178 protein-coding genes, 2 tRNA genes and 2 pseudogenes (1 of these 182 running past the window's edge) are annotated in these 194,452 nt (G+C 70.3%); 56 read left to right on the top strand and 126 right to left on the bottom strand.

Going from position 1 to position 194,452, the window contains the following annotated elements:
* The 9 genes from HC028_RS06160 to HC028_RS06200 form a co-directional block, all read right to left on the bottom strand.
* A protein-coding gene (locus HC028_RS06160) for a hypothetical protein (protein WP_168073822.1) crosses the window boundary here: on the bottom strand, positions 1 to 1,859 show its 5' portion. Its footprint begins 244 nt before the window's first position; only the first 1,859 of its 2,103 coding nucleotides appear in the window; the start codon lies at positions 1,857 to 1,859; the stop codon falls past the left edge of the window.
* A 3-nt stretch (positions 1,860 to 1,862) separates the two neighbouring features.
* The gene (locus tag HC028_RS06165; protein ID WP_168073824.1) at positions 1,863 to 2,714 is read right to left on the bottom strand and encodes a DivIVA domain-containing protein; all 852 of its coding nucleotides are present in this window, start codon (positions 2,712 to 2,714) and stop codon (positions 1,863 to 1,865) included.
* A gap of 91 nt (positions 2,715 to 2,805) precedes the next feature.
* On the bottom strand, positions 2,806 to 3,939 hold the full coding sequence (rlmN, locus tag HC028_RS06170) for a dual-specificity RNA methyltransferase RlmN (protein ID WP_168073826.1): 1,134 nt from the start codon (positions 3,937 to 3,939) through the stop codon (positions 2,806 to 2,808).
* 103 nt (positions 3,940 to 4,042) lie between these two features.
* A complete protein-coding gene (locus tag HC028_RS28660; protein WP_168073828.1) occupies positions 4,043 to 5,296 on the bottom strand; it encodes a phosphatidate cytidylyltransferase in 1,254 nt (417 codons plus the stop codon).
* Entirely contained in the window at positions 5,296 to 5,853 is a 558-nt protein-coding gene (gene frr / locus HC028_RS06180) for a ribosome recycling factor (RefSeq protein ID WP_168073830.1), read from the bottom strand. The genes HC028_RS28660 and frr overlap by 1 nt, the downstream gene beginning before the upstream one ends.
* A gap of 55 nt (positions 5,854 to 5,908) precedes the next feature.
* Entirely contained in the window at positions 5,909 to 6,604 is a 696-nt protein-coding gene (pyrH, locus tag HC028_RS06185; RefSeq protein WP_239075376.1) for a UMP kinase, read from the bottom strand.
* A gap of 207 nt (positions 6,605 to 6,811) precedes the next feature.
* A complete protein-coding gene (gene tsf / locus HC028_RS06190) occupies positions 6,812 to 7,651 on the bottom strand; it encodes a translation elongation factor Ts (RefSeq protein WP_168073834.1) in 840 nt (279 codons plus the stop codon).
* Between the two features lie 123 nt (positions 7,652 to 7,774).
* Positions 7,775 to 8,632 (bottom strand): 30S ribosomal protein S2, encoded by an 858-nt coding sequence (rpsB, locus tag HC028_RS06195; RefSeq protein WP_168073836.1) that lies wholly within the window; start codon positions 8,630 to 8,632, stop codon positions 7,775 to 7,777.
* Between the two features lie 348 nt (positions 8,633 to 8,980).
* Positions 8,981 to 9,805, bottom strand: coding sequence for a hypothetical protein (locus tag HC028_RS06200; protein WP_168073838.1), 825 nt, complete (start codon positions 9,803 to 9,805; stop codon positions 8,981 to 8,983).
* Positions 9,806 to 9,933: 128 nt separating this feature from the next.
* Here HC028_RS06200 and HC028_RS06205 point away from each other — a divergent pair, with 128 nt between their 5' ends.
* The 5 genes from HC028_RS06205 to HC028_RS06225 all read left to right on the top strand — a co-directional run bounded on the left by HC028_RS06205 (position 9,934) and on the right by HC028_RS06225 (position 14,920).
* Positions 9,934 to 11,106: a pyridoxal phosphate-dependent aminotransferase gene (locus tag HC028_RS06205; RefSeq protein WP_168073840.1), complete on the top strand. Its 1,173-nt coding sequence runs from the start codon at positions 9,934 to 9,936 to the stop codon at positions 11,104 to 11,106.
* 106 nt (positions 11,107 to 11,212) lie between these two features.
* Positions 11,213 to 11,572, top strand: coding sequence for a YraN family protein (locus HC028_RS06210; RefSeq protein ID WP_168073842.1), 360 nt, complete (start codon positions 11,213 to 11,215; stop codon positions 11,570 to 11,572).
* Entirely contained in the window at positions 11,573 to 13,114 is a 1,542-nt protein-coding gene (locus HC028_RS06215) for a YifB family Mg chelatase-like AAA ATPase (RefSeq protein WP_168073844.1), read from the top strand.
* Complete coding sequence (gene dprA / locus HC028_RS06220; RefSeq protein WP_168073846.1) at positions 13,111 to 14,319, top strand: DNA-processing protein DprA; 1,209 nt, start codon at positions 13,111 to 13,113, stop codon at positions 14,317 to 14,319. Before HC028_RS06215 ends, dprA begins: the two co-directional genes overlap by 4 nt.
* A gap of 280 nt (positions 14,320 to 14,599) precedes the next feature.
* Complete coding sequence (locus tag HC028_RS06225; protein ID WP_168073848.1) at positions 14,600 to 14,920, top strand: STAS domain-containing protein; 321 nt, start codon at positions 14,600 to 14,602, stop codon at positions 14,918 to 14,920.
* 3 nt (positions 14,921 to 14,923) lie between these two features.
* Here HC028_RS06225 and HC028_RS06230 read toward each other — a convergent pair whose 3' ends face one another.
* The 5 genes from HC028_RS06230 to HC028_RS06250 all read right to left on the bottom strand — a co-directional run bounded on the left by HC028_RS06230 (position 14,924) and on the right by HC028_RS06250 (position 19,684).
* Positions 14,924 to 15,232: a protease inhibitor I42 family protein gene (locus HC028_RS06230; protein WP_168073850.1), complete on the bottom strand. Its 309-nt coding sequence runs from the start codon at positions 15,230 to 15,232 to the stop codon at positions 14,924 to 14,926.
* Positions 15,207 to 16,280: a LacI family DNA-binding transcriptional regulator gene (locus HC028_RS06235; RefSeq protein WP_168073852.1), complete on the bottom strand. Its 1,074-nt coding sequence runs from the start codon at positions 16,278 to 16,280 to the stop codon at positions 15,207 to 15,209. The genes HC028_RS06230 and HC028_RS06235 overlap by 26 nt, the downstream gene beginning before the upstream one ends.
* 30 nt (positions 16,281 to 16,310) lie before the next feature.
* Positions 16,311 to 17,282 (bottom strand): carbohydrate ABC transporter permease, encoded by a 972-nt coding sequence (locus HC028_RS06240; RefSeq protein WP_168073854.1) that lies wholly within the window; start codon positions 17,280 to 17,282, stop codon positions 16,311 to 16,313.
* Positions 17,279 to 18,256 (bottom strand): carbohydrate ABC transporter permease, encoded by a 978-nt coding sequence (locus tag HC028_RS06245; protein ID WP_168073856.1) that lies wholly within the window; start codon positions 18,254 to 18,256, stop codon positions 17,279 to 17,281. The genes HC028_RS06240 and HC028_RS06245 overlap by 4 nt, the downstream gene beginning before the upstream one ends.
* Before the next feature lie 81 nt (positions 18,257 to 18,337).
* Positions 18,338 to 19,684, bottom strand: a complete 1,347-nt coding sequence (locus HC028_RS06250; protein WP_168073858.1) for an ABC transporter substrate-binding protein — start codon at positions 19,682 to 19,684, stop codon at positions 18,338 to 18,340.
* Between the two features lie 290 nt (positions 19,685 to 19,974).
* Here HC028_RS06250 and HC028_RS06255 point away from each other — a divergent pair, with 290 nt between their 5' ends.
* Positions 19,975 to 20,871: a tyrosine recombinase XerC gene (locus HC028_RS06255; protein WP_168074212.1), complete on the top strand. Its 897-nt coding sequence runs from the start codon at positions 19,975 to 19,977 to the stop codon at positions 20,869 to 20,871.
* Between the two features lie 47 nt (positions 20,872 to 20,918).
* On the opposite strand, the gene HC028_RS06260 is transcribed toward HC028_RS06255, so the two are convergent.
* On the bottom strand, positions 20,919 to 22,223 hold the full coding sequence (locus HC028_RS06260) for an acyltransferase family protein (RefSeq protein ID WP_168073860.1): 1,305 nt from the start codon (positions 22,221 to 22,223) through the stop codon (positions 20,919 to 20,921).
* A 215-nt stretch (positions 22,224 to 22,438) separates the two neighbouring features.
* Here HC028_RS06260 and HC028_RS06265 point away from each other — a divergent pair, with 215 nt between their 5' ends.
* Entirely contained in the window at positions 22,439 to 23,617 is a 1,179-nt protein-coding gene (locus HC028_RS06265) for an aminotransferase class V-fold PLP-dependent enzyme (protein ID WP_239075368.1), read from the top strand.
* Here HC028_RS06265 and HC028_RS06270 read toward each other — a convergent pair.
* The 22 genes and pseudogenes from HC028_RS06270 to ftsY form a co-directional block, all read right to left on the bottom strand.
* Positions 23,612 to 24,202, bottom strand: a complete 591-nt coding sequence (locus tag HC028_RS06270; RefSeq protein ID WP_168073862.1) for a M23 family metallopeptidase — start codon at positions 24,200 to 24,202, stop codon at positions 23,612 to 23,614. The two genes, HC028_RS06265 and HC028_RS06270, sit on opposite strands and share 6 nt — an antisense overlap.
* A 115-nt stretch (positions 24,203 to 24,317) precedes the next feature.
* Entirely contained in the window at positions 24,318 to 24,638 is a 321-nt protein-coding gene (locus tag HC028_RS06275) for a DUF2469 domain-containing protein (RefSeq protein ID WP_168073864.1), read from the bottom strand.
* The gene (locus HC028_RS06280) at positions 24,635 to 25,381 is read right to left on the bottom strand and encodes a ribonuclease HII (RefSeq protein WP_168073866.1); all 747 of its coding nucleotides are present in this window, start codon (positions 25,379 to 25,381) and stop codon (positions 24,635 to 24,637) included. Before HC028_RS06280 ends, HC028_RS06275 begins: the two co-directional genes overlap by 4 nt.
* Entirely contained in the window at positions 25,375 to 25,848 is a 474-nt protein-coding gene (locus tag HC028_RS06285) for an NUDIX hydrolase (protein ID WP_168073868.1), read from the bottom strand. Before HC028_RS06285 ends, HC028_RS06280 begins: the two co-directional genes overlap by 7 nt.
* A 62-nt stretch (positions 25,849 to 25,910) precedes the next feature.
* The gene (gene lepB / locus HC028_RS06290; RefSeq protein ID WP_168073871.1) at positions 25,911 to 26,555 is read right to left on the bottom strand and encodes a signal peptidase I; all 645 of its coding nucleotides are present in this window, start codon (positions 26,553 to 26,555) and stop codon (positions 25,911 to 25,913) included.
* Entirely contained in the window at positions 26,548 to 27,372 is an 825-nt protein-coding gene (lepB, locus tag HC028_RS06295) for a signal peptidase I (protein WP_168074214.1), read from the bottom strand. The genes lepB (HC028_RS06290) and lepB (HC028_RS06295) overlap by 8 nt, the downstream gene beginning before the upstream one ends.
* 249 nt (positions 27,373 to 27,621) lie before the next feature.
* The gene (gene rplS / locus HC028_RS06300; RefSeq protein WP_168073873.1) at positions 27,622 to 27,978 is read right to left on the bottom strand and encodes a 50S ribosomal protein L19; all 357 of its coding nucleotides are present in this window, start codon (positions 27,976 to 27,978) and stop codon (positions 27,622 to 27,624) included.
* A 96-nt stretch (positions 27,979 to 28,074) separates the two neighbouring features.
* The gene (trmD, locus tag HC028_RS06305) at positions 28,075 to 28,839 is read right to left on the bottom strand and encodes a tRNA (guanosine(37)-N1)-methyltransferase TrmD (protein WP_168073875.1); all 765 of its coding nucleotides are present in this window, start codon (positions 28,837 to 28,839) and stop codon (positions 28,075 to 28,077) included.
* A 7-nt stretch (positions 28,840 to 28,846) separates the two neighbouring features.
* Entirely contained in the window at positions 28,847 to 29,371 is a 525-nt protein-coding gene (gene rimM / locus HC028_RS06310; protein ID WP_203981203.1) for a ribosome maturation factor RimM, read from the bottom strand.
* 9 nt (positions 29,372 to 29,380) lie between these two features.
* Positions 29,381 to 29,638, bottom strand: a complete 258-nt coding sequence (locus HC028_RS06315; protein WP_168073890.1) for an RNA-binding protein — start codon at positions 29,636 to 29,638, stop codon at positions 29,381 to 29,383.
* Positions 29,613 to 30,128, bottom strand: a complete 516-nt coding sequence (gene rpsP / locus HC028_RS06320) for a 30S ribosomal protein S16 (RefSeq protein WP_168073892.1) — start codon at positions 30,126 to 30,128, stop codon at positions 29,613 to 29,615. Before rpsP ends, HC028_RS06315 begins: the two co-directional genes overlap by 26 nt.
* A gap of 488 nt (positions 30,129 to 30,616) precedes the next feature.
* Positions 30,617 to 30,907: pseudogene (locus tag HC028_RS06325) on the bottom strand (ribonuclease FAU-1 family protein); the annotation flags it as partial.
* A 51-nt stretch (positions 30,908 to 30,958) separates the two neighbouring features.
* Positions 30,959 to 32,365: a proline--tRNA ligase gene (gene proS, locus HC028_RS06330; RefSeq protein ID WP_168073894.1), complete on the bottom strand. Its 1,407-nt coding sequence runs from the start codon at positions 32,363 to 32,365 to the stop codon at positions 30,959 to 30,961.
* Between the two features lie 58 nt (positions 32,366 to 32,423).
* Entirely contained in the window at positions 32,424 to 33,503 is a 1,080-nt protein-coding gene (locus HC028_RS06335) for an amidohydrolase family protein (RefSeq protein WP_168073905.1), read from the bottom strand.
* A 42-nt stretch (positions 33,504 to 33,545) separates the two neighbouring features.
* Positions 33,546 to 35,684 (bottom strand): transglycosylase domain-containing protein, encoded by a 2,139-nt coding sequence (locus HC028_RS06340; protein ID WP_168073907.1) that lies wholly within the window; start codon positions 35,682 to 35,684, stop codon positions 33,546 to 33,548.
* Positions 35,685 to 35,898: 214 nt separating this feature from the next.
* The gene (gene ffh / locus HC028_RS06345) at positions 35,899 to 37,443 is read right to left on the bottom strand and encodes a signal recognition particle protein (protein WP_168073909.1); all 1,545 of its coding nucleotides are present in this window, start codon (positions 37,441 to 37,443) and stop codon (positions 35,899 to 35,901) included.
* A gap of 167 nt (positions 37,444 to 37,610) precedes the next feature.
* A complete protein-coding gene (locus tag HC028_RS06350; protein WP_168073911.1) occupies positions 37,611 to 39,830 on the bottom strand; it encodes a [protein-PII] uridylyltransferase in 2,220 nt (739 codons plus the stop codon).
* Between the two features lie 20 nt (positions 39,831 to 39,850).
* Positions 39,851 to 40,189 (bottom strand): P-II family nitrogen regulator, encoded by a 339-nt coding sequence (locus HC028_RS06355; RefSeq protein ID WP_168073913.1) that lies wholly within the window; start codon positions 40,187 to 40,189, stop codon positions 39,851 to 39,853.
* A 24-nt stretch (positions 40,190 to 40,213) separates the two neighbouring features.
* Positions 40,214 to 41,515 carry an ammonium transporter gene (locus tag HC028_RS06360; RefSeq protein ID WP_205861155.1) on the bottom strand — a complete coding sequence of 434 codons (1,302 nt, stop codon included), beginning with the start codon at positions 41,513 to 41,515 and terminating at the stop codon, positions 40,214 to 40,216.
* Positions 41,516 to 41,929: 414 nt separating this feature from the next.
* Positions 41,930 to 42,610: a DUF4190 domain-containing protein gene (locus tag HC028_RS28390; protein WP_168073917.1), complete on the bottom strand. Its 681-nt coding sequence runs from the start codon at positions 42,608 to 42,610 to the stop codon at positions 41,930 to 41,932.
* Positions 42,611 to 42,685: 75 nt separating this feature from the next.
* Positions 42,686 to 43,504 carry a phosphotransferase gene (locus tag HC028_RS06370; protein ID WP_168073919.1) on the bottom strand — a complete coding sequence of 273 codons (819 nt, stop codon included), beginning with the start codon at positions 43,502 to 43,504 and terminating at the stop codon, positions 42,686 to 42,688.
* Positions 43,505 to 43,562: 58 nt separating this feature from the next.
* Positions 43,563 to 44,831, bottom strand: coding sequence for a signal recognition particle-docking protein FtsY (gene ftsY / locus HC028_RS06375; protein WP_168073921.1), 1,269 nt, complete (start codon positions 44,829 to 44,831; stop codon positions 43,563 to 43,565).
* A gap of 125 nt (positions 44,832 to 44,956) precedes the next feature.
* Between ftsY and HC028_RS06380 the strand changes: the two genes are divergently transcribed.
* Positions 44,957 to 46,606 carry an alkaline phosphatase D family protein gene (locus HC028_RS06380; protein WP_168073923.1) on the top strand — a complete coding sequence of 550 codons (1,650 nt, stop codon included), beginning with the start codon at positions 44,957 to 44,959 and terminating at the stop codon, positions 46,604 to 46,606.
* Here HC028_RS06380 and HC028_RS06385 read toward each other — a convergent pair.
* The 3 genes from HC028_RS06385 to HC028_RS06395 all read right to left on the bottom strand — a co-directional run bounded on the left by HC028_RS06385 (position 46,603) and on the right by HC028_RS06395 (position 51,275).
* Complete coding sequence (locus HC028_RS06385; protein ID WP_239075369.1) at positions 46,603 to 47,244, bottom strand: HAD family hydrolase; 642 nt, start codon at positions 47,242 to 47,244, stop codon at positions 46,603 to 46,605. The two genes, HC028_RS06380 and HC028_RS06385, sit on opposite strands and share 4 nt — an antisense overlap.
* Positions 47,241 to 50,816, bottom strand: a complete 3,576-nt coding sequence (gene smc / locus HC028_RS06390; protein WP_168073925.1) for a chromosome segregation protein SMC — start codon at positions 50,814 to 50,816, stop codon at positions 47,241 to 47,243. Before smc ends, HC028_RS06385 begins: the two co-directional genes overlap by 4 nt.
* A gap of 270 nt (positions 50,817 to 51,086) precedes the next feature.
* Entirely contained in the window at positions 51,087 to 51,275 is a 189-nt protein-coding gene (locus HC028_RS06395) for a hypothetical protein (protein WP_168073926.1), read from the bottom strand.
* A gap of 372 nt (positions 51,276 to 51,647) precedes the next feature.
* Between HC028_RS06395 and HC028_RS06400 the strand changes: the two genes are divergently transcribed.
* A complete protein-coding gene (locus tag HC028_RS06400) occupies positions 51,648 to 52,496 on the top strand; it encodes a CAP domain-containing protein (RefSeq protein WP_168073928.1) in 849 nt (282 codons plus the stop codon).
* Positions 52,497 to 52,502: 6 nt separating this feature from the next.
* On the opposite strand, the gene mutM is transcribed toward HC028_RS06400, so the two are convergent.
* The 9 genes from mutM to rsmD form a co-directional block, all read right to left on the bottom strand.
* Entirely contained in the window at positions 52,503 to 53,357 is an 855-nt protein-coding gene (mutM, locus tag HC028_RS06405; protein WP_168073930.1) for a bifunctional DNA-formamidopyrimidine glycosylase/DNA-(apurinic or apyrimidinic site) lyase, read from the bottom strand.
* A gap of 11 nt (positions 53,358 to 53,368) precedes the next feature.
* The gene (locus tag HC028_RS27400; RefSeq protein WP_168073932.1) at positions 53,369 to 54,544 is read right to left on the bottom strand and encodes a mannosyltransferase family protein; all 1,176 of its coding nucleotides are present in this window, start codon (positions 54,542 to 54,544) and stop codon (positions 53,369 to 53,371) included.
* A 3-nt stretch (positions 54,545 to 54,547) separates the two neighbouring features.
* Positions 54,548 to 55,426: a ribonuclease III gene (gene rnc / locus HC028_RS06415; RefSeq protein WP_168073934.1), complete on the bottom strand. Its 879-nt coding sequence runs from the start codon at positions 55,424 to 55,426 to the stop codon at positions 54,548 to 54,550.
* Positions 55,423 to 56,400, bottom strand: a complete 978-nt coding sequence (locus tag HC028_RS06420; RefSeq protein WP_203981204.1) for a phosphate acyltransferase — start codon at positions 56,398 to 56,400, stop codon at positions 55,423 to 55,425. Before HC028_RS06420 ends, rnc begins: the two co-directional genes overlap by 4 nt.
* Positions 56,401 to 56,487: 87 nt before the next feature.
* Positions 56,488 to 56,661 (bottom strand): 50S ribosomal protein L32, encoded by a 174-nt coding sequence (rpmF, locus tag HC028_RS06425; RefSeq protein WP_168073936.1) that lies wholly within the window; start codon positions 56,659 to 56,661, stop codon positions 56,488 to 56,490.
* Positions 56,662 to 56,666: 5 nt separating this feature from the next.
* A complete protein-coding gene (locus HC028_RS06430; RefSeq protein WP_168073938.1) occupies positions 56,667 to 57,236 on the bottom strand; it encodes a YceD family protein in 570 nt (189 codons plus the stop codon).
* An 85-nt stretch (positions 57,237 to 57,321) separates the two neighbouring features.
* Positions 57,322 to 57,816 carry a hypothetical protein gene (locus HC028_RS06435; protein ID WP_168073940.1) on the bottom strand — a complete coding sequence of 165 codons (495 nt, stop codon included), beginning with the start codon at positions 57,814 to 57,816 and terminating at the stop codon, positions 57,322 to 57,324.
* A 313-nt stretch (positions 57,817 to 58,129) separates the two neighbouring features.
* Entirely contained in the window at positions 58,130 to 58,615 is a 486-nt protein-coding gene (coaD, locus tag HC028_RS06440; RefSeq protein ID WP_168073942.1) for a pantetheine-phosphate adenylyltransferase, read from the bottom strand.
* Positions 58,612 to 59,172, bottom strand: coding sequence for a 16S rRNA (guanine(966)-N(2))-methyltransferase RsmD (rsmD, locus tag HC028_RS06445; RefSeq protein WP_168073944.1), 561 nt, complete (start codon positions 59,170 to 59,172; stop codon positions 58,612 to 58,614). Before rsmD ends, coaD begins: the two co-directional genes overlap by 4 nt.
* Positions 59,173 to 59,920: 748 nt before the next feature.
* On the opposite strand from rsmD, the gene HC028_RS28665 reads away from it, so the two are divergent.
* On the top strand, positions 59,921 to 60,622 hold the full coding sequence (locus HC028_RS28665; protein WP_168073946.1) for an LPXTG cell wall anchor domain-containing protein: 702 nt from the start codon (positions 59,921 to 59,923) through the stop codon (positions 60,620 to 60,622).
* Between the two features lie 60 nt (positions 60,623 to 60,682).
* Here HC028_RS28665 and recG read toward each other — a convergent pair whose 3' ends face one another.
* Together recG and HC028_RS06460 are read right to left on the bottom strand one after the other, a co-directional pair.
* Positions 60,683 to 62,860: an ATP-dependent DNA helicase RecG gene (gene recG / locus HC028_RS06455; RefSeq protein WP_168073948.1), complete on the bottom strand. Its 2,178-nt coding sequence runs from the start codon at positions 62,858 to 62,860 to the stop codon at positions 60,683 to 60,685.
* The gene (locus HC028_RS06460; protein ID WP_168073950.1) at positions 62,857 to 64,554 is read right to left on the bottom strand and encodes a DAK2 domain-containing protein; all 1,698 of its coding nucleotides are present in this window, start codon (positions 64,552 to 64,554) and stop codon (positions 62,857 to 62,859) included. Before HC028_RS06460 ends, recG begins: the two co-directional genes overlap by 4 nt.
* A gap of 191 nt (positions 64,555 to 64,745) precedes the next feature.
* On the opposite strand from HC028_RS06460, the gene rpmB reads away from it, so the two are divergent.
* Positions 64,746 to 64,937 carry a 50S ribosomal protein L28 gene (rpmB, locus tag HC028_RS06465; protein ID WP_168073953.1) on the top strand — a complete coding sequence of 64 codons (192 nt, stop codon included), beginning with the start codon at positions 64,746 to 64,748 and terminating at the stop codon, positions 64,935 to 64,937.
* Between the two features lie 73 nt (positions 64,938 to 65,010).
* On the opposite strand, the gene HC028_RS06470 is transcribed toward rpmB, so the two are convergent.
* Together HC028_RS06470 and HC028_RS06475 are read right to left on the bottom strand one after the other, a co-directional pair.
* A complete protein-coding gene (locus tag HC028_RS06470) occupies positions 65,011 to 65,478 on the bottom strand; it encodes a GNAT family N-acetyltransferase (RefSeq protein WP_168073955.1) in 468 nt (155 codons plus the stop codon).
* Positions 65,479 to 65,521: 43 nt separating this feature from the next.
* The gene (locus HC028_RS06475) at positions 65,522 to 66,463 is read right to left on the bottom strand and encodes a thiamine-phosphate kinase (RefSeq protein WP_168073956.1); all 942 of its coding nucleotides are present in this window, start codon (positions 66,461 to 66,463) and stop codon (positions 65,522 to 65,524) included.
* Between the two features lie 168 nt (positions 66,464 to 66,631).
* Here HC028_RS06475 and HC028_RS06480 point away from each other — a divergent pair, with 168 nt between their 5' ends.
* The gene (locus HC028_RS06480) at positions 66,632 to 66,865 is read left to right on the top strand and encodes an Lrp/AsnC ligand binding domain-containing protein (RefSeq protein ID WP_168073957.1); all 234 of its coding nucleotides are present in this window, start codon (positions 66,632 to 66,634) and stop codon (positions 66,863 to 66,865) included.
* A 2-nt stretch (positions 66,866 to 66,867) separates the two neighbouring features.
* Positions 66,868 to 67,410, top strand: a complete 543-nt coding sequence (locus HC028_RS06485) for a DUF3515 domain-containing protein (protein WP_168073958.1) — start codon at positions 66,868 to 66,870, stop codon at positions 67,408 to 67,410.
* Between the two features lies 1 nt (position 67,411).
* On the opposite strand, the gene HC028_RS06490 is transcribed toward HC028_RS06485, so the two are convergent.
* Genes HC028_RS06490 through HC028_RS06510 form a run of 5 tightly spaced genes read right to left on the bottom strand, consistent with a single transcriptional unit; the run spans position 67,412 to position 72,074 of the window.
* Positions 67,412 to 68,503 (bottom strand): D-alanine--D-alanine ligase family protein, encoded by a 1,092-nt coding sequence (locus tag HC028_RS06490; protein ID WP_168073960.1) that lies wholly within the window; start codon positions 68,501 to 68,503, stop codon positions 67,412 to 67,414.
* A gap of 53 nt (positions 68,504 to 68,556) precedes the next feature.
* Positions 68,557 to 69,231, bottom strand: a complete 675-nt coding sequence (locus HC028_RS06495) for a uracil-DNA glycosylase (RefSeq protein ID WP_168073962.1) — start codon at positions 69,229 to 69,231, stop codon at positions 68,557 to 68,559.
* A gap of 10 nt (positions 69,232 to 69,241) precedes the next feature.
* Positions 69,242 to 70,360 (bottom strand): cystathionine gamma-lyase, encoded by a 1,119-nt coding sequence (locus tag HC028_RS06500; protein WP_168073964.1) that lies wholly within the window; start codon positions 70,358 to 70,360, stop codon positions 69,242 to 69,244.
* Complete coding sequence (locus HC028_RS06505; RefSeq protein ID WP_168073966.1) at positions 70,357 to 71,352, bottom strand: NAD(P)H-dependent glycerol-3-phosphate dehydrogenase; 996 nt, start codon at positions 71,350 to 71,352, stop codon at positions 70,357 to 70,359. The genes HC028_RS06500 and HC028_RS06505 overlap by 4 nt, the downstream gene beginning before the upstream one ends.
* Positions 71,349 to 72,074: a lysophospholipid acyltransferase family protein gene (locus HC028_RS06510; RefSeq protein ID WP_168073968.1), complete on the bottom strand. Its 726-nt coding sequence runs from the start codon at positions 72,072 to 72,074 to the stop codon at positions 71,349 to 71,351. Before HC028_RS06510 ends, HC028_RS06505 begins: the two co-directional genes overlap by 4 nt.
* A 155-nt stretch (positions 72,075 to 72,229) precedes the next feature.
* Here HC028_RS06510 and cofC point away from each other — a divergent pair, with 155 nt between their 5' ends.
* From cofC to HC028_RS06530, 4 genes are all read left to right on the top strand, one after another.
* Positions 72,230 to 72,835, top strand: coding sequence for a 2-phospho-L-lactate guanylyltransferase (cofC, locus tag HC028_RS06515; protein ID WP_308442025.1), 606 nt, complete (start codon positions 72,230 to 72,232; stop codon positions 72,833 to 72,835).
* 39 nt (positions 72,836 to 72,874) lie between these two features.
* Positions 72,875 to 73,072: a cold-shock protein gene (locus tag HC028_RS06520; protein ID WP_168073972.1), complete on the top strand. Its 198-nt coding sequence runs from the start codon at positions 72,875 to 72,877 to the stop codon at positions 73,070 to 73,072.
* A gap of 51 nt (positions 73,073 to 73,123) precedes the next feature.
* Positions 73,124 to 75,499, top strand: a complete 2,376-nt coding sequence (locus tag HC028_RS06525; RefSeq protein WP_168073974.1) for an RNA degradosome polyphosphate kinase — start codon at positions 73,124 to 73,126, stop codon at positions 75,497 to 75,499.
* 526 nt (positions 75,500 to 76,025) lie between these two features.
* A complete protein-coding gene (locus HC028_RS06530) occupies positions 76,026 to 76,904 on the top strand; it encodes an NUDIX hydrolase (RefSeq protein ID WP_168073976.1) in 879 nt (292 codons plus the stop codon).
* A 65-nt stretch (positions 76,905 to 76,969) separates the two neighbouring features.
* Here HC028_RS06530 and HC028_RS06535 read toward each other — a convergent pair whose 3' ends face one another.
* The 3 genes from HC028_RS06535 to leuC all read right to left on the bottom strand — a co-directional run bounded on the left by HC028_RS06535 (position 76,970) and on the right by leuC (position 79,905).
* Positions 76,970 to 77,740, bottom strand: a complete 771-nt coding sequence (locus HC028_RS06535) for an HU family DNA-binding protein (protein WP_168073978.1) — start codon at positions 77,738 to 77,740, stop codon at positions 76,970 to 76,972.
* 156 nt (positions 77,741 to 77,896) lie between these two features.
* The gene (gene leuD / locus HC028_RS06540; RefSeq protein ID WP_168073980.1) at positions 77,897 to 78,484 is read right to left on the bottom strand and encodes a 3-isopropylmalate dehydratase small subunit; all 588 of its coding nucleotides are present in this window, start codon (positions 78,482 to 78,484) and stop codon (positions 77,897 to 77,899) included.
* Between the two features lie 11 nt (positions 78,485 to 78,495).
* A complete protein-coding gene (gene leuC, locus HC028_RS06545) occupies positions 78,496 to 79,905 on the bottom strand; it encodes a 3-isopropylmalate dehydratase large subunit (RefSeq protein WP_168073982.1) in 1,410 nt (469 codons plus the stop codon).
* Positions 79,906 to 79,954: 49 nt separating this feature from the next.
* Between leuC and HC028_RS06550 the strand changes: the two genes are divergently transcribed.
* Complete coding sequence (locus tag HC028_RS06550) at positions 79,955 to 80,641, top strand: IclR family transcriptional regulator (protein WP_168073984.1); 687 nt, start codon at positions 79,955 to 79,957, stop codon at positions 80,639 to 80,641.
* 36 nt (positions 80,642 to 80,677) lie between these two features.
* On the opposite strand, the gene HC028_RS06555 is transcribed toward HC028_RS06550, so the two are convergent.
* From HC028_RS06555 to HC028_RS06575, 5 genes are all read right to left on the bottom strand, one after another.
* A complete protein-coding gene (locus tag HC028_RS06555; RefSeq protein ID WP_168073985.1) occupies positions 80,678 to 81,085 on the bottom strand; it encodes a type II toxin-antitoxin system VapC family toxin in 408 nt (135 codons plus the stop codon).
* Positions 81,082 to 81,360, bottom strand: a complete 279-nt coding sequence (locus tag HC028_RS06560) for a type II toxin-antitoxin system Phd/YefM family antitoxin (RefSeq protein ID WP_168073987.1) — start codon at positions 81,358 to 81,360, stop codon at positions 81,082 to 81,084. The genes HC028_RS06555 and HC028_RS06560 overlap by 4 nt, the downstream gene beginning before the upstream one ends.
* Before the next feature lie 95 nt (positions 81,361 to 81,455).
* Positions 81,456 to 81,528 (bottom strand) — tRNA-Glu (locus HC028_RS06565).
* A 28-nt stretch (positions 81,529 to 81,556) separates the two neighbouring features.
* Positions 81,557 to 81,628 (bottom strand) — tRNA-Gln (locus HC028_RS06570).
* A gap of 86 nt (positions 81,629 to 81,714) precedes the next feature.
* Positions 81,715 to 82,530, bottom strand: coding sequence for a fumarylacetoacetate hydrolase family protein (locus tag HC028_RS06575; protein WP_168073989.1), 816 nt, complete (start codon positions 82,528 to 82,530; stop codon positions 81,715 to 81,717).
* A 92-nt stretch (positions 82,531 to 82,622) separates the two neighbouring features.
* Here HC028_RS06575 and HC028_RS06580 point away from each other — a divergent pair, with 92 nt between their 5' ends.
* The gene (locus HC028_RS06580; RefSeq protein WP_373313868.1) at positions 82,623 to 83,543 is read left to right on the top strand and encodes a 3-methyladenine DNA glycosylase; all 921 of its coding nucleotides are present in this window, start codon (positions 82,623 to 82,625) and stop codon (positions 83,541 to 83,543) included.
* Here HC028_RS06580 and HC028_RS06585 read toward each other — a convergent pair.
* Positions 83,527 to 84,312, bottom strand: a complete 786-nt coding sequence (locus HC028_RS06585) for a DUF1345 domain-containing protein (RefSeq protein WP_203981199.1) — start codon at positions 84,310 to 84,312, stop codon at positions 83,527 to 83,529. The two genes, HC028_RS06580 and HC028_RS06585, sit on opposite strands and share 17 nt — an antisense overlap.
* A 240-nt stretch (positions 84,313 to 84,552) precedes the next feature.
* Between HC028_RS06585 and HC028_RS06590 the strand changes: the two genes are divergently transcribed.
* The 5 genes from HC028_RS06590 to HC028_RS06610 all read left to right on the top strand — a co-directional run bounded on the left by HC028_RS06590 (position 84,553) and on the right by HC028_RS06610 (position 92,916).
* Positions 84,553 to 87,474: a helix-turn-helix transcriptional regulator gene (locus HC028_RS06590; RefSeq protein ID WP_168073991.1), complete on the top strand. Its 2,922-nt coding sequence runs from the start codon at positions 84,553 to 84,555 to the stop codon at positions 87,472 to 87,474.
* Between the two features lie 7 nt (positions 87,475 to 87,481).
* Complete coding sequence (locus tag HC028_RS06595) at positions 87,482 to 90,151, top strand: ATP-binding protein (protein WP_168073993.1); 2,670 nt, start codon at positions 87,482 to 87,484, stop codon at positions 90,149 to 90,151.
* Positions 90,152 to 90,238: 87 nt separating this feature from the next.
* Positions 90,239 to 91,009 carry an IS5 family transposase gene (locus tag HC028_RS06600; RefSeq protein WP_168073995.1) on the top strand — a complete coding sequence of 257 codons (771 nt, stop codon included), beginning with the start codon at positions 90,239 to 90,241 and terminating at the stop codon, positions 91,007 to 91,009.
* 49 nt (positions 91,010 to 91,058) lie between these two features.
* Complete coding sequence (locus tag HC028_RS06605; RefSeq protein WP_168073997.1) at positions 91,059 to 92,414, top strand: RNA-guided endonuclease InsQ/TnpB family protein; 1,356 nt, start codon at positions 91,059 to 91,061, stop codon at positions 92,412 to 92,414.
* A gap of 244 nt (positions 92,415 to 92,658) precedes the next feature.
* Entirely contained in the window at positions 92,659 to 92,916 is a 258-nt protein-coding gene (locus HC028_RS06610) for a hypothetical protein (protein WP_168073999.1), read from the top strand.
* On the opposite strand, the gene HC028_RS28670 is transcribed toward HC028_RS06610, so the two are convergent.
* A complete protein-coding gene (locus HC028_RS28670; protein ID WP_373313939.1) occupies positions 92,913 to 93,137 on the bottom strand; it encodes an endonuclease V in 225 nt (74 codons plus the stop codon). The genes HC028_RS06610 and HC028_RS28670 overlap by 4 nt on opposite strands.
* A gap of 145 nt (positions 93,138 to 93,282) precedes the next feature.
* Between HC028_RS28670 and HC028_RS06615 the strand changes: the two genes are divergently transcribed.
* Positions 93,283 to 94,215 (top strand): endonuclease/exonuclease/phosphatase family protein, encoded by a 933-nt coding sequence (locus HC028_RS06615; protein WP_168074224.1) that lies wholly within the window; start codon positions 93,283 to 93,285, stop codon positions 94,213 to 94,215.
* On the opposite strand, the gene cimA is transcribed toward HC028_RS06615, so the two are convergent.
* From cimA to HC028_RS28395, 7 genes are all read right to left on the bottom strand, one after another.
* Complete coding sequence (gene cimA / locus HC028_RS06620; RefSeq protein ID WP_168074001.1) at positions 94,212 to 95,816, bottom strand: citramalate synthase; 1,605 nt, start codon at positions 95,814 to 95,816, stop codon at positions 94,212 to 94,214. The two genes, HC028_RS06615 and cimA, sit on opposite strands and share 4 nt — an antisense overlap.
* Before the next feature lie 480 nt (positions 95,817 to 96,296).
* Positions 96,297 to 97,394, bottom strand: coding sequence for a branched-chain amino acid aminotransferase (locus HC028_RS06625; protein ID WP_168074003.1), 1,098 nt, complete (start codon positions 97,392 to 97,394; stop codon positions 96,297 to 96,299).
* Positions 97,395 to 97,570: 176 nt separating this feature from the next.
* A complete protein-coding gene (locus HC028_RS06630; protein ID WP_168074005.1) occupies positions 97,571 to 98,602 on the bottom strand; it encodes a 3-isopropylmalate dehydrogenase in 1,032 nt (343 codons plus the stop codon).
* Between the two features lie 400 nt (positions 98,603 to 99,002).
* A complete protein-coding gene (gene ilvC / locus HC028_RS06635; protein ID WP_168074007.1) occupies positions 99,003 to 100,016 on the bottom strand; it encodes a ketol-acid reductoisomerase in 1,014 nt (337 codons plus the stop codon).
* A 10-nt stretch (positions 100,017 to 100,026) separates the two neighbouring features.
* Positions 100,027 to 100,545, bottom strand: a complete 519-nt coding sequence (gene ilvN, locus HC028_RS06640) for an acetolactate synthase small subunit (RefSeq protein WP_168074016.1) — start codon at positions 100,543 to 100,545, stop codon at positions 100,027 to 100,029.
* A gap of 81 nt (positions 100,546 to 100,626) precedes the next feature.
* Positions 100,627 to 102,462, bottom strand: coding sequence for an acetolactate synthase large subunit (locus HC028_RS06645; protein WP_168074018.1), 1,836 nt, complete (start codon positions 102,460 to 102,462; stop codon positions 100,627 to 100,629).
* A gap of 165 nt (positions 102,463 to 102,627) precedes the next feature.
* Positions 102,628 to 104,946 (bottom strand): putative bifunctional diguanylate cyclase/phosphodiesterase, encoded by a 2,319-nt coding sequence (locus HC028_RS28395; protein ID WP_239075504.1) that lies wholly within the window; start codon positions 104,944 to 104,946, stop codon positions 102,628 to 102,630.
* A 178-nt stretch (positions 104,947 to 105,124) separates the two neighbouring features.
* Here HC028_RS28395 and ilvD point away from each other — a divergent pair, with 178 nt between their 5' ends.
* The 3 genes from ilvD (at position 105,125) to HC028_RS27415 (ending at position 108,128) form a co-directional block, all read left to right on the top strand.
* On the top strand, positions 105,125 to 106,972 hold the full coding sequence (ilvD, locus tag HC028_RS06655) for a dihydroxy-acid dehydratase (protein ID WP_168074020.1): 1,848 nt from the start codon (positions 105,125 to 105,127) through the stop codon (positions 106,970 to 106,972).
* A 68-nt stretch (positions 106,973 to 107,040) separates the two neighbouring features.
* Complete coding sequence (locus HC028_RS06660) at positions 107,041 to 107,664, top strand: DedA family protein (RefSeq protein ID WP_203981350.1); 624 nt, start codon at positions 107,041 to 107,043, stop codon at positions 107,662 to 107,664.
* 71 nt (positions 107,665 to 107,735) lie between these two features.
* Complete coding sequence (locus HC028_RS27415; protein ID WP_203981349.1) at positions 107,736 to 108,128, top strand: PH domain-containing protein; 393 nt, start codon at positions 107,736 to 107,738, stop codon at positions 108,126 to 108,128.
* On the opposite strand, the gene HC028_RS06670 is transcribed toward HC028_RS27415, so the two are convergent.
* Positions 108,122 to 109,036, bottom strand: coding sequence for a 2-hydroxyacid dehydrogenase (locus HC028_RS06670; RefSeq protein ID WP_168074022.1), 915 nt, complete (start codon positions 109,034 to 109,036; stop codon positions 108,122 to 108,124). The two genes, HC028_RS27415 and HC028_RS06670, sit on opposite strands and share 7 nt — an antisense overlap.
* 155 nt (positions 109,037 to 109,191) lie before the next feature.
* On the opposite strand from HC028_RS06670, the gene HC028_RS06675 reads away from it, so the two are divergent.
* On the top strand, positions 109,192 to 110,319 hold the full coding sequence (locus tag HC028_RS06675; protein ID WP_239075506.1) for a PQQ-dependent sugar dehydrogenase: 1,128 nt from the start codon (positions 109,192 to 109,194) through the stop codon (positions 110,317 to 110,319).
* Between the two features lie 21 nt (positions 110,320 to 110,340).
* Positions 110,341 to 111,948: a metallophosphoesterase gene (locus tag HC028_RS06680; RefSeq protein WP_239075503.1), complete on the top strand. Its 1,608-nt coding sequence runs from the start codon at positions 110,341 to 110,343 to the stop codon at positions 111,946 to 111,948.
* A gap of 57 nt (positions 111,949 to 112,005) precedes the next feature.
* Here the strand turns inward: HC028_RS06680 and gatB are convergent, their stop codons facing one another.
* The 5 genes from gatB to HC028_RS06705 form a co-directional block, all read right to left on the bottom strand.
* The gene (gatB, locus tag HC028_RS06685) at positions 112,006 to 113,505 is read right to left on the bottom strand and encodes an Asp-tRNA(Asn)/Glu-tRNA(Gln) amidotransferase subunit GatB (RefSeq protein ID WP_168074024.1); all 1,500 of its coding nucleotides are present in this window, start codon (positions 113,503 to 113,505) and stop codon (positions 112,006 to 112,008) included.
* A complete protein-coding gene (gene gatA, locus HC028_RS06690) occupies positions 113,502 to 114,992 on the bottom strand; it encodes an Asp-tRNA(Asn)/Glu-tRNA(Gln) amidotransferase subunit GatA (protein WP_168074026.1) in 1,491 nt (496 codons plus the stop codon). Before gatA ends, gatB begins: the two co-directional genes overlap by 4 nt.
* Positions 114,993 to 114,997: 5 nt before the next feature.
* A complete protein-coding gene (gatC, locus tag HC028_RS06695; RefSeq protein ID WP_168074028.1) occupies positions 114,998 to 115,297 on the bottom strand; it encodes an Asp-tRNA(Asn)/Glu-tRNA(Gln) amidotransferase subunit GatC in 300 nt (99 codons plus the stop codon).
* 193 nt (positions 115,298 to 115,490) lie between these two features.
* Positions 115,491 to 117,629 carry an NAD-dependent DNA ligase LigA gene (gene ligA, locus HC028_RS06700; protein WP_168074030.1) on the bottom strand — a complete coding sequence of 713 codons (2,139 nt, stop codon included), beginning with the start codon at positions 117,627 to 117,629 and terminating at the stop codon, positions 115,491 to 115,493.
* Between the two features lie 183 nt (positions 117,630 to 117,812).
* Positions 117,813 to 119,963 (bottom strand): MMPL family transporter, encoded by a 2,151-nt coding sequence (locus tag HC028_RS06705; protein ID WP_168074032.1) that lies wholly within the window; start codon positions 119,961 to 119,963, stop codon positions 117,813 to 117,815.
* A 109-nt stretch (positions 119,964 to 120,072) separates the two neighbouring features.
* Between HC028_RS06705 and HC028_RS06710 the strand changes: the two genes are divergently transcribed.
* Complete coding sequence (locus HC028_RS06710; RefSeq protein ID WP_239075502.1) at positions 120,073 to 120,522, top strand: type II toxin-antitoxin system PemK/MazF family toxin; 450 nt, start codon at positions 120,073 to 120,075, stop codon at positions 120,520 to 120,522.
* A 10-nt stretch (positions 120,523 to 120,532) separates the two neighbouring features.
* On the opposite strand, the gene HC028_RS06715 is transcribed toward HC028_RS06710, so the two are convergent.
* The 5 genes from HC028_RS06715 to HC028_RS06735 form a co-directional block, all read right to left on the bottom strand.
* Positions 120,533 to 121,534: a uroporphyrinogen decarboxylase/cobalamine-independent methonine synthase family protein gene (locus HC028_RS06715; protein WP_168074034.1), complete on the bottom strand. Its 1,002-nt coding sequence runs from the start codon at positions 121,532 to 121,534 to the stop codon at positions 120,533 to 120,535.
* 18 nt (positions 121,535 to 121,552) lie between these two features.
* On the bottom strand, positions 121,553 to 122,650 hold the full coding sequence (mnmA, locus tag HC028_RS06720) for a tRNA 2-thiouridine(34) synthase MnmA (protein WP_203981347.1): 1,098 nt from the start codon (positions 122,648 to 122,650) through the stop codon (positions 121,553 to 121,555).
* 21 nt (positions 122,651 to 122,671) lie between these two features.
* Entirely contained in the window at positions 122,672 to 123,850 is a 1,179-nt protein-coding gene (locus HC028_RS06725) for a cysteine desulfurase family protein (protein ID WP_168074036.1), read from the bottom strand.
* Between the two features lie 122 nt (positions 123,851 to 123,972).
* The gene (locus tag HC028_RS06730; protein WP_168074038.1) at positions 123,973 to 124,935 is read right to left on the bottom strand and encodes an electron transfer flavoprotein subunit alpha/FixB family protein; all 963 of its coding nucleotides are present in this window, start codon (positions 124,933 to 124,935) and stop codon (positions 123,973 to 123,975) included.
* Positions 124,936 to 124,949: 14 nt separating this feature from the next.
* The gene (locus HC028_RS06735; RefSeq protein WP_168074040.1) at positions 124,950 to 125,729 is read right to left on the bottom strand and encodes an electron transfer flavoprotein subunit beta/FixA family protein; all 780 of its coding nucleotides are present in this window, start codon (positions 125,727 to 125,729) and stop codon (positions 124,950 to 124,952) included.
* Positions 125,730 to 126,095: 366 nt separating this feature from the next.
* Between HC028_RS06735 and HC028_RS06740 the strand changes: the two genes are divergently transcribed.
* Genes HC028_RS06740 through HC028_RS06750 form a run of 3 tightly spaced genes read left to right on the top strand, consistent with a single transcriptional unit; the run spans position 126,096 to position 127,253 of the window.
* Entirely contained in the window at positions 126,096 to 126,476 is a 381-nt protein-coding gene (locus HC028_RS06740) for a YidH family protein (RefSeq protein ID WP_168074042.1), read from the top strand.
* A complete protein-coding gene (locus HC028_RS06745) occupies positions 126,473 to 126,796 on the top strand; it encodes a DUF202 domain-containing protein (protein ID WP_168074044.1) in 324 nt (107 codons plus the stop codon). Before HC028_RS06740 ends, HC028_RS06745 begins: the two co-directional genes overlap by 4 nt.
* A 55-nt stretch (positions 126,797 to 126,851) precedes the next feature.
* Positions 126,852 to 127,253, top strand: a complete 402-nt coding sequence (locus HC028_RS06750) for a PLD nuclease N-terminal domain-containing protein (RefSeq protein ID WP_168074046.1) — start codon at positions 126,852 to 126,854, stop codon at positions 127,251 to 127,253.
* Here HC028_RS06750 and HC028_RS06755 read toward each other — a convergent pair.
* Positions 127,250 to 127,957 (bottom strand): HAD family hydrolase, encoded by a 708-nt coding sequence (locus HC028_RS06755; RefSeq protein ID WP_373313937.1) that lies wholly within the window; start codon positions 127,955 to 127,957, stop codon positions 127,250 to 127,252. The genes HC028_RS06750 and HC028_RS06755 overlap by 4 nt on opposite strands.
* Positions 127,958 to 128,213: 256 nt before the next feature.
* Here HC028_RS06755 and HC028_RS06760 point away from each other — a divergent pair, with 256 nt between their 5' ends.
* Positions 128,214 to 129,707 (top strand): GAF domain-containing protein, encoded by a 1,494-nt coding sequence (locus tag HC028_RS06760; RefSeq protein ID WP_168074050.1) that lies wholly within the window; start codon positions 128,214 to 128,216, stop codon positions 129,705 to 129,707.
* 5 nt (positions 129,708 to 129,712) lie between these two features.
* Here HC028_RS06760 and HC028_RS06765 read toward each other — a convergent pair whose 3' ends face one another.
* The 5 genes from HC028_RS06765 to HC028_RS06785 form a co-directional block, all read right to left on the bottom strand.
* Positions 129,713 to 131,335 (bottom strand): acetolactate synthase, encoded by a 1,623-nt coding sequence (locus HC028_RS06765; RefSeq protein ID WP_168074052.1) that lies wholly within the window; start codon positions 131,333 to 131,335, stop codon positions 129,713 to 129,715.
* Positions 131,336 to 131,465: 130 nt separating this feature from the next.
* The gene (locus tag HC028_RS06770) at positions 131,466 to 132,239 is read right to left on the bottom strand and encodes an enoyl-CoA hydratase/isomerase family protein (protein ID WP_168074054.1); all 774 of its coding nucleotides are present in this window, start codon (positions 132,237 to 132,239) and stop codon (positions 131,466 to 131,468) included.
* 60 nt (positions 132,240 to 132,299) lie between these two features.
* Positions 132,300 to 132,725, bottom strand: coding sequence for a YccF domain-containing protein (locus HC028_RS06775; protein WP_168074056.1), 426 nt, complete (start codon positions 132,723 to 132,725; stop codon positions 132,300 to 132,302).
* Between the two features lie 22 nt (positions 132,726 to 132,747).
* A complete protein-coding gene (locus tag HC028_RS06780; protein ID WP_168074058.1) occupies positions 132,748 to 133,584 on the bottom strand; it encodes an ABC transporter ATP-binding protein in 837 nt (278 codons plus the stop codon).
* A 26-nt stretch (positions 133,585 to 133,610) separates the two neighbouring features.
* Entirely contained in the window at positions 133,611 to 134,792 is a 1,182-nt protein-coding gene (locus tag HC028_RS06785; RefSeq protein ID WP_168074060.1) for an ROK family transcriptional regulator, read from the bottom strand.
* Positions 134,793 to 134,923: 131 nt separating this feature from the next.
* Here HC028_RS06785 and HC028_RS06790 point away from each other — a divergent pair, with 131 nt between their 5' ends.
* The gene (locus HC028_RS06790) at positions 134,924 to 136,363 is read left to right on the top strand and encodes a glycoside hydrolase family 3 protein (RefSeq protein WP_168074062.1); all 1,440 of its coding nucleotides are present in this window, start codon (positions 134,924 to 134,926) and stop codon (positions 136,361 to 136,363) included.
* Between the two features lie 16 nt (positions 136,364 to 136,379).
* Here the strand turns inward: HC028_RS06790 and HC028_RS06795 are convergent, their stop codons facing one another.
* Both HC028_RS06795 and HC028_RS06800 read right to left on the bottom strand, forming a co-directional pair.
* Positions 136,380 to 137,351 (bottom strand): PDDEXK family nuclease, encoded by a 972-nt coding sequence (locus HC028_RS06795; RefSeq protein WP_168074064.1) that lies wholly within the window; start codon positions 137,349 to 137,351, stop codon positions 136,380 to 136,382.
* 132 nt (positions 137,352 to 137,483) lie between these two features.
* Positions 137,484 to 142,550, bottom strand: a complete 5,067-nt coding sequence (locus HC028_RS06800; RefSeq protein ID WP_168074066.1) for an NAD-glutamate dehydrogenase — start codon at positions 142,548 to 142,550, stop codon at positions 137,484 to 137,486.
* 269 nt (positions 142,551 to 142,819) lie between these two features.
* On the opposite strand from HC028_RS06800, the gene HC028_RS06805 reads away from it, so the two are divergent.
* Entirely contained in the window at positions 142,820 to 144,739 is a 1,920-nt protein-coding gene (locus tag HC028_RS06805) for a penicillin-binding transpeptidase domain-containing protein (protein WP_168074068.1), read from the top strand.
* Positions 144,740 to 145,375: 636 nt separating this feature from the next.
* On the opposite strand, the pseudogene HC028_RS28675 reads toward HC028_RS06805, so the two are convergent.
* The 5 genes and pseudogenes from HC028_RS28675 to HC028_RS06830 form a co-directional block, all read right to left on the bottom strand.
* Positions 145,376 to 146,276 (bottom strand): annotated as a pseudogene (locus tag HC028_RS28675) (arginase family protein); the annotation flags it as partial.
* Positions 146,277 to 146,293: 17 nt separating this feature from the next.
* Positions 146,294 to 147,265 (bottom strand): tetratricopeptide repeat protein, encoded by a 972-nt coding sequence (locus HC028_RS06815; RefSeq protein ID WP_168074072.1) that lies wholly within the window; start codon positions 147,263 to 147,265, stop codon positions 146,294 to 146,296.
* An 85-nt stretch (positions 147,266 to 147,350) separates the two neighbouring features.
* A complete protein-coding gene (locus HC028_RS06820; RefSeq protein WP_168074074.1) occupies positions 147,351 to 149,024 on the bottom strand; it encodes a coenzyme B12-dependent isobutyryl-CoA mutase large subunit in 1,674 nt (557 codons plus the stop codon).
* A 147-nt stretch (positions 149,025 to 149,171) separates the two neighbouring features.
* Positions 149,172 to 150,173, bottom strand: a complete 1,002-nt coding sequence (gene meaB / locus HC028_RS06825) for a methylmalonyl Co-A mutase-associated GTPase MeaB (RefSeq protein WP_168074076.1) — start codon at positions 150,171 to 150,173, stop codon at positions 149,172 to 149,174.
* 70 nt (positions 150,174 to 150,243) lie between these two features.
* A complete protein-coding gene (locus tag HC028_RS06830; RefSeq protein WP_168074078.1) occupies positions 150,244 to 151,428 on the bottom strand; it encodes an acetyl-CoA C-acetyltransferase in 1,185 nt (394 codons plus the stop codon).
* A gap of 67 nt (positions 151,429 to 151,495) precedes the next feature.
* Between HC028_RS06830 and mce the strand changes: the two genes are divergently transcribed.
* The 4 genes from mce to HC028_RS06850 all read left to right on the top strand — a co-directional run bounded on the left by mce (position 151,496) and on the right by HC028_RS06850 (position 156,894).
* The gene (gene mce, locus HC028_RS06835; protein WP_168074080.1) at positions 151,496 to 151,981 is read left to right on the top strand and encodes a methylmalonyl-CoA epimerase; all 486 of its coding nucleotides are present in this window, start codon (positions 151,496 to 151,498) and stop codon (positions 151,979 to 151,981) included.
* A gap of 341 nt (positions 151,982 to 152,322) precedes the next feature.
* Entirely contained in the window at positions 152,323 to 153,678 is a 1,356-nt protein-coding gene (gene ccrA, locus HC028_RS06840; protein ID WP_168074092.1) for a crotonyl-CoA carboxylase/reductase, read from the top strand.
* Positions 153,679 to 153,883: 205 nt separating this feature from the next.
* Complete coding sequence (locus HC028_RS06845) at positions 153,884 to 155,143, top strand: DivIVA domain-containing protein (RefSeq protein WP_168074094.1); 1,260 nt, start codon at positions 153,884 to 153,886, stop codon at positions 155,141 to 155,143.
* 113 nt (positions 155,144 to 155,256) lie between these two features.
* Positions 155,257 to 156,894, top strand: a complete 1,638-nt coding sequence (locus tag HC028_RS06850) for a hypothetical protein (protein ID WP_168074096.1) — start codon at positions 155,257 to 155,259, stop codon at positions 156,892 to 156,894.
* Here HC028_RS06850 and HC028_RS06855 read toward each other — a convergent pair.
* Genes HC028_RS06855 through HC028_RS06865 form a run of 3 tightly spaced genes read right to left on the bottom strand, consistent with a single transcriptional unit; the run spans position 156,884 to position 159,875 of the window.
* Positions 156,884 to 157,711, bottom strand: a complete 828-nt coding sequence (locus HC028_RS06855; RefSeq protein ID WP_168074098.1) for an alpha/beta hydrolase — start codon at positions 157,709 to 157,711, stop codon at positions 156,884 to 156,886. The genes HC028_RS06850 and HC028_RS06855 overlap by 11 nt on opposite strands.
* A gap of 10 nt (positions 157,712 to 157,721) precedes the next feature.
* Positions 157,722 to 158,048, bottom strand: a complete 327-nt coding sequence (locus tag HC028_RS06860; RefSeq protein WP_168074100.1) for a hypothetical protein — start codon at positions 158,046 to 158,048, stop codon at positions 157,722 to 157,724.
* A 36-nt stretch (positions 158,049 to 158,084) separates the two neighbouring features.
* Complete coding sequence (locus HC028_RS06865) at positions 158,085 to 159,875, bottom strand: 3-hydroxyacyl-CoA dehydrogenase family protein (protein WP_168074102.1); 1,791 nt, start codon at positions 159,873 to 159,875, stop codon at positions 158,085 to 158,087.
* A gap of 289 nt (positions 159,876 to 160,164) precedes the next feature.
* On the opposite strand from HC028_RS06865, the gene HC028_RS06870 reads away from it, so the two are divergent.
* From HC028_RS06870 to HC028_RS06880, 3 genes are read left to right on the top strand one after another with little or no spacing between them, the layout of a single operon-like run.
* A complete protein-coding gene (locus HC028_RS06870) occupies positions 160,165 to 160,860 on the top strand; it encodes an SDR family NAD(P)-dependent oxidoreductase (RefSeq protein ID WP_168074104.1) in 696 nt (231 codons plus the stop codon).
* A 45-nt stretch (positions 160,861 to 160,905) separates the two neighbouring features.
* Positions 160,906 to 162,411: an aldehyde dehydrogenase family protein gene (locus tag HC028_RS06875; RefSeq protein WP_168074106.1), complete on the top strand. Its 1,506-nt coding sequence runs from the start codon at positions 160,906 to 160,908 to the stop codon at positions 162,409 to 162,411.
* A gap of 29 nt (positions 162,412 to 162,440) precedes the next feature.
* Positions 162,441 to 162,947 carry an ATP-binding protein gene (locus tag HC028_RS06880; RefSeq protein WP_168074108.1) on the top strand — a complete coding sequence of 169 codons (507 nt, stop codon included), beginning with the start codon at positions 162,441 to 162,443 and terminating at the stop codon, positions 162,945 to 162,947.
* Here the strand turns inward: HC028_RS06880 and nucS are convergent.
* Positions 162,919 to 163,578, bottom strand: coding sequence for an endonuclease NucS (nucS, locus tag HC028_RS06885; RefSeq protein WP_168074110.1), 660 nt, complete (start codon positions 163,576 to 163,578; stop codon positions 162,919 to 162,921). The two genes, HC028_RS06880 and nucS, sit on opposite strands and share 29 nt — an antisense overlap.
* 73 nt (positions 163,579 to 163,651) lie before the next feature.
* Between nucS and HC028_RS06890 the strand changes: the two genes are divergently transcribed.
* Genes HC028_RS06890 through HC028_RS06900 form a run of 3 tightly spaced genes read left to right on the top strand, consistent with a single transcriptional unit; the run spans position 163,652 to position 165,656 of the window.
* Positions 163,652 to 164,062 carry a DUF4259 domain-containing protein gene (locus tag HC028_RS06890; RefSeq protein ID WP_168074112.1) on the top strand — a complete coding sequence of 137 codons (411 nt, stop codon included), beginning with the start codon at positions 163,652 to 163,654 and terminating at the stop codon, positions 164,060 to 164,062.
* Positions 164,063 to 164,095: 33 nt separating this feature from the next.
* Positions 164,096 to 164,719: a DUF4126 domain-containing protein gene (locus HC028_RS06895; protein WP_168074114.1), complete on the top strand. Its 624-nt coding sequence runs from the start codon at positions 164,096 to 164,098 to the stop codon at positions 164,717 to 164,719.
* A 22-nt stretch (positions 164,720 to 164,741) separates the two neighbouring features.
* The gene (locus HC028_RS06900) at positions 164,742 to 165,656 is read left to right on the top strand and encodes a polysaccharide deacetylase family protein (protein ID WP_275408254.1); all 915 of its coding nucleotides are present in this window, start codon (positions 164,742 to 164,744) and stop codon (positions 165,654 to 165,656) included.
* A gap of 239 nt (positions 165,657 to 165,895) precedes the next feature.
* Here the strand turns inward: HC028_RS06900 and HC028_RS06905 are convergent, their stop codons facing one another.
* The gene (locus HC028_RS06905) at positions 165,896 to 166,393 is read right to left on the bottom strand and encodes a phosphatase PAP2 family protein (protein ID WP_168074116.1); all 498 of its coding nucleotides are present in this window, start codon (positions 166,391 to 166,393) and stop codon (positions 165,896 to 165,898) included.
* Between the two features lie 156 nt (positions 166,394 to 166,549).
* A complete protein-coding gene (locus tag HC028_RS06910; RefSeq protein ID WP_168074118.1) occupies positions 166,550 to 168,556 on the bottom strand; it encodes a protein meaA in 2,007 nt (668 codons plus the stop codon).
* A 175-nt stretch (positions 168,557 to 168,731) separates the two neighbouring features.
* Between HC028_RS06910 and HC028_RS06915 the strand changes: the two genes are divergently transcribed.
* Positions 168,732 to 169,601, top strand: a complete 870-nt coding sequence (locus tag HC028_RS06915) for an ABC transporter ATP-binding protein (RefSeq protein ID WP_168074120.1) — start codon at positions 168,732 to 168,734, stop codon at positions 169,599 to 169,601.
* On the top strand, positions 169,598 to 170,431 hold the full coding sequence (locus HC028_RS06920; protein ID WP_168074122.1) for an ABC transporter permease: 834 nt from the start codon (positions 169,598 to 169,600) through the stop codon (positions 170,429 to 170,431). Before HC028_RS06915 ends, HC028_RS06920 begins: the two co-directional genes overlap by 4 nt.
* A 63-nt stretch (positions 170,432 to 170,494) precedes the next feature.
* Here the strand turns inward: HC028_RS06920 and HC028_RS06925 are convergent, their stop codons facing one another.
* Entirely contained in the window at positions 170,495 to 171,343 is an 849-nt protein-coding gene (locus tag HC028_RS06925; RefSeq protein WP_168074124.1) for a 3-hydroxyacyl-CoA dehydrogenase family protein, read from the bottom strand.
* Between the two features lie 224 nt (positions 171,344 to 171,567).
* Here HC028_RS06925 and HC028_RS06930 point away from each other — a divergent pair, with 224 nt between their 5' ends.
* Positions 171,568 to 171,936, top strand: a complete 369-nt coding sequence (locus HC028_RS06930; protein WP_168074126.1) for a hypothetical protein — start codon at positions 171,568 to 171,570, stop codon at positions 171,934 to 171,936.
* Here the strand turns inward: HC028_RS06930 and murA are convergent.
* Entirely contained in the window at positions 171,933 to 173,219 is a 1,287-nt protein-coding gene (murA, locus tag HC028_RS06935) for a UDP-N-acetylglucosamine 1-carboxyvinyltransferase (RefSeq protein WP_168074128.1), read from the bottom strand. The genes HC028_RS06930 and murA overlap by 4 nt on opposite strands.
* A 29-nt stretch (positions 173,220 to 173,248) precedes the next feature.
* Here murA and HC028_RS06940 point away from each other — a divergent pair, with 29 nt between their 5' ends.
* Positions 173,249 to 173,824, top strand: a complete 576-nt coding sequence (locus HC028_RS06940; RefSeq protein ID WP_168074130.1) for a cob(I)yrinic acid a,c-diamide adenosyltransferase — start codon at positions 173,249 to 173,251, stop codon at positions 173,822 to 173,824.
* A gap of 8 nt (positions 173,825 to 173,832) precedes the next feature.
* A complete protein-coding gene (locus HC028_RS06945) occupies positions 173,833 to 174,225 on the top strand; it encodes a VOC family protein (protein ID WP_168074132.1) in 393 nt (130 codons plus the stop codon).
* Here the strand turns inward: HC028_RS06945 and HC028_RS06950 are convergent.
* The 11 genes from HC028_RS06950 to HC028_RS07000 all read right to left on the bottom strand — a co-directional run bounded on the left by HC028_RS06950 (position 174,222) and on the right by HC028_RS07000 (position 182,569).
* Positions 174,222 to 174,662: a DUF2550 domain-containing protein gene (locus tag HC028_RS06950; RefSeq protein WP_168074134.1), complete on the bottom strand. Its 441-nt coding sequence runs from the start codon at positions 174,660 to 174,662 to the stop codon at positions 174,222 to 174,224. The genes HC028_RS06945 and HC028_RS06950 overlap by 4 nt on opposite strands.
* Before the next feature lie 15 nt (positions 174,663 to 174,677).
* Positions 174,678 to 174,965 carry a F0F1 ATP synthase subunit epsilon gene (locus HC028_RS06955; RefSeq protein ID WP_168074137.1) on the bottom strand — a complete coding sequence of 96 codons (288 nt, stop codon included), beginning with the start codon at positions 174,963 to 174,965 and terminating at the stop codon, positions 174,678 to 174,680.
* Between the two features lie 147 nt (positions 174,966 to 175,112).
* Positions 175,113 to 176,543, bottom strand: a complete 1,431-nt coding sequence (gene atpD / locus HC028_RS06960; RefSeq protein ID WP_168074139.1) for a F0F1 ATP synthase subunit beta — start codon at positions 176,541 to 176,543, stop codon at positions 175,113 to 175,115.
* On the bottom strand, positions 176,543 to 177,454 hold the full coding sequence (locus HC028_RS06965) for a F0F1 ATP synthase subunit gamma (RefSeq protein WP_168074142.1): 912 nt from the start codon (positions 177,452 to 177,454) through the stop codon (positions 176,543 to 176,545). Before HC028_RS06965 ends, atpD begins: the two co-directional genes overlap by 1 nt.
* Positions 177,455 to 177,456: 2 nt before the next feature.
* Positions 177,457 to 179,103 carry a F0F1 ATP synthase subunit alpha gene (atpA, locus tag HC028_RS06970; protein ID WP_168074144.1) on the bottom strand — a complete coding sequence of 549 codons (1,647 nt, stop codon included), beginning with the start codon at positions 179,101 to 179,103 and terminating at the stop codon, positions 177,457 to 177,459.
* 58 nt (positions 179,104 to 179,161) lie between these two features.
* Entirely contained in the window at positions 179,162 to 179,983 is an 822-nt protein-coding gene (locus tag HC028_RS06975; protein ID WP_168074146.1) for a F0F1 ATP synthase subunit delta, read from the bottom strand.
* A complete protein-coding gene (locus tag HC028_RS06980; protein ID WP_168074148.1) occupies positions 179,983 to 180,549 on the bottom strand; it encodes a F0F1 ATP synthase subunit B in 567 nt (188 codons plus the stop codon). The genes HC028_RS06975 and HC028_RS06980 overlap by 1 nt, the downstream gene beginning before the upstream one ends.
* A 26-nt stretch (positions 180,550 to 180,575) precedes the next feature.
* Positions 180,576 to 180,800, bottom strand: coding sequence for an ATP synthase F0 subunit C (atpE, locus tag HC028_RS06985; RefSeq protein WP_168074150.1), 225 nt, complete (start codon positions 180,798 to 180,800; stop codon positions 180,576 to 180,578).
* A gap of 89 nt (positions 180,801 to 180,889) precedes the next feature.
* On the bottom strand, positions 180,890 to 181,678 hold the full coding sequence (gene atpB / locus HC028_RS06990) for a F0F1 ATP synthase subunit A (RefSeq protein ID WP_168074152.1): 789 nt from the start codon (positions 181,676 to 181,678) through the stop codon (positions 180,890 to 180,892).
* Positions 181,679 to 181,703: 25 nt separating this feature from the next.
* The gene (locus HC028_RS06995; protein ID WP_168074154.1) at positions 181,704 to 181,919 is read right to left on the bottom strand and encodes an AtpZ/AtpI family protein; all 216 of its coding nucleotides are present in this window, start codon (positions 181,917 to 181,919) and stop codon (positions 181,704 to 181,706) included.
* A gap of 215 nt (positions 181,920 to 182,134) precedes the next feature.
* Positions 182,135 to 182,569 carry a Cg1360 family ATP-synthase-associated protein gene (locus HC028_RS07000; protein ID WP_168074156.1) on the bottom strand — a complete coding sequence of 145 codons (435 nt, stop codon included), beginning with the start codon at positions 182,567 to 182,569 and terminating at the stop codon, positions 182,135 to 182,137.
* A 50-nt stretch (positions 182,570 to 182,619) separates the two neighbouring features.
* Between HC028_RS07000 and HC028_RS07005 the strand changes: the two genes are divergently transcribed.
* Positions 182,620 to 184,152, top strand: coding sequence for an SDR family oxidoreductase (locus HC028_RS07005; RefSeq protein ID WP_168074158.1), 1,533 nt, complete (start codon positions 182,620 to 182,622; stop codon positions 184,150 to 184,152).
* Here the strand turns inward: HC028_RS07005 and HC028_RS07010 are convergent.
* Positions 184,080 to 184,676, bottom strand: a complete 597-nt coding sequence (locus tag HC028_RS07010; protein ID WP_168074160.1) for an arsenate reductase/protein-tyrosine-phosphatase family protein — start codon at positions 184,674 to 184,676, stop codon at positions 184,080 to 184,082. The genes HC028_RS07005 and HC028_RS07010 overlap by 73 nt on opposite strands.
* 188 nt (positions 184,677 to 184,864) lie before the next feature.
* Here HC028_RS07010 and HC028_RS07015 point away from each other — a divergent pair, with 188 nt between their 5' ends.
* Positions 184,865 to 186,397, top strand: a complete 1,533-nt coding sequence (locus tag HC028_RS07015) for a TIR domain-containing protein (protein WP_168074162.1) — start codon at positions 184,865 to 184,867, stop codon at positions 186,395 to 186,397.
* Positions 186,384 to 187,049, top strand: coding sequence for an L-threonylcarbamoyladenylate synthase (locus HC028_RS07020; protein WP_168074164.1), 666 nt, complete (start codon positions 186,384 to 186,386; stop codon positions 187,047 to 187,049). The genes HC028_RS07015 and HC028_RS07020 overlap by 14 nt, the downstream gene beginning before the upstream one ends.
* Here the strand turns inward: HC028_RS07020 and HC028_RS07025 are convergent.
* The 3 genes from HC028_RS07025 to prmC all read right to left on the bottom strand — a co-directional run bounded on the left by HC028_RS07025 (position 187,046) and on the right by prmC (position 189,332).
* Positions 187,046 to 187,729 carry a hypothetical protein gene (locus HC028_RS07025; RefSeq protein WP_168074166.1) on the bottom strand — a complete coding sequence of 228 codons (684 nt, stop codon included), beginning with the start codon at positions 187,727 to 187,729 and terminating at the stop codon, positions 187,046 to 187,048. The two genes, HC028_RS07020 and HC028_RS07025, sit on opposite strands and share 4 nt — an antisense overlap.
* A 92-nt stretch (positions 187,730 to 187,821) precedes the next feature.
* Complete coding sequence (locus HC028_RS07030) at positions 187,822 to 188,466, bottom strand: L-threonylcarbamoyladenylate synthase (protein WP_168074264.1); 645 nt, start codon at positions 188,464 to 188,466, stop codon at positions 187,822 to 187,824.
* A 14-nt stretch (positions 188,467 to 188,480) separates the two neighbouring features.
* On the bottom strand, positions 188,481 to 189,332 hold the full coding sequence (gene prmC / locus HC028_RS07035) for a peptide chain release factor N(5)-glutamine methyltransferase (protein WP_168074274.1): 852 nt from the start codon (positions 189,330 to 189,332) through the stop codon (positions 188,481 to 188,483).
* A gap of 54 nt (positions 189,333 to 189,386) precedes the next feature.
* Between prmC and HC028_RS07040 the strand changes: the two genes are divergently transcribed.
* Positions 189,387 to 190,931 carry a GGDEF domain-containing protein gene (locus tag HC028_RS07040; protein WP_168074168.1) on the top strand — a complete coding sequence of 515 codons (1,545 nt, stop codon included), beginning with the start codon at positions 189,387 to 189,389 and terminating at the stop codon, positions 190,929 to 190,931.
* A 101-nt stretch (positions 190,932 to 191,032) separates the two neighbouring features.
* Here HC028_RS07040 and HC028_RS07045 read toward each other — a convergent pair whose 3' ends face one another.
* The 4 genes from HC028_RS07045 to rho all read right to left on the bottom strand — a co-directional run.
* Positions 191,033 to 191,263 carry a hypothetical protein gene (locus HC028_RS07045; RefSeq protein WP_168074170.1) on the bottom strand — a complete coding sequence of 77 codons (231 nt, stop codon included), beginning with the start codon at positions 191,261 to 191,263 and terminating at the stop codon, positions 191,033 to 191,035.
* Positions 191,264 to 191,411: 148 nt separating this feature from the next.
* On the bottom strand, positions 191,412 to 192,500 hold the full coding sequence (gene prfA / locus HC028_RS07050; RefSeq protein ID WP_168074172.1) for a peptide chain release factor 1: 1,089 nt from the start codon (positions 192,498 to 192,500) through the stop codon (positions 191,412 to 191,414).
* A gap of 112 nt (positions 192,501 to 192,612) precedes the next feature.
* Positions 192,613 to 192,843 (bottom strand): 50S ribosomal protein L31, encoded by a 231-nt coding sequence (gene rpmE / locus HC028_RS07055; RefSeq protein ID WP_168074174.1) that lies wholly within the window; start codon positions 192,841 to 192,843, stop codon positions 192,613 to 192,615.
* Between the two features lie 240 nt (positions 192,844 to 193,083).
* Positions 193,084 to 194,452, bottom strand: a 1,369-nt coding sequence (rho, locus tag HC028_RS07060; protein ID WP_168074176.1) for a transcription termination factor Rho, incomplete at its 5' end; no start/stop codon positions are given.

Here is a 194,452-nt window from a genome sequence, read left to right on the forward strand (position 1 = left end):
GTGTCGTTGCTCTGGATGATCCCGACGTACTCCGCCCCCGAGGCCCGGATCGCATCGGCCACCGCGGTGTACTGATCCGCCCACTCGGGGCGCTGAACGAATCGCCCATGCCAGTCATCGAGCACGAACACCGACTGCGCGCCGACGAGCCGCCGCGGCCACCCGTACAGCGCCGACAGCGCGCCCGCCACGCCCCCGACCATCAGGACGGCGGTCAGGAAGCCCGCGAGCAGGGCATGAGCCCGGCGGCGCGGAATACGGGCCCGCCTGACCTCCGAGCCGAACGCCGCCGAGAGCATCAGCCCGGCCAACGGCGCCGCGAGGACGACCAGGTACAGGAACAGCCGGTTGCCCCACGGCTGCCACTTCACCATCGAGGTGTGCAGCACCAGGCCGACAAGCACGGCCATGGCGTACGCCCGGCGACGACCGGCTGTCCGACCGGCTGTCCGAGCGGCTGTCCGAGCGGCCCCGCCCAGCGCTGGCCGGACGAGACACACGACGGCTCCGAAAATCATGATCAGGGCCTGAACCGGGTACGCCGCCTTGTCCTCGGACGGGTACCACGCCACGCTGGGGAATGCCGTGTTGTCGAACGTGATGGCCGGGTCGGACGGGTCGACGCCGAGTGCGTGCGCCACGGCTTCGACCCCGGCGGCCGTCCAGTCGCTCAGGAACGGCACCGGCGTGTCGAGGAGGGTCTGCGCCTGCCGCGCCGCGTTGACGACGAGCGCCGGCGGATCGTGGCGCTGCATGGTGATCGAGCTCCGGAGGTACTCCGGACCGAGCGGGTGGCCGAACTCGCTGTACACCCGCCAGACGTACGGACCCGTCATCGCGGCGGCGATGCCCAGGATGACCAGCGTGGCGGCGGCCAGGCCGGCGGCAGCTCGGGTCGTCCTGCCGGCGGCAGCCCCTCGGCGCAGCCGGGCGAGACCCCACCACAGCAGCAGCGGCGCGGCCGCGAACAGGCCGGTCTGCTTCGTCAACGCGATCAGCCCGGTGGCCACGCCGAGCAGCACCACGGTCGCCGGCCCGGTCAACAGCGCCGGCACGGCCTTCTCGGGCTTCTCCTGGCGGCCGACTCCGTCGAGCGCGAGCGTTGCGAGACATGCCACCCAGCCGGCCACGACCAGGTCGGTCTGGGTGCTGCTCGCCTCCAGTACGACCGCCGGCGTGCTCGCCAAGACGAACGCGGCCAGCAGTTGGGCCCGGCGACCTCCACCGAGCTGCCGGGTGACCCGGGTGAGCGCGAGCAGCGCGACGACGCCGGCCGACCACTGCAACAGCCCGTACAGCGCGTCGCCACCGGTGAGCAGACGAAGGTGCAGCAGAACGTACTCGGCACCGGGCGCGTACGTGACCTGGCGGTGGATGCGCACCGGGTAGAAGTCGACGTCGTGCTGCGCCGCCCAGTGCTCAATCTTGGGCAGGTGGTAGGTCTGCGAGTCGTACGTGTTGGGCGGCGAGGCGAGCGCGAGCACCAGTTCGGCCAGCACCAGGGCGGCAACCGCCACACCGACCGTACGTTCGACGCGGGTCAGCCCGTGCCAGCGCTCGATGAGCGGTGTCCGGGGCTCCGCGCCGCCCGGGTGAGCGCGCCGGCGCCGCCAACCGGCGGCGACGCCGGTGACGACGAGGGCCAGCAGCCAGCTGAGCGCCACTCCGGACGTGGTCAGCCAACCCTGGCTGGACAGCACCTCGACGCTCACCACGGCGTACCCGCCGAAGACCACGGCGGTACGCGCGAGCGTCAGGCGGCCGGCTGCGGCCACCGGATTACGGGGCCGCAGCGCGTACGCGAGCAGAAGAACGGTGCCCGCTGGCAGCAGGAGCAGCGGGAAGAGCTGTGGGATCACCTGTTATCGCCGGCGGGCCAGGATGTCCCGTACCTCCTTCAGCGCCGCATCCACCTCGGCTTCGAAATAACCGCCGGGCACCAGGCTGAACTGGGAGGGATCCAGTTCCGCTTCGGTCAGCGGCGCGGGCCCGCGGCCCACCATCGCGTTGACGACGGTCTCGAAGAGGCGGTCGACCTGCACCCGGTCGTACCCGCTGCCGAAACGGCGCAACTGGAACGTGCGGCGCAACTGGTCGATGTGGGCGACCTCCGGCGGCATGGACGGCGCCGGCGGGGCGACCGGGGGGTAGCTCCGGTCGTACCCGCTGTCCGGCATCCGGATCTCGGTGGTCATCTCACTCTTGCCGTGGCGGCCCGGCTCAAAGGGGTCGCCGTAGCCGCCGCTGAACCGGGTCGGCTCGTCGTACGGGCCGTAGGCGCCGGGCGGCGGGCCGGGCGGCACCGGCGCGACCGGTCGCTGCGTCATCGGCGGAGGCGCCATGGGCGGAGGCGTCATCGGCGGCGCCATCATCCGGTCGTCACGAACCGGCGGCGGCGCCATCCGGTCCGGCATCGCCATGCGGTCGGGAGCCTGCGGTGCGCGTGGCTCGCGCCCGTAGGCCGCGTTGCGCTCCGCAAACTCCGCGAGCTGCCGCTCGACCCGGTCGAGATGCAGGTCAACCTGCCACTCGTCATATCCGCCGAACCGCACGCGGAAGACGACGTCGTGCACCTCCTCGGCGGAGACCGAGGCGTCCCCCAGCGGCTCACCCGCGAGCGTCGCTTCGACCCGGTCGAGGAACGCGTCCACCTCGTCGACCTTGTATCCGCGACGCAGCGCCTTACGCCGGAACCGCTGACCCTGACTCGTCACCGTGTCTCCTCGCTAGCTGCGCTGAGCTGCCCCATGCTCACTGCAACCCGTGTCTCGCGACTGCGGGGCTCGCTTCGCTCGACCCTGGCGCTCACTGTTCCACCTCCGAAGCCGCGAGTTGCCCGCAGGCCCCATCGATTTCGCGGCCCCGGGTGTCGCGGACCGTGGTCGGAACTCCGGCCGCGCGAAGCCGCCGGACAAACTCACGCTCGACCGGCTTCGGGCTCGCGTCCCATCGGCTTCCCGGAGTCGGGTTGAGCGGAATGAGATTGACATGAGCGAGCCTGCCCGACAAGAGCTCCCCGAGGAGATCCGCGCGCCAGGGGTGATCGTTCACGTTTTTGATCATCGCGTACTCGATGGAGACCCGGCGGCCCGTCTGCTCCGCGTACGCCCACGCGGCGTCGAGCACCTCGGCGACCTTCCAGCGCTGGTTCACCGGTACGAGTTCGTCACGCAACTCGTCGTCGGGTGCGTGCAGCGACAACGCCAGGGTCACCGCCAGCCCCTCTTCGGTCAGCCGGCGGATAGCCGGCACCAGGCCGACGGTGGAGACCGTGATGTGGCGCTGGGACAGGCCGAGCCCGTCCGGCGCCGGATCGGTCAGGCGCCGCACCGCGCCGATCACGCGCGGGTAGTTGGCCAGCGGCTCGCCCATACCCATGAACACCACGTGGGACAGTCGCGGGGGCGAACCCGGGATCGCACCGCTCGCCGCGACAGCCGCAAACGAGACGACCTGATCGACGATCTCGGCGGTCGACAGGTTACGGGTCAGCCCCGCCTGTCCCGTGGCGCAGAACGGACAGGCCATGCCACAGCCGGCCTGGCTGGAGATGCAGACCGTGACCCGGTCGGGGTAGCCCATCAGGACGCTCTCGACGAGCGAGCCGTCGTGCAGCCGCCAGAGCGTCTTGCGGGTCGCGCCGTCGTCACAGGCCAACTCCCGCACGGGCGTCAGCAACTGGGGCAGCATCGCCCCGGCGATGCGGGCCCGACTGGCAGCGGGCAGGTCGGTCATGGCGGCGGGATCACGCACGAGCCGGCCGAAGTAGTGGGTCGAGACCTGGCCGGCGCGGAACTCCCGCTCCCCCAGGTCCGCGATAGCGGCCCGGCGTTCGGCGGGATCAAGATCGGCGAGATGGCGCGGCGGCATGGCGGCTCGGCGCCGCGGCGGCGCGTCGGCCTGCGGCGAGGAGCTTTCGATAATGGGAAGGGCTGTCATGGCCCCACCAGTGTTTCATGCCGGAGCCCGGAACGGCGGTGTCGAACGCCGGCCATGCCGGAAAGGCTCCCTACCTCACCCGGCCGGCCAGTTTGTGCGTCACTCACGTCACAGCCGGCGCGACGAAGGCGAGCACGGCGACCGCCGTCGGAGCAGCGAACAGGACGGAGTCCAGCCGGTCCATCAGCCCACCGTGGCCGGGCAGGAGGCTACTCATGTCCTTGATCCCCAGGTCACGTTTGATCAGCGACTCGGCGAGATCGCCGAGCACGCTGGCCGCGGACACCGCGACGCCGAACAGGACCCCGTACCACCAGGCCACGTCGAACATGAAGGGCAGCATCAGCGCGCCGCCGATCGCGGCGGCCAGCAGTGAGCCGGCCGTGCCCTCCCAGGACTTCTTCGGGCTGACCGATGGCGCCATCGGCCGCTTGCCAAAGAAGACGCCGGCGACATACCCACCCGTATCGGACAGCACAACGCCGACCAGGGCCGCCAGCACCCGCAGATAGCCATCCTCAGGGCGGGCCAGCAGTACCGCGAATCCGCCGAGGAACGGCACGTACACCGCGATGAGCAGGGCCGCCACAACATCGTGTTGATAGCCGGCGGGACCGTCGGCCAGCCGCCACACCAGTGCCGCGATCGCCGTCGCGATCAGTCCGAGGAGCAACGCCTCGGCCCCTCCGTACCAGGCCAGGCCAGCCATCGCCAGACCACCGGCGATCAGCGGGACCATCGGCGGGCGTACCCCGCGGGCCCCGACCGCGCGCACCATCTCCCACGTGGCGACGACGATTGCGACAGCGACCACCCCGAGGAACGCGGGCGGCCACAGTACGAGCGACGCGACCACGACCGCGCCGAGAGTCACGCCGACGCCGATCGCAGCGCGCAGGTTGCGCCCGGCGCGCCCCTTGGGCTTCGCCGGCTCCTGTGCCGGCGAAGCCTCGTCGACGTCGGCCGCCTCCACCGGCCTTGCCTCGTCCGGGTGGCCGGGACTGGCTGCTGACACCGGGGGCAGCTCCGAGGTGGCTTCTGACACCGGGAGCAGCTCCGAGGTGGCTTCCGGACTCCCCTGAGCCGCCTCGGTATACCCCGGGCGCACGCCCGACCACGGATAGTCGGGCACTTCACCCCCCTCAGGCGCCGCGTGTCGACCCCGCTCCCGCGGGGCGGGGTCGGCGTCCAGGTGAAGCCCTAGGTCACGCTCCGTCTCCGGCGAACCGTTGGACGGCAAATCCCGGTACGTGTCGGACGCGGCATCGAGGTGCCGCGCCCGCTGCCGACGCGGGTGGGAATCATCGTGGCCGCGATCAGACGCATCGGGCCAGCCCGGAGAATCGAGGTGCGTCATCAGACCTCGAGCAGCTCGGCTTCCTTGTGCTTGACTACCTCGTCGACGTTCGCCACGTACTTGTGGGTGAGGTCATCGAGCTCCTTCTCCGCCCGGCGCACCTCGTCCTCGCCCGCCTCGCCATCCTTGATCAGGCGTTCGAGCTCTTCCTTGGCCTTGCGCCGAACGTTGCGGATCGCGACCTTGGCCTCTTCGCCCTTGTGGCGGGCGACCTTGGTCATGTCGCGCCGCCGCTCCTCGGTCATCTGCGGCAGCACGATACGCAGCTGCGTTCCCTCGTTGTTCGGGTTTACACCGAGGTCGGAGTCGCGGATCGCCTTCTCCATGGCGTGCAGCTGCGAGTTGTCGTACGGCTTGATGATCGCCATGCGGGGCTCCGGCACGGCGATCGAGGCCATCTGGGGCAGTGGCGTCGGCGTACCGTAGTAGTCAATGACGATCTTGGCGAACATCGCCGGGGTGGCCCGACCGGTCCGGATCGTCGCGAACTCCTCCTTGGCGAAAACGATCGCCCGGTCCATCTTCTCCTCGGCCTCGAAGAGTGTCTCGTCGATCACGTACTCCGTCGCCTCCTTCGTTCATGGGCCTCATCAGCCCGTCGGCCTACCGACCTCACGCTGCCGTGATGAGCGTTCCGATCCTCTCACCAATGACGGCGCGAATGATGGTGTCAGCACCCTCGGCCCCAAAAACGAGCATGGGTAGCCGGTTTTCCATGCACAAGCTGAACGCGGCGGCGTCCACCACCCGCAGGCCCCGGCGCAGCGCCTCCTCGAACGTGACCGTGTCGAGCTTGATCGCGCTGGGGTCGGTGCGTGGATCCGCGGTGTACACGCCGTCGACGCCGTTCTTACTCATCAGGACCGCGTCAGCGTGAATCTCAAGTGCGCGCTGGGCAGCGACGGTGTCGGTGGAGAAGTACGGCATCCCGGCGCCGGCACCGAAGATCACCACGCGCCCCTTCTCCAGGTGGCGGATCGCCCGGCGCGGGATGTACGGCTCGGCGACCTGGGCCATGTGAATCGCGGACTGCACCCGGGTGTCGATGGCCTCCTTCTCCAGGAAGTCCTGGAGGGCGAGGCAGTTCATCACGGTGCCGAGCATTCCCATGTAGTCGGCGCGGGCCCGGTCCATGCCGTGGCGCTGCAGTTCGGCCCCGCGGAAGAAGTTGCCCCCACCGATGACGACCGCGACCTGGACGCCCTTGCGGACAACCGTGGCGATCTGAGCGGCGATGGACTGGATGACGGTGGGGTCGACGCCGACCGCGCCACCGCCGAAGACCTCACCTGACAGCTTGAGCACCACCCGACGGGGGCGCGCCTGATCGCCTCCGGCATAGGCGGGTACGGCCAACTCGGCGGCGTTCGTCATCGGGAGCCCTTCCGTGTAGTTCGTTGTGTCGCGCCCGGCGGATTGAGGCACGCGCTCAACGGTCCGGGGTTTACGACGAGGGGGCCGCGGCGGTCCTGCACGGACACCGGCGACCCCCTCGCTGCGCTGGCCTTTGAGGCCTCAGGCCTGGCCCACCTCGAAGCGGACGAAGCGCGTCACGGTGATACCCGCTTCGTCGAGAATCTGGCGGACGGTCTTCTTCTGGTCGGTGACCGACGGCTGCTCGACGAGGACGAAGTCCTTGAAGAACGCGTTGACCCGACCCTCGATGATCTTCGGCAGAGCCTGCTCGGGCTTGCCCTCCTCGCGGGCGGTCTGCTCGGCGATACGCCGCTCGGACTCGACCACGTCGGCGGGCACCTCGTCACGGGTCAGGAACTTCGGCCGCATCGCGGCGATCTGCATCGCCACCGCCCGGGCGTCGTCGGCGCGGGCCTCGTCGGCCGCGCCGCCGGCACCGGCGAACTCAACCGCGACACCGACCTGCGGCGGCAGGTCGGGGCTCTTGCGGTGCATGTAGACCGCGATCTGGCCGTCGATCACCGCGAAGCGGTTGACCACGAGCTTCTCACCGATCTTGGCCGACTCGGACTCGACCGTCTCGGCGACCGTACGGCCGTCGCCCAGCTTGGAGTTGAGCAGCGCCTCGAGGTCGGCCGGCCGGGTCGCGTCGATGTGGCCGACGATCCGGTCGGCCAGCGCGACGAAGTCGGAGTTCTTGGCCACGAAGTCGGTCTCGCAGTTGAGCTCCAGCAGCGCCTGGCCGGCGTGCGCCACCAGACCCTGAGCAGTGGTGCGGCCGGCGCGCTTGCCGACGTCCTTCGCACCCTTGATGCGCAGGAGCTCGACAGCCTTGTCGAAGTCGCCCTCAGACTCCTGCAGGGCCTTCTTGCAGTCCATCATGCCGGCGCCGGTGAGGTCGCGGAGCCGCTTGACGTCTGCGGCGGTGAAGTCGGACATTGCTCTCTCTCGGTTCAGACGTGGGTGGGCGACGGTTCAGGGCTCCGCGCGGCAACAACGTCGCGCCGCGACTGGGCCCAGCGCTGCCGCGCACCGTCAGTGACGGTGCGCGGCAGCGGCCGATCAGGCCTGAGCGGACTCGGCGGGCGCGGCCGGAGCGGCCTCGGCGGGCGCGGCCTCGGTGGACGCCGCGGCGTCGGATCCCTGCAGCAGCTCGCGCTCCCACTCGGCCAGCGGCTCGTCGGTGCCGACCGCACCGGCCTCCGGCTTCTCGTCGGCCCGGCGAGCCTTGCCAGAACGGGCGATCAGGCCATCGGCGACGGCGTCGGCGATCACGCGGGTGAGCAGCGCCGCGGAGCGGATGGCATCGTCGTTACCCGGGATCGGGAAGTCGACCTCGTCCGGGTCGCAGTTGGTGTCGAGCACCGCGATCACCGGGATGCCCAGCTTACGGGCCTCGTCGACGGCGATGTGCTCCTTCTTGGTGTCGACGATCCAGACCGCGGCCGGGGTCTTCTGCATGTCCCGCAGGCCACCCAGGGTCCGGGTGAGCTTGATCTTCTCGCGGGACAGCTGCAGGGTCTCCTTCTTGGTGAAGCCCTGCGCCTGGCCGGTCTGCTCGATCGACTCCAGCTCCTTCATGCGCTGCAGCCGCTTGTACACCGTCTGGAAGTTGGTGAGCATGCCGCCCAGCCAGCGGTGGTTGACGTAGGGCATGCCGACCCGCGCCGCCTGCTCGGCGATCGCCTCCTGGGCCTGCTTCTTGGTGCCCACGAACATGATGCTGCCGCCCTCGGCGACCGTGGTGCGCACGTAGTCGTACGCCTTCTCGATGTAATCGAGCGTCTGGCGCAGGTCGATGATGTAGATACCGTTGCGCTCGGTGAAGATGAAGCGCTTCATCTTCGGGTTCCAGCGGCGGGTCTGGTGCCCGAAGTGGACACCGCTTTCCAGCAGCTGGCGCATGGTCACGACGGCCATGTGTAATGCTCCTTGAGTTGCCCTGGTTGTCACGGGGGCCGGGCGGCCCGCCGTCCTGGCGCCCGGTCACCAGCCGCGACTCACCCGACCTCAATTGAGCATCGGGACCAGGGCGGCCGCCGCCTCGGACCGTCAGCCGGGTAGACGGCTGAGCGGTGAGGAGGGCGCGCGAGGTCGACCACCTGTCGTGGTCGCCAGTCGTTGAGTGTACGCCGAGTTGCGATGGACGCCCGCCCCGCCCACCCAATCGGGCCGACCTAGGGGAAGTTGTGCCTATTTCGTCCCAGTTTCCCCTGAATCGACATGTCGACAGGGCGCGGATAAGGCAGTCGCTCGACAGGGCGCGAGTCAGGCGGCTGCGAGTCCGGCCGTGACGAACAGGGTCAGCGCCACCGGCAGGTACACCAGCGGCGGACGCAGCCACACCCGCAGGCCGGTGCCGGGGGCGGCCGCAACACCTCTGAATAGGCCGTACAGGCCGACGCCGAACATCGGCAGCCCGACCACGAGGAACGCGCTGGCGATCGAGTCGCCGACCCGGACGTTCGAGGTCAGAAACGCCGACGCCAGCAGACGCAGCGCCATCAGCTCGAACAGCACGGTGACCGCCACGATGGCGACCGCCATGCCCGGCCGCTGCGACCGGTAGACCCCGTCGCCGAGCTGTCCAGCCCCACCCGACGGCCGCCGTAGCGCGGATCGGTCGATCGGCTCCGTGGAGCGCCGCATCGCCTGCGTCTCTTCTGCTTGGTCCCCGCCCCAGGCACCACTGGAGGCCGGGCGGGGGTCACCGGAGACCGGGCGGGCGTCACCGGCCGGCGGTTGGTAGCCGGAAGGCTGCGGCGCGCCGGCTCCGGTGAGGTACGGCAGGCTGGACGTGGGTGCCGTATGGGCCGCGGCGGGGGCCGCCGGAGGCTCTGGGGCGTACGCGGGTGGCGCGTACGACTCAGGCACCGGGTGCGCGTACGGCTCAGGCACATACGCCTCGGGAGCCCCGGGCGGGGCCGGCGGCGTGTACGACTGCGGCGATTGCGGCTCCCCGGGGCGCGGGGCGAGCGGCATGGCCAGGACGGCGGCGCCGTCGGTTGGCCGCAGACCGCTTGAACTACCCCATTCGGGCTCGTGGCCCGGTCCGTCGAACTCGTCCGGAGAAACTTTGCGATGTGCATCCACGAGTCCGCACGGTAGGCGACGCTGGCAACCGACCGCCAGGATCCTCGCCACACACGCACCCGGCCGCATGCCCTCTCGTCCGGCCGTTTGAATGCTGGCGGCGGCGCTGCTCCCCCTAGGCTCATGCCATGGTCACGGACCCGCTCGTCGCCCGGATGCGCCCCTTCGGCACCACGATCTTCGCGGAGATGTCCGCCCTCGCGGCGCGTACCGACTCGGTCAACCTCGGTCAGGGCTTCCCGGACACCGACGGCCCGCCCGAGATGCTCGAGGCGGCGGTGCGCGCGATCCGCGAGGGCCGCAACCAGTACCCGCCGGGTCCGGGCATCCCGGAACTGCGGGCGGCGATCGCCGCACACCAGCGAGAGTTCTGGGGCCTGGGCTACGACCCGGACAGCGAGGTACTGGTCACCGCCGGCGCGACCGAGGCCATCGCGGCGGCGGTCCTGGCGCTGTGCGAGTCGGGTGACGAGGTGGTGTGCTTCGAGCCGTACTACGACTCGTACGCCGCGTCGATCGCCCTCGCCGGGGCGGTGCGGCGACCGGTGACCCTGCGGCCGGCACCGGACGGCGGCTACGGCTTCGACCCGGATGAGCTGCGGGCGGCTTTCGGTCCGCGTACCCGTGTGGTTCTGCTCAATTCGCCGCACAACCCGACAGGGAAGGTCTTCACCGCCGACGAACTGGCACTGGTCGCTTCGCTGTGCGTGGAGCACGACGCGGTCGCGGTCACCGACGAGGTGTACGAGCACCTGGTCTTCGACGGCGCCCACGTCCCGCTCGCGGGGCTGCCCGGGATGCGGGAGCGCACGGTGCAGATCTCGTCGGCGGGAAAGACCTTCTCGTGTACGGGCTGGAAGGTCGGCTGGGCGTGCGGCCCGGCGCCGCTGGTCTCCGCCGTGCTGCGGGTCAAACAGTTCCTCACGTTCGTCAACGCCGGCCCGCAACAGCCGGCGGTGGCGGTCGCGCTCGGCCTGCCGCGCTCTTACTACGACGGCTTCCGGGATTCCTTGCGCGACAAGCGGGACCGGCTGTGTCTTGGTCTCTCCGACGCCGGCTTCGACGTGCTGCGGTCGGACGGAACGTACTTCGTGACGGCCGACATCACACCGCTCGGCGGCACCGACGGGGTGGAGTTCTGCCGGTCGCTTCCCGAGCGGTGCGGGGTCGTGGCGGTACCGACGCAGGTCTTCTACGACGACGTTTCGGCGGGCAGGCAGCTGATCCGGTTCGCGTTCTGCAAGCGGGACGAGGTACTCGACGAGGCAGTTGCCCGCCTGCGGAAACTCTCCGACGCATAACAGATCGCCGGCGCGGACGCGACCCCGTCCACAGCCACCCTCGCTGTCCACATCTAGATCTTGAGTGGCTTGTCCGTCGGCGCCCCGGCGCCGATCGTCCTACGCCATGACGCAAGCAAAGGACGCGGTCGGGGCGTACGGCGAACGGGTGGCGTGCGCGCACCTGGTCGAGCAGGGCATGGTCGTGCTCGACCGCAACTGGCGGTGCCGCAGCGGCGAGATCGACCTGATCCTGCGGGACGGATCCGATCTGGTCTTCTGCGAGGTCAAGACCCGGCGCGGCGACCGGTTCGGCACGCCGGCCGAGGCGGTGGACGCGGCAAAGGTACGGCGCCTGCGCCGGCTGGCCGCGCAATGGCTGGCCCAGGCCGGTCTGCGGGTGCCGACCGTGCGCTTCGACGTGGTGAGCGTCGTACCCCAGCCCGCCGGCGCGGCCCGGGTCGAGCATGTACGCGGGGCCTTCTAGATGGGGTACGCGAAGGTCCACTCCGTCGCGCTGCTCGGCGTCGCCGGCGAGGTCGTCGTCGTCGAGGCGCACCTGGCCACCGGCCTCCCGGGCATGGTCGTATCCGGGCTGCCCGATGCCGCTCTCGTCGAGTCCCGCGACCGGGTCCGATCCGCGATCGTGAACTCCGGCGAGTCCTGGCCCCAGCAGCGCATCACCGTCAACCTGCTCCCGGCCCACCTGCCCAAGCACGGTTCCGGCTTCGATCTGGCCGTCGCGGTCGCCGTACTCGCCGGCGCCGGTGTCGTACCGGTCGATCTACTGCGCCGCGCGGCCCTGCTCGGCGAGCTCGGCCTCGACGGCACGGTCCGGCCGACCCGCGGGGTGCTGCCCGCCGTGCTCGCCGCCGCCCGATCGGGCCTGGAGCAGGTCGTCGTCCCCGTCGCCAACGCCGCCGAGGCGAGCCTCGTACCCGGGGTGACCGTCCGGGCCGCCGGCTCCCTGCGCGAACTCGTCGCCTTCGCCCGCGACGGCGTACCGCTGCGCACCCCCGCGCCGACACCGGCGGTCGAGCTGCCGCCGGGGCCGGACCTCGCCGACGTGCTCGGTCAGGAGCGCGGGCGCCGCGCCATCGAGCTGGCCGCCGCCGGCGGGCACCACCTCGCGCTCTTCGGCCCGCCCGGGGCGGGCAAGACGATGCTGGCCCAGCGCCTGCCGACCATCCTGCCGCCACTGGACGACGAGGCCGCGCTCGAAGTGACTGCCGTGCACTCCATCGCCGGCACGCTGCCGGCCGGCAGCCCGTTGATCCGCCGGCCGCCGTTCCAGGCGCCGCACCACACCGCGACCATGCCGTCCCTCGTCGGCGGTGGCTCGGGAATCGCCCGGCCGGGCGCGCTGAGCCTCGCCCACCGCGGGGTGCTCTTTCTGGACGAAGCCCCCGAGTACAACCGCGGCGTCCTCGACGCGCTGCGCCAGCCGCTGGAAGACGGCGAGGTCCGCCTGCTCCGCTCCGGCGGCGAGACCCGCTACCCGGCCCGGGTCCAGCTCGTCCTCGCCGCGAACCCGTGCCCGTGCGCGCGACCGGAAGGCGACCAGCAGTGTGACTGCGGTCGACTGACGCGCAGACGCTATCTCGGTAAGTTGTCCGGTCCACTGCTCGACCGCGTCGACCTGCAGGTGACGCTGCTTCCCGTCGCCTCTTCCGCCCTCCTGGCAGACCGCGTGACGGCGGAGAGCTCGGCCACGGTCGCGGCGCGGGTGGCCGCGGCCAGGGCGGCCGCCGCAGCCCGGTGGGCTGGCGTAACCGCCTGCAACACGGGTACGCGCGCTACCTGCAACGCCGACGTGACCGGAGCCGCGCTGCGCGACCACCGCTGGCGGCTGCCGCGCCCGGTCACCCGCGTCCTGGCGAAGGCGCTCGACCGGGGCGAACTGTCGGCGCGCGGCTACGACCGGGTCATCAAGGTCGCCTGGTCGATCGCCGACCTGGACGGCCGGCAGCGACCCGACACCGGTGACGTGACCGAAGCTCTCGAACTACGGAGGGGGACCCTGCTGTGACGGCTACCGACGAGATCCGGCTGGCCCGGGTGGCGCTGGGTTGCCTGGCCGAGCCGGGCAACCGGGAACTGGGTGTCCTGGTCCGGCAGGTCGGGCCGGCGGAGGCGCTCGACCGGCTCCTGAAGGGGTACGTCTCCGAGCGACTCGCCGAGGCGGCGCGACTGCGACTGAGCGACATCATCGACGCGCCGGACCTGGCTCGGGGGCTGCTCGACAGCGCCGACCGGATGGGCGCCAGGGTGGTCACCCCCGAAGACCACGAGTGGCCGGCACAGCTCGACGACCTGGCCCGCATCAGCCGGGCCTCCGACGGCCGCGCGGTTGACCGGGACACCGACCCTCCCCAATGCCTGTGGGTACGCGGCGACGCCCCGCTCAACGAGGCGTTCACCCGGTCCGTGGCCATCGTCGGCGCCCGAGCCGCCAGCAACTACGGCACGTACGTCGCCACCGAGATGTCGCATGGGCTCGCGGAACGCGGCTGGACCGTGGTCTCCGGTGGAGCGTTCGGCATCGACGCGGCCGCGCACCGTGCCGCGCTCGCCGCCGACGGGTTGACCGCGGCCATCCTCGCGTGCGGCGTCGACCGGCCGTACCCGCTCGGCCACGCCAACCTCTTCGACCGCATCGCCGAGACGGGGTTGCTCATCAGCGAGTGGCCGTTCGGCTCCGCCCCGCATCGGCTGCGGTTCCTCGTCCGCAACCGGGTCATCGCCGCCGTGACCCGGGGCACGGTGATGGTCGAAGCCGGCGGCCGCAGTGGGGCCCGCCAGACGCTCGGGCGGGCTCGTGCTCTCGGCCGCGCGGTGATGGCGGTGCCCGGCCCGGTCACCAGCGCCATGTCGGTCGGCTGCCACGCCGAGCTACGGGAGGAGGGCACCCGGCTGGTCAACAACTACAGCGAGATCCTGGAGGAGGTGGGCCGGATCGGTGACGACCTCGCGCCGCCGCCACGGGGACCTGACCGTCCACATGACACGCTCGATCCACTCGCAACGCAACTGCTCGACGCCGTGCTGCCGCGCAAGGCGCGTACCGCCGAAGAGATCGCCGCAGCGGCCGGGGTGAGCGGCCGAGACGCCCGCCGTACGCTGCCCACGCTGGTCGACGCCGGATTTGTCGTCGAGCACGGCAGCGGGTACCGGCTGGCGCCGACACCGTCCTCGTGCGAACCGCCGGCGGCGGGACGGTGGCCGGCTCCGTGATTTCGCTCATGCCATCGATATAGGTCGGCGTCCGCCGGCGCCGCGACCCGGCGCTGCCGGCGCTGGGCCAGGTCGTCGATCGCGGCCCAACCATCAGGCCGTCCACCTGGGACGATCTGCGCCTGCAAGCACCCGGACGCAATCGGCCGATGCACGTGCCACCCGACGAGCGACACAATTCCGGCAGTGGATTTCACCACAAACGATGGAGCCGAGACGTTTTCCGGCCACGCACGCGGGTAGAGCCCGTTCACCTCAATCTACGAGGAGGCCGGTCGAAATGAACTCCTTCGTCGTTGTCCGCCTCGACGGCGCCGCACTCGTGTGGACCGACTGGACGCTCAACGGCACCGTCGCCCCCGAGCTGTACCGGGTCCTGCAGGAACTGCTGGACACCGGGGCCAAACCGGTGGTCATCGACCTCGTCGAGGTCCCGTCCATCGACAGCTCAGCCGTCGCCGTACTCGCCGCCGCCGCCGTACGAGCCGGCCAACTCGGCTTCGGTCTTGAACTGCGCCTGCCCGGGGGGCATGCCATACCGGTGCGCGACGCCGCACAGCTACGCAGCGCGCTCATGCTGGCGTACCCGACCGCCGCCTGAGGTTCAGTCCGTCCGCACCCGCACGGTGTACGACTGTGCGGCCACCTCGGCGGGCTCCCACGGGCGGCGCAGGTGTGCCCGGACCACCCCCGGCTCGTCGACCCGCAGCACGACAAGCCGGTCACCCGGGGCACCCGGATACGTCGACGCCGGCGGCAACACCCGATCGTCGACGACCGCCATACCCGCCGGCGGGTCCAGCTCCCAGCGGTACCCGGTCGACACGTTCTGCGGCAGCACCACTTCGAGGGTCTCGCCACGCGGGACAACGACGGTCGAGCCGTCGTCAGCCGGGCCAACGCGAAAGGTCACGGGCGCCGTCCTCCCCGCCGGCGGCTCGGGGTAACGGAATCAACCTCGGTGGACCGGTCGTCTCCCGTACCACCAGCCTGGTCGGCACCACGACGTCGATGGGGTGCACCTTCGCACTACCGGTCAACGCCTCCAGCAGCATCGACGCGGCCAGCCGCCCCTCCGCCACAGCGGGCTGCGCCACCGTCGTCAGGCCGAGTACGGCCGACAGCTCGTGATCATCGATGCCGATGACGCTGATGTCGGTGGGCACGCGGAGGCCGTACTCGCGCAGGGTGCGCATCGCGCCCATGGCCGTCTCGTCGCAGGCGGCGAACACCGCGGTCGGCGGATCGCCACGCCGTAGCAGTTCGGCCATGCCGCGGGCACCACCGTCGATGGTAAATCCGGCCTCGACCTCAAGCGCTTCCTCGGGCTGCAGGCCGGCCGCGCACAGCGCCTGCCGGTACCCGGCCGTCCGGTCGATGTGGACGTTGGAGGCGAACTCGTCGTGTGCGTCGCCGGCGAGGTGGGCGATTCGCCGATGTCCCAGCGCGATGAGATGTTCCGTAGCGGCCCGGGCCGCGGCCTGATCATCGATACACACGCTGCCCCATCCGGGCTGCCGGCCGCCGACGACGACGATCGGCAGGCCGAGCCGGTCGAGCGCCGCATCGTCCTCGGCCGTACGCGGCACGCAGGCCAGGATCAGCGCGTCGACTCGTTTGTGCAGCCCGGAGCCGTGAAAGAGCCGTCTGGTCGCGGCCTGCCGACCGGCGAGGTTGAACAGCAGCACGTCATGACCGGAGGCGCGCAGGACCTCCTCGGCGGCGTCGACCAGGGTGGCGAAGTACCACCGGGTGACCCGTGGCACCACCACCCCGACCGAACCGCTACGCCCGCCGGCGAGCCGGGACGCGCTCGGCGACGCGACGTAGCCGAGCTCGGCCGCCGCGGACAGCACCCGGTCCCGGGTCTTCGGAGTCACCATCGGAAGCCCGCGCAGGGCGCGTGACACGGTGGCCGTGGAGACCCCGGCCAACCGTGCCACGTCGTCGATTTTGGCCATTACCGCCTCTCGCCGACCCGCGCCGGCGACTCAGCCCTTGACGCTGCCGGTGAGCAGTCCACGGACGAAGTAACGCTGCAGCGACAGGAAAACGATCAGCGGGATGATCATAGAGACGAACGCTCCGGACGTCAGCCGCTGCCACTCGTTACCGCGAGTGCCCGCCAACTGGGCCAGCCGTACCGTCATGGGGGCCGACTCTGCGTTGCCGCCGGCAAAGATCAGCGCGACCAGCAGGTCGTTCCACACCCACAGGAACTGGAAGATCGCCAGCGCCGCGATCGCGGGTGTGATGAGCGGCAGGACGATGTTGCGGAAGATCATCGCGTGCGTGGCGCCGTCGACGCGGGCCGCCTCCATGAGGTCACCCGGCAAGCTGGACATCGCATTGTGCAGCAGGAAGATGGCGAACGGCAGCGCGAAGCAGGTGTGCGCCAGCCAGACCGCCATGAACCGGTCGACCCCCTGCGGCGCCCAGGCCGGCAGCAGGGTGAGGCCGCCGATCGAGACACCGGTCGAGATCAGCTTCAGCAGCGGCACCAGCGCCATCTGCAGCGGCACGATCTGCAGCGCGAAGATCAGGATGTAAAGCCAGTCGCGGCCCCGGAACCGCATCCAGGCCAGCGCGTACGAGGCGAACGCCGCGAACGCGATCGGGAACAGCACCGACGGAATCGTGATGACCAGCGAGTTGACGAAGTAGCTGGCGAGCTGACCCGACGACGACGAGGTGCCGAACAGCACCTCGTTGTAGTTGTCCAGGGTCAGTTGCGGGTTGCTGAAGAACGTCCACCAGCCCGTCGTCTTGATGTCGTTCTCCGGGCGGAACGATGAGATGAACAGCCCGAAGGTCGGGATCGTCCACAGGATCGCGATCAGGATCGACACGATGCTGGCGGTACGGCTGTTGAGCTTGCGGCGCACCCGCTTGACCGCGGAGTCGGGCTGGGCTTGGAGGGGCTCGGGCGCGATGATCGCGCCGGCACCTGCGGTGGCAGTCATCGGCCCTCCCGTTGGTGGCGCAGGGAACGAACCTGGTAGATCACGATCGGCAGAACAAGGACGAACAGGAAGACGGCCAGCGCGGATCCCCGCCCGGTCTGTCCGAAGCGGAACGCCTGGTCGTACATGCCGTTGGCGATGACGCTGGTGTCGAACTGACCACCCGTCATGGTGCGCACAATGTCGAAGACCTTCAGCGTGGCGATCGAGATGCTCACCACGACCACGACCAGCGACGACCGGATCGACGGCAGGGTGATCTGCCAGAACAACTGCCAGGCGTTGGTGCCGTCGATGCGAGCGGCCTCGATGATGTCCGCCGGAATTGCCTTGATGGCCGCGGACAGGATGACCATCGCGAAGCCGGCCTGGATCCAGACCATGACGATGAGCAGGAAGATCGTGTTGAGTGGCGGGTTGAGCAGGAACTGCTTCGGCTCACCGCCGAACCAGACGACGATCTGGTTGAGCAGACCGATCTGCTGGGCGTCCTTGTCGCCGCGGTAGGCGTACACGAACTTCCAGATGATGCCGGCACCGACGAACGAAATGGCCATCGGCATGAAGACCAGGGACTTCGCGAGCGACTCCAGACGGGCGCGGTCGACCAGGACGGCGTAGACGAGGCCGACGGTCGTCGCCAGGAGAGGCACCAGGAGGACCCAGATGAGCGTGTTGCGCAGGACGTGCAGGACGTCGGACTGCGAGAACATCCACGTGTAGTTGTCCAGGCCCACCCAGGCGCTGCTGTCACCGTTCTGGAACGACAGCCACGTGGTGCGGATGGCCGGAACGATCAGACCGACCGCCAGCAGCAGCACGGCTGGGGCGAGGAAGCCAAGGATCTGCCACCTCTCATGTCCCCGCTTGGGCGCCCGATCGATGAACAGCAGTAGGGCAGCGACCACGAGGCCGAATACCGCGAGGCCGACCAACAGTTGGATGAACTTGGGCTGCTCGGTCGCGAAGTCCATCTATCCCCTCCTCCCCTCGGGGTGATCCGGTGGTTTCCGGGGCGGCCGGTGCGAGGCCGGCCCCGGAAACCACCGAGGCGACTACTTCGGCCAGCTAGCCTCGATCTTGTCGAGAGCGGTCTTGGTGTCGGTGCCGTTGATCCAGTCGGTCATGCCCTTCCAGAACGACCCGGCGCCGACGGCGGCGGGCATCTGGTCGGAACCGTCGAAGCGGGCCACGGTGCTCGGGTCGTTCAAGATCTGCACCGAGAGCTTGTCGATCGGGTTCTGGACGTTGTTGACGTCTAGGCCCTTATTGGCCGAGACCCACGAGCCGAGCTTTGCGCGGCTGTTAGCGAAGTCGGCGCTCGCCAGGTACTCCTGGACCGCCTGCACCTCGGGACGGTCGGCGAAGGCGCCGACGAACTCGCCGGCCACCAGGACCGGCTTGCCCTTGCTGGCGTCAACCGCCGGGAAGTAGAAGGCGTACACGTCGCCGTCCTCGGCCACCTTCGTTCCCTTGGGCCACTGCGCGGCGTAGAACGAGGCCTGGCGGTGCAGCGTGCACTTGCCCTGCAGGATCGGCAGGCCCCCCTCCTGGAACGAGGTGGTCGCGATGCTCTTCACGCCACCGAAACTGGCGTTGACGAACTTCTCGTTCTTCAGAATCGAGCCGGCACGGTCGACGGCCGACGCCACCTTCGGGTCGTTGAACGGGATCTGATGGTTGACCCACTGGTCGTAGACGTCCGGCCCCTGGTCGCGGAGCATGATGTCCTCGATCCAGTCGGTCGCCGGCCAACCGGTCGCCTCACCGGACTCGATCCCGGCGCACCACGGCTTGGTGCCGGACGCCGCGATCTGGTTGCTGAGACCGATCAGTTCGTCCCAGGTCGTCGGGATCTTGTAGCCCTTCTCCTTGAAGGTCTTCGGCGAGTACCAGACGAAGGACTTGACGTTCGAACCGAGCGGCGCGCCGTAGAACTTGCCACCGGACGACCCGTATCCGATCCAGTCCTTGGACCAGTTCTTCGCCGCCTCCGCCTTGACCTTCTCCGGCGCCGGCTTGAGCTTGCCCGACTTGACGAAGCGGTTCATGAGGCCCGGCTGCGGGAAGAAGGCCAGGTCCGGGGCGTTACCGCCGTCCACCCGCACCTGGATCTGGGCCTCCATCTCGCCGCTGCCCTCATAAGCGATCTTGATGCCGGTACAGTCGGAGAACTTCTTCCACGCCTGCTCCAGCAGGTCCGCCTCGGTGTCACGGATCGTCGCGTAGATCGAAACGGTGGTGCCGTCGTGGCCCTGGTATTGCTTGAACGCGGCGCACTCCGCCGAATCCTTGTTGGCGTTGGAGCTCGTGCCGCTGGAGCATCCAGCGGCGCCGACGAGCGCCAAGCCGACCGCGCTGACGAGCACGAGCGCGCGGCGTCCACGTAACAGGACGGCCATGAACATGCCTCCTCGATGACAGACAAGTCCGGGCGCACGCCCGCGGCCCGGGTTGGGGTACATGCAAGCGTTTACATTGATGACTGTCCAGAGGATCACGTCGGCCTGCGATAACGATTCGGAAACCTGGCCACAACATTGACGCCTACCGTTATCCTTTCGTCCGATGTGCGGCAGTAAAGCCCGTCGGCGGCGCGCCGCCTTGACGAACCGGCACCGGTTCCGTGACCGTCAAGGCCGTGACCGCGCACCATCGCACCGAGGAGTCGCACGCCAACCTGCCCGAGGCGATGCGGGAGGCGGTCGATGCGTTCGCCCGGCACCTCTCCGTCGAGCGCAACCGGTCGACGCACACCGTCCGGGCGTACGTGAGCGATGTGGTGTCGCTGCTCGACCACGCCGTCCGAATGGGTGGGCGCTCCCCCGCCGACGTGGACCTGGCCGTCCTGCGCAGCTGGCTCGCCCGGCTGCGGACGGCCGGCGCCGCGCGTACCACGCTCGCCAGGCGCGGGGCCGCCGCGCGTACGTTCTGCGCCTGGGCGTACCGGGAGAAGCTCGCGCCGGCCGACGCCGGCCAGCGCCTCGCCAGCCCCAAGGGACGGCGTGAACTGCCCGGCGTTCTGCGCTCCGACGAGGCCACCACGCTCGTGACCACGCCGACCCGCGAGCCTGACGAGAACCCCGCGCTCGTCCTGCGCGACCGGCTGGTCCTCGAACTGCTCTACGCCACCGGGATCCGCGTCGCCGAGCTGTGCGGGCTCGACCTGGACGACGTCGACCGCGCCCGCCGGGTCGTACGCGTATTCGGCAAAGGCGCCAAGGAGCGCGCCGTACCCTATGGCGCCCCGGCCGAACAGGCTCTCGACGCGTACCTGCGACGCGGGCGGCCGGCCCTGGTCGGCCCGAAGAGCGGATCGGCGCTGCTGCTCGGGGCGCGCGGCGGGCGGCTGGTCGCCACCGCGGCGCGGCGAATCGTTTCCGCCGCCGCGACCGCCGCCGGACTACCGCACATGTCCCCGCACGGCCTGCGCCACTCAGCAGCGACGCACCTGGTCGAAGGCGGTGCCGACCTGCGCGCCGTCCAGGAGATCCTCGGGCACGCCTCGCTGTCGAGCACCCAGATCTACACCCACGTGTCGGTAGAACGGCTACGCGCGGCGTACCGGCAAGCTCACCCGCGTGCCTGAGCCACGCACGCCAGCCCGGACCAATCCGTCCACCGCCAGGTGAGAGCTCAGCGGCCGGCCAGCTCGGGCGAGGCGACCGGAGTCTGGTCAGCAGGCGCGGGAGCCGGCGTCGATGTCGAGGGTCCGGTCCGGGAGGGCTCCGGCTGCCCCTCCTCGGAGCCGGCCGGATTCGGCTCGCCCCGTCCCGGTTCAGGCTCGCGCAGCGACCGCGGCGTCCAGTTTCTCCACCGCAGGGCGGGCTTCTCCACCAGGTGCCATGAGGCATACGCACAGGCGAACGCCGCGGCGGCGGTGACAGCGAAGAAGCCCCAGAGCCCGAGCACTGTCACGCCGAACTTCGCCATCGTCTGTTGCACCGGAAAGGCATAGATGTAGACGCCGTACGAGTAGTCGTTGGTACGGCCGACCCGGTGCAGTGCCCGGGGCAGCCGCACGGCGAGCCACAGGATCGTGTATTCGTAGAAGAGCAGGCCCGGCCCGAACAGCCCGCCGTTGACGACGAACCCTGCGAGGACGGCGAGAGACGCCACACCCAGCAGGTCGTTGATCGGCAGCCGGTCACTGTACAGCTCGGCGGCGGCGCCCATCAGGAACATGAAGCCGTACCACAGGAACCAGGCCTTCGCGAAGGAACCGAGCAGGGGGAACGGCCCGAACAAGCCCTCCGTCCAGAGCGGGGCGTGTCCGAAGCGGAGCTGCTCAAAGTGGTTCCAGACCAGCACCCCGAAAACGAGGACGCCGGAGAGCAGGACAAGCAGTCGCGCCCGGTGCAGCACCATGAGCGCGGCGAGCGCGGCGACGATCAGGTAGCAGGCGATCTCGTAGCTGAGGGTCCACAGCGAGCCGTTTACCAGGGCGACGTGCGTGAACTGCCCGTACGGCGTGTCGAGCAGCAGGTCCAGGATGCCCCCCTGCCGCATTCCGCCCCACCAGTTGTTCCGGAGGTAGTCGACGACCCCGCCGTTGCTGCGCCACAGGCCGTCGAGTGTGTGGTGCTTGAGGTACCACAGCGACGGCGCCAGGACCAGGCCGGTGACCAGCAGACACCCCCAAAGGCCAGGCAGGATCCGCAGCGCCCGGTGCCACAGGTAGCGCGGCAGGGTGCTGCGCCGGGCACTACGCGTGATGAGGAAGCCGGAGATACCGAAGAAGCCGGCGACCGCCAGGCCGGGGACGTCGAACCTGTTGGTCAACGGTTGGGTGAAGCCGAGGACCGCGGCGTGCGCAAGGACCACGGCGAAGGCGAAGCACAACCGTAGGAATCCGAAGCTGTTGGCGCGGCCGGTGTACGCCTTGGCCAGCGGCACGGTGTTGAGCGCACGGCGGCGGAGGTGCGGCACTACAGAGATCAATCGGAACCACCAGGTGTCATGAGACGACCATCGTCACAGCTGAAGAACGACAGTCGCAGGCAGACAGACACGGTTACGAGAACCAGCCGGACGCCAAGAAATTACCTGATCATCGAGACCACGTCGAGTAACCGGTAACCAAGGCTTGGCTTGCTCACCGGGCGACGCCGAATCGTCATCGTCCGCCGTGACACCGGCTCTATATCGTTGCCTTCGTGTCAGGTCGGATTATCGAGGGCGTAAGCGTCAGCTGGGACAACATTCGGCAGTGCTTCACGCTCGATCCCGCGGTCGCTCACCTCAACCACGGCTCGTACGGCGCGGTGCCGCTCAGTGTTCAGCGGGCCCAGCAGCGGCTGCACGACGAGATGGAGTCCAACCCGGTGCGCTTCTACTCGGTCGGGCTGACCGAGCGGATCGCGCACACCCGCCGGCATCTCGCCGCCTTTCTCGGCGCCGACCCGGACGGCAGCGCCCTGGTCGGCAACACCACGATCGGCGTCGCCCTCGTCCTCGGTTCGCTCGACCTTCGTACCGGCGACGAGATCGTCACGACCGAACACGGGTACGGAGCGGTGCGGCTGGCCGTCGAGGCCGCCTGTGCCCGCACCGGCGCCGTGCACCGGACCGTTCCGCTGCCCCTGACACCCACCGACAATGAGGTCGTCACCGCGGTCACGGGAGCCGTCACCGGGCGTACCCGCCTCGTGATCATCGACCAGATCACCTCGGCCACCGCGCGGCTGTTCCCGGTCGCCCACGTCGTCGCCGCGCTGCGCGCCGGGAACGTCCCGGTGATGGTCGACGCGGCACACGTGCCCGGCCACATCCCCGTCGAGGTGGCCGACATCGGTGCCGACTTCTGGGTCGGCAACCTGCACAAGTGGGCGTACGCGCCGCGCGGCACCGCGCTCTTCGCCGTGGCGCCCGCCTGGCGGGAGCGCGTCCGGCCGCTGGTGGTTTCCTGGGAGCAGGAGGCGGGGTTCCCGGCCCGCATCGAGTGGCAGGGCACACTCGACCACACGCCGTGGCTGGCGGCGCCCGCCGGGCTGTTCACCCTGCGCACCCTGGATCTGGAGGCGGTACGGGCCCACAACACCGACCTCGCCGCCTACGGCCAACGGGTCGTCGCCGCAGCGCTCGGGGCCGACGCACCGGACGGGGCGCCCGGGCTGGCGATGCGGATCGTGCCGCTGCCCCCGGGGCTCGCGACGGACCTGGCCGCCGCCAGCGATCTACGCCGACGCATCGCGGACGAGCTGGGCTTCGAAGTGGGCGTGAACCCGTTCCACGGCCGGGGTCTGCTTCGCCTGTCCGCCCAGGTCTATAACCGGGCCTCCGACTACGATCGGCTCGCCGAGCGGCTGCCGGCCTTCCTCGCAGCCCTCTCATGAGGCTGCTGGTGCCAGCGGCAACAGGCGGACCCGGGCCCGGCCCACGAGAGCCAGCGGGTCCAGGTAGACCTCGTCGCGCCGTAGGCCCCAGTGCAGGCAGGCCGCGACCGGACAGCCCGGGTGAGCGGGGTCCAGGGTCCCGATGACGTCCCCGGCGCGCACCGCCCGGCCCGCCACCACGGTCGGTGTGATCGGCTCGTAGGTCGTGCGCAGGCCGTCGGAATGGTCGATGCTCACCACGCCACGGCCGGCCAGCCGACCGGCGAACCGGACCACGCCGGGACCGGCCGCGTACACCGGAGCTCCCGGGCTCGCAGCGAGGTCAATGCCCCGGTGTCCGGGCAGCCACGGCTGCGGCGGGGGCTCGAAGCGGCGGGCGGTGGGCGCCGGTCCACTCAGCGGCCAGCGGAAACCCACCCCGACGGTTGGCTGGGCGGGCGCCGGGTCGGGTGCGGCCAGGGCGGGCCGGACCCCGGCGCTTGCCCCGATGACCGTCGCGGCGGCGAGCAGCAGAGATGCGTACCGGCCTGATCGGGATGCGGTCGGTCGGCCGCTGGACGTTCGGCCGCTGGACGTGAGGGACATGCCCGGCAGCGTCGACCAGCCGGACGGGTACCCGCAAGGCTGGTATCCGCGCCTGTGGACAGCGAGGGTGGGTGTGGACGGGGTCGCAGTACCCGAGTGGATCTGCTACCGGCCGCTAGCCGGCGAATCCACCGTCCGGCAGCGCGATGTCCGGCTTCTCCAGCTCTTCCACGTTGACGTCCTTGAAGGTCATCACGCGTACGTTCTTGACGAAGCGGGCCGGCCGGTACATGTCCCACACCCACGCGTCGTGCATCTCGACCTCGAAGTAGACCTCGCCGTCAGAGTTGCGCACGTGCAGGTCGACCTGGTTTGCCAGGTAGAAGCGGCGCTCGGTCTCCACCACGTAGGAGAACTGACGGACGATGTCGCGATACTCCCGATAGAGCTGCAGCTCCATCTCGGTCTCGTACTTTTCGAGATCTTCGGCGCTCATCGCACTCCGCCTTCCATGCAGACATTGTCGCCCACCGGCACCGCTCCCGGTGCGGTCACGCCGGACGCCACGCCGACGGTACTCCGCTTTACCTGCCCGTCCGCCACCGCCGCCACGTTGGCGTACGAGAAACGGTGTGCCCGGCAGGGTCCGTGCTGGCGTAGCGCTGCGGAGTGCTCGGGCGTCGCGTACCCCTTGTGCACCGCGAAACCGTACGCCGGCCACGCCGCGTCCAACTCCACCATGATCCTGTCCCGGGTGACCTTCGCCACCACGCTCGCGGCCGCCACACACGCGGCCACCTGGTCGCCCTTCCAGACCGCCAGCCCTGGGACGTCCAGCCCGTCGACCCGGAAGCCGTCGGTGAGCACGTACTCCGGCCGCTGCGGCAACCGGGCAAGGGCACGGCGCATCCCCGCCAGGTTGCACACATGCAGCCCCATGCTGTCGATCTCACCCGAAGGGATTACCACGACCGAGTACGCCACCGCCCGCGCGACGACAGCGTCGTAGATCCGTTCGCGGGCGGCCGGGGTGAGCAACTTCGAGTCGGTCAGGCCGTCGATCTCGCCGCGCCGGCCGGACGGCAGGACCACCGCCGCCACGACGAGCGGCCCGGCGCAGGCGCCCCGGCCGGCCTCGTCTGCTCCGGCGACGTACGCGAAGCCACGCCGCTGCAGCGCCCGCTCGAGCGCGTACAGCCCGGCACCGCGGTGTACGACGGTACGGGGCGGAGTCAGCACGGTATCTCCTCCTGGGCCAGCGCGGAGAGCAGCTTCGGCAGGGACGGCGGGTAGTACCGCTCACCGGTGGCGCGCAGTTCCGCCACGGTCCACCAGCGGTGGGCGTCCACGCTGGCCCGCTCGATCTCGTTGAAGCCGGCGAAGTCAACCTGCCACGAGTCGACCCGGAGCAGGAAGAAGTCCTGCTCCTGCCGGTACCAGGAGCCGTCGAAGGGGAACTCGACGGTCTCGTGGAAGACGGGCTCGCCGAGGGCTTCCGGGGCGGCCCGCAGGCCTGTCTCCTCGAACAGTTCCCGGACCGCGCCCTGCGCCGGCGTCTCACCGGCGTCCAGGCCTCCCCCGACCGTGAACCAGTACATGTAATCCGGGCGGGCCGGATCACGACCGCGAAGCATCAGCACGCGCCAGGATGCGTCGACCAGCAGCACGCGGGCTGCCCGGCGGGGGATCGCGTCGGGTCGAGTCATGGCATACCCAGCCTACGACCGGCGTACGTTCCGTACGCGGGCGCACCCGCCAACGGCGCCGGTCACGCCTTCGGCGGATCCGGTATGCGGTCGAAGGTGTCCGGCACGGTCAGCCACTTAAACCGCTTGAGCGGCCAGAAGACCACGAAGGCCCGCCCGACCACCGACTCGTCCGGAATCGTCGCCTTGGCTGTGTCACGCGTACGCAGGAACTGCTCGCGGGAGTCGCCGGAGTGGGACCGGTGGTCGCCCATGACCCACAGGCGGTCCTTCGGCACCGTCACGTCGAACGGCTCTTCACTGGGCAGGTCGGCGGTGCCGTCAGCGTCGTGGAACAGGTAGGGCTCGTCGATGGCCTTCCCGTTGATCACCAGCCGGCGCTGCTGGTCGCAGCAGACGACGTGGTCTCCACCGACCGCGATGACGCGCTTGATGAAGTCGACCTCGGCCGGGTCGCTGCGCCACGAGGTGGGCGACTTGAAGACAATGATCTCGCCGCGCTCGGGCGTACGGAGGTCGTAGATGACCTTGTTGACGAGCACCCGGTCGTTGATGTTGAGCGTGTGCTCCATCGACTCGGATGGGATGTAGAACGTCTGCAGCACGAACACGCGAACGAGCAGCGCGACGACGAATGCCACGACGACGAGAATCGGAAGCTCGCGCCAGAAAGAGTTCGCTCGCTTATTTGTCTGCTCGTCAATCACGCGAGGAGCCTACGTCCTCGCGCTCACCGTAGACGCCCGGAACGCGCCGTAACGGCCGAAGAAGCGCCATTGGCACCGTTATCAGCAGTTCGGGCACGCCGTTCGCGGGCGCGGAACGGAGCGGTTCGCGATGGGGCGCCGCTGCCGCGAACGGCCTGGGCACCTTGTCGAAGGTGGGCGGCACGCCAAGACCCGACCAGTGACTGCCGGGCCAGACGATGACGAATGCGCGCCCGATCACGTTCGCGATCGGAACCGGCCCCTGGCAACGCGAGTCCTGGGACACCAGGCGGTGGTCGCCCATGACGAACATCTGGCCCTGCTCCACCGTGACGGGCCCGAACCGCCGCGAGTGGCACTCCCTCGCGTTGGGCGGCGCGTCCACCGGCGAGTTCTCGATGACGTACGGCTCGTCGAGAGGGAATCCGTTGACCGTGACCCGACCGTTGGCATCGCAGCAGGCGACGGTGTCGCCCGGCAGGCCGATGACGCGCTTGATGAAGTCCTTCTCACCCGGCTGGCTCACGCCGACCAGGTCACCGACCGTGCGCGTGAGCTTGGCGAAGAAGCCGGCGGTGGTAGCGACCTGGTTTTCGGGCGCCCAGTTATCGGTGCCCCGGAACACCACGATCTCGCCGCGGGAAGGTTGGCGCACGTCATAAACGAGCTTGTTGACGAGCACCCGGTCACCGACGAGCAGACGGGGCTCCATCGAACCGGAAGGGATGAAGAAAGCCTGTACCAGGAACGTCCGCACCAGCACGGCCAAACAGAAAGCGACGATCAGCAGCAGCGGCAACTCTTGCCATAACGGCATTTCCTTGCGGGCACGCCGAGCCCGGGCACCCACCGACTCCCGACCGTCGGGATCCGATTCGAACTCGCGTCGAGGGTCGCCATAGCGACCACCCTCCGTGCCATAGACACGGGAGGAGCGCTCGTACTGCGTGTACGGGTCGACGCGGTCGTACGGATCCCGGCGGTAAGGGGCGTCGTTGGGGTCCCGGTACGTCACTGCCGCAAGCCTAGAGGGCCGGCGTCGCTTTGGGGAGCCCGCGAACCGGCGTCAGCTCGCCTGCTTCTCGCGCTTTTCCTTGATCTTGGCCTTCTTGCCGCGGAGCTCACGCAGGTAGTAAAGCTTCGCCCGGCGAACATCACCGCGAGTGACAACCTCGACGCGGTCCAGCGCCGGGCTGTGGACCGGGTAGGTCCGCTCGACACCGACGCCGAAGCTGATCTTGCGGATGGTGAAGGTCTCGCGAAGACCGGCGCCCTGGCGCCCGATCACAACACCCTGGAAGACCTGGATACGGGAGCGGTTACCCTCGACCACCCGCGCGTGCACCTTGAGCGTGTCACCGGCGCGGAAGGCCGGGACGTCGGTCCGCTGCGACTGGGCGTCGAGAGCGTCCAGCAAGTTCATCGCTGCTACATCCTCATAGCTCAAGGCGCACCGAAATACGGTGCGCGGCTGAGATCAAACTATTTTCGCGGCGGGCGTTGGCCCGCGGCAACCCCACTACTTTGCCACATCCGAGGCCGGTATCTGAAATCCGGCCTCCCCTAGGAGCGTCATGTCACGTTTGTCCAGATCTTCCGGTGACAGGGCGGCCAGCAGATCCGGCCGGCGCGCCGCCGTGCGGAGCAGCGCCTGGTCGCGCCGCCACCGCGCGATCCGGCCGTGGTCACCGGAGCGCAGGATCTCGGGCACGTCGTGACCGCGCCAGGTCGCCGGCTTGGTGTAGACCGGAGCTTCCAGCAGCCCGTCGGTGTGCGACTCCTCCAGCAGCGAGTCGGCATTGCCCAGCACGCCCGGCAGTAGCCGCACCACGGCCTCGAGGATGACGAGGACCGCAACCTCGCCACCGAAGAGCACATAGTCGCCGAGCGACACCTCGGAGACGGGCATCCGGGTGGCGGCGTGGTCGAGTACCCGTTGGTCGATGCCCTCGTACCGGCCGCAGGCGAACACCAGGTGCTCGGCGTTGGCCAGCTCCCGCGCGGCGGCCTGGGTGAACGGGGCCCCCGTCGGCGTCGGGACGACCAACCGGGCACCGGAAGGCGCCACAGCGTCGAGGGCCTCCCCCCACGGCTCCGGGCGCATGACCATCCCGGCGCCGCCGCCGTACGGGGTGTCGTCGACCGTACGGTGCACATCGTGGGTCCATGTACGGAGGTCGTGAAGGGCGACGTCGAGCAGCCCGGACGTACGGGCCCGTCCGATCAACGACAGATCGAGCGGCGCGAAATACTCCGGGAAGATCGTGACGATGTCGACTTTCATGGGGGGCTCACAGATCGAACAGGCCCTCGGGCGGAGTCAGCACAACACGGCCGCCGGCCAGATCGACCTCGGGAACGATCGCCTTGACGAACGGCACCAACGCGGTGCGCCCGTCCGGACGGCGCAGCACCAGCAACTCCGAGGCGGGGGCGTGTTCGACCCGGATGACCTCGCCGAACTGCTCACCTCGCGGGCTGACGGCGGCCAGGCCGACCAACTGGTGGTCGCTGAACTCGTCCGGATCGTCACTGACCGGCAGCGATTCGCTGTCGACACACAGCAGTACGCCGCGCAGCCGTTCGGCCAGGGTGCGGTCATAAATACCGTCGAAGACAACGAGCAGCCGGTTCTGGTGCGGCCGGACGGTCTCGATGGTGAGCGTCGGCGGCACGTCCGGAGCAACGCGCCTGCCCGGGTCGGTGACCAGCACCGACCCGGGCACGAAGCGTTCGGAGGGCTCGTCGGTGCGGACGCCGACGACGACCTCACCGAGAATGCCGTGCGGTCGCAGGATCTGACCTATAACGAGCAGCATCAGCGACTAGTACGAATCCACGATCTCGACGCGAAGACCGCGCCCACCGATCGAGGTGATCACCTGGCGCAGGGCCTTGGCGGTGCGCCCGCCACGCCCGATGACCGTTCCCAGGTCCTCGGGGTGGACGCGCACCTCCAGGCGCTGACCGCGCCGGGAGTCGACCATCCGGACGCGTACGTCGTCCGGGTGGTCAACGATGCCCTTCACCAGGTGCTCGAGCGCCGGGCGCAACGAGTCAGGCCGTCTCGCCGGCGCCGGCACCAGCCTGCTCCTCCGCCTGCTCGGCCGCAGCCGGTTCCTCCGCCTTCGCGGCCGGCTCCGCCTTCGAGGCCGGCTCCGCCTTCGAGGCCGGCTCCGTCTTCTTGGCAGCGGCCTTCTTCGCCGGCTTGGTCTCGGCGGCGCTGGCCACACCGGCCGCCGCCTGAGCCTCGGCCTCGTAGAGCGCGCGGCGGTCGGCACGGGCGGGCGCGACCTTCAGCGGCTCAGGCGCCGGCAGGCCCTTGAACTTCTGCCAGTCGCCGGTCTTGGAAAGCAGCGCCCGCACCGACTCGCTCGGCTGCGCGCCGACCGACAGCCAGTGCTGCACACGCTCGGAGTTGACCTCGATCAGCGAGGGCTCCTCCTTCGGGTGGTAGAGCCCGATGAATTCGATCGCCCGACCGTCGCGCTTGGTGCGCGCGTCGGCCACGACGATGCGGTACTGCGGGTTGCGGATCTTGCCCATCCGCATAAGCCGAATACGTACGGCCACTGTCAGCTCGCTCCTGGATTCGTGGAAGCTGAGCGTGCCGAACCGCGCCGTGGGGTTAGCGGGACCGGGCTGCTCGGGTGGACTGGCAACGTGCCCGGGTTAGAGGGCGCCGAACACGTACCGGATACCAGTGGACCATTGTGCCAGATGTATCGCCGTTACGCCGCCGACCCCCGACCTTGCCGGCATAAAAGTGCACCGATAGCCACCAGCAGCGCCCCAGGGCGCGAAACCCAACGTCGTACGCGGGTCGATTTCGGACATACCGGACGTGATGCAGGCCGATGCTCCGGTGGGCAACGATCCTCGATCAGGTCAACCAGGCCCCAGCCGGCCAGCAGCGGACCCACCAACGCAGGCCACCGCCGCCGCGCGGGCAGTGGTCTGCGCCACAGTCAGAACAGACCGCGAGTACGGCCAGCCAGGCAAAAGCATGGAACAGCCCGTCGCCAGCCGCGATTCACGCAACCGCCATGCGGTCTCGCGCTGCGCCGGCCCTCCGTCCAGACCGCTTCCGCGTCGTGCACCCAGTAGTGCTCCGGGAAGCGCAGCCGCTCGGCCAGCTCGTGCTCGTCCTTCCACAGCCACGACCGGTCCGGCTCGACGCAGATGTCGAGCTCCTGGTCGACGATGTCCACGCCGGCGAGGTCCCCGTCGTCCCAGCGCACCCCGGACTCCTCGAGGTTGACGTACCAGCCGGTGAACCCGCCCTGATCGTCCCAGCGCCACCACACGGAGTGGGCCGCCCCCGGCCGGAGCAGCTTGAGAACGCCGGTCCCCGCCCAGCTACCCGGCGAAAACCGGCGCCCCGTGGCCGGGCGCGAAGCGCATCAGTACGCGCGCGCCAGGTAGGCGATCAGGTCCGGTTCGTCCTCGGAGCCGGGCACGGAGCCGTCGGCGCGGGTCAGGCAGCGCACGGTGACGCCCTGGGCGTTGGCCTTCGCCTCGCCCTCCGCGCCAATGGCCGACCAGGGCACCCGGGCCCAGCCGGTGGCGGCCACCTCGATCGCGGCGTCCACGTTCGACACGTCGACGGTGTGCGACTCGCGGCGGGCCAGCGCCTCGTCGTACAGGGCCTGCTGGTCTTCGGCCAGTGCGGCGGTCACGGCCGACACCACGCCGGTGACCGGCGTGGGCGTCTTGGTTCCGGCGATCCGCCGGACCACCACGACGTTGCCGGCAGCCAGGTCTCGTGGGCCCACCTCGATCCGCACCGGGTAGCCCTTGAGCTCGGCGTCGACCGCGCGGCGGCCGAACGGGGTGTCGACCCGGTCGTCGAAGCCGACCCGGATCCCCGCGTCACGCAGCGCGTCGCGAATCTTGGCGGCCTCCGCCGCGACGCCCTCGCCGTCCTTGACGATCATCACGTGGGCCTGGATCGGCGCCAGGCGCGGCGGCACCCGCAGCCCGTTGTCGTCGCCGTGAGCCATGATCAGGCCGCCGAGCATGCGGGTCGAGGTGCCCCACGACGTCGTCCAGGCGTGCTCCTGGCGGCCCTCCGCCGACGAGAACACGATGTCGAACGCCTTGGCGAAGTTCTGGCCCAGCTCGTGGCTGGTGCCCATCTGCAGCGCCTTGGCGTCGCCCATCATGCCTTCCAGCGTGTACGTGCTGGTGGCGCCAGCGAAGCGCTCCCGGACGGTCTTGCGACCGACGACGACCGGGATCGCCAGCATCTGGCGCATGAAGTCCTCGTACACGTCGTGCAGGATGCCTCGGGCGTACGCGCGGGCGTCTTCCTCAGTGGCGTGCGCCGTGTGCCCCTCCTGCCAAAGGAACTCACTGGTACGCAGGAACAGTCGCGGCCGCAGCTCCCAGCGCACGACGTTGGCCCACTGGTTGAGCAGCAGCGGCAGGTCCCGGTACGAGCTGACCCACTTGGCCATGAACTCGCCGATCACCGTCTCCGACGTGGGGCGGACGACGATCGGCTCGGCGAGCTGCTTGCCGCCGCCGTGCGTGACGACGGCCAGCTCCGGGGAGAAGCCCTCGACGTGCTCGGCCTCGCGGCGCAGGTAGCTCTCCGGGATGAAGAGCGGGAAGTACGCGTTCTGCGCGCCGGCCGCCTTGATCCGGCCGTCCATGTCGGACTGCATGCGCTCCCAGATCGCGTACCCGGCCGGTCGAATGACCATGGTGCCGCGGACCGGACCGTTGTCGGCCAGCTCGGCCTTTGCGATCACGTCCTGGTACCAACGGGGGAAGTCTTCAGCTCGGGGTGTGAGCACACGCGCCATGAGCGCCCATCCTAGGCGCTCGCTTCACCCGGCCGCCTGCCGGGCGCGTGGTAGCCGCCTACGCGACGACTCGCCCGCGCAGGATGATCCGCCGGGGGGCCACGAGTACCCGCAGGTCACGGCGGGGGTCGGCGTCGTAGACGACCAGGTCGGCGAGGCCTCCCTCGACGAGACCGGGGAAGCCCAGCCACTCCCGGGCGCCCCACGATCCGGCGCGCAGCACGTCGTGCGCGGGCATGCCGGCCCGCTCGTGCAGGCGCAGCATCTCCTGGGCGGCCAGCCCGTGGTTGATGCCGCCACCGGCGTCGGTACCGACGTAGATCGGCACGCCGGCCTCGTACGCGGCGGCGACCACCGTGGGGAACCGGTCACCCAGTGCGCGCATGTGCCGGGCGTACTCCGGGAACTTCCCGTCCGCCTGGGCGGCGATGGTGCCGAACGTCTCGATATTGATCATCGTGGGCACCAGCGCGGTGCCGCGGCGCGCCATCTCGGCGATGTCGTCGTCGGACAGGCCCGTGCCGTGCTCGACGGAGTCCACGCCAGCGCGTACCAGGGCCGCGACCGACTCCTCGGCGAACGTGTGCACCGCCACCCGGGCACCGGCTTCGTGGGCCGACTTGATCGCCGCCGCCATGTCGGCCGGATCCCAGCCGGGCGCGAGGTCGCCGGTGTTCCGGTCGATCCAGTCGCCGACCAGCTTGATCCAGCCGTTACCGGCCGCCGCCTGCCGCGCCGCCTCCGTCGGCAGCTCGTCGGCGGTCACCTCCACGCCGAGGCCGCGCAGGTAGCGGCGCGGCGGGGCGACATGGCGGCCGGCCCGCGCGAGTCGCGGTACGTCGGGGTCGTCGTCCAACTCCGGGTACGGGTACGGCGAGCCGGCGTCCCGTATCGCGAGCACGCCCGCGTCACGGTCAGCCGAGGCAAGCGCCCGGGCCTCGTCGAGCCCGCCAACCGGGGCACCGCCCCGCGCGATCCCGATGTGGCAGTGCGCGTCGACCAGCCCCGGCAGCACGAAGCCACCGTCCGCGACGGTCTCCGCCCCGGGTACCGGTTGCAGCGTCACCCGGTCGCCGACCAGCCACAGGTCGCGTACCTCGTCGTCGGGCAGCACCACGCCACGCACATGAAGCGCCATTCGGCTCAACCTACCGTTTCGATCATGTACCGGAGGCGGGACTCATTTACCGAAGGCGAGTCGGGAACTCGGCGGTGGGAATTCGATGGCCGCTTTGCCCGCCATCGCGTCCCGGAGCGACTCCGCGACCGAGACGTCGACGTGGTTGTGGTCGGCGCTCGGGTCCGCGGGCCAGTCCGGATCGGCCTCCATACCGGCGACCGTCACCTGGCGCGTCGACGCGACCAGCGTCGCCGACTCGTTCGTGTCGGTCGTACCGGTCTTGCCGAACACCGGCTTGCCGACGATCGCGGAGACGCCGGCAGCGGTCGAGGCGCCGCGGCACAGGTTCAGGCCGCCCTTGTCGCCGACCGGGCAGCGAGCCGCGTCGATCCCGGCGCGCGCGACGTCGGGGCTGACGGCGGTGCTGCACTTGGGCTTACCGGCCTCGATCTTGTTGCCCGCGGGGTCGCGGATCTCCACGACCGGGATCGGCTCGCAGTGCACCCCGTCGTTGGCGAGGGTCGCGTACGCCCCGGCGAGGTCGACCGGGGTGGTGGCCGACACGCCCAGCGTGAACGCGCCCCACTGGTCCGCGCCGTCGGTCGCGAACTTCCGGTCCTGCTCCGCGCGGAACTTGATGCCGAGGCGGGTCGCCATGTTCACCACGTGATCCGCGCCGGCCCGCTCCTCCAGCGGTACGAAGTACGTGTTGACCGACTTGCCGAAGCCGGTCCACATGTCGAACTTGCCCTGCTCGGTCTTGCTGGCGTTGCTCGGGCACCAGAAGTTGGTACCCGGGCAGTTGGTCCCCTGGGTGATGTACTTCGACTTGTACGTCACCGGGGCGTCGATCGTGGTGTTGAGCGGCATTCCCTGCTCCAGCGCGGCGAGCATCGTGAACATCTTGAACGTCGAGCCCGCCTGGTAACCGCTGACACCCCCACCGCCCGCGATCAGCGGGTTGGTGGTGTTGGGGAAGCTGCCCGGCCCCTTCTTCATCTTGTCCGGGTTGGGCAGGTTGCCGCTGGTGTCGACGCTGAAGTTGCGGTTGGTCGCCATCGCCAGCACCCGACCGGTGCCCGGCTCCACGGCGGAGAGCATCAGGGCCCGCCGGTCGGTGAGAGCGATCTTGCTGTCGACGTTGCGCTTCATCGCCTGCTGAATGCCCATGTCGAGGGAGCTGATAATGGTGTACCCGCCGCTGCGCAGCCGGTTCGCCCGCTCGAACTGGTCCACCCCGAACGCCGGCTGCTCCAGCCACCAGCGGTACAGGTAGTCGCAGAAGAATCCGGCGCCGAGGGCCGGGTACGGCACCGAGACGCACCCCTGCGCCGGGCGCTGGTCGACGATCTTCAGCGGCGCCTTGCGCGCTTCGTCGGCCTGCTGCGCGGTGATGTTGCGCGCCCGCACCATCTGGCTGAACACGTGCTCGCGGCGCTTGAGGGCCGCGTCGCGCTTGTCCGGGTCGGCCGGGTCGTACACCGATGGCGCCTGCACCAGGCCGGCGAGCAGCGCCGCCTCGGGCAGGGTGAGGTCCTTCGGGTCCTTGCCGAAGTAGACGTGGCTGGCCGCGTAGATGCCCCAGGCGCCGTGACCGAACGGCGCGATGTTGAGGTACCGCTCGAGAATCTGCTGCTTGTTGAGCTTCTCCTCCAGCGCCATCGCCAACTTCATCTCACGCAGCTTGCGCGCCTTGGTCTTTTCGCTCGCCGCGACGACGTCCTCGGGCGTCTTCGCGGCGTAGATCGCGCTCTGGCGCACGTACTGCATGGTCAGGGTCGAGGCGCCCTGCGACTCGCCGCCGTTGTTGGCGACCATCGCCCGGAGCAAGCCTTTGTAGTCGACCCCGTTGTGCTGATAGAAGCGGGTGTCCTCGGAGGCCACGATGGCCTGCTGCATCACCGGCGCGACCTCGGAGAGCGGAACGTCGCGGCGGTTCTCGTCATAGAGCATCGCCAGCAGCGTCTTGCCGTCGGCGGCGTAGATGAACGAGCTCTGCGGGGCGGGAACCGAGGCGAAGTCGGCGGGGAGCCTGTCGAACGTCGCCATGCCGGCCGCCGTCAGCGCCCCGGCCATCGCGGCGGCGGGGAGCGCGGCCGCGGCCACGACCACGCCGGCGATCACCCCGCATCCGATCAAGGACAGGATCTTCCTGCCCCGGCGATCAGACAGGAACTTCCTGAGCTTGCGCTCGCGCATGTACCGCCCCCAATAGGCACCACTTCGCCGGCCGCCCCCGCTCGGGCGACCCGGGCCAGTAGACGCCTTACCCGGTACCGGGGGGCGGGGCGCATATCGAGGCTGTTGCCTACGTCACAATGACGCCCGACGCTTGCATGATTATGGCGGAAACACCCCACCTCGGTGGGGTTTGGAGACCTGAGCGACCGTGTGAGGTCGCTCAACTGCCTACCTACTTGCCGTCGCGCTTGTTCAGCTTGGAGAAGTCGAGCTTCGGCGGCTTGAACCCGCCCTGCCCGCCATTGGGGTCGAAGGCGTTCGGGTCGAGGCCGGGCGGCAGCGCCGGCATCCCAGGGAAGCCGCCCGGAAGCCCGGCGGGCATTCCGCCGACACGGGGCTTGCCGCCACCCTTGGTGCCCTTGCGCTTGTTCTTGGGCGACTTGGTCGCCTTGCGCCGCATGCCGGGCAGCCCCATCATGCCACCCATCTGCTTCATCATCTTCTGCGCGTCGGCGAAGCGGTTGAGGAGCTGGTTGACCTCCATGACCGTCACGCCCGAGCCGTTGGCGATGCGCGCCCGCCGCGAGCCGTTGATGATCTTCGGGTTCTCCCGCTCGCCCGGCGTCATCGAGCGGATGATCGCCGTGATGCGGTCGAAGTGCTTGTCATCGACCTCGGCGAGCTGATCCTTCATCTGCCCCATGCCGGGCATCATCGACAGGATGTTGGCGATGGGCCCCATCCGCCGCACCGCGACGATCTGCTCCAGGAAGTCCTCGAGCGTGAACTGCTGGCCGCCGAGCAGCTTGGCGGTCATCCGCTCCTTCTGCTCGTCCTCGAACGCCGCCTCGGCCTGCTCGATGAGGGTCAGCACGTCGCCCATGCCGAGGATGCGGGAGGCCATCCGGTCGGGATGGAAGACGTCGAAGTCCTCCAGCTTCTCGCCGGTGGACGCGAACATGATCGGCTGGCCGGTCACGTGCCGCACCGACAGCGCGGCACCACCGCGGGCGTCGCCGTCGAGCTTGGACAGCACCACGCCGGTGATGCCCACGCCGTCGCGGAACGCCTCGGCCGTCGCGACCGCGTCCTGGCCGACCATCGCGTCAATGACGAACAGGACCTCGTCCGGGTCGACCGCGTCCCGGATCGCCACGGCCTGCGCCATCATCTCCGCGTCGATACCGAGCCGGCCGGCCGTGTCGACGATCACGATGTCGCGCATGTGCCGGCGGGCGTGCTCGATCGACTGCCGGGCCACCGACACCGGGTCGCCGATGCCGTTGCCGGGCTCCGGCGCGAAGACCTCGACCCCGGCCCGACCGCCGAGCACCTGAAGCTGGTTGACGGCGTTGGGCCGCTGAAGGTCGGCAGCGACCAGCATCGGCTGGTGGCCCTGCGCCTTGAGGTGACGGGCGAGCTTGCCCGCGAGCGTCGTCTTACCGGAGCCCTGCAGACCGGCGAGCATGATCACGCTCGGCGGCTGCTTGGCGAACTGCAGCCGGCGCCCTTCGCCGCCGAGGACCTGCACCAGCTCCTCGTGCACGATCTTGATGACCTGCTGCGCCGGGTTGAGCGCCTCGGAGACCTCCGCGCCCCGCGCCCGCTCCTTCAGCCGGGCGACGAACGCCTTGACGACGGGCAGCGCGACATCCGCCTCCAGCAGCGCAAGACGGATCTCGCGCGCGGTGGCGTCGATGTCGGCATCGGTGAGCCGCCCCTTGCTTCGCAGCTTGGAGAAGATCCCGGAAAGCCGGTCGCTAAGCGTGTCAAACACAGCGCTACGTCCCTGAATGTCGGATTTGGTGGTACGCCGGGGCAGCTGCCCCGACGCAAGGGTATAGGGCGCGGGCCGGTTGACGAGAGATCACCCGCGTTGAGCCCGTTCCGCTAAACGTGCCAGGGCAGCGCCGTGTTCCCGCCGGGCAGCGCCACGGCGCTCCCCTACCCGGCGCGCGAGCCGGCGGCGGCCAGCACGGCGGCTTCGACGCTCGCCCGCGCGGCCGCGTCGCCCCACTCCCCCACCAGGTAGAACGCGTCGACGGCGTCACCGCCCAGCGTGGAGATCCGAGCCGCGCGGACCCGCGCACCGGCCACCGCGAGGGCCTGCGCCACCCGGTACAGCAGCCCGGGCGAGTCCATGGCGCGCAGTTCCAGGACGGCCGCGCCGGTCGCGGGCTGCCAGACGACGCGCGGCGCCGCAGCGTCGGCGGACCGCCGCGCCGCCCGTTCCCGGGCCGCGAGCCGCGCCGCGACGTCCAACCCGCCCGTAACGGCGCGGCGCAGGTCGCCGGTCAGGGTGCCCGGCGCCGGCTCGCTGCCGTAGCGCGGCTGCACCCCGCACACCACCCGCGCGAGCCCGTCCTGGGTGGCGACGTCGGCGGCGACGACGTCGAGGCGGTGTAGCGACAGACAGCCGGCCACCGCGGCGAGCAGGCCCGGACGGTCCGTCGCGGTCACCACGACCCGGTCCTGCGTCACGCGTACGCAGGGAAGCGGGCCGACCGCGATCGGCACGGCGACCGGCGGCGTCCGGGGTATCCGGCCCGTGTCCAGGGCGGTCTCCACCCGGTCGACCAACTCGGCGACCAGCCGCCCCTTCCACGACGACCAGGCGGCCGGCCCCGTCGCGGCGGCGTCGGCGCGGGTCAGCGCGTACAGCAGCGCGAGGGTCCCGGCGTCGCCGACCGCGTCGGCCACCGCTTCGACGGTCACCGGATCCGCCAGGTCCCGGCGGGTCGCGGTCTCCGGCAGGAGCAGGTGCAGGCGTACGACCCGCTCGACCGTCTGGACGTCGTCGGCCGGTAGCCCGATACGGGCAGCGGCCGTGGCGGCCAGCGGCGCCCCGACCGTGCTGTGGTCACCCGGCAGGCCCTTGCCGAGGTCGTGCAGCAGCGCGGACAGCATCAGCAGATCCGGGCGGGGCACCTCGCGGGCGTACGCGGCGGCCGCCCGGGCGGTCTCCACGAGGTGGCGGTCGACGGTGAACCGGTGCACCGGGTTGTGCTGGGGCAGGCTACGTACCCGGGCCCACTCCGGCAGCCACCGGGCGACCAGGCCGTACCGGTCACACGCCTCCCAGGTCGCCGTCAGCGGATCGCCCGCGCCGAGCAGGGTGAGCAGGGCGTCCCGGGCCGGCGCCGGCCACGGGCTCGGCAGCGGGGAGGAGAACTCGGCCAGCCATTCCAGGGTCGGCCGGGCGATGGGCAGCCGGGCGCGGGCGGCCGCGGCAGCGACCCGCAGGGCCAGGGTGGGGTCGGGTCGCGGGGTGACCGCCGCCCGGGCGAGCACGACCTCACCGTTCTGCTCGACGACATCGCGAGCGACGGGAACGCGCTGGACCCGGGCGGGCACGCCCGGCCGCCAGCGGTCGACCGCCCGCCAGGCGTCGTCGACGGCGTACGCGACGGTCCGGGCGGCGTCCGTCACCCGCCGGAGCGCGTCGTCGCCGTTAGCGAGGTCGAGCAGGCCGGCCAGTTCGGCCCGGTCCTGGGCGAGCATCCGGTCGGCCCGCCGCCCGGCCACCGTGTGCAACGCGTCGCGGACGTCGAGCAGCCACCGCCGCGCCGCCCGGACGGCCGGACGGGTCGCGTCAGCCACTCCGGCGTACCCGATCGCACGCAGCACCCCGAGGTCCCGCAGTCCCCCGCGGGCCTCCTTCACGTCGCCTTCGAGCAGGAAGGCCAGCTCACCGTGGGCGTCCCACCGCTTGTGCGACAGCTCCCGTAGCTCGGGCAGCGCCCGCGCCGCGCCGCGCCGCCACTGCGCCACGACCCGCTCGCGCAGCCGCGTGAGCAGTCGGGCCTCACCGGCTACCAGCCGCGCGTCCAGCATGCCGAGGGCGGCCTTGAGGTCGGAACCCGCGACGTCGACCGCCTCGTCGACCGTGCGTACGGAGTGGTCCAACGACAGCCGCGCGTCCCAGATGGGATACCAGAGCTTCTCGGCGACCCGGTCGATCTCGGCGCTCCCGTCATGCAGCAGGACGAGGTCGAGGTCACCGTGCGGCGCGCACTCCCGGCGGCCGAGCCCGCCCACGGCGACGAGCGCCAGGCCCTCTCCCGTCGGCAGCAGCGTGGCGAGCCAGTCGTCGAAGGTCGCGGCACGGGCCGCCCGCGCCGCGGCGCCGACGCCGGCGGGCACCTCAATGCCCGCCGACGTCATCACCACTCCCCCGGTCTCTTTCAGAGCGCGTCCAGGCCGCGCTCGCCGGTGCGTACCCGGACCACGTCCTCGACCGGCGTGACCCACACCTTGCCGTCGCCGATCTTGCCGGTCCGCGCCGCCGTCACGACGGCGTCGACGACCTTGTCGACGTCGATCTCGTCGGTGAGGACCTCCACCCGGATCTTCGGGACGAACTCCACGGCGTACTCGGCGCCCCGGTACACCTCGGTGTGGCCCTTCTGTCGCCCGTACCCCTGCACCTCGCTGACGGTCAGGCCGGAGACGCCCAGGGCGTGCAGCGCCTCCTTGACCGCGTCGAGCTGGTACGGCTTGATGACCGCGGTCACCAGTTTCATGCCGATTCCCTCCATCACCGCACGCTAGCCGGGGATCTTCTCGCCCGAGCGCTCCGGCTCGGCTTCGTCGACGCGTGGTGCCCTGCTCGCCCCGACACCCGCCAGGGCGAAGGCCCCGCCCGAGCCGGTGGTCGGCGCGAAGTCGTACGCGCTCTCCGCGTGCTCGGCGGTGTCGATGCCGTCGATCTCGGCCTCCTTCGACACCCGGAACCCGATCGTCTTCTCGATGGCCCAACCGATCGCGTACGCGAGGACGAAGGAGTACACCGCGACCGCGGCGACGGCGAGCGCCTGCTTGCCCAACTGCGTGAACCCGCCGCCGTACAGCAGACCCGCGACCCCGCCGGTGCCGGCGATGAACGGCGCGGCGAGGAAGCCGATGAGCACGGCGCCGAGGGCGCCGCCGACCAGGTGCACGCCGACGACGTCGAGCGAGTCGTCGAAGCCGAGCCGGTACTTCAGGCCGACGGCCAGGGCACACACGGCACCGGCGATCAGGCCGAGCGCGATGGCGCCGATCGGCTCGACGGTGGCACAGGCCGGGGTGATCGCGACCAGACCCGCGACGGCGCCGGAGGCACCGCCCAGCGCGGTGGGCCTACCGTCGCGCAGCCACTCCACGATGATCCAGCCAACCAGGGCGGCACCGGCAGCGACCTGCGTGTTCATGAATGCGATCGCGGCCAGCCCGTTCGCAGCGAGGGCGGAGCCTGCGTTGAAGCCGAACCAGCCGAACCACAGCAGGGCGGCACCCAGCAGCACCATCGGTACGTTGTGCGGCTTGAACTTCTCCTTCGGCCAGCCGACCCGCCGGCCGAGCACGAGCACCAGGGCCAGCGCCGCCGCACCCGCGTTGACGTGCACCGCGGTTCCGCCGGCGAAGTCGAACGCCTTGAGCCCGTCGGCGATCCAGCCGCCGTTGCCACCATCGAAGAAGAAGACCCAGTGCGCGACCGGGAAGTACACCACCGTGGTCCACACGGCCACGAACAGGATCCACGATCCGAACTTCGCCCGGTCGGCGATGGCGCCGCTGATGAGCGCCGGCGTGATGATCGCGAACATGAGCTGGAACGCGGCGAACGCCAGCACCGGGATCTTGTCGCCGTCCGCGCCGGTCAGGGCGTCGAACGTGCCCCGCAGGCCGAACGCGTCGGATCCACCGATCAGACCGTGGAACCTGTCGGTACTGAAGGACAGCGCGTAGCCGTACGCCACCCACAGCACGCTGACCACGCCCATCGCGGCGAAGTTCATCATGAGCATGTTGAGCACACTCTTGGTTCGCACCATGCCGCCATAGAACAGGGCCAGGCCCGGCGTCATGAGCAGTACGAGCGCGCTCGAAGCGAGCACCCAGGCGGTGTCGCCGTAGTTGATCGGCGGCACGCGGCCTCCTCTCGGTCTGTATTACTGCCTCCCGGCTGGCCTGGGCGACACTGCCCACCGTGTTGCCGGATGATCGACAGAATGGCGAACCGCTGTTTCGAGCTTCGGCGCGCTGCAGTTTCGGCCAGGTGACCACGTGTTTCGAACGTGTGAAGGTTCCGCGCCCGCCGCTCCAAGATCCGCGCCCGCCCATCCGCGCCCGCCCGCCCGCCGGCGCGCCCGCCCGCTCGCCCGACAGCGCGCCCGCCCGCTCGCCCGACGGCGCGCCAAGATCCGCACAGTTTGGGCCAAGTTGCTGCTATCCGCGCCTGGGAAGCAGCAGTTTCCCCAAAACTGCGCGGATCGAGAGCGCTAGAAGTGCGGCAGGGCGAAGATGTACGCGTCGATGACGACGAAGATCGCCCCGACGGCCACCCCCGCGAGGGCGAGCCGCTTGCCGCGCTGGCCGCGCCGGCGGATCTGTCCCAGGGCGAGCAGGCCGAGGACGAGCGGAATCGGCGTCCACGTCAGGATCGCCACCACCGAGGCGACGGCCAGGGCGTTCCAGCGTGCAGCGGGGGCGGGTCCGTCCGCGGCCCCGGCGTACCCGCCGTCGGCAGCGACCGGCGACTGATCCTCGCCGGGCCCACCAGAACCAGGCGCGCCAGAGCTGGACCCACCAGAGCCGGCCGCACCACGCGGGGTGACGAAGGTCGGGCGGATCGGCTGCGCGGGGCCAGCACCGGCACCGTCCGCCGGATTGGGCGAGGTCGGCTGGCGCTCCTCACCAGGGAACCCGGCGAACATCGTCCGCCGGGACTCCTCGTCGCGCAGGTCGTAGTAGCCGATCCGGCGCAGCGGGTCGAGCAGGAGGTCCGCCGCCGCGGTGATCAACTGGGTCCGGCGCAGATCACCGCTGGGCAGATCGGGGTGGTACTTGCGCAGCAGCCGTTTACGGGCGGCGCGGATGTCCGCGTCGGACGCCCCGGACGGCAGTTCGAGGATCTCGTACGGGTCCCGCCCACCGAGTTCGCCGAAGGAGGGGCGGCTCACGAACCTTCGACCTCCCTCTCCGGTGGACTTCCGACCGCGGGCACCCTACCGCAGCCGTACCGGGACGGGGGATAGTCAGCGCAGCGCGTGCTCCAGCAGCTGCCACTCCTGATCGATGAGCCGCAGGTCACGCATGGGCCGGCGAAGGTGGCCCTTGTGCACGATGCGGACGAACGCGGGCTCGCCGGCGGCGGCCATCCGCCGGATGCCCTCGACGTGGTCGACGATCCGCTTGCGGACCGTCCGGACCAGCCGCTGGCGGTCCCGCGGGGTCAGGCCGTACGCGTCGGCGAACAGCCGCAGCCGCCGCGGTCGGTTCGGCTGCTTCCAGCCAAGGGTGTACGAGTCGCGGTCGGAGAAGAGCGGCACCCAGGTCCACGCCGCGTACGCCACGTCGTAGATGCGGGAGCCGGGCGAGGCGAGGTCGAAATCGATCAGGGCGAGCGTGCCGTCCGGGCGCCAGATGACGTTGTGCGGGGCGGCGTCGTGGTGGCAAATCACCTCGGTGTCGGGCGGCGGTGGCCCGAACGAGCGCCAGACGGCGCCGGGGGCCGGGCGGAACCCGTACTGCGCGTCGTGGAACATCCGCAGCATCGTCGCGACGGTCACCAGCGCCTGATCGGTGACCCAGTGCGGGGCCAGCGGGTACTCTCCACACTCTCCGTCGAGGTAGGAGAGCACCTCGCGGCCCCGCTCGTCGATGCCGAGGGCCTGCGGCGAGCCGGTGAAGCCGACATGCTCCAGGTGGCGCAGCAGGGCGTGCACGGACGGCGTCCACGGCCCGGCGTTGCGGCGGACCGTCGCGCCGACCCGTACGACTGTCGAGGTGGTCCCGCCCAGGAGCGGGATCTCCTGTTGTGGCACTGCCGCCGACTCCTCGGATGTTCTCCGCATAGCGGTCATTCTGGGACAAAACAGCGCACTCGTCCACGCCGAAGCGCGCCGAGCGCAGCTACGCCTCTCCCCCCAGCAACGCGTCGACAAACTGCGCCGGCTCGAACGGGGCCAGGTCGTCGGCGCCCTCGCCCAGGCCGACCAGCTTGACCGGGATGCCGAGCTTCTTCTGTACCGCGATCACGATGCCGCCCTTGGCGGTGCCGTCCAGCTTGGTCAGCGCCACCCCGGTCACGTCCACCACCTCGGTGAACACGCGCGCCTGCTCAAGGCCGTTCTGCCCGGTCGTGGCGTCGAGGATCAGCAGCGTCTCGTCGACCGGCCCGTGCTTCTCGACGACCCGCTTCACCTTGCCCAGCTCGTCCATCAGCCCGACCTTGTTCTGCAGCCGACCGGCCGTGTCGATCACGACGGTGTCGACGTTGGTCTCGATGCCCCGCCGGACCGAATCGAACGCGACGGCGGCCGGGTCGCCGCCCTCGGGACCGCGTACGACCTCGGCACCGACCCGACCGGCCCACGTGGCGAGCTGATCCGCCGCCGCCGCACGGAACGTGTCGGCCGCGCCGAGCAGCACCGAGTGACCATCCGCGACCAGTACCCGCGCAATCTTTCCGCAGGTGGTGGTCTTACCGGCGCCGTTGACGCCGACGACGAGCACGACGGCTGGCCGGCCGTCGTGCGGGGAGGCCTTCAGCGAGCGATCCATGTCCGGGCTGAGCGCCGTCGTCAGCTCGTCGGCCAGCAGCTTGCGCAGTTCGCTCGCTGACGACGTACCGAGCACCCGGGCCCGCTCGCGCAGCCGCCCGACGATCTCGGTGGTCGCGGCGACGCCCACGTCAGCGCCGATGAGCGTCTCCTCGACCTCCTCCCAGGTGTCGTCGTCGAGCCGATCGCGCGACAGCAGGGCGAGCAGGCTCTTACCGAAGACGTTCTGCGAACGGGACAGGCGCCCGCGCAGGCGGACCAGCCGGCCGGCGGTCGGCGCGGGCGTCTCGATCGGGGGCACGACCTCGACCGGCACCTCCACCGGCGGTACCGGCGGGGCGGGCGGAGCGGCCTCGACCGGCGGGACGGGCGGAGCGGCCTCGATCGGCGGAGCAGCTTCGACCGGCGGCGCCGGCCGCTCGACGGGCGGCGCGGTCTCCACCGGCGGCCCCCGCCGCTCCGGCGGCGCCTCGACGGTCGGTGTCACCGCCGCCGGACGCTGCGGAGCCTCCGGCGGCTGCGGCGGCGCGGGTGGCCTGCGGAAGCGAGGCGCGAGCAAGACGGCTGCGCCCGCCAGCAGCAGGACGAGCAGGACCAGGCCTATGGCAACGTACTCCATTCGGAAATCCTGGCAGATGCGCGCCGCCGCGGCCCGCCGGGTCGGCCGGTGACCGCCGGAGACATTTGTCGATCATGGCGTGGCCAGGCATCATCGATGCGCCATCTCACCCTTGGAGGCCCCACATGCCCGAACCCGCCGACACCGGCCTTGTCCTGGGGCCAATCCTGCGGCGGGTCACCGGCTCTCGCGCGACGGTCTGGGTGCAGACCGCCCAACCGGCCACCGTCGAGGTCCGCACCGCAGCCGGCGCGGGCGGCGCCGGACGGACCTTCACCGCATACGGGCGGCACTACGCGCTCGTCGTGGTCGAGGGGCTGCGGCCGGCCGGCGTCGACGAGTACCGGGTCCTGCTCGACGGCGAGCAGGTGTGGCCGCCGCCGGAGTACGCCTATCCCGCGCCGGCGATCCACACCCGTGGCGACCGCGATCCGGTCCGGCTCGTCTACGGCTCGTGCCGGCAGGCCAACCCGCACGTCACCGACAAACACCCGCCGGACGCCCTGGACGCGTACGCGGTCCGGCTCGCGAAACAAATCCGGGCCGGCGGCCAGGCCGCCGACTGGCCGGACGCGCTGGTGCTCCTGGGTGACCAGGTGTACGCCGACGAGACCTCGCCGGCGGTCCGGCGCTGGCTGAGTCGTCGTCGTGATCGTCGCCGCCCCGACGCACCGTCGACCCAGGTCGTCAGCTTCGACGAGTACACCCGGCTCTATCTGGAGTCGTGGACCGACTCGGACGTGCGCTGGCTGCTGTCGACCGTGCCGAGCATGATGATCTTCGACGACCACGAGATCATCGACGACTGGAACACGTCCGAGTCGTGGCGTCGTGACCAGAGCGCGCAGTCGTGGTGGGCCGAGCGGATCGCGGCCGGCCTCTCGTCGTACTGGGTCTACCAGCACCTGGGCAATCTGCCGCCCGACGAACTCGGCACAGACCCCGTGTACAGCGCGGTCCGCGCGGCCGAGGACGCGACGGCCGTCCTCGCCGAATTCGGTGCGCGCGCCGACAGCGAACGGGGCGAGTACCGGTGGAGCTATGCGCTCGACATCGGGCGTACCCGCATCGTGATGCTCGACAACCGGGCCGGGCGGGATCTCGAGCCGGGGAAGCGGTCCATGCTGCCCGACCACCAGTGGGACTGGCTGGTCAACACCATCAGCGGAGGCGATTTTGACCACCTCGTCATCGGCTCGTCGCTGCCGTGGTTGCTGGCGCCCGCGGTACACCACGTCGAGGCGATGAACGAGTGGCTGTGCGACTCGCCGCGGCGGTGGGTCGCCGGACCGTCCGAGAAGCTCCGGCGCGCCCTGGACCTGGAGCACTGGGCTGCGTTCGGGCGCTCGTTCGACGCCCTCGGGGTGCTGCTGGGACAGCTCGGCGCCGGAGCGTGCGCGCCGGCCACGATCAGCGTGCTCTCCGGCGACGTCCACCACTCGTACGCGGCCCGCGCCCACCTCGGCGGCGACGTGCACAGCGAGGTCTACCAGTTGACCTGTTCACCCGTACACAACGGGCTACCTGCCGCGATCAAGATGGCGGCCCGGCTTGGCTGGACCCGCGGCGCGGGCCGTTTCGCCCGGGGTCTGGCGAAGCTCGCCGGCACGCCCGCCCCGAGCGTGCGCTGGGAGCTCACGTCCGGGCCGTTCTTCGGTAACGCGATCAGCACGCTCATTCACCGGGGACGGGAGGCGTACGCGCTGATCGAGGGGACGGACGCACGGGCGCGGCTGAACCGGCGCGGCGCGGTACGGCTACACCGCCGGTCTTAGAGGCCCAGGGCCGCCCGCAGGTACGGGAAGTCCTGCGGCCCGTTGTACCGGTAAGCCGACATCCCGACCGCCCGGGCGGCGCGGACGTCCCGATCGTCGTCGTCGACGAACAGGCACCGGTTGGGCGGGGTCTCGATGGCCATCGACGCCCGCTTGAAGAACTCCGGAGCGGGCTTGTGGATGCCGATCTCCGCGGAGTTCACGATCACGTCGAAGTGGTCGGCCAGGTCGTACCGGGCGAGCACCTCGGCGAAGTCGTCCATGGCGTTGGCGGCGAGGCCGACCCGCCGGCCGGCGGCGCGCACCTCGTCGACGAACGCGAGCACCTCCGGGTCGACCGCGCCGTGGTGCTGCTGCGCTTCGGCGACCAGGGCACGGGCCGGCTCGAGGCCGCCGACCCGGTCGGCGAGGGCGTGGGCGATGCCGTCGAGCCACTCGGCCCGGGAGACCTCCCCGGCGAGGGCCTGCCGCAGCCGGCCCCACTGCGCCCCGATCCCGTTGACCGTGCCGAGCTCCAAGCCGTGGCGCTCCTCTATCGGCGCGCTCGCCGAGACGTCGCGCCGGTAGACCACCCCTTCGAAGTCGATCAGCAGCGCGCTGGCCGGCTGTTTGGGTGCTCGCATCGCCTGGGTCGTCATGCCGCCTCGTCCTGTTTCAGCCGCTGGCTGATCACCTCGGTCACACCGGCGCGCATGGTCACGCCGTACAGGGCGTCGGCGACCTCCATGGTGCGCTTCTGGTGCGTGATGATGATCAGCTGGCTCTTCTCCCGGAGCTGCTCGAACAGCGTGATCAACCGCCCGAGGTTGACGTCGTCGAGCGCCGCCTCGACCTCGTCCATGATGTAGAACGGGCTGGGGCGGGCCCGGAAGATCGCGCAGAGCATCGCCACGGCGGTCAGGGACCGCTCACCACCCGACAGCAGCGACAACCGCTTGATCTTCTTGCCCGGTGGCCGGGCCTCCACCTCGACGCCGGTGGTGAGCATGTCGTCCGGGTCGGTGAGGACCAGCCGGCCCTCGCCGCCGGGGAAGAGCACGTTGAAGACCTGCTGGAACTCGCGGGCCGTGTCGTGGTAGGCCTCCGTGAAGACCTCCAGGATCCGGTCGTCGACGTCCTTGACGACGGTGAGCAGGTCCCGCCGAGTCTTCTTCAGGTCTTCGAGCTGCTCGGAGAGGAACTTGTACCGCTCTTCGAGCGCCGCGAACTCCTCCAGCGCCAGTGGGTTGACCTTGCCGAGCAGGGTCAGGTCACGCTCGCCCTTGGCGGCCCGCTTCTCCTGCACCGCCCGGTCGTAGGGCACCGGCTGCGGCTCCGGCTTGCCGTCGGCAGCGGCGGCGGCCAGTTCGGCCTGGGTCGGCGGTACGAGCACGTCCGGCCCGTACTCGCCGATCAGCGTGTCCGGATCGAGCCCGAACTCCTCGGCCGCTCTGGCCTCCAGCTGTTCGATGCGCAGCCGCTGTTCGGCGCGGGCGACCTCGTCGCGGTGCACCGCACTGGTCAACCGCTCCAGCTCGGCGCGCAGCTCGCCCGCCTGCTCGCGTACCCCGATCAGCTCTTCCTCGCGCGCGGCCCTGGTCTCGGCGACGGTGTCGCGGTGTTCGGCCGCCTCCCCGAGCGACCGGGCGATGGCCGTGAGGGCCTGCTCGGCGCCGACGACGACGGCGCGGGCGATGGCGGCGCCACGTGCCCGGGCCGCTTTCCGGGCCGCCGCCTTTTCCCGGGTCGCGCGTTCGGCGGCGGCCTGGCGGGCGAGGGCATCGGCCCGACCGGTGATCGCGCCGACCCGCTCCTCGGCGGTACGCACGGCGAGACGTACGTCCATCTCCCGCTGGCGCGCCTGCGGGACAAGGCCCGCGACCTCGTCGCGCTCCACCGTGGACGGGTCTTCGTCGAGGGGCATGTCCTCGGCCAGCCGCAGCCGCTCCTCCAGCTCTTCGAGCTTCATGAGGGCCTCTTCACGGGCGGCCTCGGCCTGGGCCTTGCCGGTGGCCAGCCGGTCCGCCTCGGCGCGAGCTGACTTCGCGGCCGCGCCCAGCTCCGCGAGCTTGCGGGCGGCGACGTTGCGCTCCCCCTCGGCCTGCTTCTTCGCCGCGGCGGCGGCCGCGACGCGCTCCTTGGCCTCGGCAACCACCTCGCGGGCGGACTCCAGCTCACCGCGCAGCTGCGCCACCCGCGACTCGGCGTCGACCTTCTTCTGCCGGGCCTCCTCGACGGCCGCCTGCACCTCGATGAAGCTGGGCGCCTTGGCCGAGCCACCGGCCGCCGCGTACGCACCGACCACGTCGCCGTCCGGGGTGACCGCGCGCAGCGCCGGAGCGTACCCGACGATCCGCTGCGCGGTCTCCATGTCCGGGGCGAAGACTACGTTGTTGAGCGCCCGCATCAGCGCCGGGCGGAGCTGGTCGGGGGCCTCAACGAGGTCAAGCGCGAAGTGCGCGCCGGTCGGCAGCGGCGGCCGCTCGGCGCGTAGCCCGTCCTGGTCGGTGTCGGCCGAGGCGACCAGCAGCGCGGCCCGACCGGCATCCTCGGTCTTGAGCAGGTCGACGGCGACGACCGCGCCGTCGACGCTGGAGACGACGACGGCGTCCGCGAGCGCGCCGAGCGCGGCGGCCAGCGCCGCCTCGTGTCCGGCCTCCACCGACAGGACCGCGGCGACGCTGCCGAGTAAGCCGGGCACCCGATCGGCGCGGGCCAGCAGCGCCCCGGCACCGTCCTTGCGGCGCAGGCCCATCGCCAGCGCTTCCTCGCGGGCCTTCCACTGGGTGACCTCGCGCTCGGCGGTCCGTTCGGCGTCGCTGAGCTGCTTGACGGTGGCCGCCGCCGCGTCGTGGATCCGGACCGCTTCGCTGTGGCGAAGCTCGAGCTCGGCGTCGTCGCGGTCGGCTTCGGTGGCGCCGACGGCCTGCGCGTCGTACGCCTCCTGGGCGGCCTCCGCCCGGGCCTGCGCCTCGGCGAGGCCCGAGGCGAGCCGGGAGATTTCGTCGCTGGTCGCCGTCGCGCGGCTACGGGCCGATTCGACCTGGCCAGCCAGCTTCGCCAGGCCCTCGCGCCGGTCGGCGATCGCCTTGTGCGCGGCGACGAGCGCCTTCTCCGCCTCCGCCAGGCGGCGTTCGAGCTGCTGGCGGTTCTCGACCGCCTCGGCGAGCCGGTCCCGCGTGCTCTCCAGCTCGGCCTGCAGCATCGCCTCCTGTTCGCGGACCCGCTCCGATTCGGCCTCGAGCTGCATCGGGTCCCGGCCCGGCCGCTCGTCCTCGGCGCTCGCCGACAGGTTGCGCAGCCGCTCACTGGCCAGCTGGTGGGTGGAGCGGAACCGCTCCTGGAAGGCGGACAGCCGATACCAGGTCTCCTGCGCCCTGGCGAGCACCGGCGCGTCGGCGGCGTGGGCCGCTTCCAGCGCGGCCAGCCGCCGCCCTACCTCGGCCGCCTCCCGCTCGATCTGCTCGCGCCGCTCGCGCAGCGCCGTCTCGTCGGCGATCTCCTTGTCGAGGGTCTCGCGCAGCGTCGCGAGGTCGTCGGCGAGCAGCCGCAGCCGGGCGTCGCGGAGGTCGGACTGGATGGCGGCGGCACGCCGGGCCACTTCCGCCTGCTTGCCCAGCGGCTTGAGCTGGCGGCGCAGCTCTGCGGTGAGGTCGGACAGCCGGTTGAGGTTGGTCTGCATCGCGTCGAGCTTGCGCAGCGCCTTTTCCTTGCGCTTGCGGTGCTTCAGGACACCGGCCGCCTCTTCGATGAAGGCCCGCCGATCCTCGGGCTTGGCGTGCAGCATGCCGTCGAGCCGGCCCTGGCCCACGATGATGTGCATTTCGCGGCCGATGCCGGAGTCGGACAGCAGTTCCTGGATGTCGAGCAATCGGCAGTGGTTGCCGTTGATCTCGTACTCGCTCTCGCCGGAGCGGAACATCCGGCGTGTGATCGACACCTCGGTGTAGTCGATGGGCAGCGCCCCATCGGAGTTGTCGATCGTGAGCGTGACCTCGGCGCGACCCAACGGCGCCCGGCCGGACGTGCCGGCGAAGATCACATCTTCCATCTTGCCGCCGCGGAGGGCCTTCGCGCCCTGCTCACCGAGGACCCAGGCGATGGCGTCGACAACATTGGACTTACCCGAGCCGTTGGGGCCGACCACGCAGGTGATCCCCGGCTCGAGCCGCATTGTCGTCGGGGAGGCGAAGGACTTGAACCCCTTCACCGTCAGGGTCTTGAGGTGCACGGATCTCCGGTCAATGGCGGACGGGCGGTTATCCCGCGAGGGTACCGTGCCTGCGCTGCCCGCTCTGGTAGCGGCACAGGTCCGAAGGCTTTCGAGTCATACACACGTTATGTGCCGTGATGACCATTCGCGGCCGAAACCGTACCCGAACATGGTTGCGCGCCGATCACCTCGGGGGGCGTGTCGGCGCGCTTGTGTGTCAGGGTGCCCGTTCGGGCTTCGGCACGGGCCCCGCCGGTCTGACGCCGGCGGGCTCGTCCGTTACGAAGTTCAGGCCAGCGCCGGTTCCGGCAGGCGCAGCAGATCGGCCTCAGATGCGGCGGCGAGCCGGTCGTTTTCCGCTCGCAGCCTCGCTACCTCGAACTCAAGTGCTCGTACCTTGGCACGCAGTTGGGTGACCTCGTCGAGCAGGCGCCGATCAGGCGCGCTGCCGACGTGGCCGAAGAGGGCCTTCGCCATATCGTCTCCTTGTGATGCGCAGCATAATGCGCAGCCATCGGCCGGCCAAAAGCGCGCGCCCAGTTTAGTCTCGCGGCCACTGCACAAAGGCAGGAATGGGCGCGACTGGTGACATCCCTATAGTCCGCCGCCAAGGCGCTGTAGTCAAGCGCCGCCTCGGCCAGCAGAAACGCGCGCTACCGAGCCATTGGGCTGCGCGCGTCATCATACCCGAAACGGTGCACTCACGCATTCCTATTCCTCGATTGCTTGGCGAACGCTCCGCACACCCATCACCACGACACGTGTTTCGTATCCATACACCGTTGTCACTGCCCCATCCGCGCGCGTACGGTCGGCCGCGTCGGATCCCCTCAGGTTTGGAGGCGACGCGTGTTCGGACAGCGCGGCCGCACGCCAGACGACACGGCCCCCATCCGCCCGACGGACCCGTGGGCCCACACCGCCCCCCTCGACCCGGACCCCGATCTGAACCATCCGGCGCCCTATCTGAACCGCCCCTATCAGAACGACACCTATCCGCACCGTCCCTCCCGGGACGCCGAGACCTATGACGAAGATCTCGACGACGGACCTCCCCCCGCACGCCGGAGGCACCCGCTGGCACTGGCCGGCACGTTCTGCGCGATCGTGATCTCCCTTGGCCTCGTGGTCGTGCTGCTGTCCCCGGTGTTCTCCGACAAACCAGCGCCGTCCACCGCGCCCAACCTGCCCGGCCTACTCGAACAGCCGCCGGCCGCCACGCTCGCGCCGCAGCCCGCGCCCGAGGTCCCGGTCCCCACCGACTCGCCCGAGCCCACCGCGTCGCCGCAGCCGGTACCCAGCGAGGCCGCGACGGGCAACGCCGCGGTGGAGGACGCCGTCGTCGCCTTCGTCAACGCGGTGCGGCGCCAGGTCAGATGCGATCCCGTCCAACATGACAGCCGGCTGCGCCAGGCGGCTCGCCGGCACAGCACCGACATGGCGGCGGGCAGTTTCCTCAGCCACACCGGCAGCGACGGCAGCTCCGCCGAGGACCGGATGACGGCCGCGGGCTACGACACGCCACTGTCGGAGAACCTGGCGCGCGGGTTCCGCTCGGCGCGCGAGGTCGTACAGGGCTGGCTGGGCAGCCGGGAACAGCGGCAGAACATCCTGGACTGCGACGCCCGGGCGATCGGCGTGGGCGTCGCCGTCGGCGCCGACGGCAGGCCGTACTGGACCCAGGACTTCGGGCGGTGACCGTACCTACAGGCGCGGTTGCCGTGGCATCGGCTGGCAGCGCGGGCACGAGTACGACGAGCGGTTCATGAACGGGTCGCGCCGCACCGGGGCGCCGCAGCGCGGGCACGGCTCGCCGCCCCGGCCATAGACGGCGAGCGACCGGTCGAAGTATCCGCTCTCGCCGTTGACGTTGACGTACAGCGAGTCGAAGCTCGTACCGCCCTGGCCGATCGCCTCGTTGAGGACGTCGCGTACGTGCCCGAGCAGGGTGCGCGCCTGCGGCCTGGTGAGCGCGTCGGTCGGGCGCGCCCAGTGCAGGCGGGCCCGCCACAGCGACTCGTCCGCGTAGATGTTCCCCACGCCGGAGATGAGCGTCTGGTCCAGCAGCGCCCGCTTCACGCCCGTACGCTTACGCCGCAACGCATCGACGAACTGATCATCTACAAAGGACGGGTCGACGGGGTCGAGCGCGATGTGCGAGATCTCGCCAGGCAGCTCCGCGCCGCCCGGCGAGAGCGAAAGCCCGCCGAACGTACGCTGATCGACGAAGCGCAACTCCGGTCCGTCGTCGTCGAAGCGGAACCGGACCCGAAGGTGGATCTCGTCCGGCGTACCGACCGGCTGCAGGAGCATCTGGCCCGACATGCCGAGGTGGCCGAGGATCGCCGCGTCGTCGTCGAGCGGCAGCCAGAGGTACTTGCCACGGCGGCGGACCCCGGTGACCGTACGGTCGGCGAGCGCCGCGGCGAAGTCGGCCGGGCCGGCCACGTGGCGGCGCACCGCGCGGGGGTGCAGCACCTCCACGCTCTTGATCCGCCGATCGGTGACGTGGCGCTCCAGACCCTGGCGTACGGTCTCGACCTCCGGTAGTTCTGGCACTGCTGCCCCTCCTAGATGGCGAATCGCCACACAGTGATCAGGTAGGCGCCGTACCACAGCCCGAACAGCCCGTAGCCGGCCAGGACGAACGCCGCCGTGCGGGTACGGGCCCGGGCCAAGGCCAGCGCCGCGGGCACGAGGATGACCAGCGCGGGTACGAGCAGCCGAGGCTTGGAGTGGTAGAAGCCGCTCTGCCCCACCGCGAGGGCAAGCGCGATCAGCCCGTACACCAGCAGCGGCGGCCAGATCCGGCGGGCGACCGCGACGACCGCGGCGACCACTGCGGCGATGAGCAGCAGCGCGACGCTGACCTGGACCCAGTCCTGTCCCGTCCGCAGCGAGTCCAGGACGAACCTCGACGCGCCCAGTCCGAAGTCGAACGTCGTGCCCCAGCCCGACGTCTGCACGTCGAACCAGGCGTGCCACGTGCCCGCACGCTGGCCGACCCACCACAGGTAGGCGGGCACACCGAGCAGCGCCGGCACGGCCGCCGCGACGGCGCGCCAGCGGTCGGCCCGCTTCTCGCGTACCGCGATGAGCGCCGCGACCGCGAGCGCCACGGCGAGCCCCGCGCCGGTCGGCCGGGTCAGCGCCGCGGCCAGCCCGAGCAGACCGGCGCCCAGCCAGACCCGGCGATGCGCGGCGTACAGCGCGCCGGTCACGAACGCGACGAACAGGCCCTCGGAGTACCCCATCGACAGCACAACCGACATCGGCTGCGCGAAGAACAGCAGCGTGAGGACCGTCGCCACCCGAGTGTCGTACAGGCTGCGGGCCAGCGCGAACAGGCCTACGGCAGCGGCTGCTGCCGCGATCCAGGCGACGACCAGGGCGGCCGTGCCGAAGTCCAGCGGGGTGACCGCGTGCAGCCCCCGGACCAGCAACGGATAGCCGGGGAAGAACGCCAGGCCGCCGGCGCTGTCGTCACCGAACGTGGAGATGGGGCCGCGCGGGTAACCGTCCCGGGCGACCCGGATGAACCATCCCGCGTCCCACGACAGCAGTCGGCGCATGACTCCCGTCTCGCCCGGCGGCAGCATCCACGCGACCAGCGTGAGCTGCAGGATCCGGGTTCCGGCGAAGATCCCCAGCGGGATCGCGAGCCACCGCAGCGACCGCAGCCGAGCGGCGGTGAGCCCAGCGTCGGTCCTCGTCGCACTGGCGGCCGGCGTCTGGTCGATCGCCATGGGTCAGGAGACCGGGTTCGGATCCGCCGGTGGCGTCGCAGCGCGCTTGGCGGTTTCCTTGACCACGGCTTCCTTGACCGCGGCTTCCTTGCTCGCTGCGCGCCCGGCTTCGGCTGCCCTGCCCGGTGCCGCGGCGTCCTGCGCGACCGCCGTCGCGGTGTCCCGCTCCGCGCGGGCCGACAGCTCACGCCACGCCGCCTCGGCGGCCCGCTGCTCGGCCTCCTTCTTGCTGTGGCCTTCGGAGCCGCCGTAGCGCTCGCCCGCCACCACGGCCCACGCGGTGAACGTCTTGGCGTGGTCGGGCCCGGACTCGTCGATGCGGTACTCGGGCACGCCCAGGCCGAGCCCGGCGGTCAGCTCCTGCAGGCTGGTCTTCCAGTCGAGCGCGGCGCCCCGGCCGGCGGCGTCGGCCATCAGCGGATCGAACAGCCGATGGATGACCTCGGTCGCGGTCTCCAGCCCGTGCTGCAGATAGATCGCCCCGAGCAGCGCCTCGAGGGTGTCGGCCAGGATACTGGCCTTGTTCCGGCCGCCGGTCGTCTCCTCGCCCTTGCCCAGCAGCAGGTACGGGCCGAGTCCGGCGGGCCCGAGGCCGCGCGCCACGTCTGCCAGCGCACGCATGTTGACCACGCTCGCCCGCAGCTTGGCCAGCTGACCCTCAGGTAGGTCAGGGTGGTTGTGGAACAACGCGGTCGTGATCACCACGCCCAGCACGGAGTCGCCGAGGAACTCCAGGCGCTCATTGGTGGGCAGGCCGCCGTTCTCGTACGCGTACGACCGGTGGGTCAGCGCCCGGCGCAGGAGCGCATCGTCGAACTCCACACCGAACGCCGTCTCCATCGGGTCGACGGGAGGGCGACCCTCCGTCCGCTCACTGCTCATGTCGTCACCTCACGCAAGCTTGCGGCCGGGCCTTCGCCGACGGCCTGCGCGACCTGGGCAGCCACGCCGGCGCGGTGCAACCGGGCGGCCAACGCGATCCCGGAAGCGACGTCCGCCCCGGTGGCCCTGCCGTGACAGATCACGACCGTACCCCGTACGCCCAGCAGCGCAGCGGCGCGCGGGACGGTCAGGTGCTCCTGTCCGCCCGCCAGGGCGTACGTGCCTTCGATGCCTTTGAGTAGGACGTTGCCGGTGAACCCGTCCGTCACGATCACGTCGGCCGGACCTCCCAGCGGCACGTCGTACCCCTCCACGGGGCCGACATACGCCGCGTCGCCCGGTAGCGCCCCCGTGCCGAGCGACTCCGCGGCGGCTCGCCGGGCACGGTCACCTTTGTCCGGTTCGGTGCCGTTGGAGAGCAGCCCGACGCGCGGAGCGGCGATGCCGTGCAGGGCACGGGCGTACGCGGTGCCGAGCACCGCGTGCTGGACCAGCGCCGAGGCGTGAGCTTCGGTGGCGGCGCCGACGTCGAGCAGCACGACCGGTCCGGACAGCCCGGGCAGGGTTGCGGTCAGCGCCGGCCGGCGGATTCCACGCAGGCGCCCCAGGGCGTGGACGGCGGCGGTGACGGCTGCGCCGCTGTGACCGGCGGAGACGACGGCGTCGACCCGGCCATCGGCGAGCGCACCGGCGGCCGCCCGTACTGATGTGTCGGTCCGCACGGCCCGCAGCGGCGGATCGGCCATCCCCACGACGCCTGCGACGTCATAGACGGTGACCCGACTGCGGTCGGCGTCCGGAAGCATGGCAATGATCTCGTCGGCGACCGGCTGTGGCCCGACGAGAAGAAGGTGAAGCTGCGGGTCGGCGCTGCAGGCGCGCAGAGCGCCGTCAACCACGACGGCGGGAGCATGGTCCCCGCCGAGGAGGTCGACGGCGATCCGCGCGACACCGGTCGGGCGGGCGGGATGCAGGGGCTCCGGAGTCGGAGCCCCTTCCCGACCCGGAGCCGGCTGGACGTGCAGCTGCCTCTCGGATCGCGTCAACCCGATGGCCGTTGGTCAGACCTCGACGACCTGGCGGCCGTTGTACGTCCCGCACACAGTGCAGGCCGCGTGCGGCAGCTTGGGGGAACGGCACTGCGGGCACGCCACGGTCACCACCGGCGTCGCCTTCCACTGCGCCCGGCGCGAGCGGGTGTTGCTGCGCGACATCTTCCGCTTGGGGACGGCCACGGGTCCTACTCCTCGGTCTTTTGCGTAGTTATGTCTGTAAGGGCCGCCCAGCGCGGGTCGACCTGCTGGTGACTGTGGTCATCCGGCAGGTCGTCCCAGTGCACCCCACACTCGGGGCACAACCCTGGACAGTCCTCGCGGCATAGCGGGTTGTTCGGCAGTGTGAGCACCACCGCGTCCCGCAGAGTCGGCTCCAGGTCGATCAGATCGCCCTGCATCCGGCCCACCTCGTCCTCGTCAGCCGTCTCGTCCGTGGTGCTGTTCTCGTATGCGAACAGCTCCTGGATCTCGACGTCCAACGTGTCGTTGATCGAGCGCAGACACCGCCCGCACTCCCCCTCGAGCGGACCGGTGACCGTACCCGAGACGAGGACGCCTTCGGAAACGGACTCCAGCCGCAGGCTGAGAGAGAGGTCGGCGCGGGGCGGCACCCCGATCAACTCCAGGCCGAGGCCGTCGGGCGCGGGCACCGTCCGCTCGACCATCCGCATGGCCCCCGGGCGTCGTGGCAAGTCCTTCGTGTCGAGGACGAGCGGCGACCGTGGGTTGAGTTGGTTCGCTGTCTGATGCTGCATCGTAGGCTCCGGCCAAGGAGAGGCCGTCGGGCAAGGTTACCCGAACGGCGGGGTGAGCGTCGAATCGGGTGCTTACGCTGCGACTTTAGAACGGCAGCGGCCGCTCGTCCTCCTCGACCTGGAAAGATCCGATTTCTCGCAGCGCGTGCATCTTGTCCCGGCCCCGCTCGATCGCGGACAGCGAGCGGGTGAGCAGTTGCTCGAAGTTGGCCAGGGCGGTGTCGACATAGTCGTCCACCTCCTCGCGTAGCCGCTGTGCCTCGGCGCGCGCTTCGCCGATGATCCGGGCCGCCTCGTGCTCGGCCGAGACCACGATCTCGTTGATCGAGACCAGCCGCGCGTGCTCGGCCTCCCCCTCGGCGATGATTCGCTCCGCCTCGCGCTGGCCGGCCTCAATGATCTTGTCACGCTCTTCCAGCAGCGCGCCAGCGCGGCGCAAATCCGCCGGCAACTCCACGCGCAACTGTTCGAGCGAGCCGATCATCTCGCCTCGATCGACCATGCAGTTACGCGACATGGGCACCGAACGGGCGCCTTCAACCAGCGCAATGATCTCGTCGATGCGATCGAGCGGATCCACCTAGGTCACTCCTGTCAGCGATCGACCGCGGAGGGCGATGCGGTCGCACACCATGATGCCGTTCTCGCGCCAGCGACACGCAGTAGGCGTGCCGCCGTCCGGATCATGCGACCTGGCCGACCGGTCAGATCGCCTCACCCGATAAGCCGCCTTGGTGGCGTACATCACCAAGATCGGCCAGCTTGCCGCCGAGTTTGCCTCCCCTGCGCCTTCACCGCCACGATTCGCAGGAAATACCCCCGCACGGCACTTACCCTCGGCCCGCCCGTGCCAACCGAGCGCCGGCGCGCCGACGCTCGAGCGCCGAGCCACGCTACGCCGACTTCTGCGCCAACCGCTCATGCAGTCGGGCGGCGACGAGTTCGGGCACGTGCTGTGTCACGTCCCCGCCCCACTTCGCCACGTCCTTGATGAGACTCGAGGACACGAAGGAGTACAAGGGGTTGGTCGCCATGAACAACGTCTCCACCCCGGCCAGGCCCACATTCATCTGGGCCATCTGCAATTCGTAGTCGAAATCGCTGGCGGCACGGATGCCCTTTATCACCGCGTCGATGTCGTTGGCCTTGCAGAAATCCACCAACAAACCCTGAAATGCCTCCACTCGGACATTCGGGTACTGCTTGGTTACCTCGCGCAGCATCTCCAATCGCTCTTCGATGCTGAACAGGCCGGTCTTCGACTGGTTGACCAGCACGGCGACGACGACCTCTTCATACAGTCGCGCGACGCGACTGATGATGTCGAGGTGACCGTTGGTGACCGGGTCGAAGGAGCCCGGACAGACCACACGTCTCATGATCGGCGACCGTACCAAAGAGTTGTTTCGCCGTAGCGCCGACTTCGCTCGCCAGTGATGCCCTCCACCCATTGCACCGGCGCGTCCCGGGTCGACCGCTCCACCACGACCACCGCCTCCTCCGCCAGCCAGCCATTTTGCACAAGTTTGGTCAGCATCGCATCGATCGCGTCGTCCGGGAGCGAGTACGGCGGATCGGCGAAGATGACATCGAACGGCTCATCCGGCGGATTGGTCAGCATCTGCTCCACCTTCGCCGCCGCCACCCGGGCGACGTCCCGCATGCCGAGCGTCGCGACATTCTCGCGCGCCGTACGCGCGGCCCGGGGATCCGCCTCGACCAGGAGTACGTGCGCGGCCCCGCGCGAGGCCGCCTCCAGGCCGACGGCGCCCGACCCGGCGTACAGATCGGCGACCCGGGCCCCGGACAGGTCGACCATCGTGTCCAGGGCGCTGAAGAGCGCCTCCCGTACGCGGTCGGAGGTCGGGCGGGTACCACGCCCCGGCGGCATGGTCAGGCGTCGGCCGCCGAGGATGCCCGCGACGATCCGACTCACCGGGTCCGCCAGATCCCTGGCCAGCCCAGCTGTGGCCGGCCCTGCTGAGACCGGCGCACGACCGCCGGGGTCGACGTTGCGCGGCAATACGGATTGCGCATGCCGGTGACGGTACCTCCAGGGATTTCCGGCTGGCCCACTGACGTCACCCCGCCAATCAAGGTCACCACCAGACCTCGATCAGGCGCCGGGCGACCGACCGGGATGGAGCCGGGCGACCGATCGGGGCCGGCCGCGTCCAGCACGGCCAATCCACAGTGGATGAGCACCAGATCGAGACCCGACGGCTGCGGCCGGCGGCATCCTGCGCCACCCGTTTATCCATAGTGGACTTTTTGCCGTCATGTGCAACCACACTCTGGCCGAAACCTCGGAATCGGCCAGCAACAACGGATATAAGCGACATTCTGCCGACGGCCGGATTGGCACACCAAGAGCCGCCACAATATCGAGCGGAGCCGTTTAACTACTCCTCGTCGGTGACCACGAATTATGTCAATGAGTGATTGGAGAGTCACGCAAAATTGTTGCAGTCCTTAGGCTTCTCTTAACGTTGGATCGCGCCTTATGCTTCGCTCCGGCACCACCAAGGTCACCGCATTGACGCCGTGCGCCAAAAGCGCGCATCGAGTCACGTCATTGCGTGGCCATTGTTGTGGCGCCGAAAACTCGGCACCCCTAATGCCCCTCCACCCCGATCCGAGTTTGGGAGTACCCCTTGCGACGCTTCATGCCGTCCGCCCGAAGGTTGATCACTCTCGCTGGCGCCGCGTTCGTCGGACTCGCCGCCACCGCCACGTTCGCCGCCCCGGCGAGCGCCCACGCCACCATGGTCAAGGCCACCGCGTGCAAGACGACGACCGGTCAGTGGCAGGTCGCCTGGTGGGTCAACAACGACTACCCGGCCGAGGTCACGCTGACCAGCCTGGTCGCCAAGCCGTCCGCGATCGTCGGCATCGCCGACAACGCACCCGTGTCGGCCTCCAAGTCCATCACCGGCAGCCAGCTGCTGGACGCCCAGGGGATCGATGCCGCGTCCCTGAGCTTCAAGCCCGTATGGGCCGACAAGTTCTCGCCGCCGCTGCCGGTGACGGGCAGGCCCACGAAGGTCGGCGACTGCAAGCCGTGCCCGCCGGCTGCCGGCACGAACAACAACGATGACAAGGACAAGAACGGTCGCACCGACGAGCAGTACGGCCAGTGGGACAAGGACAAGAAGGACGGCCACGGCAACGGCAACTGGCCGCCGGTCTGCGAGAAGCCGCCGGCCGGTGGTGGCGGTTCCGGTGCGGGCGCCCCGCCCGTGGCGAAGCCCCCGGCTGCCGCGCCGACTCTGCCGGTGACCGGCGCGGAGGCCGGCCTGTACGGCGCTGGCGCGGCTGTGCTGCTGGGCGCCGGTGCCGGGCTGTTCCTGATGGCCCGCCGCCGCCGCGTCAAGTTCCAGGCCTGATCGCTCAAGACCGCACGGGTGCAGCGGTGCGGGTCGACCACCCCTGGTCGACCCGCACCGTCAGCCTTTCTCGAGGTACTCGGCGCGCTCCTCGTCGACGAACTGCGCGATCGTGGCCGCCAGCTCCGGGTGCTCGGCCAGCTCCGGGTCCGCCTCGATGAGGGCGATCGCGTCGGCCCGGGCGTCCCGGATCAGATCCGCGTCCCGCAGGAGCGACAGCAGCCGCAGGTGCGAACGCCGGCCGGACTGGGCCGCGCCGAGCACGTCCCCTTCCCGCCGCTGCTCCAGATCCAGCTCGGCCAACCGGAACCCGTCGGTCGTGGACGCCACGGAAGCGAGCCGCTCCCGCGCCGGGGTGCCCTCCTGCGCCTCCGAGACGAGCAGGCACAGGCCGGGAGCGCTGCCCCGGCCGACACGTCCACGCAGCTGGTGCAGCTGTGAGACGCCGAAGCGGTCGGCGTCCAGGATGATCATCACCGTGGAGTTTGGCACGTCGACGCCCACCTCGATGACCGTCGTCGCGACCAGTACATCCAGCTTGCCGGCGGCGAACTCCCGCATCACGGAGTCCTTCTCGTCGGCGGGAAGCTTGCCGTGCAGCACGCCGATCCGCAGGCCCTTCAGCGGCCCCTCGGCGAGCAGCGGCGCCACCTCCAGCACCGCCAGGGGCGGCCGACGCTCCTGGCCGTCCTCGGGTGGCGGCGCGTCCTCCTCCTCGGTCGCCGCCTCACCGATGCGCGGGCAGACGACGTACGCCTGATGGCCGGCCGCCACCTCCTCGCGCAACCGTCGCCACGCCCGGTCGAGGAACGCCGGCTTCTCGGCGGCGGGTACGACATGGGAGGCGATCGGCGACCGGCCCCGCGGCAACTGCGACAGCACGGAGATCTCCAGGTCGCCGTAGACGGTCATCGCGACCGTACGCGGGATCGGGGTCGCCGTCATGACCAGGACGTGTGGCGGCTGATCGGCCTTGGCCCGCAGAGCATCGCGCTGCTCGACACCGAACCGGTGCTGCTCGTCGACGACGACGAGACCCAGGTCGGCGAAGTCCACGCCCTCGTACAGGAGGGCGTGCGTACCGACGACAACGCCGGCTTCACCCGACGCGATCTCGGCCAGGGCGGCACGCTTGGCGGCGGCCCCCATCGAACCGGTCACGAGCGCGACCCTCGTGGCGTCGGGCGCGGAGTCCAGCTCGCCCGCGCGCCCCATGGGCCCCAGCAGGTCGAGCACGTTGCGGTAGTGCTGCGCGGCGAGCACCTCGGTCGGTGCCAGCATCGCCGCCTGGCCGCCGGCATCGACCACCTGCAGCATGGCCCGCAGCGCGCACAGCGTCTTGCCCGAGCCGACCTCGCCCTGCAGCAGCCGGTGCATCGGGTGGGACATGGCCAGGTCGGCCGCGACCTCGTCGCCGACCCGCCGCTGGCCGTCGGTCAGCTCGTACGGCAGGGAGGCGTCGAAGGTGGACAGCAGCCCGTCGTCGCGGCGCGGCCGGGGCTTGGCCGGCCAGTCGGCGGCGCGGTGCTTGCGCTGCGCGAGGGTGAGCTGGACGGCGAACGCCTCGTCCCACTTCAGCCGCCGGCGAGCCTTCGCCAGCGACTCGCGCGAGGACGGCCGGTGGATCTCGCGGAGCGCCCCGTCCAGCCCGACCAGGCCGCGCTCGGCCCGCACCGCCGGCGGCAGCGGGTCTGGCGACACCGTGAGCGTGTCCAGCACCACCCGGACGCACCGCGCGATCACCCAGGTCGGGACGGCCGCGGCCGCCGGGTACACCGGGATCAGCGCACCCGCGAACTCCTCCACCTCGCTGGTGGCCGTCTCGTCGTCCAGCAACACGTAGTCCGGGCTGTTGAGCTGCCGCTTGCCCCGGAACTCGGTCACCTTGCCGGCGAACAGGCCCCACCGCCCCGGCTTGAGGTCCCGCTCGCGCCACGGCTGGCTGAAGAACGTCAACGTCAGCGTCCCGCCGCTGTCGTCGCCGACCGTCACCTCCAGCAACTGGCCGCGGCGCTGGCGCATCGGGCGCACGTTCGTCCGCTGCACCTGGGCCATGACGGTCACCTGCTCGCCCACCTCCAGCGCTCGGATGTCGGTGTGCTCGCCGCGCTCGTCGTAACGGCGGGGGAAGTGGTAGATCAGGTCACCGGCGGTGTGCAGGTCGAGGTGCGTCGCCAGCGCCTTCGCCGTCTTGTCCCCCACCAGGCCCTTGAGCGGTGTCTCCAGCGTCGTTGTCACTCGATCCCCACCAACAGCGGATAGTGCGGCTGGCCGCCGCGGTAGCAATGCACCTCGACGAACGGCCACTCCCGGCCCACGTGCTCGGTGAGACTGTCGACCAGCTCGTCGGGTGCCTGGTCGCCGGTCAACAGGGTGACCATCTCCCCGCCGGCGGCGAGCAACCGGTCGAGAAGCTGCCGGCACGTCTCGACGAGGTCCTGTCCGATCAGCGTGACCTCGCCTTGGACCAGCGCGAGCACGTCGCCGCGGCGGCAGAGGCCGGCGACGGTCAGCGCGTCCCGGCTCGCGGTCGTGACCTCGGCGTACCGGCAGGCCCCGGCCGACTCGGCCATGGCGATGATGTCGTCTTCAAAACGCCGGGCCGAGTCCCGCACGGCGAGCGCGGCCAGCGCCTGGACCGGGGAACGGGTGGGCACCACCCCGGCCCGGATCCCCTCCGCCCGCGCCTCCTCCGCCGCTGCCGTGGCCGCGGCGGCCACGTCCGGGTCGTTGGGCATGACGACGACGTTGCCAGCCCCAGTGGCGCGGATCACGCCCAGGATCTCCCCGGTCGACGGCGGGGCACCGTCCGGGTGCGGCCGGACGACGGTGGCGCCCTCGCCCACGAGCAGTTCGGCGATGCCGTCGCCGTCGCAGACCACCACGACCGCCCGGCCGTCGGGCGCCGGCAGCGCGCCGCCCGGCTCGATCAGCTCGATCAACTCGGCCGGGACAGCCATGGAAGTGGCCGGCGGGGTGTGCGCGGGCAGGCGCTGTACCTGGTCGGCGAAGCGGACCACCGATATCCGGTGCGGGCGGCCGGCCTCGACGCCCGCCTCGATCGCGGCGCCGACGTCGTTGACGTGCACGTGCACGTTCCAGGTCCGCGGCGCATCGCCGATCCTGGGTGCGCCGACCACCACCAGGGAGTCGCCGAGCCGCCCGAGGACCTGACGCAGCCGGTCGACCGCGTCGTCCGGCGCGTCGAGCAGGTACTGCACCTCGTAGTCGTACTCGTCGGAGCCGGTCTCCCGCGCGCGCGTCACCGCCGCCCGCCGGGGCGCCGGCGCGGCGTCAGCGGGCGGCGCACTCCCGGTCACCACCTCGACCAACGCGTCGAGCAGGACGACCAGACCGCGCCCGCCGGCGTCCACCACACCGGCGCGGGCAAGCGCGGGCAGTTGCTGCGGGGTTCGGGCCAGCGCCGCTCGGGCCGCGTCCGACGCGGCGCAGACCACGGCCGCCACGTCGTCGCCGTCCACGGCCAGGGCCGCGTCGGCCGCGGCCCGTGCCACCGTGAGGACCGTGCCTTCCACCGGCTCGGCGACCGCTTCCCGGGCCGACACCGCCGCCCGGTCGAGCGCCGCGGCCAGCGCCGCCCCACCCGCGGCAGGCACCTCCGCCAGCGCCTGTGCCATCCCGGCGAACATTTGCGCCAGGATGACTCCCGAGTTGCCCCGGGCGCCGAGCAGCGCACCCCGGGCCAGCGTCCGCAGGACCCGCCCGAGCGACTGCGGGTCGGCGGCCTCGGCGGGCTCGGCCGCCAGTGCCTCGCTCGCGGCCGTCACGGTGAGCACAAGGTTGGTGCCCGTGTCGCCGTCCGGCACCGGGTAGACGTTGAGCTCGTCGATCTCGTGCTGATGCCGGCGCAGCCGCTCAAGACCAGCGGCGCACCAGTCACGTACGACCGTGGCATTGAGGGTGTCCAGCACGTCCGGAAAGCCTAGTGCCGACCTATGACATTCGCCCCGATGGGAGACTGGACGGTGGGGCGGGACTCCGGGGACCCTCGGCCGGTTGGCCCGCATTCATCGCATCAGGTACTCTCGTCAGGTTGCCCGCAGCGTTCAGCGGGCACGCAATCAACGGGTGAACAACCCAGTGATCAAACCAGGAGACTGCAGTGGCTAGCGTGTGCGACGTCTGTGGCAAGAGGCCGGGCTTCGGCCACAACGTATCCCACTCGCACCGGCGGACCAACCGCCGCTGGAACCCCAACATCCAGACGGTGCGCACCCCGGCCGGTGGCGGCACGACCCGTCGCGTTCAGGTTTGCACGTCCTGCCTGAAGGCCGGCAAGGTCGCCCGGGCCTGACCTAAGCTTGAACGCTTCCCGCCGGGACGCCTACTAGGCGTCCCGGCGTTATTCGTACCCAGGAAAAGGCCGCTCAGAGCACCCGGCCGAACGAGAGACAGTCCGGGTAGTCCTTGTAGAAGCCGAAGTTGGGAATCCGCTCGTACCCGAGCTTGCGGTAGAGCGCGATCGCTTCCGGCTGCCGGTCGCCGGTCTCCAGTACGGCCCGCTTCTTGCCCGCGTCGCGGGCGCTGGACTCGATCGCCCGCAGTACGGCGGACGCCACGCCCCGGCCGCGCCAGTCGGGCGCGGTGTACATCCGCTTGATCTCGGCCGCGGTGTCGTCCCCGGCGAGGGTGCGCCAGCCGCCACAGCCGGCCGGCGCGCCGTCGATCCAGGCGACCAGGAAATGGCCCGCCGGCGGCTCGAACTCACCCGCGTCGACCGGGGTCTCGTCACCGCTGCCACCGTAGCGGGCACCGAGGTCGGCTAACGCCGCCTTGATCATCGTACGGGCAACGGGGTCGTCGAGGCGGGTCGTCCTGATCTCAATTGCGGTCACGAGTAAAGGGTACGGGGCATTTAGCACCTTACCGGAAAGACCGCTACTTGAAGTGGTCCCAGCCGCCGGCCCCCCGGTACGGCCGACCGTCGACGGTCACGCCGGCCGGGCCGTCGCTGACCGTACCGATGACGACCCAGCCGGCCGGCAGCGCCACATCGGCCGGGAACGTCGCCGCGAGCGCGTGGTCGTCGCCGCCACCGAGGATCCAGTCGAACGGATTGACGCTGAGCGCCAGCGCCGCGTCGCGGATCTGACCGGGCACGGTGAACAGCTCGCGCTGCACGTCGATCACCACGTCGCTCGCCGCCGCGATGTGACCGAGATCGGCGAGCAGCCCGTCCGAAATGTCGATCATCGACGTGGCGCCGAACCGGGCCGCTTCCGGGCCGGCGAAGTAGGGCACCTCGGGCCGCCGGAACGCCTCCACGAGCAACTTGGGCGTACGGAAGCCGCGGCTCAGTACGGTGTAACCGGCGGCCGCGAACCCGAGCCGGCCATTGACCGCCACGACGTCGCCGGGGCGCGCGCCGGACCGGACGACCGGTGCGCGACCGCCGAGATCGCCGAGCGCCGTGACCGCGATGGTGAGCGTCGGGCTCGCCGACATGTCCCCGCCCACGACGCTCGCGTCGACCAGGGCGGCCTCGGCGGCGAGCCCGTCAGCCAACTCCTCGGCCCAGCGCACGTCGAGGTTTGGCGGCGCGCAGAACGCCACCAGCAGGGCGGTGGGGACGGCGCCCATGGCGGCGATGTCGGCGAGGTTCGCCGCGGCGGCCCGATGGCCCACGTCACGGGCGCTCGACCAGTCCCGCCGGAAGTGGCGACCCTCGACGAGCACGTCCGTCGAGGCGGCCACCCGGCCATCGGGCGCGGCGACGACAGCCGCGTCGTCACCCGGGCCCAGCAGACAGGCGCGGCCACCCGGCAGCCGAGCGGTCACTCGGGCGATCAGGCCGAACTCGCCCGTGTCCGCCACCCTCATCGTGCTCCTCCCCACTCCCTCCCGTACATTGCTCCGCTTTGCCCCCGGAAAGCCAGCATCAACACTGTTGCCTATCCGGCAGCCGAGCAAAGCACACTTCACCTTCCACCTGGATCGTGCGGTAGTTTCACCTGCAAGCCGCGCGAGCGGCGTGGAAGGAGTCGTGTCGTGGTCCAGGCGTACATCCTCATCCAGACCGAGGTCGGAAAGGCGCGCGAGGTGGCCACGACGATCGGTGGCATCACCGGGGTCGTGCGCGTGGACGCGGTGACTGGGCCCTACGACGTCATTGTGCTCACTGAAGCGCACAACGTTGATGAACTTGGAAAAATGATCGTGAGCAAGGTTCAACTCGTGCCCGGCATCACACGTACCCTCACCTGTTCGGTGGTGCACCTCTAGCGATGGCTCAAGGCACCACTGCCACTCGGCTGGCGACACTGATCGCCGTGCCGGTGGCCATCATCGTCGGGATCGCGTCGTTCTGGTTTCTCGGAGGTTTTCGCACCAACGAACCCGCGCGGCCCCGGCCGCAGTCGACCGCGCCCGTGCAGACCTCTGCCCGCCCCCTGGACCCGGCGCAGGCCGCCGCGTGCCGGGAACTGCTGACAAAGCTGCCCGGGGCGCTGCGTGACCGGCCCCGACGGCCGGTCACGGCCGGAGAAGAGCAGAACGCGGCGTACGGGGACCCCGCCATCGTGCTGGCCTGTGGCGTGCCGCCCATCTCCGTGCCGCCGACCGCGGACGTATACGTCCTGTCCGGGGTGTGCTGGTACTCGCAGCCCGGCGGCGGAACCACCGAGTGGACGACGGTGGACCGGACGATCCCGGTACGGGTGACGGTGCCGAGCACCTACTCCGCACCCGGGCAGTGGGTCATCGAGTTCTCCCCGCCGGTCGCCGCCACGCTGCCCCGAGCGGCGACCGTGCCAGCCGGCTGCCAGTGACTCAGCGCAGCCCGGTCCCGCGGCGCAGCGCGGTGCGCACAAGCCGGGAGATGAGCTTTGGATACTCCAGCCCGGAAGCCGCCCACATCCGCGGGAACATCGAGTACGGCGTGAAGCCCGGCATGGTGTTGATCTCGTTGAGCACCACGTCGAATTCGGGCGTGACGAAGAAGTCGACCCGAGCCAGGCCGGCGCAGTCGATCGCGGTGAACGTGCGGCAGGCGTACTCGCGGATCTTCTCGATCACGGCGGGCGGCAACTGCGCCGGGATGTCGAACTCGCACGCGTCGTCGAGGTACTTCGCCTCGAAGTCGTAGAAGGCGTGGTCACGCACGACGCGGATCTCGGCGGGCAGGCTCGCCTCGGGCGCCCCGCCGTACTCCCCTTCCAGGACACCGCACTCGACCTCGCGGCCGATGATCGCTGCTTCGACGATGACCTTCGGGTCGATCTCGCGCGCGAACGCGACGGCCGCGTCCAGGTCGGCCCAGTCGCTCACCTTCGTGATGCCCATGCTGGACCCGGCTCGGCTGGGCTTGACGAAGACCGGCAGGCCCAGCCGCTCCTTGTCGGCCTCGGACAGCGACTGGCCGGCGCGCAGCACCGCGTACGGGCCGACCGGGATGCCCTCGGTCGCCGCAAGCTTCTTGGTGAACTCCTTGTCCATACCGGCCGCCGAGGCGAACACCCCCGCGCCGACGTAGGGCAGGCCCGCCATCTCGAGCAGCCCCTGGATCGTGCCGTCCTCGCCGTAGGCACCGTGCAGGACCGGGAACACGACGTCGATGTCGCCCAGGCTGCTGACCGCGTCACGGGCGTCCAACTCACGCGCCGTCGGGTCGGGGGCGAGCACGACCGCCGAACCGGAGCCGTCGGTGACCTCGGGCAGGCTGCGGTTGGCGATGGCCAGTGACCGTGCGTCACCATTTGTAAGCACCCAGCGCCCCTCGCGGGTGATGCCGATCGGCACGACCTCGAACTCGTCGGGATCGAGCGCTGCGAGGATGCTGCCGGCACTGACTGCGGAGATTCCGTGCTCGGTACTGCGGCCACCGAACACGACCGCGACGCGAGTCTTGCGTGGGGTACTCACGCGGCTGACCTTACCGTGCGTGCACCACGGACGCTTCCCTGCCGTTGGCGGGATCACGCCCAGCGAATCGGTGCGAGGCCGGCCTCGGCGAGCGCGGCGTCGATCTTGCTGAACGGGCGGCTGCCGAGGAAGCCGCGCGGATTCATCGGACTGGGGTGGCCGGCTTCCAGTACGACGTGGTGCGCACCGGTCACCAGCCCGGCCTTCTTGCGCGCGTACCCGCCCCACAGCACAAACACGACGCGGCTGTCCTTGGCGTCGAGCGCTCTGATCGCCGCGTCGGTGAAGTGCTCCCAGCCCTTGCCCGCGTGCGCGGTCGGCGTTCCACTTCGGACGGTCAGCACCGCGTTGAGCAACAGCACGCCCTGCTCGGCCCAGCCGGTCAGCTCACCGTGTGCCGGCGGCTGCACGCCGAGGTCGTCGCGGAGCTCCTTGAAGACGTTGCGCAGCGACGGCGGCACCGTGACGCCCCGCCGCACGCTGAAGCTGAGCCCGTGCGCCTGGCCGGCCTTGTGGTACGGGTCCTGACCGAGGATCAGCACCCGCGCCGCGTCGTACGGGCACAGTCGGAACGCGCTGAACAGGTCGCGCAGCGGCGGGTAGACCGGGTGCGCCGCATACTCCCCTTCGACGAACGCGCTGAGCGACGCCACCGTGTCGGGGTCGAGGTGCGGCTTCATCGCGTCACGCCAGTCGGGGGGCAGCAGTTGCATCAGGTCCAGGGCCATGCCCCCGACCCTATGCAGCGGTTCTGGCAGCCGCGTCGAGCGCCGCTGTGACATCGGCGACCAGGTCTTGCGTGTCTTCGATCCCGCACGACAGGCGTACCAGACCCTCCGGCGCGTCGTCGCCCCACTGGGCGCGCCGGTCCGCGCTGCTGTGCAGCCCGCCGAACGAGGTCGCGGCGGCGATCAGCTCCGACGTCGTCAGGAACGCGTCGACGTGCGCCTTCGACGGCAGGGTGAACGTGACGATGCCCGGTATCCGCCGCATCTGGCGGCTGGCGATCCGGTACGCGGGGTCTGCGGGCCGGCCGGGCCAGCGGACCGAGGACACCTCCGGCCGGCCGGCGAGGAGTTCGGCGACCGCCGCGGCGTTCTCCGACTGGCGGCGAAGGCGCAGATCCAGGGTGCCCAGCGACCGGTGCGCGAGCCACGCCTCGAACGGACCGGGCACCCCGCCCGTACGCGCCCGCCAGGTGCGCAGCCGCCCGGCGAGCTCCGATGAGGTGGCGCAGACGTACCCGAGGACCAGGTCCGAGTGCCCGGTGAGCGCCTTGCTCGCGGAGGCGACGGACAGGTCGGCGCCCAATTCCAGCGGGCGCTGCCCCAGCGGCGTGGGCGTGGTGTTGTCGACGGCGACGAGCGCGCCGGCCTCGTGCGCCTGAGCGGCCAACGACGCGATGTCACAGACGTCGAGGCCCGGGTTGGCCGGCGTCTCCAGCAGCACCAGTTGCACGCCGTCGAACGACGGGTACGGCCCCGCGGTGGGTGCGAGGAGGACCCTCACCCCCGGCAGCGACTCCTGCGCGAAGGCGCGGGCCAGGAAGTACCCGTCAGCGGGCACGACGACGGTGTCCCCGGGGCGCAGCAGCGCCAGCAGCACCGCCGACACGGCCGCCATGCCGGACGAGAACGCGACGCACTCGCCGCCCTCCAGATCACCGATGGCGGATTCGAGGGCCCGCAGGGTGGGGTTGTCGGTACGCCCGTACCCGTCGACCCCGGGCTGCGGGCCGGCCACCGGGTCCAGGTGGTAGGGCGCCGCGAAGACCGGTCCGGGCAGGAAGGGCTGACCCGGCTGGCCCGGCGACGCGCTCCCGGCACGTACGGAACGGGTGCTGTCTCCAAAGGTCATTCCGACTTCGGCTCCCTGCTCATCAGTGCCCGGACCGCCACGCGCGGATCGAGTCCTTCGTGGCAGACCCGTTCGACCTGCTCGGTGATCGGCATCTCGACGCCGTACTTGATGGCCAGGTCGCGGATCGCGAGGCAGCTCTTGACGCCCTCGGCGGTGTACCGGGTGGCGGCCTGCGCCTGCTCCAGGCTCTCGCCCCGGCCCAGGTGCTCGCCGAACGTGCGGTTGCGCGACAGCGGCGACGAGCACGTGGCGACGAGGTCACCCAGTCCGGCCAGGCCGGCGAAGGTCATCGGGTCGGCGCCGAGCGCCACACCCAGCCGGGCCGTCTCGGCCAGGCCGCGCGTCATCAACGTGGCCTTGGTGTTTTCGCCGAACCCCATGCCGTGCGCCATCCCGCACGCCAGCGCGATCACGTTCTTCACGGCGCCGCCCAGCTCACAGCCGATGACATCGTCATTGGTGTACGGGCGCAGGTACCGCGTCGCGATGGCCCGCTGCACCCGGGCGGCCCGGTCGGTGTCGGTGCAGGCGACCACCGTCGCGGCCGGCTGCTCGGCGGCGATCTCGGCCGCCAGGTTCGGGCCGGTCACCACCGCGACCCGGTCTGGCTCGACCCCGGCCGCCTCCACGATCAGCTCGCTCATCCGCTTGAGCGTGCCCAGTTCGATGCCCTTCATCAGGCTGACGACGGTCGCGTCCGGGGTGAAGTGGGTTGCCCAGTCGCCGAGGTTGTCCCGCAGCGTCTGGGACGGGATGGCGATGACGACGAGGTCGGCGCCGTCGAGGGCGTCGGCCGGGTCGACGGTGGCCGTCACGGCGGTGGGCAACCGGAGCTCGGGAAGGTAGTCGGGGTTGACGTGCTGCTCCCGGATCGCTGTCGCCACGTCCGGTCGGCGCGCCCACAGCGTCACGTCGTTTCCGGCATCGGCGAGCACCTTCGCGAACGCGGTGCCCCAGGATCCCGCGCCGAGCACGGCGGCCCGCTTCACCGGTTATTCCTGATCTGCGCGCGCTTGGGCGTGTTGGGGTACAGCGGGGGCGGTGTTTCGCCCCGGATCTCGGCCAGCATGTCCCGCAGGTGCAGCATGATCGCCTCGGTGATCTCGTTCAGCGTCGCGGCGGTCGGTTCCGCGCTCCGCCATTTCGACAGGTCCACCGGCCGGCCCGCGACCACGGTCACCGGCGTCCGCGGGCGCAGCCGCAGCTTGGCCGTACGCGGGTCGAAGATTTTCTCCGGGCCCCACATCACGATCGGGATGACGGGCGCGTCCGTGGCCAGCCACAGCCGGGCCACGCCCGTCTTGCCTTGCATGGGCCACAGGTCCGGCTCGTGGGTGGTGGTGCCCTCAGGGTAGATGATGACGGTGTCGCCGTCCTTGACAGCGGCCACCGCCGAATCGAGCGCCTTGACCGCGTCGGCGGTGCCCCGGTGGACCGGGATCTGGCGCACGGCGGACAGGAACGGCCCGAGGATCGGCAGCCGGAAGAGGCTGGCCTTCCCGAGGAACTGCGGCCACCGCCCGGCGTCGTACACGAAATGCCCCGCCACCAACGGATCGGCGTGGGAAATGTGGTTGGCCGCGAAGATCACGCCGCCGCTCGCGGGCACGTTTTCCATGCCCAACCACGTCCGGTGCGTGAAGAGCGTCAGAAACGGTTTGAGGAGAGCCACTGCCAGCCGGCGCCAAAAACCCAGTCTTCGTCGTGCCACGGCCCCTCCTCGCTGCCCCTGGCGTAGCCGTTTCGCTCCCGCATCATGCCTGGCCTGTCCCCCTCTGGGCCAGCGAGGGTAGCCCCCGGCCGGAGCGGCGAGCACTCAGGTACGCAAGGATGCCGAGTGTGCGCAGGACGGAATGGGTCGCGGTGATGCCGGTCAAACGGCTGGCCATGGCCAAGACGCGACTGCGCGGGGCCGTCCCCGCGGCCGACCATGCCCGGCTCGTGGTGGCGATGGCCAAGGACACCCTCACCGCCGTGCTCGCCTGCCCGATCGTGCACCACGCGCTGATCGTCACCGACGAACCCACCATGGTGGCCGCAATCGCCGACCTGGGCGCGCAGCACGTACCCGATCGCCCCGACACGGGGCTCAACGCCGCGCTGGAGCGCGGCGCGGCACTGGCGGCGGGCTCGCCGGTGGTCGCGCTCACCGCCGACCTGCCGGCGCTGCGCCCGCAGGACCTGGCCGCGGCCCTGACCGCGCTGTCGTACCACCCCCGCGGCTACGTTCCGGATGCCGCGGGTACCGGCACCGCGATGCTCGCGGCAGCGGCCGGGGTGGCGCTGGATCCCCGGTTCGGACCGGGTTCGGCCCGGGCCCACGCCGCCTCCGGAGCGGTACGCCTCGACGGGGACTGGCCGTCGCTTCGCCAGGACGTGGACACCCCCGCCGACCTCGCCGCAGCGGCCGACCTCGGCCTCGGGCGGTACACCGCCGAGTTCGTCGGCGCCACCCGCTACGGTGGCGCGTAAGCGGCCGCGTCGGAAGGCCGACTCGTGAAGGACGGGTACATGCAGGGAACGGTGGCGACGTTCGATGAGCAAACCCAGGTGGGCACGGTGCTACTCGACGACGGATCCGAGCTGGCGTTCCCGGCCGCGGCCTTCGCGGCGTCCGGCCTCCGGCTGCTTCGGGTGGGCCAGCGGGTGCGCCTCGACCGGGACGCCACCGGCAATATCACCCGGGTTACTCTCCCCACGCTCCCGTGATGCCTCTAGCGATTTGTTGGCCGTCAACCTTTTTCGGGTCATTATGATGTAGTGACTGCCAGCCCGAGCCCGCGTTCCCCCCGCCGCGCCGGGTCTGCGCACTCCGCCGACGCGCCAGCGGCCGACCAGGTCAACGGCGCGAAGCGAGCCAGGCGTAGCACCCGAGTCACCAGGCACGCCGACGGCCGTCAGACCGCCGAGGCCCGACCGGAGGCCAACGGTCGACCGGCGACCCCGGCGGTCGCCGCCGCGACCAGATCGAATGCCGCCGCCTCCGCTGTCGACGCGCTCCCCCACGACCGGTACCTCAACCGAGAGCTGTCCTGGCTCGACTTCAACGCGCGGGTGCTGGCCCTGGCCGAGGATCCGCGCACCCCGCTGCTGGAGCGCGCGAAGTTCCTAGCGATCTTCGCCAGCAACCTCGACGAGTTCTACATGGTCCGGGTGGCGGGGCTGAAGCGCCGCCAGCAGACCGGCCTCGCGATCCGCGGCATGGACGGGCTCTTCCCCCGCGAGCAGTTGCAGCGGATCGCCGAACGGGCCGCCGCGCTGGTGGCGCGGCACGCCCGCTGCTTCGCCCAGGACGTCCAGCCCGCGCTCGCGGACGCGAACATCAAGGTCGTGCACTGGCCGGAGCTGTCGGCCCCGGAGCGCGAGCGGATGCGGGCGTACTTCCGCGAGCAGGTCTTTCCGGTCCTCACGCCGCTCGCCGTCGACCCGGCGCACCCGTTCCCGTACATCTCGGGGCTGTCGCTCAATCTCGCGGTGGTCGTGCGGGACCCCGACGGCGGGCCGGAGCTCTTCGCCCGCGTGAAGGTGCCCAACAACGTGCCGCGGTTCGTGGCCGTTGAGCGCGAACGCGCCGCGTCCGGTGAGGGCGGCCAGCCGGCCTCCTTCCTGCCGGTCGAGGACCTGATCGCCGCACACCTCGGCCAGCTGTTCTCCGGTATGCAGGTGGTCGAGCACCACCTGTTCCGGGTGACCCGCAACGCCGACTTCGAACTGGACGAGGACCGCGACGAAGATCTCCTTCAGGCGCTCGAACGCGAACTGGCGCGCCGCCGGTTCGGCCCAGCGGTACGCCTGGAGGTCGCCGCCTCCATCTCCGACCACGTGCTCGACCTGCTCGTACGCGAACTGGACATGGACGACCAGGACGTGATGCGGATACCGGGCCTGCTCGACCTGTCGTCGCTGTGGCAGGTGTACACCGACACCGACCGGCCGGATCTCAAGGATCCCCCTTTTGTTCCGGCCACCCACCCGCAGTTCGCCGAGGGTGAGGTCCCGCGCAGCGTCTTCAACCGGCTCCGCGACGGCGACATCCTGGTGCACCACCCGTACCACTCGTTCTCCACCAGCGTGCAGCGCTTCATCGAGCAGGCCGCGGCCGACCCGAACGTGCTGGCGATCAAGCAGACGCTCTACCGCACCAGCGGTGACTCCCCGATCGTCGACGCGCTCATCTCCGCCGCCGAGGCGGGCAAGCAGGTCGTGGTCCTCGTCGAGGTGAAGGCGCGCTTCGACGAACAGGCCAACATCGGCTGGGCGCGGATGCTGGAGCGCGCCGGCTGCCACGTGGTGTACGGCCTGGTGGGCCTGAAGACGCACTGCAAGACCGCGCTGGTGGTGCGCCAGGAGGGCAGCCAGATCCGGCGGTATTGCCACATCGGCACCGGCAACTACCACCCGAAGACCGCGAGAATGTACGAGGACTTCGGTCTGCTCACGGCCGACCCCGAGGTGGGCGCCGACCTGACCGACCTGTTCAACGTGCTCACCGGGTACAGCCGGCAGACCGCGTACCGGCGCCTGCTGGTTGCGCCGCACGGGGTGCGCAGCGGCATCATCGAGCGGATCGAGCGCGAGATCGAGCACGTCCGGGCGGGCCGGCCGGGGCTGGTACAGATCAAGGCGAACTCGCTGGTCGACGAGGCGATCGTGGACGCGCTCTACCGGGCCAGCCGGGCAGGTGTCGACGTCGACCTCGTCATCCGCGGAATCTGCACGCTCAAGCCCGGCGTACCGGGGCTGTCCGAACGCATCCGGGTGCGCTCGATCGTGGGGCGATTCCTGGAGCACTCGCGGGTCTTCCGCTTCGGTGACGGCCAGGTTCCGCCCCGGGAGAACGCGAGCGGCGACGGCGCGGCATTGGAGCCTTCGGTCCCGGGGGGCGAGTTCTGGATCGGGTCGGCGGACCTGATGCACCGCAACCTCGACCGGCGGGTCGAGGCGCTGGTGCGGGTCGTCGACCCGGCTGCGAAGGTGGAGCTCGACCGGGTGATGCGGCTGATCTTCACGGAGAAGACGACCGCGTTCGAACTGGCCGCCGACGGCACCTGGCAACGGTGCGTCATCGACGGGGACGAGTCCCTGATCAATCCGCAGCAGGCCCTCCTCCGGCGCATCGTGAACAAGGTTGATTGAGCTCCTCCACCGCCCTGAAGTGCGGGGATTCCCACGGTTGCCCGTGCGGGTTCCTGCTTCATCGGGCCATGCCGTCCCCGCCGTGGCGGATAGGTCTTAGCGGCCCTCGACCGGCGTTTCACCTCTCGACCAGCCCGGCCACGAGGAGGCCCGCTTGACCACCCTCGCCATGCCCCGGATGCTGCCATGAGGGTCCGTCAATTTCGCGAAGGGAGGGAGCGGCGTTTCCTCCCTTGCCCGACAGCACGGGTCTCCACGCCGCCACTTCGATGAACGTGTGCCTGAGCGAGCGGATGAGCACGAGGTCGGACGGTCGCCTCCGGCCGGCGCGGGCCGGCATCCCATTGCACCGTGATATTTGCCGAATTTTCGGGTACGAGGGGCGAGTGCTCCTGCGTGAACCCCTGCCCCACAAGACCACTGCGGTCTCGCCGGAACGCTTGTTAGCTACCGCGCGCGCCTCCCGTACGGCGCAACAACCCGCCCGGACGACGACCGACCGGTCCCCCGACCACCTGCCGTCGTCATGACGCGGGTCGTCAGGGCCGCCGGCGGGGTGGTCGCGCGGGACGGCGCGGCCGGCAAAGAGGTCGTGCTGGTCCACCGGCCGCGCTACGACGACTGGTCACTGCCGAAGGGCAAGCTGGAGCCCGGCGAACATCCCCTCCTCGGCGCGGTGCGGGAGGTGGGCGAGGAGACCTCGGTACGCGCGGCGCCGCGGCTCCGGCTGCCCTCGACGCATTACCTGACCGGCAATCCCGACGTGGAGAAGTCCGTCGACTACTGGTCGATGGTCTGCCTCCAGGCCGCCGAGTTCGTGCCGAACGACGAGGTCGACGAGGTGCGGTGGGTACCGGTGTCGCAGGCGGCCAAGTTGTTGACGTACGCGCACGACCGCGGGGTCCTGGCGGCGTACCCGCCGCTGTCTCGCGTGGACGGGCTCGTGATGCTGCTGCGGCACGCGTACGCCGGGGAGCGCGAGGAGTGGGAGGGCGACGACGACGACCGCCCGCTCGACGACGGCGGCCGGGCCACCGCGCGGGCGCTGGCGCCGCTGCTCGCCGTGTACGGACCGACGCGGATCATCAGTGCCGGGCGGTCCCGATGCGTCCAGACAGTGGAACCGCTCGCGGCCATGACGGGCCTACCTATCGAGGTGGACGACCGCTTCGACGAGTCGGCCGACGCCAAGTCGGCCGCCGGTCTCATCCGCGAATTGGCCGCCTCCGACGGGGTAATCGTCGTGTGCAGCCAGGGCGGCCTGATCCCGGGTGTGGTGGGGACGATTTCCGGGCGCGATCCCGGTTCGTACCGCACCCCCAAGGGATCGGGCTGGGTGCTGGGTTTCGCAGGGACCGAGTTCGTTGCGGCGGACCGATTCGACCTCGAACCCCTGTCAATGTAGGAAAGCGGCTCGAAGCAACAAACGAAAGAGGGCCGGGCATGCCCGGCCCTCTTTTCGCTATAGCGTCAGCGCTTCTTCGCGACGGCCTTCTTGGCCGGCGCCGCCTTCGCGGTGGTCGCCTTCGCGGTGGTCGCCTTCGCGGTGGTCGCCTTCGCGGTGGTCGCCTTCGCGGTGGCCCGAGCGGTCGTCGTCTTACGCGCCGTCGTCGCCGTCGCGGCCTTGGTGACCTTGGTCGCGGTCGCCTTGGTAGCAGCCGTCTTGGTGGCCGCCTTCTTGGCCGGAGCCGCCTTGGCCGTCGTCTTGGCGGCGGTCTTGGCGGGAGCGACCTTGGTGGCCGCCTTCTTGGCCGGAGCCGCCTTGGCCGTCGTCTTGGCGGCGGTCTTGGCGGGAGCGACCTTGGTGGCCGCCTTCTTGGCCGGAGCCGCCTTGGCCGTCGTCTTGGCGGCGGTCTTGGCGGGAGCAGCCTTGGTGGCCGCCTTCTTGGCCGGAGCCGCCTTGGCAACGGTCTTGGCCGGAGCGGCCTTGGCAACGGTCTTCTTGGCAGCGGCGGCCTTCGGCAGCTTGCCGCTGGCAACCAGCTCCTTGAAGCCAGCGCCCGGACGGAAGGCCGGAACCGAGGTCTTCTTGACCTTCACAGCCTCACCGGTACGCGGGTTACGAGCGGTTCTGGCGGCCCGGACCTTCTTTTCGAAGACACCGAAACCGGTGATGGCAACCTTGTCGCCCTTGGTCACGGCGTTCTGGATTTCCGACAACACGGCATCGAGCGCCTGCGTCGCCGCCCGCTTGTCACCCAGACGGGCCGACAGCGCGTCGATGAGCTCCGCCTTGTTCACGATTTCCTCCTGTACGTGGAGACTGCGCGACTCCATCCACGCGCAACATCGGTCTCAACTGCCAGGATACAAATACTTTTTGAAAAAGAAATCGTTGCGGTACAACAGAATTGGCCGGTGGCCCAAATGGACCACCGGCCAAACTCCCTGCAAGAGCTAGATGACAGCCGGCTTCCACTGCGGACGGCGCTCTTCAAAAGCGGTCACAGCGGCTTCGTGGCGAAGCGTCAGGCTGATGTCGTCGAGCCCTTCGAGTAGGCGCCAACGGCTGAAATCGTCGAGCGGGAACGCCCATACATTCGCGCCGGCGCGAACTTCCCGGGCTTCCAGGTCGACGGTCACCGCGAGGGTCGGATCGGCTTCCACCGCGTCCCAGAGCGCTTCCACCGCAGGCTGTTCGAGCTCGACCGGCAGCAGGCCGTCCTTGAGTGCGTTACCCCGGAAGATGTCCCCGAATCGCGGCGAGATGACCGCCCGGAATCCCCAGTCGCGCAGCGCCCAAACCGCGTGCTCACGCGATGATCCGGTGCCGAACTCGGGTCCGGCGATGAGGACCGAGGCCCCGGAGTAAGCCGGATTGTTGAGCACGAAATCAGGATCGGCCCGCCAGGCGTTGAAGAGCCCGTCGGCGAAACCCGTCTTGGTCACCCGCTTCAGGTACACAGCCGGGATGATCTGGTCGGTGTCCACATTGGATCGGCGCAGCGGCACGGCGGTGCCGGTGTGAACGGTGAACTTGTCCATCTGTCCTTACCTCAGCTCAGATCTGCGGGCGCGGCGAGGCGTCCCGTGATCGCGGTCGCGGCCGCGACCGGCGGTGACACCAGGTGCGTACGGCCGCCGCGGCCCTGCCGGCCCTCGAAGTTGCGGTTCGAGGTCGACGCCGAACGCTGGCCGGGCTTGAGCGTGTCCGGGTTCATACCCAGACACATCGAGCAGCCGGCGAAGCGCCACTCGGCGCCAGCGGCGGTGAAGACCTCGTGCAGGCCCTCCTCCTCCGCTGCCGCGCGCACGGCGGCCGATCCGGGGACGACCATCATCCGTACGCCGTCGGCGACCTTGCGACCGCGCAGCACCTCGGCAGCCGCCCGAAGGTCCTCGATGCGCCCATTGGTGCAGGAGCCGAGGAACACCACGTCCACGCCGATGTCCCGCAGCGCCGTTCCGGGCTTCAGGTCCATGTACTCGAGCGCCTTCCGGGCCGCCGTGCGCTCGACGTCGGCCTCGAAGCTCTCCGGGTCCGGGACGACCGCGTCGAGCGGCACGCCCTGCCCCGGGTTGGTGCCCCACGTGACAAACGGCGTGATCGAGCTCGCGTCGATCGTCACCTCGGTGTCGAACGTGGCACCTTCGTCGGTGCGCAGGCTGCGCCAGTACTCCACCGCGCGGTCCCAGTCGTCGCCCTTGGGCGCGTACTCGCGGCCCTTGAGGTAGGCGAACGTGGTCTCATCCGGCGCGATGAGACCGGCCTTGGCACCCCACTCGATGGACATGTTCGAGATGGTCATCCGGCCTTCCATCGACAGCTTCTCGATGGCCGGCCCCCGGTACTCGACGATGTGCCCGCGCCCGCCGCCGGTGCCCAGCTTGGCGATGAGCGCCAGGATCAGGTCCTTGGCGGTGACGCCGGCGGGGAGTTCCCCGGTGACGTTGACTGCCATGGTCTTCGGCTTGTGCTGCGGCAGCGTCTGGGTCGCCAGAACATGCTCGACCTCGCTGGTGCCGATGCCGAAAGCGATCGAGCCGAAGGCGCCGTGGGTCGCGGTGTGTGAATCGCCACAGACGATCGTCATGCCCGGCTGGGTGACCCCGAGCTGCGGGCCGATCACGTGCACGATGCCCTGCTGGGCGTGGCCCAGCGAGTGGAGCCGGACGCCGAACTCCGCGCAGTTCTTGCGCAGGGTCTCGATCTGGGTACGGCTGATCGGGTCCGCGATCGTGATCAGGTTATCGGTCGGCGTGTTGTGGTCTTCGGTTGCGAGCGTGAGATCAGGGCGCCTGACCTGGCGTCCCGCCATCCGCAGGCCGTCGAAGGCCTGCGGGCTCGTCACCTCGTGGAGCAGGTGTAGATCGATGTACAGAAGATCTGGCTCGCCCTCGGCGGAGCGGACGACATGTGCGTCCCAGACCTTCTCGGACAGGGTGCGTGGTGCTTCTCCCAGCATCTGGACATCCTAAAGTTTGGGAGGTAAGTTTCGGTTCGTGGGACACAGTATGAGCGGTGTTGGCGTACTCGACAAGGCGGTGGTCATCCTTTCCGCTTGCGTGGACGGCGCCAGCCTGGCCGAACTCGTCGAGCGCACCAAACTTCCGCGCGCCACCGCACACCGGTTGGCGCAGGCGCTGGAGATCCATCGGATGCTCGTCCGCGACGCGCAGGGACGGTGGCGGCCCGGCCCGCGTCTCGGTGAGTTCGCCAACGCCGCCCCCGACGTCCTGCTGACCGCCGCCGAGCCGATGCTGGCGGCACTGCGGGACAACACCGGCGAAAGCGCCCAGCTGTACCTACGCCGCGCCGACGAACGGCTCTGCGTGGCCGCAGCGGAGCGCTCCAGCGGCCTGCGGGACACCGTTCCGATCGGATCGGCACTCCCGATGACCGCGGGGTCCGCGGCGCAGGTCCTGCTCGCCTGGGAGCCCCCGGAAGCCGTGATGCCGCTCCTGCCCCGCAGCAAGTTCACCGGCCGCACCCTCGCCGAGGTCCGCCGCCGCGGATGGGCGCAGAGCGTCGCCGAGCGAGAGGCCGGTGTGGCAAGCGTCTCAGCGCCGGTCCGGGACCGTACGGGCCGGGTAATCGCGGCGATCAGCATCTCCGGCCCGATCGAGCGCCTGGGCCGGCGCCCGGGCGACCGGCACGCAATGGCCGTGGTTCGCGCCGGACAGCGCCTGTCGGGGCTGTAGGAACGCCGCGCACGGCGGATCCTGAGTGGTCGAGAATCAGCCGCCCGGACTCGCGGTTGGCAGCCCGATCGCCGCCGCCGCGTCGAGCAGTCGCTTGTCGTACGTGACGAACGCCTCGAACGCGTTGCCCGCCTGGCCGGCGAGCATCTGCGCCGTCGCCAGGTGGATGGCGTCGAGACTGCGCAGGGTCGGCTCTGTGTACGCAGCAGCCGTCCCGCGTACGGTGGCGTCGATCTCCAGACGGTAGAGGCGAGCCATAGCCGAGGGCACGCCGACGAGCGCTTGCGGCGCAGCGCGACGCAGGGCGCGGGGAACCTCGACCTCGACCAGTGCGGACGACACCAACGGCACCTCAGGCCGCGCGTTAAGCCAGGTAACCAGTTCAGCCGTTCCCGCTTCCGACCGCACGAGCTTCACGACCGCCGCCGAGTCGAGGTAGATCACCAGCGTTCATCCTCGCGAGCTGCCGCAAGGTGTTCGGCGGCGTTGATGTCCGGCGCGCCAAGCACCGGCGGGACTGGGATCGGGCCGGTGTTCGTCGGCCCCGCCGCCCGCCCCTCCGCCACCAGGCGATCCAGCAGCGACAGGCCGTCGTCAACGGGCACGAGACGGGCGATCGGACGCCCGCGGTCGGTCACCTCGAGCGTCTCGCCACCGGCAACTCGTGCCAGCACCTGGCTGGTGTTCTGATTGAGCTCGCGTACCCCGATCCGCTCCATGGGAAAAATGTAGAACATAAAGTCCTACATAACCACCGAAGCGAGGCGCAGAAACGGAAAAGCGCCCTGAAGTTTCCTTCAGAGCGCTTCCGCTGTAGCCCCGACCGGATTCGAACCGGCGCTACCGCCTTGAGAGGGCGGCGTCCTGGGCCGCTAGACGACGGGGCCAGGCACCGATGCCTGAGCATCGATGTAGCTGGGGTACCAGGACTCGAACCTAGACTAACTGAACCAGAATCAGTTGGGCTGCCAATTACCCCATACCCCATCGGTGCTCGCTGCACCGGGGATGAACTGTACATGAGCCGCCCTGCCGCGCCAAATCCGATCCCCCTCCCGGCGTGGCGCGCCCCGCTAGTCCAGGGCCACGACGCGGTTCGTCAGTGCCCCGACCTGCTCAATCCGCACGGTGACGGTGTCTCCGTCCGCCATCGGCCCCACTCCGGCGGGCGTGCCGGTCAGGATGACGTCACCCGGCAGCAGCGTCATCACGTGTGACACATACGACACAAGAGTCACCGGGTCGAAGATCATGTCCCGGGTACGGCCGAGCTGGCGCACCTCCGCCTCGGCGCCGGGCGGAGAGCCCGCCGGCAGCACCTCGCAGCGGACCTCGAGATCGGCCGGGTCGACGCCGGTGACGATCCAGGGGCCGAGCGGGCAGAACGAGTCGAACCCCTTGGCCCGGGTGAACTGGACGTCCTTGCGCTGCAGATCCCGCGCGGTCACGTCGTTTGCGACCGTGTACCCGAAGATGGCCTTCGCGGCGGCCGCCTTGTCCGCGCGGCGCGCACCTGACGCCCCGATCACCACGGCCAGCTCGGCCTCGTGCTCAACCTGCTTGGACTGCGGTGGGAGCCGTACAACGTCGCCGTGGCCGATCACGGACGTCGTCGGCTTGAGGAACATCAGCGGCTCGGCGGGGACGTCATTGCCCATCTCCGCGGCGTGCTCGGCGTAGTTACGGCCGATTCCGACGACCTTGCTGGGCAGGATTGGCGAGAGCAGTCGCACGTCGGCGAGCGCCCACCGGTCACCGGTGAAACGGATCTCTCCGAACGGGTGCCCCTCGATCTGGGCCACGGTCAGCGCCTCCGCGCCAGCCTCGGGCTCCCCTTCGACGACTCCGAACGACATCCCACCGCTGTGGACGAAACGAGCAATACGCATCAGGCAAATCTAGCCCGCGTCATGATCGGCAGGTACCGCGCGCCGGCACCACCAAGAGGAGCCCCGCCGGAGGGGCTGCCACACTGGAACCCGTGAAAATCGCCGTCGAGATCCTGCCCGCTGATGTCTGGCGGCGCCGAAGGACGGCCTACGAACAGCGCATAGACGAGTGGATCACGCCGCACCTGACCCGCCGCCGGGCCCGGCTCAAACATCCGGTCGAGGACTTCCTGTTCACGTACTACTCGTACCGACCGGCGCAGTTGCGCCGCTGGCATCCCGGAGCGGGCGTACTCCTGGAGGGCGCGGGCGATCTCGGCCCCGGCTACCGGGACACGCCGGACGGCGTCACCGTGGACGTCGACGCGTTCATGGCGCGGCGCGGCGAGTCCGTCACGTGGATCCACGACCTGTTGACGGCCACCGCCTCCCGTACGCCGCACCTGGGCTGCTTCGGGCTGCACGAGTGGGCCATGGTCTACGGGCAGTCGGGCGACGAGATCCGCCACAACGCCTGGCCCCTGCGCCTGTCCCCCGCCGACACCGCCGCGGTGGTCGAGGAACGTGGCGTGAAGTGCAGCCACTTCGACGCCTTCCGGTTCTTCACGGCCCCGGCCCGGCCGCTGAACATACTCCAACCCTCGCGGGACACGCAGCGCGACAACGAACAGCCCGGCTGTCTGCACGCCAACATGGATCTTTACAAATGGGCGTACAAGCTCAGCCCGCTCACGCCCAGCGAACTCGTCACCGACTGCTTCGCCCTGGCCCGCGACATCCGCGCCCTCGACATGCGGGCCAGCCCGTACGACCTGGCCGATCTCGGCTACCCGCCGGTCCGGATCGAGACCGCCGAGGGCCGCGCGGAGTACGCGGCGGCGCAGCGCGCGTTCGCGAGGCGCGCCGAGCCGCTGCGCGGCCGCCTGATCGAACTCACCAGCGCGCTCCTCGGCCAACCGGTAGCGGACGCGACAACCGCCGCGGCACCCGACGCGGCTAACGCAGGATGTTGATCGCCCTCGCCACCACGAGCGCGACGGTCGCCAGCGAGACCATCGACTGCCCCATCATCGTGAGCTTCGCCCAGCGCGACATCGGCAACGTGTCGGTCGGGCTGAACGCGGTGGAGTTGGTGAACGACAGGTACAGGTAGTCGACGAAGTGCGGCTCCCAGTCGCGGTGCGCCGCGTGCGGCGACGTCATCTGCGGGAACATGAAGTCCGGATAGTCATCGCGGGCGTTGGCCCGCGCGGCCGGCCCGCCCCGGTCGCCTTCCCAGTACCACAGCGCGAACACGATCATGTTGGTCAGCCAGATCGCGCCGCCGTTCAGCAGCAGTACCACCGCGTCGTTGGTGCCTCCGCCGTACACGATGCGGTAGACCAGCCGCCCGGCCGACCAGGCGGTCGCCAGCGACGCGACGATGACCAGGCCGATGGCGGCAGCCCGCAGCACGGGCCGCTCACGGTCGATCCGGTTCGGGTCGGCGACGACCAGGAACCCGAGCAGCAGCAGTTCGATCACGGGCAGCAGCCAGTGCGGGGTGAACGCGAGATCCTGGGGCAACTGGAGCTGCAGCGCGATCGCGACCAGGATCGCGATCGCGGCCGGCCAGCGCGCCTCCCCCCGCGTCTGCCGCAGCCAGCCGGGCAGGTTCTCCGGGTCGCGCCCGACAAGCCTTTCCAGCCGGAGGGCACGGGCCGCCAGAGTCGCCTCGGTCAGCGGCGGACGGCGACGATGTCCCTCCTCGCCGTCGCCGGCTTGCGCGCGCGGTCGTTTCACACCGCAGATTGTGTACGCCGAAAGGGTGACCCGGAACGCCCGGCGAAGGCGTGCCCATTCGACACGAATCGCCCTTACACGGTATGCGCAAAGTTGCGCTCCGTGAGAACTCGCCGCTGTCGGAGTAACGATTATCGGCAGGCAGCCGCCCATATTCCGGAGTTACCGCGCGGGTTGCCGGCTGGATACCGGACATCCTGACGGGTCGCGCAATCGCCTGATCCGAATAGTCTCAACGGCATGTCGCCGGGGGGGGTACCGGGCACTGTCATCGGGCGGGACTCCGAATTGGAGCTTGTCCGGTCGGCGCTGGCCGGGGTCGCCTCCGGCCGGGGCGGCGTCGTCCTCGTCGAGGGTGAGCCGGGCATCGGCAAGTCCGCCCTGCTACACGACGCCCTCGCCGGCACGGCCGAGCTGGGTTGTCAGCTCGGGTGGGTCGCCGCCGACGAGCTCAGCCCGCGTATCCCCCTGCGACTGCTCCTGGATTGCCTCGAGATCGAGTCGCGGTCACCCGACCGGGGCCGGATCGGTGTCGCCGCGCTCCTGGGAGGTCCTCCAACGGGCGCCTTCGCGTCCCGCAGCGATCCGATGGCCGCGGTGGTCGAACGGGCGCTGACGATGGTCGACAAGATGTGCACGGACGCTCCGGTCGTTCTCGTCGCCGACGACCTGCAGTGGGCCGACGAGACGAGTCTGCTCGCCTGGCACCGGCTGGCCCGTACGGTCTCCCACCGCCCGCTGCTGCTGGTCGGCGCCTACCGCCCGGTGCCGAGCCGCGACGAGCTGGACCCGCTGCGGGACGACGCCGTGGCCAGCCGGGGGCTGGTCCGCCTCGCCCCGCTATCGGAGCAGACGGTCGCTGAGATCGCCGCCGGTCTCGCCGGCGCACCCATTGGCCCCCGGCTGCGGGCACTGACCGCCCACGCCGGCGGGAACCCGCTGTACCTGCGGGAACTGATCGACGCGCTGCGGCGGGAAAAGGCGATCACGATCGACGCCGGGCAGGCGGAGCTGGCCGACGGGTGGAGCAAGCGAGCGCCTGAGACGCTCACGGCGGCGATCGCCGCGCGGCTGGGTTTCCTGTCCCACAACGCGACCACGGCGCTCCGGGTCGCCACGCTTCTCGGCCCCGAGTTCTCGATCGACGACGTGGCGACCGTTCTCCAGCTTCCGGTGACCGCGCTGCGCAGCGCGTTCGCGGAAGCGGCGGCGGCCGGGGTCGTGGCTACCGGCAACCGGCTGTCGTTTCGGCACCCGCTCATCCGGCACGCGCTGTACGAGGAGATGCCAGGGGTCGTTCGCTGCGCCCTGCACCGGCACGCGGCGCAGACGCTCGCCGCCGCCGGCGCGTCGGTAGAGCGAGTCGCCGCCCAGCTGCTGCCGGCCGGGCCCGCCGTCGACGGATGGGTCACGCAGTGGTTGGTACGGGCCGCGCCGGAGCTGGTCGACCGGGCGCCCCTGGTCGCTGCGGAGCTGTTGAGCCGGGCCACCGGCCAACTGCCGCCAGGGGAGCCGCACTGGGACGAACTCGCGGGCGCGCTGGCGCGGGTGCTGTTCCGGCTCGGGCGCGACGCCGAGTCGCAGGCGCGGCAGATCCTCGCCCACACCGACCGCCCCGCCCTGGCTGCGGAGATGCGCTGGATTCTCGGCGAGCGGTTGCTGCGGGCCGGCCGCGCCCAGGACGCCCTCCACGTCGTCGAGCAGGGGCTCAGCCAGCTCGGTGTCCCGGTCGTCTGGCGGGCCCGGCTCGAGGCGATGTCGGCGCGGATCCACTCCACCTCCGCCGACGACCTCGACAAGGCCGAATACGCCGCCAGGGCGTCGCTGGCGTCGGCGAGCGCGTGCTCCGACCGGCTGGCGCTCGGCTACAGCCTGCTCAGCCTGTCGACGACCGCCCTGATGCGCCGGGACCAGGCGGCCCGACTGTTCCACCTCGACTGCGCGCTGGACGTCCTCGCCGACGACATGGAGCACCTGGAGCTGCGGCTGCTGTTGCTGGGCAACCGGACACTCGCGCTGTCGATCCTCGACCGCTTCGACGAGGCCGAGCGGACGCTCGCCGACGCCCACGCGCTGGCCGAGCGGCGAACAGGGTACGCCGGCCTGGCGCGCTTCCACGCCCCCGCCGCGGTCCTGTACTTCTGGACCGGCCGCTGGGACGAGGCTCTCGCCGTGCTGGACACGGCCGGGGACCTGCCGGACAGCCCCCGGCTGGCGCCGATCGCGGCCGGGATCGTCTCGCTCATCGCCTGCCACCGCGACGACCGCGTCACGGCCACGGCTCGGCTGGACGCGTACCCGGTTCCGAAGACCGCGACCGCGTACCCCGATCACCAGACCGCGACCGCGTACCCCGATCACCAGACCGCGACCGCGTACCCCGATCACCAGACCGCGACCGCGTACCCCGATCACCAGACCGCGACCGCGTTCGATGTCGCCAACCGTGGCTTCCTGCTGTCCGCCCGCGCCGTCCTGGCCGAACGCGACGGCCAGCCGGCGGAGTCCCTGCGGGCCTGGCGGGAGCTGCTCGAGCCGCGGTACGCGCAGATGGAGCGGCACACGCTCATGCCGGACGTGGTACGGGCGGCGATGGCGGTGGGCGACACCGAAACGGCGCGCGAAGCCACCACGCTGTGCGAGCGGGATCCCGGTCTGCCCACTCCCGGGCGGGCCGCCGCGGTCGAACACTGTCTCGGACTGCTCACCGGCGACGTCGACCTGCTGACGAACGCTGGCCGCTATCTGCGAACGGTCGGACGGGTCGTGGCGTACGCGCGCAGCTGCGAGGACGTCGCGATCCTGCTGGCGCAGCGGGGCGAGCGGCGGGCCGCCAAGGCCGCCCTCAGCCCCGCCATGGACGCGTACGCGACCTTGGGCGCTCAGTGGGGCCTGCGGCGGGCCGCCGCCCGGGTACGCCCGTTCGGCATCCGTTGGGGCGCCCGCGGCCCGCGCCGGCGACCCGTCTCCGGCTGGGCGTCGCTGTCTCCCACCGAGACGGCGATCGCCCGGCTGGTGGCCCAGGGAATGTCCAATCCGGACATTGCTGGGGAGTTGCTGCTGTCGCCGCGCACGGTCCAGTCGCACGTATCCCACATCCTCGTGAAACTCAAGGCGCAGTCGCGGGTGGAGATCGCCCGCCAGGTACTCATCCACGGGTAGGCACCAGATGCGGACAACTGTCGTGGGACGCGACGACGAGATCGCGCGCGTACGCACGCTCGCCCACCGCGCAGCCACCGGTTACGGCTCGACGATTCTGATCGAGGGCGAGCCCGGAATCGGCAAGAGCGCCCTGCTGGCCGTCGCCGCCGCCGAGGCGCGCCGGCTCGGCGCCCGCGTGCTGCGCGGCCGCGGCGTTCCGGTCGAGGAGCCGCCGCCGTTCGGGGTGGTCCGGTCGTGGCTGGACGCGGAGCTACCCGCTGATGGCGACTTCGCGCTCATCGAGCTGATTCTCGGTCGACTCGAGTCCTGGTGCGCCGTGGGACCGCTGGTCGTCCTCGTTGACGACCTGCAGTGGGCCGACACGTCGAGCCTGCTGCTGCTCGGCCGCCTCGGCCGCGCCGTCGGTCAGCTTCCGGTGCTGCTCGTCGCCGCGTACCAGCCGACGCAGCAAAATGCTCGACTCGACGTGCTGGTGCGCAGCCTGCGCGGTCAGGGCGCGGTGCCGATGCGGCTCGACCCGCTGACCGAAGACGACCTCGCGGAGCTGGTTCGGTTGCTCCTGGGCGTACCACCCGGGCCCGGCCTGCGCGAGTTGCTCGCGCAGGCCGGCGGTAACGCGCTCTACACGACCGAGGTGCTCGGGGCGCTCGCCCGTACCGGGCGCCTCCAGGTCGCCGACGGGGTCGCGACGCTGCGCCGCGGCGCGGCGTCAGGCACCGTCCAGGCGGCACTGCTCGACCTGGTCCAGCGCCGGCTGGAGCCGTTGAGCGCGGACACCCGCGACCTGCTGCGGGCGGCCGCCGTCCTCGGCCCCGGTTTCGACCTGACCGAACTGGCGGCCGTCCTCGACCGGCCCGTGATCTCGCTCTGGCAACCGGTCAGCGAGGCCGTGACCACGGGCCTGCTCGTCGACGCCGGGGACCAGCTGGTCTTCCGCCACGAACTGGTCCGCCAGGTGCTCGCCGGCGGACTGCCCGCGACGGCCGCCGACGCGCTGCGGCTGCGGGCCGGCCGGGCGCTCGCCAGCGCGGGCGCGCGGGTCGAGCGGGTCGCGCGGCACCTGACGGCCGTCACCGGCCTCGCACCGGACCTCGTGGACTGGCTGGCGCGGGCGGCCGAGGCGCTGGTCGTACGCGCCCCGGAACTGGCCATGCCGCTGCTGGAGCGGACGCTGGCGCAGCGGTCCGCGGAGGCCCCGGCTGTGCTGCGTCTGCAGTACGCCCGGGCGCTGCTGTGGGCCGGGCGACCGGTCGAGGCGCGACGGGCGGCGCAGGCGGCGCTGCGCGTACCCGGGACGCCCCCGGTGGCGCTGCACTGGCTGCTGGCACAGGCGTACCTGCAGAGCGGCCGGGCCGGCAGCGCCCGGACCGTCGCCGAACGGGTGCTGGCCAGCGCCCGGTGCGGCGACGAGGAAGCGGCCCGCTTCCGTGCGCTCCTCGCGCTGTGCCTGCTGCTGTCGGGGCGCGCCGACGCCGCCGACGCCAGCGCGGGAACCGCGCTGGCCGGCGCCGACGGGTACGTCAGCGCGTACGCGTTGACGGTACGGGCGGGCGTCCAACTGGTACGCCAGCGGCCACAGGCGGCGCTCCACCTCGCCGACCGGGCGCTCACGGCGCTCGGCAGCGACCCGGTACAGCCGGACCGCCCCTTCCCGCCGCACCTCGTGCGCGGGTTCTGCCTGCTGGAGCTGGACCGGTTCGCGGAGGCGGAGGCGGCTTTCACCGAAGGCCGTCGCCGCCTCGGTCGCACCTTCCGCACGTGGCACCACATGGCCCTGGCTCGGCTGCGGTATCTCCAGGGGCGGTGGAACGACGCGCTCGCGGAGATCCGGGCGGGGCTCGACGTGACCGACTGCCCGGGCCTCGCCGGTGGGCTACGTAGCCAGGCCGCGCTGATCGCGGTGCATCGCGGCGAGGTCGACGCCGGAAGCCCGCACACCCCCGACCCGCACCCGTACTGGGGATGGCTGCGCCTGGCGGCGCGGGCGCTGCGGTGCGAGCGCGACGGCGACCCGGAGCGCGCGCTGCTGGCCCTGCTCGACGCGGCAGGTCGCGGGTTGCCAGGTAGCTGCCTCGCCGCCGACCTCGCCCGGCTCGCCGCCAGCACCGGGCAGCGTTCGCGGGCCCGGGGGCTGGCCGACGGCTACGACCGCGTCGCGGCTGAGCATCCCGGCCCGCACGTGCGCGCCACCGCCCTGCTGTGCCGGGGCGTGGCCGAGGCGGACGCCGCGCTGCTGCTCGCCGCCGCCCAGGAGTTCGGCGAGGCCGGCCGGCCGCTGTACGAGGGTTACGCGTACGAAGAGGCGGCCGCCCTCCTCGCCGCGACCGGGTCACGCGTCCGGGCCCGGTCGGCGCTGGACTCGGCGGTCAGGTGCTACGACCGGCTCGGCGCCGCCTGGGACCTCGATCGCGCGCAGGCGCGGCTGCGGGAGGCCGGCGTACGGCACCGGCACATCCGGCAGCGGCCGAAGACCGGCTGGGAGTCGCTGACCCAGACCGAGCGCCGGATCCTCGGCCTGGTGGCCGCGGGCCGGTCGAACCCGGACATCGCCGCCGAGCTGTACCTGTCCCGGCGGACCGTGCGGAACCACGTCTCGCACATCCTCGCCAAGCTGGGCCTCAGCTCGCGCGTCGAGTTGGCCGTCAGCGCGTACGAGAACGGCGCGGTGGGTTAGCAACCATCAGTGCCCACCCGGCGGCCCGGTAAGAGGCTGTGGACAGTTTCTCCTCAAGCCGACCCCATGCTTGCCGACGGTTGTGGGGTGGCGTACTCAACTGATCTGACCGATGCGCAATGGCGGCTGCTCGCACCCGTTCTCGGGCGTGGTGGCTCGCGTGGTCCCCAGCCGGCTTTGGACCGGCGGCTGGTGGTGAATGCCGTGTTGTACCAGGCGAAGACGGGCTGCCAGTGGCGGATGCTGCCGGCAGAGTTCGGCAGTTGGAACACGATCTGGCGCACATTCGCCCGCTGGCGTGACCGCGGGGTGTGGCAGCAGGTCATGGACGTGTTGCGCCGGCACCTGCGCGTCGCGGCCGGCAGGGATCCGGAGCCGTCGCTGCTGATGGTGGACTGTCAGGTCGTCAAGGGCGGACGGTGCGGCGCTGACTTCCATGAGGGCCACTACAAGTACCGGCTGCGTGGCGCGAAACGTGCGGTTGCCGTCGATTACCTCGGGTTGCCGGTCACGGTGAACGTGACCGGCGCGCGCACCCATGAGGTGAAGGCAGCCCGCCAACTTCTGGACCGAGTACTGCCGGAGGCCGCACGGGTGGCGACGGTGATGGGCGACCGCGGCTTCCGCGGTCTGGCCACGCAGCTCGAGCGCGCCTACGGCGTCGAAACGGTCATCAAGCACGACGAGAACCGGCCGAGGGGTGAGTTCCGACCGTTGCAGCCGTTGTGGAAGGTGGAAGCGGCGTTCGCCGACCTGGGCAGGTGGCGGCGGTTGGCCAGGTCATTCGAGGGAACGTCCGCGTCGGCGACCGCGTGGATGCAGGTGGCCGCTGTCGGCGTCATGCTCCGGCAGGTGTGAACCGGCCGAGATCAGTGAACTGTCGGTGCCGCCTGGCACTATCACGCGCGTGATCGCGTCGCGGGAGAAGGCACCCAAGCATGGGCCGGGTCGCCTCGTCGTCGACGGCACCGACCACGTGCTGCACCGCAAGGCGCAGTTCGCACTGCACCCGGGTGCTGCCGCCGAAGCCCGGCTCCTGGCGCTGCTCGCGGCGCTGTGCGAGTGCTACAACGCTGCCCTGGCCGAGCGCCGCGACGCGTACCGGGCTACAGGAAGAACCGTGTCGTTGTTCGAGCAGTACAACCAGATCAAGGATCTGCGCGGGGTGCGTGACGACGTGCTCGCGTGGGGTATCCAGCCGGTCCGGTCGGCGCTGAAACGCCTGGACGAGGCGATGGCCGCATTCTTCCGACGGGTCAGGGCCGGGCAGGTGCCCGGGTTCCCTCGGTTTAGGTCCCGGTCGAGGTTCGACACCGCCTGCTGGGACGAACCGACCTCGTGGAAGCTTGGCAAGGACGCCGAGACCGGCCGGTGGCGGCTGGCCGTGCAGGGCGTCGGGACCGTCGCGTTGTCGAAGAAGGCCAGCCGGCAGTTGGACCGCCTGGTCAAGCGCGGCGGGGATCCGGCCACGTTGACCATCACCCGCCGGCGGGCCGGGACCGGATGGGTGTGGCGCGCCACGGTCGGATTCAAGAACGTCACCACGCAGCCGTTGCCCGGCACCGGCCGGGTCATCGGGGTAGATCGGGGTGTGGCCGTCACCGCCGCCACCAGCGACGGCCAGCTGCTGCGCTACCCGGCGCAGGCGCAAGCAGCGCGGGACACCGCGGTGCTGCTCGGGCAGTCCCTGGCCGGGAAGAAGCGCGGCTCGAGGGCGTGGCGCAAGACGGTACGCACCATCGCCCGTGAGCGGTGCAAAGCTGCCGCGATCGTGGACAACTGGGCACGTGAGACCGCCAAGACGATCGTGGCTGCGGCCGACGTGCTCGTCGTCGAGGACCTCGAGTTGAAGAACATGACCCGTTCTGCGAAGGGAACCGTCGACAAGCCGGGGCGGAATGTGCGGGCGAAGGCCGGGTTGAACAGGTCCCTGTCGGGCGCGGCGCTGGGGAAACTCGCCACCAGGGTGGCCGTCAAAGCGGAAGAAGCTGGACGGACCCTGTGGCGTGTGAACCCCGCGTACACCAGCCAGGATTGCCCCGCGTGCGGCCACCGCCGCAAAGGCAACCGGGACCGTACCGTGTTCCGATGCCTGAACTGCGGGCATACCACACACGCGGACGTGAACGCCGCGGTGAACATCGCCGCCGCGGGCCAGCAAGCCCACACCGTCTGGCAGGCAGCCGGCGCGCCACCGCTGGCGCGGCCGAAACCGCGTCTGCGGCGGCGCACAGCAGATCAGCCGCTACCCGCGGCAGCGTAGAACCACCGAAACACGACTGGCGCCGGGACGGCACCAGGGCCACGAGCCGAACGGACGAAAACTGTCCACAGTCCCTAAACCGTGGTCTGGTCCCGTCTTCTGCCGGCACTGTCGGCTCTGGCGGACGCACCGATCGTGACGACTGGGGTCAGATGGCGGTTGTTTCAGGACCGCCGCGAGGACGAATGTACGGGTAGAAAGTGCCGCTCGATATCCGCCCGGGCTGTTCCAGGAGATTTCGGCCATGACCGTCTGTCCAAACTCCCCCCACGAGGTCGGCAACCGGATCGCCATCGCGAAGGTGACGCTCTCGGTTCACCGGATCCAGGCCGGCACCGGCCGCTGCGAGGCGTGCGGGCGCGAGTGCCCATGCGACGCCGCGAACAACGCCGCGAACACGCTCGCGGCGTACGGCCTGCCGGTGACCGAGCCGCAGCCGCAGCCGCAGATGCGCAACCAGCGCCGGTTCCTGCGCAGCCGCAAGTACCTGAACTGGCGCTAGTCCCTAAGACGGCGCCGCGACAGCTGATCTGCCTGGCGGGTGGCCTCCGATAGCCGGTACCGGCGGCACAGCCCTAGCGCGGCGAGCAGCGATGGGATCTCACGGAACGACAACAACCCGGGTACGTAGCTCGAATGGCGCACAGTCCAGGCGTACGAGCGGTCGTAGCCGCTCCTGGATCGCCTGTGCCTCCGCGACGCTGGCCGGCCAGGGGTGCACAAGACTGCAGACTATCGCCGTGAAAATGTCGTGAGGATCCGGTGAAAGAGGGTAACCGAGAACGGCGTGCCGGTTACGTTCGCGAACGTGCTGCTCTCCCCCACCGCCACGGAACGAATCGCGCCGACCGCCGACTCCGCCCTACACATCGCGGGGTGGCTCGCGGTGGGCGGCACCGCGGCGTGGGCGCTGATCCGTGTGTTCGGGCTCGATCGCGTCGGCGGCCCACTGGTACAGCTCATCGCGTTCACCCCGTACGCCGCCGCAGGCGCCGTCATCCTGCTCGGACCGGCGTTGACGCTACGCGCATGGTGGACCGCCGGAGTGGCGGCTGTCGCGGCAGTGGCGCTGCTGGTCTGTGTACTGCCCCGGTCCCTGCCAGACGGCGGGGTCGCCGAGGGGGCACGACTGCGCCTCCTCAGCTCGAACATGATGATCGGCGGTGCCGATGCCGGCGCGATCGTGGATCTGGTACGCCGCCGGGACGTACAGGTGCTCGCGCTGCAGGAGTTCACCCCGCAAGCCGAGCGGGCGCTCGACGCGGCCGGGGTGGCGGATCTGCTGCCCTACCGGGTCTCGCATCCGCAGCCTGGGGCCGGCGGTTCGGCGGTCTTCAGCCGATTTCCGCTGCGCGACGAGGTCCCGCATACCCTTCCGTCAGGGTTCACGCAGGCCATGGCGACGATCCTCGTGCCGGACGCGGCCACGGTCACCGTCGAATCGGCCCACCCGTGCGCCCCGATCTCGCCATCCCTCGCGTCCTGTTGGCGCACCGATCTGTCGCACGAGCCGCGGGCCAGCACTGACGGCGTGGTACGGGTGCTGGCCGGCGATTTCAACGCCACCCTCGACCATGCGGACCTTCGGCGATTAATCGCCAGCGGGTACCGGGACGCGGCCGACGTCCGCGGGCAGGGGCTCACGGCGAGCTGGCCGTACGACGAGAAGTGGTGGATCCCCGGTGTGACGATCGACCACGTCCTCGCCGACCGCCGGGTGGGGGTGGCGGGGTACGGCGTGCACCGCGTTCCCCGCACCGACCACCGCGCCGTCTTCGCGGAACTCGTCGTTCCCCGCTAAGCCGCCGGCAGCCCCTGCCGGGCCAGTCCGTAGCTGAGCGCGTCGACGAGCGCGCGCCAGCTCGCCTCGACCACGTTCTCGTGTACGCCGACCGTGGTCCAGTCGCCGTCCTTTCCGGCCGTCTCCAGGAGCACCCGGGTCACCGCGCGGGTGCCGTGGCTACCTTCGAGGATGCGGACCTTGTAGTCGGCCAGCTCGAAGGTCGCGATCTCCGGGTAGTGCTTCACCAGGGCCACCCGGAGCGCCTCGTCGAGGGCGTTGACCGGGCCGTTGCCCTCGGCCGTGGCGATCACCCGCTCCCCGCGTACCCGTACCTTGACCGTGGCCTCGCTCACGACCGAGCCGTCCTCGCGATGCTCGACGATGACCCGGTAGCTCTCCAGCGCGAACGGGCGGGTCAGTCCGCCGTTGAGCTCCGCGCGTACCAGCAGTTCGAACGAGGCGTCGGCGGCCTCGAACGACCACCCGGCGGCCTCCATCTCCTTGACCTTCGCGGTGACGTTGGAGAGCGCCTCGGGGTGGGCACCGAGGTCGATGCCCAGCTCCCGAGACTTGAGCTCGACACTCGCCCGGCCGGCCATCTCGGTGACCAGGATGCGCATGTCGTTGCCGACGACCTCCGGCTCCACGTGGTTGTAGAGCAGGGGGTCGACCTTGATCGCGCTCGCGTGCAGCCCCGCCTTGTGAGCGAAGGACGACGACCCGACATAGGCCTGGTGGGTGTCGGGGGCGATGTTCGCGATCTCCGCGATGGCGTGCGAGACGCGCACCATCTGGTCCAGGCACCCGTCCGGCAGGACGGGGAGCCCGAGCTTGAGTTGCAGGTTGCCGACGACGGCGAAGAGGTCGGCGTTGCCGGCGCGCTCACCGTAGCCGTTGGCCGTGCACTGGAAGTGCGGCACGCCGGCCTCCACCGCGGCGACGGTGTTGGCGACCGCGCAGCCCGTGTCGTTCTGGCAGTGGATACCGAGCTTGGCGACGACTTCCTCCGCGCTGATCCCCAGCCGCGCCGCGATCCGGTCGCTGACCCCGCCCACCATCTTCGTCACGCGAGAGGGCAGCATGCCGCCGTTGGTGTCGCACAGGACCGCCGCCTCCGCGCCGGCGGCGATGGCCGTCGCTGCGACCTCGCTGGCGTAGCGCGGGTCGGCGAGGTAGCCGTCGAAGAAGTGCTCGCAGTCGAGGAACACCCGGCGGCCCTCGGCGACGAAGAACGCGACCGTGTCCCGTACCATCGCGAGGTTTTCTTCCAACGTGGTGCGCAACGCCCGCTCGACGTGGCGCACGTCCGACTTCGCGACCAGCGTCACCACCGGGGTCTCCGCGTCGAGCAGCGCCCGGACCTGCGGGTCGGAATCGACAGCGGTGTGGGCCTTGCGGGTGGCCCCGAACGCCACGAAGAGGGCGTGCTTGAGGTTGAGCTCGGTCCGCGCCCGCCGGAAGAACTCGGTGTCCTTCGGCAGCGCCCCCGGCCAACCACCTTCGATGAAACTTACGCCGAAGTCGTCCAGCAGTCGCGCCACCGCGAGCTTGTCGACGACCGAGTAGCTGACCCCTTCGCGCTGGGCCCCGTCGCGCAGCGTCGTGTCATAAACCTGCATGGGTCTGAAGCCTTTCTCCACAACGAAAAAGACCCCTCGCGAATGCGAGAGGTCTGCGCGCTCAGCGTCAAATGCTGGGCGCGCTAGGGGCCAATAATCAGTACGATAGAGACGGTCACGCTAAGTACAGTGCCACACACGCCTACATCCCGGAAGAGCGTTTCCACATTTCGGGACGGCGTCGATACTACACGGCTCAGTCCGCCCGATCCGGCGGGGGCTCCTCGGGTACGGCCTCCTGAATGCCGGGCCGCCGGTCAGGCCGATCGAACGACGTGTCAGCCGGAGGCGGGACCGACCGGACCCGGGCCGTGAGCGTCAAAGTGGCCAGTGGCAACGCCGTGTACGAGGCCGTCGGCACGGGGAACCTCCCAGCACGAAGCGACAGTGCCGGATTGGACGCGCCTGGCCCCCGTACGGTTCCCCGAACGCCTGTGCGCCGTCCCTCGTGAGGGACGGCGCACAGGCGGCGATGACGAACTACAGAACGCGCCGCACCCAGCCGCGGGTGTCGGCGGCGCGACCGCGCTGGATATTGATGAGGGCCTCCCGCAGCTGCGTGGTGACCTGGCCGATACCGCCGTCGCCGATCACGAACTCGCCGCTGGACGAGCGGACGGCGCCGACCGGCGTGAGCACCGCCGCCGTGCCGCAGGCGAACGCCTCGCGCAGCCGCCCGCTCGCCGCGTCGGTGCGCCACTGGTCGAACGAGTACGGCTCCTCGCGGACCTCACGGCCCTGCTCGCGGGCGAGCGTGATGATGGAGTCGCGGGTGATGCCGGGCAGGATCGTGCCCGACAGCGGCGGCGTGAGGAGGCTGCCGTCGCCGAACACGAAGAAGATGTTCATACCGCCGAGCTCGTCGACGTACTTGCCCTCTGTCGCGTCGAGGAACACCACCTGGTCGCAGCCGTGCTCGGCCGCCTCCGCCTGGGCGATCAGGCTGGTGGCGTAGTTACCACCGCACTTGGCCGCGCCCGTACCGCCCCGAGCCGCGCGGGTGTACTCGGTGGAGGCCCAGATCGTGACCGGCGCCATGCCCCCCTTGAAGTAGGGGCCGACCGGCGAGGCGATCACCACGTACAGGTACTCCGAGGACGGCTTGACGCCGAGGAAGACCTCGCTCGCATACATGAACGGGCGCAGGTACAGGCTGCCCTCGGGGTCGCTCGGCACCCAGTCCCGGTCGATCTTGACCAGCTCGGTGAGCGAGTCCAGGAACAGCTGCTCGGGAAGCTCGGCCATCGCCATCCGGTGAGCGGACTCACGGAACCGGCGGGCGTTGGCGTCGGGGCGGAACATGCTGATGCCACCGTCGTCGACCCGGTACGCCTTCAGGCCCTCGAAGATCTCCTGCGCGTAGTGCAGAACCGACGTCGCGGGGTCCATGGGGATGGGCGCGCGGGCCTCGACCCGGGCGTCGTACCAGCCTTTGCCCTCGGCGTAGCGAATGGTGACCATGTGGTCGGTGAAGACCCGCCCGAATCCTGGGTTGGCCAGCAGAGCCGACCGTTCGGCGGCGGATACCGCTGCCGGATTCGGATGAATCTCGAACTCGAGGCTTTCACCGCCGCTCATACATGTCCTCCGTGAAACTGGTGGCGTCCACGGCCACGAAGCCGTGCCTGCAACTTACCCCGAACGCTCGTTCACGAGGATCGCCGTCCGGTCAAAACACGCCGATCAAGGACGAGTGGCGGGTGACTTGCCCCTTTTGGGGCACCACTCGTCCTTGACCGACGAAAAAGGCTTGGTCAGGCGGATACCGCTGCGGCGAGCCGGTCGCCGACCTCTTCGGTGCGCAGCGGCGCCCCGGGGGTACGCCCGGCAAGCTCAGCGCCCACGGCCTCGGTGACCCGCCGCGCCGCCTCGGGGTGGCCGAGGTGGTCGAGCAGCAGCGCCACCGACAGCACCGCGGCGGCCGGGTCGGCCACGCCGCGGCCGGCGATGTCCGGCGCGGAGCCGTGTACCGGCTCGAACATCGACGGGTGCCGCCGCTCCGGGTTGATGCAGCCACTCGCGGCCAGGCCGATGCCGCCGGTCACCGCCGCGGCGATGTCGGTCAGGATGTCGCCGAACAGGTTGTCGGTGACGACCACGTCGTAGCGCTGCGGCTGGGTGACCATGAACATCGAGGCCGCGTCGACGTGCTGGTACTCGGTGGTGATGTCGGGGTACTCGGCCGCCACCTCGGCGAACGTACGCGCCCACAGCCCACCGGCGTGGGTGAGCACATTGGTCTTGTGAACCAGCGTGACCTTGCGGCGGGGCCGCCGGGCGGCGCGGGCGAACGCGTCGCGGATGACCCGCTCAACGCCGTACCGGGTGTTGAGGCTCTCCTCGGTGGCGACCTCGGCGGCGGTGCCCGTGTGCATGTTGCCGCCGGCGCCGGCGTAGAGGCCCTCGGTGCCCTCCCGGACGACCACGAAGTCGATCTCACCCGGCTTGACGTTGGCCAGCGGGCTGGACGTGCCCGGCCACAACCGCGAGGGGCGCAGGTTGACGTACTGGTCGAACTCGAAGCGCAGCTTCAGCAGCAGGCCCCGCTCGAGCAGCCCCGGCGGGACGGACGGGTCACCGACGGCGCCGAGCAGGATCGCGTCATGCTGGGCCAGCTCGGCCAGCACGCTGTCAGGGAGCACCTCGCCGGTGGCGTGGTAGCGGGCCGCGCCCAGGTCGTACTCGGTCGCCTCGGTACCGGGCAGCACCACGTCGAGCACCTTGCGCGCCTGCGCGACAACCTCGGGTCCGATGCCGTCGCCGGCCACCACTGCGATCCGCGCCACCGTTACGTCCGTTCTCTCGCTTGCGTACCGTCTGAAGGAACGTTAGGCCATCGTCCTAGCTTTCGGTACAGCGGGTTCACTTAGTGGACCCGGCCTTCCGGCAGGTCGACAGCACTCGCCGCCGCCGCATCGGCCGGTCGCACTGCGTCCGCTTCCCTGTGACCGCGCTCACACCGGACGGCGCGACCCCCGGGGCCTGCGCCCTCTTGTCACGCGTACGGGCCGCGACGACGACCGTCTATTGACAGTGCAGCGACTGGAGTTGTTGGCTCAACACAAGCCCGTCGAGTCCCCCGTCACCGTTGTTGGCCGACATGGCGGAGAGCCGACAGGGATGCCCGGCGCCGGGGCGATGGTGGCCGCCTCGGCGCCGGGATCACAATCCCCTACCGGGTGACGGTCACGCCGTCTCGGTGATGGGACGGTCCACCCAGCTCATCATGTCGCGCAGCTTCTTGCCGGTGACCTCGATCGGGTGCGCGGTGCCCTGCTCGCGGAACTTGGTCAGGGCCGGCCGGCCCGCCTCGTCGTCCGCGATGAGCTCGCGGGTGAAGGTGCCGTCCTGGATCTCGGCCAGGATCTTGCGCATCTCTTCCTTGGTCTGCTGGTTGACCACGCGCGGACCGCGGGTGTAGTCACCGAACTCGGCAGTGTCCGAGATGCTGTAACGCATCCGCTGGATGCCGCCCTCGTACATGAGGTCGACGATCAGCTTCAGCTCGTGCAGGCACTCGAAGTACGCGATCTCCGGGGCGTACCCGGCCTCGGTGAGCACCTCGAAGCCGGTCTGCACCAGCGCGGCGGCGCCACCACAGAGGACGGCCTGCTCACCGAACAGGTCGGTCTCCGTCTCCTCCTTGAAGGTGGTCTTGATCGCTCCGGCGCGGGTGCCACCGATCGCCTTGGCGTACGAGAGCGCCAGCGCGAAGGCGTTGCCGGTCGCGTCCTGCTCGACGGCGACCAGGCACGGCACGCCCTTGCCGTCGACGAACTGGCGACGCACGAGGTGGCCGGGGCCCTTCGGCGCGACCATGGCGACGTCCACGTCAGCCGGCGGCTCGACCAGCCCGTACCGGATGTTGAGGCCGTGGCCGAAGAACAGCGCCTTGCCCGCGGTCAGCGAGGGAGCGATGGACTCGGTGTAGATGTGGCGCTGCGCAGTGTCGGGCGCGAGGACCATGATCACGTCGGCCTCGGCGGCAGCCTCGGCCGGCGTCACCACCCGCAGACCCTGCTCCTCGGCCTTCGCCCGGCTCTTCGAGCCCTCGGGCAGGCCGATGCGGACGTCGACACCGGAGTCGCGCAGCGACAGGGCGTGCGCGTGCCCCTGGCTGCCGTACCCGATGACTGCCACCTTGCGGCCCTGAATCACCGACAGGTCGGCGTCGTCGTCGTAGTACACCTCGGCGGTCATGTGCTCCCTTTCAGCTAGCGGCCCGGAGGGCTGGTCCCGTGGTGATCGATCGCGAACCGCGACCGATCGCGACCATGCCGGACTGCACCATTTCCTTGATCCCGTACGGCTCCAGATCGCGAATCAACGCGTCCAGCTTCTCGGCCGTACCGGTGGCTTCAATCGTCAACGCGTCGGGCGCCACGTCGACCACCCGCGCGCGGAACAGTTGCACGGTCTCGAGCACCTGCGATCGGATTGGCCGGTCGGCGCGCACCTTAATCAGCATGAGCTCGCGCTGTACAGACGCATTCTGCTCCAGCTCAACAATCTTCAGCACGTTGACCAGCTTGTTGAGCTGCTTGGTCACCTGCTCGAGCGGGGACGCATCGGCGTTGACCACGATCGTGATCCGCGACACCTCGGGGTTCTCGGTCTCGCCGACCGCGAGGGAGTCGATGTTGAACCCACGCCGGGAGAACAGCCCCGAGACCCGGGCGAGGACGCCGGGCTTGTTCTCGACGAGCACGGAGAGCGTGTGAGTGGTCATGCCGCCGTCTCGCTTCGCTCGTCGGCGGCATGAGCCACCGATGGACTGAGTTTCATGATTCGCTCACTGCGTTCGCTCATGTCAGATGTCGTCCTCGTCGAAGCGCGGCCGCACGCCGCGGGCGAACATGATCTCGTCGTTGCTGGTACCGGCCGCGACCATGGGCCACACCATCGCGTCCTTGCCGACGACGAAGTCGATGACCACCGGCTGGTCGGTGACCGCCATCGCCGCGGCGATGGTGTTGTCGAGGTCCGAGACGGTCTCGCAGCGCAGGCCCACGCAGCCGAGCGCCTCGGCCAGCTTCACGAAGTCCGGGATGCGGTGCTTGTGGGTGCCGAGATCGGTGTTGGAGTAGCGCTCGTCGTAGAAGAGCGTCTGCCACTGCCGCACCATGCCAAGGTTGCCATTGTTGATCACGGCGACCTTGATCGGGATGCCCTCGAGGGCACAGGTGGCCAACTCCTGGTTGGTCATCTGGAAGCAGCCGTCACCGTCGATCGCCCAGACCACCTTTTCGGGCGCGCCGGTCTTCGCGCCCATGGCGGCCGGCACGGCGTACCCCATGGTCCCGAGGCCACCGGAGTTGAGCCAGGTCGCCGGGTTCTCGTACTTGATGAACTGCGCGGCCCACATCTGGTGCTGGCCCACCCCGGCGACGTAGATCGCCTCCGGCCCGACCATCTCACCCAGTCGCTGGATCACCTGCTGCGGCGCGAGCGTGCCGTCCGACGGCTCCTCCCAGCCCAGCGGGTACCGGTCGCGGAGGTCGCCCACCTGGGTCCACCAGTCGGTCAGGTCGGCCTTGTGGCCGGCGGCGTACTCCGTGCCGACCGCCGTGATCAGCTCGTCGATCACGTACCGGGCGTCGCCCACGATCGGCACGTCCGCGGTCCGGTTCTTGCCGATCTCCGCCGGGTCGATGTCGGCGTGCACGATCGTGGCGTGGGGCGCGAACGAGTCGAGCTTGCCGGTCACCCGGTCGTCGAAGCGGGCGCCGAGCGCCACGATCAGGTCGGCGCGCTGCAGCGCGTACACCGCCGAGACGGTGCCGTGCATGCCGGGCATGCCCAGGTGCTGCGGGTGCGAGTCGGGGAACGCGCCCCGGGCCATCAGCGTGGTGACCACCGGCACACCGGTCAGCTCGGCGAGCTTGAGCAGGCTGGCCGAGGCGCCGGCCTTGAGGACACCGCCGCCGACGTACAGCACGGGCCGCTTCGCCGTAGCGATCAGCCGGGCCGCCTCGCGGATCTGCTTGCCGTGCGGGTGCAGCGTCGGGTGGTAGCCGGGTAGCTCCATCGTGGGCGGCCAGTTGAAGGTCGTCTGTGCCTGCAGGACGTCCTTGGGGATGTCGACCAGGACCGGACCCGGACGGCCGGTGCTGGCGAGGTGGAAGGCCTCCGCCAGGATGCGCGGCAGATCCTCGCCGGTCTGCACCAGGAAGTTGTGCTTGGTGATGGGCAGCGTGATGCCCTGGATATCGGCTTCCTGGAAGGCGTCCGTGCCGATCGCGCTCTTCGCCACCTGGCCGGTGATCGCCACCATCGGCACCGAGTCCATGTAGGCGTCAGCGATCGGCGTCACCAGGTTGGTCGCACCCGGGCCGGACGTCGCCATGCAGACGCCCACGCGGCCGGTCGCCTGCGCGTACCCGGTCGCCGCGTGGCCGGCGCCCTGCTCGTGGCGGACCAGGATGTGCCGCACCTTCTTGGAGTCGAACAGCGGGTCGTACGCTGGCAGGATCGCACCGCCCGGGATACCGAAGACGACGTCTACGCCGAGCTCCTCGAGCGAACGGACAAGTGCGCTCGCGCCGCTCATCGGCCCCTCCGTGATCTGCGTCACGGGGCTCGGCGAGGCGGATGCGGAGGGCGCGGCAGGTCGGTGGGCGAGCATTTCTGGCGTTGGTCTGCTCATCGGATCGCCTTCGGTTGAACGGGTGCGGACTCGCGGAGTATTCGGGGGCAACAAAAAGCCGGGGCATTAAAAAAGCCCACGTGCGGGATGCACGGGGGCTAGCGCGCCGACTTCAGCTCGGCGCGCTAGGTGATAAGTACTCGGCGAGACATGGTCGACATGGCGCTAACTTTGCCGCATCTCACGCCCTGAGTCAACCTGTCCCACTTCTTGGACCTTGATCCCTTCGTCACTCTCCTCGCCGTCACGGTCGTCCGGCGGCAGGAGAACGCCACGGAACAACGCCTCCACCCGCTCTGCCGGCATCGCGCGGCCGAACAGGTCCCCTTGCGCAAACCGGCAACCGGCCTCCTCCAGGATCCGCCGCTGTTCGACCTCGGTGATCCCCTCCGCGACCACGTCAAGACCGAGCCGGTTACCGAGCTGGACGACCACGTCGGCCAGCGGCGGTGCGAACCGTACCGCCGAATCCCCCGGCGGGGCGATGAGGGTCCGGTCAATCTTGAGGATGTCGACCGGCAGCGTGCGCAGCTGACCCAGTGACGAGTACCCGGAGCCGAAGTCGTCGAGCGCGACCCGTACGCCGGCCGCGCGCAGCGCGGTGAGCCGCTCGACCAGTTGCTGGACGTCCTGCGCCACCGCATGCTCGGTGACCTCGAGAACGAGGCGCTCCGGGGGCACGCGGTGCCGGCGCAGCACCTCGGCCACCCGCGTCACGTACTCCGGCGCGTGCAGCTCACGCGGGGACACGTTCACCGTCAGGTACAGCTCGTGGCCGTCGGCGATCCAGCGGGACAGCTGATGGCACGCCTCGTGCAGGACGAACTCGCCCAGCCGGTGGATGAGCCCCGCCTCCTCGGCGAGCGGGATGAACTCGTCCGGCGGCACCGCACCTAGCCGCGGGTGGTGCCAGCGCAGCAGGGTCTCCGCCGCGGTCACCCGACCGTCCGGCAGGTGCACGACAGGCTGATACACCAGCATCAGCTCACCGCGCTCGACCGCACCGCGCAGTTCGTGCTCCAGTTCGGTGCGCCGGCGCAGGAACCGGTCGTCGGCCAGGTCGTACTGCTCGACCCGCTGCTTTCCGCGCTGCTTGGCGAAGCGCAGGGCGACGTCGGCGTTGCGCATCAGACCTTCGATGGTGTCGGCGGTCGAGCGGTCGGCCAGGCCGATGCTGGCCGTCAGGAACATCGATGCGCCGTCCACCTCGTACGGCCGGCACAGCACGCTGAGCAGTCGCTCGGCGACCGCGGTCGCCTCGCTCGCGGGCGCCCGCATCAGTACGGCGAACTCGTCGCCGCCCAGCCGTACTGCCAGGTCACCGGGGCGGACGTTGGACCGCAGCCGCCCTGCGACCTCGACGAGCGCGGCATCGCCGACGTCATGGCCGCGGGTGTCGTTGATGTTCTTGAACCCGTCGAGGTCGATCGCGAGCAGTACGCAGGGCTGCCCGCCCGGGACCTCCTCCTGCAGCGTCGTGAGCAACTGCCGGCGATTGGCGAGGCCGGTAAGCGCGTCGGTGTGGGCCATCTCCCGGAAGTGGGCCTCGCTGCTCGCCAGCCGGTCGGTGGTCCGGCGCAGGTCGACGCGGGCGAGCGCCTGCTGCGCGGCGAGCGCGCCACCGATGACCGTGGCGGTCGCGACGCTGATCTGGTCGATGGTGCCGTCGAGGAACAGCAGGCGGAACACGCACCCGAAGGCCGCGAGGACGACCAGGCCGAGGGAGACGACCAGCCCGTCGTAGGACCGGTCGGCCGGCCGCCGGAGCACCGGAGCGGTACGAACAGTCAACGCCAGGGCGAGCGCGCCGCACGCGTACCCCACGGCCGCCACGGCCGTGAGCACCCGGCTGCCGAAGAAGACGGCCGCCGGCAGCACGGACGCCATCAGGCACGGCGCGGCGGCGACCAGGCACAGCCGCCGGACGGAGGGCGACTTGAATCCGGCCGCCGCGAGCACACCCATCGCGACGACCCCGACCAGGATCGGGCCGGCCACCACGGCGCAGGCGGCCTGCAGCCGCAGCGGGACCGGATCTCCGACGTAGTGCCGGTGCAGCGGCTCGACCACCAGCGTCCAGCCGGCATAGAACAGGCTCGCGCCGATGACCAGACCGTCGAGGACATGGCTCAGCAGCGCGCGGCCGCTGCTGACCACGCCGATGACGCCGAGCACCCCGATCAGGATCAACAGCGTCGACATCGCGGACCCGGCCGCCACCTCGCCCCCCAGGCGGGTCGGCGCCGATGCGCCGCTAACGGCCGCGTGGACGGCGGCGACCACCGGGCCGAGCGCGCCGATCGGAAGCGCCAGCGCCAGCAACAGGCGGGCCCGGCGGACATCGCCGCCCGCGAGTGCCTCACCACCCCCGGACCGGGCGGCGTCTGCCCCGGACCGGGCTGCCCGGACCGTCACGACCGCGCACGGCACGGCCGCGGCAGCACAAACCGCCGCAGCCGGTGCGAGATCGTAAATGAGGCGCACGAACTCCACTGTGCCCCACTAGGTGGATCCTGTCCCAGCCCTTTCGTCCATTCGTCGTAGCGCTACAGGTCGTTTCCCCAACGTCGATCAAGCGTCAGGGGTGTGATCTGTCCCGCCCCGTGGACAAGCACCGACCGGGGCCTGCCGGACCGCCACGGTCGGTGTCAAACTGGGGGCCATGCCCGAACTGCGGTCGAAGACATCCACCCACGGTCGAAACATGGCCGGCGCGCGAGCCCTGTGGCGCGCCACCGGCATGACGGACGGCGATTTCGGCAAGCCGATCATCGCCATCGCCAACAGCTTCACCCAGTTCGTACCGGGACACGTGCACCTCAAGGATCTGGGCCAGCTCGTCGCGGGCGCGGTGGCCGAGGCCGGCGGCGTGGCGAAGGAGTTCAACACGATCGCCGTCGACGACGGCATCGCCATGGGCCACGGCGGCATGCTCTACTCGCTGCCCAGCCGGGAGCTGATCGCCGACTCCGTGGAGTACATGGTCAACGCGCACTGCGCGGACGCCCTGGTCTGCATCTCCAACTGCGACAAGATCACGCCGGGCATGCTCATGGCCGCGCTGCGGCTCAACATCCCCACCGTCTTCGTCTCCGGCGGCCCCATGGAGGCCGGCAAGACGATCGCGATCGAGGGCATCGTCCACCCCAAGATCGACCTGATCGACGCGATGATCGCGTCGGCCAACGAGGCGGTCACCGACGAACAGCTCGACCAGATCGAGCGCTCCGCCTGCCCGACCTGCGGCTCGTGCTCGGGCATGTTCACCGCCAACTCGATGAACTGCCTCACCGAGGCGATGGGCCTGTCGCTGCCGGGCAACGGCTCGACCCTCGCCACCCACGCGGCGCGGCGCCAACTCTTCCTCGACGCCGGGCGGATCGTGGTGGACCTGGCCCGCCGCTACTACTCCGGCGACGACTCCAGCGTCCTGCCCCGCTCCATCGCGTCGCGGGAGTCGTTCGAGAACGCCATGGCCCTCGACGTCGCCATGGGCGGCTCGACCAACACGGTGCTGCACCTGCTGGCCGCCGCCCGCGAGGCCGGGATGGACTTCTCGGTCGCCGACATCGACGCCGTCTCCCGCCGGGTGCCCTGCCTGTCCAAGGTCGCGCCCAACAGCCCGAAGTACCACATGGAGGACGTGCACCGGGCCGGCGGCGTCCCCGCCATCCTGGGCGAGCTCAACCGGGCCGGGCTGCTGCACAAGAACGTCCACTCGGTGCACGCCGACTCGCTGGACACCTGGCTGGCCGACTGGGACATCCGCGGCGGCAGCCCGAAGCCGGAAGCGCTCGAACTGTTCCACGCCGCTCCCGGCGGAGTCCGCACGACCGAGCCGTTCTCCACCTCCAACCGCTGGTCGAGCCTTGACACCGACGCCGCCGAGGGCTGCATCCGCGACATCGAGCACGCCTACTCCGCCGACGGCGGCCTCGCGGTCCTCTTCGGCAACCTCGCGCCCGACGGCTGCGTCGTGAAATCCGCCGGCGTACCCGAGAACTGCCTCACGTTCCGCGGCCCCGCCCGCGTCTTCGAGTCCCAGGACGACGCGGTCTCCGGCATCCTCAACAAGGTCGTCGAGGCCGGCGACGTCGTCGTCATCCGGTACGAGGGTCCGCGCGGCGGCCCGGGAATGCAGGAGATGCTCTACCCGACCTCGTTCCTCAAGGGTCGGGGCCTCGGGCAGGCCTGCGCGCTGATCACCGATGGGCGCTTCTCCGGGGGCACCTCCGGCCTGTCCATCGGCCACATCTCCCCCGAGGCGGCCGGCGGCGGCCTGATCGCCCTGGTTGAGGATGGCGACGAGATCTCAATCGACATCCCGAACCGGTCACTGGTGCTCAACGTCCCGGACGACGTGCTGGAGGCCCGCCGGATCGCGCAGGAGAAGCGCGAGCGCCCGTACACCCCGGTCGACCGGGAGCGTCCGGTCTCGGCGGCGCTGCGGGCGTACGCGTCGATGACGACCAGCGCCAGCGACGGCGCCTACCGGCGGGTGCCCGACTGACGTAAGCGGTGTCGTTCCCGGCCGACCTGGGCACTATTCCAAGGTCGACAACCGGGAAGGACCTCCGCATGGTGGACTGGATCTTCACTGTCATCGATCGCCTCGGACCGCCCGGCGTGGGGCTGCTCATCGCGGCGGAGAACCTGGTCCCACCGATCCCGTCAGAGATGATCCTCCCGCTGGCCGGTTTCCGGGCCCGTACCGGCGCCATGCACCCGGTACTGGTGTGGACTGCCGCGACGCTCGGAGCGCTCGCCGGCGCTCTCGTCCTGTACGGGGTGGGCGCGTGGCTGGGCTACGACCGCTTGCACCGGCTGTCGCACCGTCGGTGGTTCATCCTCACCAGCCCGGACGACCTGGACCGTGGACGGCGCCTGTTCGACCGCCACGGCTCCTGGATCGTGGCCCTGTCGCGCTGCGTGCCGATCCTGCGCAGCGTCGTGTCGCTGCCCGCCGGCGTCGCCCGCATGCCGCTCGTGCGGTTCAGCGTCCTGACATCCGTCGGCGCCGGCGTGTGGAACGCCGTGTTCATCGGGGCCGGCTGGCTGCTCGCCGACAACTGGCGCAAGGTCGATCAGTACACCGGACCGGCCGGAACCGTTATCGCCGCGCTGCTCGTCGCGGGCCTGGCCGGGCTCACGGTACGCCGGATCCGCGCCCGTCGGGCTCAGCAGGCGGCGGCGAGCCGGTGACGGCGGGATCTCGCTAACAAGTCCGGCCCCTGCCGTACGGGCCGCCCGTGCCCGGATGGGACGATGACCACGTGCGCCAACAAAAGTTCCGGTACAACGCCGCGATCACCGTCGCCGCCGTCGTCGCGTTCTTCGGCGCCGTGCCGCTTGCCACGTCGCGCGCGTACCTGCTGCCGGTCGCCCTGGTGCCGCTGCTGATCGCGGTGTGGGGCTGGCGGGCCGGCACCGACGTCAGCCCTGCCGGGCTGCGCATCCGCGCCCTGTTCGGCTCGCGGCTCGTACCGTGGTCGCACGTTTCCGCGTTGGTGCCCGCCGACCGCAAGCGGGTCTACGCGGTCCTGACGACGGGCCGTCAGGTCCGGCTGCCCGCGGTCGGCGCCGCTGAACTCGCGGCCTTCTCGGAGGTAGCGGCGGCCAAGGCCGCCGCCCCCGAGAAGACGGACGACACCGAGACGGCTCAGTAGCCGTCCGTCACGACATTCTCCAGCGGCTGTCCGGCCGCGAATCGGCGTACCTGCTCACCGATCAGCCGGTACGCCCGGGACTGGAACCCGCGCACCGATCCGGCGACATGCGGGGTCAGCAGCAGGTTCGGCATGTCCCACAGGCGATGGTCGGCCGGCAGCGGCTCGGGGTCGGTCACGTCGACCGCCGCGGCGATGCGTCCGGTCGCCAGCTCGGCGGCGAGCGCCTCGGTGTCCACGACCGGGCCCCGGGCGGCGTTGACGAGCAGCGCCCCGTCGGGCATCGCGGCGAGGAACGCGGCGTCGACCAGGCCGGTGGTCGCACGCGTCAGCGGCACGACGAGGACCACGATGTCGGCGAACGGCAGCAGCCGGGGCAGTTCGTCGACGCCGTGGACACCGTCCCGCGCCCGGCGCGCGACCAGCGTCAGCGACACCTCGAAGGGTTCGAGCCGGCGGGTGATCGCCGCGCCGATGGAGCCGGCGCCGACGATGAGGACCCGCTTGCCGGCGAGCTCGTCGGTCGGCCCGTACGCCCACTGCCGCCGCTCCTGCGCGCGGGCGAACGCCGGGAAGTTCCGTAGGTACGCGAGCACCGCTGCGACCACCCACTCCGAGGTCGACGAGTCGTGCACGCCGCGCGCGTCGCACAGCGTCACACCGGCCGGCATGCGACTGACCCAGGCGTCCGCGCCCGCGGACATCAACTGCACCACCCGGAGCCGCGGCATCTTGTCCAGCAGGTGGGTCGCATTCACCGTCGACAGGAACGGCGGCGTCCAGAACTCGACCGTGGCCGGGTCGGAAGGCAGGCTGGTGTCATCGCCGGTGAACACCTCGAGCGTGGTGTCCGGGGGCAGCTCACCGATCAGCGACCGGCCGGCCTCATGGGGGATCCACACCTTCACGGGTGTCGACAGTATCGGCCCGGCGGTCTCCGGCGCTCCGTGCATCCGAGGAACGGCTGCACGCGACCGTTAGGCTGGACGGCGTGATCGCCCCCGCCTCCGCGCGCTTCGTCGATGGTGGCCAGCGAACGCGAGCCACGGCCGCCGTCCGGGCGGTGGTTGGCGCCCTGGCCGCGAGCCTGATCGTCACGGGCTGTTCGTTCGGCCCGCCCCCGCCGGATGAAGCCGGCTCGCCCCCGAAGCTGCCGACGCCCTCGGGCTCGGCCAGCGCCGGCCGGGACGACGTGAGCGTCGTCACCGCGGTCGTGGCCAAGCACCTGGAAGTGCCCTGGGAGATCGGGTTCCTGCCGGACGGCGCGGCGCTGGTCACCGAGCGCGACAGCAGGCGGATCCTCCGGGTCGGTCCGGACGGCGGCTCAGGCGGGCTCAACGTCACCCCGGTGCAGACGATCGAGGACGCTGCCCCCGCCGGTGAAGGCGGGCTGATGGGGCTCGCCGTCTCCCCCGGCTACGCCACAGACAAGACCATCTTCGTGTACTACACGACCGCGACCGACAACCGCATCGCCAAGCTGACCCTCGGCGGGAAGCCGGAGCCGATCATCACCGGCATTCCCCGGGCCGCTGTCCACAACGGCGGGCGGATCGCGTTCGGCCCGGACGGGTTCCTCTACGCCAGCACCGGCGACGCCACCCAGCGCGCCAGCGCCCAGGACCCGAACAGCCTCGGCGGCAAGATCCTGCGGATGACCGCCGACGGCAAGCCCGCGCCGGGAAACCCGTTCAACAACCTGGTCTTCTCGTATGGGCACCGCAATGTCCAGGGGCTGGCGTGGGATTCGGCCAAGCGCCTGTACGCCACCGAGTTCGGCCAGGACACCTGGGACGAGGTCAACATCATTGAGGCCGGTAAGAACTACGGCTGGCCCGTGGTGGAGGGCACAGCGCGCGACCCCCGCTTCGTCGACCCCATCGTGCAGTGGAAACCGGCCGAAGCCTCCTGCTCCGGCGCCGCCGTAGTAGCCGGCAAGATCCTTGCCACTGCCTGCCTGCGTGGCCAGCGGCTGTGGCTCACGCAGGTCACCGCGGCCGGTGGGACGTTCGGCGCCCCTACCCCGGTCCTCGTCGGGGCGTACGGCCGGTTGCGCGCCGCCGTTCTGGCACCCGACGGCTCGTTGTGGGTCTCCACGTCCAACCGCGACGGCCGGGGCACCCCCAAGCCGGACGATGATCGAATCATCCGAGTCGTTCTCTCTGGTGCGGGAGGGGCCGACCGCAGCTGACGGTCGGGCACTATAGATCGCGTGTCACCGTACGAAGCCTTGTTCAGTCGCGGCTGGCTCGCTACCGCCCGGCGCCGCCTCGACCCCGGCCTGCGGGTCGTGAGCCAGCGCGTGGCCCCGGCCACGCGCCACCGCCACGTCCGGCGCGCCGGCCGGCTGCTCGGCGTGCTCGTGGTCGCGGCGGTCGGCATGATCCTGGGCGTCCTGGTGGCCGGCCGGGTCTCCGCCGACGTCGGGCCGTTCCACGCGCAGTTCGCCATCACCCCGTCGGTGAACGGTGGAACGGACGTGGCGATCCCGCCGCTCGGCTCGCTGCACCTGGACAGCCACTCCGGCCCGGCGCACCTGTCGGTCCAGCTCACGTCGCTCGACCAGCAGCGCACGAAGGCCCTCGTGACCAACCCGGTGGCGCTCGATCAGGCCAGCGGCGGCGTCGTCGAGGACCTGCGGACCGGCATGACCCGCCTGGTCTTCCAGGTCGCCGGGGTGTCCGTACTCGGGGCCATGCTGCTCGCCGCGCTGCTGTACCGCTCGATGCGGCGGGTCGCCACCGCGGGCGGACTGTCGCTGGCGCTCCTCGCCGGAACCGCGCTCGTGTCCCTTTCGACGTTCCGGCCGAGCGCCATCGAGGAGCCGCGCTACGAAGGGTTGCTGGTCAACGCGCCGGCCGTGGTCGGTGACGCCCGGCGGATCGCCGGGCGGTACGAGCAGTACCGCGCCGAGTTGCAGCGGCTCGTGGGCAACGTCGGCAAACTCTACGACACGATGTCCACGCTGCCGGTGTACGAGCCGGACAACTCCACGATCCGGGTGCTGCACATCTCCGACATGCACCTCAATCCGGCCGCCTGGTCGGTGGTCCGGACGGTCGCGCAGCAGTTCAATATCAACGTCATCATCGACACCGGCGACATCACCGACTGGGGCAGCGAGCCGGAGGACTCCTACGTGGCGTCGATCGCCGCGTTGAAGGTGCCCTACGTGTACATCCGCGGCAACCACGACTCGCCGCGCACCCAGGCCGCGGTGGCCCGCCAGCCGAATGCGCGGGTGCTCGACGGCGGGACGGTCACGATCGACGGGCTCACGATCGCGGGGATCGGCGACCCGGAGTTCACGCCCGACAAGTCCTCGCCCAACAACGCGCCCGGCGCCAACAACGGGGCCCAGCTGAAGATCAACTCTGGGCAGCTGCTGGCGAACTCGATCCTCGAGATGCAGCGCGCCCCGGACGTCGCGCTCGTACACGACCCGGCCGCCGCGCCGCCGCTGGCCGGGCGGGTCCCGCTGACCCTGTCCGGGCACACGCACAAGCGCGAGGTGCGGCGGCTGGCCAACCCCGACGGCACCGCACCGGACGCCGCGCGCACTCTGCTGATGGTTCAGGGCTCGACCGGTGGGGCGGGCCTGCGCGGGCTGGAAGGCAAGGATCCGACGCCGCTCGCGCTGTCGGTGCTGTACTTCGACACGAAGAAGCACGAGCTGCAGGCGTACGACGACATCTCCGTCGGCGGCACCGGCCAGACCGAGGTGACGCTGCAGCGCCACATCGTCAAGGAGGACAAGGGCGCGGGTACGGCACCGTCGGCAAGCCCGAGCCCTGTTCCGAGCCCAAGCCCCAGTCGCTAACACGATCTTGGACACTTGGACCGGTCATGACCGGTCCAAGTGTCCAAGATCCGCGCTTTAGGCGGCGCCGAGCCGGGAGAGGATCAGGTCCCGTACGGTCTTGGCGTCGGCCTGGCCCTTGGTGGCCTTCATGACCGCGCCGACCAGGGCACCGGCGGCCGCGACCTTGCCGTCGCGGACCTTCTGCGCCACGTCCGGGTTGGCGGCGATCGCCTCGCCCACGGCCGCGGTGAGCGCGCCGGTGTCGGACACGACCTCCAGCCCGCGCGCCGCGACGATCTCGGCCGGACTGCCCTCGCCGGCCACCACGCCTTCGAGGACGGCCCGAGCGAGCTTGTCGGTCAGCTTGCCCTCGTCGACGAGGCGAGCAAGCTCAGCGACGTGGGCCGGCGTGGCACCCACCTCGGCGAGTTCGACGCCGGCCTCGTTGGCCCGCCGCGCCAGCTCACCGAGCCACCACTTGCGGGCGGCGTCGGGCGACGTACCCGCGGCGACGGTGGCCTCGATCAGCTCCACCGCACCGGCGTTGACGATCGACTCCATGTCGTGCTCGGAGACGCCCCACTGCTCCCGCAGCCGCTCACGGCGTACCCGCGGCGGCTCCGGCAGGGTGGCCTTCAGCTCCTCGACCCACACCGGGTCCGGCGCGAGCGGCACCAGGTCCGGGTCCGGGAAGTACCGGTAGTCCGTCGCCTCTTCCTTGCTCCGCCCGGGCCGGGTGTCGCCGGTGTCCTCGCGGAAGTGCCGGGTCTCCTGCGTGATCCTGCCGCCGGCGTCGAGGACCGACGCCTGGCGCAACATCTCCGACCGGACCGCCCGCTCGACCGACCGCAGCGAGTTGACGTTCTTAGTCTCGGTACGGGTGCCCCACTCCGCTCCCGGCCGGTTGAGCGACGTGTTGACGTCGCAGCGCAGCGAGCCCTGCTCCATCCGTACGTCGGAGACGCCCAGCGAGCGGATGATGTCGCGGAGCTCAGTCACGTAGGCCCGCGCCACCTCGGGCGCGAGCGTCCCGGCGCCGGCGACCGGCTTGGTGACGATCTCGACCAGCGGGATGCCGGCCCGGTTGTAGTCGACCAGCGACTCGGTCGCGCCGTGGATGCGGCCGGTCGCACCGCCGATGTGCAGCGTCTTGCCGGTGTCCTCCTCGAGGTGCACCCGCTCGATGCCGACCCGTACCGTCTTGCCCTCGACCTCGACGTCCAGGTAGCCGTCGACGCACAGCGGCTCGTCGTACTGGCTGATCTGGAAGTCCTTCGGCATGTCCGGGTAGAAGTAGTTCTTCCGGGCGAACCGGCACCACGCCGCGATGGAGCAGTTGAGCGCCAGGCCGATGCGGATCGTCGCCTCGATGGCGGCCTTGTTGGCCACCGGGAGGCTGCCGGGCAGGCCCAGGCAGACCGGGCAGACCTGGGTGTTCGGCTCGGCGCCGAACTCGGTCGGGCACGAGCAGAACATCTTGGTGCGGGTACCCAGCTCGACGTGGGTCTCGAGGCCGATCACCGGCTCGTAACGGGCGACGACCTCTTCGACGGTCGCCGGGGCGGTCGTGGTCATGAGTTGCTCCCAGTCAGGGCGGGCGGCGTCAGCGGCGGGATCGCGGTCTCCAGGGCGGCGGCGACGCGGTACATCCGGTCGTCGGCCATGGTCGGGGCCATGATCTGCAGGCCCACCGGCAACCCCTCGGACACCCCGGCCGGCACGGAGATCGCCGGACCGCCGTACAGGTTGGTCGGGATCGTGTACAGGTCGGCGAGGTACATCTGGTACGGGTCGGAGGTACGCGAGCCGAACGGGAACGCCACGAACGGCGTGGTCGGCGACACCAGCACGTCCACCTGCTCGAAGGCCGCGTTGAAGTCCCGCGTGATCAGCGTACGGACCTTCTGCGCCTGGCCGTAGTAGGCCTCGTAGTAGCCGCTCGACAGGGCGTACGTGCCGAGCATGATCCGCCGCGTCACCTCGGGGCCGAAGCCGGCCTCCCGGGTCAGCGACATGACCTCCTCCAGCGAGCGCTGGCCGTCGTCGCCGACCCGCAGGCCGTAACGCACGCCGTCGAAGCGGGCCAGGTTGGACGACGCCTCACTCGGCGCGATCAGGTAATAAGCGGGCAGCGCGTACTCGAAGTGCGGGCAGGACACCTCGACCACCTCGGCGCCGAGCTTGACCAGCGCCTCGATGGCGTCGCGCACCGCCGCGGCGACGCCGGGCTCGGCGCCCTCGCCGGAGAACTCGCGGACCAGACCGATCCGGACACCGGTCAGGTCGCCGGTGGCACCCAGGCGGGCCGCCTCGACCACGGCCGGTACCGGCGCCGGGATCGACGTCGAGTCGCGCGGATCGTGGCCGCCGATGACCTGGTGCAGCAGCGCCGCGTCGAGCACGTTGCGGGAGACCGGGCCGGGCGTGTCCAGCGACGACGAGAAGGCGATCAGGCCGTACCGGGACGTGCCGCCGTAGGTCGGCTTGGACCCGACGGTGCCGGTGACCGCGCCGGGCTGGCGGATCGATCCACCGGTGTCGGTGCCGATCGCCAGGGGCGCCTCGTACGCGGCGACCGCCGCGGCCGAGCCACCGCCGGAGCCGCCGGGGATGCGGTCGAGATCCCACGGGTTGCGGGTCACGCCGTACGCCGAGTACTCCGTCGACGAGCCCATCGCGAACTCGTCCATGTTGGTCTTGCCGAGCATCACCATGCCGGCGGCGTTGATCCGCTCCATGATGGTGGCGTTGTACGGCGGCCGCCAGCCTTCGAGGATCTTGGAGGCGGCCGTCGTGGGCACGCCCTTGGTGGCGATCACGTCCTTGATCGCGATCGGCACGCCGGCGAGGGGGCCGAGCTCCTCGCCGCGGGCGCGGGCCTCGTCGACCTTGCGCGCCGCGGTGATCGCACCGTCGGTGTCGACGTGCAGGAAGGCGTGCACCCGGTCGTCGACCTGAGCGATGCGGTCGAGGTGGGCGCGGGTGACCTCCTCGGCGGAGACCTCGCCGCTGGCGATCATTCGACCGAGCTCAGCGGCGGTCGCCTTCGTTACGTCAGTCACGGCGGTCACGCCTCCTCGTCCAAAATCCGCGGCACCCGGAACCGGCCGTCCTGCGCGTCCGGAGCGCCGGACAGCGCCTCCTGCTGGGTCAGCCCTGGCTGCACGACGTCGTCGCGCAGAATGTTCGTCAGCGGGATGGAGTGCGACGTCGGCGGGATGTCCGCCGCGGCCACCTCGCCCACGCGGGCGACTGCTTGCAGGATCACGTCGAGCTGCCCAGCGAACGTGTCTAGCTCGGTTTCGTTCACGGCGAGCCGCGCGAGACGCGCGAGGTGCGCGACCTCCTCGCGGGAAATGGCAGCCATGCGGGTGCCCCTTTGCGGGTTGAAGGAAGATTTCCGGACCTTGCGAGTCTATTTGCCTAGTCCGGCAGCCGATAAAGGATATGCCGTGTGGGCAGCGGGCTGCCACTCTCATGATCACCAAGAGTTAGCGGCGTCATAGCACCGCAAACTCTCGGTGATCATGGGATCGGCTTCCGGTTGAACTGTTCTTCCGTCACCCCTCCGCCGGGGTGGCAGCCACCGCCCGCGCCGCCTCGGGCCCCTCGTTGAGCAGGACGCGAAGCCCGTCCTCGTCGAGGACCGGCACCTTCAGGGCGACCGCCTTGTCGTACTTCGAGCCCGGCGCCTCCCCCACGACCACGAAGTGCGTCTTCTTCGACACCGACCCGGTGACCTTGCCGCCCCGCGTCGTGACCGCCTCGGTCGCCTCGTCCCGCGAGTACGTCGGCAGCGAACCCGTGATCACGACGGTGACACCCTCCAGCGGGCGGGGCCCGGCCTCGACGTGCTCCTCGGCCATCCGGACGCCGGCGTTACGCCACTTCTCGACGACGTCGCGGTGCCAGTCGACCGTGAACCACTCCTTGACCGACTCGGCGATCGTCGGGCCGACCCCTTCGACGGCGGCCAGCTCCTCGACGCTCGCGGCCTCGATCGCGTCGATGGAGCCGAACTCACGCGCGAGGGCCTGCGCTGCCGTCGGGCCGACGTGGCGGATCGACAGCGAGACCAGCACCCGCCACAGTGGACGGCTCTTCGCGTCCTCCAGGTTGACCAGCAGCCGAGAAGCGTTGCTGCCCAGCGACCCGTCCTTGTTGACGAAGAACGGCGACTCCGACAACTGATCGGCGCCGAGGCTGAACAGATCACCCTCGTCGGTGATCACGCCGGACTCGAGCAGCGCGACCGCCGCCTTGTAGCCGAGCACCTCGATGTCGAACCCCCCACGCCCGGCGAGGTGGAAGACGCGCTCGCGCAGCTGCGCCGGGCACGTGCGGCTGTTGGGGCAACGGATGTCGACGTCACCCTCCTTGGCCGGCGCCAACGGGGAGCCACACTCGGGGCAGTGGGTGGGCATGACGAACGGCCACTCGGAGCCGTCGCGCTTGTCGACTACCGGCCCGAGCACCTCCGGGATCACCTCACCGGCACGCCGGATCATCACGGTGTCGCCGATCAGCACGCCCTTGCGGACGACCTCCTGAGCGTTGTGCAGGGTCGCGGTCGTGACCGTGACGCCGCCGACGAAGACCGGCTCGAGCACCGCGTACGGCGTGACGCGGCCGGTACGGCCCACGTTGACGCGGATGTCGACCAGCCGGGTCATCGCCTCCTCGGGCGGGTACTTGTACGCGATCGCCCAGCGCGGGGACTTGCTGGTTGCGCCGAGCCGCCGCTGCACGGACACCTGATCGACCTTGACGACCACGCCGTCGATCTCGTGCTCGACCTCATGCCGGTGGTCGGCGTAGAAGTCGATGTACTCCCGCACGCCGGCCATGCTCGGCACCGCGCGCCAGCGGGTGCTGGTCGGCAACCCCCACGCCTTCAGCGACTCGTACGCCTCGGACTGCGTCTTCGGGTCGAACCCGCGCCGGACACCGATGCCGTGCACGACCATCCGCAGCGGCCGGCCGGCCGTGATCCGGGGGTCCTTCTGCCGCAGCGAACCGGATGCGGCGTTACGCGGGTTCGCGAACGGCTTGTCCCCGGCTGCGACCAGGGCGGCGTTGAGGTCAGCGAACGCCTCGATCGGGAAGTAGATCTCGCCGCGCACCTCGAGCAACTCCGGTAGGTCGTCGCCCTGGAGGCGCTCCGGCACGTCGTCGATCGTGCGAACGTTGAGGGTGACGTCCTCACCGACCCGCCCGTCACCACGCGTGGCGGCCCGTACGAGGCGGCCCTGCTCGTACACCAGGTCGATGGCGAGGCCGTCGACCTTCGGCTCGCACAGGTAGCCCACGGGACCACCTGCGTCCCGCTCGACCCGCTCCGCCCACGCCGACAGCTCGCCCTCGTCGAACGCGTTGTCCAGGCTGAGCATCCGCTCCAGGTGGGTGACCGGAGTGAACTGCGTCGAATACGTGCCGCCGACGCGCTGGCTGGGCGAGGAGGGGGTGCGCAGCGACGGGTACCGCTCCTCGATCCCCTCCAGCTCCCGCATCATGCGGTCGTAGGTGGCGTCGTCGACCGTCACGGCGCTGAGCACGTAGTACCGGTACTGATGCTCGCCCAGCTCCTGGGCCAGCGCGGCGTGCCGGTCCCGGACGTCCGCGGGCGGCTCGCCGCCGGCGGCGGCCTCCTGAGCCGGGGTGGCGGTCGCTACCACCTCGCTGATGTCGTCCTCGCTCATACGATCACCTCGCTCGCACCGTAGCCCGCCCGGCCGACGTTCACGGCGACGACCGGCCGGTGCGCCACAGCTCACATGCCCAAGATCCGCGCAGGATGTCACTTCTTGCTGCTATTCAAGCTCTGAAAGCAGCAATGTGTGACACCTTGCGCGGATCTTGGGGCGCGGATCTTGGGGCGCGACTCAGCGCGACGGCACGAGCTCAGGCGCGGCCTCGGGGGCGGCCTCGCTCTCGCGGATGCCGAACCTGCGCCACACCCGCTCCAGCGGCCCGGGCAGCCACCAGTTCGCCGGGCCCAGCAGCCGCATGGTCGCCGGGACCAGCAGCGCGCGGACGATGGTGGCGTCGATGACGATCGCCACGAGCATGCCGACCCCGATCATCTTGATGACCGTGATCCCGCCGGTGGCGAACGCGCCGATGACCACGATGAGCAGGACGGCGGCGCTGGTGATGATGCCTCCGGTGCGCTGGAGGCCGGTGGCCACGGCCAGGGCGTTGTCACCGCCTGTGTCCCACTGTTCGCGGATGCGGCTGAGCAGGAACACCTCGTAGTCCATGGACAGGCCGAAGGCCATGGCCAGGATCAGGATCGGCTGGGTGGCCTCCACCGTGCCGGTCGAGGTGAAGTGAAGCACCCCGGACAGGTTCCCGTCCTGGAAGATCCAGACCAGGGCGCCGAACGACGCGGTGAGCGACAGCAGGTTCATCACGATCGCCTTCAGCGGCAGCAGCAGCGACCCGAACGCGAGGAACAGCAGCACGAAGGTCACGCTGAACACCCACAGCGCCATCCACGGCAACTTCGCGCCGATGCCGTGCAGCAGGTCGACCAGGTTCGCGGTCTCCCCACCCACCGTGACCGTCGCGCCCGCCGGTGCGGGCAGGTCACGGACGTGGGCGACCAGCGACCGGGCCGGCGAGGAGTACGCGTCCAGGTCGTGCGCGACGTCGACGACGGCGCGGTTGCCCGAAACCCCGGCGACGGCGGCCCCCCTCACTCCGTCCAGGCTCTTCAACGAACCGACGTACCGCTCGAGCGCGGCGGGCGTGGCGCCCTCCACGACGACCCGGATCTTCTCGCCGCCGCCGGGGAAGTCGGCGACGAGCCGCTCGGCCACCTCCCGGCTCTCCACTCCGTTGGGCAGCGCCCGGTGGTCGACGCCGCCGAACTGCACTCGCAGGAACGGTGAGCCGGCCAGCAGCAGCACCGGCACGATCACCGCCACGTACAGGATGGGCCGGCGCATGACGCTGCGCGCGATCCGGTACCAGGCGCCGTGGCCCTCCGCCGCCCCCTCGCGTCGGCGTAGACCCGGCAGGCGGAGCGCGTCGACCCGGCGCCCCAGCACCGCGAGCAGTGCCGGAAGCGCGGTCAGCGCGGCGAGCATGGCGACGCCGACCGCGGCGATGCCGCCGAGCCCCATGGACCGGAAGAACACCTGCGGGAACAGCAGCAGCGAGGACAGCGACACCGCCACGGTGACCCCGGAGACGGCGACCGTACGCCCGGCGGTCGACATGGTGGCCACGAGCGCCTGCTCGACATCGCGGCCGGCGCGCAACTCCTCCCGGAAGCGGCTCACCACGAACAGGGCGTAGTCGATGGCCAGGCCGAGCCCGAGCATCGTCACGATGTTGATCGCGAACACCGATACCTCGGTGAACCCAGTGATCACCCGCAGCACCGTGAAGGCGCCCAGGATCGCGACACCGCCCACGGCCAGTGGGAGGCCGGCGGCGACCAGACCGCCGAACACCACGACGAGCAGGATCAACAGGACCGGGAACGACAGCATCTCGGCCTGGGCGATGTCCTTGCTGACCTGGTTGTTGATGTCCTGGTTCAGCGGTACGCGGCCACCCTTGGTCACCGTGAAGCCGGCCGGCGCGCGGACCTTGCCGGCGAGCCGATCGTAGGTGTCGGCTGCCTGGCTGCTGTCCCCGGCGAAGCGGATCGCGGCGTACGTGGCGTGCTGGTCCCGGGACACCATTGTGGGCGACTTGGTGGTCCAGTACGTGGCGACCATGTCGACGTCCGCGGCCGGCAGCGTACCCACCACATCCTGGACCGCCTGCCGGAAAGCGGGGTCGGCCACGGTCAGGTCAGGATGCTCGACCAGGAGCACGACGTCGGCGCCGCGACCGCCGAGGACGGTTTGGGCCGCCTTCGCCGCCCGGTAGGACTCGCTGCGGGTGTCTTCGAAGCCGTCGCCGGCGAGGGCGCCGAACACCCCGGTCCCCCACACTCCCGCGAACACGACCACGAGCGCGGTACCGATCAGAAACCAACGCCGGTACCGGAAGCTAGCCCGCCCCAACAACGCAAACATGTGGACAAATTACGCGAAAGATCCTCAGATCAATCGGCTGACATGCCGGGCGGTTACCTCCCGGCGGTCGCCTCCTAAGCTCGCCTGCAGACGTTGCGGGAGGTCGGCGGTGCGTACGGCGTTGGTGTGGTTGGCGGTCCTGATCGTGATCGCCGCGCTGGCGTGGTGGCGCCTGCGGCGGCGGCCGGCCCGGCCCCGGCTGCGCAGCGAGCCGCCGGACGCGTCGTGGCGTACCCGCCCGCAGCCGGGCGAGATCTGGTGGGCCGACGTGCCGTTCGAGGACGGCACCGGCCACAAGGTGCGCCCCTGTCTCGTCCTACGCACGCACCAACGTCAGGTCGAGGTACTGAAGATCACCAGCCAGGACCAGAGCGCCCGCCGGGACCACGTCGAGATCCCGACCAAGGCGTGGGACCGCAGGGCGACCCACAACAGCTTCCTGGACCTGTCCGGCCCGTTCCAGCTGCGCGACGCCGCCTTCTCCCGCAAGGCGGGCACGGTCGACCCGAAGACCTGGCGCGCCGTACGGGAATTACACCGCACCGGCTGGGTCTCCTGACCGGAAAACGTCACTCCTCGCGCAGGCGCCGCCCGGCGTCCCGGCAGGCCTTCATGACCGAGCGCGCGTACTCCATCGTCGTGCCGGCGAGCCCACACGTCGGGGACACCACGACCTGCTCCGGCAGCCGGGTGGCGGGGAAACCGAGCTTGGCCCAGACCTCGCGGACCCTTGACGCGGCCTGAGCCGACGACGGCGGCCGGCCGTTGGCCGGCTCGCGGGTGTCCACGACCCCGGCGATCAGGCCCAGCCCGGCGTCGAGCGCCTCGCCCAGCGGGTCGAGATCCGACAGCAGCGTCAGGTCGAGCGCGACGGCCGCGGCGCCGGCACCGCGTACAAGATCAATGGGTACGTCCGGAGCGCAGCTGTGCACGATCACGGGTACGCCAGCAGCGTCGATGACGCTGGCCAACGCGGACCTGGCGGCTGTCTCCTCCACCGCGCGCAGGGTGCCGAAGCCGCTCTCCGTCGGCACCCTGCCGGCCAGCGCGGCGGGCAGCGACGGCTCGTCGAGCTGGAGCAGCAGCTGGGCGCGCGGCAGGCGGGCGGTCAGCTCGGCGACGTGACCGCGCAGCCCCTCGGCGAGGGACTCGACCAGCTCGCGGACGGCGCCCGGGTCGCGCAGCAGCCGGCCGCCGGCCGGCAGCTCGATCGACGCCGCGAGCGTGAACGGGCCGGCCGCCTGCACCTTGAACGGGCCCGCGTAGTCGGCGGCCTGTTCGGTCACCGCGTCCAGGTCGCGTTCGAGCAGGTCGCGGGCGACCCGCAGGTCGTGGCCGGGGCGGGCGGCCACCCGCCAGCGGTTGGCGTACACCTCGACCGGCAGGTCCACCAGTAGCCCCGCGCCGCGCCCGATGAGGTCCGCGCCCGGCCCGCGAGCGGGCAGCTCCGGCAGGTGCGGCAGGTCGGGCAGCTCGCCGAGCACGATGCGGACCGCCTCGACGATGTCGGTGCCGGGTAGCGAGCCGATACCGGTGGCGGCGCCCGGTGGCCAGGGCCAGGAGTTGCTCATGAGACGTGAGGCTACCGCTCAGGCGGGCGCGCCCGCCCGCTCGGCCGTGGTGATCGTGGCCGACCCGAGCACGATGTCCCCGGCCGGGTCGGGGCGGTACGCGACGACCGCCTGGCCGGCCGCGATGCCGCGCACCGGCCGGTGCAGTTCCGCGACGAGCCGGTCCGAGTCGACCCGGACTCCTGCCCGCACCGGCTCGCCGTGTGCGCGCAGCTGCACCTCGCAGTCGATCTCCGAGGAGGGCACCTCGCCGGCCGTCCACACCGGACGCTCGCCGTGCACCCGGTCCACCTCGAGCGCCTCGGCCGGGCCGACGGTCACGGTGTTGGTGACCGGGGTGATCGAGAGGACGTACCGGGGCTTGCCGTCGGCCGCTGGCCGGCGCAGGTCGAGCCCGCGCCGCTGGCCGACGGTGTACGCGTACGCCCCCTCGTGCGTGCCGACCACCTCGCCGGTGGTGGCGTCGACGATGTCGCCGGGCGTCCCACCGAGGCGTGAGTGCAGGAAGCCGCGGGTGTCGCCGTCGGCGATGAAGCAGATGTCGTGGCTGTCCGGCTTCTCGGCCACGGCGAGGTCCCGCCGCGCGGCCTCCTCCCGTACCTGCGCCTTGGTGGAGTCACCGAGCGGGAAGATCGAGTGGGCCAGCTGCTCCCGAGTGAGGACGGCCAGCACGTACGACTGGTCCTTGCCGAGGTCGACCGACCGGCGCAGCAGGCCGTCCGCGCCCAGCCGGGCGTGGTGACCGGTCACCACCGCGTCGAAGCCGAGGGCGAGCGCCCGGTCGAGCACGGCCGCGAACTTGATCTTCTCGTTGCAGCGCAGGCACGGGTTGGGGGTACGGCCGGCCGCGTACTCGGCGACGAAGTCGTCGACGACGTCGGCGTGGAACCGGTCGGCCATGTCCCAGACGTAGAACGGGATGCCGATCACGTCCGCGGCGCGCCGGGCGTCGCGCGCGTCTTCGAGGGTGCAGCAGCCGCGCGCCCCGGACCGGTACGTCTGCGGGTTGCGCGACAGCGCCAGGTGCACGCCGGTCACGTCGTACCCGGCCTCGGCCGCCCGGGCAGCCGCCACCGCCGAGTCGACCCCGCCCGACATCGCCGCAAGAACCTTCACGACTACTGAGGTTAGCCGGTGTCAGACGCGGGCGGCCCGGACGGCCCCGGCCCGCCGGGCCCGCTCCACGGCGGCGGGCAGCGCGGCGACCACGGCATCGACCTCGGCGAGCGTCGACGTGTGGCCGAGGGTGAACCGCAGCGACGAGCGCGCCCGGTCGTCGTCGGCGCCCATCGCCAGCAGGACGTGTGACGGCTGGGCGACCCCGGCGGAGCAGGCCGATCCGGTCGAGCAGGCGATCCCCTGCGCGTCCAGCAGCAGCAGGAGCGCGTCGCCCTCGCAGCCTGGGAAGGAGAAGTGGGCGTTGCCGGGCAGCCGGTCGACCGGATCGCCGTTGAGGATGGCATCCGGCACCGCCTGCCGCACGCCGGCGATCAGCGCGTCGCGGATCTCGCCGACCCGGGCGGCGTACTCGGCCCGCCCCTTCACCGCGATCTCCACCGCGGTGGCGAACGCCACGATGCCGGGGACGTCGAGCGTGCCGGAGCGCACGTCGCGTTCCTGTCCGCCGCCGTGCAGCAGCGGCGTGCACTCGATGTCCCGGCCGAGCACGAGGGCGCCAACCCCGATCGGACCACCCAGCTTGTGGCCCGTCACGGTGAGCGCGGCGGCACCACTGCCGGCGAAGTCGACGGGCACCTGACTGACGGCCTGGATCGCGTCGGTGTGCAGGGGGACTCCGTGCGCGGCGCAGATCTGCGCGAGCTCGGCCACCGGCTGCACCGTGCCTACCTCGTTGTTGGCCCACATCGCCGTGGCGAAGGCGACCTCGTCGCCGTACTCGTCGAGCGACGCCCGCAGCGCGTCGACCTCCATGCGCCCCAGCCCGTCGACGGGCAGCCAGGTCACCCGGGCGCCCTCCTCGCGGGCGAGCCACTCCACGGAGTCCAGCACGGCGTGGTGCTCCACCGCGGACGCGATGATCCGGGTACGCGCCGGCTCGGCGGCACGGCGCGCCCAGAAGATGCCCTTGACGGCGAGGTTGTCACTCTCGGTGCCACCGCTGGTGAAGATCACCTCGGAGGGCCGGGCGCCCAGCGCGGCCGCGATCCGCTCGCGCGACTCCTCGACCCGGCGGCGGGCGTGGCGGCCGGGCGCGTGCAGCGACGAAGCATTGCCCAGTTCACGGGCGGTTGCCGCATAAGCGTCCAGCGCCTCGGGCAGCATCGGCGTGGTCGCGGCATGATCCAGGTAGGCCATCGCTTCCAGCCTATCGGCCCCGGGACGGCGCCCCGATCGGCCCCGCTGCGGTGCTGGCGCGATCAAAGAAAGGTGCCTTTTCCGCGCAACCTGCGCGGAAAAGGCACCTTTCTGTCACACACTCAGCCCTTGCGCTTGCGGATCTCCTCCGCCGCCTGCGGCACGACCTTGAACAGGTCGCCCACGACACCGAAGTCGGTCAGCTCGAAGATCGGCGCCTCTTCGTCCTTGTTGACCGCGACGATCGCCTTGGACGTCTGCATGCCGGCCCGGTGCTGGATGGCGCCGGAGATGCCGAGCGCCACGTACAGCTGCGGGGAGACCGTCTTGCCGGTCTGGCCGACCTGGAACTGGTGGGGGTAGAAGCCGGAGTCGACAGCCGCGCGCGAGGCGCCGACCGCGGCGCCCAGCAGGTCCGCCAGCTCCTCGACCAGTTTGAAGTTGTCGCCGCTGCCGACGCCGCGACCGCCGGAAACGACGATCGACGCCTCGGTGAGCTCCGGACGGGAGCCCTTCTGCTCGGCGACCCGGTTGGTCACCTTGGCGAGCTTGTCGGCGTCGGTCACCTCGACCGTGAGGTTCTCCACCGCCGGCGAGGCCGGCGCGGGAGTCGGGTTCACCGAGTTGGGCCGCAGGGTCACCAGCGGGATGCCCTTGGTGACCTTGGACTTCACGATGGTCTGGCCGGCGAAGACGACCTGGGTCGCGGTGCCGTCCGCGTCCAGCCCGACCGCGTCGGCCAGGATGCCGTTCTCCAGCTTGACCGCCAGGCGACCGGCGATCTCCTTGCCCTCCTGGCTGGAGGCGAGCAGCACGGCGGCCGGCGACACCGACTTGACCAGGTTGGCCAGCACGGTGGCCTTCGGCGCGACCAGGTGACCGTCGATCTCCTCGCTCTCGGCCGCGTAGATCTTCTGCGCGCCGTACTCCGCGAGCTTGTCCTGCAGCTTGGCGACCGCACCGGGCCCGCCGAGGACGACCGCCGACGGCTCGCCCAGCTCACGGGCGATGGTCAGCAGCTCAAGCGTGACCTTCTTGACGCCGAACGCCTGCGTGGCCTCGACGACGACGAGTACTTCTGCCATCTCTTTGGCCCCTCTCAGACGAACTTCTCGCTGGCCAGGTACTCCACCAACTTCAGGCCACCGTCACCGGAGTCGGTGATCTTGTTACCGGCCTGACGCGGCGGGCGCTTGCTGTGCTCGACGACCGCGCTGGTGGCGCCGTCGAAGCCCACCTCGGACGCGGCGATACCCAGGTCGGCGAGCGACTTGGTCTCCAGCGGCTTCTTCTTGGCCGCCATGATGCCCTTGAAGGACGGGTACCGCGGCTCGTTGATGGTGTCCCACACGCTGACCACGGCCGGCGTCGAAGCCGTGACGACCTCGTAGCCCTCCTCGGTCTGCCGCTCGATCGTGAGCGACGAACCGTCGACGGTCAGCTTGCGCGCGCCCGTGAGCGCCGCGATCCCGAGCCGCTCGGCGATCATGTGCGGCATCACCTGCACGCGACCGTCGGTCGACTCGGCGCCGCAGATGATCAGGTCGGCGTTTAGCTGGCCGATCGCTGCCGCGAGCACCTTCGACGTGGCGACGGCGCACGAGCCGTGCAGAGCCTCGTCGACGACGTGGACGGCCGAGTCGGGACCCATCGAGAGCGCCTTGCGGATCGACTCGCTCGCGCGGTCGGGACCCACGGTCAGCACGACGACCTCGCCGCCGTGCTTCTCCTGGATCTGCAGGGCCTCCTCGATGGCGTACTCGTCCATCTCGTTGATCACATTGTTGGCCGACCCACGGTCGACGGTGTTGTCGTCACTGCGCAGGTTGCGCTCCGCACCGGAGTCCGGCACCTGCTTGACGAGTACGACGATCTTCATCGTTCTCCGACGTCCTCCTGCTCGACAGAGTCCGTGTAACACGGGTTGTACGCCCAGCCACACGTTACGGGACGATTCAAGGCGACCCTGGACCGCCTGGACGCCTCAGATGTTACCCGCCAGTAAGTTAATGTCCCCCTTGAACCTGCGTGACTCGGCTCACCGTTCTCCAGTCAGGAGGCACAATGGAGCCCGCGTCTGATATGTCAGGTTTCTTCGTACCGGTCGTCATCTCGGTACCGGACGATTCGGAAGCGCCCGTGCGCCACCGGGTACAGGTCGGCAACCCCCGGTGTACGTGCGGACTACCGCGCGAGGAGTGCGTGCGCCGGCGGGTCCGGGCACTGTGGGGCACATAATCGCGGCGTGATCAGCTCCATACGCACGTGGTTCGACCCGAGCGACAGCAACCGGGTCGGTGAACGACCCGACTACCGCTTCTCCCTGGCGAACGAGCGCACCTTCCTGGCCTGGCTGCGCACCGGGCTCGCGCTAATCGGCGGCGGCCTCGCGGTCGCGCAGTTCCTGTCCGGCGGGATCGCCCGCGACGCGCTCGCGCTCGCCCTGTTCACGCTCGGCGGCCTCGTCGCCGTACGCGCGCTCGACCACTGGGCGCGCAGCGAACGGGCCATCCGCCAGGGCGGCGAACTGCCACCGTCCCGCTTCCCCGCCGTCCTCGCCCTGCTGGTCGCATTCGGCGCCGGCGCCCTCGTGGCGATGGTCCTCGCCGGAATCGTCGGCACGTGAACGGCGAAAACCGCGGCGACCGGGGACTGCAGCCCGAGCGTACGCGGCTGGCCTGGCGACGGACGGCCCTGGCCGCGACGGCGGTGTCCGTACTGGCCGCCCGGCTGGCGGTCGGCACCCGGCTGACCGCGTACGGGGCACTGTGCGTGGCCGCCGTGGCACTGCTCTGGCTCGCGGTCGTCACGGCATGCCAACGGCGGATCAAGGCCCTGGCCGCCCCCCGGCCGACCGCCGCCGGCCGGGTACCGGCGGTGCTCGCGGCCGCCGTCGCCGGGTACGCCCTGCTCGGCGCGCTTCTCATGGCCCTGCCCGGAGGCTGAGACGCGCTCCGCACGGGCCTACGCCCGGGCTGGGATCTGCGCGATGATAAGCGCCATGACGCGCCTGTTCGTCTTGTTCGCGCTCGTCGACCTGATACTCCTGGTCGTCGCCCTGATCGGCTGCCTGTCCGCTGAGGACTACGAGATCCGCGCGCTGCCGAAGGCGGCCTGGGTGCTGATCATCCTGTTCCTCTCACCGGTCGGCGCCATCGCGTGGTTCGTCGCGGGGCGGCCGCAGCGCGAGGCCGCAGCCCGACCAGGGCGCCGGCGGGCCGGCTCGGGATTTCCCGAGAACTCCCGGCCCCTCGCCCCCGACGACGACCCCGAGTTCCTCCGCGACCTCGCCGCGCGCACCCGGCGCGACGACGAGGATCTGCTGCGCCGCTGGGAGGAGGACCTGCGCCGGCGCGAGGAGGAGTTACGCCGGCGACAGTCGACGGACGAGACCGAGGGCTAGGCCGGCTGCGGGAGCCGCTGCCCGACGCCCAGCAGGCTCGGGACCTCGACCACCGAACCGAGCACCTGGGTCGCGCCGGCGGCGAGCAGCGTGGGCCGATCGCAGTCCCCGGTGAGTACTCCCGCGACGAGACCGGCGCCGGCGCGGCAGCCGGCGATCATGTCGAGCGGGGTGTCCCCCACGACGGCTACCCGGCGCACGTCCGCCACGCCCAGCCGCAGTGCCGCCACGAGCACCTGGTCCGGGTACGGCCGGCCACGACCGGCGTCTGCCGGCGAGATCGCCAGATCGACCAGGCCCCGCCAGCCGATGGCGTCGATGATCGCCTCCCGGGTCGTCCTCGCGAAGCCGGTCATCAGCGCCACCTTCACACCGTCGGCGCGGACCGCCTCGATCGCCTCGGCCGCCCCCGGGATCGGAGTGACGGCGCCCTCGTCGACGAGGAGCCCGTACGCCTCTTCGAACGTCTCGTTGGCCGCCCGCGCCCGCCGTTCATCCCCGCCGAGCAGCAGCCGAAAAATTTCGATCTTGCTCTGCCCCTGGGTCTTGCGGACCACCGTCCGCATCCGGTCGTACTCCACCGTCCCCGGAGCAACCCCCTGGCCGGCGACCGCCACGGTAAAGGCCTGGTCAACCAGGCCTTCATCGCGGATGGTAGTCCCCGCCATATCGATACAGACAACCTGCCAGCGCGCCACTCCCACACCCTTCGTTGTCGCAAATCGGTTCCGGGGGTTCGGTCCAGTGGAGCACTCTGATACGGCGCAAATATGAACGCGGCGTGACTTTCAGCACATGTTATGCCCAGATATTAAGGGCCGCCTGATCCCTCATCCCTGCGGCACAACAGCCGACACTGTGCATAGAGCGCAAACCTGCACAGGGCCGGTGGCGCAACCCAGGATCCGGAGCGGGCGCATGTTCGGTGCCAAACGTCGCGCGGCCAGGCAGGCCGGGCCGATGAAGCCTGTCCCCCGCGACCTGGAGGCCCTTGAGCAACTGCTGTTGAACCTGGACGCGGCCGTCGACGAGGCCGGCGCGTACCGCATCTTCATCGACAGCTTCGTCGGGGCGATGGGCTTCAGCTACGGCAGCGTATGGCGGGTGGACCCGACCGGCCACCTGGAACTGCGCCACGAGACCGGCGCGTTGGCGGAGCACATGCCGACAGCCTCGAGCGCACCGAGCGCCGTCCGGGTTACCGAGGCGATCCGGTCGCGCCGGGCGGTCGTCGTCCGTGACCTCGCCGAAGCTCGCGACTGCCCGCGCTGTGTGTCGGCGCACCAGGCCGGTGCGTCAACCGCGATCTTCACCCCGATCGTCGCGGACGGGCGGGTCGTCGCCGCCATCGAGTACTTCGCGCCGGAGTCCGTCGGGCTGCACGGCGCCCGCCTGGACAAGGTGCTGGCTGTCGGTCGCATCGCCGAGAAGGGCCTGCTCGGCGCGATCGCGGCCGGACGGCTCAAGAAGGTCGCCGACGACCGGCAGGCGGTGACCGCCGTGGTGAGCCAGCTCAGCGAGGCGAACGATGTCGACACCGCCCTCCGGGTCGCCACCGGGAGTGTGCGCACCGCGTTCGGCTGGTCGTACGGGTCGTGCTGGATGCTTGACGAGACCGCGAACGTCCTCCGGCTCGGCGCCGAGTCGGGGTCGGTGAGCGACGAGTTCCGCACGGCGACGACGGCGGCGACTTTTGCCGAGGGCGAAGGACTGTCCGGACGGGCGTGGCACGAGCGCGACCTCGTGTTCGTCAACGACCTCGCCGAACTGACCGACTGCGTACGGGTGGCGGCCGCGCGCCGCACCGGGTTCCGCTCCGGCATCTGCTTCCCGGTCATGCGCGGTGACAAGGTCATCGCCACGATGGACTTCTTCGCCACCGAAGCGGTCGAACTGTCGGACTCGCGCATGTCGGCGCTCCGCGACGTGCAGCAACTGATCTCGCAGCGGCTGGACGACCTGTACCGGGCCGAGGTCGAGGCGGCCAGCGCGCGTGCCCTGTTGGACACCGTCTCCCAGCTTCGCGCGGCGACCGAGGACGCCGCCCGGGTGGCCGACGAGGCGGTGTCGCGGGCGGACACGATGACCGGCGAGGTCGACTCGCTGAGCCAGGCCTCGACCGCCGTCGGCGACGTCATCAAGATCATTTCAGCGATCGCGCAGCAGACCAACCTCCTCGCGCTCAACGCCACGATCGAAGCCGCCCGCGCCGGCGAGGTCGGCAAGGGCTTCGCCGTGGTGGCCAGCGAGGTCAAGGACCTGGCCCGGGAGACCGCCGAGGCCACCGAGAAGGTCGCCGAGCAGATCGCGGCCATCCAGTCGAACACCGGCGCCGTCGCCACCGGCATCCACGCCACGAGCGAGATCATCGGCAGGATGGACGCCGTGCAGACCCGCATCACCGAGGTGCTCGAGCGGCAGGCCGCGATGGCCCAGGAGTTCAGCGGCCGGTAAAGCGTTTACGCCAGGTTCGACGAGCGCGGGTACGCGTCCTCCGGGTCGGTCAGCACGTTCACCAGGTACGGCACGCCGGAGTCGAACGCGCGCCGCAGCGCCGGACCGAGGTCGCCGGCCTTCTCCACGGTCTCGCCGGCGCCGCCCAGCGCGCGGACGACGTCGTCGTAGCGCAGGCCGGCCTGGAGGTCGGCGGCGACGTCGTAGCCGTACATCATCCGCATCGGGTGCTTCTCCAAGCCCCAGATGCCGTTGTTGCCGACCACGATCACGACCGGCAGGTTCTGGCGTACCAGCGACTCGACGTCCATCAGCGAGAAGCCGGCCGCGCCGTCGCCCATCAGGACGCAGATCTGCCGGTCCGGGTAGGTGACCCGGGCGCCCATCGCGTACCCCATGCCGGTGCCCAGGCACCCGTACGGGCCCGGGTCCAGCCAGGTGCCCGGCTGGGCCGGCTCCAGGTACTTGCCCGCGTAGGACACGAAGTCTCCACCGTCGCCGATCGTGACGGCGTCGCGGTCGAGCACCTTGCGCAGTTCGCCGTAGACCCGGCTGGGCTTGATCGGGTCGGTGTCCGCCTCGAGGGCGTCGACCTCCTTGGCCTTCGCGGCATCCTCCGCGGCGCGCAGGGTCGCGACCCAGTCCTCGTGGTCGGCCCGCACACCGGCGTAATCGGCGAGGTTGGACAGGATCAGGCGCAGATCGCCGGCGGGCGAGGCGGCCGGCGACACGTGCGCGGCCTTCTGCGACGGCGCGTCCACGATGTGTACGACCTGGGCGTCACCGAACTCGCCGAAGCCGAGCCGGAAGTCGAGCGGGGTGCCGATCACGCACACCACGTCGGCGCCCGACATGGCGACCCGCCGGGCCTTGGCGAACGCGAGCGGGTGCTCCGGCGGCAGCGCGCCGCGCCCCATCCCGTTGGTGAACACGGGTATCCGCAGCGCCTCGGCGGCCTCGCGCAGCGCGGTCACGGCGTTGCCGGTGTAGACGTCGGACCCCGCGATGATGACCGGCCGCTGCGCGCCCGCGAGCAGGGCCGCCGCCTTCGCCACCTCGTCCGGGTCGGGCTCGATCACCGGGACGTCGACCGGGCCGGGGAGGTTGACCTCGGCGCGAGAGAAGATCACTTCGAGCGGGAAGTCGAGAAAGACCGGGCCACGGTGGGCGGTGAGCGCGATGGTGGCCGCCTCGTGCACCTTCGCCGGGATGTCCTCGGTCGCGAACACCGTCTCCGCGTGCTTGGTCACCGGTCGGACCAGCGGCAGGTGGTCCATCTCCTGGAGGCTGCCCGAGCCCCAGCGAAACTGCGGCGCCCGGCCACCCATCACGACGACCGGGGACGCGTTGAAGTGCGCGCTCGTCAACCCGGAGATGCCGTTGGTGACGCCGGGGCCGGCGGTGAGGACGGCCAGCGACGCTCGGCGCTGGAGCTTCGCGACCGCCTCCGCGGCGAAGACCGCCGACTGCTCGTGGCGTACATCCACCAGCCGCACGTCGGCGCGCTGCGCCGCGTCGTACAGCGGAAAGACGTGCCCGCCCGAGAGCGTGAACATCTCGGTGACGCCGAAGGCCGCAAGCGTCGCGAGGGCAAGCTCCCCGCCATGGCCTTCGTACCGCTCCGTCATCGCCGCTCCTCCTGTCGCGTACCGCCCGCGTAGGTTACCGCCGAGTAAGTAGATCGCGCTACGGCCCGATCTTGGACGCCTGGGCCGGCTATCGGCGGCCTAGGCGTCCAGGATCGGGGAGATCCTCGGCCTAGCGTCCGCGGAACTCCGGCTTGCGCTTCTCGACGAACGCCGCCATGCCCTCGGTCCGGTCCTCGGTGGCGAACAGCGCGGCGAACAACTCGCTCTCCCACGCCAGCCCCGAGGCCAGGTCCATGTCCAGACCGCGGTCCACCGCCAGCTTCACCGCCCGCAGCGCCAGCGCCGGCCCGGAGACGTACTTCTGCATCATCGCCACGGCCGCGCCGTACACCTCGCCGGCCGGCACGACCTTGTCGACCAGCCCCATGCTCAGCGCCTCGTCGGCGTCGACGAACCGGCCCGACATGCACAGGTCCTTGGCCTTCGCCGGGCCGACCAGCCGGGCCAGCCGCTGGGTGCCGCCCGCCCCCGGGATGATGCCCAGGTTGATCTCGGGCTGGCCGAGCTTCGCGTCGGCGGCGGCGATGCGCCAGTCGCAGGCGAGGGCGAGCTCGCAACCGCCGCCCAGGGCGTAGCCGGTGATGGCCGCGACGACGGGCTTGGGAATGCGGGCGACCGCGTCGATGGCGCGGGAGATCTCCTGCGCGCGGGGGGCCATGTCGGCGTACCCCATGCCCGCCATCTCCTTGATGTCCGCGCCTGCGGCGAAGACCTTCTCCCCGCCGTACACGATGACGGCGCGCACCGCGTCGTCGACGCTCGCCTGGTGTGCGGCCTCCCGCAACTCCTCCTGGACCTGGATGTTGAGCGCGTTCATCGGCGGCCGCTCCAACCGGATCGTGCCGATGCCGTCCGCCGTCTCCAGACGTACGAGCTCTCCCACTACGCCAGCCTCCTCACGTCGTCGTGACCTGGCGGCAGCCTATCGATGTGTCGGGTGCGCTTACCGGGCCCCCGCCGACCGTATCGGCGAGCGGCGCGCATCCGTCCACCGCTCGTCGACATCGACGATCTCGTGTCCGAGCGGGAACAGCGACACGGGTACGAGCTTGAGGTTGGCGATCGCCAGCGGGATGCCGATGATCGTGATCGCCTGCGCGATGGCGGTCAGAATGTGGCCGAGCGCGAGCCACCAGCCGGCGACGAGGAACCAGATCACGTTGCCGAGGGCCGAGGCGACGCCCGCGCTCCGCTTCGGCACCACCGTGCGCCCGAACGGCCACAGCGCGTAGTTGGCCATCCGGAACGACGCGAGGCCGAACGGGATCGTGACGATCAGCAGGAAGCAGATCAGCCCGGCGACCGCGTACCCGAGGGCGAGCAGCAGGCCACCGAAGATCAGCCAGAGGATGTTCAGAACGAACCGCACACCTCAATAGTGCGCGGCGGACTCAAATCGCCCGGGCCGCGTACCTTCCGTCGGTGACCGTGACCGCCAGTGGCAGCCCGAACGTCTTCGACAGGTTCTCCGCGGTCAGGGTGTCGCGCAGCAGGCCCGCCGCGACGACACCGCCCTCACGTACCAGCAGCGCGTGCGTGAAGCCCGGCGGGATCTCCTCGACGTGGTGGGTCACCAGCACCATGGCCGGCGCGTCCGGGTCCTGCGCCAACTCGCCGAGCCGGCGTACCAGGTCCTCCCGGCCGCCCAGGTCGAGCCCTGCCGCCGGCTCGTCGAGCAGCAGCAGTTCCGGGTCGGTCATCAGGGCCCGCGCGATCTGGGTCCGCTTGCGCTCACCCTCGCTCAGGGTCCCGTACGCGCGGTCGGCCAGCGCCGCCATGCCCAGCTGCGACAGCAGCGCGTCGGCCCGCGCCACGTCCATCCGGTCGTAGCTCTCCCGCCACCGGCCCAGCACCGAGTACGACGCGGTCACCACGACGTTGCGTACGGTCTCGTCCGGCGGGATGCGCTCGGCGACCGTGGCGCTGGCCAGGCCGATCCGGGTACGCAACTCGTGGAGGTCGACCCGGCCGAGCCGCTCCCCCAGCACGTGCACGGTGCCCTGGGTCGGGTGCAGCCGCGCGGACGCCAGGCTGAGCAGTGTCGTCTTCCCGGCGCCGTTGGGGCCGAGCACCACCCAGCGCTCGTCGAGTTCGACGCGCCAGTTGACGTCCCGTACGAGATAGGTGTTTCCCCGCCGCACGCTCACCGAGTCGACGGCGATCACGATGTCCTGGTCCACGGGTGCCGGTGCTGTCACGGGCTGAGCAGGCGCAAACACGCCGCCCATCCAATCACGCCGCCGATCCGCGGGTGTCAGGAGCCGTTGATGGTCGAGCCGAAGACCTCTTCGCGTACGGCCTCCAGCCCGGTCAGCAGCGCCCCGTTGAGCACCGGCTCGCCACCCACCTCGGTGCTCACCACCCGCGGCGAGGCGAGCGAGATCGCGGCGACCTCGTGCTGCACCCGCTGGGCCAGCGCCGCGCTGCCGGCCTGGCCGATGTCACCGGCGAGGACGACCAGCGCCGGGTCGAGGACGACACCGACAGCGGCGACCCCGAGCGCGATCCGGCGGGCGATCTCGTCGAGGACCGGACCGCCGCGGGTGCCCGCGGCGATCGCGGCGCGTACCGCGTCCGCGCCGCTGGAGGCCTTGAACCCGTGCTCGCGGGCTACCGCACGGACCGCGTCGGCGCCGATGAGCTGCTGGAACGAGCCCTTGGACCGCCGGGAGACGTCGCGCGGCACCTCCGAGCCCGGCACCGGCAGGTATCCGATCTCGCCCGCGGCGCCGGTCGCGCCACGGTGCAGGCGGCCACCGAGGACCACCGCGAGGCCGACCCCCCGGCCGATCCAGACGAGCACGAAGTCGGAGACGCCGGCGGCGGCGCCGGTGTGCTGCTCGGCGATGGCGGCGAGGTTGACGTCGTTCTCGAACACGACCGGGCGATCGAGGTCCTCGCGGAGCGCCGCGAGCAGGCCCCGGTGCCACTTCGGCAGGTCCCAGGCGAACGAGATCTCGCCGGACCGCGGGTCGACCAGGCCCGGGGTACCGAGAACGATGCGGCGTACCCGCTCCAGCGGCGCTCCGGCGGCCTCGGCTGCCTGGACGACGGCGGAGTGCACGACGCGTACCGGGTCGTCGGCGTCCCCGATCTCGACGTCCACCCGGCCGGCGACCGTCCCGGTGATGTCGGCGGCGGCGGCGACCACGTGCTGCGGCCCGACCTCGACCCCGACGACGTACGCGGTGGCCGGTACGACCGCGTACATCTGGGCATTGGGGCCGCGTCCGCCGGCGAGCTCGCCCACGCGGGTGACGAGACCGCGCTCCTCTAGCCGTTCGACCAACTGCGAGGCAGTGACCTTGGACAATCCGGTGAGCTCCCCCAGTTGCGCGCGCGTGAGCGGGCCCTTGGCGAGCAACAGCTCAAGGGCTGCGCGGTCGTTGAGGGCGCGCAGCAGGCGGGGCGTACCGGGGATAGGAGCTCGACTCATGGGATAACGACCTTAAATGCTTAACAAGCTTTACTAATCACTGTGATCAGCTTAAGAATAGAGTTAGCGTACGGGCTGGCATCCGAGCCCGGACACCTCGGTGCAGGGGTCGGATCAGCGAGGGAGAGATCGTGGCGATTGATGCCGGTCTGCGACGGCTCGCCCTGCGAACCCTCCTTGCGTCGTTCCCCGGCCCCAGCGCTCCGGATTGGGCCACCGACCTGATCTCCGACGGGCTCGCCGGCCACGTGCTGTTCGGGTTCAACGTCGTCGACCACCCGCAACTCGCCGCACTCACGGCCGGTCTGCGCGCGGCCCGGGCCGACGTACTGATCGGCATCGACGAGGAGGGCGGCGACGTCACCCGGCTCGCCCATGCCGGCGGCAGCCCGTACCCCGGCAACGCCGCGCTCGGAATGGTCGACGACACCGACCTCACCCGGCGCATCTACCGCGCCATCGGCGCCGAACTCGCCTCCCTGAGCATCGACCTCGACATCGCGCCGGACGTCGACGTCAACACCGACGACGACAACCCCGTCATCGGTACCCGCAGTTTCGGCGCCGACCCGGCTCGCGTCGCTGCGCACGCCGCGGCGGCCGTCACCGGACTGCAGGAGGTCGGCGTCGCGGCGTGCGCCAAACACTTCCCCGGTCACGGCGCGACCGTCACCGACTCCCACCTCGAGTTACCGGTGGTAGACGCGCCCGTCGGGGTTTTGCGCACCCGGGAGCTCCCGCCGTTCGTCGCGGCGGTCTCCGCCGGAGTACGAACGATCATGACCGCGCACATCCGGGTGCCCGCGCTGACCGGGGCGCTGCCTGCCACCTTCAGCCAGCCGGCCCTGGTCGACCTGCTGCGCCGGGAGATCGGCTTCGCCGGGGTGGTGATCAGCGACGCGCTGGAGATGCGCGGCTCGGTCGACTACGCCGGCAGCATCCCGCAGGCGGCCGCGCTGGCCCTCGCCGCCGGCTGTGACCTGCTCTGCATCGGCGCCCGCGTGGATCTTGACTTGGTCGAGGGTGTCGCCGCCGAGATCGTGACGGCCATCGGCGACGGTCGGCTGCCGCTCACCCGCGTCGAGGAGGCCGCCGAGCGGGTCGCGGCGCTGGCCGCGTGGGCGCGGCCCGTCCCGGGCTCCGTCGACCCGGACATCGGCTACCCGGCCGCCCTGGGAGCCGTACGGGTCGAGGGCTCACTCGACGGCCTCGGCGCTCCCCTGGTCGTCCAACTGGAAGCCGCGTCGTCCGCCGCGATCGGCCACGTGCCGTGGGGCCTCGGCCCGCACCTGGACTCCACGGAACAGATCCGGGCGACGCCGGCCCAGTGCGATGCGGTGAGCCTGACGCGGCGGGCCGGGGACCGGTCGATCGTGTTCGTCGGGCGGAACCTGCACCGGCTGCCCGGCGCGCCCGCCCTCATCGAGTCCGTGGCCGCCATGGCTCCCGTGATCGTGGTCGAGATGGGCTGGCCGTCGAAGTGGCGCCCTCGCAGCGCACGAGCGTTCGTGACGACGCACGGCGCGAGTCGCGCCAACGGCCGCGCCGCCGCCCGCACCCTCTTCCCCTGACCCCCCCTCCTCATGATCATGAAGGATTCGGGGTGCTGGGACGCCCCGAATCCTTCATGATCATGAGGCAAGCTGGACCGCACCGGCGTCCCACGCCGCGCCAGCCGGCCAACCGGAGCACCGTCGCCACCTGTGCTGCCACCGCACACGGCTGCCCGGTGACATCGGCCCAGCCGTACCGCAGCACCCGCCTTCCATCTACGACCGAGGCGTTGTCCCGGCGCAGGTCGCGCCACCTCGCCTCGTCGGGGTGAGCCGACCGGCCATCCAACTCCACGACCACACCGAACTCGACGTATCGCACATCGTCGTAGAACCGGCCGCCGACGCGACCAACCGTGTGCTGGCGGCTCCCGCGGGGCAGACCATGCGCCCGCTCGACATCACGCAGGTATCGCAGTTCGAGAGGCGACTGGGCGCCGTCGGCTACATCGTTCACCGCGGCAAGCAACTCCGTCCTCCAACGCACCTTCTTCCGCACGTCAATTGCCGCAGCGATCCGGTCCGGCCGAGTGACTCGACGTCCACATGCGCGAGTGACCCAGCCGAGCGCGTCGCTCAACCGATCGCTGCTCTGTGTCAGGTCGACCACGGTCTCCTCGATTCGCGTCTGCGGCGGTAGACGCGTCGGATGGCGTGCCGACTCAGCACGGATTGAGTTGTGCAACTCGAGTCCGGAGACGGCGGCCACCCGCCGATTCGGCGGAACGGTGACGTGGAATGGACTCTGCGGCCCGTCAACCAGACCAATGACCTCAGCAGCCGATTGGTGGCTGAGAACGGCACCAGGGCCAGCACAGAGCACGGCCGCCCACAGTAGACAATCGCGTGGCGGTGTGCCGCTGAACGTCGCGTAGACGGTGCGGAAAAGCCTCTGCCACCGCTGCGCGCGAAGCTGAGCCTTGATGTGGTCAAGCGTCAAACCACAGTCAATCACCTGCTGGCGCGTCAGCGCACCACACTGGCGTTCCATAATCTCGTCGAGCACGCGGTACAGGCTGCTGGAACCGGCCGGCTCCCCGCTGCCCCTGTGGACAGCTCATCCACAGCCTCCATGATCCTGAAAGATTCGGGGCGCTGGAGCGCCCCGAATCTTTCAGGATCATGAGGACGACCGCCGCTACGCTGCGGTGGTGCGCACCAGCGTGCGGATCTGGCGGAGGAGCACCGACAGCGCCGCCAGGTCGGCCCCGGTCTCGTCGAACTCGACCATCGCCTTGTCGATGCGGGCGATCGACGCCGTGTTGGCCTGCTCCCACTCCAGCACCCGCTTCTCGGCGTCGCCACCACTCGGCGTGGCAGCGAGCACCTCAGCGGTCAGCCCGGCCAGGGCGGCGTACAGGTCGTACCGCAGCGCCATCCGCGCCATGGTCTGCCAGCGATCCTCCCGCGGCAGCGCCGAGATCTTCGACAGCAGCGGGTCGACGCGCAACCGCTCGGAGAGCGCGAAGTACACGCCCGCCACCTCGTCGATCGAGCAGCCCGTCGTGTGCGTCGTCTCCACGATGTCGAGCAGGCCGAACGAGTAGAACAGGCGGGTCGCGTGCTCGGCGACCGCCTCAGGCAGGCCGAGCTTGACCATGGACTCGACGTTGGTGCGCAGCGCGCGGCGCTCGAGGCCCCGGAACAGCGTGCCCATCTTGGGCAGCAGCGCCGTGACGCCGGGCCGGAAGCGCGCGATCTCCGCGGGCACGTCCAGCGGTGAGCGGCGGTTGGACACGAGCCACCGTACGGCCCGGTCGAGCAGCCGGCGCATCTCCAGGTACACGGCGGTCTGCGCCTCGGTGTGCACCTGGTTGTCGAGCGACTCGACCGCTTCCCACACGCCACGCAGCCCGAACACCTCACGGACCACCACGTACGCCCGCAGGACGTCCGCCGCGCTCGCTCCGGTCTCCTCCATGGCACGGAAGGCGAACGACGTACCCCCGCGGTTGACCGCCTCGTTGACCAGCTGCGTCACCACGATCTCGCGGCGCAGCGGGTGCGCACGCATCTGGTCGGCGTACCGCTCGCGAAGCGGTGTCGGGAAGTAGTCGACGAGCACCTCGCCGGTCCACTCCTCGTCCGGCAGGGCCGAGTCGCGCAGCTCGTGTTCGAGGGCGATCTTCGTGTACGACAGCAGCACCGCGAACTCGGGCGTGGTCAGCCCGATCCCCTCGGCCGCCCGGGCGGCCATCTCGTCGTCACCGGGCAGCGCCTCCAGCTCCCGGTTGAGCTGCCCGCGCTGCTCCAGGTCGGCGATCATGCGACGGTGCACGGGCAGCAGCGACCGGCTCTGGACGCGGGCGTTGCCCAGCGCGCACGCCTGGGCGTAGTTGTCGCGCAGGACCAGCTCGCCGACCTCGTCGGTCATCTCCGCCAGCAGAACGTTGCGCTGCTCGAAGTCGAGGTCCACCGCCCCGAGCAGGATCTTGATGTTGACCTCGTGGTCGGAGCAGTCCACCCCGGCCGAGTTGTCGATGAAGTCGGTGTAGATGTAGCCACCGCGACTCGCGAACTCGACCCGGCCGCGCTGGGTGAGCCCGAGGTTGCCGCCCTCGCCGACGACCTTGCACCGCAGGTCACGGCCGTTGACACGGACCGGGTCGTTGGTTTTGTCGCCGACTTCGGCGTGCGACTCGGAGCTTGCCTTCACGTACGTGCCGATGCCACCGTTCCACAGTAGGTCGACCGGGGCCTTCAAAATCGCCTTGATCAGGTCCACCGGGGACAGTGAGGTCACGCCAGAGTCGAGACCGAGCGCCTCACCCATCTCCGGGGAGACCGGGATCGACTTCGCGGTACGCGGCCAGACGCCACCGCCCTTGGAGATCCGGGACGTGTCGTAGTCGGCCCAGGACGAGCGGGGCAGCTCGAAGAGCCGGCGGCGCTCCTCATCCGACGACGCCGCGTCGGGAGCCGGGTCCACGAAGATGTGCCGGTGGTCGAACGCGGCGACCAGCCGGATGTGCTCGGAGAGCAGCATCCCGTTGCCGAAGACGTCGCCGGACATGTCGCCGACCCCGACGACGGTGAAGTCCTCGTTCTGGATGTCGCGGCCGAGCTCCCGGAAGTGCCGCTTGACCGACTCCCACGCGCCGCGGGCGGTGATGCCCATCTTCTTGTGGTCGTAGCCGGCCGAGCCGCCGGAGGCGAACGCGTCGCCCATCCAGAAGCCGCGCTCGAGCGAGATCTCGTTGGCGATGTCGGAGAAGCTCGCCGTGCCCTTGTCCGCAGCCACGACCAGGTACGGGTCATCGTCGTCGTAGCGCACCACCTCGGCGGGTGGGACGACCGTGGCGCCGTCGAGGTTGTCGGTGACGTCGAGCATCGCCGAGATGAACAGCTTGTAGCACTCGACGCCCTCGGCCTGGTAGGCCTCGCGGTCGGCGCTGGTCTCCGGCGCCCGCGCGGTGCCGCCCGCGGACGGCACCGCGCGCTTGAGCACGAAGCCGCCCTTCGCTCCGGTCGGCACGATCACCGCGTTCTTGACCATCTGCGCCTTGACCAGGCCCAGGATCTCGGTCCGGAAGTCCTCGCGCCGGTCCGACCAGCGCAAACCGCCACGCGCCACGTCGCCGAAGCGCAGGTGCACGCCCTCGAAGCGCGGCGAGTACACGAAGATCTCGTACTTGGGTCGGGGCTCCGGCAGGTCCGGCACCCGCTTCGGGTCGAGCTTGAAGGCGACGTACGACTTGGGCCGCCCGCCGCTGCGCTGGAAGAACGACGTACGCAGGGTCGCCGCGATCAGGTTGAGGTAGGCGCGCAGGATCCGGTCCTGGTCGAGGCTGGTCACCGCGTCGAGCTGGTTGTCCAGCGCCTCGGTGAGCTGCCGCGCCTGCGCGGCCCGGTCTTCCTCGGACAGCGGCAGCCGCGGGTCGAACCGGGTCTCGAACAGCGCCACGAGCAGCGCCGCGATCCCCGGGTACTGCAGGAACGTCTCCTCCATGTACTCCTGCGAGTAGACCGTGCCGGCCTGGCGCAGGTACTTGGTGTACGCGCGCAGCACCACCACCTGCCGCCAGGTCAGCCCGGCGGTGAGCACCAGCGCGTTGAATCCGTCGATCTCCGCCTCGCCGTGCCACACCGCCGAGAACGCGTTCTCCATGTGCGGCCGGGTGTCGGCCAGCTCCCGGGCGTCGGCCGGCAGGCTCAGGCCGAAGTCGTACAGGTAGATGGACGCGTCGTCGCGCTGCACCTCGTACGGGCGCTCGTCGGTCACCCGCACCCCGAGGGAGTGCAGCACCGGAAGCACGGTCGACAGCATCATCGGCTCGCCGTACCGGAAGACCTTGAACCTGACGTCGCGGTCGTCGGAGCGGCGCCGGTACACGTGCATCGCGAGCTGACCCGGCTCGTCGAGCAGTTCCAGCTTGGCGATGTCCTTGGCCGCCTCGCGCGGGGTGTGCTCGTCCTTGTACGCGTCCGGCAGCGCGTCGCTGTACCTCCGGCACAGCCGCTTGGCCTGCTCCTCGCCGAGCTTGCGTTCGAGCACCAGCTTGAAGTCCGCGTCCCACAGCCGAATGGCGTCGGACAGCTGGCGGATCAGCGCGTCGACGTCGATGTCGCGCGGCGGGTTGGCCGGGTCGGTACGCACGATGAAGTGGATCCGGGCGAGCAGCGACTCCGACACCCGGGTGGTGTAGTCGACCCCGACGCCGTTGAGCTCGCGCAGCAGGATTTCCTGGAGCTTGAGCCGGCTGGGTGTGGTGAACCGGTCCCGCGGCAGGTAGACCAGGCAGGAGATGAACCGCCCGTACGCGTCGCGACGCAGGAACAGGCGCAGTTGCCGCCGCCCCGCCGTACGCAGCACGCCCATCACCGTGCGGTACAGCTCCTCGGTGCCGATCTGGAAGAGCTCGTCGCGCGGGTAGGTCTCCAGGATCTCCAGCAGGTCCTTGCCGGAGTGGCTGCGCGGGGACAGCCCCGAACGCTGGATGACCTCGTTGACCTTCCGCTTGACCACCGGCAGGTCGCGCACGCTCGTGCGGTAGGCCGACGAGGAGAACAGGCCCAGGAAGCGACGCTCGCCGACGACGTTGCCGTCATTGTCGAAGATCTTGAAGCCGACGTAGTCGAGGTACGCCGAGCGATGCACGGTGGCGCGCGAGTTGGCCTTCGTGATGATCAGCAGCCGCTTCTCGAGCGCCTTGGCGTACGCCTCGGGGGTCATCGACGACAGCACGCGCGGCGCGGTCCGGTCGGCGCGCAGGATGCCCAGGCCGGTACCGAGGACGGCCTCCAGCAGCCGCTCGCCGTCGCCGGAGTCGACGAGCCGGTACTCGCGGTAGCCCAGGAACGTGAAGTGGTCGTCGACGAGCCAGCGCAGCAGTTCGACCGAGTCGGTGATGTCCTTGTCCGGCACCGGCAGGTGGGCTCCGGCCAGCTCGTCGGCGAGCGCGAGCGCCTGCAGGCGCATCTTCGGCCAGTCCTCGACTGCCTCGCGTACGTCGGTGAGGACCCGGTTCAGGTCGTTGGTGATCTGCTCGAGCGTCTTCTCGTCGCGGATGCGGTCGACCTCGATCCGCATCCAGCTCTCCACAATGTCACCGGGGTCGGCGTCCGAGGGCTCCACACCGGTACGGATTTCGCGCAGCGCGCCGAGCGGCTCGCGGCGGACCACCACCAGCGGGTGGGCCAGCAGGTGGATGTCGAGGTTCTCCGACGACAGCGCGGCGGTCACGGAGTCCACCAGGAACGGCATGTCGTCGGTGACGATCTCGATCGCGGTGTGCTCGGCCGCGGCAGCCGCCGGGGTGACCCTCAGCTTCAACTGGCCGCGCAGGCGCTCGCCGGCGAGTTCCCGGTGGGACTCGGTTGCGGCGACCAGGTCCGGCGCGGTCCGCCCCACCAGTTCCTCGTCGGTGACCAGCCGCCAGTAGTGCCCCACCAGCTTGGCCAGGCCCCGGTCGCCGGTGTCGGTGGCCAGCGCTATCGCGTCGGTGACCAGCCGCTCCGCGTTCGGTAGGGGGTGTTCGAGCTCGACGTCATCGGCGAGCCCACCCTCCAGCCGGTGCGCCGGGGCCGCCTTCTGGACTCTGCTCAACGCCCCGTCGGCTCCCGGCCAACCGTTCGCCGGATCGGCGTCGAGGCCTCCCGTACCGGTCAGGGTCTCCTCAAGAGTCGCAGCGTCCAGGCCGACCTGGGCCACCCGGGCCCCGGAGCCGGACACGTCATCGACACCCGCCGCAGTGTCGCGGTCCATGCGTGTACTCCCCTCGCCCCCACGACGCTGTGGGGGACCGTCTGTTTCCAGCCTAGGACCTACTTCGTCCATACCCGATCCACCTAAAGGGATCCCACCGTCAGGGCGACCCGGTATGCCCATTCGGGCAACAGCGGACTATCGGAAAGCGGACAAGCAGCGTGTTTGACCGGAAATTCCACGTGCACGAATTTGGCATCGTGGCGGACAATGCCGGATCGGGTCCCCGTGCGTTCACCTACGGGGACGGTCACGGGGAAGGAAACGACATGGCACTACCGGGTAGGCGCGGCCTGAGGCGCTGGACCGCCGGTCTCATCGGCTCCGCTCTGCTCGTGGGAGGTCTGAGCGCCTGCTCCTCGACGCCGCCGGACGACACGTTCAACAGGTTCGCCCAGGGCCTCGCGAACGGCGACTTCGGCAGCCTGAACGTGACCACCTCGGCGGGTCAGCCGGTCAGCAAGGACATGCTGACCAAGCTCGAAGGTGACCTCGCCGGCAAGAAGCCGGCCATCAAGGTCGACAAGCCGGCGGTCAAGAACGACTCCGCCACCGCCACGCTCAGTTACTCCTGGCCCGTCGGCAACGGCGTGAAGTGGGATTACAAGAGCCTCGTCAAGGCCCAGAAGGCCAAGGACGACAAGTGGCAGGTCTACTTCGACGCCGCGACGCTGCACCCCGACCTGACCGCCACCGACACGATCGCCATCAAGCGCACCGCTGCGGACCGCGGCAACATCCTGGACGGGTCGGGCGCGCCGCTCACCTCCAAGCAAAAGATCATCACGGTACGCGTACAGCCGAAGGAAGTTAACGACGCCGACGGCACGGTGAAGATCCTCGACGCCGCCCTCAAGTCGGTCAAGGCCGACGTCGGCGACATCGACCTCAGCGCCCTGCCACAGGAGATCAAGGCCGGCGGGACCGCTCCCATCGACGTCATCTCGCTGCGCGAGTCGACCTACGTCAAGATCCGAAGCACGATCCACGACCTCGCCGGGCTGTACTTCGGCGAGAGTTCCCGGACGCTCGCGCCGACGTCCACGTTCGCCAAGGCGCTTCTCGGTCGAGTCGGGGACGTGACGAAAGAGGTCATGGACAAAAACCCCGGCAAGTACCAGATCGGCGACCAGGTCGGCCTCGGCGGCCTGCAGCAGCAGTACGACGACCTGCTCGCCGGTTCGCCCGGGGTCTCGGTCGTGATCCCGGGCGCGGACGCCAACGCGGAGCCCAAGAAGGTGCTCTTCACCGCGGACCCCAAGCCGGGCGCCGCCCTCAAGACCACCCTCGACCCGACGGTGCAGAACGCCGCCGAGGCCGCGCTCGCCGGCCAGCAGACCCGGTCGGCCCTCGTCGCCGTGCGGATCAGCGACGGGGCGATCGTCGCCGTCGCGAACGGCCCGAACGGCGGCGACCTGAACTTCGCCCTCACCGCGCAGGTACCGCCCGGCTCCACGTTCAAGGCTGTCACGGCCCTCGGGATCCTCGACAACGGCTCGGCGAACGCCAACACGGTCGTACCGTGCCCCAAGGAGTACACCGCCCAGGGCGGCACGCCGATCCACAACGCGCACGATTTCGTACTGGGCGACGTCCCACTGCACGTCAACTTCGCCCAGTCGTGCAACACGGCGTTCGCGCAGTTGGGAGCGAAGCTAGGCCCCGACGGCCTGGCCGCCACCGCGAAGACGGTCGGCATCGGCATCCCGTGGGATCTCGGCACCCCCGCCTTCAGCGGCACCGTCGCGACCGGCGCCGACTCGGCGGAGCAGGCCGCGGCGGCCTTCGGGCAGGGCAAGACGCAGGTGTCGCCGGTAGCCCTCGCCGGCGCCGCGGCGGCGATCGCCCGCGGCCAGTGGCAGCAGCCAAAGTTGATCACCGAACCGGCGCCGGCCAAGCCGGCAGAGCCCGGCCCGCAGCTCAAGCCCGAGTCGGTGGCGGCGCTGAAGCAGATGATGCGCGAGGTCGTCACCGACGGCACGGCGAAGTCGATCAGCAGCACGCCCGGTGCACCGCTCTACGGCAAGACCGGCACCGCCGAGTACGACAACAACGACCCGAACAAGACGCACTCGTGGTTCATGGGCTTCCGCGGCGACATCGCCTTCGCGGTGTTCGTCGAGAACGGCGGTCTGAGCAGCGACGCGGCCGTACCGGTCGCCGGCAAGTTCTGCGCAGCCCTGAAATGACTCGGATCCGGCGACACTTGGCGGGCCTGTCACCCCGCCAGGTGTCCCCGAGCAGATCGGGCAGACCCTGCAGGGCTTGAGAACTTTTTCACACAGCGCAGCCAGGGGTCCGGTCGCGACGACGGTCGGATTCGGTTCAGGCGGTCTCGGCCGGTGGCACGTGCGTCGCGGACGGATCCGCCGGAGGGCGGGACGCGGGGACCTGACCGCTACCGGCGGCGCGTACCTGCTCGGCCAGCCCGGCGAGCGGCGAGCGCTTCGCCGCCTCAGCCGGAGCCGGCGTGGCCGGTTCCTTTTCAGCGGTCGAATCTTCGTTCGGCGCCTCCCGCCGACGCAGCGGGGTGCCTCCGACGCGCCGTCGTGACAGCGCGGCCCGGTCGGCATTGAGGTCGGCCACGCTCATCCGGTCGAGCGGCGAGCGCTGCGCCGCCACCTTCGCCGGAGACGGTTGCGCGTTGACCGTGGGAACCTCAGCGGCCCCGGTCGGTTCGCCCGCGTCGTCATCGCCTTCGGGCTGCGCGCTCTCGGCCGCGACCGCAACCGGTGCGAGCGGCACCGGCTCCTCCTCCGAACGCGGCTGCGGCACCGGCACGGTCGGGGTCAGCACGTCCCAGTCCAGCGGCGCGACGCCTGCCGCTGGCGCCAACCCCACCACGAGCGATTCGACGAGTTCGGCGGCGTACGCGCCCGTCGGGTCGTAGTCGGGGTCGAAGACAGTGATCTCCACGCCCAGGCAGTTCGGCGTGGCCACGAGGCCGGAGAGCAGAAGTTCCAGTTCGGCGTACGCGATCCCGCCCGGATCGGGCGCGTCGACCGCCGGCATCACCGCCGGGTCGAGCACGTCGACGTCGAGGTGCACCCAGTACCCGAGGCAGTCACCGAGCACCCGGCGCGCCCACTGCGCGGAGCGGGCCGCGCCTTCGGCCCGCAACTGCGGCACCGGACGGTGGGCGATGCCGGCCGCGTTCAGGTCGAACCGGTGCTCGTCGTGGGTACGGATGCCGAGAACGACGACGTCCTGGTCGTGGAAGTACGGGCCGCGATTCTCGATGTCGGTGAGGTCGGTCTGGCCTCGCCCGGTCGCCAGCGCCAGGTCCTCGCCTGCCGCGGCGCCCACGTAGGACGCGTTGCCGGGGTGCCGGAAATCTGAGTGCCCGTCCACATAGATCAGACCCACGCGCCCGTCCAGACCGGACGCGCGCCGGTTGGTCGCCAGGGCGCTGCCGAGCAGGATCGAGCAGTCGCCGCCCAGGACGACGGGGAACTCCCCCGCGGCCAGCAGCGCGCCGATCCTGTCGGCTAATCGCCGCGAGTACCCGGCGATCTCCTCAGCGTGCGCAACCCCGTCACCCGGGCGCCAGTCACCGGGGTCGTAGCGCGGCGGCGTCACGCACCCGGCGTCGCGTGCGGCAAGACGGGACACCAGGCCATGGTCCCGAAGCGCACCGGGCGCTTTCGCGCAGCCCGGTACGGAGCCCGCGGTCGGTGGCCGCAGGCCCAGATTGGACGGCGCGTCGAGAACTGCGATCCGCCGCATCGCGGTCGTACCCCGGCCTAGAACAGCGCGTTCGCCAGCGCGCGGCGCGCCGCGGCGACCGCGGGATCGTCGGGATCGGCCATGCTGAACAGCTCGAGCAGATGCTTGCGTACCCGCTCGCGGTCGTCCCCGGAGCTACGCCGCACCAGGTCGACGAGGCGGTCGTACGCCTGCTCGGCGCGCCCACTCAAGATCTCCACGTCGGCCGCCACCAACTGGGCGTCCACGTCGTCCGGCCTGGCCTGCGCGTCGGCGAGCGCCTGCTGCGGGTCCGCACCGGAGACCCGGCGCAGCAGGCCCACCTGGGCGAGGCCCGCCTCAGCCGCGGCGTCCGCCGGGCTCTCGGCCAGAATCTTCCGGTACGCCTGCTCGGCGGTGTCCAGATCGCCGTTGACCAGCGCCTCGTCGGCCGCGTTGAGGCGTGGGTCCTCCGGGGTCTCGACCTCGACCCCGCCCGCCTTCAGGATCGCGTCGATCCACTGTCGCAGTTGGGTCTCGGGCACGACCCCGGTGAACGCGTCGACCGGCTGGCCGCCGACGACCGCGTACACCATCGGGATGCCCTGGACCCGGAACATCTGGGCGAGCCTGGGGTTGGCGTCGACGTCCACCTTGGCGAGCACCCACGAGCCGCCGCCCTCGACGGCCAGCTTCTCCAGCACCGGCGACAGCTGCTTGCAGGGGCCACACCACTCGGCCCAGAAGTCGACGACCACGGGCGTGTGGAGCGACCGCTCGAGGACCTCGGTCTGGAAAGTCGCCTCGGTCACGTCGATGACGGCCACGCCGCCGCCCTGCGCGGCCGGGGCGCCCTGCGCGGCCGGGGCGCCCGGGGCGCGGTCACCCGGCGACCCGGCTCCCGGAGGGGTCGCAGCCGGCGAAGCGGGGGCCGGGGACGGGCGCTGACCAGCGGGCGAGCTGGTCCGCAGCGCGCCGAGGTCCACCGCTCCGCGGGTGAAGATCGAGGAACTCATCCGTGGATCGCTCATGGTCCCTAGTCTGGCACGTGCGCCTGTCGCACGTTCAACACTGCCCGCAACGATCTCGCTCGTGACCTGCGTCGGGTAGCCGGCCCTAGAAGCGGGCCGGCTCGCGGTACACCCCCCACTCGGCCCGCAGCGCGTCGCAGATCTCCCCGAGCGTCGCCTCGGCGCGGGCCGCGTCGAGCATCGCGGGAATCATGTTCTCGTCGGTGCGGGCCACCTCCACCATGCGGGCCAGGGCCGCCTTCACGGCGTCGTCGTCACGCGACGAGCGCCGCTCCGCCAGTACCTTCCGCTGTTCCAGCTCGACCTCGTGCGAGATCCGCAGGATCTCAAGCTCGCGCGCGACGGTGCCGGTGTGGCAGTTGACGCCGACGATCTTCTTGTCGCCCTTCTCCAGGGCCCGCTGGTACACGAACGCGCTGTCGGCGATCTCCGCCATGAACCAGCCGTCCTCGATCCCGCGCAGGATGCCGGAGGTGATGGTGCCGTCCGACCCCATTTCCCGGATCTTGGCGAAGATCTTCTCGGCCTCGGCCTCGATCCGGTCGGTGAGGGCCTCGACGTACCAGGAGCCGCCGAGCGGGTCGGCGACGTTGACCACGCCGGTCTCCTCCATCAGCACCTGCTGGGTGCGCAGCGCGATCTCGGCCGACTCGTCGGTCGGCAGCGCGAGCGTCTCGTCGAGGGCGTTCGTGTGCAGCGAGTTGGTGCCACCGAGGACGGCGGCGAGCGCCTCGACGGCCGTCCGCACGACGTTGTTGACCGGCTGCTGCGCGGTCAGCGACACCCCGGCGGTCTGGGTGTGGAACCTCAGCCACAGCGCCTTCTCGTCGGTCGCGCCGTACACGTCCCGCAGCCAGCGCGCCCAGATCCGGCGCGCCGCCCGGAACTTGGCGATCTCCTCGAAGAAGTCGATGTGCGCGTCGAAGAAGAAGCTCAGGCCGGGCGCGAACACGTTGACGTCCAGCCCGCGTGACCGGCCCAGCTCCACGTACCCGAACCCGTCGGCGAGGGTGAACGCCAACTCCTGGGCGGCGGTCGAGCCCGCCTCCCGGATGTGGTAGCCGGACACCGACAGCGGCTTGTAGCGCGGGATCTCGTGCGCGCAGTACTCCATCAGGTCGCCGATGAGCCGCAGGTGCGGCTCGGGCGCGAAGAGCCACTCCTTCTGCGCGATGTACTCCTTGAAGATGTCGGTCTGCAGGGTGCCGTCCAGTTTCGACAGGTCGGCGCCCTGCCGCTCCGCCGCCACCAGGTACATGCAGAAGATCGGCACGGCCGGGCCGGAGATGGTCATGCTGGTCGTGATGTCCTGCAACGGGATGCCGTCGAAGAGCACGTCCATGTCGGCGGCCGAGTCGATCGCGACCCCGCAGTGCCCGACCTCGCCGATCGCCTGCGGGTCATCGGAGTCGCGGCCCATCAGCGTCGGCATGTCGAACGCCACGGACAGACCGCCGCCACCGGCGCCCAGCAGCATCTTGTACCGCGCGTTGGTCTGCTGCGCGTTGCCGAAGCCGGAGAACTGCCGGATGGTCCACGCCCGGCCCCGGTAGCCGGTCGGGTACAGGCCGCGGGTGTACGGGTACTCCCCCGGCCAGCCGATCCGCTCGAACCCGGGCACCTCGACGCCGGGCGGCGGCCCGTACCCGGGGTCGACGGTCATCCCGGACAGCGTGGTGAAGTCGGCGTCCCGCTTGCGCGCCGCGTCGTACCGGCGCTGCCAACGCTCTCGTCCGGCCTCGATCTCCTGGGCGTCCATACGGCGGATCCCCTTCGTCGTGAACGTTCGTGACGTCCTTCACCGCCGATACTAAGGGGTCGACCTGAACGATCGCTAAGGTCACTCTGGAAGAAGGGGGGCTCTACCGCGCGGTAGGGCCCCCCTTCTTTCCTGCTTTCCTGCCGACTACACCTCAAGGGTGCTCAGCAGCTCCTTCGCCGCCGCGTAGGGGTCGAGCTTGCCGGCCGCCACCCGGGCGGCCAGCGTCGGCAGCGCCTCGCCGCCCCGCAGGTTCCCGATGCGGGCACGCAGGGCGCCCAGGGCGATCGCCTCGACCTCGGCCGCCGCCCGTGCTTCCCGCCGACGGGTCAGCTCGTGGGCGCCGGCTCCGCCGGGCAGTGGCCGAGTCAGCCACTCTCGGTGTTTGTCCATCGCGGCCATGACGTCGTCGATGCCTTCGGCCCGGTTCGCCACCGAGCGCACGACCTGCGGCCGCCACTCCCCCGGCCCGCGCTCGCCGAGGCCGATCATGCCCTGGATGTCGCGGTAGGTCGCGTCGGCGCCGTCGCGGTCGGCCTTGTTGACCACGAACACGTCGGCGATCTCCAGGATGCCGGCCTTGACCGCCTGGATCGCGTCGCCCATCCCCGGCGCGAGCAGCACCAGCGTGGTGTCCGCCAGACTTGCGATCTCGACCTCGGCCTGCCCGACCCCTACCGTCTCGATCAGCACCACGTCGCAGCCGGCGCCTTCGAGTACGCGTACCGCCTGCGGGGTCGCGGCGGCCAGGCCGCCGAGGTGGCCCCGGCTGGACATCGACCGGATGTACACGCCGGAGTCGGTGGCGTGATCCTGCATGCGCACCCGGTCGCCGAGGATCGCTCCGCCCGTGAACGGGCTGGACGGGTCGACGGCGAGGACACCGACGCGCTGGCCGCGCGCCCGGAACGCGCGTACCAGCTCGTTGGTACTGGTCGACTTGCCCACGCCCGGCGAGCCGGTCAGCCCGATCACCTGGGCCGAGCCGGTGTGCGGCGCGAGCGCCGCCGCCACCTCCGGCAGGACCGGGTCGTCGTTCTCGACCAGGCTCACCAGCCGGGCGACCGCGCGGTGGTCACCCTCCCGCGCGGCCGCCACCAGCGTGGGTACGTCCCGACTGCGCCGAATCGACGTGGCCTGGGTACTCATGCAATTGCCTCGCTGCGCTCGGCAACGCATTCGCGGCGTGCTGAGTTCCCGGTTCGCTCGCTGCGCTCGCTCACGTGCGCGGCACCCGAAGCAGCAGCGCGTCACCCTGGCCACCGCCGCCGCACAGGGCCGCGGCACCGAGCCCGCCGCCGCGACGCTTGAGCTCCAGCGCCAGCGTGAGGGCCAGGCGGGCGCCGGACATACCGATCGGGTGGCCGAGCGCGATCGCGCCGCCGTTGACGTTGACCTTGTCGGGGCCGACGCCCAGCTCGCGGGTGGAGTGGATGCCGACGGCCGCGAACGCCTCGTTGATCTCGATCAGGTCGAGGTCGTCGACGGTCAGCCCCTCCTTGCCGAGGGCGTGCTTGATGGCGTTGGCCGGCTGGGCCAGCAGCGAGTTGTCCGGGCCGGCGACGTTGCCGTGCGCGCCGATCTCGGCGAGCCACTCCAGTCCCAACTCTTCGGCCTTGGCCTTGCTCATCACGACCACCGCGCAGGCGCCGTCGGAGATCGGCGAGGAGGTGGCGGCCGTGATCGTGCCGTCCTTGGTGAAGGCCGGGCGCAGCTTGGCCAGCGACGCAGGCGTCGTCTCCGGGCGGATCTGCTCGTCCTCGGTGACCAGGATCGGGTCACCCTTCCGCTGCGGGATCTCCACGGGGGTGATCTCCTCGGCGAAGTGGCCGTTCTTCTGGGCTGCCGCCGCACGCTGGTGGCTGGCCGCGCCGAACGCATCCTGGTCGGCACGGGCGATGCCGATCTTCGCGGTGAACCGCTCGGTCGACTCGCCCATCGAGATCCGGTCGAAGGCGTCGGTGAGGCCGTCGAGCGCCATGTGGTCGGAGATGGTCACGTCGCCGTACTTGTACCCCTGCCGCTGGTTCATCAGCAGGTGCGGCGCGTTGGTCATCGACTCCATGCCACCGGCGACGATGATGTCGAACTCGCCGGCCCGGATGAGCTGGTCGGCCAGCGCGATCGCGTCGAGGCCGGACAGGCAGACCTTGTTGATGGTCAGCGCCGGCACGTTCATCGGGATGCCCGCGTCGACCGCGGCCTGGCGGGCCGGGATCTGGCCGGCGCCGGCCTGCAGTACCTGTCCCATGATCACGTACTGCACCTGCTCGGGAGCCACGCCGGAGCGCTCCAGAGCCGCCTTGATGGCGATGCCACCCAGCTTCGTCGCCGGGAAGTCCTTGAGGGCGCCGAGCAGCCGTCCCATTGGGGTGCGCGCGCCGTTGACGATCACCGAGCTCATGGATTCTGACCCCTTCGCGAGGTATCTCACAGGGATTACTTAACGAGGATTAGGTCAGACTAACGCCATGACGGACCAGTCTTCGACGTTGCATACGTCACCCGGAGCACGACCCGAGTCGATCGGCCTGCTGCGCATTGACCACGTTGGCGTGGCAGTACCCGACCTCGACGCGGCAATTGAATTCTACGGCCGGGTATTCGGCATGACCTGCGTACACGTGGAGACAAACGAAGAACAGGGCGTACGCGAAGCGATGCTGTCCGTGGGCCCCGACTCGACCGGCGGCTGCATCCAACTGCTGGCGCCACTGTCCGAGTCCTCGACGATCGCGAAGTTCCTCGACCGCAACGGCCAGGGGGTGCAGCAGGTCGCGTACACCGTCTCCGACGTCGACGCGGCGTGCGAGGCGCTGCGCGCGCGGGGCGTACGCCTGCTGTACGACCAGCCAAAACGCGGCACAGCCAACTCCCGGATCAACTTCGTGCACCCGAAGGACGCCGGCGGTGTGCTCGTCGAGCTGGTCGAACCGGCTGCCTCGTCGACGCACTGACCATCGATGCGACTTCTCTGGACCGGCCGGCCTTAAGACCACAGGTCCAGGGAAGTCGCAGGTGAAAAAACAAGGTGCGTGCACTTTTTCACATCGCGGTTCCTGACCAAGGCTACTGGGAAGTAACATCCCCGACCACGAGGCGGTATCAGGCATATCACCTCACTTTTTCACCACCGGCGACCGCTGCCCCGCCGGACGTTCGCCGTCCGGGTGGACCGCGGAGAACGTCGCCAGTAGCAAGGAGACAGAGCCGCACCACATACCCGGCGCGCTCCAACCGGCGCAGGCTGGTGGCGTCGCCGACCAATCCACGACCACCTCTTGCGAAAGGTAGCGCCGTGAAGGACATCCTCGAGGCGATCATGGCGGCGGAGCACGCTGCAGATCCCGCCCGCGAACTGGCCTCGGTCGCCGGTCTCCCCGTCCCCGACAGTTATCGCGGCGTCGTCGTACGCGCCGATGAGGCGGGCATGTTCGAGGGCATGCCCAGCCGCGACAAGGACCCACGAAAGTCGCTGCACGTCCAGGAGGTGCCGACGCCCGAGCTCGGCCCGGGCGAGGCGATCGTGGCGGTCATGGCGAGCGCCATCAACTACAACACGGTGTGGACGTCCATCTTCGAGCCGGTCTCGACGTTCAAGTTCCTCCAGCGCTACGGCAGGGTGTCCGAGCTGACCAAGCGCCACGACCTGCCGTACCACGTGGTCGGCTCCGATCTGGCCGGCGTCGTGCTGCGGGTCGGCCCGGGCGTGACCAAGTGGAAGCCGGGCGACGAGGTGGTGGCGCACTGCCTGAGCGTCGAACTCGAGGACGCCGCCGGCCACGACGACACGATGATGGACCCCGAGCAGCGCATCTGGGGGTTCGAGACGAACTTCGGCGGCCTCGCCGAACTCTCCCTCGTCAAGGCCAACCAGCTGATGCCCAAGCCCAAGCACCTGTCGTGGGAGGAGGCCGCCAGCCCCGGCCTGGTCAACTCCACCGCGTACCGGCAGCTCGTCTCCCACCACGGTGCACAGATGAAGCAGGGCGACACCGTACTGATCTGGGGCGCTTCCGGCGGCCTGGGCAGCTACGCCACCCAGTTCGCGCTCAACGGCGGCGCCCGGCCGGTCTGCGTGGTGTCCAGCCCGGAGAAGGCGGAGCTGTGCCGGCGCATGGGCGCGGAGCTCATCATCGACCGCTCCGCGGAGGGCTACAAGTTCTGGAAGGACGAGCACACCCAGGACCAGTCCGAGTGGCGTCGCTTCGGTGAGCGCATCCGGGAGCTGACCGGCGGCGAGGACCCCGACATCGTCTTCGAGCACCCGGGTCGGGAGACGTTCGGCGCGAGCGTCTACGTCGTGAAGAAGGGCGGCACGGTCGTCACCTGCGCGTCCACGTCCGGCTACATGCACCAGTACGACAACCGGTACCTGTGGATGAGCCTTAAGCGCATCATCGGTAGCCACTTCGCGAACTACCGGGAGGCGTGGGAGGCCAACCGCCTCATCGACCGCGGCGCCATCCACCCGACGCTGTCGAAGACGTACTCCATGGAGCAGGTCGGGCAGGCCGCGTACGACGTGCACCGCAACGCCCACCAGGGCAAGGTCGGCGTACTGTGCCTGGCGCCGGACGAGGGGCTGGGCGTACGCGACCGCGAGAAGCGCGCCCGGTACTCCACGGAGATCAACCGGTTCCGCGGCCAGTAGGCAACCTTCCATGAAGACCCCGTGTCGAGGCGGTCCACGGCGTTGTGGACCGCCTCGACACGGTTCTCCGGGTGTCCGTTGATCCACTGGTCGCGGCCGCCGCTCCAGTACTTGATCATGGTTCATGCGTGATCGCGCACAATGAATATGAGGCGCACCGTTGCACTCTTGCGGAAGTGCCGGGTGTGTCTGCGAGTATGTGCGAATGCCCCAGCAGCAGCAGCAGCAGAACATTGCCTTCTTCGACAACGCCAACGCCGGCTCCGAGTTCAGCGTTGTCCTGCGCGGCTACGACCGCGCTCAGGTCGATGACTTCATCGGCCGACTCAATGGTGCGCTGACCCAGTCCGAGCAGGCCCGCGCCGAGGCCGAGCAGCGGATGAACGAGGCGCAACGCCGGCTGCGCCAGGCGGAGCAGCGGCTCAACGCGGTGGAGCAGAAGCTCACCGACACCAATAAGCAGCTCGAGGAGAATAGCCGGCCGACGCTGTCGGGGCTGGGCACCCGCGTCGAGCAGATCCTGCGGCTGGCCGAGGAGCAGGCCAACGACCACCGCAGCGAGGCCAAGCGGGAGGCCGAGGGGGTCGTCTCCGCCGCGCGGCTCGAGGCTCGGGAGATCACCGACAAGGCCCGTGCCGAGGCCGCCGCGATGAAGGCGACTGCCGAGCGGGAAGCGAGCAACCTGCGCACCGTCGCCGAGCGGGAGGCCGCCGAGGCTCGCGTGCAGGCCCGCCGGGAGGCCGACACGCTGCGCGGCGACGCCGAGCGGGAGACCAAGCAGCTGCGCACGGCGACCGCACACGAGGTCGCCGAGCTGAAGGCGACCGTCGAACGTGAGGTGGCGACGCTGCGGGCCACCGCCGAGCGCGAGATCACCCAGCTTCGCGCCAAGGCCGCACGCGACGCCGAGGAGAAGCGTGCAGAGGCGACCAAGCTGCTGACCGATGCCCGCGACAAGCGGGACAAGGACCTGCAGGCGCTGCAGCTGGAGCTGGCGGAGCGGCGCGAGAAGGCGGAGCGCGCGGAGTCGCAGCGCCACGCCGCCGCGATCGCGCAGACCCAGAAACTCGTCACCGAGGCGGAGCAGCGGGCAAGCGCCGCAGAGGAACGGGCCAAGGAGATCCAGCGGCGGGCCGAGGCGCACCGCATCGAGGCCGAGCGGAGCGCTTCGGAGGCCCTCGAGAAGTCCAAGGCCCAGGCGGAGAAGACAATCAACGAGTCCCGCGCCGAGGCGCACCGCCTCGTGACCGAGGCGCGCACCGAGGCCGAGCACACCACGCAGGTCGCGCGCCGCGAGGTCGAGGACCTCACCCGCCAGAAGGACGCCGTCACCTCCCAGCTCGGCCAGATGCTCTCCGGCCTGGCGGGCATCGTCCCGAGTGGAGGCCCGGCCGCCAAGCCCGACGAGGCGGCCGCCAAGAAGGCCGGCAAGTCCGACGACGGCGCGACGAAGGTGAATCTCTGATCAAAGCGCTGCCCGCTGGTGCTGACGCCTGACCGCGTTGGTGAGATCGTGGGTCCCGTCACGTGGCCGGCCACGCCGCGCGTGACGGGATCCCGCGTGTGAGGATGGAGTGCATGTCGCACGGCGGTGAGCTTTTCGCGCTGAGCCAGAGTGCTGTTGCCGAGGCTGGCTTCGACATCGCACTGCGTGGCTACGAACGGCGCCAGGTCGATCGGTACGTCAGCCAGGTCGAAGCGGAGGTCGCGGCGCTTGCCGCCGAACGCGACGAGGCGTACGGGCAGGTTCAGGCGCTGGCCGTACAGATCCACGAGCTTCAGGGGCAGATATCCGAGCTGCGCAAAATCGCCGCCACCGATGCCCGCCGGTCGTTCCGCCACCTCGGTCCACGGGTGGAGCAGATCCTCACCCTCGCCGAGGAGCAGGCGGACCTCATCCGCGCCGGCGCAATCGACACAGTGGAGCGCAACCGGGCCGAGGCCCACCGGATCCTCGAAGAGGCCCGCGAGCGGGCCAACCAGGCCATTCGCGATTTCGAACTGGCGCTCGACGCCCGCCGTAAGGAGGAGGACGAGGCAACCGCCGCTCGACAGGAGGCCCTGGCCGCCGAGGTCGCCGAGGCCGAGGCGTACGCGCGCCGGGTCCGCACCCAAGCCGACGAGGTGTACGCCGCCGCCCAGGAGAAGAGCCGGCAGCTCCACGAGGCCACCGCCGCGGAGATCGAGCAGGCCAGGCTCCAGATGGACCAGGAGTACACGGCCCACCGCACCGCGATGCAGCAGGAGCAGCAGGCGATGCTGGCGGACGCCGAGCAGTACGCCGCGCAGGTACGCAACCAGGCCGAGACGCAGGCGACGAACATCGCCAAACAGGCGGAGCAGCACGCGACCTCCGTCCGCGCGCAGGCCGAGGAGGTCGCCGGCGAGCTGCGCGCCGAGGCCCAGCGCGAGGCCGAGCAGGTGCGGGCCGACGCACGGGCCGTACTGGAGCATGCGCACGCCGAGGCCAACCAGCTACGCAGCGAAGCCGAGCAGTTGGTCGCGCAGACCACCGAGCGCGCCGACGAGGCCGCACAGCGGGCCGTAGCCACCGAGCAGCGCAACTCCGAGCTGCAGCTCCAGATCGACGAGGCCAAGCAACTGGCCGCCCAGGCGATGGAGCGCATCGACGAGGCCACCCGTCGCTACGCCGACCTCCAGCAGCAGATCGACGAGGCGAAGCAGCGCCACCTCGAGGTCCAGCAGCAGATCGAGGAGTCCGAGCGGCGCCACGCCGACCTTCAGCAGCAGACCGAGGAGTCCGAGCGGCGCCACGCCGACCTCCGACAGCAGATCGACGAGGCGCAGCGGGCGCACGAACAGGCTCAGCGTGACGCCGAGGAGTCGCTACGCCGGGCCGAGGAAGCCGCACGCGAGGCGGCCGAAGCCGAGCGCCGCACCGACGACGCGCTGCGCATGGCCGAGGAGGCCGAACTGCTCGCCGCCGAGGCCCTCGCCTCAGACAACCTCACCGCTGAAGCCCTGGTCGTCGAAGAGGCCGAGCAGACCAACCGGACACCTCAACCGGCCGCAGTCGGGGCAAGCACCGACGCGGAGGCCGCTTCGCCGGACGCCGCGGTGGGTGTCAAGGCGGCCGAGGCCGAAGCAAGCGACGCCAAGTCCGGCGACGGCTCCCCCGGCACGTCCAAAGTGGTTGTCGCCGCGCCTCGCCGCAGCCCCGACAAGGGCCTGAGCCGGCGCGGACTCAAGAAGTAGCGGGCGGACTGACGGCCGCGCCGTTAGCCGGATCCGGCCGCGGCACGTCCGCGAACGCGGCGACCGTACGATCGGCGTACGCGCTGGCGTCGCCGTACTCCATCGGGCCGTCCCAGTCTCGCGGCAACGGGTACGCCGACGGGTTGACCCGGCGCACGATCTCGTCGAGCACGGTCTCCGCGTCGCCCACCCACAGGTGCTTGGCACCCGGTACCCCGACGACCTCGGCCTGCGGGATCGCGGCGAAGCGGATTCGCGCCTCGTCGGGGCGCAGGTAGTCGTCGAACTCGGGCACCAGCGCCGTGAGGGGCTTGTCGGCGCGCGCCCACACCGCAAGGTCCTCGTCTGCGGAGTAACGCAGCGGCGGCGACAGCAGGATCGCGCCGGCGACGTCCGGTTCGCAGCCGTACTTCAGCGTCAGGTCGGTGCCGAACGACCAGCCGACCAGCCACACCGCCGGAAGCTCGGCGAACTCGGCGTACTCGATCGCGGCGGCCACGTCGAAGCGCTCCTGTACGCCGCCACCGAACTCGCCCTGACTCGTACCGCGCACGCTGCTCGTACCCCTGGTGTTGAACCGCAGGACGGCGAGGTCGGCGAGCGCGGGCAGCCGCCAGGCGGCCTTGCGGAACACGTGGCTGTCCATCATGCCGCCGTGCGTCGGCAGCGGGTGCAGGCAGATCAGCGTGGCGACCGGGGGGCGGTCGGCCGGTAACGCGAGCTCGCCGACGAGCGTGAGCCCGTCGGCGGTCTGCAGCGTGATGTCCGCACGGCGTGCGGACAGGATCGAGTTGGCCCTGATGGGCTGGGTAGCCAAAGGATTCCTCTCAGCCGTACCGGGGAGCGCTGCGGGAGCGCTGGATGTTGGGGGTACGCCGGTCGCGCGCCCGCCAGCAGCCCGTGTGCCAGTGGCGCCGGTCCGCTGGCCCACCGAGCCCGTCGGCCGGCCAGGCCACCACGTGCGCCACCCCGGGGGCGATTTCGTGGTCGCAGCCGGGGCACCGGTAGGCCTTGGTCGCTGAGCCGCCCGGGATCGCGCGTACCGCGTACTCGCCGTCACCCCACGCCTGTACGCCCTCGACGCCGCGACGGACCTGACCTTCGTCAAGATTCCGCGCGGCGTCGGGGCTACGGCGATGACGGCGCGGGCTCACGCCTCAAGGGTACGGGTGAGTATTTCGGACTTGACCTCAGCGGGAGTGGTCGCGGAATCCGCGGCCGACCTTGCGCCCCAGATAGCCGGCGGTGACCAGCTGCTCCAGCAACGGCGCGGGGGCGAAGCCGGGCTCGCGCAGCTCGTTGTACAGCTCGCGCTGGATGGCCAGCGACACGTCCAGGCCCACCACGTCGAGCAGCTCGAACGGGCCCATCGGGTACCCACAGCCGAGCTTCATGGCGTAGTCGATGTCGTCGGCCTCGGCGTAGCTCGTCTCGACCATCCTGATCGCGTCGTTGAGGTACGGGAAGAGCAGCGCGTTGACCACGAACCCGGCCCGGTCGGCGCAGACCACCGGGTACTTGCCCAGGTTCTCGCAGAGCGAGCGGATGGTGGCGACGGTCTCGTCCGAGGTGCGAATGGGGCGGACCACCTCGACCAGGTTCATGATCGGCGCCGGGTTGAAGAAGTGCATGCCGATGACGTCGGCGGGCCGGTTGGTGGCGATCGCGCACTCCACCACGGGGAGGCTCGACGTCGTGGTGGCCAGAATGACGCCGGGCTTGCAGATCTCGTCGAGGTTGGCGAAGAGCGCCTTCTTGATCGACAGCTCTTCGACGATCGCCTCGACGACCAGGTCGACGTCGCCGAGGTCGTCCAGGGAGGCCGACCAGTTGACCCGGCCGAGGGCCGCGTCGCGGTCGGACTCGCTGAGCTTGCCGCGGACGACGGCCTTGTTGAGCGACGCGGTGATCTTGTCGCGCGACCGGGCCGACTTCTCGGTGCCCCGGGCGACGGCGACGACCTCGTACCCGGCCTTGGCGAACACCTCGATGATGCCGTTGGCCATGGTGCCCGAGCCGACCACGCCGACCTTCGTGACCTTCCGGCCGGCCTCGGTGGCCTCGTGCGCGCCGGGGGCGGTCGGGGTCAGCTCGTCCGGCACGACCACCGGGGAGCCGGGCTTGTCGTACGTGTAGAAGCCACGACCGGACTTGCGGCCGAGCAGGCCGGCGGTGACCATCTGCTTGATCAGCGGCACCGGCGCGTGCCGGCGGTCACGGCCGCCGCGGCGGTACATGGTGTCCAGGATCTCGTACGCGGTGTCCAGGCCGATCAGGTCCATCAGCGCGAGCGGGCCCATCGGCAGGCCGCAGCCCAGCCGCATCGCGGCGTCGATGTCCTCGCGGGTGGCGTACTTGGACTCGAACATCTGCACCGCGTGGTTGAGGTACCCGAACAGCAGCGCGTTGGCGATGAAGCCGGCCCGGTCGTTGATCGTCACGTCAACCTTGCCGAGCCGCTCGCACAGCGCCTCGATGTCGGTGACCACGTCGTCGGCGGTGACGACCGTACGAACGATCTCGACCAGCTTCATGACCGGTGCCGGGTTGAAGAAGTGCATCCCGATGACCTGGTTTGGCCGGGTGGTCGCCACCGAGATCTCGGTGACCGACAGCGACGAGGTGTTGGTCGCGAGGATCGCCTCGGGCTTGCAGACCTTGTCCAGCTCGGCGAAGATCGCCTGCTTCAGATCCAGGTGCTCGGGCACCGCCTCGATGACCAGGTCCACGTCGCGCAGTTCGGTGAGGCCGGTCGCGAAGCGCACCCGGTTCAGCAGCGCGTCCCGATCGTCCTCGCTCAGCTTGCCCTTGGCCACGGCCCGGTCCGTGGAGCCGGTCAGCACGGCCCGGCCACGGTCCAGCCCGCCCTGGCCGATCTCGACGGCTACGACGTCGATGCCGTTGCGGGCGAATACCTCGACGATGCCGGCGCCCATGGTGCCAAGCCCGACGACTCCTACCGATGTGATCTCGCGCGCCAACTCAGACCTCCCATGGGTACCCCTAACGGTGATTAAGGTAGTGCTCGCGCCCGTGCTACGTCACGAGGTGTGACGTACGCCGCCCCACCCGATTCAATTGACCGCCGTGAAGCCTGGTATTCGGGGAGCCGTGCGGGCTGCCCGGCGGTGGCGTGAGCCCCAAGGGGTTACCGCCGATATTTCCCATGAGCGGCTTTCCACACGACCCGGCTCGGGTTGATTTTGCCGGTCGGTTACCTCGGGGCGTGCCCCGGAGCCGAGGCCGAGTTCGCCCCGTAGGGTTCCCACTATGCGATCTGTCGTGCTCACCGGTGTCTCCCGTGGCCTCGGCGCCGCTCTCTTCGCGCAACTGGCCGGTCGCGGCGACCGGATCTTCGCCGTCGGCCGCCGCTTCAGCGAGGAACAGCTCGCCCTCGCCACGGCCGAACCGGACCGCATCACGTTGGACGAGGCCGAGCTCGCCGATCCCACCACCCTTCCCTTGCCCGACCGACTGCGCGACTTCCTGCGGGGCAGCGACGAGTGCGTGCTCATCCACAACGCGGGCATGGTCGAGCCGATCGGCAAGATCGGAGAGCTGCCGGACGCGGGGATCGTCACCGCCGCCGGGGTCAACCTGATAGCTCCGATGCTGCTGACCGACGCCTTCATGGAAGCCCGGCCGGCCGAGGCCACCGGCCGGGTGCTGTTCATCTCCTCGGGCGCCGCGCACCGGGTGATCGAGGGCTGGTCGGTGTACTCGGCGACCAAGCGGGGCGCCGAGACGTTCTTCGACGCCCTCTCCGTCGAGCACCCCGACCTGTACGTCGCCAACGTCAACCCGGGCGTGATGGACACCGGGATGCAGACCGCCATCCGGGGCGCCGACTTCCCTGGCCGTGAGCGGTTCGTGGGCCTGCACGAACGCGGTGAGCTGCCCGATCCGGCCGAGGTGGCGCAGCGCATCATCGACGAACATGTCGATCGCCCTATTACTCGTGAGTAAGTTGCCGACTAGACTCACGGCAATCCATCACGATGGGAGCTCGGCATGACCGCGACGCGCACCCCTGGCGTACCCGTGGTCGAAGACGGCGCGCTCGTCTCGACCAACCCGGCCACCGGCGAGGAGGTCGGGCGCTTCCCCGTCGCCTCCGACGCTAACGTTCAAGCCGCCGTCGCCCGGGCCCGCGAGGCCGCGGCGTGGTGGGCCGACCTCGGGTACGCGGGCCGCGCCCAGCGCCTGCTGCGCTACCGCAGCGTGCTGGCCAACCGCATCTCGGAGCTGGCCGAACTGGTGCGCCGCGAAGGCGGCAAGCCCGCGGCGGAGGCGATCGTCGAGGCGGCGGCCGCGATCGACCACATCGCATGGGCGGCCAGGAACGCGCGCCGGGTACTCGGCCAGCGCAAGGTGCGCGGCTCGCTGCTGACCGCCGAGCACGCGGCGTACCTGGAGTACCTGCCGTACGGGGTCATCGGCGTGATCGGCCCGTGGAACTACCCGGTCTTCACCCCGATGGGCTCGATCGCGTACGCCCTGGCCGCCGGCAACGCCGTCGTCTTCAAGCCCAGCGAGTACACGCCGGCCATCGGGCAGTGGCTGGTCGACCGGTTCGCCGAGATCGTGCCCGAGCATCCGGTTATGCAGATCGTGCACGGCACCGGTGAGGTCGGCGCCGCGCTGTGCCGCTCCGGCGTGGGCAAGCTGGCGTTCACCGGCTCCACCGCGACCGGCAAGAAGGTGATGGCCGCCTGCGCGGAGACGCTCACACCCGTACTCGTCGAGTGCGGCGGGAAGGACGCCATGATCGTCGAGGCGGACGCCGACCTCGACGCGGCCGCCTCCGCCTGCGTGTGGGGCGGCATGACGAACGCCGGCCAGACCTGTGTGGGCATCGAACGGGTCTACGTCGCCGAGCGGGTCTACGACGACTTCCTGGCCCGGCTGGTGGACCGGGCGAGCAAGCTCACGGTGGGCAACGGCGAGGACGCCGACTTCGGCCCGATCACGATGCCGAGCCAGATCGAGATCATCCGCCGCCACATCGACGACGCGATCGCGCGCGGCGGGCGGGCCGTACTGGGCGGACCCGAGGCGGTGCAGCCGCCGTACGTGAAGCCGACGATCCTCGTGGACGTACCCGAGGACGCTGCCGCCGTACGCGAGGAGACGTTCGGCCCGACGCTGACGGTCGCCAAGGTCCGCGACGGTGACGAGGCGGTGGCCCGGGCCAACGCGTCGACGTACGGCCTCGGCGGGTCGGTCTTCTCCCGCTCCCGCGGAATGGAATTGGCCCGGCGGCTGCGGTCGGGCATGACCTCGATCAACGCGACGATCGCGTTCGCCGGGGTGCCCACCCTGCCGTTCGGCGGCGTGGGCGAGTCCGGGTTCGGGCGCATCCACGGCGAGGACGGGCTGCGCGAGTTCGCCCGCGCCAAGGCGATCACCCGCCGGCGGATGCCGTCGCCGCTGCCGGCGATGTCGTTCGACCGCACCCCCAAGGCGGTGGCGCTGATCACGCGGGCCGTCAAGTTCGTCCACGGCCGGTCCCGCTAGCCCGCCCCCAATCCGGGTAGCAGCCGGGTATGGCCGAAGTGGCGATCCTGAGCGGGCTGCAGGCGTCGGGCAAGTCAACGTTCTACCAGCGCCAGCTGGCCGACAGCCACGTGCACGTCAGCAAGGACAACTGGCCCCACGCCCGGCACCGCGAACAGCGCCAGCGCCGCGTGATCGGGGAGGCGCTGGCCGCCGGCCGGGACGTCGCCGTCGACAACACCAACCCGTCGCCCGACGAACGGGAACCCCTGATCGACCTGGCGCACAAGGCGGGCGCCAAAGCCGTCGGGTACTGGTTCCCGCCCGACCCGCAGATCTCGCTGGAGCGCAACGCGCAGCGGGAGGGCCGCAAACGGGTCCCGAACGTGGGCCTCTTCTCAACCCTGAAGCGCCTCAAACGGCCGTCCTACGCCGAAGGCTTCGACGAGCTGTACAAGGTGCGCACGGACGGCCAAGGCGGCTTCACGGTCGAGTACTGCCCGACGGACGAGAGCGTTGGGGAACCGGTCAGAACAGCGTCATCTCGTCGCGGGTGATGCCGCGCAGCGCGTGGTAGTCGAGCACGACGCAGCGGATCCCGCGGTCCTCGGCCAGTACCCTCGCCTGGGGTTTGATCTCCTGCGCGGCGAAGACGCCGGAGACGGGGGCGAGCAGCGGATCGCGGCCGAGGAGCTCCAGGTACCGGGTCAGCTGCTCCACGCCGTCGATCTCGCCGCGGCGCTTGATCTCCACCGCAACCGTGGCCCCCGCAGCGTCCCGGCACAGCAGGTCGACCGGCCCGATCGCGGTCGGGTACTCGCGCCGGATCAGCGTGTAGCCCTCCCCCAGCACGGTCGGGGTCGCCGCCAGCAGTTCCTGCAGGTGCGCCTCGACCCCGTCCTTGATCAGGCCCGGGTCGACCCCCAGCTCGTACGACGTGTCGTGCAGCACCTCCTCGATGGTGATGCGCAGCTCCTCGCCGGCCTTGTTGACCACCCGCCACACCCCGGGCGCCTCCTCCACCCGACAGGGCGGACTCATCCAGTTGAGGGGTTTGTACGCGCGGTCGTCCGCGTGGATGGAGACCGACCCATCGGCTTTGACCATGAGCAGCCGGGTCGCGAGCGGAAGGTGGGCTGTGAGCCGGCCGATGTAATCCACCGAGCACCGGGCGATGACTAGTCGCACCCGGAGAGGGTACCGAGTAGCGGACAGCCGCTGCAGCGCCACCGGCCGGTTGTCGAGGCTGGAGGGGAGTCCGATGCGCGTCTGGGGTACCGCCCCGTTCGACAACGACGTCGCCGAGGAGTTCGCGACCGAGCTGGACGACGCCGACCCCGACCAGCGACTGGTCATGCTCCGCCGGACCCTGCAGGCGGCGGTCGACGCCGAAGAGTCCGTGGACGCGGTGCGGGCCTTCCGCGCCTTCGCGGCCGCCGCCGTCGTGGCCGCCGCCTGCCCCGGCGGCCCCCAGATCGAGTCCGACTACGCGCCCGAGTTCCTCACCATCGACGATCCGCCCAAGCTCCAGCCCGACCACCCGATGCTTGCGAACGACGCGCTCGACCGCATCGAAGAGCCCGACTCGGCCTGGTACAAACTGTGGGAGAAGTCGAACAACCTGCACGACGCGGTGGAGACGCTGGAGTACGTCCGCGACTCGCTGTGCTGACCACGGCTTGGCCGGCCCTGCCATGCTGGAGGCGTGCTCGAAGCACTGACCGGAATCGGTCTCGCGACATCAGCGGGGCTCAACGCGTACGTTCCGCTCCTCGCTGTGGGGCTGTCCGCCCGGTACAGCGGTCTGATCGCCCTTCCGCCATCCTGGCAGTGGCTGACCAACGGCTGGGTCATCGCGATCCTCGCGCTGCTGCTGGCGATCGAGTTCGTCGCCGACAAGGTGCCGGTGGTCGACCACGTCAACGACGTCGTCCAGACGGTGGTGCGACCGACCGCCGGCGGACTGGCCTTCGGTGCGGCGGCGGGCTCGCAGACGGTCATGGTCACCGACCCCGGGCAATTCTTCTCCGGCCACCAGTGGGTGCCGATCGCGCTCGGGGTGCTGATCTCCCTGACGGTGCACGGCGCGAAGGCGTCGGTGCGGCCGGTCGTCAACACCACCACCGCCGGGCTCGGCGCCCCGGTGGTGAGCACGATCGAAGACATCGGCAGCGTCGCGCTGTCGCTGGTGGCGATCCTGGTTCCGGTACTCGTGCTAGCCCTCCTGGTGGCGATGGTCGCCGGCTTCTGGGCGCTGCGGCGACGCCGGCGGCGGCGCAAGGCCGAGAAGCGGGCCGCGCGGCTTGAAAACGGGGCCACGAAAATCTGATCTTTCTGCGATCCTTGCCGCCGTGCGTACCCCTCGGCTGCTCCTCCTGGCGGTGTCGGCCGCCCTGGCGCTCAGCGCCTGTGCGCGGCATACGACCGCGGATTCCGGTTCCCCGGTCGATCGGCCGTTGGCGTCCGCCACCCCTTCCGTCGCCCCGTCCGTCGCCCCTTCCGTCGACCCGACGGCTCCCGTGCCGCCTTCCGCCTCCCCCACCAGCCCGCCTTCCGCCTCCCCCACCAGCCCGCCCGGCGCCACCCGCGCCGGCCTGCGCCCGCCGGTGGTCACCAACGGCCCGCGCACCGGCAACAAGGTGGCGCTCACCTTCGACGCCGACATGACCGACTCGATGCTCTACAACCTCACGAGCGGCCGGGTTCCGTCGTACGCGAACCTCAAGATCATCGAAACTCTGGAGAGCCGCCAGCTCCCGGCCACCTTCTTCCTGACCGGGAAATGGGCCGAGCGGTACCCGGACGTGACCAGACGGCTCGCCGCCAATCCGCTCTTCGAACTCGGCAATCACACGTACAAGCACGAGAGCTTCACGCCGCACTGCTACCACCTCCCCCAGATCCCGCCGAACCGGATGACCGAGGACGTGGCGCACACCTTCCGGGTGATCGAGCCGTTCGGCGGGCACCAGACGCGGTACTTCCGCTTCCCCGGCGGCTGCTACGACGACGCCGCCCTGCAGGCCCTCGCCCCGCTCGGCATCACGGTGATCCAGTGGGACGTGGTCAGCGGCGACCCGTTCGCGACCGCCGCGGCACCGATCGTGCATGCCGTGCTCTCACAAGTACGGCCCGGGTCGATCGTGGTGCTGCACGTGACGGAGGGGAACGCGCAGTTCACCGACGAGGCCCTGCCGCCGATCCTCGACGGCCTACGGGCCAGGGGACTGCAACCGGTGACGCTCTCGGAGTTACTCGGCCACTAGCGGCGATACCAACGCCTACCGGCTCCACGGACAGGTGGCCAGAACCGAGAGAACCGCACAACGCGACTCGATCCACGCCGCGGTCACCGGACACGTCCATTCGGCAAGGGTCAGCGCCGTACTGTGCAGGTCTTTCAACGGCCGGTTGTATATCGGCTCGTGGTGGGCGATCCGGTTGCGCAGGTCGTGCAGTCTCCCGAGCGCTCTCTCGACAGCGCACCCGAGCCGGCGGTTGTCCATCAGGAACCCTGCGGTCGGGGCCACCCAGTCCTGGCCTGCCACCGGCTCCAGGCCAGCCCGCCCAGGTACAGCCCCACCGCCGAGCCGACGGCCGCGATGACGAGCGCGGCGATGATGTCGATCGGCGAATGCACGTGCGCCACCACGCGGGCGATACCGACGAAGGCGGCCGCGACCAGCAGCACGGCGGAGATCCGCCGGCGGTAGGGCCACAGCACGAAGCCGGCGACGGCCGCCACCGCCGTGTGGTCGGACGGGAAGCCGTTGTCCGCGACGTGGGCGAAGTACGGGTGCACGTGGCCGCCGACGAACGGGCGCGGGTCGTAGTACAGGTGGTTTGCGACCTGCACGATCGCGAGCGTGACGATCCCTGCGAAAGCCGCCCGCACGGCCAGCTTCCAGCGGTCGGGCGCCGGCAGCGTGAACCAGACCGCCGCGGCGACGACCGCGACCACGAAAATCAGGTACTCAGCGACGGCCGTCACCACTTGATGCACGCGAGACTCCTCCAGCTATCCCTACGAGACGTAGGGGCCGATTAGATCACCCGCGACTCAAGGTCACCCGATCGACTCGCCGGAAACCGGCTCCGCCACCGGCCCTGCGGCGTTCTTCCCCTCCTCACGAAGAAGCAGAAGAAGAACGCGCAGCGATCACGCCAACCCGTTGGCCTCCCGGACCACGGTCACCAGTTCGTCCATGATGTTGTTGATCGCGAAGTCCTTCGGCGTGAACACCCGCGCCACCCCGGCCTTGCGCAGCGTCTCGGCGTCGTCGGACGGGATGATGCCGCCGACCACGACCGGCAGGTCGGGCCGGCCGGCCGCACGCAGTCCGTCGAGGACCGCAGGCACCGCGTCCAGGTGGGAACCGGAGAGTACGGACAGCCCGACCAGGTCGACGTCCTCGGCCACCGCCGCGGACACGATCTGCGCGGCCGTCAGCCGGATCCCCTGGTACACGACCTCGAAGCCGGCGTCCCGGGCGCGGACCGCGATCTGCTCGGCGCCGTTGGAGTGCCCGTCCAGACCCGGCTTGCCGACGAGCAACCGCAGCCGGGCGGCGCCCAGGTCGGCCGCGGTCGCCTGTACCCGAGCCCGGACCTCAGCCAGCGCGGAGCCGGCGGAAGACTCGGTGGCCGCGCCGCCGGAGCTCAGGCCGGTCGGCGCGCGGTACTCGCCGAACACCTCCCGCAGGGCCCCGGCCCACTCCCCCGTCGTGACGCCCACGCGGACGCATTCGAGCGTGGCGTCCACCAGGTTGGCCGTACCGGCGGCGTCGGCCCGCAGCCGATCCAGAGCAGCGTCGACGGCGGCCTGGTCACGCCGTGACCGCCACTCCTTCACGCTCTCCGCCGCCGCGGTCTCCACGGCCGGGTCGACGTGCTCGATGTGGGCAGCGCCGCTCGCGGTCAGCGGGCTCGGCTCGGTCTCGGTGAACTTGTTGACCCCGACGACGACGTCGTTGCCGGACTCCATCCGCGCCCGCCGCTGCGCCAGCGAGGCGACGAGCGCGCTCTTGAGGTAGCCGGTCTCGACGGCGGCGACCACGCCGCCCATGTCGAGGACGGTCTGCAACTCGGCCCGGGCGCCGTCGACGATCTCGGAGACCAGCGCCTCGACCACGTGGGAGCCGTCGAAGAGGTCCGGGTACTGCAGGAGGTCCGACTCGAACGCGAGGACCTGCTGCATGCGCAGCGACCACTGCTGGTCCCACGGGCGGGGCAGGCCGAGCGCCTCGTTCCAGGCCGGCAGCTGCACCGCACGGGCGCGGGCGTTGCGCGACAGGGTCACGCCCAGCATCTCCAGCACGATGCGCTGGATGTTGTTCTCCGGCTGCGCCTCGGTCAGGCCGAGCGAGTTGACCTGTACGCCGTACCGGAAGCGGCGCTGCTTGGCGTCCGTCACCCCGTACCGCTCGCGCGTGATCTCGTCCCACAGCTGGCCAAAGGCGCGCATCTTCGCCATCTCCTCGACGAAGCGCACGCCGGCGTTGACGAAGAACGAGATCCGTTCGACCACCCGGCCGATCTGGTCGGCCGGGACCTGCCCGGAGTCGCGCACCGCGTCGAGGACGGCGATCGCGGTGGCCAGGGCGAAGGCCACCTCCTGGACCGGCGTCGCACCGGCCTCCTGCAGGTGGTACGAGCAGATGTTGACCGGGTTCCACTTGGGACAGTTGGTCACGGTCCACGCGATGACGTCGGTAGTGAGCCGCAGCGACGGCCCCGGCGGGAAGATGTAGGTCCCGCGGGACAGGTACTCCTTGACGATGTCGTTCTGGGTCGTGCCGGCGAGCTTCTCGCGCGGGGCGCCCTGCTCGTCCGCGACGCTGACGTACAGCGCGAGCAGCCACATCGCCGGCGCGTTGATCGTCATGGAGGTGTTCGCGGCGGCGAGATCGATGCCGTCGAAGAGAGCGCGGGCATCGCCGAGATGGGCGATCGGCACCCCGACCCGCCCCACCTCGCCGCGGGCCATCTCATGATCGGGGTCGTACCCGGTCTGCGTGGGCAGGTCGAACGCGACCGAGAGGCCCGTCTGCCCCTTGGCGAGATTGCGGCGGAAGAGCGCGTTACTGGCCGCGGCAGAGGAGTGCCCGGCGTAGGTACGCATCACCCACGGCCGGTCGGACTGCTCTAGCCGGCTTGCATTGGACATGACGAACCTCCGCGGTTCCGGGCTGCCGTTGCCATACTTTACTAAGCGGTAACTTAGGTTGGACCCGTGACAATCCTCACCGCTTCGATGCGGCGGCGGCAACTGCCGGAAAATTGTCGTGATCATGAAGACCCTGATCCGCATTTTCCGACGTGAGCGCGCGATAGTGGACGCCGTGACGGAAAATTTGGCGATCTCGGTGCGGGGCCTACGCAAGGCGTACGGCCGCACCGTCGCCGTCGACGGACTTGATCTCGCGATACCGCGAGGCGAAGTTTTCGCGCTGCTCGGCCCGAACGGCGCGGGCAAGACCACGACCGTGGAGATCCTGGAGGGTTTCCGGCGGGCCGACGGCGGCGAGGTACGCGTACTGGGCACCGACCCCCGCAACGCGACCCCCGCGTGGCGTTCCCGGGTCGGCATCGTGCTGCAGAGCACGGGTGAGTTCGAGGAGCTCACGGTCGCCGAGGTGGTGCACCACTTCGCCCGGTACTACGCCGGCGCCGACGACCCGGACAAGGTGATCGACCGGGTCGGCCTGACTGAGAAGCGCGACGCCCGGGCGGAGAAACTGTCGGGCGGCCAGAAGCGCCGCCTCGACGTCGCGCTCGGCATCATCGGCCGGCCAGAGCTGCTCTTCCTCGACGAGCCGACCACCGGCTTCGACCCGGAGGCGCGCCGGGAGTTCTGGGGGTTGATCCGCGACCTGGCCGCCGCCGGCACCACGATCCTGCTCACCACCCACTATCTGGACGAGGCCGAGGCCCTCGCCGACCGGGTGGGCGTCATCGCCCGGGGCCGGATGGTGGCCCTCGCCACCCCGGCGGAGCTAGGCGACCGGCGCAATGCGATGGCGACCGTCAGCTGGCAGGGTCCGAACGGCCCGGAGTCCGAGCGTACGAACGCCCCGACGGCGGTGGTGGCCGCCCTGGCCGAGCGGTTCGGCGGTGAGGTGCCGGGGCTGACGGTGACCCGGCCCACCCTGGAAGACGTCTACCTGGCGATGATCGACAAGAACGCGATCAGCAAGGAGGAAGCGGCATGAGCACGGTCGTCGACCAGCCGGTCGCCCGTGCGGCACGTCGCCGCCCCGGCGCCCTGAGCCTGGGACTGAGCCGAGGCGCGCTCGAGCTCAAGCAGTTCGCGCGTACGCGGCCGTACCTGATCTTCACGCTGCTCTTCCCGGTGCTCATCGTGCTGATCTTCGGGGCCGCCTTCCACGGCGACGCGGGCGGCGGCGTGAGCTGGACGCAGTACTTCGTCACCGGCATGATCGCCTCCGGCCTGCTCGCGACCGGCTTCCAGAACCTGGCGATCCAGATCCCGATCGAACGCAGCCGGGGCGTCCTGAAGCGGCTGGTCGGCACACCGATGCCGCGGTCGGCGTACTTCATCGGCAAGATCGTGATGGTCCTGGTGGTCAGCGCCATCTCCACGGCGATCCTGCTGGCCATGGCGGTCGCCTTCTACGGCCTGGCCCTGCCGGACACCGCCACGAAGTGGTTCACGTTCGCCTGGGTGAGCCTGCTCGGCGTCACCGCCTGCACGCTGCTCGGCATCGCGTACTCGTCGCTGGCCCGCACCGGGCGGGCGGCGCCGTCGATGACGACCCCGGTGGCGCTGGTGCTGCAGTTCATCTCCGGGGTGTTCTTCGTGTACACCGGCCTGCCGGGCTGGATGCAGCAGATCGCGGCGTTCTTCCCGCTGAAGTGGATCGCCCAGGGGCTGCGGTCGGTGTTCCTGCCCGAGGAGTTCGCGGCCCGCGAGGTGGCGCACTCGTGGGAGCTGGGCCGGGTCGCGCTGGTCCTGGCCGCGTGGTGCGTCGCGGGCCTGATTCTGTGCCTGCTGACGTTCCGCTGGACCGACAAGGACTAGCGCCGATCGTGGACATGTAGGCCGGCTACGGCCGGCCTACATGTCCACGATCGCTGAAGCGGCTCAGTACTTGTAGAAGCCCTGACCTGTCTTGCGCCCCAGGTCACCGGCGGTGACCATGCGCGCCAGCAGCTCCGGCGGGAAGAACTTCTCGTCGGCGGTGTCGTTGTAGATGTTCTTCGTGGCGTGCAGCAGCACGTCGACGCCGGTGAGGTCGGTGGTCGCGAGCGGCCCCATCGCGTGGCCGAAGCCGAGCTGGCAGGCCGTGTCGAGATCCTCGGGGCTGACGACCCCGCTCTCCACCAGCTTGATCGCCTCTACGACGAGCGCGGCGATGAGCCGGGTGGTGACGAAGCCGGCGATGTCCCGGTTGACCACGATGCAGGTCTTGCCGATCTCCTCGGCGAAGGCGCGGGCCCGGGCGAGCGTGTCGTCGGAGGTCTTGAAGCCGCGTACCAACTCGCAGAGCTTCATCATCGGTACGGGCGAGAAGAAGTGGGTGCCGACGACCGACTCAGGCCGGGAGGTCGCCGCCGCGATCTGGGTCACCGGGATCGCCGACGTGTTCGTCGCGAGTACGGCGTCGGTCTTGCAGATCCGGTCCAGCTCACGGAAGACGTCCTGCTTGATGTCGAGGCGTTCGAACACCGCCTCCACGACGATGTCCGCGTCCGCGGCCGCCTCCAGATCGGTGGTCGGTGTGATCCGACCCAGCGCCGCCTCGACGTCCTCGGTCGAGATCGCACCCTTGCTGGCGAACTTCTCCAGTGACTTGCGGATGCCCGACACGCCGCGCTGCACCGCCGCGTCGTCCAGGTCGCGCAGGGTGACCTCCCAGCCCGCCTGAGCCGCCACCTGGGCGATTCCGGACCCCATCAGACCGGCCCCGATGACCGCCAATCGACCCGCCATCTGCACACCCTCCCTCATCCGTGGCGCCGCCCGTCCTGTTCGGCGTTGCTCCGCCCCATCCGCCGTCGCATTCTGCTTTGAATTCGACGTCACCGGACGATGGAGTCATACGCAAGCCGGCACCAACCAGCGTCCGCCAGGCACCTTACTCGGCGGTAAGGAAGGCGCTTCCGCGAGGCCATCGATCTGGCCATTTGAATGAATACGAAAAGTGGTGACTCGCCGTGATCGCCTATCTCGCCGTTCTCGTCGGCGCCGCGCTGATCGCGCTCGCCACCGGCCTCGCGCTCGCCACCCTGCTGCGCACCCTCGCCGACCGGCAACGCCCAACGGTCACGGAGACACTGCCCCGCCAGCGGGCCCGGCGCCGACGTGCGAGGACCTCGGCCAAGCGGGCAAACCTCGACGACTACGGCCTACTGCGCACCGTCCTCCTGGTCGACCACCTGGAGACCGGCCGAACGATCCGCGACCTGCTCGGCACCGCAGGGGTACGCGCGACGGTCGCCACCGGCAACGACGGGCTGACCCGCGTCCTGGTCTTCCCGGACGAGTACGACCGGGCCCGCCGCATGGTCAACCGGGTGCTCTAGAACGCGAACTGCTCCTCGTCAGGGACGCTGACCCGCTCCACCGAAACGCCCAGCGCCCGCAGGTCGGCGACGAAGTCCGGGTACCCGCGGTCGATGTGGAACACGTCCCCGACCTCGGTCACGCCCTCCGCGCACAGTCCGGCGATGACGAGCCCGGCACCGGCGCGGATGTCCGTCGCCCGTACCGGCGCACCGGACAGGCGCTCGCGACCCCGTACGACAGCGTGGTGGCCATCGGTACGGATGTCGGCACCCAGCCGCGCCATCTCGTTGATGAACGAGAAGCGCCCGTCGAAGATGTTCTCGGTCACCAGCGAGGCGCCGTCGCTGACCGAGGCCAGGCCGATCGCCATGGGCAGCAGGTCGGTGGCGAATCCCGGGAACGGCAGCGTGACGATGTCCACCGCCGTGGGGCGCCGCTCCATCCGTACCCGGAACTGCCCCTCCCCCGCGTCGACCCGCGCGCCCGCGGTCGTGAGCTTGTCGAGGGCGATCTCGAGGTGACTCGGCTCGGCACCGATGACGGTCACGTCGCCCCGGGTCATGGCCGCGCCGAAGGCCCACGTGCCGGCGACGATCCGGTCCCCGATCGTGCGGTGCTCGACCGGATGGAGTTCGTCGACCCCCTCGATGACGAGCTGTGACGTACCGACGCCGTCGATCTTCGCGCCCATCGCGGTGAGCATGTCGCAGATGTCGACGATCTCCGGCTCCCGCGCGGCGTTGTCGATCTCCGTGGTGCCCTTGGCCAGGACGGCCGCCATCAGCAGGTTCTCAGTGGCGCCCACGCTCGGGAAGTCCAGCCAGATCGTCGCGCCGTGCAGCCGGGGCGCCGACGCGATGACGAAGCCGTGCTCGCTGGTGACCTCGGCGCCCATCCGGCGTAATCCGTCGACGTGCATGTCCAGGCCGCGGGAACCGATCGCGTCGCCGCCCGGATAGGCGACCCGCACATAGCCGCACCGCGCCACCAACGGGCCGAGCACACAGATGGAGGCGCGCAGCCGGCGAACGAGGTCGTAGTCGGCCTCGCTGCCCAGAACGCCAGGAGTGTCGATCACGGCCTGGTTGCCGTCGACCGTCACGTCACAGCCGAGGCGGCGCAGCACCTCCGCCATGATGGCGATGTCGGTGATGCGCGGCACGTTCGTCACCACGGTACGGCCGGGCGCGAGTAGCGCCGCGGCCATGAGCTTGAGGGCGGAGTTCTTCGCGCCCACCACAGGTACTTCGCCGGCGAGACGAGCGCCACCGACGACACGGATCAGGTCCACGCCGGCCATCGTAAGGCGGCATCCGTACGCTTGCAGCCATGGCCGTCCACCTGACCCGCATCTACACGAAAACCGGCGATGCCGGCACCACCGGTCTGGGCGACTTCAGCCGGGTGCCGAAGACCCACCCTCGCATCGCCGCCTATGCCGACGCCGAAGAGTGCAACGCCGCGCTCGGCGTGGCCCTCGCGCTCGGTCAACTCCCCGATGACCTGCGACGAGTCATCACGATCGTGCAGAACGATCTTTTCGATGTCGGCGCCGATCTGTGCAACCCGATCGTTGCCGAGCCGGAGTATCCGCCCCTGCGGGTGACCGAGGACTACATCACCCGGCTCGAGGGCTGGTGTGACGAGCACAACGCCCGTCTGTCCAAGTTGGACTCCTTCATCCTGCCCGGCGGAACGCCGGGTGCGGCGCTGCTGCACGTCGCACGGGTGGTGTGCCGGCGGGCCGAGCGCTCGGCGTGGGCAGCCATCGAGGCTGACCCGGAGCGTACGAACACGCTGACGGCGAAGTACCTCAACCGCCTGTCGGATCTGCTGTTCATCCTGTGCCGCGTGGCGAACCCGGACGGCGACGTGAAGTGGCTACCCGGCGGCGAACGCGTATGACCCTCTCCATGATCAAGAAGGGGATCCACCACGTCGAGCTCTGGGTACCCGATCTCGCTCGCGCCGAGGCGAGCTGGGGTTGGCTGCTCGAATCGCTCGGCTGGCAGTCCTACCAGCGCTGGGACGCCGGCCGGTCCTGGCGGCTCGACGAGGTCTACATCGTGGTCGAGCGGACACCGGCGCTGAACGCAGCAGAGCACGACCGGCACCGGCCCGGCCTCAACCACCTGGCCCTGCACGCCGGCCCCCGCGAGAACGTCGACGCCCTCGCAGCCGAGGCGCCGGCGCACGGCTGGGAACCGCTGTTCGCGGACCGGTACCCGTACGCCGGAGGCCCCGACCACTACGCGGCCTTCCTGGTGGACCGGGACGGTTTCGAGGTGGAACTGGTGGCGAGCTAACGGGCCGCTATACGTGTCGAGACCGCCCCCGGAGGAACGGCCTCGATCCAGGACAGGAAGCCGGCGAGCGTCGACTCCGCCATCGCGATCTCGATAGACGTGCTGTCACTGACGCAGCGGACGACCACCCAGTCAGGCGCCAGCACGAGCCGCTCCGGGCCGTCCGGTACCCGGCGGCTCTCGATCTCCACCGCACGGCGGGAGAGCGTGCGCCGGGGGCGCAGCGAGAAGCTGAACATCCGATACCACCGGAGTTCGTCCCCGGCGAACCGGCCGATGCCGGGCGACCAGCCCCGGCCGGGCACAACGGTGGACAGTCGCCAGCTCAGCTCGATGGTGCCGACGCTGCGGGCGATGAAACCACGCCGGAGAAACAGCACTCCCAGCGCGAGCAGCAGGACGAACACACCGATGCCGATCCCTTCCAAGACCCTCATCGGCGTCGTCCCGGGTCAGTGCGCCGCGGCTGGCGTGGTCGCTGGTGCACAGTCCTCGGCGAGGACGGTGACGCTGTCTTCGGTCACCGACAGGAACCCGCCGGAGACGTCGTAGGCCTGCTCGCCGCCGCCCGGAAGCTTGATACGTACCTTGCTCGGCTCAGCCAGCTGGCCCAGCAGCGGAGCGTGACCGGGCATGACACCGAGCTCACCCTCGGTCGTCCGGGCGATCAGCATGTCGGCGTCGCCGGACCACACCTTCTCCTCAACGGACACGACCTCGACGTGCACCTGCCTCGCCACTTGGTTCTCCTCTAGCGCCAGGACGGGATCGTCCGAGTGTAATCAATCCTGCTGGCCGTCGGGCCATGGGGGCCGACGGTGCGTGACCGCCGGCATGAACGAAGGGGTCGGCCCCCACCTGAGAGCCGACCCCGTCGTCACAACGTGTTACTTCATCAACTCGTGCGCCTTGCGCTCGAGGTCCTCGAGCCCACCGCACATGAAGAAGGCCTGCTCCGGGAACTGGTCGTACTCGCCCTCGCTGATCTTCTTGAACGCCTCGATCGTCTCCTTCAGCGGGACGGTCGAGCCCGGCGTACCGGTGAACTGCTCGGCGGCGTACGTGTTCTGCGACAGGAAGCGCTCGATCCGGCGGGCGCGGCCCACCACGATCTTGTCTTCCTCGGAGAGCTCGTCCATACCGAGGATGGCGATGATGTCCTGCAGGTCCCGGTACCGCTGGAGGATCTGCTGCACACCGCGCGCGACGCTGTAGTGCTCCTGGCCGACGTACTCGGGCGCGAGGATCCGCGAGCTGGAGGCCAGCGGGTCAACGGCCGGGTAGATGCCCTTGTCCGAGATCGACCGCTCGAGGTTGGTCGTCGCGTCCAGGTGGGCGAACGTGGTGGCCGGCGCCGGGTCGGTGTAGTCGTCGGCGGGCACGTAGATCGCCTGCAAGGACGTGATGGCCCGGCCCCGGACGGAGGTGATCCGCTCCTGCAGCTGGCCCATCTCGTCGGCCAGGGTCGGCTGGTAACCCACCGCGGACGGCATACGGCCGAGCAGGGTGGACACCTCCGAACCGGCCTGGGTGTACCGGAAGATGTTGTCGATGAAGAGCAGCACCTCCTGGTTCTTGACGTCCCGGAAGTACTCGGCCATCGTCAGCGCCGCGAGCGCGACCCGCAGACGGGTGCCCGGCGGCTCGTCCATCTGACCGAAGACCAGCGCGGTCCGGCCGAGAACGCCGGACTCGTCCATCTCCAGGATCAGGTCGTTGCCTTCGCGGGTGCGCTCACCCACGCCGGCGAAGACCGAGGTACCACCGAAGTTACGGGCAACTCGGATGATCATCTCCTGGATGAGCACCGTCTTGCCCACGCCGGCACCACCGAACAGACCGATCTTGCCACCCTTGACGTACGGGGCGAGCAGGTCGATCACCTTGATGCCGGTCTCCAGCATCTCGGTCTTCGGCTCGAGGTCGGCGAACTTCGGGGGCTCGCGGTGGATCGGCCAGCGCTCGGTGATCTCGAGCTTGCTCTCGTCCGCGTTGAGGACCTGGCCGAGGGCGTTGAACACGTGGCCCTGGGTCACGTCACCGACCGGCACGCTGATCGCCGAGCCGGTGTCCTTGACCTCGGTGCCGCGGACCAGTCCGTCGGTCGGCTGCATCGCGATCGCGCGGATCATGTTCTCGCCGAGGTGCTGGGCGACCTCGAGCGTCAGGGTACGACGACCCTCGGCCAGCTCGACGTCAACGTGCAGCGCGTTGAAGATCTCGGGCATCGCGTCGCGCGGGAACTCGGCGTCGACGACCGGGCCGATGACCCGGACGACGCGGCCCACGCCGGTCTGTGTCTCTACAGCAGCAGTCATCACACTTCATCTCCCGCCGAAGCGAGCGCGTTCGCGCCGCCGACGATCTCGCTGATCTCCTGGGTGATCGCCGCCTGGCGCGCCGAGTTCATCTGGCGCGTCAGGGTCTTGATCATCTCTTCCGCGTTGTCCGTGGCGCTCTTCATGGCCCGCCGCCGGGAGGCCGACTCACTCGCCGCCGAGTCCAGCAACGCCGCGTAGATGCGCGTGTTGATGTACTTCGGCAGCAGCGCGTCGAGCAGCTCGTCCGGCTCGGGCTCGAACTCGTAGGCCGGCATCGGCCCGGTCTGCTCGCGCTCCTCGACCTGCATGGGCGCCAGGAACCGGGCGACCGGCTCCTGGGTCATGAGGGACTTGAACTGCGTCGAGACCATGTGCAGCTCGTCCACGCCCCGCCCGCCGTCGCCGTTCTCACCGTCGGCACCGGCCACGAACGCCTCGATGAGCGACTCGCCCACCTCGCGGGCATCGTCGAAGGTCGGCCGCTCCGAGAAGCCGGTCCAGCTACCCGCGATCTCCCGACCGCGGAACCGGTAGTACGACACGCCCTTGCGGCCGATGACGTAGAGCGTGACCTCCTTGCCGTCCGCCTTCAACCGGGAGATGAGCTCCTCGGCCGTACGGAGGGCGTTGGCGTTGTACGGGCCGGCGAGGCCCCGGTCGCTGGTCACCACGAGCACGCCCGCCCGACGCACCCGCTGCCGAGGAACGAGCAGCGGGTGGTCGATGTTGGCGTTGCTGGCGAGCGCCGTCAGCACGCCCGTGATCGCCTCGGCGTAGGGGCGGGCCGCCTCGACCCGCTCCTGCGCCTTGGCGATCCGGCTCGTGGCGACGAGCTCCTGCGCCTTGGTGATCTTCGCGGTCGAGCGGGTCGAGCGGACCCGCCGACGCAGCTGTTGGATCTGGGCCATACCTACGCCTGAGCCTTCGGCCGCACCTCACGGGTGACGGTCTCGCGACCCTCAACGCCTTCTGCCATCGCCTCAGCCGGTGCCTCGTTGACCCGCGCGGTGTTGTCGCTGGCCAGGAAGGACTGCTTGAACTTGGCGATCTCCTCGGTCAGAGCGTTGACCGTGTCGTCGCTGAGGTCGTTGGTCTCGGCGATCGTGGTCAGGAGCTCCGGCCGGTGACGGCGGAGGTGCTCGAGGAAGTCCTGCTCGAAGCGGCGGACGTCGCTCACCGGGATGTCGTCGAACTGACCGGTGGTGCCGGCCCAGATCGACACGATCTCCTCGGTGACCGAGTACGGCGTGTACTGCGGCTGCTTGAGCAGCTCGACCAGGCGCGCACCCCGCTCCAGCTGGGCCCGCGACGCCTTGTCCAGGTCGGACGCGAAGGCGGCGAACGCCTCCAGCTCGCGGTACTGCGCCAGGTCCAGCCGCAGCCGGCCCGAGACCTTCTTCATGCCCTTGACCTGCGCCGCACCACCGACCCGGGACACCGAGGTACCGACGTTGATGGCCGGCCGCACGCCCTGGTTGAACAGGTCGGACTCCAGGAAGATCTGGCCGTCGGTGATCGAGATGACGTTGGTCGGGATGTAGGCCGAGATGTCGTTGGCCTTGGTCTCGATGATCGGCAGACCGGTCATCGAGCCACCGCCCAGCTCGTCGGAGAGCTTCGCGCAGCGCTCCAGCAGCCGGGAGTGCAGGTAGAAGACGTCACCCGGGTACGCCTCGCGGCCCGGCGGGCGGCGCAGCAGCAGCGACACGGCACGGTAGGCCTCGGCCTGCTTGGACAGGTCGTCGAAGACGATGAGGACGTGCTTGCCGTTGTACATCCAGTGCTGGCCGATGGCCGAACCGGTGTAGGGGGCGATGTACTTGTAGCCGGCCGGGTCGCTCGCCGGGGATGCCACGATCGTGGTGTACTCCAGCGCGCCCTGCTCCTCCAGCGTCGCCCGGATCGAGGCGATCGTGGACGCCTTCTGGCCGATGGCGACGTAGATGCAGCGAACCTGCTTCTTCGGGTCGCCGGTCTTCCAGTTGGCGCGCTGGTTGAGGATCGTGTCGATCGCGACCGTGGTCTTGCCGGTCCGGCGGTCACCGATGATCAGCTGGCGCTGGCCGCGGCCGATCGGCGTCATGGCGTCGATCGCCTTGATACCGGTCTGCAGCGGCTCCTTCACCGGCTGGCGCATCATGACGTTGGGCGCCTGCAGCTCCAGCTCGCGGACGCCCTCGGCCTCGATGTCGCCCAGGGCGTCGATCGGCTCACCCAGCGGGTTGACCACGCGACCGAGGAACGCGTCACCAACGGGCACCGAGAGCACCCGGTTGGTGCGCTTGACCTGCTGGCCTTCCTCGATGCCGGTGTAGTCGCCCAGGACCACGACGCCCATCTCGCGGACGTCGAGGTTCAGCGCGACACCCAGGGTGCCGTCGTCGAACTGCAGCAACTCGTTGGCCATCGTCGAGGGCAAGCCCTCGACGTGCGCGATGCCGTCGCCCGCGTCGGCAACAATGCCGACCTCCTCACGGGTCATCGCCGGCGTGTACGCCGAGACGTAGCGCTCAAGGGCGCTACGGATCTCGTCGGAGGAGATGGTCAGCTCGGCCATCCTCTGCTTCCTCTGGTCTCAGCTCGGGTAACCCGAGGGAATAAATCGATTCTCGTCGCTACCTAGCGAGCGTGGTGCGGGCCTCTGCCAGCCTCCGCTGCACGGTTCCGTCGTAAAGGTCGGAGCCGACCCGAACGCTCACCCCGCCGATGACCTCAGGCTTGACCTCGACTTTCAGGGATACCTGACGACCGTACATCTGGGCTAGCTTGTCGGCCAATGTCCGTTCCTCCGCCTCGGTGGGCGCCGACGCCATGACGACGTAGGCAACCGAAGCGCCGCGCCGCGCCGCCGCCAGCTCGACGAGCCGGGTGAGCGAGGTCAGCAGGGACCGCCCACCGAAGCCGGTCAGGGCCAGCTCCGCCAGGCGTACGGTCACCGGCTTCGCCTTGCCCTCGAGCAGCGAACGCACCAGCTCGGCGCGCCGCTCGACCTCGACAGTGGAGTCGCCGAGCGCCAGGCCGAGTCGCATGTTGCTCTCGACGATCTGCCCGAACCGGAACAACTCGTCCTCGACCTCGGCCAGCTCACCCTCGCGCTCCGCGGCGGCGAGCAGCAGGTCGGCGCCGAGCCGCTCAGTCGCGTTGAGCAGCTCGCTCGGCCGCGCCCAGCGGCCGCTCACCAGGTCGGTGAGCAGCGCGAGGGTCTCGTTGCCGACCTTGCCACCCAGCAGCCGGCGCAGCAGGTCGACCCGCACGACGGTCGGCCGGCTGACATCCGCGAGCGCCCGGCGCAGGCCGGGCTCGCGGCTGAGCAGCCGAGCGACCGTCAGGATCTCGTCGGCGATCTCCCGCAGGCGTGCCGAGTCGGTGCCGCCGGCGAGCTCGTCGAGCTGCCGCTGCACCGGCGCGTACGCCTCACGGATAGCCGCGGGCTCCATCAGCGCCGCCCTCCAGCCCTGGCCGGCTCGGTGCCTTCGCCGAGCTCAGCCAGGAAGCGCTCGACCGTGCCGCGACGACGGGCCTCGTCCTCGAGCGACTCGCCGACGATGCGGCCCGCCAACTCGACCGCCAAGCTGCCCACCTCGGAGCGCAGCTCACGGACGATCGTCGACCGCTCGGCGGCGAGCGCCTCCCGGCCGGCGTTGATGATCCGCTCGGACTCCTCGCGAGCCTGCGCGAGGATCTCGTCGCGGATTCCGACCGCGTCGGCGCGCGCTTCCTCACGGATGCGCGCGGCGTCGCCACGGGCGTCAGCGAGCTGCTGGCGGTACTGCTCCAGCAGCGTGTTCGCCTCGGCCTGTGCCTGCTCGGCCCGCTTGATGCCGCCCTCGATCGCCTCGACCCGCGCCTGGAACGTCTGCTCCATGCGGGGGAAGACGTACTTCATCAGGATGAAGCAGAGCAGGGCGAAGCCGATCGCGCCGACGACGATCTCCTGCCAGATCGGGATGATCGGGTTCGGAGGCTGTTCGGCAGCGCCCTCAGCGAGAAGGAAAAGGTGCATGGGGTACTCCCCTCGTTACCGACGGATCAGCCCGCGGACCAGACGAAGCCGAGCGCGATGCCGATCAGCGCCAGCGCCTCGGAGAGGGCGAAGCCCATGAACAGCCAGGTGCGGTTGTAACCGGCCGACTCGGGCTGGCGGGCCGACGCCTGAATGTAGGCGGCGAACACGATACCGACGCCGATGCCGGGGCCGATCGCGGCGAGGCCGTAGCCGATGGCAGCGAGGCTACCGGTGATTGCGAGATCCATTTCCGGGATTTCCTCCTGGGACTGGCGCGTGCTTGTCACGCGTCGTTGGATTGGCAGTGGTGCCAGGTAGTACGAAAGTCAGTTGTTTCTCAGTGCTCTTCGGCGAGCGCGCCCTGCAGGTACGCGGCGGTCAGCAGGACGAAGACATAGGCCTGCAGGATCGCGATGACCGCTTCGAACAGCGTCAGCAGAATCGCCAGCAGCCAGGCCACCAGCGAAATCGGCTTCAGCAACACAGTGTTCAGGCCGAGGAGCGTGAAGCCGCCGAGCGTGAAGACCAGCAGGATCAGGTGGCCGGCGAACATGTTGGCGAAGAGCCGGATCGCGAGCGTGATCGGCCGGAGGATCAGGTTCGAGAAGAACTCGATCGGGACCAGGATCGGCGCGACCCACCACGGCGTGCCCGGAGGGAGGGTGTTCATCCTGAGGTACTTGGCGAAACCGTGCTTGCGGATGCCGGCGTAGTTGTAGAGCACCCAGGAGAGCAGGCCGAGGAACGCCGGGAACGCGATGTGCGACATCGGCGAGATCTGGGCCAGCGGGATGATGCCCCAGATGTTCGAGACGAAGATGAACAGGAACAGCGACGTCAGGTACGGCGCGAACCGGAGCCCCTCGTGACCGATGACGTCGCGGGCGACTCCGTCGCGGATGAAGCCGTACATCGACTCGGCGAGCCACTGGCCCTTGCTCGGGACCAGCTTGGGGCTGCGGTAGGCGATCAGGAAAAACAGAATCACCAGCGCGATGCCGAGCCAGAGCAGCACCGTGATCTTGGAGATCCAGGGCTGCCCACCCAAGCCGGGCAGGAAGAACTCCTCGACACTAGGCGGGAAATGTGCCCCACCCTCGGCGAGCACCGCCGGTAGCTGCCTCACCGCACCACCCTTCGTCCGCCCGGCGCTAAGCGCCCAGCCTCTTAACGATCAAGTAGATCGCCGCTGCAGTGCCGACGACCAGCCCCAGGATGAGCCCGATGTGCGGCAACCCGAGCCAGCTATCGAGCAGCCACCCGAGGAAACCCCAGACGGCAATCCCGCCCATCAGGTAGCCGAGCGCCGTGTATCCGGCGTTGGCACCGGCGGCACCCTGCCGCTGAGGGGACTGGTCATCTGACATGACGCGGGAAACATATCAGCCGGGAATCCGCGTCCGTGACTCGACCCCCGCGTGGTCACGCGCGGGGGTGGCGCAAGCGTCTCCGGGGGCTCGAACCGGCGAGCGAACACATTACTCGCGGTGGCCCAGGTGTCCAGATACCACCGACGAGATTGTCGCGAACCTGACTCACCGGTCAGCCGCACCGCTTCGTCCAGCTGCCCGGACAAGCGTCACTACTGCGGATCTATCTCCACATAGGGAATGCGAGCCCGCGCGGCCCACCAGATGTGGCCAGCGTTCCAGCCGAGCACGGCGGCGAGGATGGCGTACGCCATCGGATGCAGCCCCGGCCACGTACTGTCACCGAACGCGATGAGCAGGACACCCAGCAGGCTGAACTTGGTGGCGTAGGTGGCCAGCCCCACCGGCATGGTCAGCTGGGTACTGATCGAGTCGGCCCAGGCAACGGCGAGGCCGGACAGGACATAGCTGACAGCGACCCCGGCGACGCCGATCGCGGCGCCGAGCGCGCCCTGCGGGCCGCGCGTGATCGCGGCGACCGGGACGGCGAACACCAGTACGATCGCGCAACCGATCAGCCCGGCCGGCAGGTGGTTGAGTCGCCGGCGAATACGCCCCGGGCGTCGTACGGTCTCGGTGCTGGTCATTTCGAGAATTCTACGGGCGGCTCGCCTGCCGTCCGGGTAACCCTTGACGTATGCGCTGTCTGGTCACGGGCGCCACCGGGTACGTCGGCGGGCGGCTCGTCCCCCGCCTGCTGCGCGCCGGTCACGACGTCCGGTGCCTGACGCGCGATGCCCGCCGGCTGCGCGACGTTCCGTGGGCCGGCCAGGTCGAAGTAGTCATCGGCGATGTGAGCGACCCGGCCACGCTCGCCCCCGCATTCGCCGGCGTCGACGTCGCCTACTACCTGGTCCACTCGCTGGGCCGCGGCGACTTTGAGGAAATCGACCGGGCGAACGCCACGAACGTCGCGAAAGAGGCAGTGGCGGCAGGGGTACAGCGGATCGTCTACCTCGGCGGCCCGGCGCCCACCGGCCATGGAGACGGTTCGGCGCACCTGCGCTCACGCGCCGAGGTGGCCGGGGTCCTGCTGGCCAGCGGCGTGCCGACGGTCGTACTGCGGGCGGGCGTGATCATCGGGTCGGGGTCGGCATCGTTCGAGATGCTGCGCTACCTCACCGAGCGGTTGCCGGTCATGGTCGCGCCCCGGTGGGTACGCAGCCACATCCAGCCGATCGCCATCCGGGACGTGCTGCGGTACCTGGTGTCCGCCGCCGACGCGTTCCCGCCGGGGACCAACCGCGCCTTCGACATCGGTGGCCCGGACGTTCTCACGTACGCCGACCTGATTCAGGGGTACGCGGCAGTGGCCGGCCTGCCGCGGCGCCGTATCCTGCCGGTCCGGCCGCTGACCCCGAAACTGTCGGCGCTGTGGGTCGGGCTCGTCACGCCGGTACCCGGTGCGATCGCCCGTCCCCTGGTCGCGAGCCTGGTGCACGAGGCGGTCTGCGGCGAGCACGACATCGAGACGTACATACCGGACCCACCGGAAGGGCTGACCGGCTTCGACGACGCCGTCCGACTCGCGCTCCGCCGCGTCCGCGACGCCGACGTCGAAACCAGATGGTCGACCGCCATGTGGTCGGACGCGCCGAGCGAGCCGCTGCCGACCGACCCGACCTGGTCCGGCGGGACCGTCTACACCGATGAACGGGAGCGCCAGGTCCGGGCGCCGACGGGCGACCTGTGGCGGGTGATCGAGGCGATCGGCGGGGAGAACGGCTGGTACTCGTTCCCGCTCGCCTGGTCCGTACGCGGCTGGCTCGACCGGCTCGTCGGCGGGGTGGGGCTGCGCCGGGGACGGCGCGACCCGCGCCGGTTGCAGGTCGGCGAGGCGCTCGACTTCTGGCGGGTGGAGGAGATCGAGCCGGGCGCGCTGCTACGGCTGCGCGCGGAGATGCGCCTGCCGGGCCGGGCCTGGCTGGAGATGCGGGTGTGCGACGGAGGCGGCGGCGACAAGCACAGCCGGTACCGCCAGCGCGCCGTCTTCCTGCCGAAGGGCCTGGCCGGACACGCGTACTGGGCCTGCGTCTGGCCGTTCCACGCGGTGATCTTCGGCGGGATGGCCCGCAACATCGCCCGCGCCGCTGAGCGTCAGCCGCCGAGCAGCGCGGCGGCCAGCGGCCGGACGGTCGCCTCGATCTCGTCCGCGACACGGCCGAAGTAGTCGTGGCCACGGCCCCACGGGTCGTCGAGGTCGTCCCCGGGCAGCGGCGGCCGGCCGCGGCGGATCCTCGCCGCCGCGGACACCAGGGCGACGCCCCGCGCGTACACCGCGTCGGCGTCAGGCGCGGCGGGCGGCAGTGCGGACAGGTCGACAGCCGGCAGCAGCCGGCCGAACTCGCCCAGGACGAACGTACGGTCGGCGGCGTCAACGGCGAGGCCGAGCACGAACTCGTACTGCTCACCGGTTGCCGTCAGGATCAGATCGGACGCCTCGATGTGCTCGGCGGCCAGCTGGCGGGCGCGGAAGTCCTCGACATCGCCCCCACGGCTGAGCACCTGCCGGGCGGCCGACGGGTCCATGCGGTCACCCGCGTGCCAGCCACCGGTGCCCGTACTGTGCACGAGCAGCAACTCGTCGGCCTTGTCGCCGGCCAGCTCGCGGGCGGCGACCACGAGCAGCCGCTCGGCCATCGGCGACCGGCAGATGTTGCCCATGCAAACGTGCAGTACGGAGAACGGCGGCACTACGCCTCCGACGCGAAGAATGATCCGGTCACCATGGCGTCGAAAGTTTACGCACGGTCGCCTGTCGGCCGGCTATGCGGGCTGCCGGTACGACCGCGACCGGCTGCCCTTCCACATAGACTCTGGGGAATTGGTGCGCACCTCGACCAATCCGCCTTCGTAACGTTCGTTTATCTCCGGAGCGAACCATGGAGTACGAGGTCTGCCTGTCCTACGCCGCTGAGGATCGCGAGTACGTAGCCGAGGTGGCCAACGTGCTACGCGACCGTTCGGTCGACGTCTTCTACGACCAGTACGAGGATGCGGCGCTCTGGGGAAAGAACATGCAGATCCACTTCACCGGGGTGTTCGCCTCAGCTCGCCGTTACTGCGTCGTCTTCATCTCCGCCAACTACGTGAAGGAGACCAAGTTCTGGACCAAGGTGGAACGCGAAAGCGCACTGCAGCGGGCGTTCATGGAAGCTGGTGAGTACCTGCTCCCCGCCCGGTTCGACGACACCGAGGTCCCCTGGATCCTGCGCACCATCCGCTACGTCGATCTCCGCGAAACGACCCCGGCGGAGCTTGCCGACCTGATTTGCCGAAAGCTGATGTTGGGACCGGAGCCGACGGACCAGGACGACGGGTCTTTTCCCCGCTGGTTCGAGCCGACCAGACTGGCGCTCGGTGACGTGACCGACGAGGTCCACTCCTACCAGGGCGCTCCGGTCGACGGCAGCGCCGACGGACTCGATCGGGTCTTCCGGAAAACCGTGCGCCGGCTGGCCGACCTCGCGCGACGTGACGGCGACGCCCGGTACTGGACGCAGGGTGAGGACCGGCGCTTCGACCGGCTCTACGCCACGGCGTCCGTGGCGACCGCCCTGGCCCAACTCGGCCTGGCGCACGACGCGCCGCCGCTTCGGGAGGCCGTCGCGTTCCTCCGCAGTACCGACCCGTCGTCGATCGACGACCGCGCGGCGACGATCTTCCTACTGATCACGAACAAGCTCGACGCCGACGGCTGCCTCCGGTTCGTCGAGGCGATCGCCCAGCACCAGGTACAGGACCCGGAATCGGCCCTGCACGGCTCGTTCCTCCTACCCCAGGGCCCCGCACCGGACAGGCGGGCCGACGGGCGGCCGCTGTGGACGACGGCGCCGGTCCACGCCGGCGGCGCCAGCTTTCACGCCTGTCACCTGGCCGACGTGCTCCTCCATCTGCCGCCGCACGCCGCGCAGGCGAGGAGGGCGGCCGAACCGGTGCTGGCCGGGATCCGGGAGTTCTTGATCAGGAGCCTGGACCGCAATCGCGGCTGGCTCGTGGATCTCCAGGGCAACCCGACACCGCAGACGCTGTACGCCTTCGCACTGTGTTCCGCCCTGGCGATTCCATTTCCGGCGAACTGGCGCACCGTCACCGAGAAATCGTTCGAGATGTTGACGGCCGGGGCGTTCGGGATGGTCACCCGCTGCTTCGGCGTCATGAACGCCTGGTACATCTATGCGACCAGGAAGGACGAGGCGTTCCGGGCTGACGCCGCGCAATTCGCCCAAGGCGAGGCTGGCGCTCTCGCCCGACATCTCGACGCCACTGCGCTGGGCGCCCTGGACATCGCCGCGGTACAGCGGGCGCTGGACTGCACAGTACGATTAACCGACCACAGACTGTCGCGTTTTGTCGCACCAGCGGTACGGGCTGCCGCTAGCAAGGTCGATTGGGAGAGCAGTGACCAAGTTTGAGTACGCCTCGGCCACGCCCGCCAAGTTGCTCAAGTTCGGTGAAGCCGCCCGAATAGCGGACACCCTGCGGCAGGGCGGACTCGCCGTCCTGCCGACTGAGACCGGATACATGATCGCGGCCGCCGCGACCAACACCGCCGCGGTCGAGAAGGTCTTCCATGCCAAGCAGCGAAGCCTGACCAACCCGATGCACGTGGCCGTCGGGTCGCTGGCGATGGCCCGGCAGTTCGCCGAGATCTCGCCGCTGGCGACGCACCTGCTCGGCGAATTCACGCCGGGGCCGCTGACCGTCGTCGTTCCCCAGACTGACCGGCTTCCGACCTCACTGGTGACCCTCAACGGCACCGTCGGTATCCGCGTTCCCGACCACCCGGCGACGCTCCAGGTCATCGCGCTGCTCGGCGAACCTGTGACGGCAACCAGTCTTAACCGCTCGGGTGAGGAGAGTCTGCCACTCGATCGAGCACAGCTCGAGTCGCTGGAATGGCCTCACGACGAGATCATTCCTGTCCTCGAGGACACGACCTCCATCACAGAGACGAGCGCGTCGACACTCGCCCGCATCACCACCGGCAACGTCGAGATACTGCGCGTCGGGCCGATCAGCGAGGCGGCCGTTCTCCGCGCGATCGAGAACGCGCAGCTCGGCTAACTCGGCTCGCCGAGCAACGCCGCCGAGTGCTGAACGTCCGCCAGTCGAGCGAAATTCAGAGCATATTCCCTGAGGCGCACCTGCAGGCTGGCTAGCTGCCGGCGGCACTCGTCGTTCTCCGGCCAGTCAAGCTCCGAGGCCTGCGGTCGGTCGCGCTCGTACTGGCTCAACTTTGCGTGCCATAACGCCAGGAACGGCCGAATTTCCCGGTTCAGCATCATGATCGCAAGGTATTCGACCGGAAGCCCCTCCCCTGGTCGGGACGGCTGGCTCGACTCGAGCGTCTCTCGCGTGACCTGGAACAGGGAATGCAGTGACGTAAGGGCCTCACGCAGGATTCCGGATCGGCCGTCGAGCGGCTGCACGGCAATCCGCGTGGAGACTTCGACGAACAACTTCCACGCCACGTGTCGGCTGTCGTCGGTGACGACGAAGGTGATCTCACTGAACTGCGGCACGGAGAGGGTCACCTGGGCGACCCGGAACGCGCGTGCGTAGACATCGATGCCAAGCGCAACCGTCAGGCCGACAACAGCGCCCGCAAGAATGTAGAAGGCCACTCCGCGGCTCGTCACGATGCCGTATACAAGTAACGCGCCGAGCACCCCGGCAGCAACGGAAACCGCCACGCGGACGAACCGCCGCAACCTGCCTACGGGACGGATGAGTTCGATGGCCACCACTCTCCTCGCGTGCCACGAGGATAGCGATGGTCGATCCGTGCCACCAGCCCGTCGGGTCCGCACTCGGAGCCTGCCGCCGGCACCATCGGTCAAGGCGTCTCGGGCGCCTGTATCGAGGGCACGACCTCCCGCAGCCGCTCCAGCGATATCGCACCCGGACGCAGGACGGTCGGCGTCTCGCCGGTGAGATCCACAATCGTGCTCGGCGGAAGATCCAGAAACTGCTGCGACTCCAGGTACACGCTGACCGAGTAGCCCAGTTGGTCGCGCGCCTCCTCTGCTGTCCGGGGCAGGGGGTGCCCCGCTTTGTTGGCCGACGAGACGGCCATCGGGCCGGTCTGGCGCAGCACCTCCAGCGCGACCGGGTGCAGCGGCATCCGCACCGCGACCGTCCCGCTACCCCCATCTCCCAGGTCCCACTGGAGGCTGGGCGCGTGCCTGACAATGATCGTCAGTGCGCCGGGCCAGAAGGCCTCCACCAGGTCCTGCGCGGCGGACGAGAGCGTGTAGACGAGGCCGTCAAGGGTCTGCCGGGAGCCCACCAGCACCGGCGTCGGGCTGTCGCGCTCCTTGGCGTTGAGCAGCGAGCGCACTGCCCAGGTCTTGAACGCGTCGGCGCCGATGCCGTACACCGTGTCGGTCGGCATCACGACCAGGTCACCGCGCTGGACGGCCTCGACGGCGGCAGCGATCCCCTGCTCGCGCTCGTCGGGCTTCCCGCAGTCGTAAAGCATCACGAGGGGACAGCTTAGCGGCGCTGAGCGGTGGCGAACCTCGGCCGCCCCGCCAGGTCGCGGTGGTCGGCGATCTCACCGAATCGGCCGTCGGCGCGTAGCAGTCCCGGGACCGCTTCGCCGTGGGTGTCGTCGTGCTCGACGCCGAACCAGCCGCCCGGTCGCAACAAGCGGGCCACGCGGGGCACCAGGCCGCGGATCAGGTCCAGGCCGTCCGCACCCGAGAAAACCGCCGGGTACGGGTCGAAGCGGGCCACCTCGGGCGGTACCGGGGTGCCGGCGGGCACGTAGGGCGGATTGCACAGCACCAGGTCGACAGCGCCGTCGAGGTCGGCCAGCAGCCCGGGGTCGGTGACTTCGCCCGCCACGACCTGGACACCAGAACCGGCGGCGTTGCGGCGCAGCCATTCGAGCGCCGCCGGGTCCCGCTCTACGGCGTACACCCGCGCGGCGGGGCGCGCGGCGGCGACGGCGAGGGCGATCGCCCCGGAGCCGCTACACAGGTCGACGACGGTGCCCTCCCCGTCTTCGAACACGCTCAGCCCCCACTCGACCAGCAGTTCCGTCTCGGGGCGCGGCACGAAGACACCCGGGCCGACGGCCACCTCGATGTGGTGGAACCCGGCGACGCCGGTGAGGTGCTGGAGGGGTACCCGCCGGGCACGGGCGTCGACGAGGTCCCGCAGGCGCGCGGCCTGCGTCGGGTCCAGGGCCGGTGCGAGCGGCAGCTTCGAACGGGACATGCCGAGAACGTGGGCGGTCAGAATTTCAGCGTCCACGCGTGGCGAGGCGACGCCGGCTGCCGACAAAACGACCACCGCTTCACGGATCGCCCACGACGCATTGATCGACTGCTCTGCGGCCATGTCGTCGGGTGCTGGGGACACCTCATAATCATGGTGCACCGTTGCGTACACGCGATGGGGGGTCTTCGGGTGGGCGTCGGGGTCGGCAGCGCCGCCGAACTTGAGCACGTTCGCACGCTTCTGCTCGCCGGTCGCTGCGCCGAGGCCAGCGCGCTCACGCGACGCATCCTCCCGACCGCCGTCGGAGCCGACCGGGCGGACGCGCTGACCCAATACCTCGCCGTGCTGATCAATCTCCGGCGCAGCGGGGAGTACAGCGCGACGATGGACGCGGCGTTCGAAGCCACCCGTGCCCACCCCGACCCGGCCCGGATCGGCCTACTGCACTCGTTCGCCGCGGTGGTCGCGCTGCACGACGGCTCGCTCGAGAGGTGCGTCTGGCACCTGGTGCTCTCGGCGCGCACGCTCAACACGGTTGACCTGACCAACGCCACCCTCGTCCGGGCCTGGCACAACCTCGCCATGGCGTACTCGTACGCCGGCTTCCACGGGCACGCGCTCAGTGCCATCGCCCGGGCCCGCGCCATCGCCTCCTCGCTGGGGATGCAGACCGCCCACCTCGCCGTTCCCGGCATCCGGGTGCGCCACGCCGTCTTCCTCGACCAGCGCGGAGACACCCACGGCTGCACGCGAATCCTGCGCGACGTCGTGTACGACCTCGACCTGCGCCGACGCAGCGGGGAGCTTTCGATGCTGCGGCCGATCAGCATCCGGGCGTACGGGTACGCGATCGCCCGGCTGGCCACGCTCGGCCACCCCGGGCCGATGGCCGACACCCATCCGGGCGTACTGCTCCGGGCCCACGACGACTCCGTCACGGCCAACGACTTCGCCGCGCTCGGGGCGGTGTGCCTGGCCATCGCCGAGCGCCGGCCGATGGAGGCCCTCGCCCGGCTGGAGACCGCAGAGGTGTCCGACGAGACGTTGGGCGCGGCCGAGGGACACCGGCTGAACGCCCTGGCCCACCTCGTCGCGGGGAGGACGGCTGACGCGTACGACGCCGACCGGCGGGCGTTCCGCGTCGCCAGCGCGTCCGACGAGAAACTGCGGGACCTGTTCGTCGAGGGCATGGCCGCCCGGGTCGACCACGAGGACCTGCGCCGCCGTGCCGACTGGTACGCCGGCGCCGCGCACACCGACCCGCTGACCGGGCTGCCCAACCGCAGGGCGCTCGAGCAGTACGTGAACGGGCTTGTGGCCAGGGGCGAGTCCCTCGTCCTCGGCGTGTGCGATCTGGACGACTTCAAGGCCGTCAACACGGTACACGGCCACCTGTCGGGTGACCTGGTGCTGCAGCGGGTCGCCGGGGTGTTCAGCCGCGTGATGCGCCGCGGCGACTTCGTGTCCCGCTACGGCGGCGACGAATTCGTGGTGGTGCTCGCGACGACGTCGCAGGAAGAAGCCAGCGAGATCGCCCGCCGAATCGTCACCGCCGTGTCCGGTGAGGACTGGGAGTCACTGGTGCCCGGAACTCCGGTGAGCGTGACGATCGGCTGGGCGGGCATCTCGGAGGACGGTCCGATCACCACGGTTACCGAGGCATTCATGGCAGCCGACCACGAGATGCTGAAGGCCAAGGAGATGCCGTGCGCGTCCTGAGCACCACCGTTGCGCAGAAAGCCACCCTGCGTAAAAACGACGGGCTGTCAGCATCCCAGCTGGGACGCTGACAGCCCGTCGGGTGTCGGAGTATCTAGTTTTTACGGCGTCGTGGACGTGCGCCGCTGGCGGACGTTGGCCAGCCAACGCTCCAGTTCAGCCCGCTCCTGCGCGCGCTGGCGATCGGCGCTCACCGCTGCCCGGGCGTTGTCCTGGGCGGTGGGGATCCGGTTCTCCCCCAGCACGGAACGACCAACTCGGTAGATCAGGCCAGCCGTAGCGCCGATCACGGCGCGCGGGGCAGCAGTGATATCGACTGGCGTATTACGCATCGGCGAAGACATGACTGCGGTTCCCCCTGCGAGGTCTGATGCCGCGACAACGATACCGGACAATGCTGCGGGTGACGGGTTTCAAGGGTGTGACAGTGGCGTCAGTCGAAGGTTACGTTGCCACAATGTGCATGCGGCGACATGCGAACTACTTGCGCACCAGCTGGGTTTCGCCCGCAAGGCGGGCCTGCCGATCAGCCTCGGTCAGCGCATCGAGTACACCGTCCATGTCGCCGGCGAGCGCCAGGTCAAGGTTGTACGCCGTGTACCCGATGCGGTGGTCGGTAATCCGGTTCTGCGGGAAGTTGTAGGTCCGGATCCGCTCCGACCGGTCGACGGTCCTGACCTGCGCCTTACGCGCGTCGGACGCGGCCGCGGCGGCCTGCTCCTCGGCCAACTGGGCGAGCTTCGCCCGCAGCATCCGCATCGCCCGGTCCTTGTTCTGCAACTGCGAACGCTCGTTCTGGCAGGAGACGACGATCCCGGTCGGGAGGTGGGTGATCCGCACCGCCGAGTCGGTGGTGTTGACGCTCTGCCCACCGGGACCGGACGAGCGGAACACGTCGATCCGCAGGTCGTTCTGGTCGATCTCGACCTCGGCCTCTTCGGCCTCGGGCGTGACCAGTACGCCGGCCGCGCTGGTGTGGATGCGCCCCTGCGACTCGGTTACGGGTACCCGCTGCACGCGGTGGACGCCGCCCTCCCACTTCAGCCGCGACCACACACCGTTGCCGCCCTCCGGCACGCCACGCGTCTTGATGGCGACCGCGACGTCCTTGTACCCGCCGAGGTCGGAATCCTGGGAGTCGAGGACCTCGGTGACCCAACCGTGCCGTTCGGCGTAGCGCAGGTACATTCGCAGCAGGTCGCCGGCGAACAGCGCCGACTCCTCGCCGCCTTCCCCAGCCTTGATCTCCAGGATCACGTCCTTGGCGTCGTTGGGGTCACGCGGCATGAGCAGTTCAGCCAGCCGCTCCTCCAGCTCCGGCAGGCGAGCCTCGATCGCGGCCGCCTCGGCGGCGAAGTCGGGGTCCTCGGCGGCGAACTCGCGCGCGGCGGCGAGGTCGGCACGGGCCTGGTTCAGCTCGACCGCGGTCTTGGCGATGGGGGTCAGTTCGGCGTACCTGCGCCCGACCTTGCGGGCGGCGTTCTGGTCGGCGTGAATGGCCGGGTCGGCAAGGCGCTGCTCCAACTCGGCGTATTCGGCGAGGAGGGTTTCCAGGCGCTCGCTGTTCATGATCTTCCTATCTATGGGCCGGCCCGGGCACGTCTACGTGATGGCTGAATACGACGACGGCGCCCGCCCGCGGCCCCGACGGGGCAGCGCGGTGCGGGCGCCGACGGCGCAGCTACTTGCCGGCCTTCTTGGCGGCCTGAGCCTTGGCGTACTTCTGCTGGAACTTGGCAACCCGGCCAGCGGTGTCGAGCACGCGCTGCTTACCGGTGTAGAACGGGTGGCACACGTTGCACGTCTCAACGTGGATCTGCCCGTTCTTCGCGGTGCTACGGGTGGTGAAGGCGTTGCCGCAGGAGCAAGTGACCTGGGTCACGTCGTACTGCGGGTGAGCGTTGGGCTTCAAGACAGGCGGTCCTCTCGTGTGTGGTCGCCGGGTCGCCGTCAACACCGCCGCCTAGCGGCGGCTCGGGCGTGAACCGGTACCTGGCCGACGTACCAGTGTGCCATGCCGGCGCGACCGTCTGGTCGGTACTACCCCGCTCAGCACACTCAATTGCTCAACAGCGGGGGCCGTGCAGGCATTCCCGCAGGTGGCGAAGAGGGCGGCCGGACTCTCGCCCGGCCGCCTCTTCGCGTACTTGCCTTACTCGCCCGGCGTCGACTGGGCGATCTGCATCAGGAACTCGACGTTCGTCCGGCTCTTCTTGAGCCGGTCCAGAAGCAGGTCAAGCGCCTGCTGCGTGTCGAGCGCGTGCAGCACCTTGCGGAGCTTGTGCACGATCACGATCTCATCCGGCGCCATAAGGATCTCTTCCTTACGGGTACCGGACGCGTCCACGTCGATGGCCGGGAACACCCGCTTGTCGGCGATCTTGCGGTCGAGCTTGAGCTCGGCGTTACCCGTGCCCTTGAACTCCTCGAAGATGACCGTGTCCATCATGGAGCCGGTCTCGACGAGCGCGGTGGCGATGATCGTGAGCGAGCCACCGTTCTCGATGTTGCGGGCCGCACCTAGGAAACGCTTGGGCGGGTACAGCGCCGTCGAGTCGATACCACCGGAGAGGATCCGGCCGCTGACCTTGGCCTCCAGGTTGTACGCCCGACCCAGGCGGGTGATCGAGTCCAGTAGCACGATCACGTCGTGCCCCAGCTCGACCAGGCGCTTGGCCCGCTCGATCGCCAACTCTGCGACCATGGTGTGGTCACCCGGCGGCCGGTCGAACGTCGAGGCGATGACCTCGCCCTTCACCGACCGCTGCATGTCGGTGACCTCTTCGGGACGCTCATCGACCAGCACCACCATCAGGTGGCACTCCGGGTTGTTGTGAGTGATCGCGTTCGCGATCGACTGCAGCACCATCGTCTTACCCGCCTTCGGCGGCGAGACGACCAGCGCCCGCTGACCCTTGCCGATCGGCATCACCAGGTCGATGACCCGCGTCGTGAGGATGTGCGGCTCGGTCTCCAACCGCAGCCGCTCCTGCGGGTACAGCGGCGTCAGCTTGTAGAACTCCGGCCGGCGACGCGCCTCCTCCGGCTCCATACCGTTGATCGTGTCCAACCGCACCAGCGGGTTGTACTTGTCACGGCGCTGCTCGCCGTCGCGGGCCTGCCGGACGGCACCGGTGACCGCGTCACCGCGGCGCAGGCCGTACCTCTTGACCTGCGACATCGACACGTAAACATCGTTCGATCCGGCCAGGTAACCGGTGGTACGGATGAAGCCGTAGTTTTCCAGCACGTCGAGAATGCCGGCCACCGGAACGAGCACGTCGTCCTCGGTGGTGGTCTGCGGCTCGCCGCCGCCCTCGCCACCGCGTTCGCCACGGCCACGGCGACGGTCACGGAAGCGGCTGCGCCGGCCCCGCCGGCCGCCGTCGTCGTCCTCGCTGTCGTCACCGCGAACGTCGTTACGGCTGTCGGTGCGGACGTTGCCGTCACCCCGGCCGCCACGCTCGGCACGGTCACCACGCTCGGCACGGTCACCACGCTCGGCACGGTCACCACGCTCG

The sequence above is a fragment of the Planosporangium flavigriseum genome, from assembly GCF_011947225.1.
In the GTDB taxonomy this organism is placed as follows: domain Bacteria; phylum Actinomycetota; class Actinomycetes; order Mycobacteriales; family Micromonosporaceae; genus Planosporangium; species Planosporangium flavigriseum.

Bases quoted from the DNA above. Each gene is read 5' to 3' on its own strand.
- rlmN (WP_168073826.1), bottom strand. From the start codon at position 3,939: ATGACAGCCCTTCCCATTATCGAAAGCTCCTCGCCGCAGGCCGACGCG.
- HC028_RS28660 (WP_168073828.1), bottom strand. From the start codon at position 5,296: ATGACGCACCTCGATTCTCCGGGCTGGCCCGATGCGTCTGATCGCGGC.
- tsf (WP_168073834.1), bottom strand. From the start codon at position 7,651: ATGTCCGACTTCACCGCCGCAGACGTCAAGCGGCTCCGCGACCTCACC.
- rpsB (WP_168073836.1), bottom strand. From the start codon at position 8,632: ATGGCCGTCGTGACCATGCGCCAGCTGCTGGAAAGCGGTGTCCACTTC.
- HC028_RS06205 (WP_168073840.1), top strand. From the start codon at position 9,934: ATGGTCACGGACCCGCTCGTCGCCCGGATGCGCCCCTTCGGCACCACG.
- HC028_RS06210 (WP_168073842.1), top strand. From the start codon at position 11,213: ATGACGCAAGCAAAGGACGCGGTCGGGGCGTACGGCGAACGGGTGGCG.
- HC028_RS06215 (WP_168073844.1), top strand. From the start codon at position 11,573: ATGGGGTACGCGAAGGTCCACTCCGTCGCGCTGCTCGGCGTCGCCGGC.
- HC028_RS06225 (WP_168073848.1), top strand. From the start codon at position 14,600: ATGAACTCCTTCGTCGTTGTCCGCCTCGACGGCGCCGCACTCGTGTGG.
- HC028_RS06235 (WP_168073852.1), bottom strand. From the start codon at position 16,280: ATGGCCAAAATCGACGACGTGGCACGGTTGGCCGGGGTCTCCACGGCC.
- HC028_RS06240 (WP_168073854.1), bottom strand. From the start codon at position 17,282: ATGACTGCCACCGCAGGTGCCGGCGCGATCATCGCGCCCGAGCCCCTC.
- HC028_RS06245 (WP_168073856.1), bottom strand. From the start codon at position 18,256: ATGGACTTCGCGACCGAGCAGCCCAAGTTCATCCAACTGTTGGTCGGC.
- HC028_RS06250 (WP_168073858.1), bottom strand. From the start codon at position 19,684: ATGGCCGTCCTGTTACGTGGACGCCGCGCGCTCGTGCTCGTCAGCGCG.
- HC028_RS06255 (WP_168074212.1), top strand. From the start codon at position 19,975: ATGCGGGAGGCGGTCGATGCGTTCGCCCGGCACCTCTCCGTCGAGCGC.
- HC028_RS06270 (WP_168073862.1), bottom strand. From the start codon at position 24,202: ATGTCCCTCACGTCCAGCGGCCGAACGTCCAGCGGCCGACCGACCGCA.
- HC028_RS06275 (WP_168073864.1), bottom strand. From the start codon at position 24,638: ATGAGCGCCGAAGATCTCGAAAAGTACGAGACCGAGATGGAGCTGCAG.
- HC028_RS06285 (WP_168073868.1), bottom strand. From the start codon at position 25,848: ATGACTCGACCCGACGCGATCCCCCGCCGGGCAGCCCGCGTGCTGCTG.
- lepB (WP_168074214.1), bottom strand. From the start codon at position 27,372: ATGCCGTTATGGCAAGAGTTGCCGCTGCTGCTGATCGTCGCTTTCTGT.
- rplS (WP_168073873.1), bottom strand. From the start codon at position 27,978: ATGAACTTGCTGGACGCTCTCGACGCCCAGTCGCAGCGGACCGACGTC.
- trmD (WP_168073875.1), bottom strand. From the start codon at position 28,839: ATGAAAGTCGACATCGTCACGATCTTCCCGGAGTATTTCGCGCCGCTC.
- proS (WP_168073894.1), bottom strand. From the start codon at position 32,365: ATGGCGCGTGTGCTCACACCCCGAGCTGAAGACTTCCCCCGTTGGTAC.
- HC028_RS06335 (WP_168073905.1), bottom strand. From the start codon at position 33,503: ATGGCGCTTCATGTGCGTGGCGTGGTGCTGCCCGACGACGAGGTACGC.
- HC028_RS06340 (WP_168073907.1), bottom strand. From the start codon at position 35,684: ATGCGCGAGCGCAAGCTCAGGAAGTTCCTGTCTGATCGCCGGGGCAGG.
- HC028_RS06350 (WP_168073911.1), bottom strand. From the start codon at position 39,830: ATGACGTCGGCGGGCATTGAGGTGCCCGCCGGCGTCGGCGCCGCGGCG.
- HC028_RS06355 (WP_168073913.1), bottom strand. From the start codon at position 40,189: ATGAAACTGGTGACCGCGGTCATCAAGCCGTACCAGCTCGACGCGGTC.
- HC028_RS06360 (WP_205861155.1), bottom strand. From the start codon at position 41,515: ATGACGCCGGGCCTGGCCCTGTTCTATGGCGGCATGGTGCGAACCAAG.
- HC028_RS06370 (WP_168073919.1), bottom strand. From the start codon at position 43,504: ATGCGGAGAACATCCGAGGAGTCGGCGGCAGTGCCACAACAGGAGATC.
- ftsY (WP_168073921.1), bottom strand. From the start codon at position 44,831: ATGGAGTACGTTGCCATAGGCCTGGTCCTGCTCGTCCTGCTGCTGGCG.
- HC028_RS06380 (WP_168073923.1), top strand. From the start codon at position 44,957: ATGCCCGAACCCGCCGACACCGGCCTTGTCCTGGGGCCAATCCTGCGG.
- HC028_RS06385 (WP_239075369.1), bottom strand. From the start codon at position 47,244: ATGACGACCCAGGCGATGCGAGCACCCAAACAGCCGGCCAGCGCGCTG.
- HC028_RS06395 (WP_168073926.1), bottom strand. From the start codon at position 51,275: ATGGCGAAGGCCCTCTTCGGCCACGTCGGCAGCGCGCCTGATCGGCGC.
- HC028_RS27400 (WP_168073932.1), bottom strand. From the start codon at position 54,544: ATGGCGATCGACCAGACGCCGGCCGCCAGTGCGACGAGGACCGACGCT.
- rnc (WP_168073934.1), bottom strand. From the start codon at position 55,426: ATGAGCAGTGAGCGGACGGAGGGTCGCCCTCCCGTCGACCCGATGGAG.
- HC028_RS06430 (WP_168073938.1), bottom strand. From the start codon at position 57,236: ATGCAGCATCAGACAGCGAACCAACTCAACCCACGGTCGCCGCTCGTC.
- coaD (WP_168073942.1), bottom strand. From the start codon at position 58,615: ATGAGACGTGTGGTCTGTCCGGGCTCCTTCGACCCGGTCACCAACGGT.
- HC028_RS06475 (WP_168073956.1), bottom strand. From the start codon at position 66,463: ATGAGGGTGGCGGACACGGGCGAGTTCGGCCTGATCGCCCGAGTGACC.
- HC028_RS06485 (WP_168073958.1), top strand. From the start codon at position 66,868: ATGGCTCAAGGCACCACTGCCACTCGGCTGGCGACACTGATCGCCGTG.
- HC028_RS06495 (WP_168073962.1), bottom strand. From the start codon at position 69,231: ATGGCCCTGGACCTGATGCAACTGCTGCCCCCCGACTGGCGTGACGCG.
- HC028_RS06500 (WP_168073964.1), bottom strand. From the start codon at position 70,360: ATGACCTTTGGAGACAGCACCCGTTCCGTACGTGCCGGGAGCGCGTCG.
- cofC (WP_308442025.1), top strand. From the start codon at position 72,230: ATGCCGGTCAAACGGCTGGCCATGGCCAAGACGCGACTGCGCGGGGCC.
- HC028_RS06520 (WP_168073972.1), top strand. From the start codon at position 72,875: ATGCAGGGAACGGTGGCGACGTTCGATGAGCAAACCCAGGTGGGCACG.
- HC028_RS06530 (WP_168073976.1), top strand. From the start codon at position 76,026: ATGACGCGGGTCGTCAGGGCCGCCGGCGGGGTGGTCGCGCGGGACGGC.
- leuD (WP_168073980.1), bottom strand. From the start codon at position 78,484: ATGGACAAGTTCACCGTTCACACCGGCACCGCCGTGCCGCTGCGCCGA.
- leuC (WP_168073982.1), bottom strand. From the start codon at position 79,905: ATGCTGGGAGAAGCACCACGCACCCTGTCCGAGAAGGTCTGGGACGCA.
- HC028_RS06550 (WP_168073984.1), top strand. From the start codon at position 79,955: ATGAGCGGTGTTGGCGTACTCGACAAGGCGGTGGTCATCCTTTCCGCT.
- HC028_RS06560 (WP_168073987.1), bottom strand. From the start codon at position 81,360: ATGGAGCGGATCGGGGTACGCGAGCTCAATCAGAACACCAGCCAGGTG.
- HC028_RS06575 (WP_168073989.1), bottom strand. From the start codon at position 82,530: ATGCGTATTGCTCGTTTCGTCCACAGCGGTGGGATGTCGTTCGGAGTC.
- HC028_RS06590 (WP_168073991.1), top strand. From the start codon at position 84,553: ATGTCGCCGGGGGGGGTACCGGGCACTGTCATCGGGCGGGACTCCGAA.
- HC028_RS06595 (WP_168073993.1), top strand. From the start codon at position 87,482: ATGCGGACAACTGTCGTGGGACGCGACGACGAGATCGCGCGCGTACGC.
- HC028_RS06610 (WP_168073999.1), top strand. From the start codon at position 92,659: ATGACCGTCTGTCCAAACTCCCCCCACGAGGTCGGCAACCGGATCGCC.
- cimA (WP_168074001.1), bottom strand. From the start codon at position 95,816: ATGCAGGTTTATGACACGACGCTGCGCGACGGGGCCCAGCGCGAAGGG.
- HC028_RS06625 (WP_168074003.1), bottom strand. From the start codon at position 97,394: ATGAGCGGCGGTGAAAGCCTCGAGTTCGAGATTCATCCGAATCCGGCA.
- ilvC (WP_168074007.1), bottom strand. From the start codon at position 100,016: ATGACCGCCGAGGTGTACTACGACGACGACGCCGACCTGTCGGTGATT.
- ilvN (WP_168074016.1), bottom strand. From the start codon at position 100,545: ATGACCACTCACACGCTCTCCGTGCTCGTCGAGAACAAGCCCGGCGTC.
- HC028_RS06645 (WP_168074018.1), bottom strand. From the start codon at position 102,462: ATGAGCAGACCAACGCCAGAAATGCTCGCCCACCGACCTGCCGCGCCC.
- ilvD (WP_168074020.1), top strand. From the start codon at position 105,125: ATGCCCGAACTGCGGTCGAAGACATCCACCCACGGTCGAAACATGGCC.
- HC028_RS06660 (WP_203981350.1), top strand. From the start codon at position 107,041: ATGGTGGACTGGATCTTCACTGTCATCGATCGCCTCGGACCGCCCGGC.
- gatB (WP_168074024.1), bottom strand. From the start codon at position 113,505: ATGACCACGACCGCCCCGGCGACCGTCGAAGAGGTCGTCGCCCGTTAC.
- gatC (WP_168074028.1), bottom strand. From the start codon at position 115,297: ATGGCTGCCATTTCCCGCGAGGAGGTCGCGCACCTCGCGCGTCTCGCG.
- ligA (WP_168074030.1), bottom strand. From the start codon at position 117,629: ATGAGCGAGGACGACATCAGCGAGGTGGTAGCGACCGCCACCCCGGCT.
- HC028_RS06705 (WP_168074032.1), bottom strand. From the start codon at position 119,963: ATGTTTGCGTTGTTGGGGCGGGCTAGCTTCCGGTACCGGCGTTGGTTT.
- HC028_RS06715 (WP_168074034.1), bottom strand. From the start codon at position 121,534: ATGAGCAACTCCTGGCCCTGGCCACCGGGCGCCGCCACCGGTATCGGC.
- HC028_RS06725 (WP_168074036.1), bottom strand. From the start codon at position 123,850: ATGGCCTACCTGGATCATGCCGCGACCACGCCGATGCTGCCCGAGGCG.
- HC028_RS06730 (WP_168074038.1), bottom strand. From the start codon at position 124,935: ATGGCAGAAGTACTCGTCGTCGTCGAGGCCACGCAGGCGTTCGGCGTC.
- HC028_RS06735 (WP_168074040.1), bottom strand. From the start codon at position 125,729: ATGAAGATCGTCGTACTCGTCAAGCAGGTGCCGGACTCCGGTGCGGAG.
- HC028_RS06750 (WP_168074046.1), top strand. From the start codon at position 126,852: ATGACGCGCCTGTTCGTCTTGTTCGCGCTCGTCGACCTGATACTCCTG.
- HC028_RS06760 (WP_168074050.1), top strand. From the start codon at position 128,214: ATGAAGCCTGTCCCCCGCGACCTGGAGGCCCTTGAGCAACTGCTGTTG.
- HC028_RS06765 (WP_168074052.1), bottom strand. From the start codon at position 131,335: ATGACGGAGCGGTACGAAGGCCATGGCGGGGAGCTTGCCCTCGCGACG.
- HC028_RS06780 (WP_168074058.1), bottom strand. From the start codon at position 133,584: ATGGGCGGCGTGTTTGCGCCTGCTCAGCCCGTGACAGCACCGGCACCC.
- HC028_RS06785 (WP_168074060.1), bottom strand. From the start codon at position 134,792: ATGAGTCGAGCTCCTATCCCCGGTACGCCCCGCCTGCTGCGCGCCCTC.
- HC028_RS06800 (WP_168074066.1), bottom strand. From the start codon at position 142,550: ATGGACCGCGACACTGCGGCGGGTGTCGATGACGTGTCCGGCTCCGGG.
- HC028_RS06805 (WP_168074068.1), top strand. From the start codon at position 142,820: ATGGCACTACCGGGTAGGCGCGGCCTGAGGCGCTGGACCGCCGGTCTC.
- HC028_RS06815 (WP_168074072.1), bottom strand. From the start codon at position 147,265: ATGAGCGATCCACGGATGAGTTCCTCGATCTTCACCCGCGGAGCGGTG.
- HC028_RS06820 (WP_168074074.1), bottom strand. From the start codon at position 149,024: ATGGACGCCCAGGAGATCGAGGCCGGACGAGAGCGTTGGCAGCGCCGG.
- meaB (WP_168074076.1), bottom strand. From the start codon at position 150,173: ATGAGTACCCAGGCCACGTCGATTCGGCGCAGTCGGGACGTACCCACG.
- HC028_RS06830 (WP_168074078.1), bottom strand. From the start codon at position 151,428: ATGAGCTCGGTGATCGTCAACGGCGCGCGCACCCCAATGGGACGGCTG.
- mce (WP_168074080.1), top strand. From the start codon at position 151,496: ATGACGGACCAGTCTTCGACGTTGCATACGTCACCCGGAGCACGACCC.
- HC028_RS06845 (WP_168074094.1), top strand. From the start codon at position 153,884: ATGCCCCAGCAGCAGCAGCAGCAGAACATTGCCTTCTTCGACAACGCC.
- HC028_RS06850 (WP_168074096.1), top strand. From the start codon at position 155,257: ATGTCGCACGGCGGTGAGCTTTTCGCGCTGAGCCAGAGTGCTGTTGCC.
- HC028_RS06870 (WP_168074104.1), top strand. From the start codon at position 160,165: ATGCGATCTGTCGTGCTCACCGGTGTCTCCCGTGGCCTCGGCGCCGCT.
- HC028_RS06875 (WP_168074106.1), top strand. From the start codon at position 160,906: ATGACCGCGACGCGCACCCCTGGCGTACCCGTGGTCGAAGACGGCGCG.
- HC028_RS06880 (WP_168074108.1), top strand. From the start codon at position 162,441: ATGGCCGAAGTGGCGATCCTGAGCGGGCTGCAGGCGTCGGGCAAGTCA.
- HC028_RS06890 (WP_168074112.1), top strand. From the start codon at position 163,652: ATGCGCGTCTGGGGTACCGCCCCGTTCGACAACGACGTCGCCGAGGAG.
- HC028_RS06910 (WP_168074118.1), bottom strand. From the start codon at position 168,556: ATGTCCAATGCAAGCCGGCTAGAGCAGTCCGACCGGCCGTGGGTGATG.
- HC028_RS06920 (WP_168074122.1), top strand. From the start codon at position 169,598: ATGAGCACGGTCGTCGACCAGCCGGTCGCCCGTGCGGCACGTCGCCGC.
- HC028_RS06925 (WP_168074124.1), bottom strand. From the start codon at position 171,343: ATGGCGGGTCGATTGGCGGTCATCGGGGCCGGTCTGATGGGGTCCGGA.
- murA (WP_168074128.1), bottom strand. From the start codon at position 173,219: ATGGCCGGCGTGGACCTGATCCGTGTCGTCGGTGGCGCTCGTCTCGCC.
- HC028_RS06940 (WP_168074130.1), top strand. From the start codon at position 173,249: ATGGCCGTCCACCTGACCCGCATCTACACGAAAACCGGCGATGCCGGC.
- HC028_RS06945 (WP_168074132.1), top strand. From the start codon at position 173,833: ATGATCAAGAAGGGGATCCACCACGTCGAGCTCTGGGTACCCGATCTC.
- HC028_RS06950 (WP_168074134.1), bottom strand. From the start codon at position 174,662: ATGAGGGTCTTGGAAGGGATCGGCATCGGTGTGTTCGTCCTGCTGCTC.
- atpD (WP_168074139.1), bottom strand. From the start codon at position 176,543: ATGACTGCTGCTGTAGAGACACAGACCGGCGTGGGCCGCGTCGTCCGG.
- HC028_RS06965 (WP_168074142.1), bottom strand. From the start codon at position 177,454: ATGGCCCAGATCCAACAGCTGCGTCGGCGGGTCCGCTCGACCCGCTCG.
- atpA (WP_168074144.1), bottom strand. From the start codon at position 179,103: ATGGCCGAGCTGACCATCTCCTCCGACGAGATCCGTAGCGCCCTTGAG.
- HC028_RS06975 (WP_168074146.1), bottom strand. From the start codon at position 179,983: ATGGAGCCCGCGGCTATCCGTGAGGCGTACGCGCCGGTGCAGCGGCAG.
- HC028_RS06980 (WP_168074148.1), bottom strand. From the start codon at position 180,549: ATGCACCTTTTCCTTCTCGCTGAGGGCGCTGCCGAACAGCCTCCGAAC.
- atpE (WP_168074150.1), bottom strand. From the start codon at position 180,800: ATGGATCTCGCAATCACCGGTAGCCTCGCTGCCATCGGCTACGGCCTC.
- HC028_RS06995 (WP_168074154.1), bottom strand. From the start codon at position 181,919: ATGTCAGATGACCAGTCCCCTCAGCGGCAGGGTGCCGCCGGTGCCAAC.
- HC028_RS07000 (WP_168074156.1), bottom strand. From the start codon at position 182,569: ATGACCAGCACCGAGACCGTACGACGCCCGGGGCGTATTCGCCGGCGA.
- HC028_RS07005 (WP_168074158.1), top strand. From the start codon at position 182,620: ATGCGCTGTCTGGTCACGGGCGCCACCGGGTACGTCGGCGGGCGGCTC.
- HC028_RS07015 (WP_168074162.1), top strand. From the start codon at position 184,865: ATGGAGTACGAGGTCTGCCTGTCCTACGCCGCTGAGGATCGCGAGTAC.
- HC028_RS07030 (WP_168074264.1), bottom strand. From the start codon at position 188,466: ATGCTTTACGACTGCGGGAAGCCCGACGAGCGCGAGCAGGGGATCGCT.
- prmC (WP_168074274.1), bottom strand. From the start codon at position 189,332: ATGGCCGCAGAGCAGTCGATCAATGCGTCGTGGGCGATCCGTGAAGCG.
- HC028_RS07040 (WP_168074168.1), top strand. From the start codon at position 189,387: ATGGGGGGTCTTCGGGTGGGCGTCGGGGTCGGCAGCGCCGCCGAACTT.
- HC028_RS07045 (WP_168074170.1), bottom strand. From the start codon at position 191,263: ATGCGTAATACGCCAGTCGATATCACTGCTGCCCCGCGCGCCGTGATC.
- prfA (WP_168074172.1), bottom strand. From the start codon at position 192,500: ATGAACAGCGAGCGCCTGGAAACCCTCCTCGCCGAATACGCCGAGTTG.